The 222,678-nt window shown below is 62.5% G+C and carries 220 protein-coding genes, 1 pseudogene and 2 riboswitches (2 of these 223 only partly in view); of the genes and pseudogenes, 122 read left to right on the top strand and 99 right to left on the bottom strand.

All coding sequences use genetic code 11. From position 1 onward, the window contains the following. Positions 1 to 356 carry the 3' portion of a DUF308 domain-containing protein gene (locus tag ACZ5G6_RS23050; protein ID WP_498688451.1) on the top strand. Its footprint begins 214 nt before the window's first position, so only the last 356 of its 570 coding nucleotides appear in the window; its start codon lies off the left edge, out of view; its stop codon occupies positions 354 to 356. A gap of 75 nt (positions 357 to 431) precedes the next feature. Next, complete coding sequence (locus ACZ5G6_RS23045) at positions 432 to 785, top strand: hypothetical protein (protein ID WP_223935103.1); 354 nt, start codon at positions 432 to 434, stop codon at positions 783 to 785. Between the two features lie 93 nt (positions 786 to 878). Here ACZ5G6_RS23045 and ACZ5G6_RS23040 read toward each other — a convergent pair whose 3' ends face one another. Further along, the gene (locus tag ACZ5G6_RS23040; RefSeq protein ID WP_223935102.1) at positions 879 to 1,427 is read right to left on the bottom strand and encodes a CGNR zinc finger domain-containing protein; all 549 of its coding nucleotides are present in this window, start codon (positions 1,425 to 1,427) and stop codon (positions 879 to 881) included. Between the two features lie 71 nt (positions 1,428 to 1,498). On the opposite strand from ACZ5G6_RS23040, the gene ACZ5G6_RS23035 reads away from it, so the two are divergent. Next, on the top strand, positions 1,499 to 2,545 hold the full coding sequence (locus ACZ5G6_RS23035) for an EamA family transporter (RefSeq protein WP_223935101.1): 1,047 nt from the start codon (positions 1,499 to 1,501) through the stop codon (positions 2,543 to 2,545). 74 nt (positions 2,546 to 2,619) lie between these two features. Here ACZ5G6_RS23035 and ACZ5G6_RS23030 read toward each other — a convergent pair whose 3' ends face one another. Further along, the gene (locus tag ACZ5G6_RS23030; protein ID WP_011776688.1) at positions 2,620 to 2,883 is read right to left on the bottom strand and encodes a WXG100 family type VII secretion target; all 264 of its coding nucleotides are present in this window, start codon (positions 2,881 to 2,883) and stop codon (positions 2,620 to 2,622) included. A 158-nt stretch (positions 2,884 to 3,041) separates the two neighbouring features. Here ACZ5G6_RS23030 and ACZ5G6_RS23025 point away from each other — a divergent pair, with 158 nt between their 5' ends. Then, positions 3,042 to 3,314 carry a DUF2277 domain-containing protein gene (locus ACZ5G6_RS23025; protein WP_498688446.1) on the top strand — a complete coding sequence of 91 codons (273 nt, stop codon included), beginning with the start codon at positions 3,042 to 3,044 and terminating at the stop codon, positions 3,312 to 3,314. An 81-nt stretch (positions 3,315 to 3,395) separates the two neighbouring features. On the opposite strand, the gene ACZ5G6_RS23020 is transcribed toward ACZ5G6_RS23025, so the two are convergent. From ACZ5G6_RS23020 to ACZ5G6_RS23010, 3 genes are read right to left on the bottom strand one after another with little or no spacing between them, the layout of a single operon-like run. Then, on the bottom strand, positions 3,396 to 5,900 hold the full coding sequence (locus ACZ5G6_RS23020) for a heavy metal translocating P-type ATPase (protein WP_498688443.1): 2,505 nt from the start codon (positions 5,898 to 5,900) through the stop codon (positions 3,396 to 3,398). Positions 5,901 to 5,908: 8 nt separating this feature from the next. Next, positions 5,909 to 6,142, bottom strand: a complete 234-nt coding sequence (locus ACZ5G6_RS23015; RefSeq protein ID WP_223935099.1) for a heavy-metal-associated domain-containing protein — start codon at positions 6,140 to 6,142, stop codon at positions 5,909 to 5,911. 49 nt (positions 6,143 to 6,191) lie between these two features. Then, entirely contained in the window at positions 6,192 to 6,563 is a 372-nt protein-coding gene (locus ACZ5G6_RS23010) for a metal-sensitive transcriptional regulator (protein ID WP_498688440.1), read from the bottom strand. Between the two features lie 351 nt (positions 6,564 to 6,914). Between ACZ5G6_RS23010 and ACZ5G6_RS23005 the strand changes: the two genes are divergently transcribed. From ACZ5G6_RS23005 to ACZ5G6_RS22975, 7 genes are read left to right on the top strand one after another with little or no spacing between them, the layout of a single operon-like run. Continuing rightward, the gene (locus ACZ5G6_RS23005; RefSeq protein ID WP_498688437.1) at positions 6,915 to 8,207 is read left to right on the top strand and encodes an extracellular solute-binding protein; all 1,293 of its coding nucleotides are present in this window, start codon (positions 6,915 to 6,917) and stop codon (positions 8,205 to 8,207) included. Positions 8,208 to 8,244: 37 nt separating this feature from the next. Next, positions 8,245 to 9,228, top strand: coding sequence for a carbohydrate ABC transporter permease (locus ACZ5G6_RS23000; protein WP_498688435.1), 984 nt, complete (start codon positions 8,245 to 8,247; stop codon positions 9,226 to 9,228). Continuing rightward, positions 9,225 to 10,133 carry a carbohydrate ABC transporter permease gene (locus tag ACZ5G6_RS22995; RefSeq protein WP_498688433.1) on the top strand — a complete coding sequence of 303 codons (909 nt, stop codon included), beginning with the start codon at positions 9,225 to 9,227 and terminating at the stop codon, positions 10,131 to 10,133. Before ACZ5G6_RS23000 ends, ACZ5G6_RS22995 begins: the two co-directional genes overlap by 4 nt. Beyond that, the gene (locus ACZ5G6_RS22990) at positions 10,130 to 11,755 is read left to right on the top strand and encodes a beta-N-acetylhexosaminidase (RefSeq protein ID WP_498688432.1); all 1,626 of its coding nucleotides are present in this window, start codon (positions 10,130 to 10,132) and stop codon (positions 11,753 to 11,755) included. Before ACZ5G6_RS22995 ends, ACZ5G6_RS22990 begins: the two co-directional genes overlap by 4 nt. Further along, complete coding sequence (locus tag ACZ5G6_RS22985; RefSeq protein ID WP_498688430.1) at positions 11,756 to 12,571, top strand: IclR family transcriptional regulator; 816 nt, start codon at positions 11,756 to 11,758, stop codon at positions 12,569 to 12,571. It abuts the gene before it with no gap. Then, the gene (locus ACZ5G6_RS22980) at positions 12,568 to 12,969 is read left to right on the top strand and encodes a rhodanese-like domain-containing protein (protein ID WP_498688428.1); all 402 of its coding nucleotides are present in this window, start codon (positions 12,568 to 12,570) and stop codon (positions 12,967 to 12,969) included. Before ACZ5G6_RS22985 ends, ACZ5G6_RS22980 begins: the two co-directional genes overlap by 4 nt. A 25-nt stretch (positions 12,970 to 12,994) precedes the next feature. Further along, complete coding sequence (locus ACZ5G6_RS22975; RefSeq protein WP_498688426.1) at positions 12,995 to 13,645, top strand: alpha/beta fold hydrolase; 651 nt, start codon at positions 12,995 to 12,997, stop codon at positions 13,643 to 13,645. Positions 13,646 to 13,655: 10 nt separating this feature from the next. Here the strand turns inward: ACZ5G6_RS22975 and ACZ5G6_RS22970 are convergent, their stop codons facing one another. Further along, a complete protein-coding gene (locus tag ACZ5G6_RS22970; RefSeq protein WP_223935096.1) occupies positions 13,656 to 14,093 on the bottom strand; it encodes a VOC family protein in 438 nt (145 codons plus the stop codon). A 102-nt stretch (positions 14,094 to 14,195) separates the two neighbouring features. Then, positions 14,196 to 14,630 (bottom strand): MarR family winged helix-turn-helix transcriptional regulator, encoded by a 435-nt coding sequence (locus tag ACZ5G6_RS22965; RefSeq protein WP_223935095.1) that lies wholly within the window; start codon positions 14,628 to 14,630, stop codon positions 14,196 to 14,198. A 120-nt stretch (positions 14,631 to 14,750) separates the two neighbouring features. On the opposite strand from ACZ5G6_RS22965, the gene ACZ5G6_RS22960 reads away from it, so the two are divergent. The 4 genes from ACZ5G6_RS22960 to ACZ5G6_RS22945 are packed head-to-tail and all read left to right on the top strand — an operon-like array spanning position 14,751 to position 19,018. Next, positions 14,751 to 15,806, top strand: a complete 1,056-nt coding sequence (locus ACZ5G6_RS22960) for an AvrD family protein (RefSeq protein WP_223935094.1) — start codon at positions 14,751 to 14,753, stop codon at positions 15,804 to 15,806. Beyond that, a complete protein-coding gene (locus tag ACZ5G6_RS22955; RefSeq protein WP_498688423.1) occupies positions 15,803 to 16,486 on the top strand; it encodes an AAA family ATPase in 684 nt (227 codons plus the stop codon). The genes ACZ5G6_RS22960 and ACZ5G6_RS22955 overlap by 4 nt, the downstream gene beginning before the upstream one ends. Before the next feature lie 17 nt (positions 16,487 to 16,503). Continuing rightward, positions 16,504 to 17,628, top strand: coding sequence for an NADH:flavin oxidoreductase (locus tag ACZ5G6_RS22950; RefSeq protein ID WP_498688420.1), 1,125 nt, complete (start codon positions 16,504 to 16,506; stop codon positions 17,626 to 17,628). Positions 17,629 to 17,641: 13 nt separating this feature from the next. Next, positions 17,642 to 19,018, top strand: coding sequence for an MFS transporter (locus tag ACZ5G6_RS22945; protein ID WP_498688417.1), 1,377 nt, complete (start codon positions 17,642 to 17,644; stop codon positions 19,016 to 19,018). A 54-nt stretch (positions 19,019 to 19,072) separates the two neighbouring features. Here the strand turns inward: ACZ5G6_RS22945 and treS are convergent, their stop codons facing one another. The 4 genes from treS to ACZ5G6_RS22925 all read right to left on the bottom strand — a co-directional run bounded on the left by treS (position 19,073) and on the right by ACZ5G6_RS22925 (position 25,394). After that, positions 19,073 to 21,235 carry a maltose alpha-D-glucosyltransferase gene (gene treS / locus ACZ5G6_RS22940; protein WP_498691998.1) on the bottom strand — a complete coding sequence of 721 codons (2,163 nt, stop codon included), beginning with the start codon at positions 21,233 to 21,235 and terminating at the stop codon, positions 19,073 to 19,075. A gap of 375 nt (positions 21,236 to 21,610) precedes the next feature. Next, complete coding sequence (locus ACZ5G6_RS22935; protein ID WP_498688414.1) at positions 21,611 to 22,969, bottom strand: MFS transporter; 1,359 nt, start codon at positions 22,967 to 22,969, stop codon at positions 21,611 to 21,613. Between the two features lie 59 nt (positions 22,970 to 23,028). Further along, positions 23,029 to 24,795, bottom strand: coding sequence for a sulfatase (locus tag ACZ5G6_RS22930; RefSeq protein WP_498688412.1), 1,767 nt, complete (start codon positions 24,793 to 24,795; stop codon positions 23,029 to 23,031). Further along, on the bottom strand, positions 24,792 to 25,394 hold the full coding sequence (locus ACZ5G6_RS22925) for a PadR family transcriptional regulator (RefSeq protein ID WP_498688411.1): 603 nt from the start codon (positions 25,392 to 25,394) through the stop codon (positions 24,792 to 24,794). Before ACZ5G6_RS22925 ends, ACZ5G6_RS22930 begins: the two co-directional genes overlap by 4 nt. Positions 25,395 to 25,617: 223 nt before the next feature. On the opposite strand from ACZ5G6_RS22925, the gene ACZ5G6_RS22920 reads away from it, so the two are divergent. Continuing rightward, complete coding sequence (locus ACZ5G6_RS22920; RefSeq protein WP_223935087.1) at positions 25,618 to 26,919, top strand: LssY C-terminal domain-containing protein; 1,302 nt, start codon at positions 25,618 to 25,620, stop codon at positions 26,917 to 26,919. Between the two features lie 136 nt (positions 26,920 to 27,055). On the opposite strand, the gene ACZ5G6_RS22915 is transcribed toward ACZ5G6_RS22920, so the two are convergent. The 3 genes from ACZ5G6_RS22915 to ACZ5G6_RS22905 are packed head-to-tail and all read right to left on the bottom strand — an operon-like array spanning position 27,056 to position 29,245. Continuing rightward, complete coding sequence (locus ACZ5G6_RS22915) at positions 27,056 to 27,460, bottom strand: RidA family protein (RefSeq protein ID WP_024818727.1); 405 nt, start codon at positions 27,458 to 27,460, stop codon at positions 27,056 to 27,058. After that, positions 27,457 to 28,218 (bottom strand): IclR family transcriptional regulator, encoded by a 762-nt coding sequence (locus ACZ5G6_RS22910; RefSeq protein WP_223935086.1) that lies wholly within the window; start codon positions 28,216 to 28,218, stop codon positions 27,457 to 27,459. The genes ACZ5G6_RS22915 and ACZ5G6_RS22910 overlap by 4 nt, the downstream gene beginning before the upstream one ends. A gap of 4 nt (positions 28,219 to 28,222) precedes the next feature. Further along, positions 28,223 to 29,245, bottom strand: a complete 1,023-nt coding sequence (locus ACZ5G6_RS22905) for a sugar kinase (RefSeq protein ID WP_498688409.1) — start codon at positions 29,243 to 29,245, stop codon at positions 28,223 to 28,225. 179 nt (positions 29,246 to 29,424) lie between these two features. Here ACZ5G6_RS22905 and ACZ5G6_RS22900 point away from each other — a divergent pair, with 179 nt between their 5' ends. From ACZ5G6_RS22900 to ACZ5G6_RS22885, 4 genes are read left to right on the top strand one after another with little or no spacing between them, the layout of a single operon-like run. After that, on the top strand, positions 29,425 to 30,738 hold the full coding sequence (locus ACZ5G6_RS22900; protein ID WP_498688408.1) for a type III PLP-dependent enzyme domain-containing protein: 1,314 nt from the start codon (positions 29,425 to 29,427) through the stop codon (positions 30,736 to 30,738). Between the two features lie 10 nt (positions 30,739 to 30,748). After that, positions 30,749 to 32,416 carry an N-acyl-D-amino-acid deacylase family protein gene (locus ACZ5G6_RS22895; RefSeq protein ID WP_498688405.1) on the top strand — a complete coding sequence of 556 codons (1,668 nt, stop codon included), beginning with the start codon at positions 30,749 to 30,751 and terminating at the stop codon, positions 32,414 to 32,416. Next, entirely contained in the window at positions 32,413 to 33,048 is a 636-nt protein-coding gene (locus ACZ5G6_RS22890; protein ID WP_223935082.1) for a bifunctional 4-hydroxy-2-oxoglutarate aldolase/2-dehydro-3-deoxy-phosphogluconate aldolase, read from the top strand. The genes ACZ5G6_RS22895 and ACZ5G6_RS22890 overlap by 4 nt, the downstream gene beginning before the upstream one ends. Positions 33,049 to 33,071: 23 nt before the next feature. Continuing rightward, complete coding sequence (locus ACZ5G6_RS22885) at positions 33,072 to 34,463, top strand: GntP family permease (protein WP_498688401.1); 1,392 nt, start codon at positions 33,072 to 33,074, stop codon at positions 34,461 to 34,463. A gap of 154 nt (positions 34,464 to 34,617) precedes the next feature. On the opposite strand, the gene ACZ5G6_RS22880 is transcribed toward ACZ5G6_RS22885, so the two are convergent. The 3 genes from ACZ5G6_RS22880 to ACZ5G6_RS22870 are packed head-to-tail and all read right to left on the bottom strand — an operon-like array spanning position 34,618 to position 38,068. Beyond that, a complete protein-coding gene (locus tag ACZ5G6_RS22880; protein WP_498688399.1) occupies positions 34,618 to 35,124 on the bottom strand; it encodes a universal stress protein in 507 nt (168 codons plus the stop codon). Positions 35,125 to 35,177: 53 nt separating this feature from the next. Continuing rightward, complete coding sequence (locus ACZ5G6_RS22875) at positions 35,178 to 35,522, bottom strand: CU044_2847 family protein (RefSeq protein WP_223935079.1); 345 nt, start codon at positions 35,520 to 35,522, stop codon at positions 35,178 to 35,180. Continuing rightward, the gene (locus ACZ5G6_RS22870; protein ID WP_498688395.1) at positions 35,519 to 38,068 is read right to left on the bottom strand and encodes a CHAT domain-containing protein; all 2,550 of its coding nucleotides are present in this window, start codon (positions 38,066 to 38,068) and stop codon (positions 35,519 to 35,521) included. Before ACZ5G6_RS22870 ends, ACZ5G6_RS22875 begins: the two co-directional genes overlap by 4 nt. A 147-nt stretch (positions 38,069 to 38,215) precedes the next feature. Between ACZ5G6_RS22870 and ACZ5G6_RS22865 the strand changes: the two genes are divergently transcribed. Continuing rightward, a complete protein-coding gene (locus tag ACZ5G6_RS22865) occupies positions 38,216 to 38,416 on the top strand; it encodes a hypothetical protein (RefSeq protein WP_223935077.1) in 201 nt (66 codons plus the stop codon). Here the strand turns inward: ACZ5G6_RS22865 and ACZ5G6_RS22860 are convergent. The 14 genes from ACZ5G6_RS22860 to ACZ5G6_RS22795 form a co-directional block, all read right to left on the bottom strand. Continuing rightward, complete coding sequence (locus tag ACZ5G6_RS22860) at positions 38,413 to 39,126, bottom strand: GntR family transcriptional regulator (RefSeq protein WP_223935076.1); 714 nt, start codon at positions 39,124 to 39,126, stop codon at positions 38,413 to 38,415. The two genes, ACZ5G6_RS22865 and ACZ5G6_RS22860, sit on opposite strands and share 4 nt — an antisense overlap. 37 nt (positions 39,127 to 39,163) lie before the next feature. Further along, on the bottom strand, positions 39,164 to 40,327 hold the full coding sequence (locus ACZ5G6_RS22855; protein ID WP_498688392.1) for an FAD-dependent oxidoreductase: 1,164 nt from the start codon (positions 40,325 to 40,327) through the stop codon (positions 39,164 to 39,166). Between the two features lie 16 nt (positions 40,328 to 40,343). Continuing rightward, positions 40,344 to 41,255 (bottom strand): ABC transporter substrate-binding protein, encoded by a 912-nt coding sequence (locus ACZ5G6_RS22850; protein WP_223935074.1) that lies wholly within the window; start codon positions 41,253 to 41,255, stop codon positions 40,344 to 40,346. Between the two features lie 44 nt (positions 41,256 to 41,299). Beyond that, complete coding sequence (locus tag ACZ5G6_RS22845) at positions 41,300 to 42,706, bottom strand: NAD(P)/FAD-dependent oxidoreductase (RefSeq protein ID WP_498688388.1); 1,407 nt, start codon at positions 42,704 to 42,706, stop codon at positions 41,300 to 41,302. A gap of 52 nt (positions 42,707 to 42,758) precedes the next feature. Further along, positions 42,759 to 43,493: an SDR family NAD(P)-dependent oxidoreductase gene (locus tag ACZ5G6_RS22840; protein ID WP_498688385.1), complete on the bottom strand. Its 735-nt coding sequence runs from the start codon at positions 43,491 to 43,493 to the stop codon at positions 42,759 to 42,761. Positions 43,494 to 43,498: 5 nt separating this feature from the next. Further along, on the bottom strand, positions 43,499 to 44,671 hold the full coding sequence (locus tag ACZ5G6_RS22835) for an alanine racemase (RefSeq protein WP_498688383.1): 1,173 nt from the start codon (positions 44,669 to 44,671) through the stop codon (positions 43,499 to 43,501). Positions 44,672 to 44,711: 40 nt separating this feature from the next. Next, positions 44,712 to 45,182 (bottom strand): RidA family protein, encoded by a 471-nt coding sequence (locus ACZ5G6_RS22830; RefSeq protein WP_498688381.1) that lies wholly within the window; start codon positions 45,180 to 45,182, stop codon positions 44,712 to 44,714. A 17-nt stretch (positions 45,183 to 45,199) separates the two neighbouring features. Continuing rightward, on the bottom strand, positions 45,200 to 45,889 hold the full coding sequence (locus tag ACZ5G6_RS22825; RefSeq protein ID WP_498688379.1) for a haloacid dehalogenase type II: 690 nt from the start codon (positions 45,887 to 45,889) through the stop codon (positions 45,200 to 45,202). A gap of 142 nt (positions 45,890 to 46,031) precedes the next feature. Beyond that, complete coding sequence (locus ACZ5G6_RS22820) at positions 46,032 to 47,123, bottom strand: ROK family protein (protein WP_498688377.1); 1,092 nt, start codon at positions 47,121 to 47,123, stop codon at positions 46,032 to 46,034. A gap of 53 nt (positions 47,124 to 47,176) precedes the next feature. Continuing rightward, the gene (locus ACZ5G6_RS22815; RefSeq protein WP_498688376.1) at positions 47,177 to 48,103 is read right to left on the bottom strand and encodes an ABC transporter substrate-binding protein; all 927 of its coding nucleotides are present in this window, start codon (positions 48,101 to 48,103) and stop codon (positions 47,177 to 47,179) included. 116 nt (positions 48,104 to 48,219) lie between these two features. Next, positions 48,220 to 49,575 carry an aspartate aminotransferase family protein gene (locus ACZ5G6_RS22810; protein WP_498688374.1) on the bottom strand — a complete coding sequence of 452 codons (1,356 nt, stop codon included), beginning with the start codon at positions 49,573 to 49,575 and terminating at the stop codon, positions 48,220 to 48,222. A gap of 29 nt (positions 49,576 to 49,604) precedes the next feature. Further along, entirely contained in the window at positions 49,605 to 50,654 is a 1,050-nt protein-coding gene (locus ACZ5G6_RS22805; protein ID WP_498688373.1) for a phosphotransferase, read from the bottom strand. A gap of 35 nt (positions 50,655 to 50,689) precedes the next feature. Then, the gene (locus tag ACZ5G6_RS22800) at positions 50,690 to 51,364 is read right to left on the bottom strand and encodes a haloacid dehalogenase type II (protein WP_498688372.1); all 675 of its coding nucleotides are present in this window, start codon (positions 51,362 to 51,364) and stop codon (positions 50,690 to 50,692) included. Positions 51,365 to 51,465: 101 nt separating this feature from the next. After that, a complete protein-coding gene (locus ACZ5G6_RS22795; protein WP_498688370.1) occupies positions 51,466 to 51,786 on the bottom strand; it encodes a hypothetical protein in 321 nt (106 codons plus the stop codon). Positions 51,787 to 51,998: 212 nt separating this feature from the next. Between ACZ5G6_RS22795 and ACZ5G6_RS22790 the strand changes: the two genes are divergently transcribed. Further along, positions 51,999 to 53,147 carry a WD40/YVTN/BNR-like repeat-containing protein gene (locus tag ACZ5G6_RS22790; protein ID WP_498691996.1) on the top strand — a complete coding sequence of 383 codons (1,149 nt, stop codon included), beginning with the start codon at positions 51,999 to 52,001 and terminating at the stop codon, positions 53,145 to 53,147. Between the two features lie 7 nt (positions 53,148 to 53,154). After that, a complete protein-coding gene (locus ACZ5G6_RS22785) occupies positions 53,155 to 53,442 on the top strand; it encodes a MoaD/ThiS family protein (protein ID WP_216924633.1) in 288 nt (95 codons plus the stop codon). A 26-nt stretch (positions 53,443 to 53,468) separates the two neighbouring features. Here ACZ5G6_RS22785 and ACZ5G6_RS22780 read toward each other — a convergent pair whose 3' ends face one another. Beyond that, positions 53,469 to 53,705, bottom strand: coding sequence for a hypothetical protein (locus tag ACZ5G6_RS22780; protein ID WP_216924635.1), 237 nt, complete (start codon positions 53,703 to 53,705; stop codon positions 53,469 to 53,471). Between the two features lie 272 nt (positions 53,706 to 53,977). Here ACZ5G6_RS22780 and ACZ5G6_RS22775 point away from each other — a divergent pair, with 272 nt between their 5' ends. Then, entirely contained in the window at positions 53,978 to 56,716 is a 2,739-nt protein-coding gene (locus ACZ5G6_RS22775; RefSeq protein WP_498688369.1) for an FG-GAP repeat domain-containing protein, read from the top strand. Between the two features lie 75 nt (positions 56,717 to 56,791). On the opposite strand, the gene ACZ5G6_RS22770 is transcribed toward ACZ5G6_RS22775, so the two are convergent. Then, a complete protein-coding gene (locus ACZ5G6_RS22770) occupies positions 56,792 to 58,114 on the bottom strand; it encodes an MFS transporter (RefSeq protein WP_223935061.1) in 1,323 nt (440 codons plus the stop codon). A gap of 202 nt (positions 58,115 to 58,316) precedes the next feature. Between ACZ5G6_RS22770 and ACZ5G6_RS22765 the strand changes: the two genes are divergently transcribed. The 12 genes from ACZ5G6_RS22765 (at position 58,317) to ACZ5G6_RS22710 (ending at position 69,774) form a co-directional block, all read left to right on the top strand. Further along, the gene (locus ACZ5G6_RS22765; RefSeq protein ID WP_498688367.1) at positions 58,317 to 59,087 is read left to right on the top strand and encodes an IclR family transcriptional regulator; all 771 of its coding nucleotides are present in this window, start codon (positions 58,317 to 58,319) and stop codon (positions 59,085 to 59,087) included. Positions 59,088 to 59,288: 201 nt separating this feature from the next. After that, the gene (locus tag ACZ5G6_RS22760; RefSeq protein WP_498688366.1) at positions 59,289 to 60,206 is read left to right on the top strand and encodes a shikimate dehydrogenase; all 918 of its coding nucleotides are present in this window, start codon (positions 59,289 to 59,291) and stop codon (positions 60,204 to 60,206) included. Further along, a complete protein-coding gene (locus ACZ5G6_RS22755) occupies positions 60,206 to 62,077 on the top strand; it encodes a bifunctional sugar phosphate isomerase/epimerase/4-hydroxyphenylpyruvate dioxygenase family protein (RefSeq protein ID WP_498688365.1) in 1,872 nt (623 codons plus the stop codon). Before ACZ5G6_RS22760 ends, ACZ5G6_RS22755 begins: the two co-directional genes overlap by 1 nt. A 35-nt stretch (positions 62,078 to 62,112) precedes the next feature. After that, positions 62,113 to 62,982, top strand: coding sequence for a protocatechuate 3,4-dioxygenase subunit beta (gene pcaH / locus ACZ5G6_RS22750; protein ID WP_498688364.1), 870 nt, complete (start codon positions 62,113 to 62,115; stop codon positions 62,980 to 62,982). A 4-nt stretch (positions 62,983 to 62,986) separates the two neighbouring features. After that, positions 62,987 to 63,589, top strand: a complete 603-nt coding sequence (pcaG, locus tag ACZ5G6_RS22745) for a protocatechuate 3,4-dioxygenase subunit alpha (protein WP_498688362.1) — start codon at positions 62,987 to 62,989, stop codon at positions 63,587 to 63,589. Beyond that, on the top strand, positions 63,586 to 65,001 hold the full coding sequence (locus tag ACZ5G6_RS22740) for a lyase family protein (protein WP_498688361.1): 1,416 nt from the start codon (positions 63,586 to 63,588) through the stop codon (positions 64,999 to 65,001). The genes pcaG and ACZ5G6_RS22740 overlap by 4 nt, the downstream gene beginning before the upstream one ends. Further along, on the top strand, positions 64,994 to 65,797 hold the full coding sequence (locus tag ACZ5G6_RS22735) for an alpha/beta fold hydrolase (protein WP_498688360.1): 804 nt from the start codon (positions 64,994 to 64,996) through the stop codon (positions 65,795 to 65,797). The genes ACZ5G6_RS22740 and ACZ5G6_RS22735 overlap by 8 nt, the downstream gene beginning before the upstream one ends. Further along, on the top strand, positions 65,794 to 66,228 hold the full coding sequence (gene pcaC, locus ACZ5G6_RS22730) for a 4-carboxymuconolactone decarboxylase (RefSeq protein ID WP_498688356.1): 435 nt from the start codon (positions 65,794 to 65,796) through the stop codon (positions 66,226 to 66,228). Before ACZ5G6_RS22735 ends, pcaC begins: the two co-directional genes overlap by 4 nt. 77 nt (positions 66,229 to 66,305) lie before the next feature. Next, a complete protein-coding gene (locus tag ACZ5G6_RS22725; RefSeq protein ID WP_498688354.1) occupies positions 66,306 to 67,526 on the top strand; it encodes a thiolase family protein in 1,221 nt (406 codons plus the stop codon). Between the two features lie 5 nt (positions 67,527 to 67,531). Beyond that, complete coding sequence (locus ACZ5G6_RS22720) at positions 67,532 to 68,218, top strand: 3-oxoacid CoA-transferase subunit A (protein ID WP_498688352.1); 687 nt, start codon at positions 67,532 to 67,534, stop codon at positions 68,216 to 68,218. Between the two features lie 2 nt (positions 68,219 to 68,220). Continuing rightward, positions 68,221 to 68,892 carry a 3-oxoacid CoA-transferase subunit B gene (locus tag ACZ5G6_RS22715; protein WP_498688349.1) on the top strand — a complete coding sequence of 224 codons (672 nt, stop codon included), beginning with the start codon at positions 68,221 to 68,223 and terminating at the stop codon, positions 68,890 to 68,892. Between the two features lie 78 nt (positions 68,893 to 68,970). After that, positions 68,971 to 69,774 carry an IclR family transcriptional regulator domain-containing protein gene (locus tag ACZ5G6_RS22710; protein WP_498688347.1) on the top strand — a complete coding sequence of 268 codons (804 nt, stop codon included), beginning with the start codon at positions 68,971 to 68,973 and terminating at the stop codon, positions 69,772 to 69,774. A gap of 21 nt (positions 69,775 to 69,795) precedes the next feature. Here the strand turns inward: ACZ5G6_RS22710 and ACZ5G6_RS22705 are convergent, their stop codons facing one another. Together ACZ5G6_RS22705 and ACZ5G6_RS22700 are read right to left on the bottom strand one after the other, a co-directional pair. Further along, the gene (locus tag ACZ5G6_RS22705) at positions 69,796 to 70,140 is read right to left on the bottom strand and encodes an iron chaperone (protein ID WP_498688345.1); all 345 of its coding nucleotides are present in this window, start codon (positions 70,138 to 70,140) and stop codon (positions 69,796 to 69,798) included. 29 nt (positions 70,141 to 70,169) lie between these two features. Further along, on the bottom strand, positions 70,170 to 70,568 hold the full coding sequence (locus ACZ5G6_RS22700) for a RidA family protein (protein WP_216927234.1): 399 nt from the start codon (positions 70,566 to 70,568) through the stop codon (positions 70,170 to 70,172). Between the two features lie 134 nt (positions 70,569 to 70,702). Between ACZ5G6_RS22700 and ACZ5G6_RS22695 the strand changes: the two genes are divergently transcribed. From ACZ5G6_RS22695 to ACZ5G6_RS22655, 9 genes are all read left to right on the top strand, one after another. Further along, positions 70,703 to 71,557 (top strand): fumarylacetoacetate hydrolase family protein, encoded by an 855-nt coding sequence (locus ACZ5G6_RS22695; RefSeq protein WP_498688343.1) that lies wholly within the window; start codon positions 70,703 to 70,705, stop codon positions 71,555 to 71,557. Positions 71,558 to 71,582: 25 nt separating this feature from the next. Then, entirely contained in the window at positions 71,583 to 72,065 is a 483-nt protein-coding gene (locus ACZ5G6_RS22690; protein WP_223935046.1) for a cupin domain-containing protein, read from the top strand. 5 nt (positions 72,066 to 72,070) lie between these two features. Next, positions 72,071 to 72,937: an acyl-CoA thioesterase gene (locus ACZ5G6_RS22685; protein WP_498688338.1), complete on the top strand. Its 867-nt coding sequence runs from the start codon at positions 72,071 to 72,073 to the stop codon at positions 72,935 to 72,937. Between the two features lie 60 nt (positions 72,938 to 72,997). Next, positions 72,998 to 74,695 carry an AMP-binding protein gene (locus ACZ5G6_RS22680; protein ID WP_498688336.1) on the top strand — a complete coding sequence of 566 codons (1,698 nt, stop codon included), beginning with the start codon at positions 72,998 to 73,000 and terminating at the stop codon, positions 74,693 to 74,695. Positions 74,696 to 74,709: 14 nt separating this feature from the next. After that, entirely contained in the window at positions 74,710 to 77,100 is a 2,391-nt protein-coding gene (locus tag ACZ5G6_RS22675; protein ID WP_498688334.1) for a bifunctional salicylyl-CoA 5-hydroxylase/oxidoreductase, read from the top strand. Positions 77,101 to 77,102: 2 nt separating this feature from the next. Then, entirely contained in the window at positions 77,103 to 78,482 is a 1,380-nt protein-coding gene (locus tag ACZ5G6_RS22670; RefSeq protein WP_498688332.1) for an MFS transporter, read from the top strand. Between the two features lie 7 nt (positions 78,483 to 78,489). Then, positions 78,490 to 78,951 carry an acyl-CoA thioesterase gene (locus ACZ5G6_RS22665; protein WP_498688331.1) on the top strand — a complete coding sequence of 154 codons (462 nt, stop codon included), beginning with the start codon at positions 78,490 to 78,492 and terminating at the stop codon, positions 78,949 to 78,951. Between the two features lie 145 nt (positions 78,952 to 79,096). Beyond that, positions 79,097 to 80,317, top strand: a complete 1,221-nt coding sequence (locus tag ACZ5G6_RS22660; protein ID WP_223933130.1) for an integrase core domain-containing protein — start codon at positions 79,097 to 79,099, stop codon at positions 80,315 to 80,317. A 110-nt stretch (positions 80,318 to 80,427) separates the two neighbouring features. After that, positions 80,428 to 81,363 carry a PaaX family transcriptional regulator gene (locus ACZ5G6_RS22655; RefSeq protein ID WP_498688329.1) on the top strand — a complete coding sequence of 312 codons (936 nt, stop codon included), beginning with the start codon at positions 80,428 to 80,430 and terminating at the stop codon, positions 81,361 to 81,363. Positions 81,364 to 81,377: 14 nt separating this feature from the next. Here ACZ5G6_RS22655 and ACZ5G6_RS22650 read toward each other — a convergent pair whose 3' ends face one another. Both ACZ5G6_RS22650 and ACZ5G6_RS22645 read right to left on the bottom strand, forming a co-directional pair. Next, positions 81,378 to 82,160 carry a VOC family protein gene (locus ACZ5G6_RS22650; protein ID WP_223935039.1) on the bottom strand — a complete coding sequence of 261 codons (783 nt, stop codon included), beginning with the start codon at positions 82,158 to 82,160 and terminating at the stop codon, positions 81,378 to 81,380. Between the two features lie 225 nt (positions 82,161 to 82,385). Further along, positions 82,386 to 83,027, bottom strand: a complete 642-nt coding sequence (locus ACZ5G6_RS22645; RefSeq protein ID WP_498688327.1) for an NADPH-dependent F420 reductase — start codon at positions 83,025 to 83,027, stop codon at positions 82,386 to 82,388. Positions 83,028 to 83,131: 104 nt separating this feature from the next. On the opposite strand from ACZ5G6_RS22645, the gene ACZ5G6_RS22640 reads away from it, so the two are divergent. Then, on the top strand, positions 83,132 to 83,839 hold the full coding sequence (locus tag ACZ5G6_RS22640; RefSeq protein WP_223935037.1) for an HAD family hydrolase: 708 nt from the start codon (positions 83,132 to 83,134) through the stop codon (positions 83,837 to 83,839). Positions 83,840 to 83,913: 74 nt separating this feature from the next. Then, positions 83,914 to 84,123: a DUF4177 domain-containing protein gene (locus ACZ5G6_RS22635; RefSeq protein WP_223935036.1), complete on the top strand. Its 210-nt coding sequence runs from the start codon at positions 83,914 to 83,916 to the stop codon at positions 84,121 to 84,123. A gap of 155 nt (positions 84,124 to 84,278) precedes the next feature. Here ACZ5G6_RS22635 and ACZ5G6_RS22630 read toward each other — a convergent pair whose 3' ends face one another. From ACZ5G6_RS22630 to ACZ5G6_RS22615, 4 genes are all read right to left on the bottom strand, one after another. Then, the gene (locus ACZ5G6_RS22630; RefSeq protein ID WP_223935035.1) at positions 84,279 to 85,358 is read right to left on the bottom strand and encodes a tartrate dehydrogenase; all 1,080 of its coding nucleotides are present in this window, start codon (positions 85,356 to 85,358) and stop codon (positions 84,279 to 84,281) included. A gap of 29 nt (positions 85,359 to 85,387) precedes the next feature. Next, positions 85,388 to 86,335, bottom strand: coding sequence for a phosphoglycerate dehydrogenase (locus ACZ5G6_RS22625; protein WP_223935034.1), 948 nt, complete (start codon positions 86,333 to 86,335; stop codon positions 85,388 to 85,390). A 116-nt stretch (positions 86,336 to 86,451) separates the two neighbouring features. Next, positions 86,452 to 87,822, bottom strand: a complete 1,371-nt coding sequence (locus ACZ5G6_RS22620) for a cation:dicarboxylate symporter family transporter (RefSeq protein WP_498688319.1) — start codon at positions 87,820 to 87,822, stop codon at positions 86,452 to 86,454. A gap of 91 nt (positions 87,823 to 87,913) precedes the next feature. Beyond that, positions 87,914 to 89,080: a mandelate racemase/muconate lactonizing enzyme family protein gene (locus tag ACZ5G6_RS22615; RefSeq protein WP_223935032.1), complete on the bottom strand. Its 1,167-nt coding sequence runs from the start codon at positions 89,078 to 89,080 to the stop codon at positions 87,914 to 87,916. Between the two features lie 239 nt (positions 89,081 to 89,319). Here ACZ5G6_RS22615 and ACZ5G6_RS22610 point away from each other — a divergent pair, with 239 nt between their 5' ends. After that, the gene (locus tag ACZ5G6_RS22610) at positions 89,320 to 90,021 is read left to right on the top strand and encodes a GntR family transcriptional regulator (RefSeq protein WP_223935031.1); all 702 of its coding nucleotides are present in this window, start codon (positions 89,320 to 89,322) and stop codon (positions 90,019 to 90,021) included. Between the two features lie 42 nt (positions 90,022 to 90,063). Here ACZ5G6_RS22610 and ACZ5G6_RS22605 read toward each other — a convergent pair whose 3' ends face one another. After that, on the bottom strand, positions 90,064 to 90,465 hold the full coding sequence (locus ACZ5G6_RS22605; RefSeq protein WP_223935030.1) for a membrane protein FAM174 family protein: 402 nt from the start codon (positions 90,463 to 90,465) through the stop codon (positions 90,064 to 90,066). 68 nt (positions 90,466 to 90,533) lie between these two features. After that, positions 90,534 to 91,145, bottom strand: coding sequence for an NADPH-dependent FMN reductase (locus ACZ5G6_RS22600; RefSeq protein WP_223935029.1), 612 nt, complete (start codon positions 91,143 to 91,145; stop codon positions 90,534 to 90,536). Between the two features lie 185 nt (positions 91,146 to 91,330). Between ACZ5G6_RS22600 and ACZ5G6_RS22595 the strand changes: the two genes are divergently transcribed. The 5 genes from ACZ5G6_RS22595 (at position 91,331) to ACZ5G6_RS22575 (ending at position 95,090) form a co-directional block, all read left to right on the top strand. Beyond that, on the top strand, positions 91,331 to 92,539 hold the full coding sequence (locus ACZ5G6_RS22595; RefSeq protein WP_223935028.1) for a Re/Si-specific NAD(P)(+) transhydrogenase subunit alpha: 1,209 nt from the start codon (positions 91,331 to 91,333) through the stop codon (positions 92,537 to 92,539). Beyond that, positions 92,539 to 92,871: an NAD(P) transhydrogenase subunit alpha part 2 gene (locus ACZ5G6_RS22590; RefSeq protein WP_223935027.1), complete on the top strand. Its 333-nt coding sequence runs from the start codon at positions 92,539 to 92,541 to the stop codon at positions 92,869 to 92,871. The genes ACZ5G6_RS22595 and ACZ5G6_RS22590 overlap by 1 nt, the downstream gene beginning before the upstream one ends. Continuing rightward, positions 92,868 to 94,241 (top strand): NAD(P)(+) transhydrogenase (Re/Si-specific) subunit beta, encoded by a 1,374-nt coding sequence (locus ACZ5G6_RS22585; RefSeq protein WP_498688314.1) that lies wholly within the window; start codon positions 92,868 to 92,870, stop codon positions 94,239 to 94,241. The genes ACZ5G6_RS22590 and ACZ5G6_RS22585 overlap by 4 nt, the downstream gene beginning before the upstream one ends. Before the next feature lie 135 nt (positions 94,242 to 94,376). After that, complete coding sequence (locus ACZ5G6_RS22580; protein WP_498688312.1) at positions 94,377 to 94,619, top strand: hypothetical protein; 243 nt, start codon at positions 94,377 to 94,379, stop codon at positions 94,617 to 94,619. Positions 94,620 to 94,733: 114 nt separating this feature from the next. Then, positions 94,734 to 95,090, top strand: coding sequence for a hypothetical protein (locus ACZ5G6_RS22575; protein WP_223935024.1), 357 nt, complete (start codon positions 94,734 to 94,736; stop codon positions 95,088 to 95,090). Here the strand turns inward: ACZ5G6_RS22575 and ACZ5G6_RS22570 are convergent. The 11 genes from ACZ5G6_RS22570 to speB form a co-directional block, all read right to left on the bottom strand. Next, on the bottom strand, positions 95,087 to 95,824 hold the full coding sequence (locus ACZ5G6_RS22570) for a maleate cis-trans isomerase family protein (RefSeq protein WP_498688310.1): 738 nt from the start codon (positions 95,822 to 95,824) through the stop codon (positions 95,087 to 95,089). The two genes, ACZ5G6_RS22575 and ACZ5G6_RS22570, sit on opposite strands and share 4 nt — an antisense overlap. Before the next feature lie 8 nt (positions 95,825 to 95,832). Then, positions 95,833 to 97,272 carry an amidohydrolase family protein gene (locus tag ACZ5G6_RS22565; RefSeq protein ID WP_498688309.1) on the bottom strand — a complete coding sequence of 480 codons (1,440 nt, stop codon included), beginning with the start codon at positions 97,270 to 97,272 and terminating at the stop codon, positions 95,833 to 95,835. A 26-nt stretch (positions 97,273 to 97,298) separates the two neighbouring features. After that, entirely contained in the window at positions 97,299 to 98,138 is an 840-nt protein-coding gene (locus tag ACZ5G6_RS22560; RefSeq protein WP_498688307.1) for an aspartate/glutamate racemase family protein, read from the bottom strand. Continuing rightward, entirely contained in the window at positions 98,135 to 98,815 is a 681-nt protein-coding gene (locus ACZ5G6_RS22555) for a GntR family transcriptional regulator (protein ID WP_498688305.1), read from the bottom strand. Before ACZ5G6_RS22555 ends, ACZ5G6_RS22560 begins: the two co-directional genes overlap by 4 nt. A gap of 103 nt (positions 98,816 to 98,918) precedes the next feature. Beyond that, positions 98,919 to 100,268, bottom strand: a complete 1,350-nt coding sequence (locus ACZ5G6_RS22550; RefSeq protein ID WP_223935019.1) for an MFS transporter — start codon at positions 100,266 to 100,268, stop codon at positions 98,919 to 98,921. A gap of 359 nt (positions 100,269 to 100,627) precedes the next feature. Next, positions 100,628 to 101,521: an amino acid-binding protein gene (locus ACZ5G6_RS22545; protein ID WP_223935018.1), complete on the bottom strand. Its 894-nt coding sequence runs from the start codon at positions 101,519 to 101,521 to the stop codon at positions 100,628 to 100,630. 138 nt (positions 101,522 to 101,659) lie between these two features. Continuing rightward, the gene (mscL, locus tag ACZ5G6_RS22540) at positions 101,660 to 102,112 is read right to left on the bottom strand and encodes a large conductance mechanosensitive channel protein MscL (RefSeq protein WP_223935017.1); all 453 of its coding nucleotides are present in this window, start codon (positions 102,110 to 102,112) and stop codon (positions 101,660 to 101,662) included. A gap of 261 nt (positions 102,113 to 102,373) precedes the next feature. Beyond that, positions 102,374 to 103,699 carry a D-arabinono-1,4-lactone oxidase gene (locus ACZ5G6_RS22535; protein WP_223935016.1) on the bottom strand — a complete coding sequence of 442 codons (1,326 nt, stop codon included), beginning with the start codon at positions 103,697 to 103,699 and terminating at the stop codon, positions 102,374 to 102,376. Then, positions 103,696 to 105,219 (bottom strand): aminobutyraldehyde dehydrogenase, encoded by a 1,524-nt coding sequence (locus ACZ5G6_RS22530; protein ID WP_498688300.1) that lies wholly within the window; start codon positions 105,217 to 105,219, stop codon positions 103,696 to 103,698. Before ACZ5G6_RS22530 ends, ACZ5G6_RS22535 begins: the two co-directional genes overlap by 4 nt. A gap of 22 nt (positions 105,220 to 105,241) precedes the next feature. Further along, positions 105,242 to 106,675 (bottom strand): purine-cytosine permease family protein, encoded by a 1,434-nt coding sequence (locus tag ACZ5G6_RS22525; protein WP_498688299.1) that lies wholly within the window; start codon positions 106,673 to 106,675, stop codon positions 105,242 to 105,244. Continuing rightward, a complete protein-coding gene (gene speB / locus ACZ5G6_RS22520; RefSeq protein ID WP_498688297.1) occupies positions 106,672 to 107,670 on the bottom strand; it encodes an agmatinase in 999 nt (332 codons plus the stop codon). The genes ACZ5G6_RS22525 and speB overlap by 4 nt, the downstream gene beginning before the upstream one ends. 177 nt (positions 107,671 to 107,847) lie before the next feature. Between speB and ACZ5G6_RS22515 the strand changes: the two genes are divergently transcribed. The 15 genes from ACZ5G6_RS22515 to ACZ5G6_RS22445 all read left to right on the top strand — a co-directional run bounded on the left by ACZ5G6_RS22515 (position 107,848) and on the right by ACZ5G6_RS22445 (position 126,004). Then, entirely contained in the window at positions 107,848 to 109,341 is a 1,494-nt protein-coding gene (locus ACZ5G6_RS22515) for a PucR family transcriptional regulator (RefSeq protein WP_498688295.1), read from the top strand. A gap of 76 nt (positions 109,342 to 109,417) precedes the next feature. Further along, positions 109,418 to 109,516: riboswitch (glycine riboswitch) on the top strand. 148 nt (positions 109,517 to 109,664) lie between these two features. Continuing rightward, positions 109,665 to 112,511 carry an aminomethyl-transferring glycine dehydrogenase gene (gene gcvP / locus ACZ5G6_RS22510; protein ID WP_498688291.1) on the top strand — a complete coding sequence of 949 codons (2,847 nt, stop codon included), beginning with the start codon at positions 109,665 to 109,667 and terminating at the stop codon, positions 112,509 to 112,511. 11 nt (positions 112,512 to 112,522) lie between these two features. Next, on the top strand, positions 112,523 to 113,644 hold the full coding sequence (gene gcvT, locus ACZ5G6_RS22505) for a glycine cleavage system aminomethyltransferase GcvT (RefSeq protein ID WP_498688289.1): 1,122 nt from the start codon (positions 112,523 to 112,525) through the stop codon (positions 113,642 to 113,644). A gap of 24 nt (positions 113,645 to 113,668) precedes the next feature. Then, entirely contained in the window at positions 113,669 to 114,052 is a 384-nt protein-coding gene (gene gcvH / locus ACZ5G6_RS22500) for a glycine cleavage system protein GcvH (protein WP_498688287.1), read from the top strand. Continuing rightward, positions 114,049 to 115,368: a serine hydroxymethyltransferase gene (gene glyA, locus ACZ5G6_RS22495; RefSeq protein ID WP_498688285.1), complete on the top strand. Its 1,320-nt coding sequence runs from the start codon at positions 114,049 to 114,051 to the stop codon at positions 115,366 to 115,368. Before gcvH ends, glyA begins: the two co-directional genes overlap by 4 nt. Before the next feature lie 470 nt (positions 115,369 to 115,838). Further along, complete coding sequence (locus ACZ5G6_RS22490; RefSeq protein ID WP_498688283.1) at positions 115,839 to 117,251, top strand: L-serine ammonia-lyase; 1,413 nt, start codon at positions 115,839 to 115,841, stop codon at positions 117,249 to 117,251. 106 nt (positions 117,252 to 117,357) lie between these two features. After that, on the top strand, positions 117,358 to 118,365 hold the full coding sequence (gene lipA, locus ACZ5G6_RS22485) for a lipoyl synthase (RefSeq protein ID WP_224093011.1): 1,008 nt from the start codon (positions 117,358 to 117,360) through the stop codon (positions 118,363 to 118,365). A 21-nt stretch (positions 118,366 to 118,386) separates the two neighbouring features. Continuing rightward, a complete protein-coding gene (locus ACZ5G6_RS22480; RefSeq protein ID WP_498688281.1) occupies positions 118,387 to 119,001 on the top strand; it encodes a methylenetetrahydrofolate reductase in 615 nt (204 codons plus the stop codon). Between the two features lie 198 nt (positions 119,002 to 119,199). Continuing rightward, a complete protein-coding gene (locus tag ACZ5G6_RS22475) occupies positions 119,200 to 120,609 on the top strand; it encodes a serine/threonine-protein kinase (RefSeq protein ID WP_498688280.1) in 1,410 nt (469 codons plus the stop codon). A gap of 511 nt (positions 120,610 to 121,120) precedes the next feature. After that, on the top strand, positions 121,121 to 121,576 hold the full coding sequence (locus tag ACZ5G6_RS22470; protein ID WP_498688278.1) for a hypothetical protein: 456 nt from the start codon (positions 121,121 to 121,123) through the stop codon (positions 121,574 to 121,576). 90 nt (positions 121,577 to 121,666) lie between these two features. Continuing rightward, positions 121,667 to 122,533, top strand: a complete 867-nt coding sequence (locus ACZ5G6_RS22465) for a hypothetical protein (RefSeq protein ID WP_498688276.1) — start codon at positions 121,667 to 121,669, stop codon at positions 122,531 to 122,533. A gap of 1 nt (position 122,534) precedes the next feature. Further along, on the top strand, positions 122,535 to 123,041 hold the full coding sequence (locus tag ACZ5G6_RS22460) for a hypothetical protein (protein WP_498688274.1): 507 nt from the start codon (positions 122,535 to 122,537) through the stop codon (positions 123,039 to 123,041). 47 nt (positions 123,042 to 123,088) lie between these two features. Next, positions 123,089 to 124,306 carry a hypothetical protein gene (locus ACZ5G6_RS22455; RefSeq protein ID WP_498688272.1) on the top strand — a complete coding sequence of 406 codons (1,218 nt, stop codon included), beginning with the start codon at positions 123,089 to 123,091 and terminating at the stop codon, positions 124,304 to 124,306. Between the two features lie 163 nt (positions 124,307 to 124,469). Next, the gene (locus ACZ5G6_RS22450) at positions 124,470 to 125,540 is read left to right on the top strand and encodes an FUSC family protein (RefSeq protein WP_498688270.1); all 1,071 of its coding nucleotides are present in this window, start codon (positions 124,470 to 124,472) and stop codon (positions 125,538 to 125,540) included. Between the two features lie 98 nt (positions 125,541 to 125,638). Beyond that, positions 125,639 to 126,004 (top strand): hypothetical protein, encoded by a 366-nt coding sequence (locus tag ACZ5G6_RS22445; protein ID WP_223934994.1) that lies wholly within the window; start codon positions 125,639 to 125,641, stop codon positions 126,002 to 126,004. Positions 126,005 to 126,088: 84 nt separating this feature from the next. Here ACZ5G6_RS22445 and ACZ5G6_RS22440 read toward each other — a convergent pair whose 3' ends face one another. Together ACZ5G6_RS22440 and ACZ5G6_RS22435 are read right to left on the bottom strand one after the other, a co-directional pair. Continuing rightward, a complete protein-coding gene (locus tag ACZ5G6_RS22440; protein WP_498688268.1) occupies positions 126,089 to 126,892 on the bottom strand; it encodes a hypothetical protein in 804 nt (267 codons plus the stop codon). Further along, positions 126,885 to 127,163, bottom strand: coding sequence for a hypothetical protein (locus ACZ5G6_RS22435; RefSeq protein WP_498688266.1), 279 nt, complete (start codon positions 127,161 to 127,163; stop codon positions 126,885 to 126,887). Before ACZ5G6_RS22435 ends, ACZ5G6_RS22440 begins: the two co-directional genes overlap by 8 nt. 575 nt (positions 127,164 to 127,738) lie before the next feature. On the opposite strand from ACZ5G6_RS22435, the gene ACZ5G6_RS22430 reads away from it, so the two are divergent. Beyond that, positions 127,739 to 128,971, top strand: a complete 1,233-nt coding sequence (locus tag ACZ5G6_RS22430) for a hypothetical protein (RefSeq protein ID WP_498688265.1) — start codon at positions 127,739 to 127,741, stop codon at positions 128,969 to 128,971. Position 128,972: 1 nt separating this feature from the next. Here the strand turns inward: ACZ5G6_RS22430 and ACZ5G6_RS22425 are convergent, their stop codons facing one another. Both ACZ5G6_RS22425 and ACZ5G6_RS22420 read right to left on the bottom strand, forming a co-directional pair. Next, positions 128,973 to 129,434 (bottom strand): hypothetical protein, encoded by a 462-nt coding sequence (locus tag ACZ5G6_RS22425; protein ID WP_498688263.1) that lies wholly within the window; start codon positions 129,432 to 129,434, stop codon positions 128,973 to 128,975. Continuing rightward, positions 129,431 to 131,836, bottom strand: coding sequence for a molybdopterin oxidoreductase family protein (locus ACZ5G6_RS22420; protein ID WP_498688261.1), 2,406 nt, complete (start codon positions 131,834 to 131,836; stop codon positions 129,431 to 129,433). The genes ACZ5G6_RS22425 and ACZ5G6_RS22420 overlap by 4 nt, the downstream gene beginning before the upstream one ends. Positions 131,837 to 132,084: 248 nt before the next feature. On the opposite strand from ACZ5G6_RS22420, the gene ACZ5G6_RS22415 reads away from it, so the two are divergent. The 3 genes from ACZ5G6_RS22415 to ACZ5G6_RS22405 all read left to right on the top strand — a co-directional run bounded on the left by ACZ5G6_RS22415 (position 132,085) and on the right by ACZ5G6_RS22405 (position 133,987). Further along, positions 132,085 to 132,690 carry a TasA family protein gene (locus tag ACZ5G6_RS22415; protein ID WP_498688258.1) on the top strand — a complete coding sequence of 202 codons (606 nt, stop codon included), beginning with the start codon at positions 132,085 to 132,087 and terminating at the stop codon, positions 132,688 to 132,690. 207 nt (positions 132,691 to 132,897) lie between these two features. Then, entirely contained in the window at positions 132,898 to 133,575 is a 678-nt protein-coding gene (locus ACZ5G6_RS22410) for a signal peptidase I (RefSeq protein WP_498688256.1), read from the top strand. Continuing rightward, a complete protein-coding gene (locus tag ACZ5G6_RS22405) occupies positions 133,568 to 133,987 on the top strand; it encodes an Hpt domain-containing protein (protein WP_223934986.1) in 420 nt (139 codons plus the stop codon). Before ACZ5G6_RS22410 ends, ACZ5G6_RS22405 begins: the two co-directional genes overlap by 8 nt. 15 nt (positions 133,988 to 134,002) lie before the next feature. Here ACZ5G6_RS22405 and ACZ5G6_RS22400 read toward each other — a convergent pair whose 3' ends face one another. Beyond that, positions 134,003 to 135,271, bottom strand: a complete 1,269-nt coding sequence (locus ACZ5G6_RS22400) for an MFS transporter (RefSeq protein WP_498688254.1) — start codon at positions 135,269 to 135,271, stop codon at positions 134,003 to 134,005. A gap of 165 nt (positions 135,272 to 135,436) precedes the next feature. On the opposite strand from ACZ5G6_RS22400, the gene ACZ5G6_RS22395 reads away from it, so the two are divergent. Together ACZ5G6_RS22395 and ACZ5G6_RS22390 are read left to right on the top strand one after the other, a co-directional pair. Beyond that, positions 135,437 to 136,177, top strand: a complete 741-nt coding sequence (locus ACZ5G6_RS22395) for an IclR family transcriptional regulator (protein ID WP_498688252.1) — start codon at positions 135,437 to 135,439, stop codon at positions 136,175 to 136,177. 111 nt (positions 136,178 to 136,288) lie between these two features. Continuing rightward, positions 136,289 to 137,476, top strand: coding sequence for a 4-hydroxybenzoate 3-monooxygenase (locus ACZ5G6_RS22390; protein WP_498688250.1), 1,188 nt, complete (start codon positions 136,289 to 136,291; stop codon positions 137,474 to 137,476). 50 nt (positions 137,477 to 137,526) lie between these two features. Here the strand turns inward: ACZ5G6_RS22390 and ACZ5G6_RS22385 are convergent, their stop codons facing one another. Further along, positions 137,527 to 139,668 carry a DUF222 domain-containing protein gene (locus tag ACZ5G6_RS22385; RefSeq protein WP_498688248.1) on the bottom strand — a complete coding sequence of 714 codons (2,142 nt, stop codon included), beginning with the start codon at positions 139,666 to 139,668 and terminating at the stop codon, positions 137,527 to 137,529. 264 nt (positions 139,669 to 139,932) lie between these two features. On the opposite strand from ACZ5G6_RS22385, the gene ACZ5G6_RS22380 reads away from it, so the two are divergent. After that, on the top strand, positions 139,933 to 141,141 hold the full coding sequence (locus ACZ5G6_RS22380) for an IS110 family RNA-guided transposase (RefSeq protein ID WP_223932928.1): 1,209 nt from the start codon (positions 139,933 to 139,935) through the stop codon (positions 141,139 to 141,141). A gap of 108 nt (positions 141,142 to 141,249) precedes the next feature. Here the strand turns inward: ACZ5G6_RS22380 and ACZ5G6_RS22375 are convergent, their stop codons facing one another. From ACZ5G6_RS22375 to ACZ5G6_RS22365, 3 genes are all read right to left on the bottom strand, one after another. Further along, complete coding sequence (locus ACZ5G6_RS22375; RefSeq protein WP_498688245.1) at positions 141,250 to 141,774, bottom strand: hypothetical protein; 525 nt, start codon at positions 141,772 to 141,774, stop codon at positions 141,250 to 141,252. 2 nt (positions 141,775 to 141,776) lie between these two features. Beyond that, positions 141,777 to 142,337, bottom strand: coding sequence for a hypothetical protein (locus ACZ5G6_RS22370; protein WP_223934980.1), 561 nt, complete (start codon positions 142,335 to 142,337; stop codon positions 141,777 to 141,779). A gap of 123 nt (positions 142,338 to 142,460) precedes the next feature. Beyond that, a complete protein-coding gene (locus ACZ5G6_RS22365) occupies positions 142,461 to 142,925 on the bottom strand; it encodes a DUF8821 family protein (protein WP_223934979.1) in 465 nt (154 codons plus the stop codon). Positions 142,926 to 143,046: 121 nt separating this feature from the next. On the opposite strand from ACZ5G6_RS22365, the gene ACZ5G6_RS22360 reads away from it, so the two are divergent. Beyond that, complete coding sequence (locus ACZ5G6_RS22360; protein WP_223934978.1) at positions 143,047 to 143,328, top strand: hypothetical protein; 282 nt, start codon at positions 143,047 to 143,049, stop codon at positions 143,326 to 143,328. Positions 143,329 to 143,338: 10 nt separating this feature from the next. Here ACZ5G6_RS22360 and ACZ5G6_RS22355 read toward each other — a convergent pair whose 3' ends face one another. Both ACZ5G6_RS22355 and ACZ5G6_RS22350 read right to left on the bottom strand, forming a co-directional pair. Next, complete coding sequence (locus ACZ5G6_RS22355) at positions 143,339 to 145,255, bottom strand: glycoside hydrolase family 15 protein (protein WP_223934977.1); 1,917 nt, start codon at positions 145,253 to 145,255, stop codon at positions 143,339 to 143,341. An 82-nt stretch (positions 145,256 to 145,337) separates the two neighbouring features. Beyond that, positions 145,338 to 146,015 (bottom strand): TetR/AcrR family transcriptional regulator C-terminal domain-containing protein, encoded by a 678-nt coding sequence (locus ACZ5G6_RS22350; protein WP_498688240.1) that lies wholly within the window; start codon positions 146,013 to 146,015, stop codon positions 145,338 to 145,340. 94 nt (positions 146,016 to 146,109) lie between these two features. Here ACZ5G6_RS22350 and ACZ5G6_RS22345 point away from each other — a divergent pair, with 94 nt between their 5' ends. The 3 genes from ACZ5G6_RS22345 (at position 146,110) to ACZ5G6_RS22335 (ending at position 148,605) form a co-directional block, all read left to right on the top strand. Beyond that, positions 146,110 to 147,156, top strand: coding sequence for an NAD(P)-dependent alcohol dehydrogenase (locus ACZ5G6_RS22345; protein WP_498688239.1), 1,047 nt, complete (start codon positions 146,110 to 146,112; stop codon positions 147,154 to 147,156). Positions 147,157 to 147,311: 155 nt separating this feature from the next. Then, complete coding sequence (locus ACZ5G6_RS22340) at positions 147,312 to 148,217, top strand: SDR family oxidoreductase (RefSeq protein WP_223934974.1); 906 nt, start codon at positions 147,312 to 147,314, stop codon at positions 148,215 to 148,217. Between the two features lie 145 nt (positions 148,218 to 148,362). Then, positions 148,363 to 148,605: a DUF6458 family protein gene (locus ACZ5G6_RS22335; RefSeq protein WP_223934973.1), complete on the top strand. Its 243-nt coding sequence runs from the start codon at positions 148,363 to 148,365 to the stop codon at positions 148,603 to 148,605. A 113-nt stretch (positions 148,606 to 148,718) separates the two neighbouring features. Here ACZ5G6_RS22335 and ACZ5G6_RS22330 read toward each other — a convergent pair whose 3' ends face one another. Beyond that, positions 148,719 to 149,330, bottom strand: coding sequence for a glyoxalase (locus tag ACZ5G6_RS22330; RefSeq protein WP_498688237.1), 612 nt, complete (start codon positions 149,328 to 149,330; stop codon positions 148,719 to 148,721). Between the two features lie 58 nt (positions 149,331 to 149,388). On the opposite strand from ACZ5G6_RS22330, the gene ACZ5G6_RS22325 reads away from it, so the two are divergent. After that, positions 149,389 to 149,673 (top strand): hypothetical protein, encoded by a 285-nt coding sequence (locus ACZ5G6_RS22325; protein ID WP_498688235.1) that lies wholly within the window; start codon positions 149,389 to 149,391, stop codon positions 149,671 to 149,673. Between the two features lie 21 nt (positions 149,674 to 149,694). Here ACZ5G6_RS22325 and ACZ5G6_RS22320 read toward each other — a convergent pair whose 3' ends face one another. Together ACZ5G6_RS22320 and ACZ5G6_RS22315 are read right to left on the bottom strand one after the other, a co-directional pair. Next, on the bottom strand, positions 149,695 to 149,937 hold the full coding sequence (locus ACZ5G6_RS22320) for a hypothetical protein (protein ID WP_498688233.1): 243 nt from the start codon (positions 149,935 to 149,937) through the stop codon (positions 149,695 to 149,697). 109 nt (positions 149,938 to 150,046) lie between these two features. Continuing rightward, positions 150,047 to 150,640 carry a histidine phosphatase family protein gene (locus tag ACZ5G6_RS22315; protein ID WP_498688231.1) on the bottom strand — a complete coding sequence of 198 codons (594 nt, stop codon included), beginning with the start codon at positions 150,638 to 150,640 and terminating at the stop codon, positions 150,047 to 150,049. Positions 150,641 to 151,015: 375 nt separating this feature from the next. On the opposite strand from ACZ5G6_RS22315, the gene ACZ5G6_RS22310 reads away from it, so the two are divergent. Next, the gene (locus tag ACZ5G6_RS22310; RefSeq protein ID WP_498688229.1) at positions 151,016 to 152,395 is read left to right on the top strand and encodes a serine/threonine-protein kinase; all 1,380 of its coding nucleotides are present in this window, start codon (positions 151,016 to 151,018) and stop codon (positions 152,393 to 152,395) included. 65 nt (positions 152,396 to 152,460) lie between these two features. Here ACZ5G6_RS22310 and ACZ5G6_RS22305 read toward each other — a convergent pair. Further along, positions 152,461 to 153,689: pseudogene (locus ACZ5G6_RS22305) on the bottom strand (GAF domain-containing sensor histidine kinase). A gap of 130 nt (positions 153,690 to 153,819) precedes the next feature. Between ACZ5G6_RS22305 and ACZ5G6_RS22300 the strand changes: the two are divergent. After that, on the top strand, positions 153,820 to 155,223 hold the full coding sequence (locus ACZ5G6_RS22300) for an MFS transporter (protein ID WP_498688227.1): 1,404 nt from the start codon (positions 153,820 to 153,822) through the stop codon (positions 155,221 to 155,223). On the opposite strand, the gene ACZ5G6_RS22295 is transcribed toward ACZ5G6_RS22300, so the two are convergent. The 7 genes from ACZ5G6_RS22295 to ACZ5G6_RS22265 form a co-directional block, all read right to left on the bottom strand. Beyond that, positions 155,123 to 155,758, bottom strand: a complete 636-nt coding sequence (locus ACZ5G6_RS22295) for a methyltransferase family protein (protein WP_498688224.1) — start codon at positions 155,756 to 155,758, stop codon at positions 155,123 to 155,125. The genes ACZ5G6_RS22300 and ACZ5G6_RS22295 overlap by 101 nt on opposite strands. A gap of 39 nt (positions 155,759 to 155,797) precedes the next feature. Then, entirely contained in the window at positions 155,798 to 156,199 is a 402-nt protein-coding gene (locus ACZ5G6_RS22290; RefSeq protein WP_498688222.1) for a hypothetical protein, read from the bottom strand. Positions 156,200 to 156,239: 40 nt separating this feature from the next. Next, positions 156,240 to 157,244, bottom strand: a complete 1,005-nt coding sequence (locus ACZ5G6_RS22285) for a hydroxyacid dehydrogenase (RefSeq protein ID WP_498688220.1) — start codon at positions 157,242 to 157,244, stop codon at positions 156,240 to 156,242. Next, positions 157,241 to 158,155, bottom strand: coding sequence for a carbohydrate ABC transporter permease (locus ACZ5G6_RS22280; protein ID WP_498688218.1), 915 nt, complete (start codon positions 158,153 to 158,155; stop codon positions 157,241 to 157,243). The genes ACZ5G6_RS22285 and ACZ5G6_RS22280 overlap by 4 nt, the downstream gene beginning before the upstream one ends. Next, positions 158,152 to 159,081: a carbohydrate ABC transporter permease gene (locus tag ACZ5G6_RS22275; RefSeq protein ID WP_498688216.1), complete on the bottom strand. Its 930-nt coding sequence runs from the start codon at positions 159,079 to 159,081 to the stop codon at positions 158,152 to 158,154. The genes ACZ5G6_RS22280 and ACZ5G6_RS22275 overlap by 4 nt, the downstream gene beginning before the upstream one ends. Before the next feature lie 60 nt (positions 159,082 to 159,141). Beyond that, the gene (locus ACZ5G6_RS22270) at positions 159,142 to 160,449 is read right to left on the bottom strand and encodes an ABC transporter substrate-binding protein (RefSeq protein WP_498688214.1); all 1,308 of its coding nucleotides are present in this window, start codon (positions 160,447 to 160,449) and stop codon (positions 159,142 to 159,144) included. 145 nt (positions 160,450 to 160,594) lie between these two features. Continuing rightward, positions 160,595 to 161,701, bottom strand: a complete 1,107-nt coding sequence (locus ACZ5G6_RS22265) for a substrate-binding domain-containing protein (protein ID WP_498688212.1) — start codon at positions 161,699 to 161,701, stop codon at positions 160,595 to 160,597. Between the two features lie 189 nt (positions 161,702 to 161,890). Here ACZ5G6_RS22265 and ACZ5G6_RS22260 point away from each other — a divergent pair, with 189 nt between their 5' ends. The 5 genes from ACZ5G6_RS22260 to ACZ5G6_RS22240 all read left to right on the top strand — a co-directional run bounded on the left by ACZ5G6_RS22260 (position 161,891) and on the right by ACZ5G6_RS22240 (position 166,629). After that, on the top strand, positions 161,891 to 163,777 hold the full coding sequence (locus tag ACZ5G6_RS22260) for a DUF2264 domain-containing protein (protein ID WP_498688210.1): 1,887 nt from the start codon (positions 161,891 to 161,893) through the stop codon (positions 163,775 to 163,777). A gap of 161 nt (positions 163,778 to 163,938) precedes the next feature. Continuing rightward, positions 163,939 to 164,142 carry a hypothetical protein gene (locus tag ACZ5G6_RS22255; protein WP_223934958.1) on the top strand — a complete coding sequence of 68 codons (204 nt, stop codon included), beginning with the start codon at positions 163,939 to 163,941 and terminating at the stop codon, positions 164,140 to 164,142. A 66-nt stretch (positions 164,143 to 164,208) separates the two neighbouring features. Further along, positions 164,209 to 165,012: a DUF1206 domain-containing protein gene (locus tag ACZ5G6_RS22250; protein ID WP_498688207.1), complete on the top strand. Its 804-nt coding sequence runs from the start codon at positions 164,209 to 164,211 to the stop codon at positions 165,010 to 165,012. Positions 165,013 to 165,104: 92 nt separating this feature from the next. Further along, entirely contained in the window at positions 165,105 to 166,049 is a 945-nt protein-coding gene (locus tag ACZ5G6_RS22245; protein WP_498688205.1) for an SDR family oxidoreductase, read from the top strand. A 25-nt stretch (positions 166,050 to 166,074) separates the two neighbouring features. After that, on the top strand, positions 166,075 to 166,629 hold the full coding sequence (locus tag ACZ5G6_RS22240) for a cysteine hydrolase family protein (RefSeq protein ID WP_223937671.1): 555 nt from the start codon (positions 166,075 to 166,077) through the stop codon (positions 166,627 to 166,629). On the opposite strand, the gene ACZ5G6_RS22235 is transcribed toward ACZ5G6_RS22240, so the two are convergent. The 3 genes from ACZ5G6_RS22235 to ACZ5G6_RS22225 form a co-directional block, all read right to left on the bottom strand. Beyond that, the gene (locus ACZ5G6_RS22235; RefSeq protein ID WP_498688201.1) at positions 166,626 to 166,886 is read right to left on the bottom strand and encodes a hypothetical protein; all 261 of its coding nucleotides are present in this window, start codon (positions 166,884 to 166,886) and stop codon (positions 166,626 to 166,628) included. The genes ACZ5G6_RS22240 and ACZ5G6_RS22235 overlap by 4 nt on opposite strands. Then, positions 166,879 to 167,151: a GlsB/YeaQ/YmgE family stress response membrane protein gene (locus tag ACZ5G6_RS22230; RefSeq protein WP_498688199.1), complete on the bottom strand. Its 273-nt coding sequence runs from the start codon at positions 167,149 to 167,151 to the stop codon at positions 166,879 to 166,881. The genes ACZ5G6_RS22235 and ACZ5G6_RS22230 overlap by 8 nt, the downstream gene beginning before the upstream one ends. 334 nt (positions 167,152 to 167,485) lie before the next feature. Continuing rightward, positions 167,486 to 167,674, bottom strand: a complete 189-nt coding sequence (locus ACZ5G6_RS22225) for a CsbD family protein (RefSeq protein ID WP_498691993.1) — start codon at positions 167,672 to 167,674, stop codon at positions 167,486 to 167,488. A gap of 186 nt (positions 167,675 to 167,860) precedes the next feature. Between ACZ5G6_RS22225 and ACZ5G6_RS22220 the strand changes: the two genes are divergently transcribed. Further along, positions 167,861 to 168,325: a hypothetical protein gene (locus ACZ5G6_RS22220; RefSeq protein WP_498688196.1), complete on the top strand. Its 465-nt coding sequence runs from the start codon at positions 167,861 to 167,863 to the stop codon at positions 168,323 to 168,325. A 47-nt stretch (positions 168,326 to 168,372) separates the two neighbouring features. Here ACZ5G6_RS22220 and ACZ5G6_RS22215 read toward each other — a convergent pair whose 3' ends face one another. Continuing rightward, positions 168,373 to 169,077 (bottom strand): alpha/beta fold hydrolase, encoded by a 705-nt coding sequence (locus ACZ5G6_RS22215; RefSeq protein ID WP_498688194.1) that lies wholly within the window; start codon positions 169,075 to 169,077, stop codon positions 168,373 to 168,375. 308 nt (positions 169,078 to 169,385) lie between these two features. On the opposite strand from ACZ5G6_RS22215, the gene ACZ5G6_RS22210 reads away from it, so the two are divergent. Genes ACZ5G6_RS22210 through ACZ5G6_RS22185 form a run of 6 tightly spaced genes read left to right on the top strand, consistent with a single transcriptional unit; the run spans position 169,386 to position 175,750 of the window. Beyond that, complete coding sequence (locus ACZ5G6_RS22210; RefSeq protein ID WP_263422408.1) at positions 169,386 to 170,843, top strand: fumarylacetoacetate hydrolase family protein; 1,458 nt, start codon at positions 169,386 to 169,388, stop codon at positions 170,841 to 170,843. Then, entirely contained in the window at positions 170,836 to 171,507 is a 672-nt protein-coding gene (locus ACZ5G6_RS22205) for a GntR family transcriptional regulator (protein WP_498688193.1), read from the top strand. The genes ACZ5G6_RS22210 and ACZ5G6_RS22205 overlap by 8 nt, the downstream gene beginning before the upstream one ends. 24 nt (positions 171,508 to 171,531) lie before the next feature. Further along, the gene (gene hpaE / locus ACZ5G6_RS22200) at positions 171,532 to 173,046 is read left to right on the top strand and encodes a 5-carboxymethyl-2-hydroxymuconate semialdehyde dehydrogenase (protein WP_223934949.1); all 1,515 of its coding nucleotides are present in this window, start codon (positions 171,532 to 171,534) and stop codon (positions 173,044 to 173,046) included. A gap of 29 nt (positions 173,047 to 173,075) precedes the next feature. Further along, entirely contained in the window at positions 173,076 to 174,173 is a 1,098-nt protein-coding gene (gene hpaD / locus ACZ5G6_RS22195; protein WP_223934948.1) for a 3,4-dihydroxyphenylacetate 2,3-dioxygenase, read from the top strand. A gap of 3 nt (positions 174,174 to 174,176) precedes the next feature. Next, positions 174,177 to 174,962 (top strand): 2-oxo-hept-4-ene-1,7-dioate hydratase, encoded by a 786-nt coding sequence (hpaH, locus tag ACZ5G6_RS22190; RefSeq protein WP_223934947.1) that lies wholly within the window; start codon positions 174,177 to 174,179, stop codon positions 174,960 to 174,962. Beyond that, positions 174,947 to 175,750, top strand: coding sequence for an HpcH/HpaI aldolase family protein (locus tag ACZ5G6_RS22185; RefSeq protein WP_223934946.1), 804 nt, complete (start codon positions 174,947 to 174,949; stop codon positions 175,748 to 175,750). Before hpaH ends, ACZ5G6_RS22185 begins: the two co-directional genes overlap by 16 nt. A gap of 61 nt (positions 175,751 to 175,811) precedes the next feature. Here the strand turns inward: ACZ5G6_RS22185 and ACZ5G6_RS22180 are convergent, their stop codons facing one another. Continuing rightward, complete coding sequence (locus ACZ5G6_RS22180) at positions 175,812 to 176,186, bottom strand: nuclear transport factor 2 family protein (RefSeq protein ID WP_498688189.1); 375 nt, start codon at positions 176,184 to 176,186, stop codon at positions 175,812 to 175,814. A 65-nt stretch (positions 176,187 to 176,251) separates the two neighbouring features. Then, positions 176,252 to 176,782 carry a hypothetical protein gene (locus ACZ5G6_RS22175; protein ID WP_223934944.1) on the bottom strand — a complete coding sequence of 177 codons (531 nt, stop codon included), beginning with the start codon at positions 176,780 to 176,782 and terminating at the stop codon, positions 176,252 to 176,254. 239 nt (positions 176,783 to 177,021) lie between these two features. Here ACZ5G6_RS22175 and ACZ5G6_RS22170 point away from each other — a divergent pair, with 239 nt between their 5' ends. Both ACZ5G6_RS22170 and ACZ5G6_RS22165 read left to right on the top strand, forming a co-directional pair. After that, the gene (locus tag ACZ5G6_RS22170; protein ID WP_498688186.1) at positions 177,022 to 178,230 is read left to right on the top strand and encodes an aspartate transaminase; all 1,209 of its coding nucleotides are present in this window, start codon (positions 177,022 to 177,024) and stop codon (positions 178,228 to 178,230) included. Between the two features lie 22 nt (positions 178,231 to 178,252). Further along, positions 178,253 to 178,927 (top strand): 4-carboxy-4-hydroxy-2-oxoadipate aldolase/oxaloacetate decarboxylase, encoded by a 675-nt coding sequence (locus tag ACZ5G6_RS22165; RefSeq protein ID WP_223934942.1) that lies wholly within the window; start codon positions 178,253 to 178,255, stop codon positions 178,925 to 178,927. A 221-nt stretch (positions 178,928 to 179,148) separates the two neighbouring features. On the opposite strand, the gene ACZ5G6_RS22160 is transcribed toward ACZ5G6_RS22165, so the two are convergent. Next, positions 179,149 to 179,370 carry a hypothetical protein gene (locus ACZ5G6_RS22160; protein ID WP_081589161.1) on the bottom strand — a complete coding sequence of 74 codons (222 nt, stop codon included), beginning with the start codon at positions 179,368 to 179,370 and terminating at the stop codon, positions 179,149 to 179,151. Positions 179,371 to 179,494: 124 nt separating this feature from the next. Further along, positions 179,495 to 180,439 (bottom strand): LysR substrate-binding domain-containing protein, encoded by a 945-nt coding sequence (locus ACZ5G6_RS22155; protein ID WP_223934941.1) that lies wholly within the window; start codon positions 180,437 to 180,439, stop codon positions 179,495 to 179,497. 300 nt (positions 180,440 to 180,739) lie between these two features. Here ACZ5G6_RS22155 and ACZ5G6_RS22150 point away from each other — a divergent pair, with 300 nt between their 5' ends. Genes ACZ5G6_RS22150 through ACZ5G6_RS22130 form a run of 5 tightly spaced genes read left to right on the top strand, consistent with a single transcriptional unit; the run spans position 180,740 to position 185,464 of the window. Then, a complete protein-coding gene (locus ACZ5G6_RS22150; RefSeq protein ID WP_223934940.1) occupies positions 180,740 to 181,528 on the top strand; it encodes a LamB/YcsF family protein in 789 nt (262 codons plus the stop codon). A 1-nt stretch (position 181,529) separates the two neighbouring features. Beyond that, the gene (locus ACZ5G6_RS22145; RefSeq protein WP_498688183.1) at positions 181,530 to 182,267 is read left to right on the top strand and encodes a 5-oxoprolinase subunit B family protein; all 738 of its coding nucleotides are present in this window, start codon (positions 181,530 to 181,532) and stop codon (positions 182,265 to 182,267) included. After that, positions 182,264 to 183,277: a 5-oxoprolinase subunit C family protein gene (locus tag ACZ5G6_RS22140; RefSeq protein ID WP_498688180.1), complete on the top strand. Its 1,014-nt coding sequence runs from the start codon at positions 182,264 to 182,266 to the stop codon at positions 183,275 to 183,277. Before ACZ5G6_RS22145 ends, ACZ5G6_RS22140 begins: the two co-directional genes overlap by 4 nt. 56 nt (positions 183,278 to 183,333) lie before the next feature. Beyond that, the gene (locus tag ACZ5G6_RS22135) at positions 183,334 to 184,674 is read left to right on the top strand and encodes an MFS transporter (protein ID WP_223934937.1); all 1,341 of its coding nucleotides are present in this window, start codon (positions 183,334 to 183,336) and stop codon (positions 184,672 to 184,674) included. A 40-nt stretch (positions 184,675 to 184,714) separates the two neighbouring features. Beyond that, entirely contained in the window at positions 184,715 to 185,464 is a 750-nt protein-coding gene (locus ACZ5G6_RS22130; protein ID WP_223934936.1) for an SDR family oxidoreductase, read from the top strand. 249 nt (positions 185,465 to 185,713) lie between these two features. On the opposite strand, the gene ACZ5G6_RS22125 is transcribed toward ACZ5G6_RS22130, so the two are convergent. From ACZ5G6_RS22125 to purB, 4 genes are all read right to left on the bottom strand, one after another. Further along, positions 185,714 to 186,148, bottom strand: a complete 435-nt coding sequence (locus ACZ5G6_RS22125; protein WP_216926238.1) for an acyl-CoA thioesterase — start codon at positions 186,146 to 186,148, stop codon at positions 185,714 to 185,716. Positions 186,149 to 186,235: 87 nt separating this feature from the next. Continuing rightward, the gene (locus tag ACZ5G6_RS22120; RefSeq protein ID WP_223934935.1) at positions 186,236 to 186,739 is read right to left on the bottom strand and encodes a GNAT family N-acetyltransferase; all 504 of its coding nucleotides are present in this window, start codon (positions 186,737 to 186,739) and stop codon (positions 186,236 to 186,238) included. 190 nt (positions 186,740 to 186,929) lie between these two features. Then, positions 186,930 to 187,586, bottom strand: coding sequence for a histidine phosphatase family protein (locus ACZ5G6_RS22115; protein WP_223934934.1), 657 nt, complete (start codon positions 187,584 to 187,586; stop codon positions 186,930 to 186,932). 236 nt (positions 187,587 to 187,822) lie between these two features. Then, positions 187,823 to 189,229, bottom strand: coding sequence for an adenylosuccinate lyase (gene purB, locus ACZ5G6_RS22110; protein WP_223934933.1), 1,407 nt, complete (start codon positions 189,227 to 189,229; stop codon positions 187,823 to 187,825). Positions 189,230 to 189,707: 478 nt separating this feature from the next. Between purB and ACZ5G6_RS22105 the strand changes: the two genes are divergently transcribed. Further along, positions 189,708 to 191,048, top strand: coding sequence for a hypothetical protein (locus ACZ5G6_RS22105; protein ID WP_498688176.1), 1,341 nt, complete (start codon positions 189,708 to 189,710; stop codon positions 191,046 to 191,048). Positions 191,049 to 191,056: 8 nt separating this feature from the next. On the opposite strand, the gene ACZ5G6_RS22100 is transcribed toward ACZ5G6_RS22105, so the two are convergent. Next, entirely contained in the window at positions 191,057 to 191,485 is a 429-nt protein-coding gene (locus ACZ5G6_RS22100) for a phage holin family protein (protein ID WP_223934930.1), read from the bottom strand. 137 nt (positions 191,486 to 191,622) lie between these two features. Between ACZ5G6_RS22100 and ACZ5G6_RS22095 the strand changes: the two genes are divergently transcribed. From ACZ5G6_RS22095 to ACZ5G6_RS22075, 5 genes are all read left to right on the top strand, one after another. Next, positions 191,623 to 192,741: a histidinol-phosphate transaminase gene (locus ACZ5G6_RS22095; RefSeq protein ID WP_223934929.1), complete on the top strand. Its 1,119-nt coding sequence runs from the start codon at positions 191,623 to 191,625 to the stop codon at positions 192,739 to 192,741. 150 nt (positions 192,742 to 192,891) lie between these two features. Then, complete coding sequence (gene pdhA, locus ACZ5G6_RS22090; protein WP_223934928.1) at positions 192,892 to 194,085, top strand: pyruvate dehydrogenase (acetyl-transferring) E1 component subunit alpha; 1,194 nt, start codon at positions 192,892 to 192,894, stop codon at positions 194,083 to 194,085. Beyond that, the gene (locus ACZ5G6_RS22085; RefSeq protein ID WP_498688174.1) at positions 194,085 to 195,065 is read left to right on the top strand and encodes an alpha-ketoacid dehydrogenase subunit beta; all 981 of its coding nucleotides are present in this window, start codon (positions 194,085 to 194,087) and stop codon (positions 195,063 to 195,065) included. Before pdhA ends, ACZ5G6_RS22085 begins: the two co-directional genes overlap by 1 nt. A 55-nt stretch (positions 195,066 to 195,120) precedes the next feature. Continuing rightward, complete coding sequence (locus tag ACZ5G6_RS22080; RefSeq protein ID WP_498688172.1) at positions 195,121 to 196,725, top strand: dihydrolipoamide acetyltransferase family protein; 1,605 nt, start codon at positions 195,121 to 195,123, stop codon at positions 196,723 to 196,725. Positions 196,726 to 196,807: 82 nt separating this feature from the next. Beyond that, positions 196,808 to 197,404 carry a phosphatase PAP2 family protein gene (locus ACZ5G6_RS22075; protein ID WP_498691991.1) on the top strand — a complete coding sequence of 199 codons (597 nt, stop codon included), beginning with the start codon at positions 196,808 to 196,810 and terminating at the stop codon, positions 197,402 to 197,404. Between the two features lie 66 nt (positions 197,405 to 197,470). Here the strand turns inward: ACZ5G6_RS22075 and ACZ5G6_RS22070 are convergent, their stop codons facing one another. From ACZ5G6_RS22070 to ACZ5G6_RS22060, 3 genes are all read right to left on the bottom strand, one after another. Further along, positions 197,471 to 197,809: a hypothetical protein gene (locus ACZ5G6_RS22070; protein WP_223934925.1), complete on the bottom strand. Its 339-nt coding sequence runs from the start codon at positions 197,807 to 197,809 to the stop codon at positions 197,471 to 197,473. Between the two features lie 145 nt (positions 197,810 to 197,954). Continuing rightward, entirely contained in the window at positions 197,955 to 198,383 is a 429-nt protein-coding gene (locus ACZ5G6_RS22065; RefSeq protein ID WP_223934924.1) for a universal stress protein, read from the bottom strand. Next, positions 198,380 to 199,690: an aminotransferase-like domain-containing protein gene (locus ACZ5G6_RS22060; protein ID WP_498688169.1), complete on the bottom strand. Its 1,311-nt coding sequence runs from the start codon at positions 199,688 to 199,690 to the stop codon at positions 198,380 to 198,382. Before ACZ5G6_RS22060 ends, ACZ5G6_RS22065 begins: the two co-directional genes overlap by 4 nt. A 110-nt stretch (positions 199,691 to 199,800) precedes the next feature. Between ACZ5G6_RS22060 and ACZ5G6_RS22055 the strand changes: the two genes are divergently transcribed. The 3 genes from ACZ5G6_RS22055 to ACZ5G6_RS22045 all read left to right on the top strand — a co-directional run bounded on the left by ACZ5G6_RS22055 (position 199,801) and on the right by ACZ5G6_RS22045 (position 202,336). Continuing rightward, positions 199,801 to 200,649: an isocitrate lyase/PEP mutase family protein gene (locus tag ACZ5G6_RS22055; RefSeq protein WP_223934922.1), complete on the top strand. Its 849-nt coding sequence runs from the start codon at positions 199,801 to 199,803 to the stop codon at positions 200,647 to 200,649. 114 nt (positions 200,650 to 200,763) lie between these two features. Further along, positions 200,764 to 201,816, top strand: a complete 1,053-nt coding sequence (locus tag ACZ5G6_RS22050) for a hypothetical protein (RefSeq protein ID WP_223934921.1) — start codon at positions 200,764 to 200,766, stop codon at positions 201,814 to 201,816. After that, entirely contained in the window at positions 201,797 to 202,336 is a 540-nt protein-coding gene (locus ACZ5G6_RS22045; RefSeq protein WP_223934920.1) for a hypothetical protein, read from the top strand. The genes ACZ5G6_RS22050 and ACZ5G6_RS22045 overlap by 20 nt, the downstream gene beginning before the upstream one ends. A gap of 31 nt (positions 202,337 to 202,367) precedes the next feature. Here the strand turns inward: ACZ5G6_RS22045 and ACZ5G6_RS22040 are convergent, their stop codons facing one another. Further along, complete coding sequence (locus ACZ5G6_RS22040) at positions 202,368 to 202,805, bottom strand: GerMN domain-containing protein (protein WP_498688164.1); 438 nt, start codon at positions 202,803 to 202,805, stop codon at positions 202,368 to 202,370. Positions 202,806 to 203,397: 592 nt separating this feature from the next. Further along, entirely contained in the window at positions 203,398 to 203,964 is a 567-nt protein-coding gene (locus ACZ5G6_RS22035; RefSeq protein ID WP_498688163.1) for an NAD(P)H-dependent oxidoreductase, read from the bottom strand. Positions 203,965 to 204,050: 86 nt separating this feature from the next. Between ACZ5G6_RS22035 and ACZ5G6_RS22030 the strand changes: the two genes are divergently transcribed. From ACZ5G6_RS22030 to ACZ5G6_RS22005, 6 genes are all read left to right on the top strand, one after another. Beyond that, on the top strand, positions 204,051 to 204,656 hold the full coding sequence (locus ACZ5G6_RS22030; protein WP_498688161.1) for a TetR/AcrR family transcriptional regulator: 606 nt from the start codon (positions 204,051 to 204,053) through the stop codon (positions 204,654 to 204,656). A 305-nt stretch (positions 204,657 to 204,961) separates the two neighbouring features. Further along, positions 204,962 to 205,945 (top strand): ABC transporter permease, encoded by a 984-nt coding sequence (locus tag ACZ5G6_RS22025; protein WP_223934916.1) that lies wholly within the window; start codon positions 204,962 to 204,964, stop codon positions 205,943 to 205,945. Further along, positions 205,945 to 206,907 (top strand): ABC transporter permease, encoded by a 963-nt coding sequence (locus tag ACZ5G6_RS22020; protein WP_223934915.1) that lies wholly within the window; start codon positions 205,945 to 205,947, stop codon positions 206,905 to 206,907. The genes ACZ5G6_RS22025 and ACZ5G6_RS22020 overlap by 1 nt, the downstream gene beginning before the upstream one ends. Then, positions 206,904 to 209,051 (top strand): ABC transporter ATP-binding protein, encoded by a 2,148-nt coding sequence (locus tag ACZ5G6_RS22015; protein WP_223934914.1) that lies wholly within the window; start codon positions 206,904 to 206,906, stop codon positions 209,049 to 209,051. The genes ACZ5G6_RS22020 and ACZ5G6_RS22015 overlap by 4 nt, the downstream gene beginning before the upstream one ends. A 74-nt stretch (positions 209,052 to 209,125) precedes the next feature. Beyond that, entirely contained in the window at positions 209,126 to 210,853 is a 1,728-nt protein-coding gene (locus ACZ5G6_RS22010; protein WP_223934913.1) for an ABC transporter family substrate-binding protein, read from the top strand. Between the two features lie 230 nt (positions 210,854 to 211,083). Next, positions 211,084 to 212,133, top strand: a complete 1,050-nt coding sequence (locus ACZ5G6_RS22005) for a Gfo/Idh/MocA family protein (protein ID WP_498688159.1) — start codon at positions 211,084 to 211,086, stop codon at positions 212,131 to 212,133. 26 nt (positions 212,134 to 212,159) lie between these two features. Here the strand turns inward: ACZ5G6_RS22005 and ACZ5G6_RS22000 are convergent, their stop codons facing one another. Further along, complete coding sequence (locus ACZ5G6_RS22000; protein WP_498688157.1) at positions 212,160 to 212,648, bottom strand: hypothetical protein; 489 nt, start codon at positions 212,646 to 212,648, stop codon at positions 212,160 to 212,162. A gap of 48 nt (positions 212,649 to 212,696) precedes the next feature. Then, positions 212,697 to 213,878 carry a WXG100 family type VII secretion target gene (locus ACZ5G6_RS21995; RefSeq protein WP_498688156.1) on the bottom strand — a complete coding sequence of 394 codons (1,182 nt, stop codon included), beginning with the start codon at positions 213,876 to 213,878 and terminating at the stop codon, positions 212,697 to 212,699. Positions 213,879 to 214,167: 289 nt separating this feature from the next. On the opposite strand from ACZ5G6_RS21995, the gene ACZ5G6_RS21990 reads away from it, so the two are divergent. The 4 genes from ACZ5G6_RS21990 (at position 214,168) to ACZ5G6_RS21975 (ending at position 217,766) form a co-directional block, all read left to right on the top strand. After that, on the top strand, positions 214,168 to 214,860 hold the full coding sequence (locus ACZ5G6_RS21990) for a hypothetical protein (protein WP_498688155.1): 693 nt from the start codon (positions 214,168 to 214,170) through the stop codon (positions 214,858 to 214,860). A 181-nt stretch (positions 214,861 to 215,041) separates the two neighbouring features. Next, entirely contained in the window at positions 215,042 to 215,590 is a 549-nt protein-coding gene (locus ACZ5G6_RS21985) for an RNA polymerase sigma factor (protein ID WP_498688153.1), read from the top strand. Beyond that, positions 215,587 to 216,414 carry a hypothetical protein gene (locus ACZ5G6_RS21980; protein ID WP_498688151.1) on the top strand — a complete coding sequence of 276 codons (828 nt, stop codon included), beginning with the start codon at positions 215,587 to 215,589 and terminating at the stop codon, positions 216,412 to 216,414. Before ACZ5G6_RS21985 ends, ACZ5G6_RS21980 begins: the two co-directional genes overlap by 4 nt. A 131-nt stretch (positions 216,415 to 216,545) precedes the next feature. Next, positions 216,546 to 217,766, top strand: a complete 1,221-nt coding sequence (locus ACZ5G6_RS21975) for an integrase core domain-containing protein (protein WP_223933130.1) — start codon at positions 216,546 to 216,548, stop codon at positions 217,764 to 217,766. Positions 217,767 to 217,885: 119 nt separating this feature from the next. On the opposite strand, the gene ald is transcribed toward ACZ5G6_RS21975, so the two are convergent. After that, positions 217,886 to 219,004 (bottom strand): alanine dehydrogenase, encoded by a 1,119-nt coding sequence (gene ald / locus ACZ5G6_RS21970; RefSeq protein ID WP_431117067.1) that lies wholly within the window; start codon positions 219,002 to 219,004, stop codon positions 217,886 to 217,888. Positions 219,005 to 219,211: 207 nt separating this feature from the next. Here ald and ACZ5G6_RS21965 point away from each other — a divergent pair, with 207 nt between their 5' ends. Next, on the top strand, positions 219,212 to 220,426 hold the full coding sequence (locus tag ACZ5G6_RS21965) for a PucR family transcriptional regulator (RefSeq protein WP_223934905.1): 1,215 nt from the start codon (positions 219,212 to 219,214) through the stop codon (positions 220,424 to 220,426). Positions 220,427 to 220,705: 279 nt separating this feature from the next. Here ACZ5G6_RS21965 and ACZ5G6_RS21960 read toward each other — a convergent pair whose 3' ends face one another. Together ACZ5G6_RS21960 and ACZ5G6_RS21955 are read right to left on the bottom strand one after the other, a co-directional pair. Further along, positions 220,706 to 221,977 (bottom strand): hypothetical protein, encoded by a 1,272-nt coding sequence (locus tag ACZ5G6_RS21960; protein WP_498688147.1) that lies wholly within the window; start codon positions 221,975 to 221,977, stop codon positions 220,706 to 220,708. Positions 221,978 to 221,979: 2 nt separating this feature from the next. Continuing rightward, positions 221,980 to 222,130: riboswitch (cyclic di-AMP (ydaO/yuaA leader) on the bottom strand. Between the two features lie 129 nt (positions 222,131 to 222,259). Continuing rightward, positions 222,260 to 222,493, bottom strand: a complete 234-nt coding sequence (locus ACZ5G6_RS21955) for a hypothetical protein (protein ID WP_223934903.1) — start codon at positions 222,491 to 222,493, stop codon at positions 222,260 to 222,262. Between the two features lie 47 nt (positions 222,494 to 222,540). Here ACZ5G6_RS21955 and ACZ5G6_RS21950 point away from each other — a divergent pair, with 47 nt between their 5' ends. Next, positions 222,541 to 222,678 carry the start of an ATP-dependent DNA ligase gene (locus tag ACZ5G6_RS21950; protein ID WP_498688144.1) on the top strand. 930 nt of this gene lie beyond the right edge of the window, so the window shows 138 of its 1,068 coding nt (coding positions 1–138); it begins with the start codon at positions 222,541 to 222,543; the stop codon falls past the right edge of the window.

Genomic DNA, 222,678 nt, shown 5'->3' with positions numbered 1-222,678 from the left:
CGGTGGTTGTCGCGATCGCCGGTGTGGGGGCATTGGTCACTCAGTCCGATGCCGGCGTCGCGCTTTCTGCGGCCGCAGCATTGCTGGTACTTGGCGTTCTTGAAGTGGTGCACGGCCTCCGGACGCGTGACTCATTGACCCGCGATTGGCTCATTTCCGGTGTAATCGCAGTGGGTACTGCTGCGGCGTTGCCGTTCTTCATTTCGCTTGGGGCGCACGCACTTCTGGGCGTTGCCGGTGGCGGAGCGATCCTTTCCGGAGTGCTGTGGATTCTCTCCGGGCTGACGCTCCGGCACGATGCTCACACGGGCAACCAGGCCACTGCGCCGGGCGGTTCCCCGGAGGCCGTAAACTAGTAGCTGGACGTTCTACTCGTTGTAGAACTATTGCAGACCGGCGGGGAGCCGAACAGGCCCGCCATCATTGGAGGAATGACCGTGGCAGACCAGACACCAGGAGAGCCGCGCAAGATGCGGACCTCGGTCAAGGGACCCCTCATGTTCTCCGCGTTCTTCGCAGTGCTGGCATTTGTTGCCGTGCTCATCTTCGCCTCGGGCGGCAGCGCACGCGCTCCACGGTTCGACCTCGCCTTCACCGGCGCTGGTATCGCGTTCATCGTGAGCCTTGTGGTGGCTGCGATGCTCTCCATGAGCCACAAGGAAAACGCCGAGCACCTGGGCAAGGGCTCCGGTGTAAACCTCAGTTCAAAGCGTCCCGGGCATGGTGGTTCCGCCGCTCCCGGTTCCGCTCCTGACGAGACAGAAACGCCCGACGGCGGCCACTAACCTTCTCACCACGGTGGGGGAGCGCTTTTTTGTGGAGCGGGGCAGCAGCGGCGCGGAGCAGCAGCGCCACCTTACATTTCCGGGGGGAGAGATTTACTCGCCCTCGGCCGCCTTCCGCGCCCGATACGCTGCGACGTGTGCGCGGTTGGCGCAGTTGCCTGTGTCGCAATAGAGCTTGGACCGGTTACGGCTGAGGTCAAGGACCACTGCGTCGCAATCGTCTGCGGCACAAACGCGCATGCGATCCATTTCCTGGCTGCGGATGACGTCAATGATTGCCATGGCAGCTTCTGTGCCCATGCGGTCGGCCAGGGGTGCTTCGGGTGTAGTGGCGTGGAGATGCCAGTCCCAGTGGTCGTGCCTGACGAGTTGGGGGAGTGCCTTGGCGTCGATAAGGAGTTTGTTCACGGTCTTTGCGGCGGTGTCCTCATCGGCGGACCAGAGTGATGCCAGTTCGCTGCGCAGCCGCTTGATGCTGCGCAATTCAGCTTCGTCATGGGTTCTCGAGCCGGAGAATTCTTCGGCCTCCAGAAAGGCGTCGAGGTCCTGAACTGAAGCCAGGGAATCCTCGCCGTTGGCTGCCGTGTTGATGAGATTGACGACGCTGCGAAGTGCAATCTCGGTGTCAGGCGCAAAATGCACTTTGACTCCTTACATGTTTCGGGAGTACTGTCATGACCATAAGCCCACTTTACTCCTGACAGGAGGCTGCTGTGTCAGCTACAAAGGCGAAGGCTGATGCAAAAGGTTTCCTGGCCTCAGGACTCGGCATCGCTTTGTTTTCCTCCGCGGTTTTCGGTACCTCCGGCTCATTCGCCAAGTCCATGCTGGAAACAGGCTGGTCACCCGGCGCTGCTGTTGCCGTGCGACTCACCGGTGCTGCGCTGATCCTGGCGATTCCCGGCGTCGTGGTTCTTCGAGGCCGCTGGCACCAGCTCAAGGACAACTGGCTGACTATCCTGCTGTTTGGGCTCATCGGAGTCGCAGGTTGTCAGCTGTTCTACTTCAACGCTGTAGCCCGATTGTCCGTGGGTGTCGCGCTGCTGCTCGAATACCTTGCTCCGGTCATGATCGTGCTGTGGCTTTGGATCGCCAGCCGACGCCGCCCCCGGGCCCTCACAGCTGCCGGCGCATTGCTTTCGTTGGGCGGACTAGTCCTTGTCCTGGACCTGACCGGCGCTGTGAAGGTGGACTTCATCGGGGTTCTGTGGGGCATGGCTGCCGCCGTTTGCCTGGTGATCTACTTCTTCATCACAGCCAAGGAGAACGACACTCTTCCTCCTCTCGTCCTTGCCTCGGGCGGACTCCTGGTGGGCGCGCTAGTCATGTGGCTGGTGGGTGCCGTGGGATTGATCCCCATGACTTTCAGCACCGCTGATACGGCGCTGGGCCCCTGGACCATTCCTTGGTGGGTGTCAGCCGTGGGGCTCGTTATTCTCGCGACCGTCCTCGCCTACGTCTCCGGCATCATGGCGGCGCGCAGCCTGGGGTCCAAAGTGGCGTCTTTTGTGTCCCTGACCGAAGTCCTGTTCGCCGTGGTCTGGGCTTGGCTGCTGTTGGGAGAATTGCCGAGCACCATCCAGTTGCTGGGTGGGCTTCTGATTGTGGGCGGTGTGGTCCTGGTCCGCGTGGACGAATTGCGCGGTGACCGGAAGGCCGCCCGGACCGCTGAGGAGGCTGCCCGGGCCCGCGTCCTGGATCACGCGAACGACGTCGAGCCCGTCCCGTCGGGGCGCGTCGCGAAGGTCCCGCGGGACTAACGGTCAGCTACAAGTTTCGGTCTTAAGAAGCGAAAACCCCGGACGCCGTTGCGTCCGGGGTTTTCCCAACTGTCTTAGTTGGAAGCCTGCTGCTGCTGCTCAGCGTTCTTCTGAGCGCGGTCGCCGGCTTCGCGAAGGGCGTCGGCTACCTTCTTCAGGTTGGAAGCGTGCTGGCTGTCCCACTCGCCGCGGAACTTGTCAGCGTCCGGGCCCTTCCAGTCGGTGCCGTCAAGGGCGCCCTTCAGCTGTGAACGCTGCTGCTCGATGTTCTCGGCACCAGCCTTCAGCTTGTTACCGAGCTGACGAAGCTGATCAACATCTGCACCCCAAATAGCCATGAGATTCTCCTTCATTTGTTCGGACCCGAGCTCTTCGGCATCCCCAGCGGCCTCCGGCTCATCCGGAAGATCCAATAGCTAAAACCTATCGCGGGATTCCAAAAGGCGTCGATGGGCACCCCTCCCCATGCAGCGCTGCCCATAGTTAGCATGGGGATATGTGCCGGAATATCAGGACTCTCCATAACTTTGAACCACACGCTACGTCGGCAGAAGTGGAGGCTGCCGCGCTGCAATACGTGCGCAAGATCAGCGGTTCCACCAAACCGTCCAAGGCCAACGAGGAAGCTTTCACTGAGGCCGTGCACGAGATCGCCCACATCACTCAGCATTTGCTGGATTCGCTGGTGAGCCATGCCCCGGCGAAGAACCGTGATGAGGAAGCCGCGAAGGCAAAGGCCCGGGCTGCTGTCCGGTTCGGAACGGCCTAGCACGGCCCAAGTCCGCAAAGTACGTAGCAGCACATGACGTTATGAGAGCCTGGAACGTCATGTGCTGCTGCGTGGCTGGCGTTACTTCCCGAACGAGCGGAGCCGCAGGGAGTTTGCCACAACGAGCACGGAACTCGCCGCCATCGCTGCGCCCGCGATCATTGGATTGAGCAGTCCGAGAGCTGCCACTGGGATGCCGATCGCGTTGTAGAAGAAGGCCCAGAACAGGTTGGTCTTGATGGTGGAGAGCGTCTTGCGGGAGAGCTCAATAGCCTGAACGAGCTGGCCCAGGTCGCTGCCCATCACAGTGAGGTCAGACGCTTCGATAGCAACGTCCGTGCCGGATCCCATCGCGATTCCCAGATCAGACTGGGCCAGGGCAGCGGCGTCATTCACTCCATCGCCGGCCATTGCCACCGTTGCGCCGGAAGCTTGGAGCTTCCGGACAGCGTCGACTTTGCCTTCCGGCAGGACCCCAGCGAACACGTCGTCATGGGAAATCCCGACGGCGGCAGCTACTTGGGCGGCCACGGCGGCGTTATCACCCGTCAAGAGCATCGGACGGATACCGAGATCCTTCAGTCGCTGGATCGCAGCGGCGGAGCCGGGCTTGATGGTATCGCTCAGGCTGATGATTCCCGCAGCTTGACCGTCCACAGCCACCCAAATTGCAGTTGCACCGCTGTTCTCCTGGGCTGCGAGTTCGTCCCGCTGGCTGGAATCGAGGGCAATGCCGTTCTTCTCAAGCCAGCCCGAGCGCCCAACGACAACCGTCTTTGTGGTGCCATTCAACGCCACGGTTCCGCGGACTCCCCCGCCAGGAGCGGAACTGAAGCCATCCACACCAGGGAGAGCACCGGCGTCGGGCATTGCTTCCTTGGCTGCTTCGGCAATCGCATGGGCGATGGGGTGTTCCGAAGCTGACTCGACCGCACCGGCAAGAGTCAGGACTGCTGCCCGAGAGTGTCCGTTGAGGGCGACCGTATGGTCCACGGCCAGCTTCCCGCTGGTCACGGTGCCGGTCTTGTCCAGCAGGATGGTGTCCACGTGGCGGGTGTCCTCAAGCACCTGCGGGCCCTTGATGAGAATGCCCAACTGAGCGCCTCGGCCCGTTCCGGTCAGCAGTCCGACGGGGGTTGCGAGCCCCAAGGCGCAGGGGCAAGCGATCACCAGGACGGCAACTGCAGCGGTGAACGCCGCGTTGAGGTCGCCCGAGAAGAATAGCCACAGAATGAAGGTCACCAATGCAAGCACCAGCACGATCGGCACGAACACTGCGCTTATCCTGTCCGCCAGCCGTGCGATCGGCGCCTTTCCAGTCTGCGCCTGACTGACTAAACGCCCCATCTGCGCGAGGGTGGTGTCAGAACCCACCCTCGTGGCGCGGACCAGAAGGCGGCCGGACGTGTTGAGGGTCGCGCCAGTGACAGGGCTCCCCGGACCGACCTCGACCGGTACCGATTCGCCCGTAACAAGTGAGGCGTCGACGGCGGAGGCACCGTCAATCACCACACCATCCGTCGCGATCTTCTCACCAGGGCGGACCACGATGACGTCATCTACCAGGAGTTCTTCAGCAGGTATTTTCTGTTCCCGGCCGTCCACCAAAATCGTGGCATCCTTGGCGCCCAGATTCAGCAGGGCCTTCAAAGCGTCGCCGGCCTTGGCCTTCGCATTTGCTTCCAGGTACCGGCCCAAAAGCAGGAACGTGGTGACAACAGCGGCGACCTCGAAATACAGCCCACCACCGGACATGATTTCCATGCCGGGATGCTCTGTCATCCGGGGATCCGCGAACAACTGCCACGCGGAGTAAAGGTAGGCCGCGATCACCCCGATGGAAACGAGGGTGTCCATGGTGGATGCGAGATGCCGGGCGTTGATAGCGGCAGCCCTGTGGAACGGCCACGCAGCCCAGCTGACCACAGGCAGTGCCAGTGCACCCACAATCCAGCCCCAGTTGGTGAACTGCAGGGCAGGAACCATCGAAATCGCGAAGACGGGCACGGTCAATACCGCCGCCGTGATCAGGCGTGGGCGGAGTGTTGAGGCGGCGGGGCCGTGATCCATGTGGCTGTGTTCGCCATGCTCTGCGTGTTCGGCTGGCGCGGAACCGCCGGCGCCATGCTCTGCATGCTCGCTCGTGCCTCGCTTAGACGCATGCTGCCGCATGCCTCGGGCGGTTCCGCTGTGGTCATGCCCGGTTCCGGTATGCACAGCCAGCGTTGCCTGATCCGGCGCCATCCCGCCGTAATGGCTGGACGTATTCTGGTGGCCCTCGTGGGCCGAGTGGTTGGTGTGGTCCCCGGTGTCACTCTGCCGGGGGCGGGTGTGGGGGGCCGGAGCTTGGCGGACTGTGGCTTTGTAGCCCGTGGCATTGACGGTGTCCACGATTTGCTGGTCCGTTACTGTGGCCGGGACCGTCACGTGGGCTGATTCCAAGGGGAGATTGACGCTGGCTTCAACACCTTCAAGCTTGCCGAGCTTCCGTTCAACTCGGTTGACGCATGAGGCGCAGGTCATGCCCTCAATGTCCAGTTCGATGACCCGGGTTTCGGGTTGATTGAAGGTCTCCTGGTTACTCAAGAGGACTCCTAGGCTTCGTTGGCTACCACCAAGTAGCCGGCTTCTGCGACTGCCTCACCTATTTCTGACGGCGAGAGCTCGCTGGTGGATGTGATGGTTACGGTGGAAAGCCCGCCAGGGTTGAGGTCCACGGAGACGTCTTCCACGCCGTTAAGAGCTTCGAGTTCCTCGCTCACGCTTGAAACACAGTGGCCGCAGGTCATGCCGGAAACGTTGACGTTTGTCTGGATGGTCTGGCTCATGATGCGCTCCTTGGTGGTGAGTTGAATGGTGTGATGTGTGCTGGCGGAGTTACCGCAGCAGGCGCCCGATGGCATCGGTGGCCTCCTTCACTTTGGCGTCGATCTGTTCGGCGCGGGCTTCTGGATTGGGCTCGGAAGCGGCGCCAACCACGCAGTGGCCGATGTGCTCTTCAACGAGTCCCAGGCTGACGGCGTGCAGGGCCTTGGTGGCAGCGGCGACCTGGGTGAGGATGTCGATGCAGTACTTGTCCTCTTCCACCATCCGCGCGATACCGCGGACCTGCCCCTCGATGCGTTTCAGGCGGCGCAGGTATGCATCCTTGTTGCTGGTGTACCCGTGTGGCGCGGCGTGCTCGAGGTCGACTTCGATGGCCGGAAGGTCCGCGCTCGGGTGGTTGAAGCTCAGGTCTGCTTTGGTCATGAAGCCAACATATACCCCATAGGGGTATAAAACAAGTACCCCCTGGGGGTATCCACTGAAGAAGAAGTTATGTCCACGAACCTGGCGTCGCAGCTATCCTGTCGACGAATTCCAGGACTGCGGGATGTGCTGGATTGATGAGGTGGCCGCCCGGAACCAGGAAGGACTCGACGCGAAGATACCCCCTCCGGGTATTAGGTATAGACCAAAGTTGCAAAAATTGGCCTTCTTGTTTTGCAATGCAAACCTTTCGGGGAATGTGCTTCCGCCCACATGGGCGTCTTCATAGTGTTTGGTTTCATAGCCGCGGAGGGGAAGCCCGCGGATCCCACTTCTCTCCATGGAGGACACTTGAAACTCGCACGCTCCGCCGCGGCAATAGCGATCGCAGCCCTCGCACTCACCGCATGCGCTCCGCCCACCTCAAACAACGCAGCGTCCACCTCGGATGAACAAACCGGCACGGTCCGCGTCTGGCTGTTCTCCGAGGTCAACCAAGACCCCAAGTCGGCCGTGGTCAAGGAAGCTGTCACTGAATTCGAAGCAGCACACAGTGGTGCCAAGATCGACGTCCAGTACATTCCCGTGGACAGCCGTGCGGAGCGCTTCAAGGCCGCCTTCAACGATCCTTCCAGCGCCCCGGACGTGGCGGAATTCGGCAACACGGACCTCGCCAGCTATGTTGCTTCCGGCGGCTTGGCAGATGTCACTGAAGACATCAATGCTTGGGACGAGTCCAAGGACCTGGACGGGAAAATCCTGGACACCACAGAGGTCGATGGCAAGAACTACGGGGTGCCTTGGTTCGTCGGTGTCCGCGCCCTCTACTACCGCACGGATCTCCTGCAGCAGCTCGGCTTGGAAGCCCCGAAGACGCTCGCAGACGTTGAAACTGTGGCCCGTGCTGTCCGGGCAGCAAACCCGGACATGCTCGGCATCTCAGTTGGCGGAGCCGCTCAGTTCTCGGCCATGCCCTACCTCTGGGCGAACGGTGGCACCATCGCCACCAAGGACGGCGAAAAGTTCGTCTCCGGTCTGGACTCCAAAGAGTCCCGCGAAGGCGTCGCGGCCTACACGCGCCTCCTTAAGGACGACATCTGCCCTGCCCAGACCTGCGCGGAGTTCGGCGGCAACGCCAGTGTCCAGCAGTTCATTGCAGGCAAATCAGCCATGACAATTGGCGGCGACTTCAACTACAAGGCCGTTGCTGCCAGCGCCATCAAAGACAAATTCGCCGTGGTTCCGGTTCCGGGCAAGACCGCCGGTTCCATCGCACCGGCATTCGCGGGCGGCAACAACCTCGGCGTCTTCAACAGCAGCAAGCACCGCACATTGGCCGTGGATTTCGTGAAGCTCCTGGCCAGCAAGAAGTACCAGCAGAAGATGTTTGACTCCATGGGCAACCTCCCCACCTTCACCGACGTCCAGCAGTCCGTGGCGGACAACAACAAGCAGGTTGAACCGTTCATCAACACCCTCCGCGCTGGCACCAAGTTTGTCCCGGTCACCGAGACCTGGTCCACCATCGACGCGCAGGGTGTCTTCACCGGGATGTACCAGAAGGTCATTACCGGCAAAGCTGACGTCAACACGGCAACAACCGAGGCCGCCGACGCCATGAACAAGGCATTCGGGTCCAAGTGATGCCGTTCAACAAGAAGCACTACGACGGCGGCGCGGCATGACCGCGCTTGCCCCGGCACGGCCCGGCTCGCCCCGCGACTCCAGCACCTCAGGCAAAGGACCAACGACGGCGGTACGCAAGTCCCGCCGTCGGGCGCGCCTTGAGCCCTGGCTCTATTTAGCGCCGGCGTTCCTCGTTTTGATCGCCCTGCTCGGCTACCCGATCTTCCAACTGGTCAACGTCTCGCTGTACGACTACCGCCAAGCCCAGGTCAGCGGCAAAGCCCCACTGAAGTTCACCGGACTGGAGAACTACCAGAAGCTCTTCGCCGACCCGCAGTTCTGGACTGTCCTTGGCAACACCATCCTGTTTGCTGCCGTATGCGTCGTGTTCACGCTGTTGGTGGGCAGCTCGTTGGCGGTGCTAGCAACGCGATTAAGGCCGTGGGTCCGTTCCATGCTCTTCGTCGTGTCCCTCGGAGCCTGGGCAACACCTGCAGTCACGGGCAGCGCGGTGTGGCTGTTCCTCTTCGACCCCACGCTCGGCCTGGTCAACAAGACGCTGGTGGGCATCGGCCTCACCCAGTTCCAGGGCTATTCGTGGACGTACGACAAGTGGTCCGGTTTCGGCCTGGTGGCCAGCGAAGTGGTGTGGTGTTCGTTCCCGTTCGTGCTGGTGACGGTCTACGCCGGCATTCAGGCGATCCCCACTGAAGTCATCGAAGCCGCAAGGATCGACGGCGCCTCCATGCCCCGCATTGCCCGCAGCATCATGCTCCCCATGCTTCGGCCGATCGTGATCGTGGTGACAATCCAGTCGATCATCTGGAACTTCAAGATCTTCTCGCAGATCTACATCATGACCAATGGTGGCGGCATCGCCGGCCAGAACCTTGTGCTCAACGTGTACGGCTACCAGCAGGCCTTCGCGGCAAGCCTCTACGGACTCGGCTCGGCGCTCGGCGTAATCATGACCGCCCTGCTGATGGTCATCACGCTGGTCTACCTCCGGATCCTCAAGAGAACAGGCGAAGCCCTATGACCGCCGTCGAAGTTTCATCCCGCAAGCCGCTGGCCACGGCGGACGTGCCCCAGAAGTTCCGCAAGCATGGCAAACGCCGCTTCGGTGCCGATGCCGCCGCGATTGTCATCGCGCTCATCGTCGCATTCCCGTTGTTCTGGATGGTGCTGTCCGCGCTGAAGCCCAAAACAGCGCTCGACGCCGGTGACGCGGCGCCCTTCACGCTGAAACCATCGCTGGACTCGTTCGGGCGCGTCCTGGGCGTCAACAATTTTGGCCAGTACTTCCTGAACAGCGTGATCGTGGCGCTGATCGTCGTTGTGCTATCCACCGTGCTTGCGTTCTTGGCGGCCGTGGCACTGACCCGTTACAACTTCAAGATGCGCACCAAGCTGCTGATCATCATCCTGGTTTCGCAGATGGTGCCTGTTGAGGCTCTTACGATTCCGCTGTTCTTCCTGCTCCGTAACGCTGGCGAGGCCATCCCGTTGGTTGGCCTGAACCAGCTCGGCTCGCTGGTGCTGGTGCATGTTGGCTTCAGCATTCCGTTCGCCATCTGGATGCTCCGTGGCTTCGTGGCCGCCGTGCCCGTGGAAGTCGAGGAGGCCGCGCGTTTGGACGGTGCCAGCAGCTTCCGGTTTGTCCGTTCCATCCTCTTCCCGTTGGTGGCGCCGGGCGTTGTGGCGTGCTCTGTGTTCTCCTTCATCTCCACGTGGAACGACTTCCTGTTCGCCAAAACATTCATCATTTCCGCCCAGGAGAACCAGACACTGCCCATGGCCTTGCTGACGTTCTTCAAGCCCGACCAGAATGATTGGGGTGCCATCATGGCAGGCTCCGTGATCATGACCATTCCGGTGTTGATCTTCTTCATCGCAGTACAGCGCAAGCTCGTGTCCGGCCTGGCTGGGGCGGTGAAGGGATGAGCGCGGTCCATCAGTTGGTACCAGCACCGTGGTCCTTCACGGCGCTGTCCGGCGAGTTGGAGCTCGACGCCGCAACCACCTTGGGCGCCGATCCTTCGCTCAGCGGTCCACGCCGGTGGCTTGCACGGGCCTTAGGCACCGCGACCGGCTGGGATCTGGTTCCCGCTCCGGTAGGGGAGGCGCGCCTTCGCCTCCTTCTGGACCCGACGCTCGAAGCCGAGGCCTACCGCCTGGAGGTGGGTGACGCCGTCGTGATTCATGCGGGCGGTCCTGCTGGAGCGTTTTACGCTGCGCAGACGCTGCTGCAGCTGATGGGTCCGGCGGCCCTCCGTCAGGCGCCTTTGGTTGCTGTTTCCAGCTGGTCAGTGCCCCGCGTTTCCGTGGAGGACAAGCCGCGTTTCGGCTACCGGGGAACCATGCTGGACGTCGCGCGGCACTTCATGCCCAAGGACAACGTCCTGCGGTTCATCGAGGTGATGGCGATGCATAAGCTCAACGTCCTGCACCTGCATCTCACGGACGATCAGGGGTGGCGTATCCAGATCAACCGCTATCCCAAGCTCACTGAGACCGGTGCGTGGCGGCGTGAATCCTCGCGTGGTTCCTGGCGTGCAGGGGTGTTCGATGGCCTGCCGCATGGCGGTTTTTACACGCAGGACGACCTCCGGGAGATCGTGGCCTTCGCCGCTGATCGGCACATCACCGTTATCCCTGAAATCGACGTTCCGGGCCATAGCCAGGCTGCGATCGCCGCATATCCGGAGCTGGGTGCGCCTTTGCTTCCGGGGTCTGAGCCTGTGGAGGTGTGGACCCGCTGGGGCATCAACGAAACCGTCCTGGAGGTCTCAGAGACTTCGCTTGTGTTCTATCGGAACGTCTTGGATGAAGTACTTGAGATCTTCCCCTCCCCCTGGATAAGCCTGGGCGGCGACGAAGTTCCCCTGACCCAATGGCAACGCAGCGCACAGGCGCAAGCGAAAGCCGCAGAGCTCGGGCTTGATGACGTGTCAGGTTTGCACAGCTGGTTCGTCGGGCAGTTGGCTTCATATTTGGGCGAACACGGCCGCAAGACCTCAGTGTGGGATGAAATCGGCGACGGCGGCCTGCCGGATGGCGCACTCGTCGCCTCATGGCGTGGCTACGAAGGCGGCGTCGATGCGCTCCGCAGCGGCTACGACGTGGTCATGTGCCCTGAGCACAAGCTCTATTTGGATCACCGCCAGGCCGACGGTGACGACGAACCGGTGCCGGTGGGATTCGTAACCACGCTTCAGGCTGTTTATGAGTTCGAACCACTACCGCCTGGACTCGAAGCGACCGCATTGCCAGGCCGTTTGCTCGGCGCCCAGGCAAACATCTGGACCGAACACCTGGACTCTCCCCGCCGCGTCTACTTCGCAGCCTTTCCCCGCTTGAGTGCCATCGCCGAAGTGTTCTGGTCCAAGCCGGATTCCCGGGACTACGATGATTTCCTGACCCGCCTCACCGATGCGCATCTTGCGCGGCTTGATGCCATGGGCGTGGAGTACCGGCCATTGACCGGTCCCGCCCCTTGGCAGCAACGGCCAGGAGTCCAGGGTTGGAAACGCGATTACGACGCCGAGCAGCTTGTAAGGAACTGAGTGACTACTGAAGGCAAAGACGCCCGCAATTCCTCGGCATCGCTGCGTAAAGCATTGGCTCTGTTGTCGGTGGTGGCAGAGGAACCCGGCAACGGTGATGGCTTGGCGCTCGTGGAGCTCGCCCGGATTTCCGGCCTGAACAAGAGCACTCTGCTGCGGTTGGCCGCGCCGCTGTTGGAGGAGAACCTGCTGGAGCGTGACCACGAGACCGGCAAGTTTCGCCTGGGTCACGGCTGCCTGCGCCTGGGCCAGTCCTACCTTGACCGGGTGGACCTGCGCAGCGTGGCCAATCCTGAGTTGCGCGCACTCATGCGCGCCACGGAAAGTACCTGCCATTTGGTGGTGCTCTCCGGGCACGACGTGGTTTATCTCGACAAAGTCGAGGACGAAGCAACTGTGCGCATGGCTTCCCGGGTTGGAGCCACCATGCCGGCTTACTGCACCGCGGTGGGCAAGGCCATGCTTGCGTTCAGCCCCGAGGAAGTGGTGGGGCCGATCCTCGCGGGCGATCTTGTGCCGCTCACCGAGAAGACAATCACTGATCCAGCGCTTTTGCGGGCTGACTTCGAGGCCATACGCCGCCGAGGATACTCTATTGATGATCGCGAAAACGAGCCGGAAGTCCGTTGCGTAGCCGCTCCGATCTTCGGTCACGACGACCATGTGGTGGCGGCCCTGTCGGTGTCCTCCCTGTCCTCGCGAATGACTGCAAAGCGAGTTCGGGAAGTGGGTCCGATGGCCGCCGAAACCAGCCTGAAGATTTCAGCCAAGCTGGGTTCGCGGCGCGCATCGGTGAAGCTGGCGAAGCTCGCATGACGCTTAGTGCTTCTGAGTATTTTCGCGCCAAGCTGCAGTGCGAAATCGACGTCATGGAAGTGGCTGAGTCGGAGCCGGGACACTTGGTTGTGGTGGACACGCGCCGGCAGTCCTCATGGGACCACGGACATATTCCCGATGCGGTACATATTCCGACCGCTGACATTCCGGCCTTGGCTACTGGTCTGATCCCGGCAGGCTCGCAAGTCGTGGTCTACTCCTGGGGTCCCGGTTGCAACGGCAGCACCTTCGCGGCGCTCGCTTTCGCCGAACTGGGATACTCGGTGAAGGAAATGATTGGTGGCATCGAGTACTGGATCAGGAATGGCCTCCCAGTGGAGACGGCTTCCGGCATCAACACAGAGAAGCCCGATCCGCTGGTGACAGCGCACGCGTGATGTCTCTGGAAACCGGGGTGGGGGCATGGCCGTTTTCGTGCTGATTCACGGTGGCGGTTCCACGGCGTGGGACTGGCATCTGGTTAGTCCCCTGCTTGAGGCATCGGGGCATGGCGTGGTGGCCGTGGACCTGCCCATCGAAGACGACGCTGCCGGGCTTGAGGATTACACGCAGGCAGTGACTGCAGCTGTCGGCGACGCTCAGGACACCATCGTCGTTGCCCACTCCTTGGGCGGCTTCACGGCACCATTGGTCTGCGAGGCCCTCCAGTCCGACGGACTGGTGTACCTCTCGGCAATGATTCCGATGCCGGGCGAGACGTTCGGCGACTGGTGGACCAATACAGGGCATGATCGCGAGACCATCCCGGAAGAAGCATTCTTCAACCTGGTCCCTGAGGATTTGGCACAGCAGGCCATCGACAAAGAGCGGGACCAGCAAGGTGCGTGGATGTCCGCGCCTTGGCCCGGCCAGCACCCAGGCGTGCCCACCCTGGCGATTTTGTGCCGCGACGATCAGTTCTTTCCTCCGTCATTCATGAGGCGCCAAGTACGCGATCGGCTTGGAACCGAACCGGTGGAGATCCCGGGCGGTCACTACGCCAGCTTGAGCCATCCGGAAGCTGTAGCGGCCGCTCTCAACGACTTCGCCCATGAAATCAGTGAAAGCCGCTAAATATGGTTCCTCAGTCCTTCTTCAATTCCTGAGCAAGCATGACGAGGATTCCGCTGGGTCCGCGCAGGTACGTGAGCTTATAGACGTCGCCGTAGGTGGCCACTCCACGTAGCGGAGTGCACCCGTGCTTCGCCGCTATCTCAAGGGCTTGATCGATATCGTCAACGGAGAAGGCCACCCGGTGCATTCCGATGTCGTTCGGACGGGTGGGGTGCGTCTCGATCGCATCAGGGTGGATGTACTCGAAGAGTTCGAGTTGACCCTGACCATCGGGGGTTTGCAGCACCGCAATCTTCGCGTGGTTGCCATCAAGCCCGACGGCGGTATCAGCCCACTCGCCGCTGACGGTGTCACGGCCAACAACCGTCAGACCCAGGTCGGTAAAAAAGGCGATGGTTTCTTCGATGTCCCGTACCGCAATGCCGACATTCTCAAGTTTGATGGCCATGCGTCGAAGCTACCAAGGTGGAGCGATTGGCTCCAGTGGCGAGGCGGCAGGAAACCAGAACCCGACGTCGGCACTCACCCGGGTGCCGTGGGCCCAGTTTCCTTAGATTCCGGGACGGACAGTCTTGGCCAGCAACTCCTCAAGCCTTTGAAGGTCGTCCTCTGAGAGTGATCGAAGCGGCGATTTCGCCTCAAAGCGATCGATCATTGTCTTTCGGGTCTTCAAGCCTGATTCGGTGAGGCGGAGAATCTTGGCCCTTCTGTCTGAAGGGTGCTGCTCCCTCGTGACAAGACCAGCTTTCTCAAGTTTGTCCACCACATAAGTGATGTTGGACGGATCACATTGCAAGGAATTGGCGATTTCACGCTGTGTGTGCGGAGTTGCGAGCTGCCTCAGGACCGCCGCTTGGGTGGTAGTCAAGTCGAGTTCGGCCACGGCGGAACGCACTTGGTCCGACAGTCCCTGGGAGAGCTCGGTGAGAAGCTCCCGTACGCGCCTTGTTCGATCATTGGCTGTTGACTGAGGGTCCTCGGGCATGTCCACAGTCTAGTCGAGTACGTACAAGCTTAAATTAATGAATGATCCAATTGTTGCAGTTAACCTCTAGCTTGAAGTATCTTGGGCGCGGGGAAGCCTTTACAGCATTGGGGAAAAATCATGGACACATCTGTACGTAACGTCATCGACGACGTTCTCGGCCCGGCCGATGAGAGGTACTTCGGAAGCGGTTTCCGAAGGGTCGCTCACTGTATTGAGGACCTAAAACTAGAGATGGCCAGCCAGACTTCTCTAGGCGTTACGGGGGTTGCGGCGCTGTCATATCCGCGCGATTGGTCGCGAAAGGATCACCATCGCGGGTTGCGACCGCATCTCTCAACCGTGGATGCATTCGTCATAGCCGTTGAACTCGCAGAGGTGCTCCTTATTCGGGTGTTCTCCCTAGGGTCAAGGGAACGCACATCCGCGTGGATCCGCTCCGTCGAATTCCGTTCTGGAGCAGTGCCCCAGGAGAAACTGGAGGCCATAGACGTCAAGGCAGCGTTGGTGGCGACCAAGCCGAGTAGCCGATGTTTGAGTGCTCCATTTGAATCGCTCTTGGAGTGTTCCGTTGGGAGCATCAAGGTCCAGCTGCGGCTTGAGCACGAAATATGTTCCTTCAACCCGAAGATGGGTCCGATGCCCTCCCTGTCATCGGTGCTGGGCGAAGCAGAGGGGCGCTTCTATGGCGAAGGATTCAGGCACCGCTTCCACAAGATTGGGAACGTTCGGTTTACCGCCGACAACCAGCGCGTGGACGCGAGCGTTGCCATAAGTTCTGCCTCTGAGTCTGCGTTTCGAAATGACATCGGAGGCGATTATCGGCCGTCCGTCTCCATCCTGGACTGTGTCATCGCGCAGTCCCAAATGACGCAGGCACTGCTCTACCAGGTGGACGGGATCTCTCGTCATGAATCCAACACGCTTTGGATGAGGCGCGTCGTTATTGCGGCCGACACGCCCTATCGTCCGCTCAGTCACGCATTTGACGCTTCCTCCACCGTGGAGAAGTCCAGGCTCCTTAACGTAAACGGCCGCTTTTACCGGTCGACGGATTTCAGCGGAACATTCCTCGGTCTCGTCAACCGCTACTCACTGGCACACGAGCTTCCTGATCGTGTCCTGACCCAAATGGGTGATCCCGAATTGCAGACAACACACGAAGGAACCCTATGAGAATCGCCATCTCTGGCACCTACTCGTCCGGCAAGACCACCACGTCCATGGCCTTGGCGCATATGACAGGAATCCCTAGGACTCATGCAAAGACAATGCGAGAGATTCTCCCCGACGTATTGCCAGGAAAACGGCTTGAAGACTGCACGGCCCCTGAACTATTCCAGTTGGGCATGATCCGCTATGGCGAACGTGCCGTGCACGAGAGCCATCTTCCAGGGGGATTCATTTCCGACGGGTCCTCACTGCACGAATGGGTGTATGGCAAAATTCGTACCCACGTCGGAATCCACCCCGACAACCACGCGGCATCCATGGTTGACACCTCAGCGGAAATGAAGTACTTCAGCGAGGTCATCGAGGCCATCGGCGCAGTCACGAAGCGGCATGCAAAGACGACCTACGACGTCTTCGTTCACCTGCCGATCGAATTCGACCTTGTCACTGACGGGCACCGGCCCGTCTCAGAGCGATTTCGACAGCTCTCAGACGATCTCCTCCTCTCCAGCCTCGAAGAACTTGCCATCCCTCACCACGTCATTGGCGGAACGCTAGCCGAGCGGCTAACTGGAATCGCAAAAGCCTTGAACCTTCCCCAATTGATGGACGTAGAGCGCGCGATCGCCCTCGCGTATGACGAGGCTGCTGGCATGAACACCACCGATGAGCTAAACCGCTGACCGAGAGAATCCCAAACATGACACGCATTCAACACTCAAGACCTCGACCTACGCTGATGGCTCCATTCGCCTACGGTTCCTTGTCGTTGCCCAACAGATTTGTCATGGCGCCGATGACGCGGAACTTCGCCCAGAACGGTGTTCCATCCCCTGGAACGGCGGAGTATTACGGACGCCGTGCTGCTGGCGGCGTCGGGCTGATCATTACTGAGGGAACCGTCGTTGGTCATCCTGCTTCGTCTCCGTCGCCTACCGTGCCCCGGTTTCATGGCGGGGACGCCCTCAGAGCGTGGCAGGTGGTTGTCGAGGCCGTCCATGATGCCGGGGGAAAGATTGTCCCCCAACTTTGGCACGTGGGCCTTGACCGAAAGCCAAATGATTCCCCCCAACGGGATGTGGGGAATGTGGGCCCCTCCGACATTTTCGGCGAGATAAAGCACCCAGGCGCCACAATGACACGAAGGGACATCGACTCTGTTGTAGACGCTTTCGCTGCAGCGGCTGCCCATGCTCAGGCATGCGGATTTGATGGAGTCGAAATTCATGGGGGGCATGGTTACCTTGTTGACCAGTTCCTATGGTCTGCCACGAATAATCGGCTGGACTGTTACGGCGGCACGACCAGAAACAGATCTCGTTTCGCTGAAGAGATTGTCCAGGAGATTCGCCATCGAGTTGGACTTGATTTCCCCATAATCTTTCGGTTGTCCCAATGGAAGACCATTGATTTTGAGGCCCGCGCTTTTCCTGACCCACTGGCCTTGGAGTCTGCTCTCGCGCCGCTCGTCGATGCCGGCGTCGACATCTTCCATGCGTCCACCAGGCGCTTCTGGCTACCCGAGTTTGAAGGCTCGGACCTCAATCTCGCGGGTTGGGTAAAGAAGACCACGGGGCAGCCGACAATCACGGTGGGATCAGTCGGACTCGAGGACAGCGAGTTTGTAAGCGCGCTCCTGCATGGACAGGGTGCCGGGACTGCAGGATTCGAGCAGCTCGAGCAAATGCTTGCCCGTGGCGACTTCGACCTCGTAGCAATGGGGCGAGCCCTTATCTCCGACCCCGACCTCGTCAATCGCATGCGAGAAGGGCGGGCCGACACTCGCCTTCCCTTCGACGCGTCCGACCTAAACCACCTCAACTAGTCAAGGGATCCTGATGAAAGCTACAACCGCCATCCTCAGTGCGGCCTGCCTCGGGTACAGCATGGTTATCCTCGATACCACTGTGCTCAACGTCGCGCTGCCATCCATTGCGGCGGAGACCGGGGCTATCCCAGCCCAGCAGCAATGGATCGTGGATTCTTACGTCCTTGTCATGACCGCCCTCTTACTTGCAGGTGGCGGGCTCATCGACCGCTTCGGTGCCGCCAAGGTCTTCCGCGCTGGCGTCGTGCTCTTCACGGTTGCGTCCGTCCTCTGCGCCATGACGAACGTAGCTTCCGTGCTCATCGCAGCCCGGGTGTTGCAAGGCGTAGGCGGTGCCATGCTTATCCCAGCCACCCTGACCGTTGTGATGATGTCTTTTCCCGAAGTCTTGGAGCGCGGCCGGGCTATTGCCATCATTGCTACGGTGGCAGCTAGCCCACAGGCCTTCGGTCCGAGCCTGGGAGGGATACTTGTAGACACGCTCGGGTGGCGGAGCATCTTTCTGCTGAACGTCCCGATCGGTATCGCCACATTGTTGTTTGCCCGGCGCCTTCCTGTTGGTCAAGGAAACAAACGGCCTTTGGACATCACGGGAGTCGTCCTCATCGTGATCGCCTTGGGAGGGCTTACTTACGGCATCATTGAGTACGCCAATTCACAAGCGGGCGTTAATGTCATTGGATCCCTCGCAGTGGCCGTTTTGGCAGGTGTCGCCTTCATTATGGTTGAAAAGCGAACGAGCACGCCCCTACTTCCAGGTCCTATCCTGAATGCCCGCGGCCTGCACCTGTATGTGCTGGCCGGACTCTTCATGTTCGTGCTGTTCTATGCAGCTCTTTTCGCGGCAAACCTCTATTTCCAGAAGGTTCTAGGCCTCTCTGCCCTGGACAGTGGTTTGCTGCTCTTGCCCGCAGGAGTGCCGGTCTTCGCCCTTCCGATCATGGTGAGCAAGCTGGCAGGGAAGAAGTGGAGTCCTGTAGCCCTCACCACTACCGGTACAGTCATCGCGACTACAGGTGCTGCCATGGGTCTGCTTTCTGGCGTCTCGCAATCACCGTTTGTCGTTTCAGCTTCCCTCCTCGTTCTTGGGATTGGGTTCGGTATCGCCTCTCCGCCACATTTGGCGCTCGCTACTTCCGTCGCCCCTCAAGGAACAGGTGGCGTCACCAGCGCCCTTGCCAACGCCGGGCGCCAGGCGGGTTACCTTTTCGGCGTAGCACTAGTCGGTATGGCAGGCCAGAGCACGTTCGGGTATCAGCAGGCCGTCTGGATAGCGATTGCGGGGGGTGTTCTCGCTTTGGTGGTGCTCGTAGTCGCGGCCACATACTCCCGGAGCCGGTCCGCGGAGGGAATATCGATAGAACCACTGACCACCAAAGCAGGGTAGGCAGGAAACCAGAACCCGACGTCGGCACTCACCCGGGCGCCGACGTCGGGCTCTCTATTCGGTCTCCGCTTCCTTCAGAACCAGAGCCGTCCCTTGGAAAGCCCGCAGTTCGAGGAAGAAGCTGCCAAGATCATCCACTTGCCCCACGTTTTCGCCGCTGAAGAGATCGTGGACGCTGGCGCCGGGGACTAGATGCGAGGACTGGATGCTGCCTGCAATGTCCTGGTCGGAGAAGTTCAGGACCGTGACCTCAAGGTCGTCGCTGCCGAGTTGGTTGACCAGGACGAGCAGCCCGCGGTTGGAAACGTCGGGTACGTCCAGCAGGGTGCTCGTTGCGATCCCTGACTGTTCCCTTACTTTCAGGATCTGTTGGAGGCGCCGGGCGTAGGAGCTTGGGTCCTTGAGCTGTTCAGGTAGCGGCCCATAAAGGCTGGTGGCGCGTGGCATTCCGGCCAAGGACGTCTTGGCATCCGGACTTGTGCCCATCAGATCGTGCGCCCCGCGGTTGATCCAGCGGGTGTCGCCCTGCGAGGTGAGCTCCTGGACGGCGGCTCGGTCCAAGGCTGTGACACCGGTGAGGTCCCAGCCGGACAGGGCGAAGACCCCGGGCTGCAGCGCGTTGTACATGGACAAGAGCACATGGGCGTCCAGGACCTGGGCCTCTTGCTCCTTGGTGATGGAGGCGGGATCCTTGACGCCCAGGGCCGCCATGATGAAACTGACCGTGGTGCAGGCAATGCCATTGGTTGTGAAGACGGCGTTGTACGGCCCGTTCTCTCCAGTGAGCCGTTCCCGGAGGGTGTTCTGAACCTTTTCGGCAACCTCAGCGCCTGTCAGTTCCTCGCCGGCAAGCTCAAAGACGTCGTCCCTGTGGCCAGCGGCAAAGTGCAGCAGCTCGTAGGTCAGTTCATCATGGTTCTGCAGGGCATGCACAAGGGAGGCCTGGTCCACGCCGATGTCCATGGCAAGCCGAAGGGTCAGGCGCAGAAATTCGGTGTCACCCGTGACCAGCGCGCAGTGGTAGGCCGGCCTGGTGATGAAGTCGTAGGACAGATCCGGGCCAGACTCGGACTGCGCCTTGATGTCATCAATGGTGAGGTTGAGTTCCTGGAAGGAGAACCCGCCCACTTTGCGGATCATGGAGCCAATGAGCTGGTTGGCTGCCTCGGACAAGGGGTGGCCTTCTGACCAGCCCGGCTGTTCCTCCGCACTTTTCTCCACGCCGAGGAAGCCGTTGGCATCGAGCCGCAGGGCGCCGGTACCCAGGTCCAGGAGGGAATGCAGCGCATCGCCCACTACCAAGCGCATTCCAGCGAAGGTGGGGTCCAGCCAGTTAATGGACGGCTGTCCGGCCTTGAAGTAGTGCAGGTATACCCAGCGACGGGTTTTGCCTGTGGTATCCACGATCGGCCTCGTGGCGCTCCAGTTGGTTTCCTTGACCCCCGGCTCATAGAAGATCACCCGTTGGAGCCTGCCGATGATGTATCCGGCTTTTTGCAGGGCTTGTTCGGCGTCGGGACTGATGTTCACTGAATCTTCGCCCTCGGGAACATCAGGCAGCAGGTGCCAGTCTTCCTCGGGGATATCCACCATGTGATAGATGCCCGGGTAGTCGCGGAAGTTCATCTCGGCAAGACGGAAGTCGGCGCCTTTCCCGGTGTGCCCTGGGACGATGTCATCAATGACTGTCCCGTCATGATCGGCGGCGACTTCGCACATCCGGCGGAATTCTTCCTCCGTGCCGAAGGCCGGATCGATCGCCATGCTGATGCGGTCAAAATGACCATCGACGCTGGGTGTCTGCGACCAGCCGCTGATGCCTCCGGCCAGCTTGACGGGGCCGGTGTGGAGTCCACGGATGCCGATCTCCCGGAACGCCTTCCAGAGGCCGGGATCTCCCAGGGCGGACAGGAATGACTGACCCTCGCGGGTGATGAAGGAGAGTGGATAAGCCGTGAACCAAACAGGTGCCCGCTCCACTGCCGCCCTGGGGTTGGGCCGGGCGTAGGCGTTCTGCCACATACTCGCCTGGCCCGAGAGTTGCCGTGCCATGGTGTTGGCGTCGCCGAGCATTGACTGGTTGCGGAGCCAGTCCACATAAGTTGGGTTGCGCCCGTCGAATTCCAAGGAGGGCCTGGCAGCAAAGAATTGCCGGCGTCGGGCGATCGGCCGTAGCGCCTTCGGGCGGGCGGGATAGAACTGTTCGTCAAAAGTGATTTCCGCCGGCTCGGATGCTGCGCCGTCCGTGGGTTCCGCACCATTTGTGGGTTCCGCACCATTGGAGGGTTTCACGCCATTGGCCGGCGTATCCTGCCCCCCGGAATCTCCTGCGAGGCTCTGGTTCTCTGACAAGTTCCCGCTGGCTATTGGCTCCTGCACAGTTTTCTCCTTTACGCGGTCGCCGCTTTCGCGCCGACCTTCCGAGGGGTCGTTCAAGAGGTCACGTACTCCGGCTTGCCGGAGCCTTCATGCTAAGCACCGGAGCACACCATTTGTCGACCTATGACTGACAGGTGGCTTGGGAACCACCGTAAAAGGCTCGACGCCGGCCCTCAGGTGAGTGCCGTCGTCGAGCCTTAACGGTTGCTTCGGTCAGCCCTGCTGCAGTGCTTCCTGCCGGCGCTGCTCCAGCGCATTGCGGACACGGTCCACATCCCGCGGGTAGCAGAAGTAGAGGGCAGTGAGGACCGCCGCGTTGACCAACATGAGGATCACCAAGGTCCAGAGAAACACTGCCTGGATTCCGAGGCTTGAGGCCAAGGCGCCGGCTCCGAGGGAGAAAACGGCCCAGCCGATGGTCTCGAAAACTGTCAGGAAGATGGCGAAGGCCTGGCCGCGGAGTTCCGGCAGGACAACGGCTGCGACGATCGGACGGTTGGCGGGCGGATTGGCTCCTTGGGCGAAGCCGATCAGGGCCCAGAAGGCGCTGTAGATGCCGATGTTGTCGTAGTCGAATTGGGTGGCAAAGAATGCGACGGCCGCGAAGAGAACCTGGGCGCCCTGCAGGTAGGCCACCCGGCCCCGGTCAGGGAGGACCCGGTCCAGGAGTGCGACGAGCCAGCCGCCACCTGCCGTTCCAGCAAAGTAGCCGAGCCCAAAGGGAACAAGGACGATGGCCGCGACTGCGTTGGTGAAGCCCCGCTCCACCACGAGGAACTGGATACCGAAGATCGTGATGAGGAGGTGCCCGGAGAGCAGCCTTGAGAGCATCATGATGGAGAAGCTCGGAATCCGGAACAGCGAGGCCACTGAGCGGACGGTGACTTTCGGGGCGAGGCGCTCGCGGCCGCTGAGGTCTGCGAGCTGCTTCTCGGACGCTCCCACTCCGGGATCTTTCAGGAGCAATGCCACCAGCAGGCCGGCCAGGATGCAAATGCCACCGATGGTCCACATGCCGAAGCGCCAGCCGTCGGTAATGCCCGTGAACAATGCGATGAGAGGGGCAATGAAGGAACTGATGAGGCTCATGAATCCGTAGAAGTAGCCCGCAGCCTTCCCGCGCTGGCTGTCATCGAAGGAGTCCGCGATGATGGCGTTGGCGATCGGGCTTCCACCGATGATAGACGCCGACATCAGCGTGTTGAGGATCAACAGTTGAACGAAGTCCTGGGAAAAACCTGCGGCGATGCCGAAGACACCACCGGCCAGGGTAGTGGCGATCAGCGCTTTCCGTCGGCCGATCTTCCCAGCAAGCCAGGCCCACGCCGGACCGGCCGGAACAGCGATGATTTTGCCGAGTGCGGCCAGCAAGCCGAGGTGGCTGCTTTGCAGTTTCAGGGCCGCCGCAATTGTCGGGAACAGGGTGGCACTGAGGCCGGCTTCCGTATTGTCCACGACCGTAACGCCGGTGAGGACAGCGAGGTTTCGCCAGCGGTGGGGAACTTTGCTGGCTTGGGCTGCTCCTTCTGCTGCAGCTTCCTTGGCGAGGGCAGGGCTGGGTTGGGTGGTCATGGGCTGAAAGTCCTGTCTACATTGTCAGGCCGGGTTGGGGATGTGTCACTGGCTTGGAGTTACGCCGTGGGGACGGCAGCCAGTTCCTCGGCAATGGACCCGAGGGCGCTCGAGGGAACCGGGATGACGGCTGCGAGCTGGTAGAGGCTGAGCTGGGCGGGGATGTTAACCAGTTCAGTGCTGATGAGATCGGGGAGGTGCTTCTCCACGGCTTCGCGGCCGCGGACGTCCTGGAGCAGTTCCAGTAGGGGCAGCGTTAGGGCCGTTCCGCCGTCGGCGAAGCTGTCGATCGGAGGCAGGGGTTCCAAAGCGAGCCGCGCCCTGTCCGCTTGCTGGGCGGCGAGCAGGTGCTGGGTTGTGGCTTCGGAATCGAAAGGAATCCCAAGCCGCTGGAACTGGCTTTCCGGTGCATCGTTTGCGTGCATGAGTTTGGCCAGCGTTCTCAGGAGGCGGAGTTCCAGCTCGTCGTCGATGATTGGACTCGTTTGGTTGGGGTCTTTTTCCACGTCAAAAAGAAGGGTTCCGTGGCCCCAGGAGTTCATCATGGAGGTGGTCTGGAGTTGCATTGTCCGCAGTCCCTTGGTGAAGCTGAACGCTTCCGCAGGCTGCCAGTGCGCGAGTTCGGCGGTTGAGAACCGCGACCGCATGTGGGTGGGCATGAGCGTGTAATCCTCCAGCGGCGCGTTGGAAGGTTCGACGGCGGCACGCATGTAGACGTAGCGGCCGTCAGTGACGTTGACGTGGCCACCGTGAATGCCGAACAGCGCCGCCTCACGTACTTCTCTGTCGTCCTGCAGCACTGCGGCGAGGTCCTGGCCCTGCATGTCCTGCGTAGGTTCGAGGCCGAAGAAACGCAGCATGGTGGGTGCGATGTCGATGGTCTGCGCGAGGGCTCCGCGCCGGGTGTCCTTGCCGCCGGTGCGCGGGTCCCACAGGAACATGGGCAGGTGCACGAGCTCGTTGAACCACGGTTGAACAGACTTGGCCCACCAGCCGTGTTCGCCCAACAGGAAGCCGTGGTCCGTGTTCACCAAGAGGAGGGTGTCTTCCCACATGTTGTATTGGTCCATGGCATCCAGGACCCGTCCGAGGGACTTGTCGCACATCGAGACCAGCGCGGCATACTCGTAACGGGCATGCTCCACTTGGTCCTGTGGCTCGGTGACCTTCTGGTATCCCGGCCAGTCGAATTCGGGGCCGTCGTATTCATGCTCGTACAAAGCCTTGTATTTGCTGTGGGTGAAGAAGGGCTCATGCGGATCGAAAAGCTCGATCTGGAGCATCCACTTGTCCGCTTCATGGTTCGTATCGATGAAGTGCAGGCCGGCGTCCACGGTTTTGGTCTGGGAGTGATCTGCCTCGGTTGGCATGTAGCTGCGGTTGATGAGGTCCTGCCGCTTCATCCCCGCACGCCAGTCCTGGCTCCGGCCCGAAGGATTTACTACACCCTTCCACGGGTCGCCTTCCTGGCCACGGAAGAACTCCCAGGTTGTGTACCGCGGGTGGTACGTGGCGCCGCCGTCCTCCCAATAGTGCGGGTGGTCTGATACCAGATGCGTGTGCACTCCTGCTTTTCCCAGCATCTCCGGCATGGAATCGTCGAACGGTTCCAGCGGTCCCCAACTACGGTGCAGGAAATTGTGGCGGCCAGTGTGCATCTCCCGGCGTGCTGGCATGCAAGGCATCGAACCGGCATAGAAATTGTCGAACGTGGCCGTCTTTGCTGCGAGGCGGGCAAAGTTGGGGGCATCCACGAAGGTATCTGCCGCATAGGGGGAGAGCATGTGCCTGTTGAGGCTATCGAACATGAGAATGATGGCCTTCATGGTCGCAGCTCCGCCGGTACAGCGGTGAGCGAGCGGGAAGTCAACTGCCCATCCAGGAGTTCCTTGCGCAGGCTGATCAGCCCAGCAACGTGGGCGTCGATGGCGCTCGCGCCCATGAGGTGCAAGCGTTCTCCCACAGATTCGGCCAGCTCGGTGTCGAAGGCGATGGTGGGAGCCCACTGTTCCCTGCGGTCGCGGTTGCGGTACCTGGCGATTTCGTCCTGGCGGGTGTGGATTTCGACATCGAGAATCCGGAGGAGTTGCTCGGCGCTCATGAAGCCGGCAAAGGCCAATCGCGCACCAAGTTCGGGGTCCTGGAAACGGCTGGCCGGGTGGTACGGGCCTGTCAGCCAATCGAGGAAGACGGTGGCTCCTTCATCAGTGACGCGGTAAGTCTTTGCGTCCTGGGCACCGGGCCGGGGGTCCACGCTGTGGGTCACCCAGCCCTGGTTCTCCATGCTCCCCAGCGAGCGGTAAACCTGGCTCATCTGCGTATTGGAGCGTAGGAACCGGCCGTGGGTGTCGAGGAACTTCTTGATGTCGTAGCCCGTGCTCGGATGCTCCAGCAGGACTCCAAGAAGGATGTGTTCGAGCTTCATTGTTCTCTCCGTTGGCGGGTCTTTGCGTGATGCGGGTCACGCCTTCTGAGAAAACAATGACACAAGTGGAATGCTGAGTCAATGACACAAGTGGAATGCTTTTGGAACTCGTCGGCTGCGCCTGGGTGGGTGCCGGCGTCGAACCTTAATGCCCAAGCCTGTGTACACACGGAGGCCGGGAGGCGAAGCTTAAGGAGCACGTGCACCCAGGGGGAATTCCGAAATGTACAAAGCGCCAAGCATGGGAGTGACTGACAGCCGACTCGACCACGCATTCTTCGTCCTGGGTGGAGCAGCTGCGGTGTGGCTGGCATTCCTGCTTGTGGGGGAGAGCTTTCACCTCGGGTGGGGCCAAGTGTGGTTCTCCGTGGTGTTCTGGGCTTTCCTTGCCTACCTGCTGTTGCCTCGCCTCCACCGGATCCTTACCACCATTTACGTTCCTGGCTACTTCATCGGCCGGGCCCGGACCAGTGATGGACTGCTGGGTGATCCGGTGAACGTGGCCCTCATGGGCACCGAGGCGCAGATCCACGCGATCATGCGTGCCGCCGGGTGGACCATCGCGGACGACGTGACCTTCGCCAGCAGCCGACGCATCGTGAGCTCTACTCTTTTGAGGCAGAGCTACACCCAAGCTCCCGTCAGCCCCCTTTACCTCTTTGACCGGCAACAGGACTTCGCCTACCAGCAGGAGGTGGACAGCAACCCCGGCAAACGCCACCATGTGCGCTTTTGGCGATGCCCCGAGGGCTGGATGCTGCCCGGTGGGCACAAGGTAGATTGGCTTGCCGCCGGCACTTACGATCGCAGCGTTGGCTTCTCACTGTTCACCCTCCAGATCACGCACAAGATCGAGCAGAATACCGACGTGGAGCGGGACCACATCGTGCGGACGGTGTCCGAGGCTGAGCCTGCCGTGACCGTCCGTGTCATCAAGGACTTTTCCACTGGGTATCACTCGCGAAATGGCGGCGGGGATTCGATCTCCACAGACGGCGATCTGCCCATCATCGACGCGTGCAGCGTACTCGTCCCCACTGACCAACCCGCCAGTCAGACGGACAGCCGCGATCGCCGGCCCGCGCCCACCATGACGGGTGCATTCCTCGTGGTCATCCGGGCCCTTGCTGCACTTGCTTTGGCCATCACTTTGCTGACCTCGGGCGGCACCGTCACCTTGGAGGACGCCAACCCTGACCCGCAAACCACGACGGCGGCAATCGTCACCGTGGCCGCGATCGTCCTGGTCTTCGGGCTCGGCGAAGTGTTCCTTGCCTGGCGGATATTTCTGGGCAGCAACGGCGCGCGCGTGATTGCGATGGGACTCAGCTCCATCTCGATCGTGGCCCAAGCCATCGACGCCTCCACTGGAACCACCAACCTCACGCTTGAGGCCGGCCTGTCCGGGCTGGCCACCGACATCCTTGTGCTCCTGGCTCTGTCCAGCCAACGAGCCCGGATCTATGCCAAGCGCCAGCGGGTTCCGGCCGTCCCGCCGTCGGTTGTGCGGCGCGTGGCTTCCTGACCTTCTTTGACGCGGTGAGCGCTGACGCCGCGCACATTCACTGGGGACGCAGAAACGGGCTGGCGACGCCTGAATGTAGGTGTCGCCAGCCCGCAACTGTGGCGCAAACGAAAATGGGTGTCGCGGCCAGGCAGTGCTACGCAGTAACGGCCAGGGCGTCGATCTCCACCAGCATGACCTCGTGCGGGAGGTCAACAAAGACAGTAGTGCGGCTCGGCAGCAAACCGCTGGGCACGTTCTCGCGGATGAACTCACCGTAGACCTCGTTCATGGCGGCGAAATCGTCGCGGGTGGTGAGGTAGACGCGGAACATCAGGACGTCTTCAACGGAGGAGCCGCCGGCTTCGAGGATGGCTTTGACGTTCTCCAGCGTGCGACGGGTCTGGACGCGGACGTCGCCCTCGCCGATGTACTGGTTGGTGGCGGGGTCCATGGGGCCCTGGCCGGAAACCTGGAACATGCCGCCCTTCTTAATACCCTGGGAGAATACGTGCGCCGGGGCGGGGGCGTTTTCGGTCAGTACTACGGTCTTTTCACTCATGCTGAGTTCCTTTCGTGGCTGATCCAGCCGAGGTCTTTCGAGATGGCCTCGGTGCTGGCTTTGAGGTCGGGCAGCAGCTCCAGCAAGCCTTCATAGCTGAGCATTACTACCGGTACCGAACAAGAGGCTGCGGCAACAACGGCACCTGAGGCGTCGCGGATGGGGGCCGCAATGCAGTGCACGAACGCTTCGTGCTCGGCGTTGTCGTGGGCCCAGCCCTGTTCCTTGACCTGCTCGAGTTCGGCCAGCAAGGCCTCCGGCGAGGTCAGGGTATTCTCGGTAACTTTTACGTAGTCCAGCCCCGCCGCGATCTTTTCCTGCCGGCTGCGCGGCATGTCGGCGAGGAGGACTTTCGACACAGCGGCCGAGTGCAGCGAAGCTGTCAGGCCGATGCGCGAGTACATGCGGACGGGGTGGTGCGACTCAAACTTGTCGATATACACCACCTCATTTCCTTCGAACGCAGCGAGGTGCACGGTGTGCCCGGTGCGGCCGTTCAGTTCGGCCAGGTGCGGGTGGGCGACCTTGCGGATGTCCCGCTGTTCCAGGGCGAGGGAGGACAGTTCGAACAGCTTGGAACCGAGCATGAACCGCTGATCTTCGTCGCGCACCACAAGCCGCTTCTCCTCCATGGCGTGCAGGAGCCGCATCACGGTGGTTTTGTGTACGGATGCTTTGGACGAGAGCTCGTCAAGGGTGGCGGGCTTCGCTGCGAGTTCGGCGAGCAGGTCGATGGCCCGCATGAGGCTCTGGCTCAAGGTGTCACGCTCCGGTTCTGGTGTTGAAATGTCCCTCTTCAACATGGATAGCAGCCCAGTCCTCATCCGAAGAATCGAGGATGACCGCGAGCTGCCCGGCGTCGGGCAGCGGGCCGCGATCGCCGTGGACGGTCAGCGTGCACGCAGCAGCAACATGGCCCCGCCGGAGGCTCGCCTTCTGGCCGAGCCCGAACAGCATGCCGCTGAGGTAGCCGGCGGCGAAAGAGTCACCCGCGCCAACAGGCTCGACGACGGCGACGGACAGTGCGGGAACCTCTTCCCGCGTGCCACTTGAGTCAGCCGTGCCACGCGTCAGGGAAATCGCGCTGATCGCCTCGTTCTTGATGACCAGCACCTCTGGGTCCGGCATCAAACGGCGGAGTTCGGCTTCATCGGTGGTGCCGAAGGCGTGCTCGGCTTCGTCTTTCCCAACAAGCACGACGTCGGCCAGGTTCGCCAAGCGCTGCAGGACAGAACGGTCTTGGCCTGCCCAAAGAGCGGCACGCCAGTTCACGTCGAAGCTGATGGTCCTGCCGTTCCGCGGCGCTGTGAGGATGGCTTCCAACAGATCGAGGCACCCGGGGGACAGGGCAGCAGTGATACCACTCAGGTGGATCAGCGCTGCGTTCTCCAGCAGCGAGGAAACAGCGGGATTGGAGAGTGTGCCGCGTCCCATGGCCGAGGCCGCAGAACCTTGCCGATAGTACAAAACTGAACTGCCGCCGTCGGGGTCTGATTCCTGGGCGGGGACCTTCACGTAGAGGCCGGTTGGTCTGGACTCGTCCACCTCGACCCCGGAGACTCCCACTCCGTGCGCTCGAAGGTCCTCAAGAATGCGCCTGCCGAAGCCATCGTGGCCCACCCGGCTGACCCAGTGGGTGTCCAGGCCCATGGCCGCCAAGCCCATGGCAACGTTCGACTCTGCACCGCCGATCCCGCAGTGGAGCTCGGTGGCTTGGTGCAGGGGAACAGCTTGGGCAGGGGTAAGCATGGCCATCGTCTCGCCAACGCATACAGCTGACAGCATCGTTCTCCCACTTGTTGTGCGCTTCTCAGCGGTCTTGACTCTCAATCCGCCACCATGTTAGACATATCACCAACAGGTTTGCAACCAGCGTTGCAAAATACGCAACGCAGCTAGAACACTACCCAGAACAGCCCCACACCGCAGCTTCAAAAACGCAGCCCCGCGAAGGGAATGAACCCGTGAACACTTCCGAAGCCATTTCGGCACACGCCGTGGCCGGCCTCGCAGACCGTCAGCTCGATTGGCGGCACAAGGCCATTCCGGCAACCGCCAACGGGATCACGCACGCCGAATTCCTCGCCGCCAAGCACACCTTGGCCGACCTCCAGACGCCACTGCTGACACTCGATGCCTCTGCGCTCCAGGCAAACGCCGATCGCCTGGCCGAGTGGTGCGCGGAACACGGTGTGCTGCTGGCCCCGCATGGCAAAACCACCATGGCTCCGCAGCTCTGGACTGAGCAGCTCAACCGAGGCGCCTGGGGCATCACCCTGGCCAACTTCGCGCAGCTCCGGGTGGCACACGAGTTCGGCGTGCGGAACCTGCAACTCGCCAACAGCCTCACGGATCCGCACGCCATCGAATGGGTGGCCGCCAACGCCACTGCCCAAGCGCCCATCCTTTCCTGGGTGGACTCCACGGGAACCGTGGAACTGATCAACAACACCTTGTCCGGAACGGACGCCGTGCTCGATGTCCTGGTGGAGCTCGGCGCTCACGGCGGGCGGACCGGCGCCCGGGGCGTCGACGCTGCCATGGACGTTGCCCGCGCGATCTCCGCCTCACCGAACCTGCGTTTGGTGGGCGTCAGCGGATATGAAGGCTCGCTCGCGCACACTGCGGACGACGCCGGATTGGGCGCTGTGCGGGGCTACCTCGGCCAGATGCGGCTGCTTCACGAGGAACTGCTCGCCGGAGACCTCTACGGCACCGGCTTTGTCATCATCACCGCGGGCGGCAGCGCCTACTTCGACGACGTAGTCACGGTCCTGTCTCCCTGCATCAGCACCGGTGCCGAAACTGGTGGCCCCAGTGTGGACCTCATGATCCGCAGTGGCGCGTACATCATCCACGACGACGGTTTCTACCGCGGAATCTCGCCGTTTTCCCGCGAAGGCAACCAGCCGTTCCGTGCCGCAATGCACGGCTGGGCACGCGTTGTTTCGCAGACAGAACCGGGCTTGGCCATCCTCGACGCCGGCAAGCGGGACCTCCCGTTCGATGAAGGGCTGCCGGAGCCGCAGCTCATCGGCCCTGTGCTGGGCGGAGCCATGGAACCGCTGGTCGGAGCCGAAATCACCTCCGTCAACGACCAGCACAGCTTCATGACCTTCGACGCCAACACCACCTCCGTTCGTCCTGGCGACGTCGTCCGGCTGGGCCTGTCCCATCCGTGCACCGCGTTCGACAAATGGACCATCATCCCGGTCCTGGCCGATACCGAGGCCAACGGTGACCAGACCGTCGTCGACCTCATCCATACCTTCTTCTAGGACGCACACCATGAAGACCCTCATCAGCAACGCCACTTTGGTGGACGGAACCGGAGCGGACCGCCGCCTCGCGGACGTCCTGCTGGACGGCGCGGTGATTGCCGCCGTCGTCGACGCCGGAACCCTCACCGTGGCCGAAACCGTGGCCGACCGCATCATCGATGCCACTGGACTGGTCCTGAGTCCTGGCTTCATCGATATGCATGCCCACTCTGACCTGCAGCTGCTTGTTAATAGGAAGCACTACGCCAAGCTCAGCCAAGGCGTCACCACGGAACTGCTGGGCCAGGACGGCCTTTCCTATGCGCCCGTAGATGATGCCACGCTGGCCGGCGTCCGCGAGAAGATCGCCGGCTGGAACGACAACCCGGCAGGCTTCGACTGGAACTGGCGGACCGTGCGCGAGTACCTGGACCGGTTGGATTCCGAGGTCATCGATGAGGATGGCACTACAGGCCGGATCGCAACCAACGCCGCCTACCTTGTACCGCAGGGAACCGTCCGGGCCATGGTGATGGGCTTCGCCGAAGGCGACCCCACGCCGGAGCAACAGCAGCAGATGCAGGACGTCATTCGAACAGCAATGGAGGAAGGCGCCGTGGGAATGTCCTCGGGCCTCACCTACACGCCGGGGATGTACGCGCAGACCGAGGAACTGGCCGGACTCTGCCGGACCGTGGGCGAACTGGGCGGTTTCTACGCACCGCACCACCGCTCCTACGGCAAAGGCGCGCTGGGTGCTTACGCTGAGATGATCGGGCTGAGCCGCGATACCGGCTGCGCCCTGCACCTCTCCCACGCCACGATGAATTTCGCGGAGAACAAGGGCCGTGCGGGCGAACTCCTGGACCTGATCGACGAAGCCCTGGATCAAGGCGTGGACATCACCCTGGACACTTACCCCTACCTCCCCGGGGCCACCACGCTCTCGGCGATCCTTCCCAGCTGGGCCTCTTCGGGCGGGACAGAGGCCACGCTCGCGCGGCTGGCAGACCAGGAAACCCGCGCACGGATCCGGGAAGCCGTGGAGATCTACGGATCCGACGGCTGCCATGGCGTAGTGGCCGAGTGGGACACGCTGGAAATCAGCGGCGTCCAGAACGCGGCGCTCGCCGGCTACGTCGGGAAAACCATCAAGGACATCGCCGCTGAGGGCAGCCAAGAGCCTTTCGATGTCTTCGTGCAGATCCTCACGGACGATCGTCTTGGCACCGGCATCCTGCAACATGTGGGTCACGAAGAAAACGTCCAGGCCATCATGAAGCACCGCACGCACACCGGCGGCAGTGACGGGCTCCTGGTCGGCGCCAAGCCACACCCGCGCGCTTGGGGCACGTTCCCGCGCTACCTCGGCCACTACTCCCGCGACCTTGGACTGCTGAGCCTTGAGGAGACCGTCCAGCACCTGACGGGCCGTCCCGCCGCACGACTCAAGCTCCACAACAGGGGCCTGATCCGCGAAGGCTACGCGGCCGACGTCGTGCTGTTCGATCCGGAAACCATCCGGGACGAAGCCACTTTCGAGAATCCCCGCCAAGCCGCCACCGGCATCCACCACGTATTCGTCAACGGGACGGCAGCAATCGACGGCGGCCAGCCCACCGGCGCCCGCGCCGGCCGGGCCCTGCGCCGACACAGTGACGGACTCACCCGAGAAGGAAGCAGTACCACCCCATGACCCCTGAACAATTCCTCCAGCAGCTTGAAGCCGACCGCGCCTTGGCCGTGGTCCGCGCTCCGTCCATCACGGACGCCGCGGATCTCTGCAAGGCACTGTCCGACGGCGGCATCCGCAGCGTCGAACTGACGTTCACCACCCCGGATGCGCTCAAGCATGTCAAGCGGGCCGCCGAGACCGCGGCGGACCATGGTGCCGCCGTCGGAATTGGCACGGTCATGACCGCAGACCAAGCCCGCGCCGCGATCGACGCCGGTGCGCAGTTCCTGGTGACGCCCGGCCTCCGACCCGAAGTTGCCGCAGTGGCCGTGGCCGCTGGAATTCCCTTCAGCCTCGGAGCCATGACGCCCACCGAAGTAGCGCAAGCCCTGGACCTGGGGTCCGGCGTCGTCAAGATTTTCCCTGCCCGGCAGCTCGGCCCGGCATACCTAAAGGACCTGCAGGGCCCCTACCCGGGCATCCGCTTGTTGCCTTCGGGAGGCATCGACGCCTCCAACGCCAAGAGCTACCTCGACGCCGGTGCTGCCGCAGTCTGCTGTGGCACCAGCGTGGTCCCGCCCGCAGCTGTCGCTGCAGGCAACTGGGCAGACATCGCGGCCCGTGCCGCCGCATTTACCGGCACCCTCAAGTAGGACTCACCCAGAAAGAAACGCCCATGAATGAATTCCTCGAATGGCTGCGGCACGACACCGCCGGCCTGCTCCTCCTGGCAGGCGCGGGCATCGCCCTCCTGCTGTTCCTGATCATCAAGGTCAAGCTCGAACCGTTCATCGCCCTCGTGGGAACCGGCGTGATCGTGGCTTTGGTGGGTGGGGTCTCAGTGGAGGCGCTGGTCGGCTCGGCCACCAAGAGCAGTGACGCCCTGATTGAGAAGGGCTTCGCCGGCATCCTTGGCCACATCACCGTGATCATCGGCCTCGGTACTGTGCTGGGCGCCATCCTTGAGCGATCCGGTGGAGCCGAAGTACTGCTCGGCAGGCTCGTGAAGATCTTCGGTGAAAAGGGCACCCCACTCGCAATGGGTGTCACCGGCTTCGTGCTGGGTATTCCCGTGTTCTTCGACATCGGCATTTTCGTCCTGGCACCGTTGGTTTACGTGGCTGCTGTTCGCGGTGGAAAGTCGCTTGCCCTGTACGCACTGCCGTTGCTGGCAGGCCTCTCCGTGACGCACGCCTTCCTGCCTCCGCACCCCGGACCCGTTGCTGCCGCCGGCCTGTTCCATGTTGACCTTGGCTGGATCATTCTCATGGGCCTTATCTGCGGCATCCCGGCCTGGTTCGCATCCGGTATTTTGTGGGGCACCTGGATCGGCAAGCGCGTCATGGTCAATGTTCCCGAGGACCGCATCGTTCCCGAGGCCGAGGAAGCCCGCGGCCACGAGCCGTCCATCGGACTGGTGCTGTTGGCCATCGGCCTGCCCATGATCCTCATCCTCGGTGGTACCTTCGGCAACATCTTTGCGCCTCCCGGTGTTTTCCGGGACATCCTCCAGTTCTTCGGCAACCCGGCCATTGCGCTGACCGTTGCCGTGCTGCTGGCCATGTGGCTCCTGGGTATCCGACGCGGCATGAGCTCCGCCGAACTCAGCGAAATAACTGGCTCCTCACTACGTCCCGTGGGCATGATCCTGCTGGTTGTTGGCGCCGGTGCTTTCTTCGGCGCGGTGCTCTCGGCGACGGGTGTTGGCAAGGCTGTGGCGGACTCGCTGGCCCAGGCCGGCCTGCCGATCATCCTTTCCGCGTTCGTCATCAGTGCAGGCATGCGCATTGCGCAGGGCTCGGCAACAGTGGCGATCGTAACCACCGGCGGCATCCTGGCCCCGAGCCTGGCGTCCGGTTACTCCCAGCCGCAGCTCGCGTTGATCGTGGTGGCCATCTCCTCCGGCTCCATCATCGCCAGCCACGTGAACGACGGCGGCTTCTGGATCATCTCCAAGTACTTCAACATGTCAGTCAAGGACACCCTGAAGACCTGGACCGTGCTGGAAACGGTGCTGTCCATTGTGGGATTCGGTATGGCGGCGCTGCTCTACACGTTCGTGAGGTAGCGGGGGCAGCGGGTTAAACAAAGAGCTCCGGAGTGCGTTATTGGGGGATACGCACTCCGGAGCGGTCTTTAAGCAGGTGCTTTCGCCGTCCTGCAGTAATCACTCTACGTTGGGCGGGACGGCATTGCCACCACCTCGAATAAGTACTTTCGCTTTAGTTTTTACGGGCAGCTTCCTGCGGCTTTTTCTGCGGGACGATCAGCACGGGCCGCCGCTGGTGGTGGCTCAGCCATGCCGCAACCGATCCGTTCAAAGCCTCGGAAATACGGTGTCCCAGGCCAGGCTCCGGCGTACCGACAATGATCATCGAGGCATGGATGTCCTCGGCGAGCCGGCCCAAGGCGCGGGCGGGATCTCCAGCCAGCAAACGCAGAGTCCAATCCGCTGAGCCGCCGTCCATGGCCTCGCCGATGACTTTGCCCAGATCGCTTCGGACCGCCGCGAAATCCTCGTCGTCCTTCTCCGGATGCAGGGACATCCGGTGGGTCTCCCGGGCCGGATCCCATTCAACGAGGTAGCTTGCCTCGTCAACATACGCACAAACCAGCGGCACGCCGAGTTGTTCAGCCAGGGTCCGCGCCGTTTGCAGCACCTCCACATGCTGGTCGGGCAGGACGCCGACAACCAAAGGAATCCGTCCGCTGAAATTCTCCGCAGCCATACCTTATTGTTGCGCCGCGAGGTGTCCTTGAACAGGCTGTCTGCCCACCCCGGCTAGTTGGGATCGGCCGGCTTGTTCCACGTCAGCCGCACTTTGAAGTTCGACGCCGTGCTCGCCGACGCGATAAACGCCCCTGCCTCGGCGTGGAGATCTATGCCGAACTCCACGCTGACCTCGTCCGGCCGGTTCTCCAGGCTCAGCAGCTCGTCTATCACGCCCTGGACAGCGGGTCGAACATGTTCCAAGGCTCGCTGGAACGTCTGCTGGGCCCTCGCGAAGACGCCGGAATGATCCCCCGCATGATCGCCACCCCGGGTCACGATGCTCCCGGCGGTGCTCGCGACCTCCACAACTACCGTGCCGCCGTCGTCGGTGGCGAACTCAACCAAGTGGCTCATGATGATGTCCTTTCCGGCGAGGGCGTGCGCAGGCGGCGGGCCGCCACCAGCATCCCCGTCCCCGCGGCGCCCAGCACCAGAAGCTGGACCAGTGCGAAGTACGCCTGCGTCCGATACCAGGACTCCATGAAGGTTCCCTTGTCCTGGATCCAGACGAGGGGCACGGAGACAGTGGCGAGCAACAACAGCCATCCAAGGTTCCTGCCCGGCTGGGACCTAAGCGCCAGGACCCCCGCCCACAGGCCCACCCCGGCTACGGCGAAGCTTCCTGCCACCGCTGTTGCTTCCACTGCGTAATTCAGACCCGACAGGCCGAACACTGCATGGGAAACTACCAGCCCGGCCATGACCGTGCGGCCCAGGACGGTCCGCTCGGGCAATCCCGCCACAGCGAGCATGAGGTATCCGAACGGAGCGATCAGACCGTAGACGATCCGGAGGGAGCCATCTCCGCCGCTCTCGTACCAGTAGTTGTCGTCGATCCAGATGAAGTAGACCGCGAAGCATGCTCCGATCAGGCCCGCCAGGGTCAGCGCCGCCGCGCCCCACGTCAAGGGAACCCAGGCCGGTGGCCCGGCTGGAGACTTAGTGCCGTTTTTGGCGTTCGACGGCGGCCTTTCGGTCCGCGGGTTTGTGGCCTTGGGCGCGGCGTACGACGGCGACGGGCTGCTTGGTGCCGTGGGCTGGCCCGGGCCGGTGGCTTGGATCGCAGACATTCCGGGCTGGCGCGCGGGCTCCGGCGGAGGCTCGAAGGCAGTGTAGGACCCGTGGTGCTCCGTCGGCTGCTCTTCCGATGGTGGTTCTGCAGCGGGTGGTGGTTCCGGCGGGGTCGCCTTGGTTAGCTGGGCCCTGGCTGCCGTGGCGAGTCCGTCGGGGTCGGCGGCGCCGGGGTCCAGGGTGGCCAGCTCATTCGAGACGTCCACCACGGTTTCCCATGAGCCCAACGACGAGTGATAGCGGAGCTCGCCCTGCAGGTCCGCCACGCGTTGCCTGCGCTCGCAGTCCTTTCGACGGGCCGCGGCATCGGGGTAGGCGGGGTCGTCCTGGACGCGGGCGAAGCCATCTGCTGCGGCCAGCCAATCGCCGGCTTCTTCAGCGGCCAAAGCATCACGGTACGCCCCGGACAATTCCAAGCGTTCCTGGGCGTTGTCACGGAGTGCGGTGGCATCACGGTATTCGGGTTCCAGCATCAGGAGGTCGCTGAACAACTCAACAGCTTGCTCGTACCTTCGCGCCCTCAATTCGGCGGAGGCCTGCACATACAGGGCTCGCAATTGGGCGCGCTTCATGGCGTGTTCGGCGCTGGCCTGGGCTGCCCGGGCTGCGCCGGCGTCAACCTCGACAGGTCCTACGTTAACGTCTGGATCCCCTGCGATGCCGGGGGCGCCCGAGGTGCGTCCCGGCGTCGTACTTTCGAGCGGCACGGAAGCGCGTGGCGTGCCTTTGAGCGTGAACAGTTGCGTGGTGCCGCCGCGAACGTAGAGGGCCGGGGTGACCCACTCCAAGGTGCCATCGGGACTCGCCATCACGGAGATCCGGCCGACGCGGGCGGCCTCGTCCACTGTCCGGCCGTTGGCGATCGCGGCGTAGAAGCCATGAGCGAAGGCGATTGCGGCGGAGTCGCTGATGGCGAACTGCATGGCCGCGACAGCGCCGATACCGCTCCTGACCAGCGCCGAAGCGGTGCCCGAGAAGAGATCCGACTGACCCATCTCCCCGGACGAGCACGAGTTCAGCACAACGAGGCGGGGGCGTGGTGCTGCGACACTCAGCAGGGCCATGAGCCGAACGGCGCGGACCATCGCTGCCCTGCCGTCGGGGCCAACCAGGGCGATCCTTCCCTCGTCGGTGCGGGAATCGTAATCGCCATGGCCCACAAAGTGGACCACGTGCCACGGGCCGGCGAGCAACATTGACTGGATGTCGTCCCAGGTTCCGCTCCTGGACCAGACAAGTTCCACCCGGCCTTCCGCGACGGGACCGGCCAGTGCCCTGCCCAAGTGTTCTTTCTCAGCTTGCACGTCCAGCGTCGGGAGGTCCCGTGGTGAGGCGACAATGCCCAGGATTCTCAAGGGAGGGGCGACGTCCAGGGGATTCTGGTTGTAATCGGGGGCAGGGATGTGCCTCAACAGGGGTTCTGTTTGGCACAAGTACGTTTCGGTTTCGGGGTCGAAGAGGGTTTCCCATGGCATGGTGGCCAATTCCGGGGCGGCAAGCCGCAAGACGACCCTGAGTTGCTGGCCTGCATGCTGCGCGGCGCCGAGGCTGGCTCTGTACGTGCCGTAGACCTCGCGGGTAAAGAGAGCCTGGAACAATTGCTGGCCAACTTCGCGGACCGCTGCTTCGGCGACGGGCAGGGTTCTTCGGGCTGCGACAGCGGACGCAAGGACCGTGGCTTCGAGTTGGGGGAGCCGGTCCTGGATGTCGTCAACGTCCAAGGTGAACATTCCGGAAGCGTGGCCTCCCGCCGGTGCACGGACCACGTGCACCGTATATTCGCCGCGTGCAGAGCCGGTAGTGATTTCCAGCTCGATGTCACAGTCCATCGCGGATCCTTCTGTGGTTCCTGGCATAGCCGGGCCCTACGTACAGATTGGCCCTGCTCCGGCCCTCGCCACAAGGGTTGTTGGACGCGGACTCTTGTAGCAGCACCAGCCCGGGCCTACGGTTAATCCGAAGGAAGGTGGTCTGCGATGGAAATTTTCATGTGGTGGCTGGACCTGCACTTGGACAGCAAGGAATGGCTGCGTGAAAACCTGCGCGCAGAGGAACTTCCCTTGCAGGTGCTCCAGCATATTGCCGAGGCTGGCGGGCCCCATCCGGAAAAGGTCAGCGGCGTGCTGACGCCGGCCGACTGGGACTTCATCGAGACCCAGTCGGAGTTTGTGGACTAAGGCACGGCCCGAGGCGTCGCAGAAGGCCCGTTTACTTCTGCCCCGGTTATTTTCTGCTGTAGAGGTTCTTCGTGGAGAGCATTCTGGAATTGGCTGACCATTTCCTGGCGGAAGGCATCAAAGTCTCCTGCCAGAGCAAGCTCAGCTAATTTCTCGTGCTCAACAGCGATGTCGTGTAGGTCGCTATAAGTACGGTGATCGACCGCCAGATAGAGACGCAGCTTGTTCTCCCACCCGGTCCACATGTTTCGCAGCGCGGTGTTCCCCGAAAATTCGTAGAAGAGCCTGTGGAAACGAAGGTGGGCGTCAATGCTGGCGGGGATGTCGTTGGTGTCGGTGGCCCGGTACAGTTCCTCGATGGTTTGCTTGAGCCGGAGCCGCTCGGGACCCCGCAGGGTGGGCGCCGAGAGCTCGGCAGCATAGGGCTCGACGAGTACTCGGATCGACGCGATTTCTGCGACGTCGCGAGCACTGACTTCCACGACGAAGGACCCCCGGAAGGGGATCTTGACCACCAGCCCTTCCTCCTCAAGTTTGGTCAGCGCTTCACGTAGCGGGGACCGACTGATACCGAGGTCTGCGGCGATGTGCGTCTCGCGAAGTTGTTCCCCTGGAGGCACTGTTCCGTTCAGGATGGCGGTGCGGAGTACGCGGTAGACACCGTCCGGCGTCGTCATCCGCTGTTCCTGCCACGTGAACTTGCGGTCCATATTCCGCCTCCTTTGTCGATTGTCGATTATACCGGCGTTAGCTCGTCCTGAACCGTTCCGGGCGTACGAATTCCAGGCCGTCGAGCGAGTGTTTGCCGAGCGCCTCGTACGCGGCGATGTGGCCGAAGCCCGTGGCGTTTTTGAATCCGCCTCCGGAGAAGCCTGTGGCGCAGTAGATCCTGCTTGACCCGCCGAGCCAGCCCAACAGCGGGTTCCGGTCCTCGGTGTAGAGGTCAGGGAAGGCGTCGGAGCGGACGATGCTGGGAACCAGGCCGGGGAGGAATTCGCTGACGGTTTCCAAAGTGTCGGCAATTTCGGCTGTTGTGAGCTCCCTGGGGAAAGCATCGGGGTCCGTTGTCACCGTGCCCCGGCCGTCCAGGGTGGCTTTGACTGTAACGCCGTCGACTGCGGGTGCCCCATACATGGAGCGGTCGTCGTACATCCGGCTGAAAGTGGGGAACTTTTCCGGTGTGAACTGGGCTGCGTCGCGGGCAACAAACCAGCTCAGGAAAACTCTGCGGGTTTCGGTGTGCGCCTTCAGGTAGTCAGGCATGAGCCGCTGGGACCAACCCCCTGAGGCGACGATGACGTTCTCGAAAGTCCAGGAGGTGTCCCCGGAGGTGACCACAACGCTGTCGTTGGTTTCCCGGATGCTGGTAACAGGAGTGTTGCTAAGGACCGTTGCGTCGTTGGCCTGTGCAGCGGCAATTGCTGCAGTTACTGCCCGGTCCGTCCGTAGGACCCCGGCGTTGGGGTCGAACACCGCGGCGTCATCAGCCCGGAGGTTGTGCTGCGGGTAGCGTTCGGCCATTTCCTCTCGGCCCAGGATCTGGTGGGCAGCGCCGTTGATCCGGGCAGTCTCCAGAACGCTGTGCAGGTATGTCCCATCGGTGGTGCCGATGGAGAGACCGCCACAGCGGGTGAGGATGTCCTGTCCTGTTTCCGCTTCCAGCTCCGCCCAAAGATCGCGTGAGCGCTCCAGGATGGGGTAGTGCGCGGGGCTGCCTCGATAGATCATGCGGAACAGCCGGGTGTCCCCGCCTACGGCGCTGCGTCCATGGGCCGGGGTGTGTGCTTCGAAACCGACTACGGCATCGGAAAGCCGGGAGGCCTGCCAGAGTGCCATGCTTCCGATGCTGCCCAGGCCGATGACGGCGAGTTTTCCGTCGAAGCCCTTGCTTCTGTGACTGATGGTTTGCATGAGGGGAGTACGTCTCCTAGTTGAGCTTGGCATCGGTGATGGCACCGGATTCGAGGCCCCAATTCGAGAGGGACTTCTTGTACTCCGGGCTGTTCAGGACGGATTGGACGGCGGCCTGGAGGGCGGGGGTCAGGGAAGAGCCCTTCTTCAGTCCGATAGCCGTCAGGTCGCTGGAGCCGACGTTGATCTGGGGGGTCAGGATGGTAAACGATTTGGGCTGCTGCTTCTCGGCCCAAGCGAGGGAGGTTGTGTCGTAGAGGATGCCGTCGATGCGCTTGGACGCCAGCTGGGTCAGGGCGTCCTGGACGTTGGGCAGCGTCACGGCGTTGATCGCTGGCTGTCCCTTGGAGGTGCAGGTCTGCTCCGAGAGGGCGGGGAGGCGTTTGAGTTGGCCTGTGGAGCCGGCCGTAACGGCAATGTTCTTGCCGCACAGGGTTTCGTTGGTGAGTTTCAACGGATTTCCCGCGCTCACTGCCACGGAGTTGCCTGCCTTGAAGTAGTCGATCATGTCCAGGACCTTCAGGCGCTCCGGTGTTGGTGCCATGGTGGTGACGGTGAAGTCGTAGCGGCCACCGTCAATGCCCGGAATGATCGTGTCGAAGACGGTGTTCTCGAACTTCAGCTTCAGGCCGAGCTTCTTTGCTATCAGGCGGGCGATGTCCGGGTTCAAGCCGATCGGCGTCGAGTTGTCTTCGGCGAGGAACGTCGTCGGCGGGTAGTGCAGGTCCATGGCGACCGTCAGTTCGCCCTTGTCCTTATAGGACGCCGGCAACAGGCTCACTGCCTTTTCGTCAGGCTGGACGCCCTCGGAGATGTCGGCCGTTTTCGGATCTGTTGGGGAGGTGCTTGTTGCCCCGCCACAGCCGGTGAGGGCCACCAGCATTGCAAACCCTGCGGCTGCAGCCTGGATCCTGCTTATGGTCTTCATGGTGTACCTCCGGGGCGTTTCAAATGAAGGTTTTGGATGGTGCATTATTCGTGAAGTCCGGCGAGCCTGCTGCCGAATCTGGCCAGGAGGGACGTCTTGCTGGAATCCTTGCGCTCTTCCCACTGATCAGCAAGACCAAAAAGCCGGTACATGCCGTGAACCCCCAGCCAGCGAATGGGTTCCGGTTCCCATTTCCGTGCGCGGTAGCCAACCCAGGGGAGTGCGGTTCGTTCCGTTTCCCGTTCGAAAGCCAATTCCGCGAGTGTTCGTCCGCCCACGTAGGCGGCTGTTACACCGTGTCCGGCGTAGCCGCTGGACGATCCGATTCCAGAGGCCTGGTCCCAGCGCACGCCACCGTTCCAGTCGCGGGTAACGCCCAGGACTCCGGACCAGGCATGGTCAACTTCGAACTGGACGCCAGGGAAGAAGGAGCGAAGCTTGGTGGAGATCAGGTCAACAGTGGACTGCGCTGTGGCACCGGCGCCGCCTGTGCCGGAGCCGTAGCGGTAGGGCCTTCCGCGGCCGCCAATGGCTATGCGGCCGTCCGCTGTCCGCTGCGAATAGATGAACGTGTGTGCGGAATCGCTAAGGCATTGAAGCCCGTTCCAGCCGATCTGCTGCCAGGCCTCCTCGGACAGCGGCTTGGTCACGATCATCGAGGAGTTGATCGGTATCAAGGACCTGCTGCCCAGCAGCTGTCCGGAGTAGCCCTCGGTGCATATGAATGTTTTGGCCGCCGTGACCTGTCCCTTGGCCAAGGTCAGGGTCTTGCCCTCGATACTGTTTATCCGGCTGTTTTCGTAGATCCCCACCCCCATGGACGTCAGGGTGTCCGCGAGGCCATAGACAAGTTTCGCCGGGTGAATGCGGGCGCAGGGCTTGTAGAAGAGCCCGCCGTGGACGGTGGATATGTTGATCTTGCTCTGGAACTCGGCACGGTCGAGCAAGTGGACATCGTCTTCAGTCAACCCATATTTCCAGTCGGCGTCACGCCTGGCTACCAGCCGGCCTAGCCCCGCCTTTGTATGGGCAGCGACTAGCGCGCCGCCCTTGTGCTGATCCGCGTCGATGCCCTCGGCTTGAAGGATGTTAAGGACGGAGTCGACGCCGGTCACGAACTCCTGCTGCAATGCCCGGCTTGCGTCCAGCCCTTCTCCGGATGCGCGGGCGAAGGTGGCCCGGTTTCCTGGGGGCATCGCCGAAAGCCAGCCGCCGTTTCGCCCGGAGGCTCCGTAGCCGATTTGTTCTGCCTCAAAAACCGCCACCGAGAGTGAGGGCTCGAGCTTCTTGGCGAAGTACGCAGCCCAAAGGCCTGTGTAGCCACCGCCTATGATTGCCAGATCCACGGACCCCTGGCCTGCGAAACGCGGGAACGTTGACCGGTTTTCCGCGAGTCCGGCCATCCAGAAGCCGAGGTCTCCGTTTCGGGGTGTTGCTGTGAGGGCTTTCATCTTTGTCCTACTTTGTGGGGGAGTCGGTGAGCCAGTGGAAGGCGTTGTGGTGCTAGAAAGCGGTGTAGCCGCCGTCGACGGGCAGTACAGCGCCGGTGATATAGGACGATTCCGGGGACGCCATGAAAAGTATGGCGTCGGCGATTTCTTCGGGAGTGGCCAGGCGCCGGAGCGGAATCTGGCCCGCGCGTTCTGCCCGGTAGGCCTGGGGATCGGGCCTGCGCTGGAACGAGGCCTCGATGACCGGAGTGACGGTCAGCCCCGGCGCGACCACGTTGACGCGGATATTGCGTTCGGCCCATTCGATCGCGGCGCCCTTGGCGAGCATGATGAGGCCGCCCTTGGCTGCGGAGTAAAGGACTTCATCAGGCTTGCCAACCATGCCCAGCCGTGAACTGACCAGGACGAACGAGCCTCCCGTGGCAGGCATCAATGGTGCAAAATGCTTCATCATCAGGAAGGCGCTGAGGAGGTTGCTGTGAAGCACGTTCTTGGCGTCCTCATACGCCATCTCCGTCAGCGGGCCGCTTACCTGCAGGCCATGGTTAAGGACGACGACGTCCACGGTGCCGAACGCTTCGGCGGCCTGGCGGGCGAGGCCTTCGACGAAAGCCTCGTCATTGAGATCTCCGGGGACGTACACGTCATCAGGTTCGACGCTGTCGAGTTGGTCCCTGCGGCCGGTGAGCAGCAGTCGAGCGCCTTCGCGCCGGAAGTGGGAGCTCACTGCTTCCCCGATTCCGCTGGTGGCACCGGTTATGACGGCCGTGGTCTTATCAAGTCTCATGGGGGTCAGTCCTTGTACGGTATGTTTCTTGGGTTTCGGGCTGGGGGGCCGGACATGCCGTCCCCCACGAATGAGCTGAGGAATCCGCGGGCATCCACCCGCCACCGTTCCAGCGATGTGCCCGTGCTGTCAGTGACGATGTACTCCTCGAAATTGACCACAACCGGGCAAACGTGGTTCGGCACGATCGGGAGCACCGTGCCAACGCCCGGGTGGAAATCGCCGGCCGGCAGGGGGAGGAACCCGTGGTACTCGTTGAGCTTGGAGAGAACGGCCGACGTGCCGGGGACGGCGCCATAGCCGATCTGCGGGCTGCCTTCCCGGCTTAGAGCTTTGGTGCCTACATCGAGAATGACCTGATCCGGAACCCAGTCGCTGACCACGGTGCCAGCGACGAACAGGGCAATCTGATCTTCCGTGCAGGCCCCGAGTCGGGTGTTGTTCAAGTCATTGAACACGTATTCGCCTGGCCTGATCTCGGTGATCACTTTGCTCGTGGAGTACTCAATGGTGGGTGTTGAACCCGCGCTGACGACGTCTGCGCTGATCCCCACCCCGCTGAAGCTCCGCACCGCTGTGGTGAGCGCGGCTTCCTGGTCCATCGCAGCGCGCTGGCGGGCGTCCGGGCTGGAGCTTCCATGCCCTGGATAGGTGAAGACGCCCACCGGCACCAGTCCGCGCCTGCGGGCGGCGGCGGCGAGGTCCCCGGCAAACTCGGGTGGTGCACCGGAACGACGTGCTCCGCAGTCCACCTCAATCACAACCTGGAGCCGTTCGGCTTCGGACCCCATCGCATCAGCAAGGGCATCGATCGCCGCGAAATTGTCGACGCCGACCCGCAGCCGGGTGGTTACGGCAAGTTTGCGGATACGCAGGCCCTTCGTTCCCGAAGGCCAGATTGGGTAGGCGATGAAGATATCGTCGAAGCCCGCTGCGGCGAAGACTTCGGCCTCACCAACATTGCCTGCGGTGATTCCCACGGCTCCGGCCTTGACCTGGCGACGACCGATTTCGACGCATTTATGCGTTTTTACATGCGGCCTGACGTCGAGGTCCTGCTGGGCGGCAAAGCCTTGCATGCGATCGATGTTGTCCTGCATAACGTCGACCAGCACGATCGGTGCCGGGGTGTCGACGCGCCCGACCAGGGCGTTGAGTGCTCCTTGGATACGGTTCACGCTGTTTCTCCTCATGAATTTACCGCCAACATATCCGCGCCTAAACGGCTGTGCAGATCATCTGGATCTCGACAGGAGTGTTGGCCGGCAGCCCGGCGACGCCGATTGCGGTCCGGGCGTGCCGTCCGTTCTCCCCCAACACCTCGATGAGCAATTCGCTGGCCGCGTTGGCAACCCGCGATTGCAGGCCGAAGTCCGGTGTGCTGGCCACGAACACCAGCATCTGCACGATCCGGACCCGGTCCAGGTCTCCAACCGCCTGCACAGCCGCCGCGAGGCAATTGAGCGCGGCATGGCGGGCGAGCTCCCGCGCTGTCTCCAGCCCCACGTCCCGGCCCACGATGCCTTGGCCCAGCAGCACACCGTCCTTGGAAGGCAGTTGGCCGGCGATGTAGATACTGGAACCCACGGCGCGGTGGTCCACGTAATAAGGGCTGTCAGCGAGGGTTGGAAGCTCCAGGCCAAGGGCCCGAAGCCGATCCAAAGCCGAGCCCGCCGTAGTGACGCTCATCTGTCATCAGGTCTTTCTTACGAAGCAGCAGGACGTGGCAGGCCGAAGAGGACGGGGAGCTCGGCGATGTCGGTGATCCGCTCGTAGCCGAGCCAGTGCTCGTCATGCTCGAAGCCACGGTCCACGTACACCTTGTTCTTGATGCCCATGGTGGCAGCGGACCGGTGGTCGTACATCGGGCTCGCAGAGACGTGCACAATTTCGTCGGGCGTGACGCCAAGCTTGTCGAACATGTACTCAAACGCTCCGAGCCGGGGCTTGTACATGCCCATCTGCTCGGCGCTGATGACGGTTGCGAACGGAGCTTGGAGGTTTTCCGAAAGTCGCTCAGCATGCACGGTGTCGCTGTTGGTAATGATGACCAGGGGGACTGCCTCGGCCAGGCGGTTCAGGGCCTCGGTCACACCTGGGTATGGGCCCCACGTGGGGACAATTTCGTAAACCGCCTTTGCGTCAGCCTCGCGGTACTCAAGGCCGAGCCTGCGTGAGGCGCGTTCCATGGAGTTGGCGATGATTTGGTGGTAGGGCTTGTAATCGCCCATGCACTCATCGATCCGGTATGCCTTGGTGGCCTGCAGGTATTCATCGGCAAGCTCTGCCGGCAGGCGTTCGCCCAGGACCGCGCGGGTCGCGTCGGCGATAGCGAACTTGATCAGTGTTCCGTTCATGTCGAACGTTACGAACTTCGGCTTGATGTCGAATGCCATTTTTCCTCCAGTTTGGATTGTCATCTTCGTCGATTGTCGACGAGAGCTGCTCGAGAAGTTCCCGTCGATTGTCGACAATACGCGGGTTGGTTGTAGATTGTCAACGATCTTTTTCAAGACCGCCAGGTTCAATCCATGGTTGCTACTGGGCTTCGAGCATGGATTTCCGCAGCTGGGAGTGGACCAAAGCCAGCCCCGCATGCGCCGCTCCTTGAGCCACCGAGAGTCCGACGACTTGCGGCACCACCGTGGTCCCAGGGACTACGGGAAGGCTTTGCGCCAGCCGCCTGCGTGCCTCAGGAAGGACTTCGTCCACGAGCGGACTCAGGCGCCCCACGAAATATACCGACTCGGGGTCAAGCGTCACGGCAACAGCGCCGACGGCGGCGACGACCGCCGTCGTAAATGCCTCCACCACTTCCGCGCGGGATGCCGCATCCTTCGGTTGTGACCAGAGCGCTTGGATGTCGTCCAGGTCCAGTCCCCGCCCACTGGCGAATTGGAGGAGTCCCTCTGTGCTTAACAGTCCCTCCAGTGTCTCGTTGCCGACACCGGAGAACAGAACCTCACCCAGGTGGCCGAAAGCCGAAGTCCGGCCCTTGGCGATTTCATGATCAGTGCAACTGGCGAAGCTCAGCTCCGTACTCAGCATGAAGAGAACGGCATTTCCAATGCTCGCGTCATCCTTCAGGATCCCCCGAAGGGATGCACTGGCATCGCTCTCCAGCACCACGGGAGCATTCAATCGATCTTCAAAGGTCTTCTGAAGAATTACCGTACCCGTGCGGACACGGCCAGGAAGGGCGGCGACGATTTGGCGCAGTGGCCCCTCGGCGGAATCGCTGGCTTCCACAACCAGGTCCAGCAACCACTCGGCAGTGGCTTCCACATCGCCGCCTTCCAGGCTGGGAACAATCACGTGCCTGACCTCGCGGCCCCGCAGGTCCGTCACCAGGACGCACGTGGTCCGTGCTCCGAAAGAGATGCCCACAACATGCCCCGCCGTGCCCGGCACATCCAGATACGTGGAGGGCCGGCCACGGCGCGCGACGGCATTGATTCCCTGTTCGACGACGAAGCCGTCAAAACGAAGCTCATCCACCTTCCGGGACACCGTGGCCTGGCTCAATCGCGTCAATTCGATCAGCCTGGTCCGCGTCAAAGGTGCCTCTGAAAGGACAGCATCAAGAACCGAAGCTTTGGTGTAGTCCCTTGCGGTGGGGTTGGTACGCATAGCACAACCTTAATGAGATCTCAGGGCGAAGCCGGGACGTTACAGCGCAAGTGCTAGCGGATCTTGGCTTCAGTAATAGCTGATTCTCCCAGGCCCCAGTAGTCCAGGGACTTCTTGTATTCCGGGGATTCCAGAACGGACTGGATTGCTTTCTGGAGTGCCGGGGTCAGGGCTGATCCCTTTTTCAGGCCCATGGCGACATTCGTGTCCGTGCGGGTATCCATCCGCGGCTGCAAGGTGGTGAAGTGGTCGGGCTGCTGATCGTTGGCCCACGCCAGGGCACTGGCATCGTAAAAGACAGCGTCGATCCGCTTGGAGTCCAGTTGTGTCAGGGCTTCCTGGACGTTGGGCAGGGTGATGGCGTTGATGGCGGGCTTGCCCTGGGAAGTGCAGGTCCACTCCGAGACGTTGGGCAGATGCTTCAGTTGCTGTGTTGAGCCCTTGGTCACGCCCACGTTCTTGCCGCAGAGGGTGTCATTGGTCAGATTGAGTGGGTTGCCCTTCGCTACGGCTACGGCCGAGCCTCCCTTGAGGTAGTTGATCATGTCCAGCACCTTCAGCCGCTCGGCGGTAGCGGACATGGTCGTGGCGGTGAAGTCGTAGCGGCCGCCGTCGATGCCGGGAATGATCGTGTCGAACGCTGTGTTCTCGAACTTCAGCTTCAGGCCCAGCTTCTTTGCCACCAAGCGGGCAAGGTCCGGGTTTACGCCAATGGGGGTTTTGTTGTCCTCGGCGAGGAACGTCATCGGCGGGGAGCTCAGGTCCATCGCGACCGTCAGCTCGCCCTTGTCCTTGATGGCCTTCGGCAGCAACGCCACCGCGGCGGCGTCGGGTTGGACACCCTCTGAGATGTCACGGGTGTTCTGTGTCTTCGGAATCTCGGTCGCTTCAGTCCCTGCTGCGGCGCCACCACATGCAGTCAGGGCCAACAGGACGGCGAGCCCCGCGGCGGCTGTTTGGATCATATGTGTCGTCTTCATGGTGCAACCCTTCAAGTGATTTCGGTTGGTGTAATACACAGAGTGCTTTCACAGTGGAAGGCACAATCCCCAAGCATTTGGTGTCGGCACTAGGCCGGCCTGTTTGTTGTTGCGCCTTAGCGCAGTGCCTTGAAGGCACGGCCAATTCCTTCCAGCAGGCGATCGGCGTCGTCATTGGAAAAGGGCATTGGCGGACGGAGTTTCAGGACGTTGCCCTGGGCGCCGCAAGCCGAGATCAGGATCCGGTCCCGCCGGAGGGCATTGACGATGCTGGCGGCGGCCTCCCCATTGGGTGCGAGAGTGGATCGATCGGTCACGAGGTCGACGCCGATAAAGAAGCCGCTTCCGCGTACTTCTGCCACCTGGTCCAGATTCTGGGTGAGGTCCTTCAGGCCTGTGAGGATCTTTCCGCCAACCTTCAAAGCGTTCTCTATGAGTGATTCCTCCCGGATGACGTCAAGGACGGCCTGGGCTGCCGCTATGGCTACTGAATTTCCGCCGAAGGTGTTGAAGTAGCGGATGTTCTTCCCGAACTCCTGCAGCAATTCGGGCTTGAAGATTGCTGCCGCGACGGGAATGCCGTTACCCATGGGTTTTCCGATGGTCACGATGTCGGGGACGATTCCGTGGCGCTGGAAGCCCCACCATTCCTCACCCGTACGGCCGAATCCTGGCTGTACCTCGTCGGCGATGTACAGGCCGCCTGCGGCATGGATCTCTTCGATGATGGGGCGAAGGAAGCCTGCGGGAGCAGCGAAGACACCGTCGGAGGAGAAGATGCTGTCGGCTATGAAAGCCGCCACTCCGATACCGTGCCGGTGCAGGTCAGAGATGGCTGCACGCACCTGGTCCCGCAGGTGATCCTCAAACGAGCCTTGATCTGATGAATAGCGCAGGGCGTCCGGGGCGTCGATAACCCTGACATTCGCGCCCAGGGGCACGCCCTTGCCCAAGGACGGCGAGAAGAAAGAGACCTCGGCAGTCAACCCGTGATACGCGCCGGCCGTGACGATGATGCCCTGCTGTCCGGTCACATATTTTGCGACGCGCATAGCGAGGTCATTGGCTTCTGAACCAGTGCAAGTGAACATGACATGGCCAAGCTCGGCGGGGAACGTTGAAAGAAGCTGCTCTGAGTAGTCCAGGATGGACTCCTGGACGTAGCGGGTGTTGGTGTTCAGCGTCTGCATCTGCTGGTGGACAGCCTCAATCACGCGCGGGTGGCCGTGACCAACAGAGGGAACGTTGTTGTAAACGTCGAGGTATTCATTGCCGTCCCGGTCAAACAATGTGACGCCCTTGCCACGAACGATTTCCAGGGGCTCGTCGTAGAAGAGCCTGTAGCTGGGCCCCAGGCTCTTGTCCCGGCGTCGAATGCTCTTCTGCATCTGGTCCGGGAGCTCATCCAGGCGGCTGGGATCGAAGCCGTTAACCATGGCCTTGGACGGCTTGCGGATTGGGGAAGTACCCATGTTTTCTCCTCGAAGCTAAGGGGTCGGGTTCATGCTGTGAAAGAAAGTTCTGGTGCCGGGGCTGCGGCAGTGGACGCGAGCCGGTCCCAGTCGGGCTTTGAGTGGGAGAGGAGATAATCTCGCCTTAGCGGTAACTGGCTTGCCCGCCACTGCGTTATCAAGGCCCGCAGGAGCAGGCGCGCCTGGGCTGAGACGATCAGAGCCTCCAACTCCTGCCCGACCACGGGGCGGATGCTTCGATAGCCGTTCATGACGTGCAGTGCGTGCTCCCAGGGGCTGGCCGGGTCTGTTCCCAGAAGGTTGGCCATGGTGACACTGATGTCGAAGATCACGGGGGTTCGTACGACGTCCCCGAAATCGATAATCCCGGTTACATAATCGGGCCTGCTGGGGTTGACGAGGACATTGAACGGACTGAAATCCCCATGGACAACCTGGGAGGTCAGCGTGCCGAGGAGCGGAACCACTTTGTGGTCGAACTGATCGAAAATATCTTCTGCGAGGGACCGTTTTTCCTTCTCATCCACATAGTCAAGAAGCGGGCGCATCCGGTGAAAATGCTTGAGGTCCCAGAGGAGCAAACGATCGGCGCGAGGATGATCGAAGTCCTTCAAAGCAATCCCCAGGCGGGCCAGGCTTGAGCCCACCAATCGAAGCTGGCCAGCCGACGCGTCGTGATTGGCCAGCAAATCGCCTGGCAGGAAGCGCATCACCCGCAGTACCCGATCAAAGGCTCCTGCAGGCTCCGGAATGAGGACTTGCGGCTCTCCGTCAAGGCTCCTGACAAGACGCTGGACTGGAAGTTCAGGGGCAGTCCGTTCCAAATGCTCCATGCAAGCCGTTTGAAGGTGGACGATCACTGGATCCTCATCCGAGGGTGAAATCTTCACCAGATACGTTTCGTCCCCGTCCCGGAGCCGGAAAGTCTCGTCCTTCTCGGTGGGAATCCGGACCAGCGTTCCCGCCAGGCCGTAGAACCGTTCGAGCAGCCCCCGGACGGCGGGGTCAGCGAGCTGCGGAGGCTCCGCCAGGAGTCCACTCTCTGATGCCACTGCTTGGATAAAGGCAGAATCGCTCATTTCACCCTTTCATCGACGCAGAGCCAGCAGCCGGTTTAGAGACCGAGGTGCTTGTTGATCTCGTCCAGCGACTTAACGCTGTTGTAGTCGTAGCCGCCGGTGATGGGGTCGTAGCCGCGGTCCAGAACCCAGAGGTTGCGGAAGCCCATGTCGTGCATCGGGTGCATGTCGTACCGGGTGTGCGAGGCGATGTGCAGGAAGTCTTCCGGCTTGGCGTTCAGGGTATCGAGCATGTACTCGAAGGCTTGGTAGCGGGGCTTGTAGGCCTGGGCCTGTTCTGCGGTCAGCACGGCGTGGAATTCAGCGCCGAGCTTGGGAATGCTGATCTCCAGGAAGCTGTCGTCGGCGTTGGACAGAGCCACAAGGTTGTAGTTGTCGCCCATGAGCTTCAGCGGGGCCGGCACGTCGTCGTGGGCGTCAAAGCCGCGGACTTCGTCAGCGAACTCTGCCCCTGCACCCGGGGTTGGCCCAATGCCGAAAAACTTGCATACCCGGTCAAAGGAATTCTGAAGGATCTGCTCGTAGGGCTTGTAGTCGCCCAGGACTTCGTCGAAGCGGTAGCCGCGGAACACCTTCTTGAACGCAGGCCACTGCTCTTCAGGCAAACGGCCCGCGAGCAGGCGGCGGGTAGTGGAGTCAGTATCCCAGTTGATCAAGGTGCCGTAGATGTCAAAGGAGATGTACTTCGGGCGGGAGTCAGTAGTAGCCATGATGGGTCCCTTCAGTGGAGATGTTAGGAGAGGGGCCTCGCTCGTCATAGGCGATGTGCCTTCCGATACGAGCGGGCGGAGGTTTTTGATTCACTATGAATCTAAATCGCCCACTGTAAATTGTCAACAATTTTCTTCGAGATTTGATTGAGGCTCCCATCGGCGAACCGCCTGCCACCGAACGTCACACAATCCGCCACATCCAAATCCAAAACCCAGCCAGCGCCGTCCGTCCGAACATTCTGCAGCTGAATGGCTTCTTCCGGCGATTTAGGTGTTCCCTGATCCAGATCCACCTTCTTTAGATAGCCGATCTTTCCGTCGTCCCCGACGGATCTGATGAGATCTGGTTCGTCGGCCGGTGTCCGCGCCTCCATTGCGGACCCGTAGGTCTCACCACGCGCGTTCTTGGGGAAGTCCACCTTGTCTCCTTGTTCAAATTGGATAGTAGGTGCCCAGCGTTTGCCGTCGTGATGGCAAATCCGACACCGCCGGTTGCAACACACCTTCACGAATATGTAGTGCGCGGAGTGCCAAAACGTCACGCGGGTCTCGTCTGTGGTCGGCTGCAAACCAGCACGCTTATCCACAAGCTCCAAGGAACCCGTTGCCACCCATGCGCCCTGATGGTTCGATGGGGTTCATGGCTACCGCAGAAAGTTATGTCCTAGCGATCGGGACCAAGAAAGGTTTGTGGCTTGCAACCAGCCCGGACCGCAAAGAATGGTCCATCTCTGGCCCGCACTTCCTGATGAGCGAGATCCCCAGCATCGGGATAGACACCCGGGACGGCAAAACCAGAATCATGGTGGGGGTGCGTTCGGAGCACTGGGGACCCACGGTCGCCCATTCCGATGACCTCGGTGCAACGTGGACCGAGCCCGAGCAGGGCGCCATCAAGTTCCCGGACGGCACGGACGCCGCGCTGGAACGCATCTGGCAGATCTACCCCGACACCGAGTCCCGCCCTGGCGTGGTTTGGGCCGGGTGCGAACCGATTTCAGTGTGGAAATCCACCGACGGCGGCGAGCACTTCGAGCTGAACCGGGGACTGTGGGACCACCCCCACCGCAGCGAGTGGGGTGCTGGCTACGGGGGAGCGGCCGCGCACTCCATCGTGGTGGATCCGTCCGGCGAGAAGGTCCACGTCGCCATGAGCACGGGCGGCGTTTACAGATCGCTCGACGCCGGTGCCTCCTGGGAGCCCCGCAACAAGGGAATCTCGGCCTACTTCATGCCCGATCCCAACCCCGAGTTCGGCCAGTGCGTCCACAAGATCGCCGCGGATGCCGCCGTCGAGGGCCGTTTGTACGCACAGAACCACCACGGCGTGTACCGCACGGACGATGACGGCGAGAACTGGAACTCCATCGCGGACGGGCTGCCCGCGGACTTTGGTTTCGTGATGCTGACCCATCCCCGGCGCGAGGGGACAGCCTGGGTCATCCCGCTGAAGGCCGACGGCGAACGCATCCCGCCGGACGGCAAGCTGAGTGTGCACCGCACGGAGGATGCCGGTGGAACGTGGAGAGAGCTTCACACTGGTTTGCCGGACCACGAATACAATGCTGTGCTTCGCGATGCTGCATCCGTGGACACCGCCGAACCGACTGGCGTGTACTTCGGAACCCGCGGCGGATCGGTGTACGCCAGCGCCGACGAGGGCGAGACCTTTACTGAAGTGGCCTCGCACTTGCCGGACGTGCTGTGCGTGCGTGCCGCCGTCGTGCTTGGCGTCCCGGCAGTCAGTGAAGCGGCAGCCAGCGCCCCGGTGCCTGGGTAGGCTCGTTGTGGCTGACTTTACGGTGGTGTTGCCGGGTGTCCTGCAGCCGCTCGTCGGCGGACAGTCCTATCTGACTGCGTCCGCCGACGGCGCTGTAACCGTTGGACAGTTGCTGGACTCGGTCACCGGAGAATATCCGGTGCTGGCCAGGCGTTTGCGTGATGAAACCGGTGCCCTCCGCCGTTTCGTGAATATTTACGTGAACGGTGATGAGGTCCGGCGTCTGAAGGGTCTTGATACGGAGGTTGCGGCCGGTCAGGAGGTCTTGATTATCCAGTCCGTGGCCGGCGGCTGAGCGGGTGTTTGGGGTCAAGCCGGGGTTCAGGCGACGCGCCAAACGCTGCATTCATCGGTATTGATGGCTTTCCTCATCCCGGAGACGTGGTCCATGATCCAGACGACGCCGATTCCCGGCGCTGTTTCCTGGACCCGTCCGCGGCGGATGACCACGTCATCGTAGGCGGGGCCAACGGACATACGGGCCTCGATCTCGTCTCCGCGGTGGAGCTGGCTGATCGCGCGTATTCGTGTTGTGTGAGTGGTGACTTCCTTCAGCATGGTGTCCTCCTGAACTGGAGCTGGTGCCTGCACTTGCCGGCTATTCCAGTGTGGCGGGGCATTGTTGCCGGAGTATTTCGGCGTGGTTAGGGTCCGGTTAGCATTCCGGGATGCTTGCGTTTCGGCTAGCACCCGACGCCGGTACGCACCAGTTGCGGCAGGACTCGCCTTCGCTTTGTGGCTGCTTCCGCGGACCAGCGCGGGGGCGACGGTAACCTGAACTCGGTTCTTGAGACTCACAGGAACCACAGACTCCGTCCCCGGGAGAATCAATGGGTTTGTTGCGGCGTTCAATCGCGGTGTCCACGGGCCTGGTGGTATTTGCCACCGGCCTGTTTTTCGTCCAGGCGCCGGCATCGGCGGTGCCTGAACCAAAACCCGATAATCCGAACGTACGGTTCATCGAGGGAACGCCGCACTCGGAACATGTGTTCGAGACGCCGCCCGGACAGGCTCCCGCCCGCGGCGAGATCACCGGCGTCGAATCCCTCCCCGGCGACGGCGCAGCAGCAACCGGTCCGAACGGCGATATCCGCGTCCGTTTGGTCACGGCAAAGCTGGCGGACAACATGAACACCGTCTCCATGACTGGCGCCGAACAGACAGTGGCGGCCACTAGCAGCTATTGGAAAGCGATGACGGACAACAAGTTGTCCATGACGGTCGCCAGCAAGGTCTCCGGGTTCCAATCCAAAGCGAAATCCACGGACAGCTACAGCACCATCATTTCCACCATTACCGCTGAGCTGAACTGGACGGCCAGCCCGTACACGGCGCTGGTGATCTTCATTCCCACGTCGACTCTCTCGGGAAACGCACTGGGCGCGGGTTACAGCAGCGGCAGCTACAGCGGGCGTGTGCTCATGCCGCAGCTCAGTAACTTCTCCAACAATGTGATGAGCCACGAATTCGGACACGTCATTGGCCTCATGCACGCGGACGCGCTGCAGTGCGGTAGCGGAGCTTCCGACGTCGGCGTGGACAGCACCGGGCGGTTCACGGACACGTCTTGCTATATCCGTGAATACGGCGACACCACGGACCTCATGGGCGCTGCGCAGTATGCCCAGCCGGTGGTGAGCTCCAGCTTCTGGGACTACGCAGGGCTGGGCCGCGGAGACGAAATCCGCGATGTCGGCGTGGCCACGGGCGTCAAGAGCTACACCCTCAAGCCATGGGGCGGCACGGAGGCACAACGCGCCATCAAGTTCACGGACCCAATCAGCAAAGAGGTCTACTATCTGGAACTCAGGCAGCCGGTAGGGTACGACAGCTACCTTGGGGAAGATGGCAGGCCCCCCGGCAATAGGGGAGTCAAGATCGTCCAGCGCGGCGGCGCCACCATCGCCTCATCGCTGATCCTCATGCCATCCACCATCCCCTTCACTGAGCCTTGGTACGCCAAGAATCACGCGTGGCAGGCCGGCAGCACCTTCACCACCTACACGGGCACCCAGGTGACGATCAACTCCGTCTCCACTACCTCGGCCACCGTAACTATCAATGCAGATCCCAAACTCAAGGCACGCATGCGTTTCTCCGCGGGCGACTTCGACGGCGACAAACTGGCCGACGTCATTTCCCGCGAAGCCGATGGTTCCCTGCTTCTCTTCAGCGGCCTCCCGGGAAACCGGCTGGATGATCCGGTGCAGATCGGCTCTGGCTGGGGCATTTTCAACGCCGTCCTGGGAACGTCGGACTTCAACGGTGACGGCTTTGCGGACATCCTTGCACGGACCAGCGATGGCGCACTGTGGCTCTATCCCGGCAATGGGAAAGGCGGCTTCCTTTCCCGGAGCCAGGTCGGTTTTGGTTGGCAGGGCTTCACCCAGTTGGTCGCGGCGGGGGACTTCAACGCCGATGGCCGGAGCGACCTCATTGCCGCCGGCGCGGATGGCCGCTTGTGGCTGTATCCAGGCAATGGGGCGGGTGGTTTCCTCGCCCAAACGCAGATCGGCCAAGGTTGGGATTCTTTCAACAGCCTGGCAGCGTCAGGTTCGTTCGGCGGCGGGGCTCCGGGTCTGCTGGCGCGGGCCGGCGATGGCACGCTCTATGTCTACCCGGGCGATGGCAAGGGAGGCTTCCTGCCGCGTGCCGCCGTCGGAACTGGTTGGAACGGTGTAGGTGACATCGTTGGCGGCCGGGACTTCACGGGCGACAAACGCGTGGACGTCCTGACGGCAGCAGCGGGCGGGGGCATGACCCTCTATCCGGGTGACGGCAGTGGCTTCGCGGATCGGCTTGCGATCGGGACTGGCTGGAACCAGTTCCGTCAGGTGTGGGAAGCAGGCGATTTCGACGGCGATGCTGCCGCCGACATCCTGGCGCGCGGAACTGACGGAGCGTTGTGGCTTTATCCGGGCAACGGATCGGGCAGCTTCCTTCCACGTGTTCAGGTTGGGTGGGGCTGGGGCCAGTTCACGTCGGTGATGAGTGCCGGCGATTTCGACGGCGATTCGCATCCCGACCTTGTGGCCCGGGCTTCCGATGGGACGCTGTGGCTCTACCCGACAGATGGAACGGGACAGTTCCTGACACGCAAGCAGATTGGCACCGGATGGCAAGGCTTCGAACAGCTGCTGGCCCCGGGCGATTTCACGGGTGACGGAAAACCGGACATTGTGGCCGGGTCCGGCGATGGCGTGCTGTGGGTCTACCCTGGCAATGGCTCCGGGGGCTTCCTTGCCCGCAAGCAGATCGGCACCGGTTGGGATATGTTCAACCTGGTCCTGCAGGCCGGTGATTTCAATGGCGACGGCAGGGAAGACCTCCTTGGCCGAGCTGGCGATGGCGGGCTCTGGCTCTACCCGGGCAACGGCTCTGGCGGCTTCCTTGCGCGCTCCTACCTTGGGTCGGGATGGAACATGTTCTCCAGCATCGCTTCCCTCGGCAATAGGTTCACGGGTACAGGCGGCCCCTCTGTGGTGGGAGTCGCCGGGGACGGAACGCTGCTGCTGTACTCCGGGACGGGTGCGGGGAAGTTCATGCCAGTGGTGCTGAACCCGCGGTAGGTACTTCAGCGGAAAGCCCGGAATGTCAGAGGACATTCCGGGCTTTCCATTGCCTGGGCTGGCAGCTGCGGCGACTTACTTGTGCAGTCCGAGCTTCGCGGTGGGAACCTTGGCGGATTCGCGGGCCGTAAGGGCTGATACCGCTGCGATCGCACAGATGACTGCCGTGAAGATGGAGATCTGGACCCAGCCGCCAGGCTTGGTGCCACCGAGGGCGGTGACGATGGTCGGAGCAAAGCCTGCCATGAGGAAGCCGAGCTGCGTACCGATGGCCAGGCCGGAGAAGCGGACCTTGGTGCTGAACATTTCACCGTAGAAGGACGGCCACACGGCGTTGGCCGCAGCGTACCCGAAGGAGAAGAACACTACGGAGACCAGGAACATCAGCGGTACATTGCCGGATTCGAGGGTCAGCAGGAACACCGGAGTCATGATGGCGCTGGCCACAGCACCGTAGATGAAGACGGGCTTCCGGCCGATCTTGTCGGCGAGCATGCCGAAGAGCGGCTGGGTACCGAGGGCAACGATGTTGGCAACCACAACGAGCCACAAGGTGATGGTGCCGCTGACGTGGGCAACGTCCTGGGCGTACTTGATGGCCAAGGTTCCGAATACCGTGCTCACTGCGGCGATGAATGCACAGCACACCACGCGGAGGACGTCGCGCCAGTGAAGCTTCAAGAGGTCGGCAATGGGCAGTTTGGCGATTTGGTTGTTCTTCTTGGCCTCTGCAAATGCCGGCGGCTCATGCAGGGTACGGCGGATGAAGTAGGCCACGACCACCACTACTGCGCTGAGCCAGAACGGGATGCGCCAGCCGATGCCGTACTTGATCTCGTCAGGGAGCGCGAGAACTGGAATGAAGACAAGCGCCGCCAGGATCTGGCCGCCCTGGGTGCCGGTCAGCGTCCACGACGTGAAGAACGAGCGGCGGTTGTCCGGAGCGTGCTCCAGCGTCATCGACGAGGCGCCGGCCTGCTCGCCGGCGGCCGAAAGACCTTGGGCGAGACGGGCAAGCACCAGCAGGACCGGAGCCCACCAGCCAATGGTCTTGAAGTCCGGGAGGCAGCCGATCACGAAGGTCGCGGCCCCCATCAGGACTAGTGTGAACATGAGTACCTTTTGCCGGCCGATCCTGTCGCCGAAGTGCCCGAGGATGACGGCGCCTACTGGGCGGGCAACGTAGGCGAAGCCGAAGGTTGCGAAGGACATGATGGCTGCATTGGTGTCCGCGTCCGGGAAGAACACGTGGGGGAAGATCAAGGCGGCGGCGGAGCCGAAGATGAAGAAGTCGTAGTACTCCACTGCGCTTCCGAGGAAGCTGGCGAGGGCTGCTTTCTTGGGAGTTCCTGCGGGGGTGACTGTGCCTGGCGTCGCTGACGGCATTGTGTGGCTCATGGGTGTTCCTTCTGTGACGACGATGTCGCGGATCTAGCTTCTACGGGAAGACCAGAGCGAGGTGCGGCCTGACCATCCCCAAAGTAACCACATGGTGAGAGCTACTTGTGCAATACAGCAATAATGACTGTGAGTGGGGTCACTTGTCAAGAGAACTCGCCACCATCTAGAAATAGCTCTCACGATATGAGAGCATTTCACTGTGAGTGTGAAAGAGGACACAAAAACAGACATGGTCGGAAAGGCCTTGAGCCTTCTGGTGCTGCTCGGCAATGAACCGAAGGGTGCCAGTGCTGCCGACCTGGCCCGGAGCGCCGGCCTGCCATTCAGTACGACGTATCGGCTCCTGGGCTCGCTGACGCGGGACGGCTTTGTCGACTACGAGCCGGATGGCCGCAGGTACCACCTGGGCCTGCGCGTGTTCCAGCTGGGGCAGCGCGTTTCCAACCACCACGGCTTTGCTGCCACTGCCTTGCCGGTCCTCCAGCGGGTTACGGAGCGGACCCATGAGGCCACTATCCTCTCAGTGCGGGACGGCAATCATCATTTGACGGTGAACAAGGTGGACGGCCCCAAGACCTTCCGCGTTACCAGCGATCCCGGCCACCTGGGAGCCCTGCACACGACATCTGTGGGCAAGGCCATTGTGGCTTTCGAAGAAGAGGTCGAGCGGAAACGGCTCCTCGAAGAACTGCCGTTGGACCCGCTCACGGAACACTCCATCACCGATCGCGACAAGTTCCGCGAGGAGATTGAGCAGGTTCGCCGTCAGGGTTACGCCGTGATGGACGAAGAAAACGAGATCGGCATGCGTGCGGTAGCCGTGCCGGTGCTCAACTCGCAGGGTCACGCCTTCGCCTCGATCGCAACGGCAGTGCCGGTGTTCCGACTCACCATGGAGGAACTCATCGCGCACGTGCCAACACTTCAGGAAGCCGCGGCTGAACTCGCGGCCCGACTGCCCCAGCGCTGACCCAACTGGGGGACAGCACCTGTCGGTATGAGCCCTCATTGGGACGTTATCTGTCCCCTAGTTGGGTTAGCTCCCCGCAAATGTTCGCGATAAGAACAAGCGTGCGGAATATGAACACTTGTAGTAATCTGAATATCACCCGGCCGGCGACGCCCCAGAAAGCGCCAAAGGCCGCGGTGCTGAAGTCAAAGGAGCTTTAGGATGAGCAACCGAGCCGAGTCCGTTCTGGTGGGCCTGATTGGCGAAGGCGTCATGCCGTCGCTGACTCCGCCCATGCACGAACGCGAAGCCGATGTGCAGGGCCTTCGCTTGCTGTACCGCCCCATCGACCTGCTGGAACTCGCGTTGCCGGCCACCGCCGTCGGGGATCTCCTGGTCGCAGCCCAACGCATGGGCTTCAACGGACTGAACATCACGCACCCGTGCAAGCAGCTGGTCCTTGAGCACCTTGACGAAATTTCCGACGACGCCCGTCGCCTGGGTGCCGTCAACACAGTCCTCATTCAGGACGGCCGGTTCATCGGCCACAACACCGATTTCTCCGGCTTCGGCGCGGCACTCACCAACGGGCTGCCGGAGGCAAAGCTGGACCGCGTGGTCCAGTTGGGCGCGGGCGGCGCCGGTTCAGCCGTCGCATACGCCCTGCTCACCGCCGGCGTCAGCACGCTTGACCTGGTGGACATGGACCCGGCCCGGGCCGCAGAGCGCGCCGCCGAACTTGGCGAACTCTTCCCGGCCGCCACGGTCACGCCGCGGAGCACGGGCGAACTCCCGCAGATCATGCCCCTCGCCGATGGCTTGGTTCACTGCACCCCTATCGGCATGGCCGCCCACCCCGGGCTGCCGCTGGACATCGACCTCCTGGAACCGCGGCACTGGGTTGCGGACATCGTCTACCGCCCCATCGAGACGCAGTTGATCCGCGAAGCGCGCGCCAAGGGCTGCAAGGTTCTCGACGGCGGACGCATGGCGGTCGGTCAGGCCGCCGACGCCTTCCGGCTCTTCACAGGCCACGACGCCGATCGCGACCGCATGCGGGCCCACTTCCTGGAGCTGATCGCCGTCGAGGATGCGCTCGCCGCTACCGAATTGCCGGCTCTGGCAAAGGCGGCCCACTGATGCGCACCGGAATCGCCACGGTCTGCCTGTCCGGCACGCTGAAAGAGAAGATGCAGGCCTGCGCCATCGCGGGCTTCGACGGCATTGAGATCTTCGAGCAGGACCTCGTCACCTCGCCCTTGAGCCCCGAGGACGTGCGGAAAATGGCCGCTGATCTGGGTTTGGGCCTGGATCTCTACCAGCCGTTCCGGGATTTCGACGGCGTCACTCCGGACCTGCTGAAGGCCAACCTGAGGCGGGCTGAGGCCAAGTTCAAGCTCATGTCCCGCCTGGGCATGGACACCATCCTTGTCTGCTCGAACGTCGCCACTGCAACGATCGACGACGACGAACTCCGCGCCTCCCAGCTGGCGGAACTCGCCGAGCTGGCCGGGGACCATGGAGTCAAGGTCGCCTACGAAGCCTTGGCCTGGGGAAAGTACGTCAACGACTACGAGCACGCGCATCGCCTGGTCGAGATGGTGGACCACCCCAACCTCGGAACCTGCCTGGACTCGTTCCACATCCTTTCCCGCGACTGGGACACGGCGCCGATCGAGGACATCAACGCTGAGAAGATCTTCTTCGTCCAGGTTGCCGACGCCCCCAAGCTATCCATGGACGTGCTGTCCTGGAGCCGGCACTACCGTGTGTTCCCGGGTGAGGGCCAGTTCGAGCTCGCCAAGTTCATGGGCCACGTGGTCCGGGCTGGCTACACGGGCCCGGTTTCGCTCGAAGTCTTCAACGACGTCTTCCGCCAGTCAGACGTTGAGCGCACGGCCATCGATGCCATGCGTTCCCTGATCTGGCTGGAGGAGCAGAGCGCTAAGTGGCTGGCGAGCACCTCCGCGGAAGCTGGAACCGAAGCAGCAGCCGCCTCCCGCCGTCGTTATCCCATGGAACTGGCCACGCTGCCCAAGGTGAACGAGCCCGCCGGCTTCAACTTTGCCGAGGTTAAGGCCGACGACACCGCCCAGCTCGAGAAGCTCCTGGGCCAGCTTGGCTTCGAATTCGAGGGCCGGCACCGCACCAAGGATGTCCAGCTGTGGACCATGGGCCATGCCCGCGTAATCATCAACGAGCAAGCGGCGTCGCACTCGGAACCGGCTATCGCCGCTTTGGGGTTCGACGTCGACTCTCCAGTGATTGCCTCCGCTCGCGCCCAGCAGCTCAAGGCCCCGGTGGTTGCCCGCAAGGTCCAGGCCGATGAGGAAGTCTTCCAAGGCATCTCCGCGCCGGACTCCACCGAAATCTTCCTCTGCCAGGGCAGCCCGGATGGCACAGCCGCCTGGACGCACGAGTTTGGTGAGGGGCTCGAGCACGTTTCCAGCGCGCAGAACGCTGTGATTGACCACGTGAACCTCGCCCAGCCATGGCAGCACTTCGACGAAGCCGTCCTCTTCTACACCAGCGCCCTGGCCCTGGAACCGCAGCCCTTCGCCGAGGTCCCAAGCCCCAGCGGCCTGGTGCGCTCGCAGGTCATGGAGACCAGCAACGGCGCGGTCAGGCTGGTCCTTAATCTCGCCCCCGCCCAGCAGGCGCAGACTGCACGCAAGACCTACCAGGAACACATCGCTTTCGCCGTGGACGACCTCGTGGCAACGGCCCGGTCCGCACGCGATCGCGGCCTCGAATTCCTGGAGATCCCGGCCAACTACTACGAGGACCTGGACGCCCGATTCGACCTCGAACCCGGCTTCCTGGCAACCCTCAAGGAGCTCAACCTCCTATACGACCGTGACGCCAAGGGCGAATTCCTCCACTTCTACACCGCCACGGTTGGCAGCGTGTTCTTCGAAATGGTGGAACGCCGCGGCAACTACGACGGCTACGGAGCACCGAATGCACCGGTTCGCCACGCCGTCCAATACGACTCGCTCCACCGCAACTGAACCCGTAAGAACCCATCCAATGAAAGGAGCGCGCTGTGCCGCAAGACCAGACCGCACAACAGCTCGAATCCGAAGAGCTCGTGCCTCCCGCTGAGCCACATGCCGCGCATGATTCCAAGAAAGTGGAAACGCAGGCGGATCTCAGTGCTGAGATTAAGGCCATCGCAGACAGCTATGCCGAGGCCCTCAAGAACGGCAAGGGTCCCGAGACCATGCCGCGCTTGGACTATGCGCCGTACCGCAGCAGCATCCTTCGCCACCCCACCAAGAGCCTGCACCACGCGGACCCGGAGACAATCGAGCTCTACTCGCCCGCGTTCGGCCACCAGGATGTGCACGCACTGGAATCGGACCTGACCATCCAGCACAACGGCGAGCCGCAGGGTGAGCGCATCATCGTCGCGGGCCGCGTCCTGGACGGCGACGGACGCCCGGTTGCCGGCCAGCTCGTGGAGATCTGGCAGGCCAACGCAGCCGGCCGCTACATCCACAAGCGCGACCAGCACCCCGCCCCGCTGGACCCCAACTTCACCGGCGTCGGCCGTTGCATCACCGGTCCGGACGGCTCCTACAGCTTCACCACCATCAAGCCTGGCGCTTACCCGTGGAAGAACCACCTGAACGCCTGGCGCCCGGCCCACATCCACTTCTCCATGTTCGGCTCGGAGTTCACGCAGCGCATCGTCACCCAGATGTACTTCCCGGGCGATCAGCTCTTCCCGCTGGATCCCATCTACCAGTCGATCGTGGACCAGGATGCCCGCGACCGCCTCGTGGCACAGTACGACCATGAGCTCACCAGCCCCGAGTGGGCGCTTGGCTACAAGTGGGACATCATCCTGACCGGTTCCAAGCGGACGTGGACGGAAAACGAAGCATTCGGCGATGCCGGGGACGAGGAGTAGGCACATGAGCAAGCTGACACCCACACCGGGCCAGACAGTAGGCCCCTTCTACGGCTACGCCCTTCCCTTTAACAAGGACAACGAATTGCTGGCTCCGGGCAGCCCCGGCAGCATCCGCCTGCAGGGAACCGTTTACGACGGCGCAGGCCACACCATCCCGGACGCCATCCTTGAAATCTGGCAGCCGGACTCCGAAGGCAACATCGTCCAGCGCACCGGCTCCCTGGTCCGTGACGGCTACACGTTCACCGGATGGGGCCGCGGCTCGGTCGGCAACTCCGGCGTCTACACCTTCACCACGGTTAACCCCGGCCCCACCAAGCCCGGTGCTGCGGCGTTCATCTCCGTAGCCGTCTTCGCACGCGGCCTCATGAACCGTCTCTTCACCCGCGTCTACCTGCCGGAAAACGAGGAAGCACTGGCCAATGACCCGCTGCTGAGCTCCCTGGACCCGGAGCGCCGCAAGACGCTGATCGCGCGCCGCGACCCCGACGGCGGGCTCACTTGGGACATCCGATTGCAGGGCGGCGACGAGACCGTGTTCCTGGACTTCCAGCAGGACGGTTCACTTGATCTGGCAACGGGCAACGCGGGTACCTCAGAATGACCAACGGCGACTTCGGCCTCCTTAGCCCCGTCTCGGCGTCGCCCGCTGTGGCGGCGCTGACGGGCGACCGCGCCGTGATCGCGGCAATCCTCGACGTCGAAGCCGCCTGGGCGGTTGTCCTCGAGGAGGCGGGACTCGTCCCTGCCGGTTCCGCCGCCGTCGTGGCCGAAGCCGCCAACGCCGGCTCCTATGATGCCGCCTCGATCGCCGAGCGCGCCCAAGGCGGAGGCAACCCGGTGATTCCCCTGCTGGGTGACTTGCGCGGGCGCGTCCGGGAGTTGGACGCCTCCGGTGGCGCCGGCAAGGCCGTCCACACCTCGCTGACCAGCCAGGACGTTCTTGACACCGCACTCATGCTCCTCGCCAGCCGCACCGTTTCAGCGTTGCTGGTTGACGTCAACGGCACGACGACGGCGCTCGCCACCTTGGCGGAACAGCATGCGGACACGCTGTGCGTTGGCAGGAGCCTGACGCAGCATGCGCTTCCGTATACGTTCGGGCTCAAGGCTGCACAGTGGTTCCAGGGGGTTGCTGCTGCGGCTTCACGCCTCGAATCTCTTGAGTTGCCGGTCCAGTTCGGGGGTGCAGGTGGAACGCTGGCTTCGGCCACCAAGCTGACTTTGGGTTCGGACTCAACACCGTTCACTCTTGCCGATTCCCTGGCTTCGAAGCTCGGGCTGGCTTCAGTGGCAGCTCCGTGGCACACCAACCGCCTCGCCGTTACGGCCCTCGGTGATGGGCTTGCGGCCCTCATCGATTCCTTCGGCAAGATCGCCGCGGACCTGCTCTTCCTAAGCCGGCCCGAAGTGGGCGAACTCGGCGAACCGCTGGCTGCCGGACGTGGCGTGTCTTCCGCTATGCCGCAGAAACAGAACCCTGTGCTCTCCGTGCTCGTCCGCAGCGCCGCGTTGCAGGCCCCCGGCCTCGCGTCGCAGCTGCACCTCGCCGCGGCAACCTTCAACGACGAGCGCCCGGACGGTGCCTGGCACAGCGAATGGCCAGCCCTCCGCCAGCTCTTGGCCCTTGCTTTGGGCGCAGCTTCACAGCTTAGGGAGCTCACGGAAGGCCTCCGCGTTTTCCCCGAGGCCATGCGCCACAACCTGGAAATCTCGGGACCGCTGCTGCTTAGCGAAGGTGTGGTGGCCGCCGTCGCACCTCTCCTGGGTACCGATGGAAAGCAGAAGCTGCAGGCAGTCGTCGACGAAACGCTGAAGGCGCCGGCCGCCGAGCAGTCCCGTATCTACACCAAGCTGCTTCGCGAAACGGTCCCCGCGGACAAGCTCTCCGACGCCGAACTCGAAGCACTCATGGATCCCGCAAGCTACCTCGGCGAAGCCGCCGAAATCAGCCGCCGGATCCTCGCCGCCTACCCGGACTTCACTGGACCATCGAAAGGAGCCACTCGTGGCTAAGCCAACTGTCAAGGCCGTGCTGCTCTCCCCGCAGCGCGAACTGGGAGCGAAGCCGCTCTTGGTTGTCGGCCCGTCGCTGGGCACCTCCACCGTGCTCTGGACCGAAACCGCTGCCCTCCTGGGCGACGAGTACGACGTCGTCGCATGGGACCTCCCCGGCCACGGCATCTCGCCAGCCGCCACGGAAGGTTTCGATATGGCGGAACTGGCTGACGCCGTCGTCGATCTTGTTGATTCCGTGAGCCCGGGCGCGAACTTTCACTACGCGGGCGTCTCGCTGGGCGGCGCCACCGGGCTGCAACTTGGCATCAAGCACGGCGACCGCCTCCGCAGCCTGTCCGTCCAGTGCACCGGCGCCAAGATCGGCACTCCCGAAGGCTGGCTGGAGCGGGCCGAAACCGTGCGCGCGCAGGGCACGCCGGTGATGATCCAGGGTTCCGCGCAGCGTTGGTTCGCTGCCGGATTCATGGATCGCCAACCCGAGGTCAGCAGCCGCCTCCTGCACGCCCTCCGCGACTCCGACCGCTTCAGTTACTCGTTCTGCTGTGAAGCCCTCGCCGCGTTCGACGTCCGCGAGCAGCTCGGCAGTATCACCGTCCCCACGCAGGCGATCGCCGGCGTCGAGGATTCCGTTGCGCCGCCGTCGTTCGCTGAGGCGGTTGTTTCCGGTATCACCGCGGGCGGCGGATTTGCTGTTGTTGAAACGCTCGACGGTGTCGCTCATTTGGCTCCCGCAGAAGCACCGGCCGTTGTGGCTGACTTGATGCGGACTTTCATGAAGGAGAACGGACGATGAGCTCTGTTTCTGAACACAACGGTGCCGTGCAGCCCGATGCGACCGCGCAGGACATCTACGACGCCGGCATGGTGGTCCGCCGCGAAGTGCTGGGTGACGCACACGTGGACCGGGCGAACGCCAACAAGGATTCCTTTACCGAGGACTACCAGGACATGATCACCAGGATCGCCTGGGGTGGCATCTGGACGCGGCCCGGCCTGAGCCGGCAAATGCGCTCGGCCGTCACCCTCACGGCACTGGTGGCTCACGGTCACTGGGAGGAGCTCGCCATGCATGTCAGGGCTGCCCTCAACAACGGACTGAGCAGGGACGAAATCAAGGAAATCCTGCTGCAGACCGCCATTTATTGCAGTGTGCCGTCGGCCAACTCGGCCTTCAAGACGGCCCAACAAGTATTCGCCGATATCGACGCCAACGAACCCAACTAGGTCGCATTTAAGCGCGTTTAGAAGGTCCAAAACGCGCACTATTGCGACCTAGTTGGGCAGTAGAAAAGAGAAACTCCATGAACCAGGCTTTTGTGTACGACGCCGTGCGCACGCCCTTTGGCAAGTTCGGCTCCGGACTTGCCGCAGTCCGTCCCGATGATCTCGCAGCGCACGTGGTCCGCGAATCTGTTCGCAGGGCCCCGGAATTGGATGTTGAGCGGATCGACGAGGTGGTGTTCGGCAACGCCAACGGTGCCGGTGAGGAAAACCGCAACGTCGCCCGGATGGCTACCCTGCTCGCTGGCCTGCCCGTCTCCATCCCGGGCACCACGGTCAACCGGCTGTGCGGCTCGTCCCTGGACGCGGCCATTATCGCTTCGCGGCAGATCAATGCCGGTGACGCAGATCTGATCCTGGTAGGCGGCGCCGAGTCCATGTCCCGTGCGCCGTGGGTGCTTCCCAAGACTTCCAAGCCCTACCCGGCCGGTGACATGACCCTCGCGTCCACCACTCTGGGTTGGCGGCTGGTGAACCCGGCCATGAACAAGGACTGGACCATCTCCCTGGGCGAGGCCACGGAACGGCTGCGTGAGAAGTACGGCATCACGCGTGAGCGCCAGGACCAGTTCGCTGCGGACTCGCACAACCTGGCCGACGCCGCGTGGAACGAAGGCTTCTACGATTCTCTGGTTTCTGCGGTGCCGGGGACGGATCTGGTACGGGATGAAGGCATCCGTGCCGGTTCCTCCGCCGAGAAGCTTGCAGGGTTGAAGACAGTGTTCCGTCCTGAAGCTGACGGGCCCGACGGCGGTACGGTCACCGCCGGGAACGCGTCGCCTTTGTCCGATGGTGCTTCAGCGGCGTGGATTGGTTCGGAGGCTGCTTCGTCGATCCTCGGTATGGAGCCGTTGGCCCGCATCGCAGGTCGGGGTGCTCATGGCAACGATCCCCAGTTCTTCGGCTTCGCTCCGGTGGAGGCCGCCAACAAGGCCCTCGCGAAGGCCGGCATCGGCTGGGACCAGGTTGGCGCCGTCGAACTTAATGAAGCGTTCGCCGCGCAGTCGCTGGCGTGCGTTGACGCGTGGGGGATTGACCCCGCAATCGTGAACCGTCACGGTGGCGCGATCGCCATGGGCCACCCGCTCGGTGCCTCCGGTACGCGCATCCTCGGCACCCTGGCGAGGTCATTGCAGGCCTCGGGCCAGCGCTGGGGCGTTGCGGCGATCTGCATCGGTGTTGGGCAGGGCCTGGCCGTTGTGCTGGAAAACGTTTCTGCTGGTGTTTCAGAAGGAGTCTAAGGGTCATGCTGAATTTCATTGACACTGTTGGCGAAGCTGTCGCCGGCATCAAGGACGGTTCCACGGTGATGATCGGCGGCTTCGGCAACGCCGGCCAGCCGTTCGAACTGATCGATGCGCTGATGGATTGCGGCGCGAAGGACCTGACCGTGGTGAACAACAACGCAGGCCAAGGCGATCAGGGCCTGGCGTTGTTGATCAAGGAAGGCCGGGTCCGCAAAATGATTTGTTCGTTCCCACGGCAGTCCGATTCATGGCATTTCGATGCGAAGTACCACGCGGGCGAGATCGAGCTGGAGTTGGTTCCGCAGGGCAACCTGGCCGAGCGCATCCGTGCCGCCGGCGCCGGAATTGGTGGGTTCTTCACGCCGACCGGCTACGGCACTACGTTGGCTGAGGGCAAGGAAACCCGCTTCCTCGATGGGAAGTGGCAGGTGTTCGAGACCCCCATCCACGCTGACGTCGCGCTCATCAAGGCACTCAAGGCCGATGGCAAGGGAAACCTCGTCTACCGCAAGACTGCACGGAATTTCGGCCCGATCATGGCAGCCGCGGCCAAGCACACTATCGTGCAGGTCTCGGAGATCGTGCCCACGGGTTCCTTGGATCCGGAGAACGTGGTGACGCCGGGTATTTACGTCAACAGCGTGGTCCGCGTCGATTCTGCCGGAACAAAAGAAAAGGTGGCCTGAGCATGAGCACCCAGACAAGCATCCAGACGTCCGAGAAGCCGTTGGGCCGCGACGAACTCGCCCAGCTGGTGGCCCGCGACATCGCGCCGGGTTCCTTTGTGAACTTGGGCATCGGCCAGCCGACACTCGTGTCCAACTACCTCACCGAGGACCAGAACATCACGCTCCACACGGAGAACGGGATGCTCGGCATGGGTCCGGTGGCCCTTGGGGATGACGTCGATGGTGACTTGATCAATGCGGGCAAGATCCCCGTGACCGAGCTTCCCGGGGCATCGTACTTCCACCATGCAGACTCGTTCGCGATCATGCGTGGTGGGCACTTGGACATCTGTGTCCTCGGTGCGTTCCAGGTATCCGCCACCGGCGACCTCGCCAACTGGCACACCGGCGCCCCCGACGCCATCCCAGCCGTGGGTGGGGCGATGGACCTCGCCACGGGTGCCAAGGACGTCTTCGTGATGATGACGCTGTTGACCCGCGAGGGCGTGTCCAAGCTCGTGGAACAGTGCACCTACCCGCTCACCGGGGTCGGCTGCGTGACCCGCGTGTACACGGACAAGGCTGTGTTCCTCACCGGTCCCGACGGCGTGACAGTTCGCGAGACGTTCGGCTGCACTTTCGAGGACATCCAGGAATTGGTCCCGTTGCCACTGAAGAAGGCCGAGTCCTAGTCCCTCTCCCGTTGTGGGGCCCGCTCTGCGTGGTTATTGCCCTAGCAGGCCCCGCAACGCCCCCTAGGATTGGTAACCATGAGCGATTCCGCAGTTGCCCCGCAGGCCAGCGACCAGTACGTCCAGTCGTTGGCCCGGGGTCTCGCCGTGATCCGGGCGTTCGATGCGAACAACCCGGTCATGACCCTCAGCGAAGTCGCGGCCCGCACTGACCTGACCCGAGCCACTGCCCGGCGCTTCCTGCACACCCTCGTGGAACTGGGTTACGTTCGGACAGACGGCAAGACCTTCGCGTTGACGGCCAAAGTGCTGCAGCTCGGGTACTCGTACCTTTCGGCGCTCTCTCTGCCCCAGTTGGCCCAGCCCCATCTCGAAGAACTCTCCCTGAAACTGGGGGAGTCCACCTCCGCCGCAGTGCTCGATGGCACGGATATTTTCTACGTTGCCCGCGTTGCTACCCGCCGCATCATGAACGTCGGCATCACCGTTGGTACGCGCTTCCCGGCCTACGCCACGTCTATGGGGCGCGTACTGCTCGCCGGATTGCCCCAGGCCAAGTTGGAGGCGTACCTCTCGACGGCGGAACTCATCCCGCTCACGCCGCGAACTGTCGCCAGCGTGCCCGAGTTGAGGGCCGCCGTCGAGCAGGTCCGGGCGCAAGGCTGGTGCCTGTTGGACCAAGAGCTGGAGATCGGGCTGATGTCCCTCGCAGCGCCGGTGTGGAACCACAACAATGGCGACAACGTTGCCGCCATCAACGTGTCACTGCAAGCCCAAGCGGTTGCTGCCCAGCCGGACCCGGACGCGTACCTTGAATCTGTGCGCCAGGAAGTCGTGGCCACGGCCAACGCGATCTCGCAGGACGTGTCCGCGAAGCACTAACGCAGCAAGTTGGGCCCCCGCCTACTTTCGGATCGCCGCCAGTCGCGTCTCAAGAATCCGCCGTACCAACGAATCCGGCACAGGGTTCTCCGCAGAGAACCGCAGAGTCCCCGGCGACCACGAGTAACCCCCGAGCTCCTCTGACATTTCGGGCAGGATGCGTCCGCTGAAGGGGTACAGTGCCAGGTGCTTCTTGGTTTCGATAACGCTCACGAAGCCCTTTCCATCAACCAGCAGAGCAGGCATGCCGTAGCTGGTGCCTTCTTCCAGGTCTGGCGCGAGTTCGCGTGCAATCCCAACAATTCGCTCCAGGATTTCGCGGTTGCCCTGGCTGACGTTCTCCAAGTATTCGGTGACGGTTCCCATAGGGACATCGTGCCCCAAAATCCGGCTATTTAGCGCTCCGGAATGACCGCGATGCCCTGGATTTCGATCATGGCTTCTTTCTGCCACAGCCGGGTGACCCCGATTCCAGCCATCGCCGGGTACTGTGAACCAGCCATTTCGCGCCAGATCCGTCCGATCTCGCGGCCGTTCGCCATGTAATCGTCCACGTCCGTGAGGTAGATGGTCACGTTGACCAGGTCCTCGGGCTGTCCCCCGGCCTCGCGCAAGGTGGTGAGGACGTTGGAGAACGCCTGCGTGAACTGCTCCACGATGCCGCCCGGCACGATGTTCATGTTCTTGTCCAAGGCCGTCTGTCCACCCAGGAACACCGTGTTGCCGGCAAGCATGCCGTGGGCAAAACCGGACGGCTTGGGGAGCGACTCAGGGTTGATTGTCTTGTGGCTCATGCTGTTCCTCCTTGTTGTGGCAACTGCAAAAACTTTTGAAATGCCTCTGTGCAGATCATTTCTGCCGTGCTACGTTGAGCATATGTGACGATCGTAAAAAAGTCGACACATTAGAACTCGAAGGAGCACAACCCATGAAACTTGCCACCCTGCGAACCTCCGGCGGAAGTACGACGGCGGCACTCGCCACGGGCGCGGACACATACCTTGCGCTGCCGGCCACTGACGTCGGCGCGCTCCTGGCCCTGCCGGAGTGGCGGACGATCGTGCAGGAAGCGCAAGCATCCGAGGGCACGGTCATCACCGGCGCTGACTTCGCACCGCTCCTGCCCCGCGCAGGCAAGGTCATTTGCTGCGGACTGAACTATGGGGACCACATCCAGGAAATGGGTCGAGAACTTCCTGAGTACCCCACCCTTTTCGCCAAGTACGCGGACACCCTGGTGGGCGCTACCGACCCCGTAGAAGTCCACGGCAGCGGCCGCGTCGACTGGGAAGCCGAGCTCGCCGTCGTCGTGGGTTCTGAATTGTTCCGCGCCGACGAAAACCAAGCCCGCGCGGCAATCGCCGGCTACACGGTTGCCAACGACGTCTCCATGCGCGACTGGCAGAACCGGACGCTGCAGTGGTTCCAGGGCAAGGCTTTTGACCGCACGACGCCGGTAGGCCCGGTGATGCTGACTGCGGACGAAGCAGGCCAGAGCTTTGAGGTCCGCGGCTACGTCAACGGCGAACTCGTCCAGCGCGGCAACACGAGCACCCTGGTGTTCGGCCCCGCGAAGCTCCTTTCCTACATTTCCCAGTTCACCACCCTGCGCCCCGGCGACCTCGTCCTCACGGGAACGCCCGGGGGAGTCGGGATGGGCATGACCCCACCGCGTTTCCTGAACGACGGAGACGTCCTCACCACCGAAATCGATGGCATCGGCCGGCTGGAAAACAAGTTCCGGATCCACGCCCCGGTCGCGCCGGTCCACGCCAACGCCTAAAACCCACCGCCAAAAGGAGAACCCCATGAGCCAGACCACCACCGAATACCGCCTCGAAGGCGACAACTCCATCTACGCCGGCGCTGACGGCAAGGTTGTCCCCGTGGTGACCCGCGCCGGTGCGGAAGACACCAACACCGCACAGTCGGGCGACTGCATCCGCGTCTCCGGCGTGAGCATCCAGCACACTCCGGCGACCAAGATCTGGTTCGGCCAGGTTTCCAACACCCCCGGATACCGTTCCCTGCCGCACCACCATGGCGAGGCCGAGACCGGCGGCTACGTGCTCCGCGGCCACGGCCGGATCTACTTCGGCGAGAACTACCAGGAGTTCATCGACATGAAGGCCGGCGACTGGGTATTCGTGCCACCGTTCATGCCGCACGTGGAAGCCAACATGTCCGTGACAGAAGAACTCGTCTGGCTCACGGCCCGCACGCCCGAGAACCTCGTGGTCAACCTCGAGGATGTCGCCGACGAGACCCTCGCCGACTACCGCAGGGCATAACCCCCATGATGACTGGAACCTTGACCTCGGAGACCTTCCTCAGGGCTGTGGAGATGACAGCCGTTGAAGCCCAGGTTTTCGACGAAGCCTACGAAGCCACCACCCAATACGTGCCGTGGCCCAAGGCTTATGGCGGAGACATGGTGGCCCAGGCGGCAGCTGCGATGATGCTTTCGGTGGAGGCCGACAGGAACCTCCACTCGATGCACAGCTACTTCATGCGGCCCGTGGACATCGGCGCCCAGGTTCGCTATGAAGTGGAGCGTTTGCGCGATGGCCGCGGCTACTCCACACGCACGGTTCGTGGCTTCCAGAATGGCAAGCCCGTATATGCCGCAATGGGGTCCTTCCAAGTTCCCGAAGATGGACCGGATTTCCAGCCTGAGGCTCCTGCCGCCGTCGAGCCTGAATCGCTTCGCTCCGCAGCGGAAGCACTGGAAGGCACAGAAAGCCCAGCCGCAGACTATTGGTCTACGGGACGTAGTTTCGACATGCGGCATATTCCGGGGCCGGTATACATTGAGCTCGAGGGCGGGTCCACGCCGCAGCAGGCAATCTGGGTCAAGGCCTTCGATAGCCTCCCCGACGACGCCAACCTCCACCGCACTGCCCTCGCCTACGTTTGCGACTACACCATCCTGGAGCCGCTACTCCGGGTCAACGGACTCAACTGGTCCAGTCCAAGGCTAGCTACCGCCAGCCTTGACCACTCCATGTGGTTCCACCGCGATGGCCGCGCCGACGACTGGGTCCTCTATTCACAAGAGGCCATATCAGGCCAAAGCAACAGGGGCCTGGCCATGGGCCGCTTCTTCGACCGGCAAGGAAGGCTCCTCGCCACGGTCGCCCAAGAGGGCATGATCCGCGCCTGAACAGCTTTACCCCTCAACATCATCCCCAGCTTCACTAACGCACCACTGAAAGGAACGGCCATGAGCATGACGCCATCGGCCCATGTGGACACGTTCACTCGCGACCATTTGCCGCCTGCCGATAGCTGGCCGGCGCTTGAATTTACCCTGCCCGAACTTCACTACCCGGAGCGGCTGAATGCCGCGGCGGTGCTGATCGACGACGCTGTCGAGACTTATGGCCCGGACCGACCCGCCCTTCGCACGCCGGATGGCGCGGTTTGGACCTACGGTGAGCTCCAGCAGCGGGCCAACCAAGTAGCCCAGGTCCTCACCGAAGACCTCGGAGTCGTGCCCGGCAACCGCGTCATGCTGCGCGGCCCCAACAACCCGTGGATTGTGGCCGCCTGGCTGGGCGTTCTAAAGGCTGGCGCGGTGGTGGTCACCACCATGCCCATGCTGCGGTCCGCCGAAGTCTCCACGCTGATCCAGCTCACCAAGCCGGTGGTTGCCATCTCGGACCACCGCTTCGTGGACGAGCTTGCCATCGCGGCAGGCGACGAGGTCACTGTCCTCTCGTATGGTGGGTCCGACGACGGCGACCTGACCGCCCGCTGCGCCGCGAAGAGCGGCGAATTCACGGCTGTGGATACCTCGGCGGACGACGTCGCGCTGCTGGGTCCGACGTCGGGCACCACGGGTGTGCCGAAGGTGACCATGCATTTCCACCGGGACCTCCTGGCCAACGCAGATACGTTCGCCCGTTACATACTGCAGCCCACTGCGGATGACGTGTTCGCCGGTTCGCCGCCCCTCGCATTCACCTTTGGGCTCGGTGGCCTGGTGGTCTTCCCGCTGCGGTTTGGAGCGTCATCGCTGCTGACCGAAAAGGCGGCGCCGGTGGAGCTGGCCGAGAACGCAGCCGCAGCCGCAGCGACGATCCTCTTCACTGCTCCTACTGCCTACCGCGCGATCCTCAAGGAGCAGCGCGGGGACCTGCTCCGGGGCCTTCGCGTGGCCGTTTCTGCCGGCGAGCACCTGTCCAAGGAAACGTGGCAGGCCGTCCAGGACGCCACGGGACTGCGCTTGGTCAATGGCATCGGCGCCACGGAGTTGCTGCATGTGTTCATTTCCGCCGCGGGCGATGACATCCGGCCCGGCACAACAGGCCGCGCCGTGCCCGGCTACCGTGCCACCATCCTGGACGACGCCGGCAAGGAACTCGGTCCCGGGCAGGCTGGCCGGTTGGCCGTCATCGGGCCAACAGGATGCCGCTACCTGGACGACGCCCGCCAAACGAACTACGTCGTCAACGGCTGGAACGTCACCGGAGATACGTTCACCAAGGATGAGGACGGGTACTTCACGTACCAGGCCCGCTCGGACAACATGATCGTTTCCTCCGGATACAACATCGGCGCACCCGAGGTGGAGGCGGCCATCGACCAGCACCCGGATGTGGTAGAGAACGCCGTGATCGGCCGTCCTGACCCGGAGCGCGGCAGTGTAGTCTGCGCGTTCATCGTGCTGCGTGAAGGCGTCATAGGCGACGCCGCGAAGCGCAAGGAAATCCAGGACTTCGTGAAGCAGACCATCGCCCCGTACAAGTACCCGCGGGACGTCCGGTTCGTCACTGAATTGCCACGCAATCCCAGCGGCAAACTGCAGCACTTCAAGCTCCGCGACGGCCTCCTCCATGAAGGCACCCCCGCCAACGAGGGCAACCCGGGCGAAGCAGAAACCGACCAACTTACCCCTGCCGGCCAGAGCCAGGCTTGAGAAGGAGCACAACCATGAAGATTGCAATTGTTGGAGGCGGCCCGGGCGGCCTGTACTTCGCAGCATTGATGAAGCAGCTGGACCCCTCCCACGACATCACCCTCTGGGAACGTAACGCTGCAAGCGATACCTTTGGCTTCGGCGTCGTGTTTTCCGATGAGACCCTCGGCGGGATCGGCAACGCCGATCCGGTGGTCGCGGAGTACATGAGCCGCCGCTTCGCGCGCTGGTCCGATATCGACATCCACTTCCGTGACCAGATGATCACCGTGGGCGGGCAGGGCTTCGCGGCGATGAGCCGGAAGGAACTGTTGGAGCTGCTGCAGCGCCGCTGCATCGAACTCGGCGTCGACGTTCGGTTCTCCACCATGGCCCCGCCTGTTGAAGAACTCGAAGCCGGTTACGATCTCGTGCTGGCCGCGGACGGCGTGAACTCCCAGATCCGCGCCAAGTATGCCGACGCGTTTGGCCCGGACCTGGACCCGCGGACCAACAAGTTCATGTGGCTCGGTACGGACCAGGTATTCGAGGCCTTCAAGTTCTTCGTCAAGGAGACCGAGTTCGGCGTCATGCAGATCCATGGCTACCCGTACTCCGACGAGGGCTCGACGTTCATCGTGGAAATGCACCAGGACGTCTGGCACGCGGCAGGGTTCGACGAAACCGCCAACGAGGTTTTCCCTCCCGGGGTCTCGGACGAGAAAGCGATCGCGAAGATCCGTGAGATTTTCGCCGAGGAACTGGACGGCTACGAGGTCCTGTCCAACAACTCCAAGTGGATCAACTTCACCACGGTGCGGAACCAGAGCTGGCGCAAGGGCAACGTTGTCCTGCTCGGCGACGCCGCCCACACCGCGCACTTCTCCATCGGCTCCGGCACGAAACTGGCCATGGAAGACTCCCTCGCGCTGGCCGCGTGCCTGCACGAACACCCGGACGTTGACTCCGCCCTTGCCGCGTACGAGGCCGAGCGCCGGCCCGTGGTCGCCTCCACCCAGCGCGCCGCGCAGGCCTCGCTGGAATGGTTCGAACGGATCGGCCAGTACAAGGACCAGGACCCCACCCAGTTCGCGTTCAACCTTCTCACCCGCAGCCGCCGCATCACCCAGGACAACCTGCGCCTTCGCGACCCCGAATTCGCCGACGCCGTGGACCGCAACTTCGCCGCCTCCCAGGGCCTGGACCAGGTAGCCCCGGCAATGTTCCAGCCCTTCCGCATCGGCGAACTGGAGCTGAAGAACCGCATCATCGTCTCGCCGATGGACATGTACTCCGCCACCGACGGCATCCCGGGCGACTTCCACAAGGTCCACCTCGGCTCCAAGGCCCTGGGCGGCGCCGGCCTGGTCATGACCGAAATGGTCTGCGTCTCCGAAACCGGCCGCATCACCCCCGGCTGCAGCGGCCTCTACACCGACGAACAGCGCGATAGCTGGAAGGAAATCGTGGACTTCGTCCACGGCCGCTCCACCGCCAAGATCGGCGCCCAGCTAGGCCACTCCGGCCGCAAGGGCTCCACCAAACTCATGTGGGAAGGCATCGACCAGCCCCTCAACACCGGCAACTGGGGCACCGTTGGCCCGTCCGCGCTGCCGTACGGCCCGGAGAACCAGACCCCGGCCGAACTGGACCGCGCCGGCATGGACGCCATCAGGGACGAGTTCGTCGCCGCGACCCTCCGGGCCGAGCAGGCAGGCTTTGACCTCCTGGAGATCCACGCCGCCCACGGCTACCTGCTCTCCTCCTTCCTCTCGCCCGTTTCCAACCAACGCACCGACGAATACGGTGGCAGCCTGGAAAACCGGCTGCGGTTCCCGCTGGAAGTGTTCGACGCCGTTCGCGCGGCGTGGCCTGCCCACAAGCCCGTGACGGTACGCATCTCCGCGACCGACTGGATCGAAGGCGGCAACACCTCCGACGACTCGATCGAGATCGCCAAGGCGTTTGTGGAGCACGGTGCCGCGGGACTGGATGTTTCCACCGGCCAGGTAGCCAAGGAAGAGAAGCCCGCGTTCGGCCGCAGCTACCAGACTCCGTTCGCGGACCGCATCCGCCAGGAAGTCGCCGCCCCGGCAGGGGTGGCCGTGATCGCCGTCGGCGCCATCTCCAGCTACGACGACGTGAACTCCATTCTGCTCGCAGGCCGCGCCGACCTGATCGCCCTGGGCCGTACCCACCTCTACGACCCCCAGTGGACACTCCACGCCGCAGCGGAGCAGGAATACCACGGCCCCGGTGCCCAGTGGATCCCGCAGTTCCGCGCCGGCCGCCGCAAGCCGCCGAGCTCGCGTACCGACGCAGTCCGTCCCCGCCTGTCCCTGCTCAAGGAACCAGACACCGAGGAACTCAACACCCACCTGCGCTGGACCCCCGCATCCGCAGCAGCGTCGGTACTGGTGAAGTAGACGTGGCCACCTCAACCGTGAGCGACTGGAAAGTGCCCACCCGGACTACCGGCTTGGTGTTGATTTGTTGCTGGCTCGCAATCCTCGCTGAGGGTTACGACGTCGGCGTCCTGGGAGCCGTGCTTCCTGCCCTTGCCGAGTACAAGGAATGGAACCTGAGCCCGCTGGCCCTTGGTGGTCTGGGATCATATGCCTTGATCGGCATGCTTATTGGAGCCCTGTTCATCGGAACGCTCAGCGACCTTGTGGGCCGCAAGAAGATGCTGCTGGCGTCCATGGTGATCTTCACCCTCACCCAGGCCGGTGCAGCGTGGGCTCCTACGCCTGAGCTGTTCGGACTCTTCCGGCTCATCGGCGGACTGGGCATGGGCGGCGTCATCCCCGTTGCCGCGGCCTTGACCATCGAGTACTCAGCTCCAAACAAGCGTTCCTACAACTATGGCCTCATGTATTCCGGCTACTCGCTGGGCATCGTTGCGGCCGCGCTTGCTGCGATGTTTGTGCTGCCGGTTGGCGGGTGGCGTGCCGTGATCGCTATTGGTGCCGCGCCCATTGTCCTGCTGCCGATCATTTGGAAGTTCCTCCCGGAATCGTTGGAGTACCTCGAGTCCAAGGGGCGTAAAGAGGAGGCCACTACCCTGGCTGCAAAGTTGGAGATCGCCGATTACCAGCCGGTTGCGGTGGTGGCACAGGCCGGTTCGCGCAGCGCCGATCCGTGGTGGAAGACCATCACCACGATGTTCTCCCTGAAGTACCTCCGCTCCACCGTCTTCTTCTGGATCTCGCTGTTCTGCGGCCTGGTACTCGTTTATGGGCTCAACACCTGGCTGCCGAGCATCATGAAGAAGGCCGGCTACGATCTCGGCTCTTCCCTGACGTTCCTGTTGGTCTTCAGCCTGGCTTCGGCTATCGGCGGCCTGCTCCTGGGCCGTGCGGCGGACAAGTACGGCAAGAAGCTCATCCTGGTGGTGTTCTACATTCTGGGTGGCTTGGGCATCATGCTGCTCGTCTTCCCCAACACCATGGTGGTCAACCTGCTGTTCGTGGCCTTTGCGGGGGTTGGGTCCATCTCCACTTCCCTGGTCCTCACCGGCTACATCGCTGACTACTACCCGGCGAAGGTTCGCGGTACCGCCACGGGTTGGGCTCTCAGCTTCGCCCGCTTGGGTGCCATCTCCGGACCTTTGATCGGCGGCTGGATTGCAGGTTCCAAGCTGCCCTTTGAGGCCAACTTCGCGATCTTCGCCGGCATCGCATTGGTGGCCGCAGCCGCCGTCGCAATGATTCCGAAGCCGCAATCCGAGGCGACGGTTATTCCGTCCAAGGCTGCAGCTGGAAGCACGGACCCGGACGACGAGACCGCCGCAGTCGGCACCCGCTAGGAGAATCATGGACGCGTTTCCTGAAGCGAGCGTTGAGCGGACGGTCGAGTGGGTGGACACCGATGCCTCCGGCCACCAACACAATTCGGCCATCCTCCGATGGGTGGAAGCCGCCGAGGCAGAACTCTTCCGCTCCTTGGAGCTGCCCGACTACTTCCCCAACGCTCCGCGCGTCCAGCAGGTGATCAATTACAAGGCGAAGCTGTGGTTCGGCCAGCGCGTCACCGCTACGGTGAAAATCCACGCACTCGGCCGAACCTCGCTGACCATGGCCTTCGAGGTCAGGGGCCACCCGCTTGAAGATGCTGTCCATGGAACGTCCGACGGCGTCACCCACCAAGGTGCCTCGTCGGACGGCAGCGATGTGGCCGCCTTCGGGACGGTCACCACGGTCCACGTCCCCAATGGCACCACCGCCGCGCAGCCCTGGCCGGAGCATTTCGTCCGGGCTGTGCGGTTTGCTGGCTAGCCCCCGCGAGATGGCATTTAAGGCCCATGTTGCAGCTCAACATGGGCTGTGGAGTCTCATGACTTAATGGACACTTCTGTCTCAGGACATCGTGGACAGTGTGTCTCGGGACATCGTGGGCACTTGTGCGGGTTTTGCTCGTTCCATGAGCGAACTCAAACCCGATATGAAGGTCCGGTATCTTGTCGCCTCGTGGCCTGAGGAGAGTCCTCGAGGTGCCGTGGCAGCCTTCTGCCGCGAGCACAACGTCTCACGGTCTTGGTTCTATAAGGTCAGGGCCGCTGCGGTGTCGGGTGGGCCGGCACAAGCGATGGCTATGCGTTCGACCAAGCCACGTACCAGCCCTAACGCTACTCCCGCAGGGGTCACCGCGTTGGCTTTGCATGTGAGGGAAGCGTTGGAGGCCCAAGGCCATGACCATGGGCCTTTGAGCGTTCAGGCAAGGATGCGCCGGGACGGTGTGGAACCGCCGTCCCGGGCAACGCTTGCCCGGCTCTTTACCAAGGCCGGCATGGTGGTTCCGGAGCCGCGGAAGAAGCCTCGAAGCGCTTACCGCCGGTTCGTATATCCCGCACCGAACTGTTGCTGGCAGATCGACGCCACGGAATGGCAGCTGGAAAACGGGCGGAAGGTTGTGATTTTCCAGCTCATTGATGATCATTCACGCTTGGCCTTGGCGTCACTGGTTGCGGCCGGAGAAACGAGCGAAGCGGCCCTGCGGGTGGTCAAACATGCCATCAGTAAACACGGGGTTCCCCGGAAGTTTCTCTCCGACAACGGCATGGCCCTGAACCCCACACGCAGGGGACGAAGCGGGGCATTGGTGGACTACCTGAGATCTCTCGGAGTCGAACCGATCACGGGCAAGCCCTACAAGCCCACCACCCAGGGCAAGAACGAACGATTCCACCGCACACTGCACCGGTTTCTGCACAAGCAAAAACCGGCTTCAACGATCAAGGATCTTCAAGCCCAGGTCGACACCTTCGACCACTACTACAACACCGAGCGTGAACATCAGGCACTGCCGGCCCGAATGACTCCCCAACAGGCTTGGGAAGCCACCGAGAAAGTGCCCGCCCCCTCGGTCCCCGTGATCTCTGAGATCAAAACCCAGATCCGGCGAACCGTACGAAGAACCGTCAGCCGCCTGGGCGTCGTCACGGTCGTGGGCACGCACTTCCAAGTAGGCAGAGACCGCGCCGGAGAAACAATCCACATCCTCTACGACGCACAACGCATCATGTTCTTCGACGGGCACGGAACCGAAATCATTTCCCATCCGCGCCCGCCAAGAGGAACCAAATACATAGGCAACAACAAACCCCGCGGCTTCATGGCGAACCAAGTGTCCACGACGTCATGAGACATACAGTGTCCACGAAGTCCTGAGACTCGAAGTGTCCTCAATGTCCTGAGACATGACACAGCTCAACATGGGCCTTAAATGTCATCTCGGTGATCCATGGCGCACCTATGATGAACATGACTGGCGCCTTACCCAGGCGCGGAAATGAGGATCCTTCAATGTTCGCCGTCCCGGCACCCCCGGTGCGCCATCAGCAACTCCTGGTTACCATCTTCGGTCTCTACGGCAGGAACGCTGGGGATGCGTTGCCGGTCTCCGCACTGGTTTCGATGCTCGGTACCCTCGGCTATGACGCGCCAGGTGTGAGGTCGTCGGTTTCCAGGCTTAAGGCCAAGGGTGTCCTGAAGAGCGTCCGCGAAGGCGGCATTGCCAAGTACAAGATCTCTGAATCGGTGAGCGACGTCTTCCGGGAAGGTGATCGGAGGATCTTCGCCCCGGAGCAGCCAGCGCCCGTGGATACCTGGGTGCTCGCCGTGTTCTCCGTCCCAGAGTCGATGCGGAACCGCCGTCACCAGCTGAGGTCCGCTTTATCCAGCCTGGGATTTGGATCGGTGGCGTCCGGTGTGTGGATCGCGCCGGCCCACAAACTGGAGCAAGCCCGGGAACGCCTCACAGCGGGCGGGCTCATCGAATTCGTAGATCTCTTCCGCAGCGACTACGTTTTCGATGGCCCCATGCGGCCCAAGATCTCCGAGTGGTGGGATCTCAAGGAACTCGATGAACAATTCACGGAGTTCCTTGAGATCTACCGGGGCGCCGAGCAGCAGTGGATTGGCCTGGTGGGCGATGACCCTGAGGCTGCCTTGGCTGATTCCACTGCAGAGGTGCGCCGCGATGCTTTCCGTTACTACATCCCGATGCTCACCTTGTGGCGAAAGTTTCCCTACCGCGACCCAAACCTGCCGGCGGACTACCTTCCGCCCGAATGGCACGGACCGGCAGTCCGCCGGACTTTCCAGGCAGTGCACCGCCTCGCGGCGCCCCTCGCTGCGGCGCACGCCCATGAGGTCATCAGCGAAGCCTTGGACCCTGTCCTTACCTAGTTGTTGGTTCCGGCTCAGTCCTTGGTCCGGGGCGTGCCGATGATGCCGAAGATTTCCCCCTGCGGTGCCTGCAGGATTGCCATCCTTCCCATCGGGCTGTCCGTGAGAGGCATCAACGCCGAAGAGCCGAGTTCCAAGGCCGTTGCGGCAGTTCGATCTACGTTGTCGCTGGCAAACCAGGCCAACCAGTGGTTCGGGACGCCCTCGGCAATTTCGGTGTCGTGATGAATGCCGCCCACTTCGCGGCCATCGGAAGGCCGCTTGAGGGTTGAGTAAATGAACCCATCCTGATCGACGTCGTGGTAGCTGAAGCCAAAGACATCCGCATAGAAGGACCGGGCCACCTCGTAATCGCGGGTGTGGAGTTCGTTCCAGCACAATGCACCGTGTTCATTGACGCGCTCCGCTCCGATATGGCTTCCCGCCTCCCAGATGCCAAAGACCGCGCCGACACTGTCCGCAGCAATTGCCATTCGCCCGGAATCCATCACATCAAAGGGGGGAGCAATGAGTTGGCCGCCAGCCGCTGCTACCTCTTTGGCCGTGGTGTCTACGTTGTCCGAGGCAAGATAGGTGGTCCAGACGGTCGGCATGTTGGGATCCTGTTTGGGGCCAAGTCCCGCAACTGCATGTCCGTCGAGTTGGGCCAGCAGGTAGCCCCCGGCCTCCTCGTCGCCGGAGAGGTAGTTCCAGCCAAACAGCTCCGTGTAGAAGGACTTCGCGGCAGGGAGATCATCGACGCCCAGATCCACCCATGTGGGTGTTCCTGCAGGCCATTTCTCTTTGTGGGTAGACATAGCAACTCCTCGGTTTTGGGGCTGATTAGGCATGGCCGCCTCCTCGGATGCCCTATGCGCCGGGCTTCCGGGAGGCAGCCACTCATAATGTGCGTGCAGCCTCCAATTCGTGCTGCGATTCGCGTCCCCAAATCTTGCTTGCCCTTCGTGGTGTGGAAGCGCCATAGCAGCACACATAAAGGAGGCGGCAGGCGTAAGCCGCCTGCCGCCGTCGTGCGTATTGCTTTAGATGGTGCGCGTCGCCTTGGCAAGGTTGTCGCGGAGTTCGACGGCGGTCTGCCGGATTACGTAGGCGGGACGGTCGCGCTCAACCCGCCAACTGTCCTCAAGTGGCCCGATGTTGACGGTATCGAAACCGAACTCGTCGTACAGCCTGGTCACGAGCTCGGCGGCCTCCGGGAAGTCGCTGGCTGTTGCCAGTGCGCGGCGGTTGGGCGTGCCGGCCGGTGTGCCATCGGTAGTGATGTCTTTTGCGAAGATGTGGTTGAAGCCCTTGGCTACCTTGGATGTGGGCAGGTGTTTCTGGAGCAGGCCCGAGGTGGTGGCCTCGCCGTTATCGAGCGCGGGAATGCGACCATCGCGCTCCCAGTAATAGTTGTTGGTGTCGATGACGATCTTGCCTTCGAGCGGCTCTGCCGGGATGTCCTGATAATTCTTCAGGGGAACGGTCACGACGGCGAAATCACCCGCCGCTGCTGCCTCGGCTGCCGTCGCGGCCCGGGCCCGCGGCCCGAGTTCTGTGACCAGTTCCGCGAGGGTCTCCGGCCCCCGTGAATTGCTGATCACGACGTCGTAGCCAAGTTCCACTGCCTTACGTGCCACTTGGCTGCCAATGTGTCCTGCACCGATGATTCCGATTGTTGTCATATTCAGGCCAACAAGATGTTGCAGACGCGTATTTCCGGCGTTACGGAATATGTCGGAGCCATGAGCCGGTTTCCGCGCAGGAGAACGGTAAGTAGACTTACTAAATGTCTACTCCGGCGAACCCCAGCTCCAAGAAACATGGTGTCCTCTTTGACGTCGATGGGACGTTGATCGACTCCAGCTACTTCCATGCCTTCGCCTGGTGGCAGGCGTTCAGGAGGGAGGGCTTGGATATCCAGATATCCGACATTCATCGCTGCGTCGGAATGGGTGGCGACAAGCTGGTTCAACACCTGGTTCCGGACTGCCCGGAAGACATGCAAGAGGAACTGAAATCCGCTCACGGGGCTGTGTTTTCGACGTTCTGGCCGTCACTGCGCGCCTTCGATTCCGCGCGCGACCTACTTGCGGCTTGCTCCGACTCCGGACTGGCGGTTGGGCTGGCATCGTCAGCCCAAGAGCGCGACCTTGATGTCAGCAGGCGGCTCCTCGACGCCGGCGGGTCCATCGACGCGTGGACCAGCTCGAATGACGCGAACGAAAGCAAGCCCGCCCCGGATATCCTCCTGGCGTGCTTGAAGAAGCTGGAACTCGAGCCAGCGGACGTCGTGTTTGTTGGCGATGCGGTCTGGGACGTAAAGGCTGCTGGAGCAATTGGCGTTCCCGCTATAGCCCTGACCTGCGGTGGCATCAGCGAGGCAGAACTCCGCGACGCAGGCGCCGCAGAGGTCTACGACAATCCGCGGCACCTGCTGGAGAATCTGGAAAGCAGCGCCATTGGACGGCTGACGGCGGGGACACTCCGCGCTTAGGAGGCACCACCGCCCGCCCCACAGTGTTGAGTAGCATTGCCCCCAATTGACCAGCAATGGAAGGAAATCGCGTCATGCAGCAGTACGTCGTCCTGCAAGTGATCCTTAAGGAGAAACTGTTGGGAACCGGTTCGGGCAATCTGACCTCTCTGGAGAAGGCCATCAACGATCAGGCCGCGAAGGGCTACCGGCTCCACACCATAACCACGTCGAGCAGCGGGAGCAAGGGGCTCGGCGGCGGGGACCGGATCCAGGCGACGATGGTGTTCGAGCGCCTCGGATAAGTGGACTTTGAGAAACGAGCTGCCGCGTCTCGATGGCGGGGCGTCCGGTTCCAAGGAAGTGGGACAACGAGTAAACGGTTGGTTGCGCCCGGTGTTTTTGAGGGTCTGCGGCAGGTAGGTGCGGGTCTCCGTGCGGGCTCAGGTGGGTGATGCCGTCATGGTGCGCTCAAGACTGAGGCCACGGCTTTGCCCAACTGTTCGGTGCTGGCATTACCGCCCATGTCGGGGGTGAGAGCGTCTGTTCCGCTGGCGAGGATGGTTTCCATGGCGGTTGTGATGGCGGCCGCGGCGTCTGGTTCTCCCAGGTGGTCGAGCATCATCGCGGCGCACCAGATCTGCCCGATGGGATTGGCGATGCCCTTGCCCGCGATGTCCGGGGCGGAGCCGTGGACGGGTTCGAACAGGCTGGGGAATTTGCGCTCGGGATTGATGTTGCCGCTGGGGGCGATGCCGATGGTCCCAGTGCAGGCAGGTCCGAGGTCGGAGAGGATGTCGCCGAACAGGTTGCTGGCAACGACGACGTCGAACCAGTCCGGGTGCATGACGAAGTTAGCGGCCAGAATGTCGATGTGGTACTTATCGACCTTCACGTCGCTGAACATCGCGGCCATTTCCTGGACGCGTTCATCCCAGTAGGGCATGGTGATGGAGATGCCGTTGCTCTTAGTAGCAGAAGTCAGGTGCTTTTTGGGCCGGCTCTGGGCCAGATCAAAGGCGTACTTCAGGATCCGGTCCACGCCGGTGCGGGTCATGACGGTTTCCTGGATGACCGTTTCGCGGTCTGTTCCCTCGAACATCTTCCCGCCGATGCTGGAATATTCACCCTCGGTGTTTTCGCGCACCACATAGAAGTCGACGTCACCGGGGACCCTGCCGGCCAAGGGGCTGGGCACGCCGGGCAGAAGCCTGACCGGGCGCAGGCTGACGTACTGGTCAAAGTGTCGCCGGAACTGCAGGAGGCTGCCCCAGAGCGAAACATGGTCAGGGACAACGTCGGGCCAGCCGACGGCACCGAAGAAGATGGAATCGAACTGGTTCAGGTCTTCAAACCATCCCTCTGGCAGCATTTTCCCGTGGCGGGTGTAGTAGTCAGCTGAGGCGTAGTCGAAGTGCTCGTACGTCAGGTTCAGATCGAAAGCTGAGGCTGCAGCGTCCAGGACGCGGAGCCCTTCGGGCACGACTTCGGTGCCGATTCCGTCGCCGGGAATGACTGCGATGCGGTGGGATTTCGACATCAGGATCCTTCTTCGTCGTTAGTGTGTGGTTAGCGGTCGACCGGGTGAGCCGGTTCACGGTTTTCGAGGACGTCGATCACGGCGTGAGCTGCGGCAAGACCCGCCCGCGTCCGGGCCTGGACTGTTTGTCCGGCGAGGTGGGAGGTGATGTACACGTTCTCCAGGCGGTGGAGGGGGCTGTCGGCCGGGAGGGGTTCATTGTCGAGAACGTCCAAGGCGGCGCCGGCTATGCTGCCATTGCAGACTGCCTTGGCCAGGGCCTCTTCGTCCACGAGTGAGCCGCGGGAGGTGTTGATCAGGACGGCGGTGGGTTTCATCGCTTGCAGCCGGGGTGCGTCGATGAGTTGACCTGTGCTGTGGCCTGCCCGGGTGTGAAGGGAGAGGTAGTCGGCGCTGCCGATGACGGTGTCGAGGTCGGTGAACCGGACGGCGGTGTTGTCGGGATCGGGGTGGCTGGTGCTGACCAGGACGGTCATGCCCAGGGCGATGCCGAGGTTTGCCGTGGCGCGTCCGCTGGGGCCGTAGCCGATGATGCCCAGGGTTGAGCCGCGCAGCTCGCGGCCTGCATCGCGTGGCCAGCGGCCTTCACGGACTGCGGTGGTGACTTCCAGGAGACGGCGGGCGGCCGTGATGATCAGCCCGATGGTTAGTTCAGCGACTGAATGGTGGTTTGTTCCGGGCGCGTTGCAGACCCTGATGCCGAGGGCGGAGGCGGCCTTGACGTCGATGGAGTCATACCCCACGCCACTGCGGGCAATGACTTGCAGGCAGTCCGCGCCGGCGAGCATGTCTGAGGTGACGGGTTCGCTGGCGAGGATGGCTCCGGAGATGCCCTCGAACAACGAGTTGCGTTCCATAACGGACCTGGGTCCTTGGGCTGGTGCGTAGACCGGGTCGAGTCCGTGCTCGCGCAGGAGATGGTCGACGGCGTCTCCCGGGCGGAGGTAGTCAGTGGTGATCAAGATGCGGACGGCCATGGCGCGGTATTTCCTATGGTGGTTGTTATGGATGCGCTGTGCCCAGCGGCAGGGAGGGCTTGGGGGTTCACGCGGCCAGGGCCGCCGCGGCGCGCGGCGGCCCTGGGATGTGCGGGTTAGTGGACGTCGATTTTGTCGGCTTCCACCGGTTCCAGTGTTTTTGATTCGAGCTTGTTCTTCTTCTGGCCTGAGGCGTGCAGGGCCTTGCGGGCCTGGACAGGGTCGAAGTCCTTTTCCCATTTGCCGACGACGACGGCTGCCATCGCGTTGCCGAGGACGTTGATGAAAACGCGGCCTTCGTTCAGGAGCCGGTCGATGCCGACGATCAGGGCGAGGGCGGCCAGCGGAATGCCGCCGACCGAGCTGAGGGTGCTGGCCAGGACGATGAATGCGCCGCCTGCGATGCCGGCTGTGCCCTTGCTGGTCAGCATCATGACACCGACCATGACCAGCTGCTGTTCCCAGGAGAGGTCCATGCCGACAGCCTGGGCCAGGAACACTGAAGCCATGGTCAGGTAGACGGCGGAACCGTCGAGGTTGAAGGAGAACCCGGAGGGAATGACGATGCCCACGGTCGACTTGCCTACGCCCATGGCTTCGAGCTTCTTAATCAGTTGCGGGAGGACAGCTTCGCTGGAGCAGGTGCTCAAGGCGATGAGCAGTTCAGCCTTGAAGTAGCGCATGACTGTGAAAATGTTCATCCCGCACGCTTTGGCGATGGCGCCCAGGACGACTACGACGTAGACGATGCAGGTGGCGGTGAACAACAGGACCAGGATGCCCAACTGCTGCAGGCTTTGGGTCCCGTAGTTGGCTGTCACCGCGGCGAGGGCGCCGAACGTGCCGATCGGGGCCAGTCGCATGACCCAGTTGACGATCTTGAAGATCACGGTGGAAAGGGCCTGGATGCCCTTGGTCAGGAACTGGCCGGATTCTCCGGAGACGTTCATGGCAGCTCCGAAGACGATGGAGACCATCAGCGCTGCAATGATGGTGTGCCCGGTCAGGGCACCGAGGAGTGACTCAGGGATGATGTTGTTGACGAATTCAAGACCGTCGAAGCCCTTGGACGCGGCGGCCGGAACCTTGCTCGAATCCAGCTTGGCGGGGTCGATGTTCATTCCGGCACCGGGCCGGAAGACGTTGGCCACGACCAAACCGATCAGCATGGATACCAGGGACAGTGCGATGAAATAGCCCAGCGCCTTGACCCCGATGCGACCGGCTTTCCGGAGACTGTCCATCGAAGCGATGCCCAGGGAGACGACGCAGAACACCACGGGGATGACGATCATCTTTACCAGGGCGATGAACCAGTCGCTCAGTGGTGTCAGTTGCTTGCCGACCGAGGGCAGCAGCAGCCCGACGGCGATGCCCAGGACGGCCCCCAGGACGACTTGGAACCAAAGTTCACGCATCAACCGGCCGAACCGGGAACGCTGCTTGGGTGCTGGGGACTGGGTGTTCTTAAGGGAGTGAGACGACATCTTGGGTGCTCCTTTGCACGTCAGACTGGGGGGAAGATGAGAGGTGCGGTCCCGGGCAGTTCCTGCCCGGGACCGGGCACGGTCAAGTGGTCTAGTCGTGCAGTGCGCGCAGAACCTTGTAGAACTCGGCCTTGCCTTCCAGGCCGATACCGGGCAGGTCGCCGGGGGCTACGCGGCTGTTGACGATCACAGCGTCGTCGGTGAAGCCGCCGGTGGGCTGGAACTCGCCCGGGTAAGACTCGTTGCCGCCAAGCTTCAGCGCAGCCGCGATGTGCAGGGAGAACTGGTGCCCGCCGTGGGGGATGCAGCGGCGGGAGGACCAGCCGTGCTGGGCCAGCATGTCCTGGATGCGGCGGTATTCGGTCAGGCCGTAGCTTAGCGCCGGGTCGACCTGGATGAAGTCGCGGTCCGGGCGCATGCCGCCATAGCGGATGAGGTTGCGGGCATCCTGGAGGGAGAAAAGGTTCTCGCCTGTCGCGATCGGGTTCTTGTAGTGCTCAGAGAGCGCAGCGTTGAGGGCGTAGTCCAGCGGGTCGCCGACTTCCTCGTACCAGAACAGTCCGTACTTATCGATGGCCTTGCCATATTCCAGTGCGGTGTCCAGGTCGAATTTGCCGTTCACATCCACCATCAACCGGGACGCGTCGCCGTCGAGGACCTCGATCACAGCGTCGATGCGGCGGAGGTCTTCGGCCAGATCGGCGCCGCCGATCTTCATCTTGACGATGTTGTAGCCCTGGGCCAGGAATCCACGCATTTCGTTCTGGAGGTCTTGCAGGGTCTTCCCGGGGGCGTAGTAGCCACCTGCGGCGTAAACGAAGACATCCTTGTCGGGGTTGCCATCGCCGTAGTGGTCCGAGATCCAGCGGTAGAGCGGGACGCCGGCGATCTTCGCGGCCAAGTCGTGCAGCGCCATGTCGGCGACACCGACGGCGACGGAGCGTTCGCCGTGGCCGCCTGGCTTTTCGTTGGACATCATGATGTCCCAGGCCTTCTGCGGCGAGAGCTGGCCGTCTTCATCCAGAAGGTCCTCTGCCGGGGCGTCGAGCAGGCGCGGAAGGATGCGGTCTTCCAAGATGCCGGTCGCGTTGTAACGGCCGTTGGAGTTGAATCCGTACCCCACCAAGGGCTTACCGTCGACGAACACGTCGCTGACAAGGGCGATGATGGTGCAGTCCATCTTGGTGAAGTCAATAAAGGCGTTCCGGATCGAGGAACTGATGGGGATGGTGCCTACGTGGGCGGAAACGATTTTCATCTTTGAACCTCTCCTGAGCTGGATTTTCTTATTTCTTATAAGACTCGATCCAGGGCCAGGCCGATGGCGGTCCGAAACAGAAGAACTTGGAACAAATATCTTATAAGAACTTGGGTCCAAGGCTAGCCCCGCGGTGACGGGGAGCACAAGTCCTGGAGGAAAATTCTTATAAGATGTTCACAACGGCCTATACTGTGCATGAGGGGCCCAGTACCCCGATGAGGGATTCGGAGCTTCAGATGAACACCACCAACGTCTTTTCCAGCAAGGGCAGCCTGGCGTACAACGAACTCCGTCAGTTGATCCTCTCCGGCGGTCTTGCCCCTGGCTCGCGGATCTCCCAGTACGAGCTGGCCGACAACATGCAAATGAGCATCACCCCTTTGCGTGAAGCGATCCGCCGGCTTTCAAGCGAGGGCCTGATCATCATGGACACCCACCGCGATTCCAAGGTGGCCACAATGAGCGCCTCCGAGGCGCGTGAACTCCTTGAGGTCCGCCTCTCACTTGAACCATCGGCAACGGAACTGGCAGCCTCACGCCGGACTGACGCTGATATTGCCGCGATGCGCTCGGCGGCCGAAAAGCTCCTGCCTGTTACCCGGGTCTGGGGCGAGGATGCGATCACCGTGCACAGGGAATTCCATCGGGCCGTCTACGCCGCCTCGCACAACGACGTCATGATCAAGCTCCTGGATGACCTGTGGGACAAGTCCGACCGCTATCGCCGCATCGGCCTCGAACTCCCCTCCGGGGACGAGCCCCGCACGATCGACTTGAACCAGCACCACCAGATCCTCGAGCTCATCATCGCCGGCGACGGCGCAGGCGCCGCCGAGCTCGCACGCACCCACATTGCCAACAGCCTCACAGCCTCGGTAACCGGAGCCCTGGAGGAACGCGAAAACGTCCAGTCGCCGTCCATGGAGAAAACCTCCTAGTATCCGCCGACTTCATTCTCGTTCCTGGGGCTCCGGTTCGTCTTAGAGTTGCTCGTCCCGCACTTCCTCGTTCCGGCCACGTCCACGAACCGCCCAGATGATCAGCGCAATGACGATGATCGCAGCAACAGCGGCCAGGATCCACGGCGTGACGTCGGTCCGGGTTTGTTCCTGGGGCTCGGACTCTCCGGTCCCCGGGTTGGCGGGTCCGCTGCTTGCCGGATTGGACGTGGTTTGCCCGCCGGATGAAGGAGCTGGGTTTGTGGGTGTTGCCGTTGACGGGCCGGAAGGGTTGCTGGGCGAGGCCGACGGCGTGGGAGTGGTGGCAGCTACGTGGCCTTGTAAGGCGGCCGGGTTTGCTGCGTTTGCTGCTGCCGCGGCGGATAGCAGGGACCCGGTGAAGAGGGCCAGGGCCAGGGTGGTCAGGGCTAGTCTACGAAGCATCGTTTCTCCTACGGGATAGGGCGTGTTCGCGAATCCTCATAGTAGTAAGCATACTGACCAATGAGAGGCTAGCGCGTGAGCTTGGCCGAATCAGGTTCCTTATCGCCGATATGGCCCGGAGCGTTGGCAGCGAGGACACGTTGCACGAACGCGCTGTATTCCGCCATATAGTGGCGCAGCAACCCGGCGGTTCCTTCGTCCTTAACCGAGCCGTCGTCGTCGTACGCGTCCGCGACGAAGCGGATGTAAGCCTCCGGTGCATTCAGCTGCGGCGCGTCGAGGAAGCTGAGGACGCTGCGCATCGAGGACTGCATCACCGCGGTTCCGATGCCTCCCGGCGATGCGCCGATGATGCCGGTGGGCTTCCGGGCGAAGGAGTTGGTGCCCCACGGCCGGGATCCCCAGTCGATGGCGTTCTTCAAAGCGCCTGGAATGGAGCGGTTGTACTCGGGGGAGACGAACAAGATGCCGTCCGATGCGGCGATCGCATCCTTCAATTCCCTGCCGGCAGGCGGAAAGTCGGAGTCGTAGTCGGAGCTGTACAACGGGAGGTCCCGAATGGCGATCTCATGGAATTCCAGTTCCGGAGGCGCCACGCTGATGAGCGCCTTGGAGAGGACCCGGTTGATGGAGGTACTTGAGAGGCTTCCGACGAAATAGCCGATCTTGAATGTGTCCATAGCGGCGTTCCTTCCCGACGGCACGGCCGGAACCGGCTCGTCGACGGTGTGGTGGCTGGTTGCCCCAGCTTCCACCGACCCTAATGGACTTGTCCACATAGCGCACCCCCTACTCCCGTCCGGACCCTTGCGGCCATAGACTCGTGCCAACTGGTTTCTGGAGAGTTCCGGAAGAGGGGTGGCGGGTGAAAGCAGGCATAGCGCGCGAGGTGCTCGACGGTGAGCGCCGGGTCGCAGCCACGCCCGAAACTGTCAAGCAATTGACGGGTTTGGGCCTTGAAGTGGAGATCGAATCCGGTGCGGGGCTTGCCTCAGGGCACAGCGACGACGATTACCGGCAGGCCGGCGCTTCTGTTGTGCAGTCCTTGGATCTCGGATTGTTGGACGTTTACTGCCATGTGCGTCCCATGGAACCGTCGACGGCGGGAGCCCTCCGCCGGGGTTCAGTCACTGTTGGATTGGGGTCGCCGTCGTCGGAGTTGCCAACGGTCCGGGCGCTCGCCGCGGGTGGCATCACATCGTTTGCCCTGGAACTGGTTCCCCGGATCTCCCGGGCCCAGTCCATGGACGCCCTCACCTCACAGGCTCTCGTAGCCGGATACCGCTGTGTCCTTGAGGCCGCGACGCGACTGCCACGGTTCTTCCCCTTGTACATGACTGCGGCCGGGACCATTCCGCCGGCCCGTGTCCTGGTGCTGGGCGCAGGTGTGGCCGGGCTTCAGGCCATCGGGACCGCCAAGAGGCTTGGCGCGCGGGTTTCAGCCAACGACATCCGCCCGGCGTCGGCAGACGAAGTGGCTTCCATGGGCGGAACTTTCATTAAGCTGGACCTCGAAACAGCTGAGGCCTCAGGCGGGTATGCTCGCGAGCTCAGCGCAGACAGGGGCGCCCTGCAGCGCGCTCTCCTGACCCCCCACGTAGCGCAGGCAGATGTCCTCATTACGACGGCCGCCGTTCCCGGAAGGCGCGCACCGCTTCTTGTGAGCCGTGAAATGGTCCAAGGGATGCGCCCCGGATCCGTAGTGGTGGATCTGGCTGCCGAGTCGGGGGGAAACGTGGAAGGCAGCATCCCCGGGCAGGACATCCATATCCCCACCGCTGATGGGCAAGGTGAGGTGACGTTGGTGGGGCTCAAGGACCCGGCGTCTGCGATGCCGGCGGATGCCTCGCGCTTGTTTGCCAAGAATGTGGCCAACCTGATCGCACTAATGACCCGGGAGGGAGTGGTGGCACCGGACTTTGAGGACGAGGTGGTGGCGGGTACCTGCCTCACCCACGACGGCGAGGTGCGGCACGCACCAACAGCTGAAGCACTCACGGCGCTGGCCGGCGAGACTGGCCCCTTTGGCAGTGCCCATTCAGCGGCCAACCTTGGCAGTGAAGGAGCGCATTGATGGATGGCATGAGCCTGCTGACGATCACCGTGCTGGCGGTTTTCGTGGGCTTCGAGGTGGTCTCCAAGGTGTCCAGTACCCTCCACACGCCCCTGATGTCCGGGGCAAACGCGATCCACGGAATCATCCTGGTGGGTGCCATCATCGTCGCTGGACAAGCCTCTGATCCGTGGGTATTGGCCGTCGCCCTGCTGGCCGTCGTCCTTGCCACGGCCAACCTCGTGGGCGGATTCGTGGTGACCGACCGCATGCTGGAGATGTTCCGTGGGAGGCAACGGCCGCCGTCGTCAGTTATCGCATCTGATGATGCGGCTAAGGAGCGCCGCCCGTGACTCTTCTGGATCCCACGTGGACGGCTCTCCTTTACCTCGCAGCGGCCGCATGTTTCATCCTTGCTTTGAAGGGACTCAATTCCCCGCGGACTGCACGGCGCGGAAACCTCATTGGTGCATTCGGTGCTTTGTTGGCCGTGGTTACTGTGTTCGTCTCGGTGAAGCTGGACAACGTTCCTTGGATTCTTGGGGCAATCGCCGTGGGCTCGGTGGTGGCCGCACCCGTGGCCCGGCGTGTTCAGATGACACAGATGCCCCAACTCGTGGCCCTGTTCAACGGTGTGGGTGGCGGTGCCGCCGCCCTGGTGGCCTTGCTGGAACTCTCGCATACAGGTGACGCGTGGGTTCGCTTGGCTATTGTGTTCACGCTGCTGGTCGGGGCGGTTTCCTTTGCGGGTTCTGGAGTCACCTTTGCCAAACTGCAAGGGCTGATGACCACCAGGCCGGTGACATTCCCGGGCCTGCCGGTGCTGATGGCCGTGGTGCTGCTGGCCGCAGTGGGCGCTGGGGTAGTGGTGATACTGAATGGTGCATTGTTGCTGGCGCTGGGGCTGCTGATCCTTGGTCTTGTGGCCGGTGTCCTGCTGGTGCTCCCGGTCGGCGGCGCCGACGTCCCCATTGTCATCTCGCTGCTCAACGCCTTCACTGGATTGGCCGTGGCGGCGTCCGGGTTGGTGCTTGGCAACGTACTCCTGGTGGTGGCCGGAACGCTTGTGGGAGCGTCAGGCACCATTCTCACCCGGGCCATGGCCGCCGCCATGGGCCGCAGCGTTGCGGGCATCATGTTCGGTGCCTTCAAGGGTGGCTCCACGGCTGGGTCCACCGCCGTGAGTGAGCGCCCGGTCAGATCCTCCAGCCCGGAAGATGTCGCGGTGCTGCTCGGCTACGCCCAGCGGGTGATTATCGTTCCCGGATATGGCTTGGCTGTGGCGCAAGGCCAGCACACAGCCGCTGAGTTGGCCTTGGCTTTGGAGGCCCGCGGGACCGAGGTGGACTTCGCCATCCATCCTGTGGCTGGACGCATGCCCGGGCACATGAACGTCCTCTTGGCCGAGGCCAACGTGCCCTATGAATCGCTGAAGGAAATGAGCGACATCAACCCGGAATTCAAGACTGCCGACGTCGCCTTGGTGGTGGGCGCCAACGACGTCGTCAACCCTGCAGCCAAGACCACATCAGGGTCTCCGATCTACGGAATGCCCATCCTGGAAGTAGCCGACGCCCGGCAGGTGGTATTCCTCAAGCGTTCCATGCGGCCTGGATTCGCGGGCATCGAAAACGAACTTCTCTATGAGCCTCAGACCACTTTGCTGTTCGGCGACGCAAAGGATTCGTTGACCAAGGTGTTGGGAGCAGTGAAGGGCCTGTAGGAGGCGCACCCCCAATTTCGGCGTGCATTTTCGCGTCATATCCGGGCTCGCAGAGCCACATCTTTTGTACAGAAGTCTGCCCAGACGGCGACTGCGGAAAGATGCATGGCGAGGAGTCAGCGATTGCACGACGATATGAAGTATTCGACCCCCGATTCCCGCTTCGACAAACCACAAAGCAAGAGGGTGACGGATTGGAGGCCACTCGTTGGCCAGGATGTGCAAATCTGGCGTGGCAACAAGATCGTGGACCAAGGCCGGGTGGAGGCCGTGACTGCCGACGGCAAAGTTCTATGGCTCAAACAACAGGGAGCAATAGAACGACGGCTGGTGATGAAGGAACCCGGAAGTGGGCTTCGGATACGGCTCATCCCCTGAATCCTTGGAGGGCGCCGGGCACTGGCTCTTCCCGGTCATCCGCCGCCGTCCTAAGCTGAACCGTACGAGTTACCCAACCCATGCCGAACCGCCACATCGAAGCGAGGTTGCGCCATGACCGTGAAACTCAACAAGAAAGCCTTCGACAACGCGAAGCACCTGATCCGTGACGGCAAGGTGGTCAAGGACGTCCGGGATGACTGGAGTGAGCACGCCCCGTCCACCAAGGACGAGAATGAGTTCCTGGAGAAGGATGGCCAGGCCGAGTACTCCAAGTGGTATCTCGGCGTGGACGACGACCATCCGGCCGATCAAAAGGGCCACTACAAATTCCCTATCGGCGACTTCAAGAAGATCCACAGATGCGCGGTCATCTCTGCCGAAAGTCGGGCTGCCCAGAACGACTACGACGACATCCGCGATGCCCTCGGCAAGCTGCTCGAACGCATCGATGAGGACAACAAAGACTAGGCCACGGCGTCAGCCAACAAGCGGCCCCACTTGGCGTCGAGCAGCGGTGCGCCAGCGAGTTTGAGCGCATGCCAGAGCGTCACGGCAACCGAGTCGAGCACGGGAACGCCGGTCCGGGCCTCCACCTCGGCCGTGATGTTGGCTCCGTAAAGATTGGTGCACAGGTAGACCAAGGCATCCGGGTGGGCGGCGGCCAGTTCAAGGGAACCCGGCAGCATCTCCTCATCGGTGACTCGACCAAAGGATTCGTTATCCGTCAGGTCTAGGTGCCGGTGATCGATCGTCTTGATGCCTTCCCTGGCGTAGGACCCGATTACGGCCTCATTCACGTCTGCCGTATAGGGCGTGAACAATCCGATTCGCTCGGTGCCAAAGGTGGAAAACGCGTCCAAGTAGGCGAGCGTGGACGTGGTGGCCGGTATGCCGGTGGCGTCGGTGATCTCACTGACCAAGGCATGATCGTGGGAAGCGCCAAGCCAGGATCCGGAGGTGCCGTTCCAGGCAATGACGTCCACATTCGCTGTGGCCAGCAACTCGGCGGCGGCACGCATTACCGATGAATCAAATTGCTTGTCCGAGGAGTCGTCCAGGGCGATCCGCGTGACCGGTATGCGGGTTGAATGGATGGTTACATCCTGGCGATCACCCAGGATCCGGTACGTCTGCGGCTCAAGGCAAGTGTTGGAGGACGGCACGATCATGCCGATGCGGATGGGGCGGTTGTTTGAAGGCATGGTTGCTCCTAGGCGCTGAGGGATTCGGCAGAGGGAATGACAGGAACAGAGAGTGCGTCGCGGTGTTCCGTGAAGCCATTGCGGGACACGAAGCGACCCACCGCACCGGGATCGTGGAAACCTGCTTCGTCAAGGACCACTCGTCCAGCGGAGATCACTGCTGCGGGCCAGCCATTGAGCGTCTTCCCCTCAAAAGGCGAGAAATCAGTCCCCATGTGCAGCGCACCGCCGTCGACGGTTTGCTGGAAGGCGGGATCAAAGATCACGAGGTCGGCGTCGAAGCCTTCCACGATCGCGCCCTTGCGCGGCACTGCGTTGATCCTGGCGGGGCCGGCGGAGAAGACCTCAACGAACTCCTCCACAGAACCACCCGATTCAGTGACCAATGCAGTGAACGTCACGGGCATGCGCGTCTCGACGCCGGGGAGGCCGTGGGGCATATAGCGGACGTCGTCCGTGCGCTCGCGTTTTTGCGAGAGGTCGTAGCAGGAGTGGTCCGAGGAAACGGCGTGGATGGCCCCGGCGGCGAGGCGTTCCTTGAGGGCGGCCACCGTCTCGGCGCTCCGCATCGGCGGGCAGCAGGCGTACCACTCGGGGAACGTGGAAGCGTAGACGGTGTCATCCAGGGTCAGGTAATGCGGGCATGTCTCGGAGTACGCTTCCTGACCGCGCTCGCGGGCCTCGGTGACCAGGTCCACCGCACCCGGAGTGGACTGATGGACGAAATAGACGGGCGCTCCGGTGTACTCAGCCATCGCCAGGGTTTCCTTGACCGAGATCTCCTCGGCAAGCTCAGGCCGCGTACGGTGCAGGTGCTCGATGCCGATGCGGCCATCCGCGACGTGCTGCTCTGTGCAGTCGGTGATGATGGGATCATGCTCTGCGTGGATGTATGTGAGGCCATCCAAGCGCACCATTTCGCGCATCACCTTCAGGACGGTGTCGCCATCGGCCATGGTTGAACCGCGGTTGGTGGTGTACATCTTCACGGACCGGACACCCTCGGCCATGAGCTGCTCAAGCTGCCACGGCACCGTCTCATCCCACGTGACAACCGAGCCGTGCAAGGCAACATCGCAGCGGGACTCGGTGGCGAGCCGCTTCTTGTTCAGCACAGCTTCCAGCGGTGTCTCATGGGCATCGCGGGGGATGCCGAAATCGATGATGGTGGTGGTACCGCCCCACAGCGCAGCCGTTGATGTGGTCCGGTAGTCATCCAGAGTGCGGAATCGGCCCGTCACTTGGGCAACATGGCAGTGGCCATCGATGCCACCCGGAATGACCAGCTGGCCGTACGCTTCAATGGTCCGTGCTGCCGCGGGAATGGGTTCAGTAGCGTCAATGAGCTGGACGATGCGTCCGCTGTCCACTACTACGTGTGCCGCTTGCCGGCCGAAGCTGTTGACCACGGTGCCGTTGGCAATGACGAGATCGGGGAATTGGGACATCGTTGTCCTCCTTGTTCTTGGAAGTTTTAGCGGGCGGGCTGGCCGGACGTTGCCGGAACCGTCGCCGTGGAGAGGTGCGCCGACTGTGCTACGGTCAGGGCGGCGTCGAGGTTTTCCGAGAGACCGTGCCGGCGCTTGACCGGCGGCGCCGCGAACGAACCGCCGCGGTGAACACCGGACTTCAACGCGACCACGGCTTCAGTCATCCGGATTCCTGCGGAAATTCCGTCGACCACGGGCACCGGGATCTGTCCCTCAAGCTCGCGGGCGAGTCCGGCGAGGGGCGCACCTGCAAGGATCACGACGTCGGCGCCGTCCTCTGCGACGGCCTGCCGGCTAAGTGCCAGAAGGGTTTCCTTGAAGTCGGCCTGCACGGAGCCGATGGAGTTCAGGCTCTGGTTGATGGATCGGATGGAGGCGAGGCGGCCGGCAAAACCGAAGCGTTCCACGCAGTCGAGGTACCAGGCCTGGATACGGTCCGAGATGGCGATGATGGAGAAGCGCTGGCCTTGAAGTGCTGCCGCGCAGAGTGCGGCCTCCGTGATGCCGATGACCGGTACATCCACGAGTTCCTTCAGCGCAGGCATGCCGGGATCCCCGAAAGCAGCCACAACGACGCCGTCCACAGCGGCACCGCCGCGTTCCCGCCCAAGGCTGGCTCCGCCGTCGTGCGCGTATTCGGCGATCAGCTCGGCCACGGCGCCAGCGGCGATGAGCGACTCGAAGCGCGTTTCAATGTATTCCACGCCGTGCCCGGCGGTGCGCACGATCAGTTCGGTGTCCGGTCCTGCCGAACGCAGGGCCTCGGCCTCGATCAGTGCCGTGACGTCGTCACTGATGTTGGGGTTGGTGACCAGGAGTTTCATGATTTTTTCCGTTGCAGCTTGGGCTCAGCGTCGCTGGACTCCGGGAACTGCTCGCGGTACTTGCCGATGTGCGACGCCGATTGGGTAGCGGCGCGATCAGCGTCGCCGCTGGCGATTGCAGCGTAAAGGTCGCGGTGTTCCTGGATGAGTTCCGGGAGGTCGCTGACATGGCGGAACAGCCAGTGCATGCGTCCCTGGAGTGGTTCCAGCGCGGAGCGGAGAAAGTCGTTGTTGGCGATGGCCGTGATGGCATCGTGGAAATCGCTGTTGGCGCGGTGGGCTTCCAGGATGGAGCCCTTGGCCAGGCAGCGGTCGGCCTCGTCGAGCAGGCCAGCGAGGTGATGGAGGTCCTCGGCGGTGGCCCGCTTGGCTGCCAGCCGGCAGGCCAGGACTTCCAGGGATTGACGGACGTCGAAGAGGTCTTCAACGTCCTTGGGGCTTAGGCGACTGACCTCGGAACCGCGGCCAGAGCGATCGCGGATGAGTCCTTCCTGCCTCAGCATCCGGAGTGCTTCGCGGATGGGCAGGCGGGAAACGTTGAATTCGGCGGCGAGGTCCCGCTCCACCAGCCTGGTACCGGGCGCATAGTGCCCCTCAAAAATCCTGGAACGGAGCGTGTCACGCACTGACTCCCGGAGGGGGCGGTCAGTGATGCTCGTGTCTTCTGCGGCTAGCATTTCCAGCTCCATTTCTTGATGTGTGAGGCAGTGCGCCCGGCGACCAGGCGGGCTTCCGGCCGTCCGGCGGTTCAGGACCGTCCGGCCAGCCCGGTCAGGCGAGTTAGACCGGGAGTCGCTTGTTGTAATCCAAGGCCAGGACAGAGATGCCCATGATGACCGCGGATCCAACAAAGTAAAGCAGCGCCCAGGTGTAGGAGCCCGTGGCCCCGACAATCAGGCCTACCACAATCGGGGTGACGAATCCGGCAATGTTGCCGCTGAAGTTCATGGCGCCACCGAGCACACCGGCATTGGTTCGGCCGCCCAGGATGGACGGGATGGACCAGAACAGGCCAACCCAGCGCAGGAAGAACAGGACTACCGAGAGAAGAACGACGGCGGTGATCGGGTCAGCGACCACGGTGACGCCTACGAGGCCGCCCACCACTACGACGCTGGAGAAGCCCAGCAGGGTACGCATGACCCGGTTCGCCGAGGCGCCGGATGCCCGCCACTTGTCCGCGATGATCCCGCCGAGAATTTCGCCGACGAACCCGGCGCCGAAGATCACGAATGTGGACCAGCCGATGGTCTTCAAATCGAAGCCCTTGGCTTGTGCCAGGTAAAGCGGGCCCCAGGTGAGAAGGCCGTAGAACACGCCATTGAAACCAAGCCAGCCAAAGCACATGGCCCAGAAGGAACGGAACTTGAGGTAGGGGAGCAGGGCGCGCTTGCCCTGGGCGCCTTCCTTGGCGGCCTCGGCGTCATCTTCGGCGTGTGAAGCCTCGATGTAGTCGGCTTCGGCGTCGTTGACGCCCTTGTGCTGGCGGGGATTGTCCCGGATGTACCACCAGACGGCCAAGCCCATGAGGACGGTGGCGGCGCCGGCGATGATGAAGGACATCCGCCAGCTGCCGGTGGAGGCAATCAGCCAGGTGATGAGGATACCGCCCAGGCCGGCACCCAGGGGAGCTCCGGCGTCGAGGATAGTGGCGCCGCGGCCACGTTCCTTCTTGTGCATCCAGATGGCGTTGAGCTTGCCACCGGCAGGCATGACGCCGGCCTCTGTAACACCGATGCCAAGGCGGGCGATGAACATGCTGAGGAATCCACCTGCGAAACCTGAGGCGGCAGTAGCGGCACCCCAACCAATGCAGGAAGCGGTAACGACTTTGCGTGGGCCAAACTTGTCGATCAGCAAACCAACCGGGATTTGCATGAGGGCATAGGTCCAGAAGAACGCCGACAACAGAAGCCCCACAAGCTCGGGCGGGAGGTTGAATTCTTTCTGGATGATGGGGAGGGCTACGGAGATTGAACCGCGATCGATGTAATTGACGGCGACCAGGACCAGGAGCAGGATGAAGAGCTTCCAGCGGACGTTCGTGCGTCGCTGCACACCGTCCTTGCCGGTTTTGGGCTCGTTATCTTGGTTTTCCTGGGTTGCCAGTTGGGTGTTTTGGGGAGACACAGCTTCTCCTTCAGAGGAGTCAACAGGGGTGGAATGTCTTCGGGGGGATGAGCCGGGCGTGATATCGCTGCAGCCGGACCCGTGCCGGCGGCAACTGTTGCGGTCCCTGCCCTTTTGGTGGCGGGGGCCGCAGCCGGTAGCGGGTCTGTTTGGGATCCCGTTTTGGGATCCCAAAATCTAAGTTAGATGTGACGGGCGGCACTGTCAAGAGTTTTGGTATACCCAATCTAAAAACGGAATCTGACCGTGTGGATGCGTGGGTGCGCACTTCCTCGCATTTACTCGTTGTTCTGGCGGGATAAGCCAGGCATTCTCTAGGCACACGCCGCGTTCGGGCGCTCGAGGGGAGGCTGCGGCGGTTAGGTCTGGTATGCCGAGTTTGGGGTTTGGCTAGGACTGTATGCCAGAATCTCGGCCAGCTCAGCCAACCTGTGTGCACGAGCGGACTCGGCTGGGGTAAACGGCTCGCCCGGACGGGAGAAAATCAAGGGGCCCTGCCACGCCGTCGGAATCTTGAGGATCTCAGCTGAAGGTCCGACGCCGGCACTCGTCTCCGGTGCCAGGTTCTCCGGATCGTTGGGGACTACTTTGGCTGAAAGCAGCTCCGCGACCGCGTGCGGAAGCTCCTGGGGATTCCCGGCAATGCGGGTGGCAAGGCTCAACGCCTTGGTTTGGCCATCAGCCATGGCAAGCGCGGTGGTAGGCCAAACATGGGACTCACGCCCGCCGCCGTCGTCGAATGCTTTCAGCAGCTCATGCTCGGTGACCTCGCCCGGGGCGGAGAGGACGAACTCATCCATCACTACTTGTGCTGCGCCTTCCCGCCCCGGGCCGTCCATCGGGTGAACGTGGATACTGAGGATATTCGTCTGCAGCTTGGCCAAGGACTGGGTGACCTTTTGCAGCGAACCGGGCTGGTCCCGCAGCATGACCCGAGCACGCCACAAGGCCGGAGCAGCGTGCAGCTTGCGTCGCTGACGGAGGGCAGGGGCGTGCAACCATCGCCGGAGGACCTTCGCGGCCGACGGTTCGGCCACCCAGATAACCAGGACTGTGGCAGTCACGGTCAGCAGGAGGACCTTGGCCACGTATGGGAGATGGGTTTCCACAACTGCGGCATGAACCAGCAGTTCAATGGGAAGCATCACGGCGATGTTGGCCAGGGTGAGCCGGGCCTTGGGCGGTTCGGGCAACTGGCCGCAGACATCGCAGCGGAGGTCCGCGGTGATGGGAGTGCTCGCTTTGGGCTTCATGGTTTCATGCTGCCCCGCGCCTGTTTCGAATCGGTTGCCTGCGCGTCACGTTCTGGGTACATGCGAAAGCCCGGCGTTCTCGGATGGGGAATGCCGGGCTCAGCTGTGTAACCGGGAAAAGCGCCTCGGTAATTTGTCCTAGCGGACGGAATCCGAATCGAGGTCAGAATCCCGCTCGATACCGCGCTGGGCGGCAGCTTCCTTAAGAAGGTCGCGGATTTCTGCCAGGAGGGCGGTGTCAGCCGGCAGCGGCTCTTCCTCGGGTTCCTCGGTGGAGAGGCGGTCCTTGACCAGGGAATTGATCTTGTTCATGGGCGCCACGAAGATGAAGTACACAACACCGGCAGTGATCACGAACGTCACAAGGGCCGTTAGCACGGCGCCGAAGTTGATGAACGTAGCGGGGTTGTCTTGCCAGATCCGGAAGCCCAGACCGTCGGCGTTCACTCCACCTGCAGCAGCGATGACGGGATTGATGATGTTCGTGGTGAAGGCCGCGACGAGTGCCGTGAAAGCACTGCCGATGACGACGGCAATAGCCAGTTCGATCACGTTGCCGCGAAGTATGAAGTCCTTGAAACCCTTAAGCATGGAAATGTCCTCCGGTTGGGTGTGGGTGTCTGGCTCAAGCAGAGATCAAACTACCACTCCGAGGTTTCAAACGGGTGTCAATGGGATGTGAGCGAGGGATGCCGACAGGGGGTGTGGATGTGAGAGAGCATCGGTGGGAGGGGGCAGGATGTGAGAGAGCATCGGTGGGAGGGGGGTGGGATGTGAGAGAGCATCGGGTTTCGCGGATGCTCACTCACATCCTCCCCTGTTTTCGCGGATGCTCACTCACATCCTGCCCGATCAGGCCAGGAGGGCCCGGGTGTGGTCGTTGAGGAACATGCCTCTGGGATCGAACTCGCGGCGGACCTGGATGAAGGTGTCAAGCTCCGGATATAGACGTTCCAGCCGGCTCCGGGTCATGAAGTGGATTTTCCCCCAATGCGCACGCGGCTCAAATTCCTGCAGCACGGCATCGGCATCCCGGAAGAACTGCCAGTAGTCGGTTCCGGGTTTGGTGGTCAGGGTGATGACGGTGCTGTCGCGGCCTTGGAACTGGGACATGTAGGCGTCGTCGGCCTTCACCCAGCGGACCTCTACCGGGTACTTCTGGTCCGGGTGCCGGCTACGGATGAGGTCCTGGATTGCCTCGACGGCGGCCAGGCCATCTTCGCTGCGAACGAAGTACTCAAGCTCGTGGAACTGCGTGGTGAAGCCGCCAGGGTAGATCCGGTACGAGCGGTCCAGCCGGGCACCTTCGACGTCCGAGATGTAGCTTTCGTCCGGGATCTGCGCCACGTTGTACCGCTTGGTGTAGCTGCGGCCACCCATGGCGTGCTCAGGAGATCCGGGCAAATCCAGGAGTTCGCACGAGTCATCCTCGGGGCACCACAGGAATGAGTAGTGCCTGTTGCTGTCGATGTCGGCCTGCCAGGTGGACGTGGTTTCCGCCCACGTGGGATAGGTGATCTGCTCCTGCAGGTAGTAGCTGTCCTCCACTGCCAGTTCCACTTCCAGGAAGATCCCGAGAGTGCCCAAAGCGACCTGGGCGGCGCGGAGTTCGCGGAGCTGGCCCTCTCCGATTTCCACGATCTCGCCGTAGCCATTGATCAGCTTCACCCAGCGAAGGTTGGAGGAGAAGCTGCCCAGGTTCTTGCCCGAGCCGTGCGTGCTGGTGGCGAGGGCGCCGGCGATCTGCTGCTTGTCGATGTCCCCCTGGTTCCCCAAAGCCAACCCTTGCTCCCACAAGGCATCGCCGAAAGCATTGATGGTGGTTCCGGCCAACGCCCTGGCCCGGCGCCCAACGGTGTCCGTGCCGGTGATCGCCGTGAGGCCGGACATATCCATCAGCACGCCGCCGGTCTGAACCAGAGGAGAGGACGAATGCCCTGAACCGACCGCCCGCACTGGCAACCCTTCGCGGATGGCGAAGCGGACGGCGTCGAGCGCTTCCTGTTCGTTCCTGGGCCGAACCGTAAAGGCGGGCGTCGCGCTCTGGTTTCCGCCCCAGTTGGTCCAGGTGACGTCCGTTCCGAACGGGGCGGAAGGAGTGGCTGCCCCTGGCAAAGAGGCAGGCCGGGAAACATTGGTGGTCATCGTGAAAGCTCCGTTGCTTGTCTGGATGCTCATGCGCCGTGGTTGATCATGACGTGCTTGGTGCGGGAGTAATCGTCCAACGCGTAGAGCGAGAGGTCGCGGCCGTAGCCGGATCCCTTGAACCCGCCCCACGGTACCTCGCAGGCCAGGACGAGGTGCGCATTGACCCAGACGGTGCCGAAGTCGAGTTGCTTGGGAATCCGGAGAGACAGGCTGGAGTCCTTGGTCCACACCGACGCGGACAACCCGTAGGGGCTCTCGTTGGCACGCGTCACGGCCTCTTCAGTGGAAGAGAAAGTCTCCACCGTGACCACTGGGCCGAAGATTTCGTGGGTGGCAATGTGGGCTCCGGCTGGAACGTTGGAGATGACTGTTGGTTCGATGAAGTAGCCGGGCCCCTCCAGCGCCGAACCGCCAATGGCCACATGAAGTCCGGCGTCGCGGGCTTCGGCCAGGGATTCCTTGACGCGTTCAAAGTGGGGCCGGGAAATCATGGGGCCGATTTCCACGTCCTCGCCTGCTTCCGGAGCGCCGACTATCAGGGTGCCCACCTCACGCACCAAGTGCTGCGTGAATTCCTCGGCCACGGACTCGTGCACCAGCACGCGGCAGGCAGCGCCGCAGTCCTGGCCGGCATTCCAGAATCCTGCGTTGCGGACTCCAGCAGCGGCAGCACGGAGGTCGGCGTCAGGGAAGACAACAACAGGTGCCTTGCCGCCGAGCTCCAGGTGGACGCGCTTAACAGTCCTGGCGGCCGTTTCAGCCACGGCCTGCCCGCTGACCACGCTGCCGGTCAATGCCACGAGTGCGATGTCCGGGTGCTCCGAGAGCCGTTGTCCCACCGTTCGGCCTTGGCCGGTAACCACGTTGAGAATCCCATCCGGGATCCGTCCGGCGAGCAGTTCTGCCAACTTCAAGGTGGACAGTGGTGTTTGCTCGGACGGCTTGAGGACGATGCTGTTGCCAGCGGCAAGGATGGGCGCGATCTTCCAGGCGGCCATGAGCAGCGGGTAGTTCCACGGCGTGATGACACCAACCACGCCCACGGGTTCCCGGAGGATCACGGAGGTGTGGTCCGTGGCGTAGTCACCGCCGGCCATCGACGTCAGCGTGCGGGAGGCCCCGGCCATGAAGCGGAACGTATCGATGGTGCTGGTGACGTCGTCCTCGGCCACCGCCTGCGGTTTGCCGGTATTGGCGGACTCGATGAGCTCGAACGCCTGCCGGTTCTCGTCAATGATGTTGGCGATCAGGTTCAGGACATCCGCGCGCTCCTTGGGGGTGGTGGCACCCCAGGATTTTTGCGCGACGACGGCGGCCTGTACAGCGGCGTCGACATCGTCCGCCGTGCCCGCCTGCACTGAGGCGATGACCTGCTCGGTGGTGGGGTCCACGACGTCGATCAGCTCACCGGTGGAACCCTGGACGAACGATCCGTTGATGAAGTGCCCGGCGGGAGGCAGAGGCAGCTGCAGGCTGCCAGCGTGGTCAGATGTGGCGCGTCGAACGGTGAATTGGACGGTTTCCAGGTGGGAAATGTCTGTGAGGGTCATGACGATTCGCTTTCAGATGAGGTCAGTTTGCGAGTGCAGGGGCTGGAAAGGGGGCGGCGTCCGTCTTTTTCCGGAACACGCGGGCCACGAAGTAGTAGAGGGGAGCAACCACCACCAGGCCCACGATCCAGGAGATGTCGACGCCGCCCAACGCGGCGGCCAGCGGGCCTGTGTAGATTGCCGTTGCCGAGAAAGGAACCTGGATCAGGGCGCCTGCCACGTAGGAGCCGATGGCGACCCAATTGAACCGCCCGTACACGCCGCCGTCGCGCTTGAAGAAGTCTTCAACCCGGTAGTCGCCGTGCCGAAGAAGGTAGTAGTCCACCAGGTTGATGGCCGTCCAGGGAACCAGGACGTACATCAGGAAGGAGAGGAAGTTGGTGTAGAAGAGGATGAAGTTGTCGCGGGCGAACAAAGCGATGGAGACTGCGACGACGAACAGGATGACCGCCGCGATGCTGCGGGTCTTGGCGCGGGGCAACCAGGAGGCTTTGAACGTTTGGCCGATGGTCAAGGTGCACAGGACGCCGCAGTAGAGGTTCATGGCGTTCGATGCCGCGACACCCAGGCAGAAGATGCCCACGATGATCAGGGTCCACGGCTGCAGTAACGCACCCAGGCTGCCCACGATTTCGACGTTCTCGGCGCTCATGGTCATGGCAAGCGTACCCACCAAGGCGCCCAGGATCATGGGGAACAACGTTCCCAGGACGCAGCCCGAGTAGGAGGCCCAGAACGCTGGTGCTGAGCCCGTGCCCTGCGGCATGTAGCGGGAGTAATCGGAAACGTAGGGTGCGTAGGCAAGTTGCCACAGGGCGGAGACGGAGATGGTTCCCATGAAGCCAACCCAGTTGAAGTTGCCCTGCTCAAGGAAGCTGCCGGGCAGGCCGTGGACCATCAGGATCCAGCCGAAGGCCAGCAACAACGCCAGCCCCGCCGCAACGCTGAGGATACGGGCATAGGCGTGAATGAGCCGGTAGCCGAAGATCGTGGCTATAACGCTGACCACGCCGATGATGATGATGCCGCCATCTACACTGATGCCGGGGCTGACGGCGGCCATCGCTTCTCCGCCAAAGACGAGGTTTGCGGCGAAGAAGCCGACGTACATGATGACAACGATCACCACGATCAACAGGGCGCCGAACGAGCCGAACTGGCCGCGTGTCTGGATCATCTGGGCCACACCCAGTTGCGGGCCTTGGGCCGAGTGCAGCGCCATGAAGATGCCGCCCACCAGGTTGCCGATGATGATGCCCACAAGCGCCGGCACGAAACCGAGTCCGAACACCGTTGTGGCGAGCCCGCCTGTCACGATGGTCATGATCATGATGTTGGAACCGAACCAGATGGTGAACAGGTCGCGTGCCTTGCCGTGACGCTCATTCAGCGGGATCGGCTGGATGGTTTTGTCCTCAAGCCTGGGAACTTCGTGGGTGGCCAAGGGCGCGTTCATGACGCGCTCCGGGACGTCGAAGCCAGTTCACGGACTTCAGTGGCCTTGCTGCGGTTCACCATCAAGCCGAGAAGGTCGAAAACAAGGGTGGCCGCAGCGACTGTTGTGATGTCCGCATGGTCGTAGGCCGGAGCGACTTCAACGACGTCGGCGCCCACAATGTTGATGCCGTTCAGTCCGCGGAGCAGGGCGAGGAGTTCGCGGGAGTGGAGCCCGCCCATCTCCGGCGTGCCGGTTCCGGGTGCGAAGGCGGGATCGAGGACATCGATGTCGATGGAGACGTAGACCGGGGTGTCGCCGAGCCTGTCCTTCACCTGCTGGATGGCCGCCGGTACGCCGATGACGTCCAGGTCGGAGCATCGGATGATCTGGAACCCGAACTCGTGGTCCCGCAGGAAGTCGTTGCGGTCATATACAGGGCCGCGGATGCCGACGTGCATTGACTTGTCCTCCACAAGGAGGCCTTCCTCGAACGCCCGGCGGAAGATGGTTCCGTGCGTGATCGGCTGGTCGAAGTAGGTGTCCCACGTATCCAAGTGGGCATCGAAGTGCAGCAAAGCCACGGGACCGTGGACCTTGTTCAGGGCCCTGAGCATCGGCAGGGCGATAGTGTGGTCGCCGCCGATCGAGATAAGCCGCTTATCCTCGCTGATGAGGGGCAACGCCTGCTCCTCGATCTCACGGACAGCGCGTGTGATGTCGTACGGTGTGCAGGCGATGTCGCCAGCGTCCACTACCTGGACCTCGTAGACCGGCTCGACGTCGAGCTCCGGGTGGTAGCCCGGGCGCAGGAGACGCGAGGCTTCGCGGACCGCGGCAGGGCCGAAACGTGCGCCAGGCCGGAAGGAAGTTCCGCCGTCGAACGGAACGCCTACGATCGCGATGTCGTAGTCCGGGACGCGGTCAATTTGGGGGAGACGGGCGAAGGTGCCGAGGCCTGCATACCGGGGGACTTTGGTTGCGTCGACAGGGCCGATGGGCTTGTGGATTGTCATTCCGGATCCTTGGGTTGAGGGGTTGCTCGACGTTGAGCGGGAAGTGCGTACTTCAATTCTTGGTGACGCCGGTCACTGCGAATAGCGGTACATTGACTACAAATGGCCGAGCCACTTAGACATATGTCTAAACGCCCCGAAAAGCCGCCAACCTAGAGGAACAGGGGAGCCCAACCCATGGCAATTACCGTCGCCGAACTTGTGGCTGAACCGCAGCTGGGCCTGACGCTCCTGGCGGGGGCGGCAGGCCGCGATAACCGAATCACCTGGGCCCACACCTCAGACCTGCCGCGGCTCTGGGAATGGGTGACGGGCGGCGAACTCATGATGACCAACGGACTCTCCATTCCCGCGGACGCGGCAGGCCAGGTGGCGCTCGCCGAGGCGCTGATGGACTCCGGTGCCAGCGCCCTGGCCATCGGCGAGAAGATGCATGCACCGGAGCTGTTGCCGGAGTTCCTGGAAGCCTGCGACCGCCTGCCGTTGCCTCTCATCAACATCCCATATCCCTTGCCGTTCATCGCCATCGCCCGCTCGGTTGCCGAGGCATCACTGTTGGAGGAATCGCGTCGCCTGCGCCAAACCGCGCGGGTCTACGACCTTCTCCGGACGGCTGGGGCGTCCGAGGACCATTGGCAGAGCCTGGTCCAGCGGTTGGCCACCGAACTCGATTCGGAGCTCTTCGTGGTGGACCGGCGCTGCCTCCATCCCTGGCATCCTGAGGGCCGGCCGCTTCCGGTGTTCCTGGCAGACGAATGGGCGCCGCTGTCCGGACAGGTGTCCCTTGCTGGAAAGAACTTCCAGTGGCATCGGGTCCGGGGCAGGCACGTGCTGACCATGGACATTCCGACCCACGCCAACGCGCTCCTGGTGGTGCTGCCCAACAGCGAACCGCACCCCGACGCCGTCGTGCTTCTCCACGCCGCAACTGTGCTGGGACTGCAGCTTTCGCGCATCGTCCTGTCCCTTGAAGGGCGGCATCGGCTTGCGGGCGAGTTCCTGTTGCAGGCGATCGATGGCCGTTTGGGGACAGCGGAAATGGAAAGCAGGCTGGCGGCTTTCGATGTCCCAACACAGGATTTCCTGGTGGCCTCGGTTTCAGCGGACGACGGCGACAGGCTGGCGGGTGTCCACATCGAACTTTGGCGTCACGGAGTTTCGGCCGCCTCCTTGAGGCGCAACAACAGACTTCACGTCGTGGTCCCCGCTGACGTGCCGGACGATGTCCTGGTGCATTGTGCCGGCCCGGGCGCCGCGATCGGGGTCAGTGCTCCGGCGGCGGTTGCCGGCATTCAACGGGCCCTGCAGGAGTCCCTCTGGGCGCTCGGTTCCGCCCGGGCGAACAAGCTTGGCCTGTCCCGCTACGCTCAGGGACCTTCGTGGCTCGGACTGACGGGTTTCGAGGAAGGAACTGCGCTGGTCCGGCGCCTTCTCGGCCCAATTTTTGACTACGAGCAGAGCCAGGAAGGCGATCTCATCGTCACTCTGAGGACCTATTTGGACTCGCAGCGTTCATGGCAAAAGACGGCTGCTGCCCTGTTCGCGCACCGGCAAACCATCATTTACCGCATACGGAAAATCGGCGAGTTGACGGGGCTGGACATGGGCGAAACGTCCACGGTTGCCCAGCTGTGGTTCGCGCTCCAGATCCACGAGGCGATGCATCGGTAATTATTCTTGCTTGCGCTTTTTTGAGAAAACCAGCTATGGTGTGAACCGTGTCACCCACGGGTGGCGCACACGCTTTTGATCTGCGGCGGGAGAGTCCTGCCGGTACATCCAGTCAGGCGCCGTAGGAGCAAATCCTCCCCAGGAATCTCTCAGGCCCATGTACCGCCGCGGCGAGGCAACTCTGGAAAGCAGTCCGGGTAACCGGGCTCACCGACGGTGCAAGCAGGCAACCATTCCTGCGGAATCTCTCAGGTCCAATACAGAGCGGGGAGGAACCCACATCATCGTGGCGCTCACTGGGCGCCTGAATCATGGAGTTCCTCTTGACTGTTCAATCAACCCCCACCGCCTTCGCGGACCGGCACATCGGCGCCCGTCGCCAAGCCGACGTTGACACCATGCTCAAGGCCATTGGCTACGACTCTGTTGACGGCCTGGTAGACGTTGCTGTCCCCGACTCCATTCGCCAGGACACGGCGCTCAAACTGCAGGACGCCCTCACTGAAGTGCAGGTCCTGGCGGAGCTACGGAAGCTCGCGTCCAAGAACAAGACGGCCGTCCAGATGATCGGCCAGGGCTACTACGACACCGTCACGCCGCCGGTTATCCGCCGCAACATCCTTGAAGCCCCCGCTTGGTACACGGCCTACACGCCCTACCAGCCGGAAATTTCCCAGGGCCGCCTCGAGGCGCTGCTGAACTTCCAGACCATGGTGCAGGACCTTACCGGACTTCCCGTGGCCAACGCTTCGCTGCTGGACGAAGCGACTGCCGTGGCCGAGGCCGTGCTGCTGATGCGCCGGGCGAACAAGTCCAAGACGGCCAAGGACGGCAAGACCGTCCTGGACGCCGACTGCCTCCCGCAGACCATCGCGATCGTGAAAGGCCGCGCCGAAGCGCTTGGCTTCGAGGTTGAGGTCGCTGACCTTTCGCTCGGACTGCCCGACGGCGACATCAACGGCGTCGTCCTGCAGCAACCCGGCGTTTCCGGCCGCGTCTTCGACCACTCCTCTGTGATCGCCGAGGCCAAGGAACGCGGTGCCCTGGTCACTGTGGCAGCAGACCTGCTGGCGCTCACGCTCATCACGCCCCCGGGCGAACAAGGTGCCGATATCGCCGTCGGAACTGCGCAGCGCTTTGGCGTTCCGCTGTTCTTCGGCGGCCCGCACGCAGCCTACATGGCCGTCCGCGAAGGCATGGAGCGCACGCTTCCCGGCCGCATCGTCGGCGTCTCGAAGGACAACGCTGGCGTACCCGCGTACCGCCTCGCCCTGCAGACCCGCGAGCAGCACATCCGCCGCGAGAAGGCCACGTCCAACATTTGCACGGCCCAGGCACTGCTCGCGATCGTGGCTTCGATGTACGCCGTCTACCACGGCCCCGAGGGCCTGAAGGCGATCGCCGAAACCGTGCACGGCCACGCCCGCACGCTCGCCACCACGCTTGTGAAGGCTGGCCGCGAACTCGTTGCCGACTCCTTCTTCGACACCCTCACGGTCCGCGTCCCCGGCAAGGCAGACAAGGTCATCGCCGCCGCCGAAGCCCGCGGCATCAACCTGCGGCTCATCGACGCTGACACCGTTGGGGTCTCCGTTGATGAAACCACGACGCCGGAGGTCCTTTCCGCGGTGGCCGTCGCCTTCGGCGCCGGTCCGGTAGGGGACGCTTCCGGGTTCGAACTGCCCTCAGATGTGGTGCGCACCTCCGATTACTTGCAGCACCCGGTGTTCAACACCCACCGTTCCGAGACGCAGCTGTTGCGCTATATCCGCAAGCTGTCCGACCGGGACCTCGCGCTGGACCGCACCATGATCCCGCTGGGTTCGTGCACCATGAAGCTGAACGCCACGGCCGAGATGGAAGCCATTTCCTGGCCCGAGTTTGCATCCATCCACCCGTTCGCTCCGGACTCCCAGACCGCGGGCTGGCGTGAACTCATTGAAGGTTTGGAAGCCGACCTCACCGAGATCACTGGCTACGACCAAGTCTCCATCCAGCCGAACGCCGGTTCCCAGGGTGAGCTCGCAGGCCTGCTGGCGATCCGCGGCTACCACCTCTCGCGGGGCGATGACCAGCGCAACATCTGCCTGATTCCGGCCTCGGCCCACGGCACCAACGCTGCCTCGGCTGTGCTGGCCGGCATGAAGGTTGTCGTGGTGGCGACGGCTGCTGACGGCACGATCGACCACGCGGACCTGACCGCGAAGATTGAAGCCAACAGGGATGCACTGTCCTGCATCATGATCACTTACCCGTCCACGCACGGTGTATACGACGCTGACGTCCGCGAGGTCTGCGACGCGGTCCACGAGGCCGGCGGCCAGGTTTACGTCGATGGCGCAAACCTGAACGCTTTGGTGGGCTTGGCACAGCCGGGCAAGTTCGGTGGCGACGTTTCACACCTGAACCTGCACAAGACCTTCTGCATTCCGCACGGTGGCGGCGGTCCCGGGGTTGGCCCGGTCGCAGCCAAGGCACACCTGGCACCGTTCATGCCCGGGGACGCGAACAATGTTTCCTCTGATGGCGGCGTGGCCATCTCGGCCTCGCGCTATGGCTCCGCTGGCGTGCTCCCGATTTCGTGGGCCTACGTGAAGCTGATGGGTGGCCAGGGACTCACCGAAGCCACCAAGTCCGCTCTCTTGGCTGCGAACTACGTTGCCTCCCGCTTGGATGAGCACTTCCCGGTTCTTTACACCGGCGAAGGCGGGCTCGTTGCCCACGAGTGCATCCTGGATCTTCGCGAATTGACGGCCCGCACGGGCGTTACCGCAGAAGATGTGGCCAAGCGACTCATCGACTTCGGCTTCCACGCTCCCACCCTGGCCTTCCCGGTTGCGGGCACACTGATGGTGGAGCCCACGGAGTCCGAGGACCTTGCCGAGATCGACCGGTTCATCGAGGCCATGATCACCATCCGTGCCGAAATTGAGCAGGTGGCCACAGGCGATTTCACTGTTGAGAACTCGCCGCTGCGCAACGCGCCTCACACGGCTGCCGCCGTCGTGAGTTCCGCTTGGGACCGCGCCTACCCGCGTGAGCAGGCCGCGTTCCCGGTCCACCACCTCAAGCAGGACAAGTACTTCCCGCCCGTCGGCCGCATCGACGGCGCAGCAGGCGACCGCAACTTGGTCTGCTCCTGCCCTCCGGTCGAAGACTTCGAGAACTAAGGACTGACTCCATGACTGAGAACTACACCGCTCTCTACGAGCAGCACAAAAAAGCCGGAGCCTCGTTCACTGACTTCGGCGGCTGGCAGATGCCCCTTAAGTACGAGTCCGAACTCGCCGAGCACCACGCCGTCCGTAACGCGGCTGGCCTCTTTGACCTCTCCCACATGGGTGAAGTTTGGGTCAGCGGCCCTGACGCGGCCGCCTTCCTGGACTACGCGCTGGTGGGCAAGTTGTCCGCGATCGCAGTGGGCAAGGCCAAGTACTCGCTGATCTGCAACGCCGACGGCGGCATCATCGACGACCTCATTTCTTACCGTCGCGCTGAAGACAAGTACCTCGTGGTCCCCAACGCGGGCAACGCCAAGGTTGTTGCGGCGGCTCTGCTGGAACGGGCCGCCGGCTTCGACGTCGTAGTCGAGGACGCCTCGGCTGAGACGTCCCTGATCGCAGTGCAGGGTCCGAACGCGGAGGCCATTCTGCTGACCTTGGTCCCCGCCGAGCAGCACGCCCTCGTGACCGAACTGAAGTACTACGCCGCTGTTGAGGTTGAGATTAACGGGCAGGACCTGTTGCTGGCCCGCACTGGTTACACCGGCGAAGACGGCTTCGAGATCTACATCCCGAACGTTGACGCAGCCGGCCTCTGGGAAGCCCTGCTTGAAGCCGGCGAAGGCCACGGCCTCATCCCCGCGGGCCTTGCAGCACGTGACTCCCTGCGTCTCGAAGCGGGTATGCCGCTCTATGGCAACGAGCTCTCCCGCTACGTCAACGCCTACGCGGCCGGACTGGGACCGGTGGTCTCCTTGGCCAAGGAAAGCGACTTCATTGGCAAGGAGGCCCTGACTGCGATCAAGGCCGCGGGCGTTGGTTCCACCATCGGACAGAAGCTCGTCGGCCTCAAGGGAACCGGCCGACGTGCGGCCCGCGCCCACTACTCGGTCCTCAAGGACGGCTCGCTCATCGGCGAAGTCACCTCCGGCCAGCCGAGCCCGACGCTCGGTTACCCCGTGGCGTTGGCGTATGTCGACGTCGAGCATTCAGAACCGGGCACGGTGCTTGAGGTCGACCTCCGCGGAAAAGCTGAGCCGTTCGAGATCGTTCAGCTGCCGTTCTACAAGCGCCAAAAATAAGCAGACCAGAAGTTAGGAATTGGAATGAGCAAAGTAGTTGCTGAACTGAAATACTCGGCTGAGCACGAATGGGTTGCTTCGGATGGGGCCGGGCCTGTGGGGATTGGGATCTCTGCTGTTGCTGCGGATGCCTTGGGCGACATTGTTTACGTGGACCTTCCTGAGGTCGGTTCCACTGTGACCGCAGGTGAGACGTGTGGTGAGGTCGAGTCCACCAAGTCGGTATCGGACCTGTACTCGCCGGTGACGGGTGAGGTGACCGAGACCAACGACGCCGTTGTCGGCGATCCCGCGCTTATCAACAACGATCCCTATGGTGCTGGCTGGCTGTTCAAGGTGGCGGCCACAGCAGAAGGCCCACTCATGTCGGCTGAGGAATACGCTGCAACGAACGGTGGCGAACTGTGAACCCGGCAGCCGTGACCGAATTCGCGCAGGTAGTTTCGGCGTCGTTGGATGCACAGCTAGCAGACCTCGATCCTGAGATCGCAGCGAAGATCGACGACGAACTGGGCCGCCAGCGCGATGGCCTGGAAATGATCGCCTCCGAGAACCACACTGCCGTTGCTGTGATGCAGGCCCAGGGCTCCGTGCTGACCAACAAGTACGCCGAGGGCTACCCGGGCAAGCGATACTACGGCGGTTGTGAGCACGTTGACGTGATCGAGCAGCTCGCGATCGACCGCATCAAGTCCCTCTTCGGTGCCGAATTCGCGAACGTCCAGCCGCACTCCGGTGCGCAGGCGAACGCCTCAGTGATGCACGCGCTGATCAAGCCGGGCGACACCATAATGGGCCTGAACCTGGCCCACGGCGGCCACCTGACGCACGGCATGCGGATCAACTTCTCCGGCAAGCTCTACAACGTGGTTCCCTACGGCGTCCGCGAGGACACCCACACTGTGGACATGGCCGAGGTGGAGCGCCTGGCCCAGGAGCACAAGCCGGCTCTTATCGTTGCCGGCTGGTCCGCTTACGCGCGGCAGCTGGATTTCGCTGAGTTCCGCCGCATCGCCGACTCCGTCGGTGCCTACCTCATGGTGGATATGGCGCACTTCGCCGGTCTGGTTGCTGCGGGGCTGCACCCGTCGCCGGTACCGCACGCGCACGTCACGACGTCGACGACGCACAAGACCCTCGCCGGTCCGCGTGGCGGCATCATCCTCTCCAACGACGCCGACATCGCCAAGAAGATCAACTCGGCTGTGTTCCCTGGTCAGCAGGGCGGGCCGCTCGAGCACGTGATCGCCGGCAAGGCCGTCGCGTTCAAGATCGCCGCCTCGGCCGAGTTCCGTGAGCGCCAGGAACGTGTTCTTGCCGGTGCCCGGATCCTCGCCGAACGCTTGGTCCAACCCGACGTCGCAGCCAAGGGCATCTCCGTTGTCTCCGGCGGCACCGACGTGCACTTGGTGCTCGTCGACCTGCGCAACTGCGAACTGGACGGCCAGCAGGCCGAGGACCGCCTCGCCGCAATCGACATCACCGTCAACCGCAACGCCGTCCCGTTCGACCCGCGCCCGCCAATGGTCACCTCTGGCCTGCGGATCGGCACCCCGGCACTCGCTACGCGGGGCTTCGGGGAAGCTGCCTTCCGCGAGGTTGCGGATATCATCGCCGAGGCGTTGACGGCCGACGCCGGTACGGACCTTTCGGGGTTGCGGCACCGCGTTGAGGCACTTGCCGCCGCGCACCCGCTCTACCCGGGTGTTGCGAACCTCGCCTGAGAACCCGTTGGGGCCGACATCCTCCGCGGGCTCGGTTCGGCCCGTTGGGGCCGACATCCTCCGCGGGCTCGGTTCGGCCCGTTGGGGCCGACATCCTCCGCGGGCTCGGTTCGGCCCGTTGGGGCCGACATCCTCCGCGGGCTCGGTCGCTTGAGCGCCCGCTGAGCGGACGCGAAGCTCCCTTAGACGCCCGCTTCCGGATGCCGGCCCCAAAAGGGCAGCAGGGGGTTGGCGTTCCGGGGCCCGGGCTTGCGGTTCGTTTGTTTGAGAAATGGGTCTGGCTGCCGAGGGTGGGCATGTTTTGATCTCCCGGGTGTGGCATTTGCTGGGAACGAATGCCGCACACAAAAACCGGGTCTGGAGGTTCGCACTGGGACCTCCACGGGGGCCGGCGCCGCCTTGGCTCGGGATTGGGCCCGGCCCCCACACTAAGTTTTGCTCGTTCTTTCTCCCCCGAAAGGGATTCAGCCATGGCTGTTGGTGTTTTCGATTTGTTCTCTGTGGGTATTGGCCCGTCGAGTTCGCATACTGTGGGGCCGATGCGGGCTGCTGCGGTGTTTGCTGGCGAGCTCAAGGACGCCGGTGTCCTGGGCTCGGTCGCGTCGCTGCGGGTTGACTTGTATGGCTCTTTGGCTGCGACTGGCCGTGGGCATGGGACCATGACTGCGACCCTGTTGGGCCTTGAGGGTTACCACCCGGAGTTGATCCTGCCTGATGAAGTGGAGGAGCGGCTCGCGACGATCGCTGAGACAGGTGTCTTGAATCTTGCCGGTGCCTCAGGAGAAGGCGTAGAGCTGCCGTATGCGGTGGAGGATATGGTGTTGCATCCGTTGACGGTGTTGCCGCGGCATACGAACGGGATGAAGTTCGCTGTCTCTGATGCCGGGGGTGAGGTATTGCGGGAGGCGACGTTCTTCTCTGTCGGTGGTGGGTTCATTGTCCGTGAGGGTGAGGAGGACGCGGCGCGGGCGGAGTTGGAGGAGACGAAGGCGGAGTTGCCGTTGCCGTTCCGTACGGCTGCTGAGTTGCTGGGCCGGTGTGCGTCGAAGGGTTTGGGGATCAGCGACATCATGTTCATCAATGAGCGGGCGTCCCGGTCGGAGGAGGAGATCCGGGAGGGGTTGTTGCATATCTGGCATGTGATGGAGGCTTGTGTTGAGACGAGCCTGAAGCGTGAGGGTGTGTTGCCCGGGGGTCTACGGGTCCGTCGTCGTGCTCCTGACTGGCTGGAGCGGTTGTTGAAGGAGGACAAGGACCGCAACGATCCGAAGTATTGGCAGGAGTGGGTGAACCTGATCGCGTTGGCGGTCAATGAGGAGAACGCCACTGGTGGGCGGGTGGTCACGGCGCCGACGAATGGTGCGGCGGGGATTATCCCGGCGGTGTTGTATTACGCGTTGCATTATGCCCCGGGCATGGACAAGGCCACCCAGGCTGATAAGGACGATGTGGTGGTGAAGTTCCTGCTGGCCGCGGGTGCGGTGGGTGTGTTGTACAAGGAGCAGGCGTCGATTTCCGGTGCGGAGGTCGGGTGCCAGGGCGAGGTGGGTTCGGCGTCGTCGATGGCTGCTGCGGGGTTGGCCGAGGTGATGGGTGGTACGCCGGGGCAGGTGGAGAACGCGGCGGAGATCGCGATGGAACACAACCTGGGGTTGACGTGTGATCCGATTGGTGGGTTGGTGCAGATTCCGTGTATTGAGCGGAACGCGATCGCGGCGGCGAAGGCGATCAACGCGGCGAAGATGGCGCTCTGGGGGGATGGGACGCACCGGGTGTCGCTGGATGAGGTGATCGTGACCATGCGCGAGACGGGCAAGGACATGTCCTCCAAGTACAAGGAAACCGCGATGGGCGGCCTGGCCGTGAACGTCGTCGAATGCTGACACTTACCTGCGTTGTGGGGCCTGCTTTGCGCGATTGAACGTACTTGAAGGGCGCATAGCGGGCCTGGCAACGGACAAATGAGACAACAAACAAGGAAGTAAACCCATGACCCTGGCACCTGAAGGCCGTAAGTTGCTGCGCGTTGAGCAGCGCAACTCGGCTGTCCCGGTTGAACGCAAGCCCGAGTGGATCAAGGCCAAGGTCCAGATGGGGCCGGAGTTCGTCGGGTTGAAGAACCTGGTGAAGAAGGAAGGCCTGCACACGGTTTGTGAGGAGGCCGGCTGCCCGAATATTTTCGAGTGCTGGGAAGACAAGGAAGCGACGTTCCTGATCGGCGGGTCCGAATGCACGCGGCGCTGTGATTTCTGCCAGATCGATACCGGCAAGCCTTCCCCGGTGGACATGTTCGAACCCACCAAGGTGGCCCGGTCCGTGCAGGCGATGCAGCTGCGCTACGCCACGGTCACGGGCGTGGCCCGTGATGACCTCGCCGATGAAGGTGTCTGGCTGTACGCCGAAACGGTCCGCAAGATCCACGAACTGAACCCGGGCACCGGGGTGGAGCTGCTGATCCCGGACTTCTCCGGCAAACCCGAACACATCGCCGCGATCTGCGATTCCAAGCCCGAGGTGTTCGCGCACAACGTGGAGACCGTGCCGCGGATCTTCAAGCGGATCCGCCCGGCGTTCCGGTACGAACGGTCCCTGGATGTCATCACCCAGGGCCGGGACCTGGGCATGGTGACCAAGTCCAACCTGATCCTGGGCATGGGCGAAACCCGGGAGGAAATCTCCGAAGCCCTGCGGGACCTGCACGCGGCCGGCTGTGATTTGATCACGATCACCCAGTACCTGCGCCCCTCCGAACGGCACCTGCCCGTGGACCGCTGGGTCAAGCCGCAGGAGTTCGTGGACCTCCAGCACGAGGCCGAGGAGATCGGGTTCCTTGGTGTCATGTCCGGGCCCCTGGTCCGCTCCTCGTACCGTGCCGGGCGTTTGTGGGCCACCGCGATGCGCAAGAAGGGCTGGGAAATCCCCGCCGCCCTGGCCCACATCGAGTCCTCCGGCACCACCCGCCAGGAAGCCTCCACCATCCTCGCCGCCCACGCCTAACCCAGTTCAAAAGGACACCTCATGCTTCCCCTTCGTGTTGAGATCATCCCGTCCGAGGGAATCGTGGACGTTGTCAGCAAGACGTTGCCTACATCCACCGCGATCAGCGTTACCTGCCTGCCGAAGCATGGTGTCGGTGCCACACTTCGTGCCGCGGTCCAGCTGAGGGAACTCGGCTATACCGTGGTTCCCCATCTTGCTGCCAAGGCTCTTGAAAGCCGCGGCGAGTTGTCAGCCATACTGGGTGACTGCTCGGCGTCGGGCATCACCGAAGTCTTCGCCATCGGTGGCGACGGGCAGCCCTCGGGTTCGTATTCCACAGGTGGGGAATTGCTGCGCGATATTGCCCAGATAACCTCCGGTGCGATGGGTGTTGGAGTGGCTGGGTACCCCGAGGGGCATCCGGACATTACAAGCCTGCATTTGGTTGATGCCCTGCTGGAGAAGCAGGAGTTCGCCACGAAAATCGTCACGCAGATGTGTTTCTCGGCGGACAAGATCCAGGATTATGTGGCCATGCTCCGGCGCGAGGGTCTGCTCCTGCCAGTCTGGGCAGGCGTGGCGGGGGCTGTACCCAAGCAGCTTTACAGCTTCAATTCTTTGGGCGCACTCCCAACCCCGCAACCCATCGTTTAGGGCGCCGCCAAACCGGAGTTTGAGGTGCGGAATCCCCTGATTTTTCCGGGAAAAGTAGTAGCACACTTCATGGTTGGCAAGGTGGGGCGGAGGCTGTACGTTTGCCGTAAGAAGGTCACTTAGCAACTGCATCGCAGCGCAGGATAAATGGGGGGGGTAAGTCGGCGCAGCGCGCTTAGACGCAAGAGGTGTAGGGCCGTGAGGGCAGGCGGGGAAGCTTTCGTTGATCCAGCAGGCGGCGGGGACATACTCAACGGCCGCTACCGGATTCTGGAGCTACTCGGGCACGGGGCGATGTCCACTGTCTGCAAGGCCCGGGATGAAGTCCTGCAGCGCGATGTTGCACTTAAGATCTTTTCCCCGGGCTCAGGCGACGAGGGCTTTGAAGAGCGCCAGCAGGCAGAGATGCGGTTGCTGGCAGGATTTGACCACCCTGGCTTGGTGCACATCTACGACGCCGGCGTGGACACCGGCACATCCGGTCCGCCGCAAGCCTTCCTCGTCATGGAACTGGTTTCCGGCCATAATCTGCGTTCGGTGCTTGCTGAGGGCCCACTCAGCCTCGCGGAAACAACGCACATTGGCCACGCCCTTGCGGGTGCCCTGGTGCAGGTTCACGGCCGGGGAGTGATTCATCGGGACATCAAGCCGGCCAACATCCTGGTTTCAGAGACTCCGGGACCCGATCGCATCGTCAAACTCGCCGACTTTGGCGTGGCCCGGATCTTGGAAGGCAGCCGCCTGACCGCCACCGGAATGACCGTGGGAACGGCCCAGTACCTCAGCCCGGAACAAGCGCTCGGCCGGCCCTTGACTCCTGCCAGCGATATCTACTCCCTCGGCCTGGTGCTTTTGGAATGCCTCACGGGCAGGGCGGAATATCCTGGGACGCCCATTGAATCGGCCGCAGCCCGTCTTCACCGTGCACCGGTCATCCCGGAGCAAATCCATCACCCCATAGCTGAGTTGCTGAAGTCCATGACGGACCTTGAGCCAGCCAACAGGTCCACCGCTCAGGAGATCGAAGAATTCCTCGGCCGCCCCTGGCAAGACGCTTACGCTCACGCACCTACCGCGCTGTTGCCACCTCTGCCTGCCAGGTCGCCCGCCGTGCCGGCAACCAGCCCAATGTCCATCCAGCATCACAAAGTTGGGGGAAGGGGCCAGCTCGGGGCATTGTTGATGGTGCTTCTTGCGACAGCGATAGCAATCCCCCTCGCGGTGGCGCTGTCCGGCCAGGACCGCCTGCCAGCAGACGTCACATCGCCCTCTCCGGTTACCCAGCAATCCGACCTCCCCTCCCCGGTTGGGACTCCAGCGCCGGTGGTGACAATTACCACCCCGGGGCCGGTGGAAACAGTTCTCATTCCGGGGCCGGTGCAAACCGTTCTGCTGCCCCCGGCCAACTCCGGCAACGGGCCAGGAGGCGCTCCATCGTCAGAGGTGAGCCAACAGGCCAGCCCAACCGAGGTTGCGCAGGAAACCGAATCACCGGCGGTCGTTGAGCCAGGGGACAGCACATCAGCGGGTGCGGGCCAAGGGGGCGGCCAATACGACGAAAAGGGCCGAGGAGACGAAAAGAAGGGCAAGGGCAAGGGCGGGAACTGAAAGGTCTCGGCGAGGCACTCTTTATTTGATGCACCCTTCATCCCCGAACACAGTCGAACACCAGCGCAGTTTTTGCTCAAGATGGGCACAATGTTGGCTCAGTGGGCGCTGAATTTCCTGAATGCCCGGCCGCAGCGACCTCCTCGGGTCAGGTACCGGGCCGCCTAAAACTGAGTACTCCTGATCCAACCGCTGCCAGCATACTCACAAACGCCGGAAGCCAAGTGCTGGCGGGACGAAGCGCGCCATCAAATCGGCACCCGAGCCCGTTCTACGCCGTAATGACGCAACGTCCAACCAAGTAGTCCCTCTCGGCTGACTGAGTACTCGCCGCCCGTTCAGCGTATTCCTGACCCCTTGGTCGGGCGGAAAAGAGGCGTACACCCAAGAGTAGCCGCGGGGCCACTGCTGACTGAACTATTGGGGACATCGCTTCATCCGTCGAAAAGGGTCGGATGCTGGGGGTTGCGATGCGGCTCCCCGGAAAAAAGATCAACCAAGGAGTCATACCATGCGCAAGCTTTCCAAGAAGAGCCGGATCACCGCCACCGTCGCAGGCGTGGCATTGGTAGCCGTAGGTGGCGGAGCTGCCTACGCCTACTGGACTACCACAGGTTCCGGCAGCGGCTCAGCCGCCAACTCAGCCGGTGGGGGAACCGTCACGCTGCACGCAACGTTCAATGCCGGCCTGGCACCGGGCAACCAAACTGCAGTGGCCTACACCGCCGACAACTCGACCACGTCAAGCACCGTCGTTGGAGCCCTGTCGGCAAATGTGACCACCAGCGATCCCGGCTGTCTCCCATCCTGGTTTGAGGTTACTGCCAACACAAGCAATTCTGTCGTGGCCGCCAACTCCACGGGAACCTCGGTGGGCAGCGGAACCCTGAAGTTCAACGACAGCGCCACGGCCAACCAGGACGCCTGCAAGTCCGCGACCGTCACGGTCAACGTCTCCAGCCAGTAGCGTCAGGCTGCCGGGGACCACCTTGCGAGTGGTGGTCCCCGGCCTACGCATTCCTCCCGCATGAAACGCATCCGTCCGAAAAGAGCTTCCATGGACCACCGGCCAGAGCGCCCCGCGCCTTTCCGTCGAGCTGCCGTACCACTTCGGACGCTTTTTCTTGCGCTCGTGGTGGCCCTTGTTCCGGTGGCGGCTGTCGCTGCAAGCAGTGGGCAAAGCGCTACGCAAGGCAACCCGGCCAAGGTAGCCAAGGGGATTACGGTGGCGTTGTCGCCCTCGAACCGCAGTTTGGACCAAGGGCAGTCCACCACCTTTACGGTGTCAGCCACCTCCACGGGCGGCTTCACTGGACCCGTGACGTTCACCGTTGTGGGCCTTCCGGCTGGAGCGGCGGCCGCATGGTCGCCGTCGCCGGTGGTTCTGGGAGCCGGCACCACCTCGCAGGTGACGTTGACGGTCACCACGTCGCCCACCACGCCGGCCGGCAAGTCCGACTTCACCGTGACGGGGACCAGCGGCACAGGCCAGTCGAATGTGGTCCAGTCGAACGCAGCACCCGGGCAGTTGCAGGTCCAGGAAGTCAAACGGACCTTCGGCGTCACGGGCTCATTGAGTGGGCTGCTGGCGCCAGGGGTGTCCCAGGCAGTGGAGCTACAGATTTCCAACCCCGAGAACAAGAGCATAGCCATCACCAACCTGACGGTTGCGATTGCGCAGGTGGTGCGCACGCCGGCAGCGGTGGCGGCCAACCTCCCCTGCAGCAGTGCTGACTACCAGGTCACCCAATACACCGGGAGCTACCCGCTAACAGCTCCCTCCGGGCCCAGCACGCTGACCTCGCTGCACGTGCTCGAAAGCAAATGGCCCCGAGTGAGGATGCTGGACACGTTGCAGCTCCAGGATGGTTGCAAGGGCGCGACCCTCCAACTCACGTACTCCGGGACGGGACAGGCGAACTGACATGAAGACGCTCAACCGCAAGCCCCGTAGCGGACGGATCGCCCGCACCACTGCTGCCACTGTGGCCCTCTGCATCCTGGGCGGCGCAGGGACCGCCTATGCATATTGGGCCACCACTGGCGTCGGCAGTGGTTCGGCGACCACCGGAACCATGCAAACCGTGACTGTGGATGCGCTTGTCGCGGGGGATACCCTGCAGACAAGCCTGGTTCCCGGTGGAACAGCCGACGTCATTCTCCGGGCAACCAACCCCAATAGCCATGCCGTTACCGTCTATGGAATTGCGGCCAACGGTGCCGTGACCGCCGATGCCGCGCATCCCGGCTGCACCACCACCGGCGTGACGTTCACGCCCCCGCCGTCGCCGTTGGCCCAGCCCGTAACCATTCAGGCGAATACGTCTATCCTGCTGACTCTCCCGGGTGCGGCCAGTATGAGCGCGGCCTCACTTTCCGCCTGCCAAGGCGCCCAATTTAAGGTCCCCGTCACGCTGGAGGTACGGAAGTGAGCCCGCTTCGTCAGTCCGCTGCTTCATCGTCCCCAGCTCGGGCAACGATGGGCGCATGGAACCGCGTCCTTGTGATCGTTCTTGGCATCTTCCTCGTCTCTTGGGGTGGCCCAGCCGCCAGTGCCTTCTGGAGTTCCGTCAGTAGCAACTTCGGCGCAGCCAAGGCTGACGCCGTCGCCCAGGGCGCCAAGCCCACTACCGCCGTTTCCGGAAGTAGCGTGACGGTCACTTGGGCTGCGAGCACGACGGCGGCAGGCAGGTCCGTGACCGGGTACAGCATCGTCCGCTACGCCTCAGCGACTGGCGGCACGGCGGTGGCGGCCACGGGAACCTGTGGAGGAACAGTGGTGGGGCTGAGCTGCGTGGACAGTGGGGTTGCCACCGGAAACTGGTATTACACAGTGACGCCGACACTCTCCCAGTGGCAGGGTGCTGAAAGCGCGCGGAGCGCAGTTACCGCAGTGGATGCCACGCCGCCCCTCGCCCCGACCGTGACCGCACCAACGTATGTCCACAGCGGCAACGTCACCGCTGTTAACGTGAGCGGTACGGCAGAGGCCTTGTCTTCGGTGGCTCTAACCGTAACGGGCACAGGAGCCTCGCCCATCACCCAGACACTAAGCGCCAACAGTTCCGGTAACTGGACGGCCACGCCATTGAACCTGAGCGCCTTTAGCCCCGGGACCATTAACTACTCCGCACGGGCAACCGATGCAGCGGGCAACATCGGTCCTGCGGGAACGGCGACATCCACCAAGGACGTGAGCTCGCCAACTGTAACCGGGGTAAAGCTCAATAACGGTGGTTCGACCCTTGGCAAGGTAGAGCAAGGAGACTCGGTCACCCTGACCTTCTCGGAGCCACTCAGCGCCAACACCATTTGCAGTGCTTGGACAAGCAACACCACTACTCAGACGCAAAACGGCAACGGAAGCAGCCAGGTCGTAGTCAACATCAGTGCGGCTGATGTGCTCACGGTGACCGGCACGGCGTGCCCATCCCTGAGAATTGGATCCGTCAGTCTCGGAGGCGACTACACCTCCACTGCCCTCACCTTCGCTGGAAACAACTCCAACGGTTCCAGCCTTATCTGGAACCCCACCGTCAATACGCTCACCATCACCCTGGGTGCGGGGACAAGTGGAGGTGCGACGCTAACGTCAACCACGATCTTCCCGACCTACACCCCGGCATCCGGCATTACGGATATTGCGAGCAACCCGCTGGCAACGACCACCCAGCCAGGTACAGCCTCCCGCTTCTAGCAACAAGTAATGCGCAACACTGATAGTGCCCCTTATTCCTCGTGATAAGGGGCACTATCTGTGCACAAACCCGCAGTAGTCCAGCGCCCGGAGCGTAGCCTTGAAGCGGACGCCAGCGCCGCCGTCGTACGTTTTGATCCTGCGACGAAAGGCGAGCCGCCCCTTGAAGGCTGTAGCGGAAATGTTCACCATGGGTCCGGGAAACAAGGACCATCACCCGGCTCTCCGCTGCGCTGTAGGGGTATTCGTTCCGCTGATTACGCTGACCCTGATGGGGCGGTTGGACCTGGCCGTGTTTGCCTCGTTCGGTGCATTTACTGGCATCTATGGCCGCAACGAACCCCACAGCGTGCGCTTACGAAGCCAATTGCGTGCCGGCGGTTTCATGCTGCTGATCATTTTGTTGGCCACGCTCATGTCCCGTGCAGCGCAAGCATGGGGCATTGAAGGTGCCACGTATTCGTGGCTCCTTACTGCTGCAACCACCCTTGTTGCGGGCGGGTGCTCGGTGGTGGTCGCCGCATGGAGGCTGCGGCCAGGCGGCTCCCTCTTTCACATCTTCGCCTTCGCTGCAATCGCATCCATCCCTGCGCAGCCGCCGCTGTGGGAGGCCATGCTGGTCGCAGTAGGGACCACTCTCTTCTGCCTGCTGATCGGCATGTCGTCCCGGGTGCTCAAGGGGCACAGGACCCCATGGAAGCGGCCGCCCCGCATCCGTCACACCGCGCTCGAACGCCGGGCAGCTTGGTTGGAGGGCGGCGGATACCTTATTGCCGCAGGCCTTGCGGGGACCATCGCGACGGTGGTGGGGGAGCGGCTCGGCTTCGGGCACACGTATTGGGCGATGGTTGCGGCAGTGGTTCCGTTGGTGGGGCATTCGACGCGCCACCGTGTAAGCCGTGGCGTACAAAGAATCGCCGGAACGGTGATCGGATTGGTGCTGCTTGCCGGCATCCTGTGGCTCAATCCGGCGCCGTGGGCCATGGTCCTGGTGATCGCAGCTTGCCAGTTCGGCGCCGAGATGTTTATCGCCCGGCAGTATCTGGTGGCGCAAATCTTCGTGACGCCGCTTGCCCTGATTGCCACTTTGCTGGCCGCCCCTGTTGATCCCGGCCTGCTGTTGAGGGACCGCATCATCGAAACCGTGATCGGTGCCGCCGTCGGCGTTGCCGTGGTGATGGCTCCGGCCCTATGGCGGCGGGCGAGGGCAACTGCCCCGGCTGGTTGGACTTAAATCATCAGTACACATATAACTAGATAGCCAAGATAGTTACTAGGGAATGTGTGGAGAAGACGATGACAGTCGCGCTGAGTGAACCAAGTTCCACACCAGTGGCTGAGAACACCGTGGATGTTGCCGCGGAACCGCTACTCCCCATGGGGCCCGTACATTGCGGTTCACACATGGCGATCTCCGCAGGACCCGCCTACGACTCAATGCAGTGGATCACGGTTGAGCCGGTCTGGCCGGAATGGTCTTGCAGTTGCGGATTCAGAATGGACATCGACGCCATGGATCCCGTCAGCGGCGTCTGGTTGGCTGCTCTTCGCCGCCAAAGCCTTCAACATGAGCTGGCTATCTCCCAGAACACCCTCGCCTTGGCCTTCAAGAAGGCAGTCGATGCCGGAGTCGACCCCCGCGCCCTTGCCGAAGCAGCGGGGCTGCCGGCTGGAGAGATCGAATCCTTTCTGCAGTGACAGGGGGCAGGGCTACGTACGGGTGCTCCGGTTAGTCCTCCAAGGCGCTCGACGCCGGTGGAGGTGTCGGTGCGCTGGGGCGATTCATTTCCGTAATCCCGTTGGTAGAACGAGGCCCTGGGGGTTCGAAGCCAGGATGCGCAGGGCATCCCTGGCCACGACTCGATCATCTTCATCAAGCATGAGCCAAGAGGGATGAAGGGGATCCAGCAATGCGGTGTGGAGTGTCAGGGCACGGCTGCGGTCGCTGCCCTTAAGTTCTGCAACCATCTGCAGGGGGTCGTGAATGGTTGCCGCCAGGACCGCGGCGTCATCGAGGTGCCGACGCCCATCACGGGAGTCTTCCCTAAATGCTGCGCCCTTCAGGACCAAGGCGCCAAGCGAGTTTGGAATGCTGATAGTCACTTCTTCATTGCCTGTGTTGATATGGCAGTAGATGGTGCGCTGCAAGGCCTGGGTGCCCGCCGGGAGCCTGAAGATGTCGCGCCCGCCAAGGCGTTGCGGAGGCTTGGCGACTCCATGGTCAGCGATCAGGACATCCACTTGATCTTGGCCGCGGACAAAGCGGTGCGCGGGGGCGGATTTATCGATGGAAGGTTGCAGTTCATAGCCGAGTCTGCCTAACGATTCGGTGACCTCGGATGCGGTTACAGCCCCGGTTTCGACATGAAGGACTATGTCCACATCGGCTGTCGGCCGGGTTACCAGCAAGCCAGCGGCAGCCGCATGCAACTGCACCATAAGGCCACCCACGAGCGTCCATTTGGTGGCAGGTAACTCCCTGGCAAGCTCCACGCACTGTGGCCACGGGCTTCCCCAGCCTCCAACTGGCGCGGGAATGACGAGACTAGTCCGCTTGCCGCGATCCTGGCGGTTTTCTTCACCCATTTAGCAGCTCTTCAAGGACGCGCGTGCCAGCGGAACGCTCCCGGGTAGCCAAGGAATCCATGAGGTCCACCGCGATGGCGGCAAGGGGAGGCATCTGCTCCGCGAGTGGCTCAGTGAAGGTCGTCTCCCGGATGGTTACGTTGCCGTTGGGATCCTCGACCATGCCTAGCGCAGCGGCAAGCCTACTGCCGTCTCCCGACGCTGCGTATCCGTCGAAGAATCCTCCTCCACCGGCGAGCCCGAACCGGCCTCCGATCTCGTTGTTGCGCATAGCGGATCCTGCTGTCGGTATCAGTGCTTCCTGAAGTGTGTCGATGGCAGTCGGCGTTGCCCGAAACCGTTTCACTTCCGCTCGATTCCTGGCAAGTTGCTGAACTTGTCCGGCGGAGAGATCGCGCAGGCGACGCCTCAAACGATACCTGCTGGCCGATTCTATCCAGGGCGCTTGGTCCCCGGATAGCAAGCAAAGCGCAGCCCATGCGGTCTTCGGCGTCCACAGTCGACCCGAGCGTTTCCCCAAATCCAGAGTGCGATGCAAGGACGCGGGGTCAATAAGAATCGTGTGGCCCACTATGTCGCCGGTAAGGCGCCCGGCCTTCAGCATTTTACGCACGGCGACATCGCTGACTCCTAGTCGCCTGGCGGCCTCTTTGGTGGTGACAGCATCCATGCTTAAAGGTTCTCAGAAAATAACCATTTTGTATATACTGAATGGTTTTCTAATCAGAACCATTCTGCCCATTCTTCGGTCACAAATCCCCCGCAGCAACCGGAATGGGGCCAGCGTGGACAGCTCGGTTACGCTGCTCCGAGTTACACCACATCGCACGCTAGGGGTTATCAACGATGCTCACCTCAGCTGTCGACGACGCGCCCCGACGTCGGCCGGATCCCGCTGCCCGGAAGGCCGCACCTGAACGCGGGGCCTTCGGAACTGCTCTGGGCGCGTTCGCCGTCGTCACCATCGCAGGAATGCTCGCACTTGTCTTGCACGCGCTCGGTCAGCATTCGCCGCGGTTCGGCCCTGCGTTTGAAGGCTGGGCTGCCTCGACCGCCGACTCGCCCTTGGCGGCGGCCAGATGGTTCCTGGGCGACATGACCGAGCCCCAATTCTACAAATCAGAGCTGGCGGCATGCGGCTTGCTGGCAGGGGCCCTGTTGGCTTGGTGGGCTGTCTGGCGAGGCAAACACTGGGCCGGCCAGCTGACGTATGGCACCGGCCTGTGGCCGTGGGTGCTGACCTCGGGATCCCTTAGCCTGCTGCTGTCCAACGTGGTCTTCGGGCGGATGCTCGACGACGGATGGCAGCCCACGTTTGTGCCTTTCGTATGCGTGGCTCCCGCCGTGGTCCTGATGTATGGACCTGGTTGGCGGACCTGCGTGACCGGCGCCGTACTCGGGGCATTCACCATCACGCCGTTGGCGTTGCTGCTGATCCCAACGGTCGCCGTGCCGCTGGGACTTCAGCCTGTAGTGGCGAACGTCCTTGCCATGTCCCTCGGATCAGTACTGGCTTTCCTCGTTGCCCGGAAATTGCCATGGCTTGAACTTCGCAAGTGGGCTCCACAGGCGCAACCCAGCCAGCCGCCGTCGGGCGGTAACCCTGTCCTCAAAGACGCCCTGTGGACAGCCCGAAGGGTCCTCTCCGACTTCACCGAGACCCAGTTCTTCGCCAACGAGCTCGCCAGCGCTGGCGTGATCCTTGGCGTCGCAATGGCGTTCGTGCTGAATCCAGCGCTGCCGTCATATGGCTCCGCCCTGGTTCCGCATATCCTGTTCGCCCAGGCCCTCACTTCGGCGATCGGCGTGGTCCTTTGGCGGCGTTGGTACCGCAACGGTGGGTGGGCGGCCACTTACGCATCGCTCGTCTCGGTGGCACCAGCCGCCGTGCTCGCCTACGACGGCTCGTGGCAGGGCATCATCGGCGGCGCATTGCTCGGAGCCGTGCTTGCCCCTCCCATTGCCAGGGCGATTTCCGCCCGGCTGCCGGAGGGCTTCCATCCGGTCATCGGCAACACAGCGGCCATGGCAATTTCGACGGCGGCTACCCTCCCACTGCTGGGTCTACTGCCCCACTAGTTCAGTCTGCGACGAGCAGCGCCTGCGGCGCCGCCTGCTTCATCCGGGTTTGCAACCAGCTCAGCTGGATCCCGGTTTCTTTGTGACACTGTTCGACGACGGCGAGGAGCCCGGCGTCGCGGAGCGCGGATCCGGCTTGATTCACCACAGTCCACGTGACGTCCACCAAGCTTGCCAAGACGTACAGGTCCTGCAGGTCGCGAAGGAGGCCGACAGGCCCGCTCCGGGTTTCTGACAAGCCGTCGGCGTGGAGCCTCTCGGGCTCGTTGTCGGATGTGTCCTTGCCGTATCGCTCCACTACGGGGAGGAGGAGTTCCCCGTGCTGGTCGCATTGCTTGGCCAAGGTCTGGCAGAGGAAATGTATGTCGGGTTCCGAGCCATGGCCATCGGAGACCTGCCGGAAGGACTCAGCCAGGGTGGCTTCGCCCTGGTGCAGCAATCCCAGGTAGATGTTGAGGTTCATTGTTGCTGTCCTGCCTGCCGTGAGGCGGTGGTGTTGGGTGCCGGAGCGGGTCCGTCGCCGTCCCGGATTTTCTCCACTTTCACCGCGGCATTCTTGAAAAGCGGCTGCTTTGATACAGGATCCCACTCCGTGATGGTCAGCTCGTTGGCTGCAGTCCTCGGCGAATCCTGGCCGGGACCAGCAGGGCCGGATGGGCCTGCCGAGTCCCAGTATCCGTAGTGGAAGGGCGCAAAAACCGTTCCGGGCCGGACGCCACTGACTCGAGCAGGTGCTTCAATAAGGCCTCGCCGGGACGACACGCGGACGATGTCGCCCTCCCTGATCCCTAGGGCGGAAGCGTCTTCGACGGAGAGCTCCACCCACATCCGTGGCGCGGCCGCGTTGAGTGCCCGGGCACGTCCTGTCTTGGTCCTTGTGTGGAAGTGGTAGGCCGTTCGCCCAGTGGTGTACCGGAGCGGGTAGTCATCATCCGGTTCTTCGTGTGGAGGGTGGTACTTGGTTGTTTTGAGCCATGCGCGGCCCTCGGGCATCTTGGCTCGGTAGGGCTCCGGCTCCACCTCGGCGCCGGTCAGAAGATCGTGACCGTAGTTCTCGCAGTAGTCGGGGTCGCTGGGAAAAACCCCATCCGTATAGAGGCGCGTGGTGCCATCCGGGTTTTGCTCATTGCAGGGCCACGGGATCCCGCTGCCACCACGGAGTTTCCCGTAGCTCAGCCCGGTGTAGTCGCAGGGCCGTCCGCGCGAGCATTCCTTCCAGGCTTCGAAGGCGTCTTCCGGACCCTCCCATGCCAACAAGGGGCTTCCGTCCAGCTTGGTGAAGCCCATCCGTTTGGAGTAGTCCAGGAAAATATCCAGATCGCTGCGGGCGTCTCCTGGTGGGTCCACGGCTTTGTCAGAAAGATGGACGACGCGGGAAGCGTTGGTGAACGTCCCGGTTTTTTCGCCCCACGCTGCGGCGGGGAGGACAACGTCCGCCATCCGGGCCGTTTCGGTGAGATACAGATCCTGCACCACCAGGAAGAGTTCCGGCTTGGCCAGAATCTGCCGGATCCGGGGCAGCTCCGGCAGGGAAACCGCTGGGTTGGTGGCCGAGACCCACAGGAACTTGATGGATCCTTGCTCGGCATAGCGGAAGATCTGCATGGCGTGGGTTGGCGGTGCCCAGTGGGGGATGATCGCGGGATCCACGTTCCACAGTGACGCCAGTTCTTGGATGTGTTTCGGGTTGTGCCAGTTACGGAAGCCCGGAAGGTCGCCGTCGGCCCCACATTCCCTGTTATTCTGTGCCGTCGGCTGCCCGTTCATCTGCAGGACGCCGGCTCCGGGCCGCCCGAGCATGCCGCGCAACAGGTGGAGATTATTGACTTGGCAGGAGGACGCTGTGGCCTGGGATGACTGGTAGAACCCCTGCAAAACGGTGGAAAGAACCCGCTCCGAGGTGCCGAAGATGTGTGCGGCCTTCCTGATGTCCTGGGCACTGACGCCGCAGACCTCGGCCGCGGCCTCGGGCGTCCATTCCTCCACAGTGGACTTCAGCTCTTCGTAGCCGATCGTGTGGTCCTGAATGTAGGCGGGGTCCTCACAGCCGTTCTGCAGCACTTCACGGATCAAGGCGTGCATGAGCGCGAGGTTGGTGCCTGGCCGCACTGCCAGATGGACGTCGGCATAGCGCGCGGCCTCAGTATTCCTCGGGTCGACACACACCAGTTTGGGCGGTGTGGATCCTGAAAGGCGGTCCAGGATGCGGGCCCAGAGGACGGTCTGCGTTTCGGGCATGTTGTGGCCGTAAAGAAAAATAGCATCGCAATTATCGATGTCCTCGTAGGCGCCTGGCTGTCCGTCTGCTCCGAAGGTTTCTTTGAGCGCGGACGCTGCTGTCGCGGTGCACAGGCGGGTGTTTCCGTCCATGTGGGGCGTCCCGATACCGGCCTTTCCGATCACGCCCAGGGCGTAGTACTCCTCAAGGAACAGTTGGCCGCTGGTGTAGAAACCATGGCTGAGCGGACCCTTCTCCTTCAAGAGTTCAGTGCTGCGTTCCACGATCCGATTCATGGCCGTGTCCCAGTCAGTCGCCACTAGTCCGCCGCCTTCACGGATCAACGGTTGCGTGAGCCGGTCCTCGTTCGAGACGCCTTGCCAGCTCGCGAAAAGTCCTTTTGGCCCGAGGCGTCCTTTGTTGATGCGGTCTTCCGCGCGGCCGCGAATGCCCACCATGACGCCGTCCTTCACGGCAATGTCGCAGCCGCAGCCATTGCTGCACAGCACGCAAGCGGACTGGACCCAGTGGTCAACATCGCCCTCTGTGAGGCCTTCCATGAGGGCGTAATCCACGCGGGAAGGCCACTCATCTTCCCGTTGGAAAGGGGTCCTTGTGCCCCATATATCGGTAATGCGATCCGCCATGATGCCACCCCTTCGTTCCTGACTGGCCCTTCGTAACAGGATTATCAGGATGCTTATGATCAGTCCAGAGTGCCTGTGCCGTGGGGATAAGCAACAGGAATTCTTGATCTTTTCCTGAGCAAGTGTTGATGGATTGCAGGATTGGTTCTTGATCCGGGCCCGGCAAAGTATTTCTTGTCAGCCACTCAGGGCCGGCAAACGAAACGGCCGGCCGGTAGCGGTGGCCTCCCGAAAGGATATTGATTCCCATGGCCATCAGCCTCAAGACCACCTCCGGCAAAGTCCTCGCTTCCGTCGCATTGCTCGGCACCGCAGCCGCCGTCGCCGGCATGGGAACCTACGGCGCGTTCACGTCCTCCACCTCAGCCAGCCAGCAAACCACCGCCGGCACCGTCACCATCGCGCTGGGCACCGGAGCGAACAACACCCTCAACGTCCCGGTGGCAGGACTCCTGCCCGGAGACAAGGTCGAAAAGCTCGTCACCCTGGCCAACACCGGCAACTCGGACCTGAACAACGTCACCCTCACCACCTCCGCCGGCGCCACCGCCTCACTGCTCACCACCGACACAACCAACGGCCTGCAGCTGACCATCGAGAACTGCTCGGTTGCCTGGACCGGCGCCGCAGCCCCCTACACCTGCTCCGGCACGAAGACCACCGTCATGGCCGCCGCCCCGGTAATCACCGCGAACAAAGTCCTGAACAACCTGACCGCCCTGACCGCAGCCAAGACCGACTACCTCAAAGTCACCACCGCATTCCCCACCACGGCGAATGACACCTTCCAGGGCGCCACCAGCACCATCGCCTTCGCCTTCACCGGCACCCAACGCACCGAAACCACCAGGTAACACCAGCCCCACAAAAGCCTCACCACCTAGCTTCAACTCACCCAGCTTCAAAACAGAGCCCCGCCGGGCCTGGTCGGGCGCCCCCCTGCCCGATCAGGTCCGCCGGTATTTCCTGAGCCAGACTTGAGGCTTTCCCGCAAGAAGCCTGAGCCAGATAGCCCAGACTCTCAATCAGAAGATTCCAACATCGGAAGGAACGCCAGGACCATGAGCGCATCGACCAGCATCAGCGGACCCGCACTCACTGGCCGGCGTTCAGCGGAGGCACTCAGGACGACCGCCGTCGAGACCCCCGAGGAAGCCGCCGCGACTCCAGGCGCGTTCCGTAGGATTGCCGGCAAGACAATGAAATTCTTCGGTTTCGCCATGTTGGCTATCGCAGCCTTGGTTTTCCTGTTCCTGGCGATCGGGCCGCGGGTACTGGGCTATCAGACCTCTACGATGCTGACCGGGTCGATGGCGCCCTTGATCAACCCGGGAGACGTCGTCGTCACCGTTCCGACGCCGATCACGGACGTCAAGGTGGGCGACATCATCACCTACCACATCCCGGTGGAAGACCAGCGGGTGGAGACCCATCGCATCACGGAGATCACCACCACCGCAGATGGTGGCGTGGCTGTGCAGACCAAGGGCGATGCGAATAATGGCATCGATCCCTGGATCGCCACCCTGCAGGGGAAAACGGTGGACAAGCAGATCGCCACTATCCCTTACATCGGGAATGCAATCCGCGCCCTGCGCGAACCCCTCGTGATGAACATCCTGATGTACGGGGCGCCCGGGATTCTGGTCCTGGGGATGCTCGCCTCCATCTGGAGCAAGGACCCCAACAAGTCGACGCCGGAAGACGCCGCGCAGACACAAGCAGCCAGTGATGAGTGAAGAAGCAGAGCGTCAGATTCCGGCCCTCGAACCCTGCAGGCTGCAGGCTCTGGCCGATGAACTGGGAGACTCTACTCCGGCGTTGCGCTTCCTCTCCACCTACCTTTCGATGTTGCCGGGCAGGCTCCTGAGGATCTCCAACGGCCTCTGCGAACACGACGCAGACGCCAGCATGGATGCTGTGCTTAGCCTCAAGATCTCCTCGGCAATGGTGGGAGCGCTTGAAACCGAGGACCAATGCAGGGCGATCGAGTCCATGATCCGCGAGGACCACTTCGACTACGCTGTCCAGGCTCTTCCGGCGCTCCGGCAGTACACGGACCGTTGCTATGCGGCAGGGCCGCAGCTCTTGGGCAAGGCCCGTGAGTCGCTTCACCCGCAGCCCGGGAAGCTGGGCCCGCGCAACAGTTAGCGTCGTGCCGGGCGGTTATCGATCCAACGCCCGCACCCCTTCAGGACTTTTGACCTGATGCGGCACCAGGAACAGCGCCGCGACGGCCAGCACTCCCGCTGCGGCGAACACGTAGAAGCCGGCAGGGTAGGCAATGTTTGCAGCCACCAGGGTTCCCGTAACCGCCGGACCGACGATCGCGCCAAGGCGGCCCACGCCGGCAGCGAACCCAAGCGCCGTTCCGCGGAGCCTTGCTGGGAACAGCTGACTCACCCAGGCGTAAACCAGCACCTGCGAGCTGAAGACAAAGATACCCGTGACGAACACCGCGGCGTTGAGCAGGAACTCGTTCTGGATCTTCACGCTGAGGACGGCCAGGAAGACTGCCGAAAGCCCGAACCACAGCAGCACGATCTTCTTGGTCCCATGCCGGTCGGCAAGAATTCCCGCCAAAACCAGCCCGGCCACGGCGCCCAGGTTGAGGACCAGCAACAGCGTCAGGCCGGTGCTCACGGTGTAACCGGCAGCTGCCATCAACTGCGGCAGCCACGTGTTCAAACCGTAAACCAGCAACAACCCCATGAACGACGCGATGCCGATTCCCGCGGCCACCAGCGGATACGGCTTCTGAAGGAGGTCACGGAACCCGGTCTTTTGCTTACCGTCTGTGGAATGCACGACGCCGGGACCCGCCTTTGCCGGTTGGTCCGCCTGTGTCGGGACTGCTTCGGGAAGGGACTCCGGCAGTTTCGCCCACAGGAACGGCAGGAGTGCCAGCCCGGCAACGCCGCCAATGATGAACATGAGCCGCCAGTTGGGGACCACAAGGATTGCCAGGAACGCAGTCGCCACAGCGCCGACGTGGTAGCCAGTCATGGTCCGTGTGGTCGACTTTCCCGCTGATCCCGCCGGTGCGTAATCGTTCATGTACGCGAGTGCGGCGGGAAGGCAGGCGCCCAGCCCAAGGCCGGCCAGCAGGCGAAGCATCGAGAAAACCGCGACGTTGGGGGCGAAAGCCACGCCAATCGTGAACAGCGAGAAGCCGGCCACGCAGGCAATCAAGAGCTTCCGTCGGCCGAACTTATCGGACAGCGGGGCGATAAAGAGTGCCCCAAGCCCCACTCCTACCAAGGAGATAGTGGCAGCGAAGGTGGCTCCGACGGCGTCAAAGCCTATATCACCGGTCTTGATGAGCGTTGGTATGACGGTCCCCAGGACTACGAGGTCGAAGCCGTCCAAGACCATGGCTAGCCAACACAGCCAGACTGGCCATTGTGAGCGGCGGGCAGATGACGTCGTTGGCATAGCGTCCTCGGGATTTCTTCTTTGAGAGTGGATGCGGCCAAGCAGAACGGCCGGTCGGTTATGAGAGTTGTATCACCGTCAGGAGTAACCTGCAGCACGTTCTACCATTGAATGGAAGGCGTCGCCTTGGCGTCTGGTTGCAGACAGGTATCTAAGGAACGCATCGTGGCCAACTCAGCATCGGGTGACTCAGTGGTAGATCGCGTAGTTCGGGTTATTGAGGCCTTTCCTGAAGGCGCGACCTCACTGCAACTGACCGAACTCGCCGACAGGTCCGGCCTCCCGTTGTCTTCCGCCCACCGGCTGGTCCGGCAACTCTCCGGGCACGGCCTACTGGAACTTGGTGCTGGCGGGACCGTTCGTCTTGGGCTGCGGCTGTGGGAGCTCGTCAATCGGAACTCGCCCACCTTGGCGCTCCGCCAGGCGGCCATGCCCTTTATGGAAGACATCCAGCAAGTCCTCAACCAGAACGTGAACCTCGCCGTGCTTGATGGATGGGAGGCCCTGTTCGTGGAGAGGCTTTCGCGCCGGGGCTCGGTTGCCAACCGCGCACGCATCGCCGGGCGCATGCCAGTCCACATTTCCTCCGCCGGCCTGGCGCTGATGGCACACCAGTCCCGCGAGTTGCAGGGGGAGTACCTCGAACAGTTCCAAGACCCGGCAGGAAAGGTGACTTCCGACGTCGTTCGGCACCTACTGGCTGAGGCCGCGCAGCTGGGCTATGCCCAGCTGGCGGGCGTCGTTGATCCTGACACCTGGGGCATTGCCGTGCCTGTGATGAACGGCAAGCGGCGCACAGTCGCGGCCCTCGGCGTGGTGGTGCCCTTGGCCGAGATGCGCCTGCAGGCCCTGGTTCCGGCGCTACAGACTGCTGCGCGGGGAATAGGCAGGCAACTAGGAGACTGAAGTCAGGATTCCGTTCAACGGAATTCATGTAACACCGGTCACGCAGCGCACGCCACACTGATTTCAGACTCATCCTGTCCCCAGCGGGACCGCAACGAAGCGAGGAACACCATGGCACGCAATATCGTCACCACACAGGTCGCCATCATGGGTGCAGGACCCGCCGGCCTCATGCTCTCCCACCTGCTGGCTAAGCAAGGCATCGACTCAGTGGTGGTGGAGATTCGCAGCCGCGAGCAAATCCACCAAACTGTTCGCGCCGGCATCCTGGAGCACGGCACTGTCAACCTGCTGGTGGACTCCGGTGTCTCGGACCGGGTGCTGCGCGAAGGTGACCGGCACGATGGCATCGAGCTACGGTTTAACGGCGAAAGCCACCGCATCAACTTCAAAGAGCTGGTGGGCGAGTCCGTGTGGCTCTACCCGCAGACGGACGTTTTCGCCGACCTCGCCGCGCGTCGGGAGGCCGACGGCGGCGACGTCCGGTACAGCGTCACGGACACCACCGTTCACGATCTCGAGGGCAAGCCCAAAGTCTGGTTCACTGACTCCGACGGCCAGGAGTTCGAGATCCAGGCCGACTTCCTCGTTGGCGCCGATGGCTCACGCAGCCACTGCCGCTTCCAGATCCCCGAAGCCAACCGGAAGTGGTTTTTCCATGAGTACCCGTTCGCCTGGTTCGGCATCCTGGCCCAGGCACCGCGCAGCTCCGACGAGCTGATTTATGCCAACTCCGAGCACGGTTTCGCCCTGATCAGCCAGCGGACCGAGGCGGTGCAGCGCATGTACTTCCAGTGCGACCCCAAGGAAAACGTGGCCGATTGGGACGACGAACGCATCTGGTCCGAGTTCCGCAAACGCGTCAACGGCAACGGTTTCGAGCTCAACGAAGGCCCGGTCCTGGAAAAGATGGTCCTGCCGTTCCGGAGCTTCGTCCACACTCCCATGCGCTACGGCAACCTCTTCCTTGCTGGCGATGCCTCGCACACCGTCCCGCCCACCGGCGCGAAGGGCCTGAACCTGGCCATCCACGACGTCAAGGTGCTCTTCGAAGGCCTCGATTCTTTCTACTCCAACGGCTCAACCACGATGCTGGATTCCTACAGTGATCGCGCCTTGGACCGTGTGTGGAAGGCGCAGCACTTCTCCTACTGGATGACATCCATGCTGCACACCGTTCCAGGCGCCGACGATTTCGACCGGGCCCGCCAGCTCGGGGAACTGCACTCCGTGGTTTCGTCCGAACACGCCAAGGCGTACTTGGCTGAGTCGTACACGGGCTGGTCGACGTCGCGGTAGACCTGTTTGCTCTACTTCCTTTGACGGGTCTCCACTTCTTTGTGGGGTCTTTATGTTCTGAGGGGTGTGTGGTGGTGGTTGCGGCGTGGTGTTTGGTGGGGGTCGATGTGTGGTGGTGGGGTGAACCAGGGCACGCCGGTGTTGGTGGTGATGGTCCAGTGTTCTTTGTGGATGAGGTGGTGGTGGTGGCTGCAGAGCAGGGTGCCGTTTTCGGTTCCTGTGGTGCCGCCGTGTGACCAGTAGGTGATGTGGTGGGCTTCGCACCAGGGTGCTGGCATGGTGCAGTCGGGGAAGGCGCAGCCTTGGTCCCGGGCGGTGATGGCTTTGCGGATGTGGGGTGGGAAGATCCGGGTGGTGCGGCCGATGTCCAGGACCCGGGATTCGGTGCCGAGCAGGACCGGGATGATGTCGGCGTCGCAGGCGATTTTTCGAATGGTGTTGGGGTGGATCGGGCCGCTGAACGTGGCGGCGCCGGAGCTGGGCCGGGTTCGTTGCGGGCCGGGTTGATTCGTGGGGGTGTTGGCCGGGCGGGTTCGGGTGTTGGTTGCGCGGGTCGGGGTGTTGGCCGTGTTCGTGAGTTCCTGGAGGAGGTCGTGGTGGTTGATGGTGACCATGACCTGGGGCCGGAGTCCGCCGTTGGCTGGCAGCTTGCCGGTGGTCAGGGCGACACCGCAGGCTCCGACGAGGCCGTCGAGGAGTTTCTGCGCGCGGGAGCGGCGGTCCAGGTCCGGGCTGGCTGATCCGTTCCGGTCATGACGCTGACCGGCAGGCTCACCAGCTTGGCCGCCACTGTTCGTGCCCGGCCCGCCCGTGTCCGGCCCGCCCGTGCCCGCTTCGTTCGTGCCCGGCCCGCCCGTCGTGTGGTTGTCCCCGGTGGTGTCGCCGTTCCCGGTGTCGCCGTTGCCGGTGGTGAGGCGGGGGTTGGTGGCGGTGTTCATGGCGGTGGTGAGTGTTTCGTATTGTTCGGTGGTGGCGAAGATTTCCAGGTGGTGCAGTCCGTTGCGGGGTTTGCGGATGAAGGTGCCTTGGAGTTGGCGGAGGGTTTCTTCGCTGGGTTCGGGCCCGTCCTGGTCGATCGAGTCGGTCCAGCGTTTGGCTATTTTGAGGACGAAGTCGGGATCGGATTCACGGGCGGTGGTGGTCAGGGCTTGTTCCATTCCGGCGAGGGTGTCCTCGTCGGTGAGGAGCTGTACTTTGTCCAGGGCGGCGCTGATGATGGTCGCTGAGCGGGTGGGTATCTGCGTGGATTCGAGGGCCTTGGCAAGGATTTCGCGGCGGGGCGGGATGTGTTGTCCGGCGATGCCGACGCGGGGGAGCGCTTGGGCTGCGAGGGCGAGCCGGCGCCTGGCTTCGGCGATGCCGATCCTCAGGCGGGCGCGCAGGAATTCCGCGGCGTTGCGGTACCCATCATCCACCACCGCGGCAGCATCCGCCGACCCAACAGCAGCGGACCCAACAGCAGCGGACCCAACAACGGCAGGCCCAACAACGGCAGGCCCAACAGCAGCGGGCCCAGCAGCAGTGGCCCCAACAACGGCAGCCGAGTCCGGGCCCGAGGTTGCGGTCCCGGCCCCGCGTTCGCGTTCAAGTTCGGTTGTGGTTTCGGTCCCGGCTTCGTGTGCGGTCCCGGGTTCGGTTGTGGTTTCGGTCCAGCCTGTCCGCCATCTGGTGCCCGCGGCGGAGGAGTGTGCCTGCTGGGCTTCCTGCCGGGTCCGTTCCACCGCCTGGGCCGCGACCACCTGAAGGTACTCCACGGTCCGGGCGATCTCCTCCACCCGCCCGGCGAAGTGTGATGCCTCAACAAACCCGAACAGCCGGGCTTCAGTGGCGGCCATCCCGCGTGGACCTTCCAAAGCAGAGACCAGGGTTTCCATGGCGCCGGCTAGTGAAGGCGGGGTGGGCTCTGAGTGCACGTGTTCATGGCCGGTGCCTGGTTGGGCCGGACTGGCGGTGGCATCCAGGGTTTCATCCGGGACGGGTGGGGAATGCGGTGCACTCCTTATCGACTCGAGCCCGCGAAGCAGCTCAGCGCGTCTGGGATTATCCGCTCGTGTCAGCATCGACGTCGAACTCTTGGATGCCATGGCGAGCCGGGTAGGTGCTCCCATGCTCCGCATCCTGGCCCGGGAGAGGGCAGCACCGTCACCGGAGGCTACCGCCCCACGTGCCGCGAACTGCCCAACCCTTTCCATGAATCAACCCTCCCACCAGGGTCTGACAGTAATGATGGAATTGGCTTGTGTTGCGGTGTGACTCTGCCTCCGACTGACGCCCTTGTGGTTTGTCTTCAAAATGATCTGTCCGCCGTGACGCAGGCTGTAATAAGCGCGGCGGCCAGGTGGACATGACCTCATAGGAGCCTGCTCAAAGAATCCCATTACTGTCTTGTCTGACCACCCGGCCGGCGTGCCCTTCATGTTCCATTGCACGCAACAGAAGGTCAGGGCAGTTTCATCATGGCAAAACAACATCCGAAAGTCATCGCTGGGATCGACACGCATGCCGATACCCACCACGTCGCCGTCATCAGTGAAACAGGGCGGCATCTAGGGGACAAGGAGTTCCTTGCCGTCGGTTCCGGCTACCGGCAGATCGTGGAGTTCATCACCGGATTTGGCCCGGTCTCGTCCATCGGCGTGGAGGGCACAGGCAGTTACGGAGCGGAGCTCGCACGCGTCCTGAGTCGGGAGCACTTCTGGGTCCTGGAAGTGATGCGTCCAAACCGGCAAGAACGCCGGCTACGGGGCAAGTCTGATCCGTTGGATGCCTATCAGGCTGCGGAAGCTGCACTTGCCGGCAGCAGGGTTGCGACGCCAAAAGCCAGGGACGGGGCTGTGGAATCACTACGTGTTCTGCGCGCTGAACGAAACTCTGCCATGCGGGCAAGGGTCGCGGTCATGGCTCAGATCAAGAGCATCCTGGTCTCTGCTCCTGAGCCCATCCGGGCGAAGTACCGCGGCTTAAGCCGCGTTGCAATGATGAGCGCACTGGAGAAAAGCCGACCGATCGGTGACCCTGCCGAGCCTCCAAACGCCACCGCCATCGTTCTCAAGCGCTTGGCTGTCCGCTACCGGCACCTGAACACGGAAGTGGCCCTGATCGATACTGAACTCGACGCAATCCTCACCATTCACGCCCCTACGCTCAGGGACATTCAGGGTGTTGGCACTGACGTTGCAAGTCAGTTGCTGGTAACCGTAGGCGACAACTCCGAAAGGGTCACCTCGGAGGCAAGGTTCGCAGCCCTGGTCGGCGTTGCCCCCATCCCGGCCGCCTCAGGGAAAACCACCCGGCATCGACTTAGCCGTGGCGGAGACCGGCAAGCCAATAAAGCCATCCATCGCGTAGTGCTCGTACGGATGATGAGTGATAGCCGGACCAAAACCTACGTGGCCAGGCGCCGACAAGAAGGCAAAACCACCAAGGAAATCATGCGCTGCCTCAAACGCTACGTTGCACGTGAAATCTATGACCAGATCATGCACCCCCACCCAGCACCCTTCGCCGGGCAGCTCCGGGCCCTGCGGAAAGCCAAGAACATCACCCTCCAGGCCGCCGCTGATGACCTCCGCGTCTGGCCTACCGCACTATCCCGTCTCGAACGCGGACTCACCCGCGACGACAACTTCCACAAACGCTACGAAAGCTGGCTCAACGACCATTGACAGCAATAGGAGCATCATTTTTAGCGTCGTCGGACTTCGCGTGGCCGGTTCCGCCTGCAGGAATAGGTTTCGTTCGTCGACCAAGAGCCAGGCGGCTGCCTTCAGCTTCTACCGTCCTCCATATAATGCCGCCTCGAGTAGCCTGTCAAAGCTGGCAGTTCCACTGCTTACCGGGGCAACGGTAATAACCGCCAGCAGTTTTTCGGGGGCGTCGTCCTTGACACTTGCGACCCGTTTCACGTGCAGCTGCAAACCGGGCACCCCGTTGACCAACAGTGGAAGCGGCTCGCCGCTCTTGATCAATTTCCGAAGCTGCTTTGGGGAGATCTTGTCCGTGGAGGCGTCTGTCATCTCCGTGATGGTGTCGTTGATCCGTTTGGCCAGCCCGCGCAGCTGGCTCCTCTGCGCGGTTACGGTGGGAACGGTGAGAATCGTTGCGAAGACTGCCGTGAATATCGTGGCGAGGCCGAAGCTTCTCAGGCCAGGCATGAAGATCATCAGGATCAGCCACAGGATCACACCAAGGATGCTGAAGGTGGCGAATCTGACGATGGGGTTGTCGCCGGGTTTCCTCACCCAGCGCACCACTTCAACTGTGTCCCCAGACGGGTGGCTGTGCGACGTGGTCCCCATGGTCAGGATCCCTTCACTTCGAGGAGTGCTTCGGCCAGAACAACTGCCTCGCGGGCTTCCTTAAGATCGTTTCGCAATCCAAGGTCGGGGATCTCGGCGGTGGCGCCACCGGTGCCAGCGAGTTCATAGAGGGCCTTGCTCAGGTTCTCGCGGTCCTGCGACAACTTCCGTGAGGTATCCAGTTTGGCTCTGCTGACTTCAAGCTCCAGTAGCGACCGCCCGATAGCGTCGCGGCGTCCTTGGATGTTTGCCAGCTTTTCCGTGATCCGAAGGATCTGCGCACTGTACATTGACTCCATTTGAACGGCGGTTCGGTGAAGCTCGTGGAGGGCTGCCGAGGTCTGAGGTTCCCCAGAGTGCCGGGCTAGTTCCTCGTTGACGCGGGCCAATCGCCGTTCCCATGCCCGAAGGGCCCGCTGGTACCGTCCCAAAAGCAACGAGATGGCCGCCAGTGCCTTGTTCAGAGCCCGCGCCCGTGTGCTGAGGCTTGCCGTCGCCGCATCCAACCTCGCGATGAAACCGGCGTAGTTGTCTGGGGAAGGAACATTGCTGAGGGGATCCATGCGTCACCCGCGTCCGATGCTGTTCTGACCGGGTTTGGTGCGGCAAAACGCTCCCCAAACGTCCATGTCAAGAGAATAGAGGGTCCCTGCCCGTTGGCATAGGGCCGTAGTCATGGCCTGCGGTCAGTACTCGCCCTTGATCACGAAGTACGAGCCCCGGATGACGCCTGCCAGTTTGGATTTCTGGCGGGCGAACTTGAAGCGTGACGCCAGTTCTTCCGGCACGTCCATGCCTTCAGCGAGTTTGAATCCCACCGCCCGCTTCCCGCCGTCCTCGATGCTGTACATGACATTGATGGACAGTCCGGACTCGTAGAACACGTAATCCATCCGCAAACCCTCAACCTCGAAGGTGGTCGCCTCAAGGGGGCGGGAATCTATGACGATGTCGCGCTCTTCCTTCAGGATCCGGCTCACCCGATCCACGACTTCCGGGACCTCGCTTGCAGGGCTGACGGTGAAGGCATGGTCGTACTTGTTCTTGTAGTAGCGGGCCTCGTTGGCGCGCAACCCAGCAAGCGCTTCAGCGACCGGAGAGGACTCCAGGCCTTCAACAGAAACGTTCTTGAAGTCAACGATGTACGGCAATGGGCTCTCCTCGTCAGATGTGTTGGGACCAACCCTAGCGTTCCATCCCGAGGCCCGCGGTGCTTTGGCGGGGAAGCGGTGCTTTGGTGGGGGAAACGCACGACGGCGGGAGGTCGCCGTCGTGCGTTTATCCACTCGCGTGCGGCTACCGCAGAAGCCCTGGCGATGGGACGATTTCCTTATGGGCGAAGAAGAGAAGAAGGGCCCTGGCGTGCCCTCGGGCGCAGGGTCAGAGGAACGCGATCCGTGGCAGGAGACCGACGCTGGATCTCCGACCACGCAGCAGATGAGGACCATCGGCCAGCGTCGGCGGGAGGCCGAGCGGAAGCTTGATCAACATCTGGAAGAAGCCAAGCACAAAGCTGAACCCGCGGATCCGGACGATCAAAAAACGGAATCGTAACTGTGGTCTTTCACCGACTGGTCTCGCGGCGCTTTCGTGGCGCCGGATGAAGCGTGCCCGGTCCGCCTTCGGAGATGGCCTGTTGTGGGAGCTGGTCAGTTCCTTGTTCCGGGTGTTTCGGGCTACGCAGGGGCGTGTCACTGCTGTGGGCTTCGCCGTGATGGAGCTGAAGGGCGCAGTGGATCAGCGGAAAGTGGCTGAACGCTTGCGGGGTATTGCCCAGCTGTCGTTGGGTTTCGGGATCCCATTCCTCGCTGAGCAGCCCAACATCGTTTCGGAGCGTCAATAATCGCTCGAACAGTGCCGTAGCCTGGCCGGCATGGCCGATGCCCAGTAGGGCATCCACCAGCCAGAACGAGCACGCAAGGAAGACTCCCTCATGGCCGGGCAAGCCGTCGTGGCCGGACTCGGTTCGGTAGCGCAACACCAGGCCATCATCGGTGAGGCCTTCCTGGATGGCTTTAACCGTTCCCGCCACGCGGGGGTGCCGACGTCCCAGAAAGCCGACGCGGGGGATGAGGAGCAGGCTGGCGTCCAGCTCCTTGCTGTCGTAGGACTGTACAAAGCTGTTGAGTTTTTCATCGAACCCGTGCGTCATGACCTCTGAATGGATCTCGTTGCGCAGGGCCTCCCAACGGTCGTCGGGGCCGGGCAGTCCGGAAGTTCTTACGCCCTTGACCATGCGATCTGCAGCTACCCATGCCATCACCTTGGAATGCGTGAAATGCCGGCGGGGGCCGCGCATCTCCCACAGCCCATTGTCTGGCTGGTCCCAAGCCCCCTCCAGGAATTCCATCAAGGCCACTTGAATGTCCCAGGAGGTGTCCACGGTGCCGGCCGGGGATGCCGCCCGGGTCAGCGAGAGTCCGTCCAGTACCTCGCCCCAAACGTCCAGTTGCAACTGGGGGGCCGCAGCGTTTCCGATGCGGACCGGCAGGGAATTTTCGTAGCCCGAAAGCCACGGGATATCGGCTTCCGGTAGCCTGCGGGCACCGTCCAAGCCGTAAACGATCTGGAGTTCGGAAGGATCGCCGGCTATAGCGCGGAGTAGCCATTCCCTCCAAGCCCCTGCTTCTTCCGTGTATCCGGCGGCAAGCAAGGACTGCAGCGTCAGTGTTGCATCGCGCAGCCAGCAATAGCGGTAGTCCCAGTTGCGGGAGCCGCCCAGTTGCTCGGGAAGGGACGTTGTAGCAGCAGCAACGATGCCTCCCGTGGGGGCATAGGTCAAAGCCTTGAGGGTTATCAGGGATCGCTCCACCGGATCCTTGTACTTGCCCTCCATCTCGCTGCGGCCAATCCACTCGCGCCAGAACGATTCCGTGGCTTGAAATGCCTTGGCGGAGTCGATGCGTCGGGGCTCCGGCTCATGGCTTGGTGCCCAGCGAAGCACAAAGGGGACGCGTTCCCCGGCGCGGACGGTGAACTCGCTGATTGTGCGCCTGTCCTGGCCTTTCAGCGGAGCGGGCGTGGTGATATAGGCAGAATCGGGGCCGGCTACGGCACTGATTCCGTGCTTGCCGTGACGTACCCACGGCACGACGCGGCCGTAGTCGAAGCGGAGAATCAACTCCCCACGCATGGCGACTTCGCCGGATAGGCCTTCCACAATACGCACCAGATCCACGGCATCATCACGGACGGGCATGAAGTCGGTGACCCGGACTGCGCCGCCGTCTACTTCCCATTCCGTTTCCAGGATCAAGGTGTCCGGACGGTACCGGCGACGCGTGCAGTTCCCGCCGTTCCGGGCCGCTGCATTTGCGGGCGCCATGAGCCACCGCCCAGCTTCAGGGTTATGCAACAGGGCGGCGAAACATGCCGGCGAGTCGAAACGCGGCAGGCACATCCAGTCGATGGACCCATCCCGGGCCACCAAAGCCGCCGTGTTCAAGTCCCCGATGATTGCGTAGTCCTCAATTCTGGCCATGGCATCAGATCCTCAAATCAGACGGCGTCGAGTATGCCCTGACCGTACCCTTTTGCCTCAAGCACCTCAACGGATGCTGCGGCTATTCGGCTGCTGTACCTGTATCGCCCATCAGTCGGCTGAGGCCGTCAAGAATCAGGTTCAGCCCGAAGTCGAATTCGTCGCCGAAGTCGTAACCGGGTTTGAGGACGTGTTCGACGGCGATCTCCACCATGTGCGGGTACTCTCCGGTTGAGAATCGCTCCATAATGGGCGTGGTGATTTCGGCCGCAGTATCACGGCCTTCGAACGGCAGGGCTGCCTCCTGGAGGGCAAAACCGTAAATGTAGCTGTCCAGCGCTGCGTACGCGTGGGCGGTTAGTTGGACCGAAAATCCTGCTGATCTCAAGGTGGCCAGCGTCGCCTCATGGTGTCGGAGTGTTGCGGGGCCAGGGGAGGAGCGGCTTTCCAACAGCCCTACTGCCCATGGATGCCGAGCGAGGGCGGCGCGCATGGCGTTGGCCCGGTTGTGCATTTCCTCCCGCCAGTTCCCGGAAGGTGCAGGCAGTTCAACTTCGCTGAAGACCATGTCCACAATGCCGTCCAGGATTTGGTCCTTGTTGGCTACGTAGTAGTACAGCGACATCGGCTTGGTGCCCATGCGTTGCGCGAGGGAGCGGATGGTCAGCGCGGATATTCCCGACTCGTCGGCCAGTTCGACGGCGCATGTGAGAACCCTTTCGCGACTGAGCGGAAGGCGGTCCGGGCTTGCAGAGGACACTGGATCTCCTTGGGTATTCCGTTTTGGTACATTGTACGATACCGTTTTTAGTACAGCGTACGAAAAAGTAGCTGAATCCCTGAAAGGAACGGCCATGACCACTGGTCAGCAAGCCAAGGAAACGTCTGCTTCCAACGCCACGCCTACGTCGGGAGGCATCATGAAGGCGGTGGTACAGCATGCTTATGGCTCCGCCGACGTCCTTCGCTTGGCCCGGATCCCCAAGCCGGAGGTGGCGGGCAATGAGGTGCTGGTACGCGTCCACGCTGCGGGCCTGGACCGTGGGACCTGGCACCTCATGACCGGGAAGCCCTACGCCCTGCGTCTAGCTTTTGGATTCCGCAGGCCCAGGAATCCTGTTCCCGGGCTCGACCTCGCCGGGACCGTTGAAGCCGTGGGGCCTGGCGTAACCCGTTTCGCCGTTGGGGACTACGTCTTCGGCGCGGGGAAGGGCTCCTTCGCTGAGTATGCCGTTGCGGGGGAGGACCACCTCGCCCTCAAGCCCGCGAGCGTCAGCTTCGAACAAGCCGCAGTGGTTCCCGTTTCAGCCTGTACCGCCCTCCAGGCTCTTCGTGCAGGCGGGATAAACGCTGGACAAGCGAAGACGGACAAGAAGGTGCTGATCCTCGGCGCCTCGGGTGGAGTTGGCGGCTACGCCGTGCAGTTCGCCAAGGCCGCGGGCGCTGAAGTGACCGGCGCATGCAGTGGCGGCAAGGTGGACCATGTACGGTCCCTCGGCGCCGATCACGTGATCGACTACGCCCAGCGGGACTTCGCTGATGGCTCCGAACGGTATGACGTGATCATCGATCTCGCGGGAAATCCAAGCTTGAAGCGACTTCGCCGTGCGCTCACCCAACGAGGCGCGGCAGTCATCACTGGCGGCGAAGAGGGCGGGCCGTTGACTGGTGGCATGGACAGGCAGTTCCGGGCACTGGCACTTTCCCCCTTCATCAGCCAAAAGCTGACCATGATCGTCGGTACTGAGCGTTGGGAAGACCTTGAGCACCTCGCCGGCCTCCTCCAAGCCGGAATCATCGTCCCGGCCATCGATCGAAGCTATCCTCTTGACGAGGTTCCGGAAGCCATGCGCTATTTCGACGCCGGCAAAACGCGCGGGAAGATCGCCATCACCATGTAGCTCGCTGGTCACCGGCCGAGTCCGCCGGTGAGGTGGCCACAACGCACGACGGCGGAAGGTCGCCGTCGTGCGTTTGCGTGAAGGCTGGAATCAGCCCCGCGAGGCATGCTACGACTGTTCTTGGGAGCCAACCCGGCGAGTCCAAGGAGCAAACCATGGCTGAAGAAAAGCCTGTCCTCGTGGTCGGTGCCACCGGCTACCTTGGTAGTCAAGTGGTTGATGCACTTCTCAAGCGCGGCAAAAGCGTCCGCGCGCTTGTTCGGGCAAAATCCGACGCCGGCAAGCTCGAAGCCAAAGGTGTTGAGATAGCCCGTGGCGACATGCTTGACGTGGCGTCCTTGATCCATGCAATGACAGGTGTAGCCGGAGTTATTTCCACGGCTGCCGGGTATACGCGGAACGACAAGAACGCCAACGCAATCGATACCTTTGGCCAGAGCAACCTTGCGGTGGCGGCCAAGCAAACAGGCGTCCCGAGGTTTGTTCTCATCAGCATCCTCACCTGTGATCTGACACCCCAGGTGCCGCACTTCTGGCACAAGAAGCAAGCCGAGGATACTTTCGAACAGCTGGGCGTCCCTTTCGTCGCGCTTCGTCCGGGTGCATTCTTTGACCAGACTGCTGGGATGGGCGGCGACCCCCTGGCGAAGGGCCGTGTCATGTGGATCGGTTCCAAGGACACCCCACTGACCTTCGTCCTCACCAGCGACCTCGCGGGATACCTTGCGGATGCCGTTGATGCGGAGATAACTGATGGCGAACGCATCGATATCGGATGGACCCGCCCCGTCAGCATGTCCGAGGCGATGGATCTCCTGTCCAAGCACGGCGAGCCGGACGGCAAGGGCATCAAAATCATGGCCGTTCCAACGCCTGTGCTCAAGGGCCTGGGCAAAGTCACTGAACGCTTTGTACCGCTCGTAAGCGACATGGCCAGCATGTCTGCCTGGTTCGAGACGGGACGATACGTCGCCAATACGAGCCGGCAGGCCGAAGTTTTTGGTCCGCCGCCCACTCCGGAGGACGCAATTGCCCGATTCGCGGCGGGTTTCGGGCACTGATCCGCAGCCCACGTCTGCGCGACTGGCAGGGAACAATGGCGGGCACAATCTATCGCGCGTCGCAAATTGCGAAGTATGCTTACGATATCGACGCAGTTCCGTGATCACCCGTTCGCGGGCCGGTCGGAAGTGAGAGGAGCACGACATGAGAATAGGTTCTTCCATAGCACTGATCGCCATTGGAGCGATTCTGGCCTTTGCACTTGCCCCCGGACTCATCCCCTTCGTGGACCAAGTCCTGATCGGCTACATTCTGATGGCTGTGGGTGTCCTGGGCCTGATCATTTCCATCATCATGGCAAGCCGCACACGGCGTACGGACCATGTCGTGGAGCGTCGCGATGCTCCAGAGACCATCATTGACCGGCGTCCGCGTCCCGAAGTTTAGCTCTCTCCAACGCAGGCAGAAACGCACGACGGCGGGAGGCCGCCGTCGTGCGTTTTCTTGCGTGCGCCCCGCCTGGCCGGCGCACCGCTACCAGCGATGGTTCGTCGTGCCCCTCAGCCCAGCGGCGCTTCCCATACGAATCCATCCGGGTCGGTGAAGGTGCCTGCATCGCCGCTGATGAGGAGACGATGCGAGCCGGTTCCGTCAGCTGATACGCCGGCGGTCTTGGCCAGGGCGGCGCGTTTGTTGAGCGTCAGCTTGATGGGACCGGTATCGAACTCGACGTACCGGCTTCCGAAACTCTTGGCCAGGGTGAGGCCTCGGTCGAGATAGAACTGCTTGCTGGCAGCCACATCCGCGACTCCCAGTTGGAGCACCATCGCATCAATTTGCAGATTGGCCGGACCGGTGTCTTTCTTCGACGAGGAGGCGACTGTCCAGATGGTGCCGTCTGGAGCCTGGAGGACTCCGCCGTACCCCCACAGGGATTTGGCGGCCTGCTTGATGACTGTCGCGCCGGCGTCGCGGGCGTTGTCCATAAGACTGTTTACGGTGGCCGGCTGGGAGACGACCAGCGACATCGTAAATCCCCGAAAGCCCGTGGCCGGCGCCTCGGATGGACGTACCTGAACCCTGTTGCCCATGCTGAAAACGTCAGTGTAGAAGGCCTCCGCCACCTGAGCGGTGGGGGCAACCTCGATAATTACAGATTCGATGGCTGCCATGTCAGTCATCCTAGTGAAGAACCACTGGCCGCGGCTGAATGGCACGTAGGCTGCTGCCATGGAGAAGTCATTCGATGTGGAACTCGTAAATCAGGATGAATACTTGGTGCGCTGGGCATCCGAAGGGCAGACCGGGGAATCCGTTGTCCGGATAACCCCTGAATTCCTGGCCGAGGCTGGGTTGGGCGGTCAGGATGGTCAGTTCGTTACTGAAGAGACCGCCAACTTTCTGGCCGAGCACCAGCCCGTGATCGACTTTCCCCAGACAATGGATCTGGAGGAGATTGCCGCAGCCTACCCCGACTTCACAGAGCAGCTGCGATCCAGGCTTGAGTCCCGCTGACCCAAGCCGGTATTGGCTTGCTCAGCATTGGAACTGGACGTCAAAGTCTTCCGGCTTCCGCCCGCTGGAGGCGGTTGCGGCGTCGAGCACGGCCTGGGCCGCCTCTTCCAGCCGGGAAACGTGGAGCACGAGTCCAGGGTATTGAGTGACGTGAAGTTCAAACCAGCCGTCAGTGGCCAGCGAAACTCTCGCGGTCAGTGTGATTGCGTTGACGCGGCAGGCTTCGGTGGTCACCAGCCGGGAGCCAACAAGTGTGAGAGCCAAGCTGACCTCCCGTGCACCGGAGCGAATGGCGCCAACTGCTTGACTCTCTTGAGCATACAGAAACTGGCATGCCCAATGTCAATAAGATTCGCTGAGTTTCGCGGTTGTGTCAGCTGTCCACGTCGGCCGTCAGAAGCTCACCGTTGAAGTACTCCAGCTTCCAGCCATCGGAGGCGTGGTGATGGGCGAGGTTCAGCACGGCATTGTGGACGCTGTCCAGCGTGCGCCCAATCGCGCGGCTAAGTGACAGCCGGATCAACGTTCCGTGGGTTACCACCAGGACCCGCTGGCCGGCGAATTCCTGTGCCAGCTGTTCCAGGGCATCCATGCCCCGACGGGCTGCGTCATCATCGCTCTCGCCGCCGCGGAAACCGCCAGGGATGCGAAGTGCTTCGAGTTCCGGGCCGGCTTGCAGGCCTTCTGCAGGTCCGAAGCTTCGTTCAATGAGTTCGGGAACCCGCCGGGCAACGGTGAGGCCCAGGCCCTCTGCTATGAGGTCCGCGGTTTCTGCCGCGCGGCTCAAGGGCGAGGAAACGATTGCGTCCCACTGGTAATCGGCCAAAGTGGCGACGGCGTCACGCGCCTGTCCGCGGCCGACGTCGTTCAGTGGAATGTCGGTGGCCCCCTGCAGCCGGCGCTCCGCATTCCAGTCGGTCTGGCCATGGCGGACGAGGGCGAAGGTGGTAAGGGTCATGGCTTCCATTGTGCCTTCCCTGCCTCCGGACCGCAGTTCCGTGCGTCACGTAAGGAAGACGTCCGACGGCGGGAGGTCGCCGTCGGGCGCTTGTTGCGGTTGGTGTCAGGCTCGCTCGAGCGGGATGGGCTGGTTTCCCGAGCGGAGCAGTAGCCTGACTTGATGCGGCACGTTTCCCTTGGCGCGCAATACTAAGTATCCTGATGACTTGTCTGGCAAATCCGGATGATGCTGTTTGACGCAGGACTGCTCAAGCCGCAGCGGCTTCGCTGAACAGGGCGGCCGCGTGGCTCTCGTGAAAGTTTGATCGGCGGCGTTACCAGGTAGCGGCGGACAGTGGTTGGGTCCGTAGCAGCCAGGTGGGCCTGAAGGGCGTGACAATTCGTGGGCAACAACGACGAGGCCGTGGAGTTCCACGCGACCGACTCCAGTGGAGATGCCATCGATGGCCGCTACCAGCTGGGACCCATCTTGGGTCGAGGAGCTATGTCCACCGTGTACCGGGCCACGGACCTGCTCCTTGGCCGGGACGTAGCTATCAAGATCTTCCTGCCCGGCTCTGGCGACGACTCGTTCAGGGCCCGTCAGGAAACCGAGATGCGGCTCCTCGCTGCCTTTGACCATCCAGGGCTGGTGGCCGCTTTCGATGCGGGCGTGGATACCCGCAATGACGAAGAACGCGCCTATCTCGTGATGGAACTCGCAGAGGGCCGTGATCTGAAAGCCGTGTTGTCCGACGGGCCTCTGTCACATCAGGAAACTACGCGGATCGGCGTGCGGCTGGCCGGAGCGCTGGCCCAGGTGCACGCTCAGGGCGTCATTCACCGCGACATCAAGCCAGCGAATATCCTGGTTTCCGAGGGGGCCGAGGGTACCAAATCTGTGAAATTGGCGGATTTCGGAGTCGCCCTGGTCATGGACGACAACCGACTCACCGCAACGGGCTTCACCGTGGGCACAGCCCAGTACCTCAGCCCCGAGCAGGCCCAAGGTCTGCACCTGACGCCGGCCAGCGACGTTTACTCGTTGGGTTTGGTGCTCCTGGAGTGCCTCACCGGCAAGCCCGAATACCCAGGAACCCCGGTAGAGACGGCGTCGGCGCGCCTTCACCGGGCACCCGGGATTCCAGAAGACCTCCCTAATGGGCTTCGCGGACTCCTCCAAGCGATGACGGACATGGATCCGGAACGACGCCCGACAGCGAGGGATGTTGAAGAAGTCCTGGCGGGCCGACGTCGAAAGCTGCCGCCCACGGCGACGGCAATCCTGCCGACAGTGCCAGTGGCGCCGGCTTTGCCGTCACGGCCGCCGCATACGGGGGCTTCACGTCCGGGCGCGGTTGGGTCCACCCCGGCAAGGCGTGCTTCCACCACGGGCCCAAGGGCCCCTGGCAAGAAACGCCCAAAGCTTCTCGCCGGGCTGGCGGCGGCTGCCCTCGCAATCCCGGTGGGGCTGGCGTTGCTCGGCAACGGCGTCTTTTCGGCGGAGCCCTCAGCCGATCCCACGCGGCACGCGGACCCTGGGGTCTCCGTCATCGAACCCCAGCCGAGCGGACCGGCCGCTCCGATGAGGACGGAACCAGCGGTAAGCCCTGCGGTCGACGTTGTGGATGTGCAGGATCAGCCGGTTCCGTTGCCCGCCGGTCAAGCAACCGAGCCTGCCCAAGTTACTGAAAACACTGCGCCTCAAGGCCTCGCCGACCCCAAGAGCGGTGGAAAGAGCGATGCCAAGCCCGAAAAAGGCAAGGGGAACGGCCGAGGTTAACGCCTAAGACGGGAAAGGCACGACGGCGGCGGGTCTGCGTCGTGCGTTTCTTGCGTAGCGTGCCGCTAGGGCTCGGACGGGAAGCTGATGGCGACCGTGGTTCCGCCGCCGGCAGTTTCCGAGAGGGTGAGTTCGCCGCCGTGGGCGTTGGCGATACTGCTGCAGGTGGCTAGTCCCAGGCCGGAGCCAGGTCCGTCGCCTTCGCGGCGCAGGCGCACCAAAGGTTCCAGGACCTTGGCCCGGTCCCCCGGGTTGATGCCTTTGCCGTTATCGGCCACGAAGATGGTGGCGCCATGGTAATTGGAAACGCCGCTGATCCGGACATGCAGTTCCCTTTCGGGGCTGCGATAGTTCATGGCGTTGGACAGCAGGTTCTGTAGCAAAGTGCGCAGCTGACCCTTGTCTGCCTGGAGGTTCAGGTCCTGCACTTCAAGGATGGCGTCGTCCTCGATGCCGAGGTCCCGCGCCACCTCGCCCGCTGCTTCTTTGAGTGAGACGGCCTGAGGCTGGATGCCACCGCCCACCCTCGAGTAGCTCAGCACATCTTCCAACATCCCCAGCATGTGGCGGCCACTGGCCCCGATCCGGCTCAGGTATTTGGCTGCCGCGCTGTCCGCTTGGACGTCGGGATCATCCTCCACCAACTCCACGTAGCCCAGGATGGTGGTGAGCGGAATCCGAAGATCATGGCTGACGCGGCCTGCGAAACCAGCCAACTTGGCATTGCTCTCCCGCAGCTCTGCATATGTGCGGTCCAGCTGGATGGTGCGGTGCTGCAGTTCCAACAGCTCCACCACCTGCTTGGCCAAGACTTCCAGCATGCTGACTTGCTCGGGCCGTATCTCTTTGGCTTTATCAGAAAAGACGCACAGGGTGCCGGGAACGAATCCTGATTCTGTTTGCAGTGGAACCGAAGCGTAGAACCGAACCCTGCCCAATTCACCGGTGACGAATGGGTTGTCAGCGGACCGTGGATCCAGCGAAGCGTCGGGGATTACGGTGATCTCGCGTGAGAGGAACACCTTGGCACACATGGAATCTTCCCGCGAGCACATGCCCGGTTCCACGCCCCATGCGCCCATTTGGTATTGGTGCTCCGCGCTAATGATGTTGACTACCCGAAAGGAGCGCCACAAAGCTCGGTGGCAAGCCGCACGAGGTTCTGCAGCGCACTCATTACGGAGGCGTTGGGCAGGAGGGTGGAATCCTCGCCAGGATCCAGGCCGTACTCCCGCAACTCCAGATCCCGGCTAACGTCGCCGGTGAAGGCCAGCTGGCCTTTTGCACCTTTCATTAAGAATTTCCCCCAGGCTTCTTTAGGCTTCCCTGCCGATCCTACCGGGCGGCTACCGGGGTTGGATTGTCACAAGGTTTGGTTGGCGCCGTCCTTATCTACGGCAATTGGTGTAAGTACACTGGAACGCATGACCGAGCAGGAACCGGCTGGGGTCACTGGCGTTGTAGACCTCTCCCTGCGCACTCCGGCACAGCGATCCCGTACCTTCATGGGGATCCTGGTGAACACTGCCCTGGCAAATATCACCACAAGCTATCTTTGGTTCGCCCTGACATTTTGGGTCTATTTGGAAACGCGCAACGTGATTGCCACGGGGGTCGTCGGGGGCGCCTACATGCTCCTTATTGCGCTCTCCAGCATCAGCTTCGGGACGTTCGTGGACAGGTATCGCAAGCTTGCCATAATGCGCTTCGCTGCTGGGTTCACCCTGGTGATGTTCGTGCTGTCAGGAGTGTTGTTCCTCCTCACCCCTACGAGCCTTCTGCTGGACCTGACGCAGCCATGGTTCTGGATTTTCACCCTGATCATCCTTGTGGGTGCCGTCGTCGAGAATTTGCGCAACATTGCCCTCTCCACCACCGTCACCATCCTCATAGAGCCTGATCGCCGGGCCAATGCAAATGGAATGGTGGGGATGGTGCAGGGACTCATGTTTATTGTCACCTCGGTCCTCTCCGGACTATCAGTAGGCCTGCTCGGCATGGGCTGGACCATAGTGGCCTCGCTGGTTCTTACCGTGTTGGCTTTCCTGCATCTGCTCACCCTGCACATGCCCGAGGAAGTCCGGGCTGCTCCGAGCGATGCACGCGGAGGATTCGACTTCCGCGGCTCGCTTGCTGCTGTGCTGGCTATTTCCGGGCTGTTCGCGCTGATTCTGTTTTCCACCTTTAACAACTTCATTGGCGGCGTGTATATGGCGTTGATGGATCCTTACGGACTGGAGATGTTCTCCGTGGAAATGTGGGGAACGTTCTTCGCCGTAGGCTCCACCGGATTCCTGGTTGGCGGTGCCCTGGTGGGAAAGTTTGGGCTCGGCTCCAATCCCTTGCGGACCATGCTCATCGTTGTCGCCATCATGGGGTTCCTGGGCGCAGTGTTCACCTTGCGTGAATGGGCATGGTTGTATGTAGTGGGGATCTGGCTGTATCTGACCTTGGTTCCCATCGTGGAAGCTGCCGAGCAGACGGTCATCCAACAGGTGGTTCCCCTGAACCGGCAGGGTAGGGTATTCGGATTCGCCATGGCCTTCGAGTCCGCCGCAGCGCCCATCACCGCGTTCCTCATCGCCCCGATCGCCCAGTTCTGGATCATCCCGTACGCCCGCTCCGCCGAGGGCGCCGCACAACTGGAGCCGCTGCTGGGCCGGGGCACGTCCCGCGGGATCGCCCTCGTGTTCCTGATTGCCGGCATCATTCTCATTGTCGCGGCACTCATCGCGTTCTTGACTCCTGTTTACCGCAGGGTCTCGGCGTCGTACGCGGAGAAGGCTGTGGCTGGAAACTCAGGAAGCGCATCTGCGTCTCCCGGGTGAGTGACGTACTAAGTGAGCCGGCTACATCATCCCGCCAAGCCCTGAGTCTCGGCCACCACCCCGGAACGTTGCGCCGGTACTCAAGGTACTGCTCGCCGTATGTACCGGTGAGGGTCGGCTCCTCGTAACCCTTGACGAACGCCACCACCATCGCGAGCACCAGCCCGGCGTAGAGCACCAGCCACCAACTGCCGAAGAGCAGCGCTTGGCCGAGGATGATTGTGAGCACCGCAAGGTACATGGGATTGCGCACGAATCGATAAACCCCGGTCACGACGAGGGCCTGGGTCGGCGCAACGGGCGCAGGCGTTCCGCGGTGAAGAGCGAACAGTGCGAAGGCATGGAGCAGAAAAGCCACCCCCACGATGACGGCGATCCAGGCGATGGGCACCACTGCCCACGCCGCGCCGTCCCAGTCGTAAAGCCGCCAGCCCGAGATGAGCAAGGGGATGAGACCAGCCACGATGCCGGGCGCCAGGAACAGGAAGACGACTGTCCCGATCCAATCACGTACGGGTGATCCTGCCTGATCCACGTTCGTCAGCCCGGTCCTCGGTCCAGCCGGCCGCCCGGCTCAGGCAGCCAGGCCGGCCCCAGCCATCTCCGGCGCGGAGCAGGCCGGCAGCTCAACTATCCCAGGATCAGCCGGAACAGCATCAACTCGCACGGGCAGCTCATGGAGCATCGCGTAGCCCTGCAACTGCTCAAGCGCATCAGGTTCGATCAGCGCTCCGGTGAGATCCATCTCGACGTCGCGGCCGTCGGCCAGGCTGTTGGTGCGTTGAACGATTGGATACAGCGCGTGGAGGTTGGAGGTGGTCACGTGACCGGTTGCTGCGATCTGGATCTGCGTTCCCTCAAGGTCGACTCGAACAACTACAGAGAGCTTCTCGCTGGTCAATATGCTGCCTTTCATCCGTTCGCTGCCACGCTGCAGCCACCCCAGCGTAGGCATCAGATGTGATCTGCGCAACATTACGACGCGACCTCCTTGCGCTCGCAGCAGCGTGAAGCCGTTATGCCATGAACGCCAGATCCTCTGCCCTCACTGGAAACTGCAGCGGCTCACCTCTGGATAGCCGCAAAGCTTCGCCCACTGCACTTGCCGCCATCCGCTCCAATTCGTTACCCAGCGAGCCCGCAACGTGAGGAGTGAGCAACACATTGGGATGCGTGTAGAAGCGGGAACCAGAAGGCAGCACCCACGGTGTCGTCACGTCCAACACAGCGTACAAATCACCGCACTCAAGCCGTGCCAACAGGGCGTCCTGATCTACCAGCTCGCCGCGTGAGGTGTTGATGAAGGTGGCCCCAGGGCGCATCCGCTGGATGCGACCGGCGTCGATGAGGTTCTTTGTGGACGGTAACGACGGCGCGTGGAGGCTGACGATGTCGCTGCCCGCCACCAGCTCGTCCAGGCTTACAAGCTCGACGCCGAGAGCGCTCGCCCCAGCGGCCGAGAGGTACGGGTCGGCAACCACGATGTCCAGCTCGTACGGAGCAAGCAGCCGGATGACGTGCCTGCCGATCTTTGACGCCCCGATAATCCCGACGCGCTTGCGGTAGTTGCCCATGTCCGGAAACAGCTGTTCCGGCAGGACCTCCGTTCGGGTGCTGTGAAGGGCGCGCGCTATCTGCAGGATGCGTTTGTTGGCCAGGACGATCATGGCCACGGTGTATTCGGCCACGGGAATGGCGTTGGCGTCTGCGGCGGAACTCACCAACAAGCCCCGATCCCAACAGGTCTCACCGATGTGGTGTTTGACGCTCCCGGCGGCGTGCAGGACGTAACGTAACCGTGGGGCAGCATCCAGGACGTCGTCGTCGATCATTGGGCAACCCCAACCCGTGATGAGGATGTCCGCTTCCGCCAGGAGTGCCCGGCCGGATGCTGAACCGAAGTCCTCGATCGGCTCCCGGCTGAGCAGCTTCAGAGCCGGCTCCAGCGGATCCAGGCTTCGGGAGGGAAACACGGCCCGGGCAGTGTTGAGAGGCATGGCCAAAGCAACGTTCAGGTTCACTTGACACTCCCCGCGGTCAGGCCGGACTTCCAGAATCGCTGGAGCATGATGAATGCGAGCAGCAACGGAATGATGGACAACAGCGATCCCGTGATAACCATCGGAGTGAACTCAGGCTGGGGGAGTGAGTATCCCTGCCAGATCGAAATGCCGACGCTGACTGGCAGCAGCTGCTGGTCCTGGAGCATTACCAACGGGAGCATGAAGTTGTTCCACACGCCAACAAACTGGAACAACGCAATGGTGATGTACCCCGGCATCATCATGGGCAGCCCCAACGAGAAGAAGGAGCGGATCGGTCCGGCCCCGTCCACGCGGGCCGCTTCCAGGGTTTCGGCCGGGACGTACGCCGCCGAATACACCCGGGCCAAATACACGCCGAATGGGTTGCAGAGGACGGGGATGAGGATGGCCCAGATGGTGTTGGTGATGCCAAACACCGAGGCCAGTAGATACATCGGCAGGACTGTGGCTGTGTTGGGAATCAGTACACCCACAAGGACCAGGCCGAAGAATGAGTCCTTGCCGCGGAACTGGAATTTATCGAACGCGTAGCCGGCCATGACGGAGATCAGTCCACCAAAAATGGCCCCAAACGCCGCGTAAAACATGGAGTTGGCCATCCAGCGGAAGAACACGCCACCATCCTGCCCAAGGACCGCGCCAACGTTCTCGAAAAAGGAAGGCTGCCCCAACGCATAAGCACCAGTGGAATAAAGGTCAGCGGCGTTCTTGGTGGAGGCAAAGAACAACCACAGGACAGGCAGCACCATGTAGGCACAACCCAGTACCAGCAGTGCGTTCACAGTGAACGCGCCCGCGAAGCCGCTGCGGGAGCGAGCCCGGCGCCGCTTCCCAAACGGCGCAACCGGACCGGTAACCCGCGGACGGGACAATGTTGAGGTGCTCATGCTTTGTTCATCCTTGAGCTAAAGCGGGTGACGGCCCAGGACAGCGCTGCGGCCATGAGCGCGATGATGATGGAGGCAGCAGCCGCCTGGTTGAGGTTGTGCCGGTTGAAGGCGGCATCGTAGGCCCACATGTTGGGAACCCAGGTGCTGGTGACGGACGCCGTGGCCTTGGAGATGATCGATGGCTCTGTGAACAACTGGAGGGTTCCGATCACCGTAAACAGCATGATGACGCTGAGTGCCGGCAGGATCAGGGGCAGCTTGATGCTGATGGCAGCACGGATTTCGCCGGCACCGTCCACGCGGGCGGCTTCCAGGGTCTCCCGCGGAACCGCCTGCAAAGCCGTGAACAGCACTATGACGTTATAGCCCGTCCACTCCCATACCGCGATGTTCACGATCGACGGCAGGATCATGTGGTTGTCCAGGAAGTTCAGCGAGATCCCGCCGGTTTCCAGGACCGAGACGATCGGGCTGACACCGGGCGTGTAGAGGTAAGCCCAGATCAGTGCGGCGATGACGCCGGGCACCGCGTGGGGGAGGAAGACGAGGAGCTGGAACAGTTTCCGGGCACGGGCTCCGGCAGCATCAAGCAGGAGTGCGAACGCCAACGCGCCTCCCACCATGCACGGGATGTAGAGCAGGCAGTACATGGCCAGGCGGCCTATGCCACCCACAAAACTCTCCGATTGCAGGACCTGCAGGTAGTTCTCAAGACCAACGAACGAGGTCTTGGCTTGGCCGAAGCCGAGCCCGGACTTCTGCTGGGCAAAGAAGCTGAGCACGATCGAGTAGATGACGGGTGCCACCATCGCCAGGGCGAACACCGCAAAGAACGGGGTCAGGAAGAGGGCGGCTGTACGGCCTCCGGTTCCGGACATCGTGCGCGGTTTGCCTTGGGAGGTGGCTGGTGCCTGGTTGGCCATGATTATTCTCCTCGCTGGTGGGGGCGGCTCCTCGAAAGGGCCACCCCCAACCGTGCGGGCCTACTCCTTGACGGAGAGACCGTTCTGCTTGAGTCCGGCTACGGTTGCGGCCTGGGCCGTATCAACGGCTTCCGCGACCTTGCCGCCGGTGGTCAACTTTCCGTACGCGTCCTTAAGGGCGGTGTTGGTGATGTCCCAGTTGGGGCCCCATTGCCATCCCGGGGTGATGGTGGAGTACGCGTTGTCGAAGACCTCATAGATGTCGTTACCGAAGTAGCTGGCATCGAATGCCTGCTGCGCAACGGGCGTCAGTCCCGGGAAGGCGAGGAAAGCCGAACCCGTGTTGCCACGGGCCTTGATCGCGTCCGGGCTGGTTGCGAGGAACTCGATGAACTTGGCCGCAGCGGCCGGATTCTTGCTGCCCTTGGTGATGTTGAAGCTGGAGCCGCCATAGAAAGCGTCTGCCGGAGTTCCCCAGTTAGGCACCTCCGCAGCGATCCATTGTCCCTTCTGGCCGCTGGCTTCCGTACGCTTCTGGATACCTGTGGCACTCCAGTTGGCGCCAAGAACACCCACGACGGCGCCGCTCGCCAAATCTGCGCTCCATTCGTCACTAAAGGACTGCTGGACCTTGACGATCTTTTCATCGATCAGCTTCTGCCAAAACGTTGCGACTTTTTGGGTGGGCTCATCGTTCACGCCCACCTTCCAGCTGTCGCCTTCGGTGCCGAACCATTTTGCTCCCGCCTGCCAGGACAGCGCGGCGGTCAGTGCGGCCTCGTTGGGGTTGAAGCTGGCCAGGTGTGCTTCCGGGGCTACTGCCTTGAGCTTCTTGCCGGCGTCCTCGAATTCGTCCCAGGTTTTGGGGACGCCGACGCTGGCCTTGTCCAGCATGTCCTTCCGGTACCACATGATCATCGGCGCGGCATCGTAGGGCAGCGCGTACGTCTCGCCGCCAAACTGCACCAGGGCTTTTGTCTCATCCGAGAGCTTGTCCACTGTTTCGGCCTTGTTGATCAACCCGTCCAGAGGCTGGAGCTGTCCGTTGCTGACAAATTGCGGAAGCTGGGGGTACTCGATCGTGGCAACATCGGGGCCGTTGCCTGCAGTGATCGCCGTGGACAACTTGGCGTAACCGCCGCTCGCTCCGTTGGGGACGGTTTCGAAGGTGACCTTGATTTTGTTCTGGCTCGCGTTGAAGGCGGCGGCTACCTTGTCCATCCCCGCCATCGAGGACCAGAACGTGATGGTCCCGGAGGGGTCCTCAGTGGGCATTGGTGTGGCTGCAGGGGTGCTGCCACAACCGGTGACGAGGGCAGCACTGGCAATGATGCTGGCTGCTCCGAGCAGAAGCTGGCGACGCTTCATTCTGTTCTCCTTTGAAGTTCACGATGCGAAGTCGTGGTGGGCGCTGGGGCACCTTGGACTAGGCACAATAAAAGCCACAAAAGTGAACATGGGCAATGAAATGAACAGAAGTAAACAGATGCCGGCTGGCTGAAGGAGTGCTTTCCTACACCTGCGTGGAGTCCCGGACCACCAGCGCTGGCGAGAGGTTCACGCGCTGCAGAGCGGACGTGCTCCCGCGTCGGGCCCCAATCCGGTTCAGGCACATCACCAATGCCTGGTGCCCGACGTCGTACTTCGGAGGTGCCACAGCGGTTAGGGGAACCGCCCCGAGGGCGGCGATTTCGTCGTCGTACGCAATGATCGCGAAGTCCTCCGGGATGCGCAGCTGCCGCTCCTGGCAGGCACTGGCGAACTGCAGCGCATCCTCATCGGTGTGGACAATCGCGGCCGTGACGTGGGTTTCGGCGCACCAGGCGAGGATGCCGTCCACCACCAGGCGATGGGCCTGCGGATCGTTTTGTGCCCGGGACATCGTTCGGACCATCGAGTCCTCATGGGGGTGCCCGGCACGCTGCATGGCCCGGTGGTAGCCATCGATCAGCTGCGGCGCAGTGGGGCTGTTCTCGCGGAGGCACATGGCGATTTTGCGGTGCTCGAGGCCCAGAAGATGGTTCACGGCGATTTCCGCACCGCGCACGTGGTCACTCCGCACAGCTTCGAGCCTGCCGTGGTCCAGGGCGTCGTCAATGGAACGCTCGACCACCACCACCGGCACCTCCGCTTCGGCCAAGAGGTCCAGCGTTTCCGTGCCCGCCAACGACTGCTCACTCGGCGTGACCAGAATTCCGTCCACGCCATGTTCGTAAAGGCGGCGAAGCTGGCGCCGCTCCTCCTCGGCCGAGTAATTGGACACGCCCAGCACTAATCGCACGCCCGCTTCGTGGGCGGCGGCTTCAGCGCCGCGTATCACTCCCGGGAAGTAGTACGACGCCGACGGAACGATCATCCCGATCGTCGCCAAGGGTCGCCTCCCGCCCGGTCGCCAGGATGTCGCTTGCTGTACCGCAGTGCTGCTTCCAGCGGTGCGGCCGGTGGTGGGAACAGCTCCGCCGTGGACCCGCTCGAGCAAACCCTGCCCGGCAAGTATTGCGAGGTCCCGCCGCACAGTCATGCCGGAAGTTCCAAGTTTGGCCGCGAACTCGGCGGCATTCAGGGAACCGTGAAGGGCCAATTCCCTCAGGATGAGCTGTTGACGATCCTCGGACAGCATGCAGGTCTCCGCCTATCAAGTTCACTTGTGTTCAGTTTGTTCAGTATGAACTATCCCGCACCCGGTCAAACATCCACGAGATCGGTCCAACATCCGAGAGGTGCGTTCACTTTTGTTCAACTGGCCCCATCGGAGCGCCCAACGGCCTACGGTTAGGGCTCACAGAGTCAGCACGCCTGCAGGAGACCCATGGCCACCGGCTTCACCATGCCCGCCCCGGATTACGAGCTCAGCCCCATCACGGGTTGGACCCGGGAGCACTGGGTCGCGTTCGCGGACCAGCAGCTGCTCGCTGTGCGCCCCTACTTTTCCCCACGGAAGGCCCTGGTCCGGCTGAACGGCCGCCCGTCGTCGTCGGGTGATTTATCCGACGCCATGGAGGGCTTCGCCAGGACGTTCATGCTGGCAGCGTTCCGGGTGGCGGGGGAGCAGGGCGACGATCCCCACGGCCACCTTGACCTTTATCGTGCGGGCCTCCTGGAGGGCACGCGGCCGGGTAGTCCTGAAGCGTGGCTACCCATTCGTGACCGCTCCCAGCCGATAGTGGAGGCTGCGTCCATTGTGCTGGGCCTGCAGCTGACCAAACCTTGGCTATGGGACACGCTGTCCGGGAAAGAGCAGGCCCAAGTGGCTGATTGGCTGCAGGGTTCCTCGAGGAGCGTCTGCGTAGACAACAATTGGGTGCTTTTCCAAGTGCTGATCGCCGAGTTCCTGGCTGGTGCCGGCCTGGAGCACAACGCGGCACAGATCGATCATGGCCTGAAGCGCCTTGAAGACTGGTACGTCGGCGATGGGTGGTACCGGGACGGTGATAACGATGGCACGGGCGATTTCTTCGACTATTACTGCGGCTGGGCCCTCCATCTCTATCCGGTTTTGTGGTCGGAGTTTGCAGCCCACCGGCACCCGGAAGCCGAAGCCAGGTCCGAGATCTACAGGGCCCGGCTCGCCGAGTTCCTGGACCACCATCCGAGCTTTTTCGGCGGGAACGGCGCTCCGGTTTTCCAGGGCCGCTCACTGATCTACCGCTACGCCGCCGTGGCTCCCGTTTTCCTCGGGGAGGCCATCTGCGCGACGCCCCTTAACCCCGGCCAGAGTCGCCGGATTGCCAGCGGTGCCGCAAAGTTCTTCCTCGACGGCGGAGCTTACGACGGCGGGCTTCCGTCACTTGGGTGGCTCGGCGCCTTTGACCCGATGACCCAGGAATACTCCGGCCCAGCGTCGCCGTACTGGACCTCCAAGGCGTTCGTGGGACTCCTCCTTCCGGCCGATCACCCGGTGTGGACGGCCGTCGAAGAGCCCTCGCCCTTGGAATCCATGGATGCCGTGCGGCACTCGGTTGGCCCCAATTACTTGCTCCACTCAACGGCTGCGGACGGCATCGCGCGCGTGCTCAACCACGGGAGCGACAAATACTACGCGCCCGGCCCGGACGACCCCCACTACCGTCGTCTCGCCTATTCGAGCCACACCGCGCCGCTCTTCACGGAGGACCCCGTGGACAACCACTTCGCAGTCCTCGATGCCACCGGGACGCCCAGCCGCCGCGCCAGGATCCACCGCCTCAAGGCCGGGCAAGGTCAGGCAGCCAGCTGGCACGCGCCGGTGTGGAACGACGCGGACGATCCCGCCGATTCGCCATGGCGTGTTGCAACCGGGACAGCCGCCACCGCCGGATATGAGTTGAGGATTCACGCGGTTGAGGCGCCTGACGCGCTCGGACTGCGTGTGCGCGACGGCGGCTATGCGCTCGCGGGAGTGCTGCCGCCCGGGCTTCATGATGGAGTGCTCAGCGTCGACGGACTCCATGCCCGCATGTGGCCGCTGTTCGGATACTCAGGCAGTGGGACTTTCCGCGCCGAGGGTGTGTCGCCGCTCGGCCCGCATGCCGCTTGTGGATATGTGGAGGGGCAGCTGACAGGCCGTCGCAGCATTTTCGCCTCCCTCGCGTACGTGGGAGGCAAGGCACCCGGGGCGGTTCCTGCCGCCGTCGTAATTGACGACGACGGAGGTCGCGTTAGCGGGCATGTCACCCTCTCGAGCGGGCAACAACTCCAAGTCACGTTCGCCTTCTGAACGCGGTGTTCCCGCCCCCCTATTCCTGGGCCGCTATTCCTGGGCCCGGGGGAATCTTGACTGAATCTTGAGATGACCCGGCGTCCTTCTTGAGGGCCCCGTCCCATGGTTGAACTATCAGCCAATGGAGCTGATGGGAACTTTCAGGAAGGACCACCGAAATGCCTGACCAGATCGCAGCCACGCCCCTGAATACCGGTGCTGCACATGTGAAGTCCGATCCCCTCGGCGGCTCCGCGGAGGCTGGCGCCCATGGAAGCGAAGTCCTCGGCCAGAACCGTGCGGTCACTACCGTCCGCGAGCAGTTTAACCCTTTGGGTGTGGGGCTTCGGAGCATCTGGCCGCAGTCGGTGTGTGGTTTTTAGCAGCGTTCGAGTGGCACCATGGTGACAGGTCACAAAATAATAAGGAGGCTTGTCATCAAAGAGGAGATGAAGAAGGCCGCTGATGTGGCCGAGGATGCCTCGAATTCACGTGCTCTGGAGATTCTTGCCCGGGCTGGATACGTCGTCAGCGGCCTGCTGCACCTGCTTATCGGGGCCATTGCGTTTCAGCTCGCCTTTGGGCGCGGTGGTGAAGCTGACGTCAGCGGGGCTGTTGCCCAGCTGGCCGCACAACCGGTGGGTCCTATCCTGCTTTGGGCGTGCTTCTGCGCCTGTGCGGCCTTGGCTCTGTGGCAACTGGGCAACGCGATCCTGGGCTACCGCAAGGAATCGGACAACAAGCTTTCCAAACGGCTGTCAGCTGTGGCCCAGGCAATCGTATTTGCCGGCCTGGCGGCCACCATCCTGTCCTTCATCCAGGGCAAGGGGCAAAATAGTCGGGAATCTGCGAGCGATGTAACTGTTGCACTCTTGAAAGCGCCATTCGGGATAGTCCTGCTTGTCGCAATTGGTGCGGGCATCATGATCACCGGCGTGGTGTTCGCCGTGCGTGGTTTCATGCGGACCTTCGAAAAGGACCTCGCACTGTCCTTCAAGGAGCCGGTCCGCAAGTTCCAGTCCGGTGTCGGCATCGTGGGCTACATTGCCAAGGGCATAGCCCTGCTGCTCGTGGGCCTGTTGGTGGTCATAGCTGCGGTTCGCGTTCAACCCGAGCAATCCACTGGCCTTGATGGGAGCTTGCGGGCCCTGAGGGAGCAGCCCTATGGGCCGTACCTTTTGGCAGCGGTTGCCGTGGGCCTGATCGCCTACGGGCTGTTCCTCATGGTGAAGGCCAAAACCCTCCGGACCTAGCCTCCACTGCGCGTTTAGGGTCGATAGTGCTTGGGTACAGCCAACGGTAGCGTCGAAAGCCGGAAATCAGACATCTGAGAAAGGCCAGAACCATGACTCAAACCGGTCCAAACCACAGCGAACAGCAAGCCAACGGGGAGCAGGGGGACCATCGCCTCACCTCCGCACCCAAGGATCCCCGCAGCGGATACCACTCCGATGAATTTCCCCAGCAGGAACAGGAACAGCCTGGCCTGACCAAGCCTTTGAATCCCCAGCCCGATCATGGCGAGTCCAGCTATGTAGGGCACGGCCGCCTCCAGGGCAAAAAGGCCCTGATCACGGGCGGTGATTCAGGCATCGGTGCTGCTGTAGCCATTGCGTATGCCCGCGAGGGAGCCGACGTCGCCATCAGCTACCTGCCGGAGGAAGAGGAAGACGCGAAGTCGACGGCGGAATGGATCCGTGAGTGCGGAGCGCAGGCAGTGCTGATGCCAGGCGATGCGCGCGAGGAAAAGTTCGCGGCGGAGATCGTGGAGCGCACGGTGCAGGAGTTGGGCGGCCTTAACGTCGTCGTCCTGAACGCCGCGTACCAAAAGAACCGTGAGGGGTTGGAGACCATCCCCACCGAGGAATTCGACCGCGTCTTCAAAACCAACCTGTACTCGCTGATCTGGACAGCACAGGCCGCGATTCCGCATCTCCGCCCCGGAGCGTCGATCATTGTCACGGCGTCCATCCAGGCCTTTAATCCTTCTGCCCAACTTGTGGACTATGCCATGACGAAGGCTGCCCAAGTAGCCTTTACCAAAGCCATGGCCGAGGAACTCGGCCCGAAGGGAATCCGCGTTAACGCCGTGGCCCCAGGCCCGATTTGGACACCGTTGATCCCCGCCACGGAATGGCCCGACAAGCTTCCAACGTTCGGCCAGGACACGCCGCTGGGCCGTGCCGGGCAACCTGCGGAGCTGGCGCCCGCTTATGTGCTCCTCGCTTCTGATGAAGGCTCATACATTTCAGGCGCTGTGCTTCCCGTGACCGGCGGCAAGGGCCTCTGATCCAAGACAAGGGAGGGGTATGCGCATGATTGCCGTGCTGGTCATCGACATGCAGAACGCCTTTTTCGAAGAACCTGCCCTGAAACGTCGACAGGAAGAAGTAGTCGCGGCTTGCAACTCACTGACCAGCGCAGCGCGGGAGGCAGGTGCAAACGTCCTCTTGGTAGGTACCCAGCATGAGCGGGACAAGTCCACGTGGAGCCTGAACATGCTGGACGATGACCAAGGCTTCATCTTCAGGGAGAGTGAGCAGGCCGCGTTCGTTCCGGGCCTCGTTACGGCCGACTTTCCACAGATGGTGAAAACGCGGGACAGCGCCTTCATGGGCACCGACTTGGGGATGCGCCTCCGGAACTGGGGCGTGGACACCGTCATTCTGGCCGGAGTCTCTGCCCACAACTGCATTGCGCAGACAGCCGCTGATGCTTTCGCACATAACATCCGGGTGATTTACGCGGCCGATGCCATTGCAACAGAGAACCCGGAGGCTGCCGAAGCAGTCCTCCGGGTTCTTACCCGTGAATATCGCCAGCGGGTCTTGCCGCTTGACGAGGCGCTGAAGCTTCTCAAGGACCCCTAAGGATGGCCCGATCCGGAAGCTTCGTCATCCGGTTCGGACGAGAACGGCCTGTCTTCGGGGGTGTCTTCCGTGTTGCTTTCATCGAGCTCCGCGTCCGCGGACGGCACGGTCTTCTCGGCGTAGTCACCTTCGGTGTAGTCCCCGCCAGCATCTTTCTTCAGGGCATCAGGCGATGCGCCGGCGGCGCCATAGTCACCTTCTGAGTATTGGCCCTCGAGATCGTCCTGGTTGGTGTTGGGCGTGGTTTCGTCAGCCATGGTGGGTCCGGCGTCCTCCTGTGGCCAGGCCGTAAATCAGCAGGACGATAATGGATCCGCCGATGGCCAGGAGCCATGTCCGAATGGCGAAGAATTCTGTCAGTCCCTCGCCGAAGATCAGGCCGCCGATCCAGCCGCCCAAGAGGGCGCCAACGACGCCCAGCAGCAAGGTAACCAACCAGCCGCCTCCCTGGCGGCCCGGAAGAATAAGCTTTGCGATAGCACCAGCCAAAAGGCCGAGCAAAAGAAAACCAAAGAAACCCATTTTTGCTCCTACTTTCTTGTTGATGGAAATTCCATGAACTCGTGAAGCGGTTCAGTTCATCGGTTGTCAGTTCCAGCGGTTAAGCGCTGCAACAGAACCACGTGAGGCCCAGCGGAATATGGGGCGGGACGTTTTTTGCAAACGTCGATTAAATTGTTAAATGCAGCCAAAAGCACTCCTGTCCGCACGCCTGTCCACCGGGCCGGACCGTGGTCCTACAACAGCAACGCTAGCGGGTCCCGGGAACAACAGCAAGTAACCTGACTATTTTGCCGCTTGTAGCCCTTTGCCCCGCGAACTGAGGTGGTATGACGTTGAAATCCGCTACTTGTAGCTACTTGTCGCCGAAGGCGTCCTTCGCGGCGTCCTTAACTTTCTCGCCAGCCTGCTTCACGTTGGCCGACGCTTGCTCGCCCGCGCCCTCGGCCTGGAGGTCCCTGTCGCCGGTCGCTTCGCCGGTCTTTTCCTTGACCTTGCCGGCCGCTTCTTCCGCAGCATTCTTGATCTTGTCATCCAGTCCCATGGTTTTCACTCCTCGGGTTGCGATGTGGTTGCCGCCTGCGGGTTTTCCGCTGGTTGGCATTAAAGTTTAGTCCTCTTTTTCAATTCAGCAAATGATCGTTAACCGACCATCCCTGAATGTGCGCGTGACAGCGGGTGGTGGCCGGACTAGTGTCGTAGGAATAGCACCTCGAAAGGAGTTGATCCTGTGAAAGGGAAAGCATTGTTCGCCGCCGGCGTCGCTGTCGGCTATGTGTGGGGGTCCAAGTCCTGGCCGGAGGTGTACCGGCGCGTTCGCGGAGGCGCCCAAAAGGTCTGGAAGAACCCGGAAGTTCAAGAGAACGTCCATCAGGCCACCGAGGCCGTCCAGGAAACAGTCCCTGACATCCTGGATAACCTCTACGCTGCGGGCAGAAAGTTCCTGGAGAGGGCCGAGGCGATGTTTCCGGGCATTTTGGAGTCCAAGTCCGGGCCACATAGCGGCTCCAGCACCGGCTCCACTGCCTCTTCTCCTACCACTGGTTCCACCTCAACTGGTTCCACCTCAACGCCGCCAGTCAGGCCGGATGTAGTCTCCGATCCTGCGCTCGATGACACCACGGGAAGCGATTGGACGGACGAGGGCGGTGCCGCGCCAGAAGGGCCAGCGACCAACACGCCGCCCAAGCCCTGACCTCCGCAAGGTTCCTGCCCAACGGCAGGGCCGTCCGACGTCGAGCGTTAAGTGGCGCGCTCGACGACTGACAGGATGGCTTCGCCCAACTCATGTGGCTTGGTGAACTGCGGCCAATGTCCCGTGGGCAGGTCAACGTAATCGACGTCCCGGATGCGTGCGAGTTCCGCCGTGAACGGGTGCCCGGCGTCCATCCATTCCTGAAGCAGCGACGACGGGAACTGGCAGGTGATGATGGTGGCCGGGACGTCATAGCGCCGTACGTCGTGAAGATGTTGTTGGTCGAAGGCGACGCCTTTGGGTTCCGGGATGGCCCGTGCGCGGAAGGCTTCCTTGAGGTCATCGGTCAGGTCGATGAGGTCGGCGTCCTCGAAGCCTTCCCATGGGGGTAGCGGGATTTCGTCGCCGTCATCGGGCAGTTCATCATTGATCACGCCGCCCTCACCGAGTGGGCCGCTGTCCACATAGATGGCGCGGTCCACGCGGTCCGGCCGGGCGTCAACGACGCCGTGGATGATAGCGCCGCCGCCTGAGTGGCCTACCAGAACCACCGTGCCGGAGAGGGAATCCACCTTCTCCACCACGGCGTCGATGTGCGTGCGAAGGCCAATTCCGGCGCGTGGAGCGTCAACAGCCTCCAGGCCGGGAAGCGTGAGGGGGTGAACCGAGTGCCCAGCCGCCACAAGAGGCGGCGTCACCTCGTCCCACGATGAAGCGTCCAACCAGAAACCGGGTACCAGGATGATGTCCATGCGGGTACCCTACGGGAGTCCACGCGAAGGATGCACTCATTTTGAAACTTATTCCCGGCCCGTCAGTTTCTCCAGGGGGCGTGCCAGTGCCATGGCGCGCGATTCCGGCGGGCTGCATGTTGGCAAACCTGCACGCCCCTTCTGATTAACCCAACTAACTGTTGCGAGTCAGTTGGGTTGAAAAAGGGGGTTGACGTCTTTCTGATCGAAGGTCATAGTTATCGTATACGATTTCGTACTCGATAAATGTTCGATCAGGAGGAGGCGCCGTGACACTGGAGTTCCGGACCCAGGAAGTCAGCCAGGACATGCTGGCCCGCACCCGCAAAGTCATTGCCGTCCACATCAATTACCCCAGCCGCGCGGCCCAGCGCGGACGCACCCCGGAGCAGCCTTCGTACTTCCTGAAGCCTCCGTCTTCACTGGCACTTGGTTCCGCGGAGGCTCCCGGAACCGTTGAGCGCCCGGCTGGTTGCGAACTGCTCGGCTACGAAGGCGAGATCGCCCTGATCATCGGCAAGTCCGCCCGTCGCGTGGGTCTCGAAGACGCATGGAGCCACGTCGAATGGGTTACCGCGAGTAACGACCTCGGCGTCTACGATCTCCGCTACGCGGACAAGGGCTCCAACGTTCGGTCAAAGGGCGGCGACGGCTTCACGCCCGTTGGCCCCGCTTTGATCCCCGCTGACGCGGTTGATCCCGCAGCCCTGCGGATCCGCACGTGGCACAACAGCGACCTCGTCCAGGACGACACCACCGAGGACCTGCTCTTCCCCTTCGCGCAGCTTGTCGCGGACCTCTCCCAGCTGCTAACGCTCGAAGAGGGCGACATCATCCTCACCGGCACCCCGGCGGGCGCTTCCGTTGCCAAGCCGGGTGACGTCGTCGAAATTGAGGTCACCGGAGGCGACTTCAGCAGCGGCCGTCTGGCCACCAAAGTAACGGAAGGTACGACGCCGTTCGCGGACTTTGGTGCCCAGCCCAAGACTGATGACACCCAGCGGGAGGAGGCCTACGGATCGCGGGAAGCTGCTGGTTTGGCGCCTGCTGCGAGTGTGCTTTCGCCCGCGTTGAAAGCGAAGCTGGAAAGTGTCGCGACCGCTACCCTTTCTTCCCAGATGCGCAAGCGTGGACTGAACAACGTGAGCATCGACGGCCTGCAGGCCACCCGCCCGGACCGCAAAGTGGTGGGCCTCGCCCGCACCCTGCGTTACGTGCCTAATCGCGAGGATCTGTTCAAGACCCACGGTGGCGGGTTCAATGCACAGAAGCGCGCCATCGATTCCGTGAACGAGGGCGAAATCCTTGTCATGGAAGCCCGCGGCGAAAAGGGCACCGGCACGGTAGGCGACATCCTCGCGCTGCGTGCCCAGGTGCGCGGCGCTGCCGCCATCATCACCGACGGCGGCGTGCGCGACTACTCGGCCGTGGCCGACCTGGAGATGCCGACCTACTTCGCGAATCCACACCCGGCAGTGCTGGGCCGCCGGCACATTCCTTGGGACACGGACATCACTATCGCGTGCGGCGGCGCCACGGTTCAACCGGGGGACATCATCGTGGCCGACTCGGACGGCATCCTGGTGATCCCGCCAGCCATCGCCGAGGAACTCGTGGAGGACTGCATCCAGCAGGAAAAAGAAGAGACGTTCATCTTCCAGATGGTCCAGGAAGGCAACAGCGTCGACGGACTTTACCCGATGAACAAGGAATGGCAGGCCAAGTTTGCCGAGTGGCAGAGCCGGCAAGGAGCCCAAGGTGACTGAAACCGCCGTCGAAAGCGCCGCCGCCCAAAGCAAGTCCCAGCAGGCGTATGCCGCCGTGAAGGCGAGGATCGTGGAGGGCACGTACACGCCGGGTTACCGGCTGGTGCTTGCCAAAATCGCAGAGGACCTGGGCTTCAGCGTCGTTCCCGTGCGGGAAGCGATCCGCCGACTGGAAGCCGAAGGGCTGGTGAAGTTCGAGCGAAACGTGGGAGCCACGGTCTCCGGCATCGACCCCACCGAGTACCTCTACACGATGCAGACGCTGAGCATCGTGGAGGGTGCCGCCACGGCGCTGTCCGCTCCGCTGATCGATTCCGTGTCCATTGCCCGGGCCCGTGCGGTGAACGAGGAGATGCGCGAGTGCCTGGAGCACTTCGATCCCGTCCGCTTCACGGCGCTCAATCAGGACTTCCACAGCGTCCTGTTTGAACACTGCCCCAATCCGCACATTCTGGACCTCGTTCACCGGGGATGGAACCGCCTGGCGTCCCTGAGGTCCTCCACGTTCCGGTTCGTTCCCGGCCGCGCCCAGGAATCGGTGCGCGAACACGAGGAGCTGCTTCAGCTCATCGAGTCTGGAGCAGACGCCGACACGATCGAACACGCCGCCCGCCGGCACCGCGCTGCCACCCTCGACGCATACCTGGCACAAGCAAATCAGTAAGACAACACAGTTAGGACTTCAACGATGACGACCCCTGTAGAAACAACAGCAAAGCATTACGTACCTGAGAACCTGCCTACGCACATCCAGCACTTCATCAACGGTGAGTTCGTTGACTCGGTGTCGGGCAAGACCTTCGATGTCCTGGACCCCGTGTCCAACCAGAATTACGCCACTGCTGCGGCTGGCCAGAAGGAAGACATCGACCTCGCCGTCGCCGCCGCCCGCGAAGCGTTCGTCAACGGCCCGTGGCCGAAGATGAAGCCGCGCGAACGCGCCCGCGTGCTGAACAGAATCGCCGACGCCGTGGAGACGCAGGAGGAGCGCCTCGCGGAGCTGGAGACCTTTGATACGGGCCTGCCGATCACCCAGGCCAAGGGGCAGGCGTTGCGTTCAGCTGAGAACTTCCGCTTCTTCGCGGACCTGATCGTGGCACAGTTCGACGACGCCATGAAGGTCCCGGGGTCGCAGATCAATTACGTGAACCGCAAGCCGATCGGCGTCGCCGGCCTGATCACTCCGTGGAACACCCCGTTCATGCTCGAGTCCTGGAAGCTCGCCCCGGCCCTCGCCACCGGCAACACCGTGGTGCTCAAGCCTGCCGAGTTCACGCCGCTCTCTGCCTCGCTGTGGGCGACCATCTTCAAGGATGCCGGCCTGCCGGACGGTGTGTTCAACCTGGTCAACGGCCTGGGCGAGGAAGCCGGCGACGCACTTGTGAAGCACCCGGACGTGCCACTGATCTCCTTCACTGGCGAGACCACCACGGGCCAGACGATCTTCCGCAACGCCGCAGCCAACCTCAAGGGTCTGTCCATGGAACTCGGTGGTAAGTCCCCGTGTGTCGTGTTCGCTGACGCCGACCTGGATGCAGCGATCGACTCCGCCCTGTTCGGTGTGTTCTCGCTCAACGGCGAGCGCTGCACGGCTGGCTCCCGTATCCTCGTCGAGCGCGCTATCTACGACGAATTCTGCGAAAAGTACGCCGCCCGGGCCAAGAACATCGTGGTAGGTGACCCACACGATCCCAAAACCCAGGTCGGCGCGTTGGTCCACCCGGAGCACTACGAAAAGGTGGCATCGTACGTGGAGATCGGCAAGTCCGAAGGCCGGCTGCTGGCCGGTGGCGGCCGCCCGGAGCATCTCCCCGAAGGCAACTACATCGCACCCACGGTGTTTGCCGACGTCGCGCCTGACGCGCGCATCTTCCAGGAGGAAATCTTCGGTCCCGTCGTGGCCATCACCCCGTTCGAGAACGACGACGAAGCGCTCGCCTTGGCGAACAACACCAAGTACGGCCTGGCGGCCTACATCTGGACGCAGAACCTGACGCGGGCCCACAACTTCTCGCAGAACGTCGAGGCCGGCATGGTGTGGCTCAACAGCCACAACGTCCGCGACCTGCGTACCCCGTTCGGCGGCGTCAAGGCTTCTGGCCTTGGCCACGAGGGTGGCTACCGCTCGATCGACTTCTACACCGACCAGCAGGCCGTGCACATCACGCTCGGTTCAGTCCACACGCCCAAGTTCGGCGCCTAGTCCTACCCTTTCAACGAAGAGAGATCATCATGAGCAACCCATTCACCGGCCCCATCCCCACCCCAACAGTTCCCGCTCCGGACATCGTTCGCTGCGCCTACCTGGAACTGGTGGTCACGGACCTGGCCAAGTCCCGCGCGTTCTACGTAGACCTGCTCGGCCTGCATGTCACCGAAGAGGACGAGAACACCATCTACCTGCGCTCCTTCGAGGAGTTCATCCACCACAACCTGGTCCTGCGCAAGGGCCCGGTTGCCGCTGCTGCCGCCTTCGCGTACCGCGTGAAGTCCCCGGCAGAAGTGGACGCCGCCGAGGCGTACTACCGCGAACTGGGCTGCCGGGTTGAGCGCCGGAAGGAAGGCTTCACCAAGGGCGTGGGCGATTCCGTCCGCGTGGAGGATCCGCTGGGCTTCCCGTATGAGTTCTTCTACGAGGTGGATCACGTTGAGCGCCTGACTCAGCGCTATGACCTCTACTCCGCCGGAGAGCTGGTCCGCCTGGACCACTTCAACCAGGTCACCCCGGACGTCCCGCGTGGCCGCAAGTACCTGGAGGACCTCGGCTTCCGCGTCTCGGAGGACATCAAGGATTCCGACGGCGTCACCTACGCCGCGTGGATGCACCGGAAGCAGACCGTGCACGATACCGCCCTGACCGGCGGCAACGGCCCGCGCCTGCACCACATCGCCTTCTCCACGCACGAGAAGCACAACATCATCCAGATTTGCGACAAGATGGGTGCCCTGCGCATCTCCGACAGGATCGAACGTGGACCCGGGCGCCACGGCGTGTCCAACGCGTTCTACCTTTACATCCTGGATCCGGATGGCCACCGCGTGGAGATCTACACCCAGGACTACTACACCGGCGATCCCGACAACCCCACGGTCACCTGGGACGTCCACGACAACCAGCGCCGCGACTGGTGGGGCAACCCCGTGGTTCCCTCCTGGTACACGGAGGCCTCCCTGGTCCTGGACCTGGACGGCAACCCGCAGCCCGTGATCGAGCGGGAAGAGAAGTCCGAAATGGCCGTCACCGTGGGCGCCGACGGGTTCTCCTACACCCGCCCCGAAGGCGCCGCAGGCGTGGCCGCTGAAGGCTTCAAGTTGGGAGCCCAGGTCTAAACCATGTTGGACGCGAAGACGATCGAAGCCATTGCCGACGAACTGCTCGAGGCCGGCCGGAACCGCAAACCGGTGCCGCGCCTCACCGCCCGCTACCCCGATATGACGGTGGAGGATTCCTACGCCGTGCAGCAGTTGTGGCGGCGCCGGAACGAGGAAGCCGGGCGCACGTTGGTGGGGCGCAAGATCGGCCTCACGTCCAAAGCCATGCAGGCCGCCACGGGCATCACCGAGCCGGACTACGGTGCGATTTTCGACGACATGGTCCTCGAAACCGGGTGCTCAGTGCAGTGGGACAAGTACACGCACCCGCGGGTGGAGGTGGAGTTGGCCTTCGTGCTGAAGGACGGGCTCAAGGGTCCGGGCTGCACGATCTTCGATGTCCTCAACGCCACCGACTACGTGGTTCCGGCCCTCGAAATCCTGGACTCCAGGATCGAAATGGAGGGCCGGACCATCGTGGACACCATCTCGGACAACGCCGCGATGGGCGCCATGGTGGTGGGCGGCCGCCCGGTGCGGCCCGACGCCGTCGACCTCCGCTGGGTGTCCGCGATCCTGTACAAAAACCAGACCGTGGAAGAGACCGGAGTGGCCGCCGGAGTGCTGGATCACCCGGCCAACGGGGTGCACTGGCTGGCCAACAAAATCGCCGCGCACGGGGACTCGATGAAGGCTGGAGATATCATCCTGGCGGGCTCGTTTACCAGGCCCCTGTGGGTGTACAAAGGTGATACCGTACACGCGGACTACGGACCCTTGGGAGTCGTGACATGCAATTTCGACTGAGCCCCACCTTCTATTCGGCCCTATCGGAGGCTGGCCGTCCGTTAGCTGGCATGTGGGTTTGTTCCGGTAGTCCGCTGGTGGCTGAAGTCTGCGCGGGTTCCGGGCTGGACTGGCTATTGATCGACGCCGAGCACAGCCCCAATGGCCTCGAATCGATCCTTGCGCAGCTCCACGCTGTGAGTGGTTACCCCATTCAGGCCATGGTCCGGCCGCCGGTCAACGACACCGTGGTCATCAAGCAATACCTGGACCTTGGGGTGCAGAACCTCCTGATTCCCATGGTGAATTCCGCTTTCGAGGCCGCGTCCGCAGTGGCAGCCGTCCGCTATCCGCCGCTGGGCGTTCGTGGTGTGGGTTCCGCTCTGGCCAGGGCTTCGCGCTGGAACCGGGTTCCGGACTACCTGGCTGCCGCTTCGGAATCGATCAGCCTCACAGTGCAAATCGAATCCGAGGCAGCGGCTTCGGCAGTGGAGGAAATCCTGGCCGTCGACGGCGTGGACGGCATCTTCCTGGGCCCCTCGGACCTCGCAGCTTCCATGGGTTTGCTGGGACAGCAGGAAAATCCCTTGGTGAGGGCCGTCGTCGAGCATTGCCTCGAAGCCGCCAAAGCGGCGGGCAAGCCAGCCGGCGTCAACGCCTTCAACCCGGACACTGCCCGCGCCTATCTCGACGCCGGTGCCTCCTTTGTGCTGGTGGGCGCCGATGTCGCGGTTCTGGCCCGGGCGTCGGAAGGGTTCGCTTCGACGTTCATTCCCGTGTCCGAAACGGCGGAGCGCGACAGCTACTGACCCACCCAACTGAGTCGCACTTAAGCGCGTTTACAGGCCTCAAAACGCGCTTAACTGCGACTTAGTTGGGTGCGGCGGGGGTGTCTTTCCGCGCCATGTACCACTCCGTGAATTCGCGGGCCCGGCCGTCCTCTGCGAAACGGATGACCCAGAGGTTGTCATAGGTGGGCTCGTCGTTGAGGTAGGTGGTCACGGCTTGGACGAAAGCCGTGTCCCCATCTTGGCCAAGGAGCGTCCACTCGAACGTCCAATCATCGGGTCTATCACCAGCGTCCGTCCATGCCTTCACGATTTCTTGGTGGCCGTTCCACGGTGATTCGCTGTTCGGCCGATCATGGTAGATGGCGTCCTCGGTGAACAATGCCCGGATGTCATCGGGATCGTTCGAGGTCCACGCGCGTATGTATTGGCTCATCCAGGAGTTCACGTCGCTCATTCCTCCGTTCTACCCTCCACCACCCGTGGGTTCAACGATGTCCTGCGGGGTAAGTGGGAAGCCTTCTACGCTGACCGGGCGAGGCCACGGCTGGACCGGCGGATGTGGTCCTGTGTCAGTCCAGTCAGCGAGGCAAGTTCAAGGTCGTCGCAGGCCTGGGTTTGCAAAGCCATGACAATCAAAGCTTCGCGGCGTTCCGTGATCTGGTCGCGGTGCCTTTCTGCCGCCTTCAACTCCTCGCTCTTGGCCTTCAATGCGTCGAGTTGTGCGTTGCGGGGGAGCCCGCTCGCATGGAGGTCGTCATAAGCCAAGCCGATGGTCCGTACAGCCCGAACATTTTCACCTGTCACCGCCGAGACGGTTGCCAACGTGAGCCCATCCTCCAAGGCCTGGGCGATCATCTCGTTCCGGGCCGCGGTCAGTGTGCGGATCGCGCTGGACGCATGGGAGAGGAGTTGCCGATGGGCGGCGAGGGCGCGCGTGATCCTGGCGTGCTCCCCCTTAACCGCAGCCTGTGGCCCCGCGGGTGTTCTGGCGCGATACGTGTACCGCCCGGTGCCTGACCGGCCTGAAACGGAAACGGTTGTTGCTCGCATTGGCTCCCTTTCCGACGATTGGCGAACACTTCTGAGCTATGAATCTAGGCTGCGTTCACTGAGCCACGGAAATACCAAAACCGAGTGAACCCATAAGCAAAGTGCATGGAAGCAGGTCATAAGGGTCCCTTATTGATCCACGCACATTAGGTCTTATCCACAGCGCCCGCGGATCCCTAGTCTCGAAAAAGGGGATACGCGAATCCGCGCGTCCTGAGTTCCACATTCCTGGAGGAGACATGTCCGACTACATGCCGGCGTCGAGGGTCACCCGCATCAAGTCCTCAGCCAGCGTTGCGGCCGCTGCCCGCGTCCGCGAACTGAAAGCTGAAGGCATCCCGATCATCGACCTGACCGTCGGCGAGCCGGACTTCGACACCCCGGACCACATCAAGGCCGCAGCCATCGAGGCGATCAACGCCGGAGAGACCAAGTACACCTCGGTGACCGGCACGCCCGAGTTGCAGACCGCCATCCTGCGCAAGGTCGAAAGCCACAGTGGCCACCATTACGAGCGAAACCAGCTGACCATCGGCGGCGGCGCCAAGCAGGTCCTCTACGTTGCGCTCATGGCCTCGCTCAACGAAGGCGACGAAGTGATCGTTCCCGCGCCGTACTGGGTTTCCTACCCAGACATGGTCCTGGCCAACGATGGCACCCCGGTGATCGTTCCTTGCGGCGAAGATACAGGCTTTAAGCTGACCCCCGCTGCCCTGGAAAAAGCCATCACGCCCAAGACCAAGTGGCTTATCCTCAACGCGCCGTCCAACCCGACAGGCGCCGTTTACTCCCGCGAGGAACTACAGGCACTCGGAGCGGTCCTCGAGGAGCACCCGCACGTCTTCATCCTCACCGACGAGATCTACGACGAAATCCACTTCGGCGATGGCCGCGTCACCAGCCTGGTCACGGCAGCCCCGGCTCTCAAGGACCGCATCCTGCTGGTCAACGGTGTGTCCAAGGCGTACGCCATGACTGGCTGGCGCCTCGGCTACGGCGTGGGACCCGCGCCGCTTATCGCGGCCATGAACAAACTGCAGTCCCAGACGTCGTCGTGCCCCTCGTCGATTAGCCAGGCTGCAGCAACAGCGGCGCTGAATGGCGATCAGTCATTCGTCCGCGACAGTGTGGAGGTTTACCGCAAACGCCGGGACGCCGCCGTCGAAGGTCTCAACGCCATCAACGGACTGTCCGTCGCTCCAGCGGACGGTGCCTTCTACGCGTACGTGAACTGCTCGGGCGTCATCGGTAAGACCACGCCAAGCGGCAACGTCATCGAGAACGACCAGGACTTCACGCTCTACCTGCTGGACGCCGCTCGCGTGGCCGTCATCCAGGGCTCGGCCTACGGCCTGGGGCCCTACTTCCGGATCTCCTTCGCCACTTCGCTGGAGACCATCAACGCCGGCGTGGACTCGATCCGCGACGCCGTCAACGCACTGTCCTAAGCCCCACAGAAAGATCCCTCAAATGATCCACGTTAAGACCAAGTTCGAGCGGCCTGATGCAGACGTCGTCAGCCGCCTCGCTGCCTTTTCCTCAGCGACCATCCACGAAGCACAGGGCCGCCGCGGTGCCTTGAGCTCCAGGATCAAACCGATCGACCGCTCCATGTCCTTCTGCGGCCCGGCTGTTACGGTCTCTTGTGCCCCGCAGGACAACCTGATGCTCCAGGTTGCCATCCACTATGCACAGGCCGGCGACGTCGTCCTGGTCGGGGCGCAGGAAATGACCGAGGCCGGCACGTTCGGCGACGTCCTGGGCAACGCCATGAAGGCCAAGGGCATCGCCGCGATGGTCACCGATTCCGGCGTGCGCGATACCCAGGACCTGATCGAACTCGGCCTGCCTGTGTTCTCCGGCAGCGTCAGCATCAAAGGCACGGTCAAGGAAACCCTCGGCCCGATCAACCACCCCATCGTCTTCGGCGACGAAATCATCTACCCGGGCGATATCCTCCGCGGTGACGCCGACGGCGTGGTGGTTGTCCGTCGCGAGGAGGCCGAGGAAGTCATCGCGCTGTCCCAGGCCCGTGACGACCACGAGCGAGAACTCATCAAGCTGTACCACGATGGCGGCAACACCATCGAGCTCTGCGGCCTGACGGAGAAGCTCAAGGAGAAGGGCCTCCTGGTCGAAGACTAACCATCCGCGAAGGGCCGGTCGCGCGCCTGAAAGGCGTTGCGGCCGGCCCTTTCCTGACTCCGCGCCCCGGGTTCTTGACTCCGCAATCGGACGGGCTCGGGCGGCGCTCGTGCGGCGCTCGGGCATGGGAAAGGCGCCTTGCCAGTGGCAGGGCGCCTTAGGGTGCTGCAGCTTTTGTTGGTGTACGACGGCGGCTGGCCGGGTTTCCCCGGCCTGACGCTCTAGTCGAGTCCGGAGTGTCCGGGACGGGTGTCCACCAGGTGCCATTCGATGCTGCTGCCGGCGTGGGCGGGCATCAGGCTTCCTTCGAAGACGAACAATGGTTCACCAATGCCACCGATCGGACGCCAAAAACCATTCCGTGGGCAGTGAAATCCGGTTCGTGCGCTGATCGTTCCGCGGGTTGGATTCGAAACCCATCCGGCTGTGCTGATCTTTTTCACCGTTTTTTCCTTTGAACTTGCCCGCGGAATCCGTGAGCTGCTTTCGAATTTCTTGCTAATTCGATATTAGGAAATTAAAGCGGCGTTGAATAAGACCAAAGTTGTCTGTCCAGATAAGGCTTTGTTATGGATGGGCTGGCAGCCGTACGGGGTCGGTTCCGTACTTGTTGATCAGTTGTTGGTGCAGCATCTCCTTGACCACCAGGAGCACGGCCGAGGCAGCTTCGGAGAGCGGCTCGTGGTCTGGAGTGCAGAGGGCGATCTTGCTCTGCAGGCCAGGCTCGATGATCCTCAACACCTTGAAATCCTGGTCCGGGAAGAGAGCATCGGCAGCAGATTTGGGCAGGACAGTGCCGCCCAGGTTCGCGCGGATAAGCCGGATCAGCGACGGCACAGACTCCACTTCCCCCACCAGGCGGAGCGGCAGGTCCTGGTCGGCCAAGCCCTTCTCAATGAGCTGGCGCAGAGTGTGGTTCTTCTCGGGAAGGAACAAGCCCACTGTGCTGGCTTCTGCCAGGGTGACGGTGTCCTTGCCGTGGTTGACGTCCACGTCCGGGTGCACCACCAGATGCAGGTCTTCAACGATCATGGTGGTGAACTGTACGCCGCGGATTTTGCCGGGCTCGTAGATGAGCGCCATGTCGAGGCGGCCGTTCTTGATGGCCTCGCTCAGCACGCCGCCGAAAATCTCCGTCAGGTGGACCACGACATCCGGGTAGCGTCGTCCGACTTCCCTGATGATCTGGGGCGTCAGGCTGGAGGCCATGCTGTATGGCGCGATCGCGATGGAAACCCTGCCGGAGGGTGCAGCTCCAGACGTGGCGACGTCCTGCCGGGCTTGTTCAACCAGGCGGAGGATGGACTGGGCATGGCGGTACAGCGTGTGCCCGGCTGCGGTGGGCTCAACACCTTGTTTGCTGCGGATCAGGAGCCGCTGTTTGAGGTCGTTCTCCAGCGCGGATACCTGCTGGCTGAGCGCAGGCTGGGCAACGTGCAGGGCGGCGGCGGCCTTGGTGATGCTTCCCGAATCCACGATCTGCACGAAGTATGAAAGCTTTCGTGTGTCCATGATTCTGCCTTCCTAGAGAGCCACGTCCCCGGGTGGCATGCCATAAGGAAATTCTATCCGGGCAACACTGGGACCCATGCCACAGTACAGGGTGGTGCAGGTCATAACGGAGAGCTATCACGGGATAGCTATTAGGTCTTTGTGCAACGTGGTTGACCGGTGCGAGACTTCTAGAAAGAACTTCAGGCAACGCTTTGGAATCCACAAGCGTCCGACATTTACCGGGAATTCAACTAATCCTCGAGCGGATTATTCATGTCCTTCCCGGAACTGAATGCAAAACCACGGAAAGAGAACCACGTGAACCCGACAATTGATCTTGTAGCGGATCTTGGAGAGGGATTTGGCGCCTACACCATTGGCGACGATTCCGAGCTCCTGGAGATCGTAACAAGCGCCAATATCGCATGCGGGTTCCACGCCGGTGACCCGGACATCATGGCCTCCACTGTTGCTGAGTGCGTTCGCCGTGGCGTAGGCATCGGGGCCCACCCGAGCTTCCCGGACTTGCGTGGTTTCGGCCGGCGCGACATGGGCCTTACTGCCAGTGAAGTACAGAACGATGTGCTCTACCAGCTCGGCGCCTTGAACGGCTTTGCCGCCTTCCACGGCACCAAGATCACCCACATCGCTCCCCACGGCCGCCTGGGCAACCTCGTGGCTGTTCGCACCGACTACGCCCAAGCTGTTGCGGAGGCTGCAGCGCGGGTGGACAACGAGCTCATCGTGGTGGCGCAGGAAGGCGAACTGGCCAAGGCAGCGCGCAACGCGGGACTGGACGTGGCAATCGTGGGCATCGTGGACCGTGGTTATCAGGAAGACGGCACGCTGGTTCCCCGCAGCTGGCCCGGTGCCGTTTTGCACGATCCCGCAGAGATCGTGGAGCGGACCCTGCGCATGGTTGTCGAAGGCAAGATCCGCTGCGCCAACGGCGTGGACATGGATATCGACGTCGACACCGTCCTCCTGCACGGGGACAACCCCGGCGCCGTGGAACTGGCCCGCTTGATCCGCTCCGAGCTCGTGTCCGCAGGCGTCCACATCGCCCCGCTGGCCGAGGTAATGGACGCCAAGAGGAAGGCGGCCTGACATGTCCGTGCTCACAGCGGCCCCCACCGAAATCTACGAATCCGGAGACTCCGCACTGCGCGTCGTGGCGATCTCGGAGGCCAGCGAAGACAACTGGCTGACCGTCCACCGCCTGGCCGATTGGCTGGAAAGCTGCGGCGCCGAGGGCCTTCATGGTGCGGTTCCTACGTACGACTCCGTGCTGGTTGAGTTCGATCCCATTCTGGTTTCCGCCCGCCAAGTGCGCGCGTTCGTCAAGCTCGGCCTCATGGAGATCGCTCATGCGGGCGGTTCGCTGAGGGCGCCCCGGGAGTTCAATGTTCCCGTGGTGTACGGCGGCGAATACGGCCCGGACCTGGGCCGTGTCGCCGAGTTTCAGGGAGTCGATCCCGAGGAAATCATCCGCCTCCACACTGAAAAGACGTACACCGTCCGCTGCTTGGGTGCACCTGCGGGCTCGCCCATGATGGACGGGCCCGCGTTCCCCAAGCCCGTTCCGCGTTTGAAGGATCCCCGGCTCAGCGTGCCGGCCGGCGCTGTGGCGGTGGCAGGTCGCCAGGCAGTCATCGCGCCTGCTGTTGCTCCCGGCGGCTGGTGTGTCATCGGCCAGACTCCGTTGTCCGTACTGAACATCCGCCGTGAACCGCTGGTCCCGTACAAGCCAGGCGACGTCCTCAGGTTCCGCCAGATCCACGCGGAGGACTTCCACACCTTCGCTGGCATGGAATTGGAGCCACTGGCGTTGGAGGTGCGGCGATGAGTGGGGAAATCCTGATCCTGCAGCCGGGCAACTCCGTGGTCACCGACCTCGGCAGGACCCGCGGACCGCGTTTCGGGCTTCCAGTCAACGGCGCCCTGGACCAGTACTCGGCCCGTGCCGCCAACATCCTGGCCGGCAACCTGGACAACGATCCCCTGGTGGAGATCACGGCCCTCGATTTTCGGGTGAAGGCCAACGCCGACATCCTTATCGCCGTCACCGGTGCCCCGCTCACGCTCACCATCGGTGGACGCCCGTGCCGCCAGTGGGAACCGGTGTCCGTCCGGGCAGGAGAAACAGTGTCCATCCGCGGAATCCACCGTGGGCTCCGCGCCTACCTGGCAATTCACGGCTCGCTGGAAGCCGAAACGCTGCTGGGCAGCTGCGCACCGGACACCGTGGTGGGCTTCGGACTTCAGCTTCGGGAAGGAACCACGCTCCCCACCCGTAGGAGCGTGGGCCCAGTACGCCAGCCGTACTTTGACCTTCCACTCTTCAGGCTGGGCCTTGAACGGCCCAGCATGGGAACAGATCTGTTGGTCGACGTGACCGACGGGCCGGACGTCGCCGAGTTTGGCGAATCCGGCGAGCTGCTCTTCACCTCGGAGTACGCCGTGAGCGGCCGCAGCAACCACATCGGCCTGCGGCTGGGCGGACAACTGCCGGAAAGAACCTCCAGCGGTGAGGTGCTTTCACGCGGAGTGCCAGTGGGCGCCGTCGAGGTTCCCTCGAGGGAAGAGCTGCTGGTACTGCATCGGGGACGAGGCGTCACGGCCGGGTATCCCGTTCTTGCAGTAGTAACCAGCACCGGACTGGATGTCCTGGCCCAAGCAAGGCCAGGGGACAAAGTCCGTTTTCGGAAAACCACAGTGGCAGAAGCAACTGCCGCGCATCGACGCTCGCGGGCCCAACTGGAAACCCTCCGCGAATCCGTCAACACCGTCTTCGGACTCCTCGGCATCGGATGCCGTCCCCAATGGCAGGACCTACCAGTTGCGGCATGCAGCTAAAAACCCTGTCGTCATACCAGTAGGCGTTGCTACGCTCATCTCAGTAAGGAAAAGTCATGACCGCAAGCACCAACGCTGCGCCAGCGCAGCATGAGCGGCTCACGGGCCGCCAAACCCGCAAGGTTGTCACCGCAGGTTGTGTTGGCATCTTCGTGGAACTCTACGACAACGGCATTTTCGCCTTCATGGCGGGAACGCTGGCCCTGGTCTTCCTGGCCCCCGGCAACCCGGACAATGCACTGCTCTTCGTGTTCGCCGGTTACGCAGTCTCGTTCTTCGTTCGGCCCCTGGGCGCTGTTGTTTGTGGCTACCTCGGAGACCGGATCGGCAGGCAAAAGCTACTGGTCTTCGTGATCCTCCTGATCAGTGTTGCCACGGCCGGCATCGGGCTCTTGCCGCCATATGCGGCCATTGGCATTGCCGCGCCGATCCTCCTGGTGCTATTGCGTATGCTGCAGGGCTTCTCCGTTGGCGGCGAAGCTGCCGGCGCCATGACCTTCCTTGCCGAGCACGCCCCTGAAGGCAAGCGCGGTGTCATCACTTCCTACGCCCAGATTGCCTCCTTCGCAGCACTGCTCACCGGTACGCTTGTGGCGTTCTCCATGTCCCCGTGGCTCACTCAGGCAGCCATTGACGGCGGCGGCTTCGGTTCCTTCGCCTGGCGCATCCCGTTCCTCGTCGCCATCCCCATGGGCATCATCGGCTGGTACATCCGCAAGGCCATCGCCGATACCCCCAACTTCGTAAAGCTGAAGGAAGAGGGCGGACTTTCCAAGAATCCGCTCAAGGAAGCCTTCAAGTCCGCCGAGCACCGCCGTGCCATGCTCCTGGCCCTGTTCATCCCGCTCATGAACGGCTCCGGCTACTACGTGCTGTTCTCCTACATGCCCACGTTCCTCAAGGGCAAGCAGCTTAACTTCACTATCGGCCAAGCCCTTCTGGTCACTGCCTGCAGCCTGGTTGTCATCTGCATCGCCATCCCCTTCATGGGTGCCCTCTCGGACCGTGTTGGACGCAAGAAGGTCATCGCCGGCTCGGCGATTGCCATGGCTGTCCTCGGCATCCCTTCCTACGCCCTCATTGCAACCGGTGAAATGGGCCTGGCAATCCTCGGTGCCTGCATCATGGCAGTCGTCTTCGCCGGCCACACCGCCGTCATCCACATCCTGATCGTTGAACTGTTCCCCACCCGGGTCCGCTACTCCGCTTACGGCCTTGGCTACAACATCTCCTCCGCCCTGTTCGGCGGCACGGCTCCGTTGCTCATGACCTGGCTGATTTCGTCCACGGGGAACATCTACATGCCAGCCTTCTACGCAGTGATCACGGCCTTGGGCACGCTGATCGCCGTCAGCACGGTCAAGGACCGCGCCCACGAACCGCTGCGCGACGCCTAGCCACCAGAGCCTTACCGATTCCCCACCTTTTGGAGGACCAATGTCTTTTTCCGACTACACCACCGCCCTTGTCACCGGAGCTTCGACCGGTATGGGTGCAGCCATCGCTGAACGCCTCGCCAAGCGCGGCCTGACCGTCCACGCCGTGGCCCGCAACGAGGAACGCCTCGCCGAACTGGCCGACCGCACCGGGGCAGTCCCACACGTGGTGGACCTGACCGACACAGCCGCGCTGGCCGCCGTCGTGAGCGAACTCAAGGTGGACGTCCTGGTGAACTGCGCCGGAGTTTCCCGGCCAGGCAACATCCTGGACTCGTCCGAAGAGGACATCGACGAGCTCGTGGATGTGAATCTTCGCGGCCTGCTTCAGCTGACCCGTCTGGTGCTGCCGGGCATGGTGGAGCGGGACCTTGGCCACGTCATCAACATCAGCTCGATTGCCGGCGTCTACAACTTCTACGGCCACACCGTCTATCACGCCACCAAGGCGGCTGTGCACCAGATCTCCCGCCAGCTCCGAAACGACACCGTGGGTAAGCGCATCCGCGTCACCGAGATCTGCCCGGGACGGGTGGAAACCGAGATCTTCGGGCGCAACATGGGCGGCACACCCGAGGCCATGGAAGAAGCCTGGAAGACCTACTACGAGGGCTATGAGTCGCTGACCACCGACGACATCGTTAATGCCCTGGATTACGCGATCGAAACGCCGCGCCACGTCAACGTGGGCATGCTTGAGCTAATGCCGACGTTCCAGGTGCCCGGCGGCCTGACGTTCGACCGGCGCTAGCTTTTTCGGCCAGGCGCCCCATAGGTTCCGGTGGCACTCACTCCCGTCGCCGGAAAACATAAGCTGGCGGCCGCGCTCTCGCGGCCGCCAGCACCCGTTTACCCGTGCGTTCCTTCCCGGTTACCCCGTGCCGTACTCCAGGCCATCCGCGGGATTCCGGGGCCTGCTTGGCGGGCATCTGGCGTGCCGGGCGCACTAACCGGGAAGGAGCGCCGCGACGGCTCTGTATAGCGCACGACGCCGGGTGGCTCAGTCCTCGTGCAGGGTCTCCGTGAGGTGGTGCGTGGGGATGCGGTCGCGATCGTAGGTGATTTCCGTGTAGCCGTGCGGCTGCGGGCGCCCATCCGCGCCGAGGTTCACGAACACGATCTCCTCGATGGTCAGGATGCTCTGCCGGGTGATCATGTTCCGGACCTCGGCGCGCATGGTCAACGACGTGCGGCCGAAGCGTTTCGCCGTCAGCCCCATCTCGATGAGGTCGCCCTGCACCGCTGAGCTCACGAAGTTGATCTCGGAGATGTACTTGGTGACGGCGCGTCCATTGCCCAACTGGAGGATGGCGTAGATCGCGGCCTCTTCATCGATCCACTTCAGCAGGCTGCCACCAAAGAGTGTGCCGTTGGCGTTGAGGTCCTCGGGCCGCACCCATTTGCGGGTGCGGAAGGTGATGTCTGCTTTTTCCATTTTCCGAGATTATCGAACTGCCGCCTCCGGTGCCGGATGTTGCGTGACAGTTGGCTGCTGCTGCTGCTGCTGGTGCGTGCCTGTGTTTTACGCCATCGCCGTGTGGGACGCGCTGTGGGAGTCGATCCGCTTGGAGTAGCAATACGATCCATTGATGCCGATGTAGGGTCCAAAGTTGGGAACTTCGGCGAACCCGGCGCTTACGTAGAAGCTCCGTCCGTCGGACTGGGCCGATCCTGCCTCAGCTGCGATCACGCTGAAGCCGTGGGAGTGGGCCTGGGCTTCGAGCGCCGCAAGGATGGAGCTCGCGACTCCTGATCCCCGTGCATAGGGAACCACGTACAGGCGCTTGATCTCGGCTGTCTTCTCGTCCAGCATTCGCAGGCCGCCACATCCGAGTGGTTGTCCCGAGCATTTCTCGTAAGCAACAACGAATACTGCTGTGTCAGCTTCGGAGGGTGGGGGACCGGCTTCGTGATCCGTGGTCCCGAACCGGGCATCCAGTTCTGCCTGTTGCGCGGCACGGAGGTCGGCGCCCACCGGGTTTGCCCAGGTGACCTGCCGGATGTTGAGCCGGGGATTGGTCTGCATCGATGCCTCATTTCGCTTGGTTTCGCTGAGGTGTTTATGCGTCTTAAGCCTAGGAAGCTGTGGTTACCGCGGTGTTTCCTGCGCGTAAGCTTCGGGAGAATTGCTCACTATTTGCCGTGACACTTGTTGCGGGGCCCGCTTTGCGCCCTCTCGCGAGGTATTTCCACGCAAAGCAGGCCCCACACCATGCTTAGAACGCCTCGCCCGTGGGGTCCTCGGCAGTCTGGTCTGCCAATGCCAGGCCACCCACTGGAATCTGGTCCCAATGCAGCACCCGCCAGCCAGTTTCGGGATCCCCTTCGAGGGCCACGATTCCCGTGTTGGGCAACTGGTGCGTCTCGGCGAAGAGTGTGTCGATGTCTTCCGCCCGACGTCCTGCCCAGCAGCGGATAGCGGCCCCGTGGCTGACGATTGCCGCCGTCGAGTGTCCTGCTGCCGCAACCTTTTCCACAGAGGCATCGAAGCGGGCAAAGAAGTCGTGGCCGTTGAAGGCGCCCGGCATCCGAACCTCGAGGTCGCCGTCGGACCAGGCGAACACCGTGCTCATATAGCGCATATGCGACTCATGATCCGTCTTCTTCTCCAGCGAACCCGCCTCGATCTCGTGTACGCCGTCCAGGATTTCCGGTTCCAGCCCGGTTGCAGTGGCCAGTGGTATCGCCGTCCGCTGGGTCCGGAGCAACGTGGAGGTGTAGAGGGCCTGAATGGACTCATCTGCAAGAGCTTCGGGCAGGGCGGCCGCTTGCCGCTCGCCGAGTTCCGTGAGCCCTGGACCAGGAAAGGCCGTATCCAGTTGGCCCGCAACGTTGCCGGGGGTCTGTCCGTGCCTGATCAGTAGGAGCTTCATGGGTGCTCCGCTCCTCACGTCGTTGCCTTATCTGTCTTGCCCGCGCGTTCCTGCCCAGTTACCTCCAGCCAATCAGCGGTCAACGCAAGCGAACGCCCCGACACGCCGTGTCTCCGCACCTGGAAGGGCTTGCCCGCTGACGAAGTGGGCAGGAATGCGCCAGGCGCCCACTAGTTTAAACGCCGACGGCGGGCCGAGGGATCCAGCCCCGGCCCGCCGTCGTCGAGCGTTTGTTGCTACTTCAGGTGGTCCACCAATTTGTCGGCGATGCCGGTGTACTTGCCCGGGGTGAGGGCGAGCAGGCGTGCCTCGGCGTCGGCGGACAGGCCGAGCCCCTGGACGAACTCCTGCATCCGGGCGCCATCTACGCGCTGGCCCCGGGTGAGGTCCTTCAAGCGCTCGTACGGGTTTTCCATGCCTTCCACACCGGCAATGGCTTCAGCCCGCATGACCATCTGGATGGCTTCGCCCAGGACTTCCCAGTTGGTGTCGAGATCGCCCGCGAGGACTTCCTCGGCGACGTCGAGGGCCTTCAGGCCCTTGGCGACGTTGGAGATTGCCAGCAGGGAGTGACCAAAGGCGACGCCAATGTTGCGCTGCGAAGAGGAGTCCGTGAGGTCGCGCTGCCAGCGGGAAGTAACCAGCGTCGCGCCCAGGGTGTCCAGCAGGCCGTTGGAGATTTCCAGGTTGGCCTCGGCGTTTTCGAAGCGGATCGGGTTGACCTTGTGCGGCATGGTGGACGAGCCAGTGGCACCGGCAACGGGAATTTGGCGGAAGTAGCCGATGGAGATGTAGCTCCAGATGTCCGTGCACACGTTGTGCAGGATGCGGTTGAAGCGGGCGATGTCGGCGTAGAGCTCGGCCTGCCAATCGTGGCTTTCGATCTGCGTGGTGAGCGGGTTCCAGGTGAGGCCCAGTCCTTCGACGAAGGTCTTGGCGACGGCTTCCCAATCGGCAGTCGGGACCGAAGCAACATGGGCAGCGTAGGTTCCGGTGGCGCCGTTGATCTTGCCCAGGTACTCGGTCTTGGCGATGCGTGCCAGCTGTCGGTTCAGGCGGTGCGCGATGACAGCCAGTTCCTTGCCGAGCGTGGTGGGGGTGGCGGGCTGGCCGTGCGTGCGGGACAGCATGGGCACAGAGCGGTTTGCCTCGGCCATGGCCTCGATCTGCTGCACCAGCGCGGTGGCGTTGGGGAGCCACACGTCCTCTACCGCGCCCTTGATGCCAACGGCGTAAGAGAGGTTGTTGATGTCCTCGGACGTGCAGCCGAAGTGAACCATGGCTGTCAGGTTTTCGATGCCAATGGCGGGCAGGCGGCGGCCGATGTAGTACTCCACTGCCTTGACGTCGTGGACCGTGACCGCCTCGATCTCGGCGAGTTCGTTGACCGACGCGGCATTGAACTCGCTGACGATGGCACGGAGCTGGGACACCTGCTCTTCGCTCAGGGGGCCGGCGCCAGGCAGCACGGACTGGCTGGTCAGGTGGATCAGCCACTCAACCTCAACGTGAACGCGATCGCGGTTCAATGCCGCCTCGGACAAGTAGTCAACAAGGGGCGCGACGGCGGCACGGTAGCGGCCGTCGAGGGCGCCAAGAGCGAGGGGTTCGGAAGCGAGGGACACGCGAGGGGATTCAGCCATGGGGCCTATTCTTTCATGTTCCGAGGAGGCGCCCGAGTTGATGACTGCGCTATGTGGACAGCCGCCAGCGTTATCCACATAGCCGACAGCTGCGCTTCCGCCCGGTTCCCCCCGCTCCGTAGCGTCGTACCTACCGATCAGCAGAACAATCAATGGAGTACACGGACATGAGCGTCGGCTTGATGCCTGCAGCCAACCCACCTATTTTCGATCCCCTGGAGTGTGCCTCGCGCAGCCATGAAGTCCAGAGGCTCGCCTGGCGAATCAAGTCCTGTGTGGATCAAACGGACGTTGTCTTGGCAACTTTGCGGCGGACCCAGTTGGAAGAGTGGCAGTCTCCCGCCGGAAGTGCTTACAGGACAACCATCGCCCTTCATGCGTCTGCGTTAATGCGGGCACGCGAATCACTGGAAGACGCAGCCGCCTCGGTCCTCCGTCATTCCCAGAACGTCTCGGTCTCCGGTGGGAGGGGGCACTGATGGCTGATGTTGCTCCAATCGGCGCGGGTTCGGCCCCTCAACCCACAGCGCCAGCCCCGGATGGGATCCTCAGCATCCGTGGGGGAGTGGGAGGAGTGTCCTGCCAGTTGGAAGAGCTCCTGCGTGGAGCGGCACTGCTTGACGATTTGGTCCAACAACTCATCGGGGTGGAATCAGAAGCCCGTGCCGTGCAGGCTGATCTGGGGCCTTACCTTTACGACTCGTACGCCTCAGGTTGTGCCGCTATCGACGCCGTTGCTGAAAGCAGGGAGGAGGTAGGCAGGGTGCGTCAGGAATTGGTCGGGATCAGTGCGAGCGTGCGTTCCAGTCATCACGATTACGTCCAAACAGAGGTCAAGAACCTTTTCCCGCGGATGTTGGCGCTTGATGAGATGAAGATGTCAGGTGCACCCTGGGTACCAGGCCGGGACATCACGCAGAACGTGGTCACAAGCATCATTCCACCGGGGATGGGGGCGCGGGGCATCATGCGTGGACTGCTGCAGTCACCCCTTGTCCCCAGACTGAGGCCGCGCCCGGTAACCATCGAGAAGATCGACGAGTCGGTCGAGCAAGTGGATCCATCCATGGCGCAGAGCATCCGCCGACTCGAAACGCTCCATGCCCGGGGCGATGGCGAAATTGAGATCATCCAGCTCGACCACAACGGCGCCTCCTCCTGGATGGTGCTGATTCCGGGAACACAACCCGAAGGGCCAAATACCAATCCTTTCGACATCCCAGGAGTTGGTGAAGGACTCGGCTACGACTCTGAAGAAGTGGTCCCGGCCATTGGCCAGGCGTTGAGGGAAGCCGGCGCTGAAGCCGGCGACCAAGTGGTGGCAGTCGGGCACAGTCAAGGAGGTGCACATGCCATGAACCTCAGTCAGAACAAGGCATTCCTGAGCGAATTCGACCTCAAATATGTGCTGACGGCTGGAGCCCCTGCTGGCGGAATTGCCGCGGAACCCGGAATTGCTTCATTGCACCTGGAGCACGTCCAGGACTGGGTGCCTGGTTCGGATGGCCGGGTGAATCCTGATACGAAGGACAGGGTTACGGTAACGCTGAACAACGAAGTCAAAACGCCGGAAGGGGAAGACCCTGGCCTGGGGCCGGGTCACCGCTTGGAGAACTACGCCGCAGGCGCCGAACTGGTCACGGCGAGTAAGGATGCCTCCCTTGCAGCTTCTACAGCAGTGTTCGCGGGTGTTGTGGGTGTGGGAGGCGCGGCAAAGGTAACGCATTTCAAATTGGAACGGTCACCCTTGCCGGACAAAAGGCCGAGCCTGCGGAATCCCCATCTTCCGGAGAGTAGATCTGCGGCCGGCGCGCGGTGAGAGCAACTCTAGCGCTTGCGGGCACCTGGGATAAGGCCGGCCACCATGCTGATGATGCTGATGATGATCGAGGCGAGGATCGCTGTCCAGAAGAACGAGTCAATGGTGAGGTGCACTGGGGTGAAGCTGCTCAGCCAAGCGGTCAGGTACAGCATTGCCGCATTGATGATGATGGTAAACAGCCCCAGGGTCAGGATGGTTACGGGGAGGGACAGAATCTTGACCAGTGGCCGCACGAACGCGTTGACCACCCCAAAAATCAGGCCAATGAAGAGATAGGCCACGACGATGCCCGCTGCGTCGGCGCCTTGGGTGATCCCAGCGTTGGCTGCCGCTTTTTCTGTGGCAGACGAGGAGATCTCCAGACCCTCCAACAGCCAACTGGCGATCCACAGAGCTAGACCATTGATGAGGACGCGAACGATGAATGAACCCATGCGCCCATGGTTTCACACTCGTCTGTGGCCCAGCTGAGGCATCACTGGAGACAGGTAGCTCGATGAGGAGGAATGATGGATCTTGGTTGGCTCCCGAACACCCCAAACGCCGTAGGGGTGCAAGTAGGCTTGAAGTCATGACTACTACTGACAACGCACCGGAGGGGGTACTCCCTCGACCGGTCGTGGACAGGCTCCCCAAGTACGCGGCTGGTAAACCCCCCGCTGCGATTGAGGGCCTCACCAGCTACAAATTGTCGTCCAATGAAAACCCGCTGCCTCCGATCCCTGCAGTGTTGCAGGCCATCGCAGACCAGTCTGATATCAACCGCTACCCCGATCCCCTTGCAACCAAGCTGCGCAATGCCTTGGCCGATTTCCTGGATGTACCGGCTGACGACGTCGTCACTGGTGCAGGCAGCCTGGGTGCACTGAACCAAATTCTTGCCACCTTTGCTGGCCAGAACGATGACGGCAAGTCGGATGAAGTGATCTATGCCTGGCGCTCGTTCGAGGCTTACCCCATCTGTGTGGGCCTTGCAGGGGCCGCCAGCGTGCAAATCCCGTTGCTTCCGGACGGCCGTCACGACCTCGAAACGATGGCCGCGGCAGTCACGGTGCGCACCAAGGTGATCTTGCTCTGCACTCCGAACAACCCCACGGGGCCCATCCTTACCGCCGAGGAAACAGAGCGCTTCATTCAGTCGGTGCCGCCCAACGTGGTGGTGGTTATTGATGAGGCATACCAGGAGTTCGTCCGCGACCAAGCTGCCGTAGACGGAATCAAGCTCTACCGGAAATACCCCAATGTTGTGGTGCTGAGGACCTTCTCCAAAGCCCATGGCTTGGCCGGGCTGCGTGTTGGCTACAGTGTTTCCGGCCCCCAGCTCACCCAGCACCTTCGCGTCACAGCAACACCGTTCGCGGTATCGCAAATTGCAGAACGCGCCGCCATCACATCCATCGAGAATTTCGATCAGGTTGTGGAAAGGGTACAAAGCCTGGTGGATGAGAGGGACCGCGTCACTTCAGGTCTCCGTGATCTTGGGTGGTTCGTACCGGAAGCCCAGGGAAACTTCGTTTGGTTGAACTTGGGTGAAAACAGTGCCGAATTTGCGGCGTTGGCCGCCGAGCAAGCCTTGTCTGTCCGTGCCTTCGGAAATGAGGGGGTTCGGGTCAGTATCGGCGAAGTGGAAGCCAATACGCGCTTCCTCAAACTCTGTGCAGGTTATACAAAGGCTCCGCACGGTTCCTAGCGGTTAACAAATGCGCCTACGCTACTTACTGCCGATAAAGTAAGGACGAAAGCCAAAATATATGCCCATTCCGGAATGCATTCCGGAATGGGCATATATCCCAGCGACAGACATTGCCCAGGCACAAGCCGCGGCAAGCAAGGAGACGGAATGGGCTCGACACAACTGCCCCCCGGGACCGATGAAACTCTGGCGGCAACCTCAGCAGCAGTAGCTGCCTCAGGTGAACCCGTAGAGATGGTCCAGTTGCTCGGCCCTGACGGAAAGCTAGGCACCGATCCCGTCTTCTCTGACTATGCCAAGCGGATCGACCCCGAAAAGCTCCGCGTCTTCTATGCGGATATGGCCAGGATCCGGCGCTTTGACCAGGAAGCCACCGCCCTGCAGCGCCAAGGCGAACTCGCTTTGTGGGTGCCGCTGACCGGTCAAGAGGCGGCCCAGATCGGCTCGGCTCACGCCAGCCAGCCCCAGGATTACATTTTCCCCACGTACCGTGAGCACGGCGTCGCGCTGGTGCGCAACGTCGACCTTGCGGAATTGCTGAAGCAGTTCCGCGGAGTCTCCAACGGAGGGTGGGACCCGCGCGAGAACAACTTCCACCTCTACACGCTGGTCCTCGCCGCACAGACGCTGCACGCAGTGGGCTACGCCATGGGTATCCAGCGGGACCAGAAGCTGGCGCTCGCCAGCGATTCCAATGACCCCAAGGCTGCAGTCGTTGCCTACTTCGGTGACGGCGCCAGCTCCGAAGGCGACGTCCACGAATCAATGGTTTTCGCGGCCTCGTATGACGCTCCGGTCGTCTTCTTCTGCCAGAACAACCACTGGGCCATCTCCGTTCCCACCGAAGTCCAGACCAAGGTCCCGTTGGCCAACCGCGCCAAGGGCTACGGATTCCCGGGAATCCGTGTGGATGGCAACGACGTTATTGCCGTGCATGCCGTCACTGAATGGGCCCTTGAGCATGCCCGCGAGGGCCGGGGCCCTGTGCTTATTGAGGCTTACACCTATCGGGTTGGTGCACACACGACTGCTGACGACCCCACCAAGTACCGCGAACTGGCCGAAGAGGCCGCATGGCGGGAGAAGGACCCCCTGGACCGGCTGGAGAAGTACCTGAGGACGGAAGGGCTCGCCGATGAAGCCTTCTTCGAGCAGGTGCAGGCTGACGGCGACGAACTGGCAAAGTACGTCCGCAGCACCACGCACGGCCTCGAGGTGCCGGACATCCGGGATTCCTTCGCCAACGTTTACGCCGAAGCACACCCGCTGATTGCGGAGGAACAGGCGTGGTTCGAGGAATACTCGGCAGGCTTCGAAACGGACCAGGAGGCAGCTAACTGATGGCAACCATGACCATTGCAAAGGCCATCAACGAGGGTCTCCGCGCATCGCTGAAGAGTAACCCCAAGTCCCTCCTGATGGGCGAGGACATCGGGCACCTTGGCGGCGTTTATCGGGTGACGGATGGACTTATCAAGGAATTCGGGGCCGACCGCGTAGTCGACAGCCCGTTGGCAGAGTCCGGCATTGTTGGAACGGCAATTGGGCTGGCCTTGCGCGGCTATGCGCCGGTGTGCGAAATCCAGTTCGATGGGTTCGTATATCCGGCCTTCAACCAGATCACCACCCAGTTGGCCAAGATCCATGCCCGCAGCCACGGCCGCCTGACTGTGCCTGTGGTTATTCGGATCCCGTACGGCGGCGGCATCGGTTCCATCGAGCACCACTCCGAGTCGCCGGAGGCGTTGTTCGCCCACACCGCCGGACTGCGTATCATCTCGCCCTCCAACGCCCACGACGCTTACTGGATGATCCAGAAAGCCATTGAGTGCCAGGACCCTGTGATCTTCTTCGAGCCCAAGCGCCGTTATTGGCTCAAGGGCGAGGTGGATGTCGAGAACGCGGGTCTATCCGAGGACCCATTCAAGGCTCATGTGGTCCGCGAAGGTACTGACGCCACGATTGTGGCTTACGGGCCGCTGGTTCCGGTTGCACTCGCTGCTGCAGACGCCGCCATCGAGGATGGACGCAGCATTGAGGTCATCGACCTCCGCTCGATCTCGCCCTTGGACTTTGACACGGTTGAGGCATCGGTCAAGAAGACCGGCCGTCTGATCGTCGCCCACGAAGCCCCCACGTTCGGCGGTATCGGTGGAGAGATTGCCGCCCGCATCAGCGAGCGGGCATTCCTGCACCTTGAAGCCCCGGTGATCCGCGTTGGCGGTTTCCACATGCCGTATCCCGTGGCCAAGGTTGAAGAGGACTACTTGCCGGACATCGACAAGATCCTCGAAGCGCTCGACCGCTCCCTGGCTTACTAAACCGCCCTGATCCAGTCCAGCTTCACAGCCGGGCAGACGGAAATCGAGGACCACTGTGACTGTAAAGAAATTCAACCTGCCGGACGTCGGCGAAGGCCTGACCGAGGCCGAGGTAGTGGCTTGGAAGGTCAAGCCCGGCGACACCGTTGCCATCAACGATGTCCTGTGCGAGATCGAGACAGCTAAATCGCTCGTTGAGCTTCCTTCGCCCTTCGCCGGCACGGTAACCGAGTTGTTGGTCGAAGAAGGCATCACGGTGGAGGTCGGCACTGCCATTATTGCCGTTTCGGACAATCAGCCCGGGGATGCAGCGCCCGCGTCCCAGGCTCCGACGGCGGCTCCCGCGGTCGAAGCTCCCCTCTACGGCAAGCTTCCTGTTGATACGGACAGCGGTGAGAATGGGCCGGCAGGCGGACCGCTTGTGGGCTCCGGCCCCAAGGCCGACGCCGTGAAGCGCCGCGCGCGTAAGCGCCCGGCCGGCGCGGCGGTCGAGGCAGTCACGGTCGCCGAAAGTGCCGAAGGGACAGTTCAGGACCACCAAGCGGTTCTGGCCGCCCAGGCAGCCCAGACGCCGGTGCCTCACCGCCCGACGCCGGCACGCGCCGCCGTCGCGCCCGTCACCCAAACGCCGGTCACCCAAACGCCGGTCACCCAGACGCCGGTCACCCAAACGCCGGAAGCAACAGCGCCGGAAGCAACAGGGCCACAGAGCGCAGCATCGCGCGGTGCCGCGATCAGCGGCACCATCAGCGGCCTCGTCAACAAAGTCCTGGCGAAGCCCCCAGTGCGCAAGTTCGCCCGGGATCTCGGCATTGACCTTGCCGACGTCGTTGCCACGGGACAGCGCGGCGAGGTAACCCGCGAGGACCTGGTCAGCTACCAGGCGCAGCGGGATGCTGAACTTGACCAGGCGGAGTCTTTCTGGGGTGCTTCAAAGAAGCCGCAGGATCAGAGGATCGAGCGTGTTCCTGTGAAGGGAGTGCGTAAAGCAACCGCCAAGGCCATGGTGGAATCCGCGTTTACTGCACCGCACGTCAGCATCTTTGTTGATGTGGATGCGAGCCGGACCATGGAGTTCGTCAAGCGGCTGAAGGTTTCGCGGGACTTCGAGGGGATCAAGGTGTCCCCGCTGCTTATTTTGGCCAAGGCTGTCATCTGGGCTGCGGCGCGGAACCCCAGTGTCAACGCCACATGGGTGGACAACGCTGATGGCAACGGCGGCGCAGAGATCCAGATCAAGCACTTCATGAACCTGGGCATTGCGGCTGCGACACCGCGTGGCTTGATGGTGCCCAACATCAAGGACGCCCAGGACCTCTCCCTCAAGGAGTTGGCCCTTGCCCTGAACGATCTCGCCACCAAGGCCCGGGCGGGCAAGACGCAGCCGGCCGAGATGCAGGGCGGTAGCCTGACCATCACCAACGTCGGCGCCCTCGGCATTGACACGGGTACGCCCATCATTAATCCGGGCGAGGTTGCCATTATTGCGTTCGGAACCATCAAGCAGAAGCCCTGGGTCCTGGACGGGGAAGTGATTCCGCGGTGGATCACCACCTTGGGTGGTTCGTTTGACCACCGCGTCGTCGACGGCGACCTCTCAGCACGCTTCATGGCTGATGTCGCCGCCATTCTTGAAGAACCGGCATTGTTGCTTGACTGATCGGACGTCGACTGCCCGCCTGGCCGCAAGGCCGAACACCGACGTGGCGGCCGACAAACCCGGTCACGTGCCTGCCCGGTTGTTGTCAGGACCTTGGCGCACGGTTGCCAGGGTTCTGACGGAGGCCTTCCAGCCGCCCATCGTAGTGACGGCACTGCTGTTAATCAGCCCGGCTATCGAACCCGGCTTTCCCGGGTCCATGGGCTTCGGGCTGCTGGGGGCACTGTTCGTCTGCATCCTGCCGTTGGCGTACGTGCTGGTGATGATAAAGCTGGGCAGGATCACGGATCATCATGTCAGCGACCGCCGGCAGCGGCCCGCGCTGCTGCTGCTTGCATTGATTTCTGTGCTGGCAGGCCTCGCCGTGCTGCAGTTGATCAAGGGTCCGGTGAGCGTTTCACTGATGATCATCGCCCTGATCGGAGGCATTGCCGTCCTGGCGGTGGTGAGCGCTTTTTGGAAAATGAGTGGTCACGCGTCGGCCATCGCCGCAGCTGCGGTCATTGTGGCGTTGATGTTCGGGGCGGCCTGGCTGCCTTTGCTGGTCATAGTGCCGGCGGTGGCATGGTCGCGGGTCGTGCTGCGCGCCCACACGCTCGGGCAGGTTGTTGCGGGTTCCTTGTTCGGCGGCATCGTCATCGCAGGCTTCTGGTGGCTGCTGCGGGAATGGATGCTCTGAGGGGCCGCTGTTTGGTGCCCTGCCTGGAACGGTTTGGTGCCGGCCTGGAACGGTTTGCTGCCTTGCCTAGAACGCGGGGTAGTTAACCAGCAACGCCTGAAGTTCCGTGGTGGACATGTGGTTTGCCATCTCCACGCTGATGCCCATGGCCATGGCCGCGAAGGTGATCATTGCGACGCAGGCAAGGGAGAGGAAGCGCCAGTCCTTACGCATGATGCTTCCGAAAGTCTCCGGCATGTTCAGGCTCGGGGAAATCATATTGGGGGCGCTGTCCCAGGAGCCGTCGTCGAGCATCGCGATGATGCGGTCGTTGGCGCGGTCAAAACGCATCGTGCTGATGCTGTTGCCGTGGCGGGCAAGCAGGATGTCGTGTCCGACGCGCTGGCGCGGCTGCAAAGTAAGCAAGAGAAAGTCCCCTGAAGTCAGTTGATGGAGGATGGCTCACGCCATTGGGGGCATCTCAATTTTATAACGATGACTTCAGAGGGCAGGGCGAAATCACGCCAAATGCCGGGTGAGGCTCCCCACCCGGCGGCGTGATTCAGATCGCTTACGGTTGGTCGGTCTTGGCGATGTAGACATCGCAAGGAGCATTGTGGGCCACCGTGTTGGCAACGCTTCCGAGGACCCGGCCAAGGCCTTGCATCCGCCTGTTGCCCACCACGATCAGCCGGGCATCGAGCATTTCTGCTTCCTTGACCAAGGCTTCGCCGGGCTTGCCACGGGCGGCTGAGTACGTTACCTCCAGACGCTCGTCAGTCAGGCGCTCCGCCACGGTGCGGGCCACAGCCTCGGCTTCGGCGGCGTCGGACACGATCCATTTGTCCGTCCCGATCTCAACTACCTCGGTCTTGTTGCTATCGAAAGCGCTCACCACGCGAAGACTGGCGCCAATCCCGATGGCCAGTTGCTGGGCGGCCTTGGCCGCCCTCATTGCCGTCTCGCTGCCGTCTACTCCTACAATGACAACCCCGGTCATAGTGCTGCTCCTTCAGTGGTGGCTTTGATGGCCTCTGCCAGAACAGGGGCCAGACGGCGTACGCCTTCGGCAATCGTATCCGGCGGTACAGCGCTGAAGGCCAGACGGAGCTTGTTGGAGGGTCCGTCTGCCGGCGAGAATGCGGCGCCGGGGATGAAGACAACCCCTGCGTCGATGGCCTTTTTCAACAAGGGGTAGGTGTCCACGCCTTGGGGGAGCGTGACCCAGACGAAGAACCCACCCTCGGGGCGCGTCCACGAGAGCCCGGCTGGCATGTATTCGTCCAAGGCGGAGAGCAGGGCCTTGCAGCGTTCTTCGTAGAGGCCGCGATAGGTTTCAATTTGCCCCCGCCAGTCGTAGTCACGCAGATATGCGGATACAAGCATTTGGTTCAGAGGGGGTGGGCATAGCGTGACGGCTTCGGAGGCCAGGTAGAAACGACGCTGCAGATGCGCGGGCACCAGGGCCCAGCCGATGCGTAGACCCGGCGCGAAGATCTTGGAGAAGGATCCCAGGTAGATGACGTCGTCTGCATTCGCGGCTCGCATCGGGGCGATCGGATGGCCGTCAAACCGCAGTAGGCCGTAGGGATTGTCCTCGAGGACGATAATATTCGCATTGCGGCATATATCAACGATTCGCTGCCGGCGCGCTTCTGCCAGGGTGATGCCCGAGGGGTTGTTGAAGTTGGGGATCGTGTAGAGGAACTTGATGCTTTTGCCCTCTGCCTGAAGTGCGGCGATCCTGGCCTCGAGCAGCTCAGGTACCAGGCCGTCGTCGTCCATTTCAATGGGCTCCACCTGCACTTGGTAAGCCTCGAAAGTATTCAGGGCCCCAACGTAGGTGGGGTTTTCAACGAGGACCACATCGCCGGGATTGCAGAAGACTTTGGTGGCCACATCCTGTGCCGACTGGGAACCTGCCGTGATCACGATGTTCTCTGGCTGTGCGTCCGTGATGCCTTCGGCCGCCATGATCGTGCAGATCTGTTGGCGGAGTTCCGCGGTCCCCTGGCCTCCGCCGTATTGGAGTGCGGTCATGCCCTCCTCGGAAATGATCCTGGCCGCGGTCTGGCCAAGCTTTTCCAGTGGCAGCGACTGCAGGTAGGGGTTGCCGCCGGCGAGCGAGACAAGGCCGGGCCGCATCGAGATATCGAAGACGTCGCGTACAGCGGACTGTTTGATATTGGCGGCCCGCGCGGAGAACAATTCCTCGTGCGGGTGGGCGGCGGCCGTGGCGGCCCGCTCAATGGCGTCGATGGCTTCAGCGGGCAGCTTGGTGCCGGCATCCAATGTTTCGTGGGTCACAGAGACAGGATACTCCTGAAGGTTGCTAATGAGGCAACATATGTTTCCAAGAATGCCCGCGTTTGTCGGGTTTCCTTTACGCCGGGAACGCTAGGGGCTGGAATGTAGCTATGACACTGCACAGGGGATCCGTGACCAAAGCCGAACTCTTCCACAAGCTTCACGACGCCGGGCCCACACCGCTCGTCCTGGTGAACGTCTGGGATGCTGCTTCTGCCCGCGTTGTTCAAGAGGCTGGCGCAACGGCGATTGCCACCTCCAGTTCGGCGGTTTCCTGGAGCCTGGGCTTCCGGGACGGCGATCATGTGCCGTGGGGGCTGGCGATGGCGGCATTGGGGCGCGTGGCAGGGGCAACCACCCTGCCGGTGACCGCAGACATCGAAACGGGCTACGGGCGCACGGACGATGAACTCAGGGCGACCGTGCACGGAGTGCTGGATACAGGCGCGGTAGGAATCAATATCGAGGACTCGGCTGCTGAGCCACTGACGGAGATCAATGAACAGTCGCGGCGCATCGCCTTGATCCGCGCAGTGGCGGACGAGCGCGGGATCCCGTTGTTCATCAATGCCCGCACGGACACTTACCTGTCGGGACAGTATCCGGACGACGCCTACGACGAAACCCTGCGCCGTGCCGAGTCCTACCTCACGGCAGGCGCGGACGGCATCTTCGTTCCTGGCGTCCTGGACCTTCACGTCCTGCATGAACTCTCCAGCAAGATCCCTGCGCCCCTCAATGCACTAGCCGGGGTAGGCGCACCGTCCCCGCTCGAACTTCACGACGCCGGGATCCGGCGGATCAGCATCGGTGGCAACACGGCGAAAGCTGCCTACGCGAAGGTGGCACGGGTGGCGAAGGAGATCCTGGGCGACGGCAACTGGGCAGGATTGGCGGGCACGCGCAGCCACGATGAGATGGATGCGCTCTTCGCGCAGGGACCCAAATACAGGCCGTGATGCCGCCCGGTTTGCGGACAGAATAAAGCGCACGACGGCGGAACCCGGCATTAATGTCTGACCTCGCCATTAGCTTGGAGTCAGTAGCAAAGGGCCGCAAGTAGGGGAGGGCGGATGGCAAGACGCAGCGTGCAGTTCTGGCGCATTGAGCAACTTAATGGCGATGATCTGCGGCGCCCGTTTCCGGCGCGCCGGGTAGCCGAGGTACTCAAGAAGGCACAAGAGGCTGGGACCGACCGGCACTTCGTCAGCGTGGATGGCACGGTGTTGGTTGCTCAAAGTGCATCACTTTCGCCGCATCCGGTTATCCTCCTGGATCGGGTTCGCGATACCAACCTGCCCAGCGTGGGGGATGCGCTTGGACGCCGCAAGCCGCTGCCCTTGGCGCCGGGTGACCATCTTCTGGAAACCACCTACTTTGCCTTCCTGAAACGGAACGTCATCGCCGTGTTGACCAGCGGCAATGGCCCACGGGCTTCCAGGATGGCGGAGTACCTGGAGGGCATGTTGGGGCTTGGGCTGGGATTGGTTCCGGTGGTCCGCGAGGATATCGAGGAGATCCTTAATAGGCTTGAGGTGACTCGCTTTGAGTTCGCGCTTCCTGCTGAACGCCTCTCGGGGAAGCTGATGGAAGGCGAGTGGGCTGACGTCCTGGACAGCGCCTCGCGCCTCATGAACCAGGGAACGTTCCGGATTTCCCTCAGCGTGGGCCGTTCGGGAAGGGCCGAGGACAAGCAACGGATCCGGGACCGAATCCAGCAACTCATTGATCTGTTCCGCAGGGCGGGATCCGTTGAGCACTTCGACTACGTCGTGGCCGAGGGCAAAGATTCCCTGACCGGCGACCGCGAGGTTGTCGATCTCCTGAAGGAGCGTTTCATCTCGCACATCGAAGTAGACCCTGATGTGTTCAACGATCCCCGGAAGTCCACGGCTGAGGCCATCTCCATCCTCGGCAAACAGGCCAGGGATAACGAGGCCTTCTTCGCCCTGACACTCCCGGAAATCAAGGGCTCCGCGGACTCCGGCTCGGTGCCGGACATCGTCGCGGGAGGGGTGGCCGCGGTGCGGCAGGCCCTGGCGGCCGCAATAAAAGAGGAGCGTGGGGGCGGCAAGCCGACGGAGGAATCAGAAGGCAGCGCGGAACATGAGCTTGTACGAGGTTGACGTAGGGCGCACCGGTCGCCGCAGGCCGGTTTGGCGGTGGTTTCTGCTGCACCCGCCCGCAGATTACGCGTGGGCAGTTGTTGCCGTCTTGTTGTGGCTTGGCCTGGCATTGCTCTCAAGGCAGCCATTGATGCTGGAGGGCGTCGATTCAGGTGCCCGCCGAACACTGTTCCAGACCCTCGCCACGTTGGCTGGCGCTACAGCCGGCCTTACACTCACCAGCGTCTCCATGCTTATCAACGTGCTCGGCAAAAAGGCCGCGCCGGGGCAGCGCGAGCTTCCCTTGGAGAAGCTGACCGCCTCGCATCGTCGCCAAATTGGAGAGGTGTTCCTGTTCGCTATCCCGGGGCTTGCCCTGCTGGTGGTGGCTGCCCTCGTCACCGTTGTGCTGGAGGGCGATGGTCCCAGGGGGCTCTGGATCCCTGAGGCTGTTGTCCTCGTTCTCACCTTCGCGTCGGTGCTGGCGCTGCTCCGCGTGGCCTGGGCACTGCGGCGCGTACTGGCGATAGCGACGGCTTGAGTCCAAAACTGAGGCATCAGTCCCAAACGCGCTATCGCAGGCTCAGCGCCTCAGCCAGCGTCTTGCCATTGACGTAGATCTCGGCCCGGGATGCCCCGCTGGCGGAGACTATTGTGTGCGTCAGTTGCGCCTCGATGCGCGGGATATCGCACACTCCGCCGGGCCGCAGCGTTCCATCCAGATTCACCACCACTGTTGCTCCGCTGACATAGCCGGATACGAAGCGCAGCGAGGAATTAGCCAGTGAATCGTAGAGGCCGGCGCTCGTGTCCAAAGGCATGCCAGCTTCCAGCAGGCGGCTCAGCGCTACCGTCAAAGGGTCACCGGGGGCCAAGGCGCCGCGGACAGGCACCAGGCTGTCGTTGCATCCGAATCGAACACCCCTGGCGCCGCCATCATCAACTGCCACGTAGTACACGGCCGGCCCCAGGTTCAGGGCCTCCTGGGGTACGGTCGCAGCCCGGGCCACGGGAGCAACGGGTGTGGGCGAAGGGTTTGGAGTTGCGCTGGGTAAAGGCTCGACGGCGTTACGTGGCTTAGGCGGTTCGGCCGACCCAATGCCAGGGGTACCCGTGGTAGAACTGCCAGAGCTACCAGCGCCCGAACCGGTGGAGGGCTGGGCTGGAGAATCTGGACGAGTCGCAGTGCTGCCCTCGGTTGACGGCGCAGCCGGAGAACCGGAAGATTCGTCCTCCGCAGCATTGTCTTCATTCACCGAACCTGATGGTCCCGCTGCAGGAACAGACGAAGCAGCCCCGGGCGATGGCAAAGGACCCGGGCCGGAAGTGCAGCCGGCCAGCAACAGGCTCAAAACGAGGCAGGCAGCCGGGATCGCCGTCGTACTTTCTGGTCTCCGCCCGGCACGCATGACAGCCCCACGCTCCTGTCCGTCCACCTGTAGTTCAACGGTAAGCCGGTGCGACCTACGGCAAAATGCCGCTACGGTGACGGTTCGGACAAGAGTTGATCACGCTGCGCCCCAGTACGCAGCGTTAACGCGGAGGCCCCCACCCCGCGCGGCGAATTCGCAGGCGCGGAGCGGGGGCAGGAATAGCGAAAAACTAGGCTGCTGCTTCTTCTTCCTGAACGGCAGTCAGGGGCTCGAAGATGGCCTTGATCTGCTCAACAACCTCGGCGTCATCCTTCGGGTGCAGTTCGGCGAAGCGGATCATGGAACCCGGGACAGCCAGCTTGACCTCGTCAAGGACCTTGGCGCCGGCGATGCCAACAGCCTTACGGGCCTCGTCCTGGGCCCAGACTCCGCCGAACTGGCCGAAAGCGGTTCCGACGACGGCGGTCGGCTTGCCGCTGAGGGCGCCTGCGCCGTACGGGCGGGACAGCCAGTCAATGGCGTTCTTCAGCGATGCGGGCATGGTGCCGTTGTGCTCGGGGGTGACGAGGAGAAGGGTGTCGGCGTTGGATGCAGCAGCGCGCAGGGCTGCAGCTTCGGCGGGAACCTGGCCTTCGACGTCGATGTCCTCGTTGTAGAACGGGATGGTGCCCAAGGAATCGTGGATCTGGACCTCTACGTTTTCCGGTGCGTTCAGCTGGATGGCTTCGGCGAGCTTCTTGTTGTGGGAGTCAGCGCGGAGGCTGCCGACGAGGGTAAGAACGGTGCTCTTTGACATGGTGTCTCCTTTGTAAGCGTTTGGACCTTCACTGATACTAAACGGACTGCGGTCCGCTTTCTATTCCCGGGTCTAGAATGTTTTTTGTGAGCTCGATCCCAATCCAGCCGGACGTGCCCTTCGGTCCGCCGCATGAGCGCAGCGATGCCGCCCGGAATCGCGAGCGGCTCCTTTGCGCTGCCCGCGAGTTGGTTGACGAGTTCGGCGTGGAAGCACTCACCATGGACGCGCTCGCCTGCAAAGCCCACGTTGGCAAGGGAACCGTGTTCCGTCGCTTCGGGAGCAGGGCCGGCCTCATGATGACCCTCCTGAGCGACTCTGAATCTGAATTTCAGCGCGGCTTCATGTTTGGTCCGCCACCCCTGGGCCCGGGCGCGACGCCGAGCGAACGCCTGAGGGCCTTCGGCGAGGGCCGCATTTACTTCGTCCTGGAAAACGGCGAGCTCCTGAAAGCGGCCGCTACCAATGCCCGCAATCGCTTTGACGTGCCGGCCACTGTCCTTGCACACCGACATATCGAGGTCCTGCTGCGTGAGGCAGGCATCGCAGATCCGTGGGTCATGGCGATGTCGTTGCTTTCCGCACTGGACCCGGAACGAATCGTCAACGACGTACGCGTCCACGGCATCTCACCGAAGAGGCTCACCGAATCCTGGGGCGAACTCGTCTCGCGCCTCATGCGATCTTCCTAGATCAAGTCCGTCCTCGTTAGGCCTTTGTAAGCGCCACAGTGCCTCCGACGTCGAAATCGTGACGCAGTCTACACATAACAATCTGGCTGCAGGCGTGAAACTGGACCAAACGGAGCGAAACGTGAAGCAGTTATTGTGGTAGTTTCCTCTTGAATGTGACCCAAGCCATACAAGGGCGGTGATCACTGGAGGGGTCTTGGGGGGCCATCACCCCTCATGCCAATTCGTAGCTGGCGCCGGCCACAGCCGGGAACCGCGGAAGGACGAGCATTGAGTTTTGCCACGATCCAGGGCAGCCGCCCGACATGCTGAAATATCTGACCAAGCGGTCGGGCATCTACCTGATCATGATCTTCCTGACCACGAGCGCGGGCTATTTCCTGGCAGTATCAACGCTCAAACCCGCCGTTCTGGAACAGGAGAAGATTCCGCGGCCATCCCCGGAACAGGTGGCAGCCTCGTTCCGCGGCCTTGGCCTGGACCCTGACGCCAGTCCTTGGGAACGCTACATCGGCTGGCTCGGCGGCATCATTACCCGCTGGGACTGGGGTCGCAGCCCGAACGGGGCTTTCGTCAACGCAGAATTTGCTGACCGGGTGCTTGTTTCCACCCGGCTGTTTATCGCCTCCATCATCCTTACGCTGATCATCGGCGTCGCGCTCGGCGTGTACTCAGCCGCCCGGCAATACAAGTACCAGGACCGCGTCATCACGTCCTACAGCTACCTGGTGCACATCCTTCCTGCACCGATCGCTTACTTCCTGGTCCAGCTGGGCGCCATCAGCGTCAACGAGACCGTGGGCCAGCGCATCTTTTTCGTCACTGGAATCTCGACGCCGGGGATCGACCCGGGTTGGCCGGCTTTCGTTGACCTCGTAGCCCACTACGCCGTGCCCACGTTCGCGATGACCATCTTCGGTTGGGCCGGTTACCAGATCGCGCAGCGGCAGTATCTCCTGGACAACGTGAACGCAGACTTCGTCCGCACAGCCAGGGCAAAAGGGCTCACCCGTAACCAAGCCATCCGCCGGCACGCCCTGCGGGTGTCCTTCATTCCGGTGGCGCAGAGCATCGCCTTCACCATCCCCGCGATTTTTACCGGCGGCTTCTTTGCCGAAGCTATCTTCGCGTGGCCCGGAATCGGCCTGTGGAGTATCCAGGCAATCGGGCTTCAGGACGTCAACGTTGCCACGGCTACGCTGGCCTACGGCTCGGTAATCTTCGCGATCGGCGCCATCCTTGCCGATTTCGCCACGACGCTCGTCGATCCACGAGTGAGGGTCCAGTAATGACGAACATCATCGATCCCATTGCGGAACTGGACGAGGCCCGCGTTGCCGACCAGGACGTGGTCATCGGCAAGTCCCGCATAATCTTCCGCCGCTTCATGCGGAACCGTACCGCCGTCGCCGGTCTGTTCATCTTCCTGGCGCTGTTCCTCTTCTCCCTGTTCGGCGGGTTCCTGACGCCATGGGACAAGGACACCATCGATCCCCTTAATATCGGCATGGGACCATCGCCCGATCACTTCCTTGGGACGTCGCAAGCCGGCATCGACCTCATGGCCCTCATCGTTGAGGGCACCCGGATCTCGATCTTCATCGGCCTGATTGTAGGCGGCGTATCTGTCCTGTTTTCCGCTGTCTATGGCTGCACCATGGCGTTCTTCGGCGGCAAAGTGGATGCCGTCATGTTGTTCATCCTTGAAGCCCTCATCATGATGCCGGCCATCCTCGTGGTCGCAGTGGCCACCAGTGGAGGCGGCGGACTCAAGGACCTTCCCAGCTGGCTCCTGCTGATCATCGTTCTGCTGTTCTTCAGCTGGATGGGCACCGCCCGCCTGGTGCGCTCATTGTCGATGTCCCTCATGCAGCGGGACTACGTCAAAGCCGCCAAATACATGGGTGTTCCGTCCCGCAAGATTGTGTGGCGTCACCTCGTCCCGAACATCGGCTCGCTGTTGGTCCTCGATTTCACCCGCGGTATCACCGGTGCCGTGCTGGCCGAAGTGGCGTTCTCCTTTATCGGCATCGGCATCAAGCTCCCCGATGTCAGCCTGGGTGTGCTCATCGGCCAGGCCACCGGCCAGGTGTCCTCGTTCCCGTGGATGTTCTGGGTTCCGCTAACTGTCATGTTCCTCCTGACCGGTTCACTGGCCATGATGAACGACGGCCTCCGTGACGCGTTCGACCCCAGTTCCAGCTCCATCGGCCGGGCGAAGACCAAGACCGCAAAGAAGACCAACAAATGAGCACCAACATCTCCCACACACCCGCCGAGCGCCTCCGCGATGCCGGACTATATGCCCCCGGCGACGCCGTCCTCAGCGTCCGGGACCTGAACGTCCGCTTCAATTCTGAAAACGGCGTTGTCCACGCAGTGCGAGGTGTGGACTTCGACCTCATGCCCGGCAAGACCCTTGGCATCGTGGGTGAATCGGGCTCCGGAAAGTCCGTGACGTCCATGGCCATCATGGGACTCCTCCCCGAGACCGCGGACATCTCCGGTTCGGTGCGATACAAGGGCAAGGAACTCCTCGGCCTGAGCGACAAAGCCATGTGCAAGTACCGTGGCAGCGACATCGCCATGGTGTTTCAAGATCCGCTCTCCTCGCTGACCCCTGTTTACACCGTGGGAAACCAGATCATCGAGGCCCTGACCGTCCACAACCCCACCATGAGCAAGCAGGCCAAAGAAGCCCGCGCCGTCGAACTTTTGCGGATGGTAGGCATCCCCAGTCCCAAGGACCGGCTGAAAGCCTTCCCGCACGAATTTTCCGGCGGGATGCGCCAGCGCGTGATGATCGCCATCGCGATCGCCAATGATCCGCGGGTACTCATCGCGGATGAACCGACGACGGCGTTGGACGTCACCATCCAGGCGCAGGTGCTCGAAGTCCTGCACACAGCGCAAGAGGAGACCGGCGCCGCCGTCGTCATGATTACGCACGACCTCGGCGTCGTAGCGGGCATGGCCGACGACATCATGGTGATGTATGCAGGAAAGCCGGTGGAAACCGGGACTGTGGAGGACATCTACTACAACCCGCGGATGCCGTACACCATGGGTCTCCTCGGCGCCGTCCCGCGCGTTGACAGTGCCAACAAGCAGTCACTGGTTCCCATCGAAGGCACGCCGCCCAACCTCACCCTGCCTGTAACTGGCTGCTCGTTCGCGCCGCGCTGCCCCCTGGCCAGCGATGCCTGCCTACACGGTGAGCCCGGGCTTTTTTCGGTGCCGGGTTCCGAAGGCCACAGGGCCGCCTGCATCAAAACGGACCAACTATCGGGCGAAGCGGACGCGCACGAGATTTTCCAAGCACCACCCAAGCCCGTTTCAAAGTTCGACGGCGTCGCTCGCCTTGAGCGGGACGTGGTCCTTGAGCTCAAGGATGTGAAGAAACACTTCCCGCTCCTCAAGGGCGCGTTGATCAAGCGCCGCATAGGCACCGTCAAGGCCGTGGATGGGCTGAGCTTCGACATCCGCGAAGGCGAGTGCCTCTCGATCGTGGGCGAGTCCGGCTGCGGCAAGACCACCACGCTCCTGGAGATCATGGAATTCCACCCGGACCAAGTGGGTGAAGTGGTCATCAGCGGCGTGAGCAATAAGGTGGCCACCGACTCCAGAACCAAGATGGCCATGCGCAAGCAAATGCAGATGGTGTTCCAGGACCCCACGGGTGCACTGGATCCGCGCTTCACGGTGTACGAGGTCCTGGCAGAACCGCTGGAAAACCTGGGCATGCCCAAGGCCGCCGTCAGGAAGCGGATCATGGAGCTCATGCGGCTCGTAGGCCTGCAACCGGACCACGTCAACCGCTTCCCCAACCAGTTCTCCGGAGGCCAGCGCCAGCGCATCGGCATAGCCCGGGCGCTCGCCGTGAATCCGAAACTCGTGGTGCTGGACGAACCGGTCTCTGCGTTGGATGTCTCCATCCAAGCTGGTGTTATCAACCTCCTGGACCAGCTCCGCGCGGAATTGGGCCTGAGTTACCTGATGGTTGCCCACGATCTCTCTGTGGTCCGGCACATCTCGGATCGCGTGGCAGTGATGTACCTGGGCAAGATCGTGGAAACGGGCGATGTGGACGAGGTGTTCGACAACCCCCGCCACCCCTACACCAGGGCCCTGCTGTCAGCGATTCCTGTGCCCGACCCCAATCTTGAACGCACGCGTGAACGCATCATCCTGCAGGGCGACCTTCCCAGCCCGCTTGATGCGCCAAAGGGTTGCAATTTCGCAACGCGTTGTCCGGTATTCGCCGCACTACCTGCCGCCAAGCAGGAGAAGTGCCTTACTCTGGAGCCGCCACTTGCTTCAGAAGGTCAACAGGAGTTTGCATGCTTCTTCCCGGATGGGGAAATAGATGCCGACATGCTGGTGGTGCATGCCTGACGACAAATGACTCATTGATTGAACCCTGTATTCAATTCGTAACGATTTCCAGTCGTAAACATGAAGGGCAAACCATGAAGAAGTACACGACGATCGGCGGCGTAGCAGTTGCAGCAGCACTGATGCTCACCGCTTGCGGCGGGGGAACGCCGTCGGGTCCGGCCTCCCAAAAGGCCGAAGAAGCTGGCGGGGACATCAGCAAGCTGATCAGCGTCAACGCCAAGGAAGCGAAAGACCTTGAGCAGGGGGGCACTGTCACCCTTGCTGTAGGCAGTATTGGCCCCGACTTTAACGGCTTCTCCAATGTGGGCAACAGCGCGGATAACTCCGCGCTGATGACTCCGGTCAATACGGCCTCCATCAACAGCGGCGGCATCGGCGGCTGCTGGAAGCTGGACTTCAACGGCAAGGCAGAGCCAAACAAGGACTTCTGCGAAGAGGTCAAGAGTGAAGTCAAGGATGGCAAGCAGACCATCACCATCAAGGTGAACGACAAAGCGACCTGGAACGATGGAACGCCGATTGACGTCAAGACGTTCGAGAATACGTGGAAGATGCTGAAGGGCGAAGATAAGTCCATCGACATCGTTTCCGCCGGCGCTTACGCTTTCGTGGACTCGGTTAAGGCCGGCGCCAACGACAAAGAAGTCATTGTCACCACTACCCAGCCGGTCTTCCCGCTGGAGGGTCTCTTCTTCGGCCTGATCCACCCTGCAATCAACACTCCGGAAATCTTCAACACGGGCTTCGCCGGCAACATGCACCCCGAATGGATGGCTGGCCCGTTCAAGGTTGAAAACTACGACACCACTGCAAAAACGGTCACGATGGTTCCCAATGACAAGTGGTGGGGACAGAAGCCGGTCCTTGACAAGGTCGTATGGCGCCAAATGGAGCCGAGCGCTACGATCGCCGCTTTCAAGAATGGCGAAATCGATGCCGCCAATGGCCGTACGCTCGGCCGCTACAAGCAGCTTGAAGGTACCAAGGACGCCGATGTCCGCCGCGGCCAGCGCCTGTTCGCAGGTGGCCTCAACCTGAACGCCAAGCGACCGGCGCTCACCGACGTCGCCGTCCGCAAAGCGATCTTCACCGCAGTGGACCGCAAGGCCATCCGCGATGTCCGCTTCAACGGCCTGAACTGGTCGGAGGAAAGCTCGGGCTCCATGATGCTCATGCCGTTCTCCGAGTACTACCAGGACAACTACCCCGTGAAGGACACCGGCGCTGACGCAGCCAAGAAGGTCCTCACCGATGCTGGCTACGCCCCGAATGACAAGGGCATCATGGCGAAGGATGGCGTGCCCATTTCCTTCAAGATCACCAACTTCGGTGACGATCCCACCACTGCGGCAACGTCGCAGACCCTGCAGAACCAGCTGAAGGCAGCCGGCATGGATGTTGGAATCGACCAGCGCGGTGACGCCGACTTCGGCAAGGTCATCGGTGGCCGCGAGTTCGATGTCACCATCTCCGGTTACACCGTTGGCGCGGATGCCACCGACGCCGTGAAGCAGTTCTACGACTCCGAGACCAACGAGAACGGTCTGGGCGATGCGGAGCTCGACGCCGAAATCAAGCGCCTGGCAACCATCGCAGATGACACCGAGCGCAACAAGGCGGCCATGGACGTTGAAAAGAAGCACATGGAGAAGTACTTCTCCATGGGAACTGTCCTCAACGGCCCGGAGATCCAGTTTGTCCGTAAGGGCCTGGCCAATTACGGTCCGTCCCTGTTCAAGAGCCTGTCCAACGTTCCGGACTGGACCACTCTCGGCTGGGAAAAGGGCGCCAAGAAGTAGCTCTCCCCAGGGATAAACACAAGAAGGCCGGCAACTTCCCCGAACCTATAAGGGTCGAACCTGTAAGGGTCGAACCTATAAAGGGTTTGGGGAAGTTCCCGGCCTTTCCCCGATCTTCTCTCACATCCTGCGGGCTTTTCCCGATCCCTCTCTCACATCGGACATCAGGGATCTCCTCGAAACCCAAGGAGCGCGCACCGTCGGGACGTTTACTGAATTAGCCTAGGGGCATGACTTCCAGGCCGATACGTACCGCCATCGCAGGTTTTGGTTTATCGGGCAGCGTGTTCCATGCGCCCTTCATTGCAAGCAACAATTCGTACGAGCTTGCCGTCATTGCCACATCCGACGCCCAAAGACAGGCAAAAGCGGCCGAACGATACCCGCAGGCAAAAGTAGTCAACACGCCGCAGGACATTCTGGCACTAGCTGACCAACTGGATCTCGTCGTCCTTGGCACCCCGCCTGCGACCCACTATCCGCTGGCGAAAGCCGCGCTGGAAGCCGGGCTCGACGTCGTCGTCGATAAGCCGTTTGTTGTCCACACCCCGCAAGGTGAGGATCTGATCCAACTCGCCGCGCAAGCGGGCCGTGTCCTCACGGTTTACCAAAACCGCCGCTGGGACGGCGACGCGCTCACGCTGAAGAAGCTGCTCGACGCCGGGACGCTGGGTACGGTGACCAGGTTTGAAGCGGGGATGGAGCGCTGGGCGCCGGAGATCGCCAAAGCCTGGAAGGCAAGCGCTACTGCCGAGGACGGGGGCGGCGTCCTGTTCGACCTCGGTGCACACGTGCTGGACTTGGCCGTCCAGTTCTTCGGGCCCGCGCGCGTCACCTATGCCGAGATCACTGCCCGACGTCCTCAGGAGAACGCCGATGACGACGTTTTCATGGCGCTCCAGCACCAATCCGGCGTCGTCAGCCACGTGACCTTGAACCTCAACAGCCATCTCCACGGACCGCGATTCCGCGTGCTGGGCACCAACGGCGGTTTCGTAAAATTCGGAACCGATCCGCAGGAGCCCTTTGTTCTGGGCGGCGGACTGCCTACGGACGCTGCGTACGGCGTCGAACCTGCCGAGAATTACGGGACTCTTGAATCGGCCGGCCAGCGCAGAACAATCGCTACCGAGCGCGGCGCCTACCCGGAGTTCTATCGCCTCCTCGCTGAGAAGATCGACGACGGCGGCACGGCGTCCGCGCGTCCTGCACCTGTGGATCCGGCCGACTCAGTGGCGGTGCTGAAGCTGATCGTACAGGCCAGGGCACTGGCCTCCTGAACCGGCTGGCTTCCTGAATCAGACGGCTAGTTCAGCCCTGCAGAGTTGACATCCGCACTCGCAACCAGCGAATAGATCGCCTTAAGGTCCTCGTTGCCTTCAAGGGGCTGGCAGCTGCCCGTCAACTGTACGACGTCGGTGGCGGACTCGTGGTGGAACACCGTCACGGCGGTGAACTGGGCCAGGGAACCGGCTTGAGGGTGCGTGTAGCGGGCCTCCCGCACATGCCAGTCCCGTCCGTTGATGACAACCGGTTCGGTGCCCAGGAGAACGGCGTCTGGCAGTCCGGCCATGAAAGCGTCTACGGAAGCAGCTATGTCCTGCAACTTGTAGCCCGGCAAGCGACGCGACACGGAGATCACCACATTGGGTGTGTAACCACCCTCGGAGGCCGGCCCCATCAGCGCGCCGAGGGCGTCCGGGACCACTTGCTCCGTCCAATTGGCCGGCGTCGTGACGCTGATGGTGGGGTATGCGGGGAAGGCCTTGGACGGGAAAACCTGCTGGGATGTCATGGGGAGCCCTTTCGGCGCTGTTTGAGGAAAGCTCAGGGATTGAGGGGTTTACTTATTGAGGAAGTCGACGAATCCGGTGACGGATTCCACAAACCCGGAGGGGCTGAGAGTCACCTGGGCTCCGGCGCCGAGGCCCAGCTCTGCGGTGATCTTGGCCCCAACGCCGAGTGTGAGGCCGTCCTCATCAAGGGAGGCGTTGAAGAAGTGCCCCTCTCCGGCGCCCGCCGCAATGGTTGCTGATGTGGACAGTCTTTGACCGAGTACTTCAACGTATTGGGACGCAGTCAACTCGCCACCGACGCCTGCGCTGGCTGCGGCGCCTGTGACGTTTCCTGCCTTGTTAACGTTGATTTCGCCTTCTCCGGCGCTTGCCCACGCGCCGCCGCGAACTTCGGTGCCCTGGCCAAAGCCGAACAGGCCGCCAGCCACCTCGGTCTCGTTGCCGAGGGTCACCTTTTGGCCCGCAAATACCTCGCCGCCGGGCGAGAAGAGGAACGGGCTTTCTCCTGTGACATGGGCGCTGGCTTCCGCGCCGGTCATGAATCTTGCCGTGCTGGTGGTGTTGGCCCAGCCATCGAAGAATTCGCTCTTTACCGTGGTGGTGTTCTCCACACCGACGAAAGCTTCACCGTCGGCTGAAAAGCGCGGGAGGCCCAGGCCAAAGGGAACGTTCGCTTCAAGCTTGCCATCCGCGCGCGCCCCAGCGAAGGTCTCGTTGGTAATAGTGGACTTGACCGGACCGCGTTCGCCCTCTGCGGTGAAAGTTACGGTGCCGCCCGCCGAGGCCTTACCAGAAGCGTCAAAAGAGATTCCGCCGGGACCCACGGAACCATGTGCCTCGCCAGTAGCTTCAGCGCCAACATTTCCAGAGCCCTCTACCGTTACCGGCCCATACGTGCGGGGGCCGAGGGTGAATCCGGGCAGTCCGGACGGCTCCTTGCCAACGCTTCCGGAAAGTCCCTGGGACGCCTGTTCCTGCTGCTCCGCGTTGAGGCGAAGTGCGCGGGCGTTGGTCTTCAAGCAAAGGGCTGCTGCTGCGAGCCTTCCATTGAGGTCAGTGTTCCATTGGTTGCGGAACTGTTCAGCATCGTTGCCCCGCCAATAGTGGCCGTTCTGAATCATCGTGCCAAGTTGCCGCTGCAGATTGGTGATCTTCTCTGCCTCGGAGTCCATGACGGCCGATAGCCGCCGGAGATCTCCGACGTCGGCGCCGACCAATCCTTGTCCCATAACGTTCCCCCTGTACGCCGTGGCGTGTTGATCGCCGACGGACATAAAGTGGTGCGCCGGGCGTCCCATGAGCATAATCGCCCGCCGCGGGAAGTGGCGATGGGGAGAACTATCGGCAGCGGAAATCCCGTAGCTATCTTGCTGCCCGGAAAACAATTTCGAGGAAGACGTAACCTCAGCGGCGCCCGGAACGATGTAAAGGGAGTGCGGGCCACGTCCGCACGCTGATCATCCGGCAGCGACCCAAACGCTGCCGGGGCAATCCCCACATCGTTTGTCGGAGGCTTTTATGTCCTTGTTCACTGTCCTTGCCACCAGCAAAGTCGCCGCGGGCGTCCTGGCTGCCGGAGCTGTAGCTGCCGGCGGAACCGGTGTCGCTGCCTTCAATGGCGCTCTTCCCACCGAAATCCAGCAGAGCGCCCACGACCTCGTCGGCGCACCTGCTCCCCTCGCCACGAAGGCGGCAGACGCGGCCGAAGCCGGCCAGGCCAAGGCGACTGACGCCGTCGAGACCGCCCAGGCAAAGGCAACTGACGCTGCCGAGGCTGGCGAAGACAAGGCGACTGACGCTGTCGACGCTGCGAAGTCAAAGGCTGAAAAGGCCGTCGCCGCAACGCCTGAAGCATTCGGTCTTTGCACCGCTTTCATCAACGGTGGACTCAAGGCTGACACCAAGGTGCCGGGTTTCAAGTCCCTGGTTGTAGCCGCAGGCGGCGAAGCCAACGTCGAATCGCACTGCAAGGCCGTAGTCGAGGCCGGCAAGGCTGCCGGCCTGAAGGCTGACGGTTCGGTAAACGCCGACGTCGACGCTTCCGTTGAATCCAAGGTTCCTGCTGTTCCGGCCGTTCCTGCTGTTCCGGGAACCGACGGCGCGCCGGCTGTCCCTGCGGTACCTGCAACGCCCGCCGCCCCCGCGCTGCCGACGCAGGTCCCCACTGATGTTCCTGCCGCTCCCGGTGCAGGCCTCGATTCGGTCCGCTAAGCACCCAGCGGTTACGGTTTAAGGGTGGGGCTCCTTGGTTTAGAACAAGGAGCCCCGCCACTTTACCGACGGTGGCGTACGTAACAGACGGCAGTGGCCATGGATGCCCGGAGCCCGGAAAACAACCCGGGACGGTGGTCCGGAAAGGTCGCTGCGCTGCGCGGGATGGAGGCATCCACGGGTGCTAAACCCATTAGCTGATGAATATGTGCAGACGGACAAAGACGATCCCGCTCTGCTCTTCACCGATGCCTACAACCAGTTCTCGGGGCCGGTTTTCGGCTACCTCCGCGCCAGGGGCGTGGACGATCCCGAAGCCGTCACGCAGGACGTCTTCCTCGCCCTGTATCCGAAGCTGCCGGACCTGCAGGGCGGCCTCCAAGGTGCCAGGACTCTGCTGTTCTCGATCGCCCATGCGCGGATGGTTGACCATTACCGCAAGCGGGAACGGACCCCGGATTCATCACCCTATGAGGCAGAGTTGGATGCACGCCGCGCACCATCGGCAGAAGACCAGGCATTTGGCCGCGGGAGCCTGGGCGTTACGGAACTTCTGGAGGACCTCGCAACAGAACATCGCGAAGTCCTGGCACTGAGGGTGGTCGCGGACCTTTCCGTGGAAGAAACAGCGGCCATCATGGGCAAATCCCAAGGGGCCATAAAACAACTGCAGCGCAGGGCATTGAGTGCACTGAGGAAAAGTGCACTACGAAAGAATGGCACACCATGAGTGAACACATCACCCCGCCGGGACGACCAGGCGGTCACGTCGGCGGGAGCGCTGGCGAGCAGGCCATTGACCGCCTGTTGGCCGACGCCGGACTCGACGACGCCCGCGACATCCGTGCCGAACTTCTCGAGCTTCGATCCCTCGCCAGCACAGCTCCGCCGCCCTCTGCCGCAGTCCGGGCGTTGATGGTCAGCGACCCGGTTGTCAGCGCCGCCGTTGTCAGCAGCGGAAGCGACTCAACCCCCGGCTACCCAACGTCCACTGACGAACTCGCGGGCCGCCGTCGTCGTAAGCGCCGCGCTGCCATCGCGGGATTCGCCGTGGCTGTGTCATTGGCGGGCGGCGCTACGGCTGCGGCCGCTTCCGAGGGCGGCATCCCGGGAGCTTTCCAACACCTGGGCTCCACAATCGGCTCGGTAGTTTCGCAGCTTACGCCGGGATCAGGCAATGGAACGCGGCAGAATCCTGGCTCCCCTTCGGACCAGCAGCGTGGCCGCAATGTGACTCCGGCGACCCCGTACCCTTCCGGCCGCAACCCAGCCGGCAACGCCACATCGGGAAATGGCGCCAACCCAAGCCAGGAGCCACAAGGCGGCACCAACGGCGCGTCAGGGCACTCCGGCTCGTCCAAGGTTCCCAACGGTGGAACGCTCCAGGCACCCAAGCTCCCCGGGAACGGTCAGCCGGGCAACATCAACGTCCCGACGCCAACGACACCCATCACCCCGCCGGGCATCGAGGCGCCCACCGTGGGACCGTCGGACGTTCCGGTGCCCGTTCCTACGCACCTGATCCCCGAGGTCCCAAACAACCCCGCGAAATGACAATTGATCCCAATGTTCACGTAGAACATTGGGTGTGGAGTCTCATGACTTAATGGACACTTCTGTCTCAGGACATCGTGGACAGTGTGTCTCGGGACATCGTGGGCACTTGTGCGGGTTTTGCTCGTTCCATGAGCGAACTCAAACCCGATATGAAGGTCCGGTATCTTGTCGCCTCGTGGCCTGAGGAGAGTCCTCGAGGTGCCGTGGCAGCCTTCTGCCGCGAGCACAACGTCTCACGGTCTTGGTTCTATAAGGTCAGGGCCGCTGCGGTGTCGGGTGGGCCGGCACAAGCGATGGCTATGCGTTCGACCAAGCCACGTACCAGCCCTAACGCTACTCCCGCAGGGGTCACCGCGTTGGCTTTGCATGTGAGGGAAGCGTTGGAGGCCCAAGGCCATGACCATGGGCCTTTGAGCGTTCAGGCAAGGATGCGCCGGGACGGTGTGGAACCGCCGTCCCGGGCAACGCTTGCCCGGCTCTTTACCAAGGCCGGCATGGTGGTTCCGGAGCCGCGGAAGAAGCCTCGAAGCGCTTACCGCCGGTTCGTATATCCCGCACCGAACTGTTGCTGGCAGATCGACGCCACGGAATGGCAGCTGGAAAACGGGCGGAAGGTTGTGATTTTCCAGCTCATTGATGATCATTCACGCTTGGCCTTGGCGTCACTGGTTGCGGCCGGAGAAACGAGCGAAGCGGCCCTGCGGGTGGTCAAACATGCCATCAGTAAACACGGGGTTCCCCGGAAGTTTCTCTCCGACAACGGCATGGCCCTGAACCCCACACGCAGGGGACGAAGCGGGGCATTGGTGGACTACCTGAGATCTCTCGGAGTCGAACCGATCACGGGCAAGCCCTACAAGCCCACCACCCAGGGCAAGAACGAACGATTCCACCGCACACTGCACCGGTTTCTGCACAAGCAAAAACCGGCTTCAACGATCAAGGATCTTCAAGCCCAGGTCGACACCTTCGACCACTACTACAACACCGAGCGTGAACATCAGGCACTGCCGGCCCGAATGACTCCCCAACAGGCTTGGGAAGCCACCGAGAAAGTGCCCGCCCCCTCGGTCCCCGTGATCTCTGAGATCAAAACCCAGATCCGGCGAACCGTACGAAGAACCGTCAGCCGCCTGGGCGTCGTCACGGTCGTGGGCACGCACTTCCAAGTAGGCAGAGACCGCGCCGGAGAAACAATCCACATCCTCTACGACGCACAACGCATCATGTTCTTCGACGGGCACGGAACCGAAATCATTTCCCATCCGCGCCCGCCAAGAGGAACCAAATACATAGGCAACAACAAACCCCGCGGCTTCATGGCGAACCAAGTGTCCACGACGTCATGAGACATACAGTGTCCACGAAGTCCTGAGACTCGAAGTGTCCTCAATGTCCTGAGACATGACAACGTAGAACATTGGGATCAACTGTCATCTCGGCGGGGTCTTGCGCCGCTCTTCCTGGGTTAGGCGGTGACCAGGCTGTGCCAGTCGGCGACGAGGGGCAGGTTGTGCGCCTCCGAAACCGAGTGGTGTGCCACGTGGCCTGCAGCGATGTTGAGGCCGGCGGCCAGGGCGGGGTCGCGGTCGAATGCGGCCTTGACGCCCAGGTTGGCCAGTGCCACGGCATAGCGCAGCGTGACGTTGGTCAGTGCGTAGGTGGAGGTGTTCGGAACAGCGCCAGGCATGTTGGCAACGCAGTAGAAGATCGAGTTGTGGACCTTGTACGTCGGTTCCTGGTGAGTGGTGGGGTGCGTGTCCTCGAAGCAACCGCCCTGGTCCACGGCGATGTCCACCAGCACCGAGCCCGGCTTCATCCGGGACACGAGTTCGTTGGTGACCAGCTTGGGAGCCTTGGCCCCCGGGATCAGGACGGAGCCGATCACGAGATCTGCGTCGACTACTGACTTCTCGATCTCGTAGGCGTTGGAGGCGACGGTCTTCAGGCGGCCCTGGTAAAGGGCATCCAGTTCGCGCAGCCGGTTGATGTTGATGTCCATGATGGTGACATCAGCACCGAGGCCCAGCGCCATGGCGGCGGCGTTGGTTCCGGCAACACCGGCACCGAGGACAACAACCTTGGCCGGGCGGACGCCCGGTACGCCGCCCAGGAGGATTCCCTTGCCGCCGGCTGGAGCCATGAGCGATGAAGCACCGACCACCACGGACAGGCGGCCTGCCACCTCGGACATCGGGGCGAGCAGCGGAAGGGTGCGGCCTTCCTGGACCGTTTCGTAGGCGATTGCCGTGACGCCGGAGTTGATGAGCTCGGCGGTGAGTTCGGGCTCTGCGGCGAGGTGCAGGTAGGTGAAGAGGATCAGGCCCTTGCGGAAGCGGTGGTATTCGGCCTTGATGGGTTCCTTGACCTTCATGACCATGTCGGCCCGGCCCCAGACGTCGTCCGCGTCTGCAACGATTTCTGCGCCCGCGATCGAGTATTCCTCATCCGTGATGCCCGAGCCGAGGCCTGCGCCGCGCTCAACCAGAACGGTGTGTCCGTGGGTGCGGAACTCGTGTACTCCGGCGGCCGTGATGGCTACGCGGAACTCGTTGTTCTTGATTTCTTTGGGGACGCCGATGATCATTTGCTGGCTCCATCGTTAGCGGCTTTTCGGCCGAATATTTGCTGCGGGCTGTGGTTCCAGAATAAATCCGGCTGTGAGGCAGGCGACATGGATCCCGGAGCGCGCTTGAATGGAAACCCCGGAAATTCAAGGAATTTCTGCCGCGATGATCGACATTTGTCGAGTGCTGTAGCGTCAGGTGTCGCCTGATGTTGGTACGCTTTCTGGATGCAGCAGGACGTGGAGCAAATCGTTGAACGCGTGGCGCTCAAGCTTGGGAGGGGGCTGTCCCTGGAGGACCTCGACGGCGTCCTCCTCGCCTACAGTTCCAACCAGTCGCACGCCGACCGCGTCCGCGTGAACTTCCTCCTCAGCAAACGCGTGCCCAGCGATGTCAGTGCCTGGCAGCTCTCGCACGGCATCGCGACGGCGGTGCGCCCGGTGGTTGTCCCCGCGAACGACGAACTGGGCATGCTGGGCCGCGTTTGCGTCCCGCTGCTGGTGCGCGGTTTTCGGGTGGGCTACTTGTGGGTGCAGCAGGATCTTGAGGAGCAGACCGCGACGGCGATACTCGCCGAGCTGCCCGGCGTGCGTGACGAACTGGACCTGTTGGCGGGCTTGTTGCTCGACTCAAACACCGCGGAATCGGAGTTCAGGCGGCGGCGGGAGCAGGAATTCCTGGCTGCATGCAGTGGCGAATCGAACGCAGTGGCAGCGGTGGCTGGTTGGAAGGAGATCCAAGGCCGGGGCCCATGGCAACTGGTAACCATCCTGGACGCGGATGGCGGCGGAACCGACGTCGACCCCATAGCGGCAACGCTAACGCACAGAACAGCAGCGCTGCAGTCCACCATTGGTGTGAACGCTGCGTTGTTCAGTGCCGGGACGGAGACACATTCCGTCGTCCTGTTCCGGGAATCCACTGGCCGGGCGGATCACGCCCAAGTTCTGGTGCACTATCAATTGGAGCTGGCCAAGCGGGCGGGCCGCGCGGTGGACCGGGTGATCCTGGGCATCAGTGAGCCGTTTCAGGTCATCCGCCAATTGGCTGGCGCGTACCGGCAATCGAAAGTTGCTGCACAGGCGGCAGCCGTCGATGCGCCCCTGGGGGAACTCGTGGACAGCCGTGCCGTGGGCGTCTACCAGCTCTTCGACCGTCTGCAGGCCCCCGGAGGTTGGGACGATGCCGGCTCAGTGCACTACCGGACCCTGGAGGACCACGACCGCAACGGCGAACTCCTGCCGGTGTTGGAACTGCTCTATGACAACGACGGCTCCGTCCAGGACGTCGCCACCAAACTTCATCTCCACAGGAGCAGCATCTACAACCGCCTCGGCCGGATCCGCCAACTCATCGGAGCTGATCCGTTGAGCGGCGCGATCCGGCTCGAGTTGCACGCCGCACTGAAGGCCCGGAGGTGGGCCTCTCGGCCCCGGATTTAGCGCGTTCCGGGCGGCTGGGTCGCCGAGTGCCGCACTCGGGGTCGACGCCCCTCTGGCACTCTTGTCACATGCAAGTGACACGCGGAACGAAAGAAGCAGGCACCGGGTAGGTGCCTGCCTCTCTTGTTGCAGTGATTCTTGTTGCCCTGATTCCTTAGGCGCGCCGCAACCGCTGGCAACTCCAGCGGCCCAACCGGCGGCGGAACGTGGCCGTCCGGCTGCTGCTGCAGTACCGGCCGTGCCACCCGACGTGCGTGCTGGTCCTGGGAAGTCGCGTGCTCACTTCAAAATCCCTGTGGCGCCGTCAAGTACGGCGTCCAGGTCCAGGGCTGAACCATTGGACGGCGTGGTGCTGGGACTGCCGGTCGGCTTTGGCTTTGGCGCCGGAGCCTGTGTTGGAGTAGGCGCCGGAGTGACAGTGGGGGCCGGCGTCGTCGTGGCAGGTGGGGTGGTAACCGTGTCCGACGGAACCGGGCTCGGGGCTGGCTGGGTTGGGACAGGAGTTGTCACGCCCGGCACAGGAACAACAGCCGACGGGACTGCCGAAGGAACCCAGACAGGATCCGCGAGTGAAACTTGCGGAGTCGGAAGGGACGACGGCGATCCCTGAGCGGGTGCCTCTTCTGACGACTGCGTTGCAACAGTTGCCGGCTGTCCGGCCTCGCTGGTGGCCGCCGAAGCAGCAGTGGAGTTGGACGAGCTGGGTGCGGGGGTGGCCGAGGTTGACTGCCTGCTGTCGCCACCAGTCTTTGCGTCACTGGCTTCCTGGGCCGGTGTTTCCTGCCCGAAGAAGGGAAGCTCGAAGGCCTGGCTCACGGTGCCAACGGTCAATACCAAGCCCAAAGCTCCGGCGACGACTGCCATGCGCTGGCCCATTGTCTTGACCGAGGCCGCCTTTGTGAGGACGGCGTGTGGTTCGTGGCTGAAGGACGATCCACCCACTGATGACCCGCCCAAGGATGAAGCTCCGAACGTAGGGGCACCGCCTGCCGAGGGCTGGGCTGCTCGCGTGCGGAGGGCCTTCCGGCTTGCGAGGCCAGCCGCAGCGGTGGCGGCTGCCGCCAGCTGGGCGGGGCTCTTCGCCTGTGCCGGGGATGCAGAGGGCATCGGTGAAGCAGCGGCCACCGTCGGTATGGCGGCAGTGGCGGGCTCCGGAGTGGAAGAAGCGGCATCCACCGTCGGGATGGCGGCAGTGGCGGGCTCCGGAGTGGAAGCCGGTTCGGGGGCGATCGGTGCGGGAGCTTGAACAGTTGGAATCGCAGCCGTTGCCGGTTCCAACGGAGCAGAGTCCGCGGGCGTTGTTTCAGCAAGAGCGATGACCGCCTGGGCTGCCCGCTCACGCTCTGCGGCGCGAGCGGCCGCGCGCGTAGTGGGTGCCGCGGTGGTGGGATTAGAAGCAGCGGTGGGTTCCGGCGTCGTGCTTGTTGACGCTGCTTCTGCTGCTGGCGCACTGGTGGAGGATCCGCTGGGTTGGGCCCGACGGCGTCCGGTTGGCTGGGTACGCTCGCGCGCTATTTGGGCGCGGCGCGGCTGATCCATGGTTGGGGACATGGTGGTTGCCTCTCAACGCCTGCGAGGTTAGCTGTCGGGTTCGGACGAGGCCGTCCGGCCGCACATGGCGGCTTCACCCCAAGGGCCCATGGAGAATCAGGCCCGGGAACTCTGGGTCCCCCGTCTCTGCCGCGAGTCTGGCGGATTCCGGTTTGCGGCAGAGCTCGGCGTCAACCCGGAAGCGGCCCAGCGGAGATACGGGTCGCTCTTCGACGGTACATGAGCAGCAAACTAAAGTCACATTAATGTAACGGGCGGGACGTCTTCCAGAGCGAAGGTCGGTTAGGACTTAGGCTCCGGGGCCGGAGCCGGGGCGGGCAGCTCGTGCTGGATCCTTTGGACTTGGTGTGCGTAATGGGTCTCGGGTCGGAAAATTTCGTCCGCCACACCCAGCATCCCACCCGTGGCGCCGCGCCGGACTTTCCCCTTGCTGTTCTGGCGCGAGACCCAGAACCAAAGGGCCGCAATGAGGGCAGGTGCTGCCAGTACGGCCACAAGAACGGCCAAGATATCCATCGCCCAAGACTAGCTTTCGGCATGTACTGGCCGGTAGACATAGTCCTATGGACCTGCCCGTGATGCCGCCCGTTTCGCCCATGCTCGCCAAGTCCGTGCCCAACATTCCGGATGTGGGGCATTACGAGCCCAAGTGGGACGGGTTCAGGACCATTGTTTTCAAAGATGGTGACGAGATCATCCTG

The sequence above is a fragment of the Arthrobacter sp. TmtSoilC51 genome, from assembly GCF_055388015.1.
This window is presented reverse-complemented; position numbering and strand designations above follow the sequence as displayed.

Bases quoted from the DNA above. Each gene is read 5' to 3' on its own strand.
- ACZ5G6_RS23045 (WP_223935103.1), top strand. From the start codon at position 432: ATGACCGTGGCAGACCAGACACCAGGAGAGCCGCGCAAGATGCGGACC.
- ACZ5G6_RS23030 (WP_011776688.1), bottom strand. From the start codon at position 2,883: ATGGCTATTTGGGGTGCAGATGTTGATCAGCTTCGTCAGCTCGGTAAC.
- ACZ5G6_RS23025 (WP_498688446.1), top strand. From the start codon at position 3,042: ATGTGCCGGAATATCAGGACTCTCCATAACTTTGAACCACACGCTACG.
- ACZ5G6_RS23015 (WP_223935099.1), bottom strand. From the start codon at position 6,142: ATGAGCCAGACCATCCAGACAAACGTCAACGTTTCCGGCATGACCTGC.
- ACZ5G6_RS23010 (WP_498688440.1), bottom strand. From the start codon at position 6,563: ATGACCAAAGCAGACCTGAGCTTCAACCACCCGAGCGCGGACCTTCCG.
- ACZ5G6_RS23000 (WP_498688435.1), top strand. From the start codon at position 8,245: ATGACCGCGCTTGCCCCGGCACGGCCCGGCTCGCCCCGCGACTCCAGC.
- ACZ5G6_RS22995 (WP_498688433.1), top strand. From the start codon at position 9,225: ATGACCGCCGTCGAAGTTTCATCCCGCAAGCCGCTGGCCACGGCGGAC.
- ACZ5G6_RS22990 (WP_498688432.1), top strand. From the start codon at position 10,130: ATGAGCGCGGTCCATCAGTTGGTACCAGCACCGTGGTCCTTCACGGCG.
- ACZ5G6_RS22980 (WP_498688428.1), top strand. From the start codon at position 12,568: ATGACGCTTAGTGCTTCTGAGTATTTTCGCGCCAAGCTGCAGTGCGAA.
- ACZ5G6_RS22975 (WP_498688426.1), top strand. From the start codon at position 12,995: ATGGCCGTTTTCGTGCTGATTCACGGTGGCGGTTCCACGGCGTGGGAC.
- ACZ5G6_RS22970 (WP_223935096.1), bottom strand. From the start codon at position 14,093: ATGGCCATCAAACTTGAGAATGTCGGCATTGCGGTACGGGACATCGAA.
- ACZ5G6_RS22965 (WP_223935095.1), bottom strand. From the start codon at position 14,630: ATGCCCGAGGACCCTCAGTCAACAGCCAATGATCGAACAAGGCGCGTA.
- ACZ5G6_RS22960 (WP_223935094.1), top strand. From the start codon at position 14,751: ATGGACACATCTGTACGTAACGTCATCGACGACGTTCTCGGCCCGGCC.
- ACZ5G6_RS22955 (WP_498688423.1), top strand. From the start codon at position 15,803: ATGAGAATCGCCATCTCTGGCACCTACTCGTCCGGCAAGACCACCACG.
- ACZ5G6_RS22950 (WP_498688420.1), top strand. From the start codon at position 16,504: ATGACACGCATTCAACACTCAAGACCTCGACCTACGCTGATGGCTCCA.
- ACZ5G6_RS22945 (WP_498688417.1), top strand. From the start codon at position 17,642: ATGAAAGCTACAACCGCCATCCTCAGTGCGGCCTGCCTCGGGTACAGC.
- ACZ5G6_RS22935 (WP_498688414.1), bottom strand. From the start codon at position 22,969: ATGACCACCCAACCCAGCCCTGCCCTCGCCAAGGAAGCTGCAGCAGAA.
- ACZ5G6_RS22930 (WP_498688412.1), bottom strand. From the start codon at position 24,795: ATGAAGGCCATCATTCTCATGTTCGATAGCCTCAACAGGCACATGCTC.
- ACZ5G6_RS22925 (WP_498688411.1), bottom strand. From the start codon at position 25,394: ATGAAGCTCGAACACATCCTTCTTGGAGTCCTGCTGGAGCATCCGAGC.
- ACZ5G6_RS22920 (WP_223935087.1), top strand. From the start codon at position 25,618: ATGTACAAAGCGCCAAGCATGGGAGTGACTGACAGCCGACTCGACCAC.
- ACZ5G6_RS22915 (WP_024818727.1), bottom strand. From the start codon at position 27,460: ATGAGTGAAAAGACCGTAGTACTGACCGAAAACGCCCCCGCCCCGGCG.
- ACZ5G6_RS22905 (WP_498688409.1), bottom strand. From the start codon at position 29,245: ATGCTGTCAGCTGTATGCGTTGGCGAGACGATGGCCATGCTTACCCCT.
- ACZ5G6_RS22895 (WP_498688405.1), top strand. From the start codon at position 30,749: ATGAAGACCCTCATCAGCAACGCCACTTTGGTGGACGGAACCGGAGCG.
- ACZ5G6_RS22890 (WP_223935082.1), top strand. From the start codon at position 32,413: ATGACCCCTGAACAATTCCTCCAGCAGCTTGAAGCCGACCGCGCCTTG.
- ACZ5G6_RS22885 (WP_498688401.1), top strand. From the start codon at position 33,072: ATGAATGAATTCCTCGAATGGCTGCGGCACGACACCGCCGGCCTGCTC.
- ACZ5G6_RS22880 (WP_498688399.1), bottom strand. From the start codon at position 35,124: ATGGCTGCGGAGAATTTCAGCGGACGGATTCCTTTGGTTGTCGGCGTC.
- ACZ5G6_RS22875 (WP_223935079.1), bottom strand. From the start codon at position 35,522: ATGAGCCACTTGGTTGAGTTCGCCACCGACGACGGCGGCACGGTAGTT.
- ACZ5G6_RS22870 (WP_498688395.1), bottom strand. From the start codon at position 38,068: ATGGACTGTGACATCGAGCTGGAAATCACTACCGGCTCTGCACGCGGC.
- ACZ5G6_RS22865 (WP_223935077.1), top strand. From the start codon at position 38,216: ATGGAAATTTTCATGTGGTGGCTGGACCTGCACTTGGACAGCAAGGAA.
- ACZ5G6_RS22860 (WP_223935076.1), bottom strand. From the start codon at position 39,126: ATGGACCGCAAGTTCACGTGGCAGGAACAGCGGATGACGACGCCGGAC.
- ACZ5G6_RS22855 (WP_498688392.1), bottom strand. From the start codon at position 40,327: ATGCAAACCATCAGTCACAGAAGCAAGGGCTTCGACGGAAAACTCGCC.
- ACZ5G6_RS22850 (WP_223935074.1), bottom strand. From the start codon at position 41,255: ATGAAGACCATAAGCAGGATCCAGGCTGCAGCCGCAGGGTTTGCAATG.
- ACZ5G6_RS22845 (WP_498688388.1), bottom strand. From the start codon at position 42,706: ATGAAAGCCCTCACAGCAACACCCCGAAACGGAGACCTCGGCTTCTGG.
- ACZ5G6_RS22840 (WP_498688385.1), bottom strand. From the start codon at position 43,493: ATGAGACTTGATAAGACCACGGCCGTCATAACCGGTGCCACCAGCGGA.
- ACZ5G6_RS22830 (WP_498688381.1), bottom strand. From the start codon at position 45,182: ATGAGCGTCACTACGGCGGGCTCGGCTTTGGATCGGCTTCGGGCCCTT.
- ACZ5G6_RS22825 (WP_498688379.1), bottom strand. From the start codon at position 45,889: ATGGCATTCGACATCAAGCCGAAGTTCGTAACGTTCGACATGAACGGA.
- ACZ5G6_RS22820 (WP_498688377.1), bottom strand. From the start codon at position 47,123: ATGCGTACCAACCCCACCGCAAGGGACTACACCAAAGCTTCGGTTCTT.
- ACZ5G6_RS22815 (WP_498688376.1), bottom strand. From the start codon at position 48,103: ATGAAGACGACACATATGATCCAAACAGCCGCCGCGGGGCTCGCCGTC.
- ACZ5G6_RS22810 (WP_498688374.1), bottom strand. From the start codon at position 49,575: ATGGGTACTTCCCCAATCCGCAAGCCGTCCAAGGCCATGGTTAACGGC.
- ACZ5G6_RS22805 (WP_498688373.1), bottom strand. From the start codon at position 50,654: ATGAGCGATTCTGCCTTTATCCAAGCAGTGGCATCAGAGAGTGGACTC.
- ACZ5G6_RS22800 (WP_498688372.1), bottom strand. From the start codon at position 51,364: ATGGCTACTACTGACTCCCGCCCGAAGTACATCTCCTTTGACATCTAC.
- ACZ5G6_RS22790 (WP_498691996.1), top strand. From the start codon at position 51,999: ATGGGGTTCATGGCTACCGCAGAAAGTTATGTCCTAGCGATCGGGACC.
- ACZ5G6_RS22780 (WP_216924635.1), bottom strand. From the start codon at position 53,705: ATGCTGAAGGAAGTCACCACTCACACAACACGAATACGCGCGATCAGC.
- ACZ5G6_RS22775 (WP_498688369.1), top strand. From the start codon at position 53,978: ATGGGTTTGTTGCGGCGTTCAATCGCGGTGTCCACGGGCCTGGTGGTA.
- ACZ5G6_RS22770 (WP_223935061.1), bottom strand. From the start codon at position 58,114: ATGAGCCACACAATGCCGTCAGCGACGCCAGGCACAGTCACCCCCGCA.
- ACZ5G6_RS22760 (WP_498688366.1), top strand. From the start codon at position 59,289: ATGAGCAACCGAGCCGAGTCCGTTCTGGTGGGCCTGATTGGCGAAGGC.
- ACZ5G6_RS22755 (WP_498688365.1), top strand. From the start codon at position 60,206: ATGCGCACCGGAATCGCCACGGTCTGCCTGTCCGGCACGCTGAAAGAG.
- pcaG (WP_498688362.1), top strand. From the start codon at position 62,987: ATGAGCAAGCTGACACCCACACCGGGCCAGACAGTAGGCCCCTTCTAC.
- ACZ5G6_RS22740 (WP_498688361.1), top strand. From the start codon at position 63,586: ATGACCAACGGCGACTTCGGCCTCCTTAGCCCCGTCTCGGCGTCGCCC.
- pcaC (WP_498688356.1), top strand. From the start codon at position 65,794: ATGAGCTCTGTTTCTGAACACAACGGTGCCGTGCAGCCCGATGCGACC.
- ACZ5G6_RS22725 (WP_498688354.1), top strand. From the start codon at position 66,306: ATGAACCAGGCTTTTGTGTACGACGCCGTGCGCACGCCCTTTGGCAAG.
- ACZ5G6_RS22720 (WP_498688352.1), top strand. From the start codon at position 67,532: ATGCTGAATTTCATTGACACTGTTGGCGAAGCTGTCGCCGGCATCAAG.
- ACZ5G6_RS22715 (WP_498688349.1), top strand. From the start codon at position 68,221: ATGAGCACCCAGACAAGCATCCAGACGTCCGAGAAGCCGTTGGGCCGC.
- ACZ5G6_RS22710 (WP_498688347.1), top strand. From the start codon at position 68,971: ATGAGCGATTCCGCAGTTGCCCCGCAGGCCAGCGACCAGTACGTCCAG.
- ACZ5G6_RS22705 (WP_498688345.1), bottom strand. From the start codon at position 70,140: ATGGGAACCGTCACCGAATACTTGGAGAACGTCAGCCAGGGCAACCGC.
- ACZ5G6_RS22700 (WP_216927234.1), bottom strand. From the start codon at position 70,568: ATGAGCCACAAGACAATCAACCCTGAGTCGCTCCCCAAGCCGTCCGGT.
- ACZ5G6_RS22695 (WP_498688343.1), top strand. From the start codon at position 70,703: ATGAAACTTGCCACCCTGCGAACCTCCGGCGGAAGTACGACGGCGGCA.
- ACZ5G6_RS22690 (WP_223935046.1), top strand. From the start codon at position 71,583: ATGAGCCAGACCACCACCGAATACCGCCTCGAAGGCGACAACTCCATC.
- ACZ5G6_RS22685 (WP_498688338.1), top strand. From the start codon at position 72,071: ATGATGACTGGAACCTTGACCTCGGAGACCTTCCTCAGGGCTGTGGAG.
- ACZ5G6_RS22680 (WP_498688336.1), top strand. From the start codon at position 72,998: ATGAGCATGACGCCATCGGCCCATGTGGACACGTTCACTCGCGACCAT.
- ACZ5G6_RS22675 (WP_498688334.1), top strand. From the start codon at position 74,710: ATGAAGATTGCAATTGTTGGAGGCGGCCCGGGCGGCCTGTACTTCGCA.
- ACZ5G6_RS22665 (WP_498688331.1), top strand. From the start codon at position 78,490: ATGGACGCGTTTCCTGAAGCGAGCGTTGAGCGGACGGTCGAGTGGGTG.
- ACZ5G6_RS22660 (WP_223933130.1), top strand. From the start codon at position 79,097: ATGAGCGAACTCAAACCCGATATGAAGGTCCGGTATCTTGTCGCCTCG.
- ACZ5G6_RS22655 (WP_498688329.1), top strand. From the start codon at position 80,428: ATGATGAACATGACTGGCGCCTTACCCAGGCGCGGAAATGAGGATCCT.
- ACZ5G6_RS22650 (WP_223935039.1), bottom strand. From the start codon at position 82,160: ATGTCTACCCACAAAGAGAAATGGCCTGCAGGAACACCCACATGGGTG.
- ACZ5G6_RS22645 (WP_498688327.1), bottom strand. From the start codon at position 83,027: ATGACAACAATCGGAATCATCGGTGCAGGACACATTGGCAGCCAAGTG.
- ACZ5G6_RS22640 (WP_223935037.1), top strand. From the start codon at position 83,132: ATGTCTACTCCGGCGAACCCCAGCTCCAAGAAACATGGTGTCCTCTTT.
- ACZ5G6_RS22635 (WP_223935036.1), top strand. From the start codon at position 83,914: ATGCAGCAGTACGTCGTCCTGCAAGTGATCCTTAAGGAGAAACTGTTG.
- ACZ5G6_RS22630 (WP_223935035.1), bottom strand. From the start codon at position 85,358: ATGTCGAAATCCCACCGCATCGCAGTCATTCCCGGCGACGGAATCGGC.
- ACZ5G6_RS22625 (WP_223935034.1), bottom strand. From the start codon at position 86,335: ATGGCCGTCCGCATCTTGATCACCACTGACTACCTCCGCCCGGGAGAC.
- ACZ5G6_RS22620 (WP_498688319.1), bottom strand. From the start codon at position 87,822: ATGTCGTCTCACTCCCTTAAGAACACCCAGTCCCCAGCACCCAAGCAG.
- ACZ5G6_RS22615 (WP_223935032.1), bottom strand. From the start codon at position 89,080: ATGAAAATCGTTTCCGCCCACGTAGGCACCATCCCCATCAGTTCCTCG.
- ACZ5G6_RS22610 (WP_223935031.1), top strand. From the start codon at position 89,320: ATGAACACCACCAACGTCTTTTCCAGCAAGGGCAGCCTGGCGTACAAC.
- ACZ5G6_RS22605 (WP_223935030.1), bottom strand. From the start codon at position 90,465: ATGCTTCGTAGACTAGCCCTGACCACCCTGGCCCTGGCCCTCTTCACC.
- ACZ5G6_RS22600 (WP_223935029.1), bottom strand. From the start codon at position 91,145: ATGGACACATTCAAGATCGGCTATTTCGTCGGAAGCCTCTCAAGTACC.
- ACZ5G6_RS22590 (WP_223935027.1), top strand. From the start codon at position 92,539: ATGGATGGCATGAGCCTGCTGACGATCACCGTGCTGGCGGTTTTCGTG.
- ACZ5G6_RS22580 (WP_498688312.1), top strand. From the start codon at position 94,377: ATGAAGTATTCGACCCCCGATTCCCGCTTCGACAAACCACAAAGCAAG.
- ACZ5G6_RS22575 (WP_223935024.1), top strand. From the start codon at position 94,734: ATGACCGTGAAACTCAACAAGAAAGCCTTCGACAACGCGAAGCACCTG.
- ACZ5G6_RS22570 (WP_498688310.1), bottom strand. From the start codon at position 95,824: ATGCCTTCAAACAACCGCCCCATCCGCATCGGCATGATCGTGCCGTCC.
- ACZ5G6_RS22565 (WP_498688309.1), bottom strand. From the start codon at position 97,272: ATGTCCCAATTCCCCGATCTCGTCATTGCCAACGGCACCGTGGTCAAC.
- ACZ5G6_RS22560 (WP_498688307.1), bottom strand. From the start codon at position 98,138: ATGAAACTCCTGGTCACCAACCCCAACATCAGTGACGACGTCACGGCA.
- ACZ5G6_RS22555 (WP_498688305.1), bottom strand. From the start codon at position 98,815: ATGCTAGCCGCAGAAGACACGAGCATCACTGACCGCCCCCTCCGGGAG.
- ACZ5G6_RS22545 (WP_223935018.1), bottom strand. From the start codon at position 101,521: ATGAAGCCCAAAGCGAGCACTCCCATCACCGCGGACCTCCGCTGCGAT.
- mscL (WP_223935017.1), bottom strand. From the start codon at position 102,112: ATGCTTAAGGGTTTCAAGGACTTCATACTTCGCGGCAACGTGATCGAA.
- ACZ5G6_RS22535 (WP_223935016.1), bottom strand. From the start codon at position 103,699: ATGAGCATCCAGACAAGCAACGGAGCTTTCACGATGACCACCAATGTT.
- ACZ5G6_RS22530 (WP_498688300.1), bottom strand. From the start codon at position 105,219: ATGACCCTCACAGACATTTCCCACCTGGAAACCGTCCAATTCACCGTT.
- ACZ5G6_RS22525 (WP_498688299.1), bottom strand. From the start codon at position 106,675: ATGAACGCGCCCTTGGCCACCCACGAAGTTCCCAGGCTTGAGGACAAA.
- speB (WP_498688297.1), bottom strand. From the start codon at position 107,670: ATGACAATCCACAAGCCCATCGGCCCTGTCGACGCAACCAAAGTCCCC.
- ACZ5G6_RS22515 (WP_498688295.1), top strand. From the start codon at position 107,848: ATGGCAATTACCGTCGCCGAACTTGTGGCTGAACCGCAGCTGGGCCTG.
- gcvT (WP_498688289.1), top strand. From the start codon at position 112,523: ATGACTGAGAACTACACCGCTCTCTACGAGCAGCACAAAAAAGCCGGA.
- gcvH (WP_498688287.1), top strand. From the start codon at position 113,669: ATGAGCAAAGTAGTTGCTGAACTGAAATACTCGGCTGAGCACGAATGG.
- ACZ5G6_RS22490 (WP_498688283.1), top strand. From the start codon at position 115,839: ATGGCTGTTGGTGTTTTCGATTTGTTCTCTGTGGGTATTGGCCCGTCG.
- lipA (WP_224093011.1), top strand. From the start codon at position 117,358: ATGACCCTGGCACCTGAAGGCCGTAAGTTGCTGCGCGTTGAGCAGCGC.
- ACZ5G6_RS22480 (WP_498688281.1), top strand. From the start codon at position 118,387: ATGCTTCCCCTTCGTGTTGAGATCATCCCGTCCGAGGGAATCGTGGAC.
- ACZ5G6_RS22470 (WP_498688278.1), top strand. From the start codon at position 121,121: ATGCGCAAGCTTTCCAAGAAGAGCCGGATCACCGCCACCGTCGCAGGC.
- ACZ5G6_RS22465 (WP_498688276.1), top strand. From the start codon at position 121,667: ATGGACCACCGGCCAGAGCGCCCCGCGCCTTTCCGTCGAGCTGCCGTA.
- ACZ5G6_RS22460 (WP_498688274.1), top strand. From the start codon at position 122,535: ATGAAGACGCTCAACCGCAAGCCCCGTAGCGGACGGATCGCCCGCACC.
- ACZ5G6_RS22455 (WP_498688272.1), top strand. From the start codon at position 123,089: ATGGGCGCATGGAACCGCGTCCTTGTGATCGTTCTTGGCATCTTCCTC.
- ACZ5G6_RS22440 (WP_498688268.1), bottom strand. From the start codon at position 126,892: ATGGGTGAAGAAAACCGCCAGGATCGCGGCAAGCGGACTAGTCTCGTC.
- ACZ5G6_RS22435 (WP_498688266.1), bottom strand. From the start codon at position 127,163: ATGCGCAACAACGAGATCGGAGGCCGGTTCGGGCTCGCCGGTGGAGGA.
- ACZ5G6_RS22430 (WP_498688265.1), top strand. From the start codon at position 127,739: ATGCTCACCTCAGCTGTCGACGACGCGCCCCGACGTCGGCCGGATCCC.
- ACZ5G6_RS22425 (WP_498688263.1), bottom strand. From the start codon at position 129,434: ATGAACCTCAACATCTACCTGGGATTGCTGCACCAGGGCGAAGCCACC.
- ACZ5G6_RS22420 (WP_498688261.1), bottom strand. From the start codon at position 131,836: ATGGCGGATCGCATTACCGATATATGGGGCACAAGGACCCCTTTCCAA.
- ACZ5G6_RS22415 (WP_498688258.1), top strand. From the start codon at position 132,085: ATGGCCATCAGCCTCAAGACCACCTCCGGCAAAGTCCTCGCTTCCGTC.
- ACZ5G6_RS22410 (WP_498688256.1), top strand. From the start codon at position 132,898: ATGAGCGCATCGACCAGCATCAGCGGACCCGCACTCACTGGCCGGCGT.
- ACZ5G6_RS22405 (WP_223934986.1), top strand. From the start codon at position 133,568: ATGAGTGAAGAAGCAGAGCGTCAGATTCCGGCCCTCGAACCCTGCAGG.
- ACZ5G6_RS22400 (WP_498688254.1), bottom strand. From the start codon at position 135,271: ATGCCAACGACGTCATCTGCCCGCCGCTCACAATGGCCAGTCTGGCTG.
- ACZ5G6_RS22390 (WP_498688250.1), top strand. From the start codon at position 136,289: ATGGCACGCAATATCGTCACCACACAGGTCGCCATCATGGGTGCAGGA.
- ACZ5G6_RS22385 (WP_498688248.1), bottom strand. From the start codon at position 139,668: ATGGAAAGGGTTGGGCAGTTCGCGGCACGTGGGGCGGTAGCCTCCGGT.
- ACZ5G6_RS22380 (WP_223932928.1), top strand. From the start codon at position 139,933: ATGGCAAAACAACATCCGAAAGTCATCGCTGGGATCGACACGCATGCC.
- ACZ5G6_RS22375 (WP_498688245.1), bottom strand. From the start codon at position 141,774: ATGGGGACCACGTCGCACAGCCACCCGTCTGGGGACACAGTTGAAGTG.
- ACZ5G6_RS22370 (WP_223934980.1), bottom strand. From the start codon at position 142,337: ATGGATCCCCTCAGCAATGTTCCTTCCCCAGACAACTACGCCGGTTTC.
- ACZ5G6_RS22355 (WP_223934977.1), bottom strand. From the start codon at position 145,255: ATGGCCAGAATTGAGGACTACGCAATCATCGGGGACTTGAACACGGCG.
- ACZ5G6_RS22345 (WP_498688239.1), top strand. From the start codon at position 146,110: ATGACCACTGGTCAGCAAGCCAAGGAAACGTCTGCTTCCAACGCCACG.
- ACZ5G6_RS22340 (WP_223934974.1), top strand. From the start codon at position 147,312: ATGGCTGAAGAAAAGCCTGTCCTCGTGGTCGGTGCCACCGGCTACCTT.
- ACZ5G6_RS22335 (WP_223934973.1), top strand. From the start codon at position 148,363: ATGAGAATAGGTTCTTCCATAGCACTGATCGCCATTGGAGCGATTCTG.
- ACZ5G6_RS22330 (WP_498688237.1), bottom strand. From the start codon at position 149,330: ATGGCAGCCATCGAATCTGTAATTATCGAGGTTGCCCCCACCGCTCAG.
- ACZ5G6_RS22325 (WP_498688235.1), top strand. From the start codon at position 149,389: ATGGAGAAGTCATTCGATGTGGAACTCGTAAATCAGGATGAATACTTG.
- ACZ5G6_RS22315 (WP_498688231.1), bottom strand. From the start codon at position 150,640: ATGGAAGCCATGACCCTTACCACCTTCGCCCTCGTCCGCCATGGCCAG.
- ACZ5G6_RS22300 (WP_498688227.1), top strand. From the start codon at position 153,820: ATGACCGAGCAGGAACCGGCTGGGGTCACTGGCGTTGTAGACCTCTCC.
- ACZ5G6_RS22290 (WP_498688222.1), bottom strand. From the start codon at position 156,199: ATGTTGCGCAGATCACATCTGATGCCTACGCTGGGGTGGCTGCAGCGT.
- ACZ5G6_RS22280 (WP_498688218.1), bottom strand. From the start codon at position 158,155: ATGAGCACCTCAACATTGTCCCGTCCGCGGGTTACCGGTCCGGTTGCG.
- ACZ5G6_RS22275 (WP_498688216.1), bottom strand. From the start codon at position 159,081: ATGGCCAACCAGGCACCAGCCACCTCCCAAGGCAAACCGCGCACGATG.
- ACZ5G6_RS22270 (WP_498688214.1), bottom strand. From the start codon at position 160,449: ATGAAGCGTCGCCAGCTTCTGCTCGGAGCAGCCAGCATCATTGCCAGT.
- ACZ5G6_RS22265 (WP_498688212.1), bottom strand. From the start codon at position 161,701: ATGCTGTCCGAGGATCGTCAACAGCTCATCCTGAGGGAATTGGCCCTT.
- ACZ5G6_RS22260 (WP_498688210.1), top strand. From the start codon at position 161,891: ATGGCCACCGGCTTCACCATGCCCGCCCCGGATTACGAGCTCAGCCCC.
- ACZ5G6_RS22255 (WP_223934958.1), top strand. From the start codon at position 163,939: ATGCCTGACCAGATCGCAGCCACGCCCCTGAATACCGGTGCTGCACAT.
- ACZ5G6_RS22250 (WP_498688207.1), top strand. From the start codon at position 164,209: ATGAAGAAGGCCGCTGATGTGGCCGAGGATGCCTCGAATTCACGTGCT.
- ACZ5G6_RS22245 (WP_498688205.1), top strand. From the start codon at position 165,105: ATGACTCAAACCGGTCCAAACCACAGCGAACAGCAAGCCAACGGGGAG.
- ACZ5G6_RS22240 (WP_223937671.1), top strand. From the start codon at position 166,075: ATGATTGCCGTGCTGGTCATCGACATGCAGAACGCCTTTTTCGAAGAA.
- ACZ5G6_RS22235 (WP_498688201.1), bottom strand. From the start codon at position 166,886: ATGGCTGACGAAACCACGCCCAACACCAACCAGGACGATCTCGAGGGC.
- ACZ5G6_RS22230 (WP_498688199.1), bottom strand. From the start codon at position 167,151: ATGGGTTTCTTTGGTTTTCTTTTGCTCGGCCTTTTGGCTGGTGCTATC.
- ACZ5G6_RS22225 (WP_498691993.1), bottom strand. From the start codon at position 167,674: ATGGGACTGGATGACAAGATCAAGAATGCTGCGGAAGAAGCGGCCGGC.
- ACZ5G6_RS22215 (WP_498688194.1), bottom strand. From the start codon at position 169,077: ATGGACATCATCCTGGTACCCGGTTTCTGGTTGGACGCTTCATCGTGG.
- ACZ5G6_RS22210 (WP_263422408.1), top strand. From the start codon at position 169,386: ATGCTGGCCCGCACCCGCAAAGTCATTGCCGTCCACATCAATTACCCC.
- hpaE (WP_223934949.1), top strand. From the start codon at position 171,532: ATGACGACCCCTGTAGAAACAACAGCAAAGCATTACGTACCTGAGAAC.
- hpaD (WP_223934948.1), top strand. From the start codon at position 173,076: ATGAGCAACCCATTCACCGGCCCCATCCCCACCCCAACAGTTCCCGCT.
- hpaH (WP_223934947.1), top strand. From the start codon at position 174,177: ATGTTGGACGCGAAGACGATCGAAGCCATTGCCGACGAACTGCTCGAG.
- ACZ5G6_RS22185 (WP_223934946.1), top strand. From the start codon at position 174,947: ATGCAATTTCGACTGAGCCCCACCTTCTATTCGGCCCTATCGGAGGCT.
- ACZ5G6_RS22180 (WP_498688189.1), bottom strand. From the start codon at position 176,186: ATGAGCGACGTGAACTCCTGGATGAGCCAATACATACGCGCGTGGACC.
- ACZ5G6_RS22175 (WP_223934944.1), bottom strand. From the start codon at position 176,782: ATGCGAGCAACAACCGTTTCCGTTTCAGGCCGGTCAGGCACCGGGCGG.
- ACZ5G6_RS22170 (WP_498688186.1), top strand. From the start codon at position 177,022: ATGTCCGACTACATGCCGGCGTCGAGGGTCACCCGCATCAAGTCCTCA.
- ACZ5G6_RS22165 (WP_223934942.1), top strand. From the start codon at position 178,253: ATGATCCACGTTAAGACCAAGTTCGAGCGGCCTGATGCAGACGTCGTC.
- ACZ5G6_RS22155 (WP_223934941.1), bottom strand. From the start codon at position 180,439: ATGGACACACGAAAGCTTTCATACTTCGTGCAGATCGTGGATTCGGGA.
- ACZ5G6_RS22145 (WP_498688183.1), top strand. From the start codon at position 181,530: ATGTCCGTGCTCACAGCGGCCCCCACCGAAATCTACGAATCCGGAGAC.
- ACZ5G6_RS22140 (WP_498688180.1), top strand. From the start codon at position 182,264: ATGAGTGGGGAAATCCTGATCCTGCAGCCGGGCAACTCCGTGGTCACC.
- ACZ5G6_RS22135 (WP_223934937.1), top strand. From the start codon at position 183,334: ATGACCGCAAGCACCAACGCTGCGCCAGCGCAGCATGAGCGGCTCACG.
- ACZ5G6_RS22130 (WP_223934936.1), top strand. From the start codon at position 184,715: ATGTCTTTTTCCGACTACACCACCGCCCTTGTCACCGGAGCTTCGACC.
- ACZ5G6_RS22125 (WP_216926238.1), bottom strand. From the start codon at position 186,148: ATGGAAAAAGCAGACATCACCTTCCGCACCCGCAAATGGGTGCGGCCC.
- ACZ5G6_RS22120 (WP_223934935.1), bottom strand. From the start codon at position 186,739: ATGCAGACCAATCCCCGGCTCAACATCCGGCAGGTCACCTGGGCAAAC.
- ACZ5G6_RS22115 (WP_223934934.1), bottom strand. From the start codon at position 187,586: ATGAAGCTCCTACTGATCAGGCACGGACAGACCCCCGGCAACGTTGCG.
- purB (WP_223934933.1), bottom strand. From the start codon at position 189,229: ATGGCTGAATCCCCTCGCGTGTCCCTCGCTTCCGAACCCCTCGCTCTT.
- ACZ5G6_RS22105 (WP_498688176.1), top strand. From the start codon at position 189,708: ATGGCTGATGTTGCTCCAATCGGCGCGGGTTCGGCCCCTCAACCCACA.
- ACZ5G6_RS22100 (WP_223934930.1), bottom strand. From the start codon at position 191,485: ATGGGTTCATTCATCGTTCGCGTCCTCATCAATGGTCTAGCTCTGTGG.
- ACZ5G6_RS22095 (WP_223934929.1), top strand. From the start codon at position 191,623: ATGACTACTACTGACAACGCACCGGAGGGGGTACTCCCTCGACCGGTC.
- pdhA (WP_223934928.1), top strand. From the start codon at position 192,892: ATGGGCTCGACACAACTGCCCCCCGGGACCGATGAAACTCTGGCGGCA.
- ACZ5G6_RS22085 (WP_498688174.1), top strand. From the start codon at position 194,085: ATGGCAACCATGACCATTGCAAAGGCCATCAACGAGGGTCTCCGCGCA.
- ACZ5G6_RS22065 (WP_223934924.1), bottom strand. From the start codon at position 198,383: ATGACCGGGGTTGTCATTGTAGGAGTAGACGGCAGCGAGACGGCAATG.
- ACZ5G6_RS22055 (WP_223934922.1), top strand. From the start codon at position 199,801: ATGACACTGCACAGGGGATCCGTGACCAAAGCCGAACTCTTCCACAAG.
- ACZ5G6_RS22050 (WP_223934921.1), top strand. From the start codon at position 200,764: ATGGCAAGACGCAGCGTGCAGTTCTGGCGCATTGAGCAACTTAATGGC.
- ACZ5G6_RS22045 (WP_223934920.1), top strand. From the start codon at position 201,797: ATGAGCTTGTACGAGGTTGACGTAGGGCGCACCGGTCGCCGCAGGCCG.
- ACZ5G6_RS22035 (WP_498688163.1), bottom strand. From the start codon at position 203,964: ATGTCAAAGAGCACCGTTCTTACCCTCGTCGGCAGCCTCCGCGCTGAC.
- ACZ5G6_RS22025 (WP_223934916.1), top strand. From the start codon at position 204,962: ATGCTGAAATATCTGACCAAGCGGTCGGGCATCTACCTGATCATGATC.
- ACZ5G6_RS22020 (WP_223934915.1), top strand. From the start codon at position 205,945: ATGACGAACATCATCGATCCCATTGCGGAACTGGACGAGGCCCGCGTT.
- ACZ5G6_RS22015 (WP_223934914.1), top strand. From the start codon at position 206,904: ATGAGCACCAACATCTCCCACACACCCGCCGAGCGCCTCCGCGATGCC.
- ACZ5G6_RS22010 (WP_223934913.1), top strand. From the start codon at position 209,126: ATGAAGAAGTACACGACGATCGGCGGCGTAGCAGTTGCAGCAGCACTG.
- ACZ5G6_RS22005 (WP_498688159.1), top strand. From the start codon at position 211,084: ATGACTTCCAGGCCGATACGTACCGCCATCGCAGGTTTTGGTTTATCG.
- ACZ5G6_RS22000 (WP_498688157.1), bottom strand. From the start codon at position 212,648: ATGACATCCCAGCAGGTTTTCCCGTCCAAGGCCTTCCCCGCATACCCC.
- ACZ5G6_RS21995 (WP_498688156.1), bottom strand. From the start codon at position 213,878: ATGGGACAAGGATTGGTCGGCGCCGACGTCGGAGATCTCCGGCGGCTA.
- ACZ5G6_RS21990 (WP_498688155.1), top strand. From the start codon at position 214,168: ATGTCCTTGTTCACTGTCCTTGCCACCAGCAAAGTCGCCGCGGGCGTC.
- ACZ5G6_RS21980 (WP_498688151.1), top strand. From the start codon at position 215,587: ATGAGTGAACACATCACCCCGCCGGGACGACCAGGCGGTCACGTCGGC.
- ACZ5G6_RS21975 (WP_223933130.1), top strand. From the start codon at position 216,546: ATGAGCGAACTCAAACCCGATATGAAGGTCCGGTATCTTGTCGCCTCG.
- ald (WP_431117067.1), bottom strand. From the start codon at position 219,004: ATGATCATCGGCGTCCCCAAAGAAATCAAGAACAACGAGTTCCGCGTA.
- ACZ5G6_RS21965 (WP_223934905.1), top strand. From the start codon at position 219,212: ATGCAGCAGGACGTGGAGCAAATCGTTGAACGCGTGGCGCTCAAGCTT.
- ACZ5G6_RS21960 (WP_498688147.1), bottom strand. From the start codon at position 221,977: ATGTCCCCAACCATGGATCAGCCGCGCCGCGCCCAAATAGCGCGCGAG.
- ACZ5G6_RS21955 (WP_223934903.1), bottom strand. From the start codon at position 222,493: ATGGATATCTTGGCCGTTCTTGTGGCCGTACTGGCAGCACCTGCCCTC.